This window comes from Pseudomonas sp. GW821-FHT09E12, from assembly GCF_059416085.1.
On record NZ_JBWKOM010000003.1, the window covers coordinates 1 to 228,403 of the forward strand.

Annotated in this window: 193 protein-coding genes, 3 tRNA genes, 1 rRNA gene, 1 other RNA gene and 3 pseudogenes (1 of these 201 cut by a window edge); 118 read left to right on the plus strand and 83 right to left on the minus strand. The window is 62.2% G+C overall.

Annotation, left to right across the window (positions count from 1 at the left end):
• Window positions 1-95 precede the first annotated feature (95 nt).
• The 4 genes from rrf (at window position 96) to recD (ending at window position 9,582) form a co-directional block, all read left to right on the plus strand.
• Window positions 96-211, plus strand: a 5S ribosomal RNA gene (gene rrf, locus AC07PQ_RS08550).
• Window positions 212-374: 163 nt separating this feature from the next.
• Window positions 375-3,827 (plus strand): exodeoxyribonuclease V subunit gamma, encoded by a 3,453-nt coding sequence (gene recC / locus AC07PQ_RS08555; RefSeq protein ID WP_493185333.1) that lies wholly within the window; start codon window positions 375-377, stop codon window positions 3,825-3,827.
• Window positions 3,824-7,516, plus strand: a complete 3,693-nt coding sequence (gene recB, locus AC07PQ_RS08560) for an exodeoxyribonuclease V subunit beta (RefSeq protein WP_493185334.1) — start codon at window positions 3,824-3,826, stop codon at window positions 7,514-7,516. The genes recC and recB overlap by 4 nt, the downstream gene beginning before the upstream one ends.
• Window positions 7,513-9,582 (plus strand): exodeoxyribonuclease V subunit alpha, encoded by a 2,070-nt coding sequence (gene recD / locus AC07PQ_RS08565; RefSeq protein WP_007922147.1) that lies wholly within the window; start codon window positions 7,513-7,515, stop codon window positions 9,580-9,582. Before recB ends, recD begins: the two co-directional genes overlap by 4 nt.
• Window positions 9,583-9,611: 29 nt before the next feature.
• Here the strand turns inward: recD and AC07PQ_RS08570 are convergent, their stop codons facing one another.
• The 4 genes from AC07PQ_RS08570 to AC07PQ_RS08585 all read right to left on the minus strand — a co-directional run bounded on the left by AC07PQ_RS08570 (window position 9,612) and on the right by AC07PQ_RS08585 (window position 14,015).
• Complete coding sequence (locus tag AC07PQ_RS08570) at window positions 9,612-11,153, minus strand: amino acid ABC transporter permease/ATP-binding protein (protein WP_493185335.1); 1,542 nt, start codon at window positions 11,151-11,153, stop codon at window positions 9,612-9,614.
• Between the two features lie 98 nt (window positions 11,154-11,251).
• Window positions 11,252-12,049 (minus strand): ABC transporter substrate-binding protein, encoded by a 798-nt coding sequence (locus AC07PQ_RS08575; RefSeq protein ID WP_007922149.1) that lies wholly within the window; start codon window positions 12,047-12,049, stop codon window positions 11,252-11,254.
• A gap of 43 nt (window positions 12,050-12,092) precedes the next feature.
• Window positions 12,093-13,151 (minus strand): isopenicillin N synthase family dioxygenase, encoded by a 1,059-nt coding sequence (locus AC07PQ_RS08580; RefSeq protein WP_493185336.1) that lies wholly within the window; start codon window positions 13,149-13,151, stop codon window positions 12,093-12,095.
• Window positions 13,152-13,163: 12 nt separating this feature from the next.
• Window positions 13,164-14,015 (minus strand): sugar phosphate isomerase/epimerase family protein, encoded by an 852-nt coding sequence (locus AC07PQ_RS08585; RefSeq protein WP_493185337.1) that lies wholly within the window; start codon window positions 14,013-14,015, stop codon window positions 13,164-13,166.
• 322 nt (window positions 14,016-14,337) lie between these two features.
• Here AC07PQ_RS08585 and yfiR point away from each other — a divergent pair, with 322 nt between their 5' ends.
• From yfiR to yfiB, 3 genes are read left to right on the plus strand one after another with little or no spacing between them, the layout of a single operon-like run.
• On the plus strand, window positions 14,338-14,916 hold the full coding sequence (gene yfiR, locus AC07PQ_RS08590; RefSeq protein ID WP_007922153.1) for a regulatory sequestration protein YfiR: 579 nt from the start codon (window positions 14,338-14,340) through the stop codon (window positions 14,914-14,916).
• A complete protein-coding gene (gene dgcN / locus AC07PQ_RS08595) occupies window positions 14,913-16,181 on the plus strand; it encodes a diguanylate cyclase DgcN/YfiN (protein WP_493185338.1) in 1,269 nt (422 codons plus the stop codon). The genes yfiR and dgcN overlap by 4 nt, the downstream gene beginning before the upstream one ends.
• Window positions 16,182-16,185: 4 nt before the next feature.
• A complete protein-coding gene (yfiB, locus tag AC07PQ_RS08600) occupies window positions 16,186-16,689 on the plus strand; it encodes an outer membrane lipoprotein YfiB (RefSeq protein ID WP_493185339.1) in 504 nt (167 codons plus the stop codon).
• Window positions 16,690-16,865: 176 nt separating this feature from the next.
• Here yfiB and AC07PQ_RS08605 read toward each other — a convergent pair whose 3' ends face one another.
• The 3 genes from AC07PQ_RS08605 to AC07PQ_RS08615 form a co-directional block, all read right to left on the minus strand.
• Window positions 16,866-17,147, minus strand: a complete 282-nt coding sequence (locus tag AC07PQ_RS08605; protein WP_223815824.1) for a hypothetical protein — start codon at window positions 17,145-17,147, stop codon at window positions 16,866-16,868.
• A 118-nt stretch (window positions 17,148-17,265) separates the two neighbouring features.
• The gene (locus AC07PQ_RS08610; RefSeq protein WP_493185340.1) at window positions 17,266-18,420 is read right to left on the minus strand and encodes a polymorphic toxin type 44 domain-containing protein; all 1,155 of its coding nucleotides are present in this window, start codon (window positions 18,418-18,420) and stop codon (window positions 17,266-17,268) included.
• Between the two features lie 147 nt (window positions 18,421-18,567).
• Window positions 18,568-19,518 (minus strand): LysR family transcriptional regulator, encoded by a 951-nt coding sequence (locus AC07PQ_RS08615; protein WP_493185341.1) that lies wholly within the window; start codon window positions 19,516-19,518, stop codon window positions 18,568-18,570.
• Between the two features lie 153 nt (window positions 19,519-19,671).
• Here AC07PQ_RS08615 and AC07PQ_RS08620 point away from each other — a divergent pair, with 153 nt between their 5' ends.
• Window positions 19,672-21,198 carry a CoA-acylating methylmalonate-semialdehyde dehydrogenase gene (locus AC07PQ_RS08620; protein WP_007922163.1) on the plus strand — a complete coding sequence of 509 codons (1,527 nt, stop codon included), beginning with the start codon at window positions 19,672-19,674 and terminating at the stop codon, window positions 21,196-21,198.
• Window positions 21,199-21,209: 11 nt separating this feature from the next.
• Window positions 21,210-22,100: a 3-hydroxyisobutyrate dehydrogenase gene (gene mmsB / locus AC07PQ_RS08625; RefSeq protein ID WP_493185342.1), complete on the plus strand. Its 891-nt coding sequence runs from the start codon at window positions 21,210-21,212 to the stop codon at window positions 22,098-22,100.
• Window positions 22,101-22,356: 256 nt separating this feature from the next.
• Here the strand turns inward: mmsB and AC07PQ_RS08630 are convergent, their stop codons facing one another.
• On the minus strand, window positions 22,357-22,707 hold the full coding sequence (locus AC07PQ_RS08630; RefSeq protein ID WP_007922165.1) for a cupin domain-containing protein: 351 nt from the start codon (window positions 22,705-22,707) through the stop codon (window positions 22,357-22,359).
• Window positions 22,708-22,973: 266 nt separating this feature from the next.
• On the opposite strand from AC07PQ_RS08630, the gene kynB reads away from it, so the two are divergent.
• The gene (gene kynB, locus AC07PQ_RS08635) at window positions 22,974-23,615 is read left to right on the plus strand and encodes an arylformamidase (RefSeq protein WP_037033901.1); all 642 of its coding nucleotides are present in this window, start codon (window positions 22,974-22,976) and stop codon (window positions 23,613-23,615) included.
• 107 nt (window positions 23,616-23,722) lie between these two features.
• Window positions 23,723-24,577, plus strand: coding sequence for a tryptophan 2,3-dioxygenase (kynA, locus tag AC07PQ_RS08640; RefSeq protein ID WP_007922167.1), 855 nt, complete (start codon window positions 23,723-23,725; stop codon window positions 24,575-24,577).
• Between the two features lie 185 nt (window positions 24,578-24,762).
• Here kynA and AC07PQ_RS08645 read toward each other — a convergent pair whose 3' ends face one another.
• From AC07PQ_RS08645 to antA, 4 genes are all read right to left on the minus strand, one after another.
• Window positions 24,763-26,160: an amino acid permease gene (locus AC07PQ_RS08645; protein ID WP_493185343.1), complete on the minus strand. Its 1,398-nt coding sequence runs from the start codon at window positions 26,158-26,160 to the stop codon at window positions 24,763-24,765.
• 73 nt (window positions 26,161-26,233) lie between these two features.
• On the minus strand, window positions 26,234-27,253 hold the full coding sequence (antC, locus tag AC07PQ_RS08650; RefSeq protein ID WP_277587821.1) for an anthranilate 1,2-dioxygenase electron transfer component AntC: 1,020 nt from the start codon (window positions 27,251-27,253) through the stop codon (window positions 26,234-26,236).
• A 12-nt stretch (window positions 27,254-27,265) separates the two neighbouring features.
• The gene (gene antB / locus AC07PQ_RS08655; protein ID WP_493185344.1) at window positions 27,266-27,757 is read right to left on the minus strand and encodes an anthranilate 1,2-dioxygenase small subunit; all 492 of its coding nucleotides are present in this window, start codon (window positions 27,755-27,757) and stop codon (window positions 27,266-27,268) included.
• 2 nt (window positions 27,758-27,759) lie between these two features.
• A complete protein-coding gene (antA, locus tag AC07PQ_RS08660; RefSeq protein ID WP_007927397.1) occupies window positions 27,760-29,145 on the minus strand; it encodes an anthranilate 1,2-dioxygenase large subunit in 1,386 nt (461 codons plus the stop codon).
• Window positions 29,146-29,641: 496 nt separating this feature from the next.
• On the opposite strand from antA, the gene AC07PQ_RS08665 reads away from it, so the two are divergent.
• Window positions 29,642-30,655 carry an AraC family transcriptional regulator gene (locus AC07PQ_RS08665; protein WP_007927400.1) on the plus strand — a complete coding sequence of 338 codons (1,014 nt, stop codon included), beginning with the start codon at window positions 29,642-29,644 and terminating at the stop codon, window positions 30,653-30,655.
• A gap of 3 nt (window positions 30,656-30,658) precedes the next feature.
• Here AC07PQ_RS08665 and AC07PQ_RS08670 read toward each other — a convergent pair whose 3' ends face one another.
• Entirely contained in the window at window positions 30,659-31,132 is a 474-nt protein-coding gene (locus tag AC07PQ_RS08670; RefSeq protein WP_007927404.1) for an Lrp/AsnC family transcriptional regulator, read from the minus strand.
• A gap of 186 nt (window positions 31,133-31,318) precedes the next feature.
• On the opposite strand from AC07PQ_RS08670, the gene kynU reads away from it, so the two are divergent.
• Together kynU and AC07PQ_RS08680 are read left to right on the plus strand one after the other, a co-directional pair.
• Entirely contained in the window at window positions 31,319-32,569 is a 1,251-nt protein-coding gene (gene kynU, locus AC07PQ_RS08675) for a kynureninase (protein WP_493185345.1), read from the plus strand.
• Window positions 32,570-32,774: 205 nt separating this feature from the next.
• A pseudogene (locus tag AC07PQ_RS08680) lies at window positions 32,775-34,198 on the plus strand (amino acid permease).
• 93 nt (window positions 34,199-34,291) lie between these two features.
• Here the strand turns inward: AC07PQ_RS08680 and AC07PQ_RS08685 are convergent.
• Window positions 34,292-35,176 (minus strand): LysR family transcriptional regulator, encoded by an 885-nt coding sequence (locus tag AC07PQ_RS08685; RefSeq protein WP_493185346.1) that lies wholly within the window; start codon window positions 35,174-35,176, stop codon window positions 34,292-34,294.
• A 130-nt stretch (window positions 35,177-35,306) separates the two neighbouring features.
• Here AC07PQ_RS08685 and AC07PQ_RS08690 point away from each other — a divergent pair, with 130 nt between their 5' ends.
• Window positions 35,307-36,071, plus strand: a complete 765-nt coding sequence (locus tag AC07PQ_RS08690; protein WP_102680992.1) for a sulfite exporter TauE/SafE family protein — start codon at window positions 35,307-35,309, stop codon at window positions 36,069-36,071.
• Here the strand turns inward: AC07PQ_RS08690 and AC07PQ_RS08695 are convergent.
• Window positions 36,061-36,375, minus strand: coding sequence for a putative quinol monooxygenase (locus AC07PQ_RS08695; protein WP_493185347.1), 315 nt, complete (start codon window positions 36,373-36,375; stop codon window positions 36,061-36,063). The genes AC07PQ_RS08690 and AC07PQ_RS08695 overlap by 11 nt on opposite strands.
• Window positions 36,376-36,579: 204 nt before the next feature.
• On the opposite strand from AC07PQ_RS08695, the gene mdaB reads away from it, so the two are divergent.
• The 7 genes from mdaB to AC07PQ_RS08730 all read left to right on the plus strand — a co-directional run bounded on the left by mdaB (window position 36,580) and on the right by AC07PQ_RS08730 (window position 44,592).
• On the plus strand, window positions 36,580-37,170 hold the full coding sequence (mdaB, locus tag AC07PQ_RS08700; RefSeq protein ID WP_007927414.1) for an NADPH:quinone oxidoreductase MdaB: 591 nt from the start codon (window positions 36,580-36,582) through the stop codon (window positions 37,168-37,170).
• A 170-nt stretch (window positions 37,171-37,340) separates the two neighbouring features.
• Window positions 37,341-38,252: a LysR family transcriptional regulator gene (locus AC07PQ_RS08705; protein WP_007932451.1), complete on the plus strand. Its 912-nt coding sequence runs from the start codon at window positions 37,341-37,343 to the stop codon at window positions 38,250-38,252.
• Window positions 38,253-38,423: 171 nt separating this feature from the next.
• On the plus strand, window positions 38,424-40,091 hold the full coding sequence (gene ggt / locus AC07PQ_RS08710) for a gamma-glutamyltransferase (RefSeq protein ID WP_493185348.1): 1,668 nt from the start codon (window positions 38,424-38,426) through the stop codon (window positions 40,089-40,091).
• A 313-nt stretch (window positions 40,092-40,404) separates the two neighbouring features.
• Window positions 40,405-41,754 carry a GntT/GntP/DsdX family permease gene (locus AC07PQ_RS08715; RefSeq protein ID WP_053259569.1) on the plus strand — a complete coding sequence of 450 codons (1,350 nt, stop codon included), beginning with the start codon at window positions 40,405-40,407 and terminating at the stop codon, window positions 41,752-41,754.
• Between the two features lie 15 nt (window positions 41,755-41,769).
• A complete protein-coding gene (locus tag AC07PQ_RS08720; protein WP_007932463.1) occupies window positions 41,770-42,630 on the plus strand; it encodes a MurR/RpiR family transcriptional regulator in 861 nt (286 codons plus the stop codon).
• Window position 42,631: 1 nt separating this feature from the next.
• Window positions 42,632-44,092 carry an N-acyl-D-amino-acid deacylase family protein gene (locus AC07PQ_RS08725; protein WP_493185349.1) on the plus strand — a complete coding sequence of 487 codons (1,461 nt, stop codon included), beginning with the start codon at window positions 42,632-42,634 and terminating at the stop codon, window positions 44,090-44,092.
• A gap of 131 nt (window positions 44,093-44,223) precedes the next feature.
• Entirely contained in the window at window positions 44,224-44,592 is a 369-nt protein-coding gene (locus AC07PQ_RS08730; protein WP_007932466.1) for a glyoxalase superfamily protein, read from the plus strand.
• Between the two features lie 151 nt (window positions 44,593-44,743).
• On the opposite strand, the gene gliR is transcribed toward AC07PQ_RS08730, so the two are convergent.
• On the minus strand, window positions 44,744-45,763 hold the full coding sequence (gene gliR / locus AC07PQ_RS08735; RefSeq protein ID WP_493185350.1) for an AraC family transcriptional regulator GliR: 1,020 nt from the start codon (window positions 45,761-45,763) through the stop codon (window positions 44,744-44,746).
• Between the two features lie 250 nt (window positions 45,764-46,013).
• Here gliR and AC07PQ_RS08740 point away from each other — a divergent pair, with 250 nt between their 5' ends.
• From AC07PQ_RS08740 to AC07PQ_RS08765, 6 genes and pseudogenes are all read left to right on the plus strand, one after another.
• Window positions 46,014-47,609, plus strand: coding sequence for an FAD-binding oxidoreductase (locus AC07PQ_RS08740; protein WP_493185351.1), 1,596 nt, complete (start codon window positions 46,014-46,016; stop codon window positions 47,607-47,609).
• A gap of 5 nt (window positions 47,610-47,614) precedes the next feature.
• Window positions 47,615-49,228, plus strand: a complete 1,614-nt coding sequence (locus tag AC07PQ_RS08745) for a glycerol-3-phosphate dehydrogenase/oxidase (RefSeq protein ID WP_493185352.1) — start codon at window positions 47,615-47,617, stop codon at window positions 49,226-49,228.
• Complete coding sequence (locus AC07PQ_RS08750) at window positions 49,225-50,787, plus strand: FGGY-family carbohydrate kinase (protein WP_007932474.1); 1,563 nt, start codon at window positions 49,225-49,227, stop codon at window positions 50,785-50,787. Before AC07PQ_RS08745 ends, AC07PQ_RS08750 begins: the two co-directional genes overlap by 4 nt.
• A 40-nt stretch (window positions 50,788-50,827) precedes the next feature.
• Window positions 50,828-50,896: pseudogene (locus AC07PQ_RS08755) on the plus strand (hypothetical protein); the annotation flags it as partial.
• A 181-nt stretch (window positions 50,897-51,077) separates the two neighbouring features.
• On the plus strand, window positions 51,078-51,635 hold the full coding sequence (locus tag AC07PQ_RS08760; protein ID WP_493185353.1) for a hypothetical protein: 558 nt from the start codon (window positions 51,078-51,080) through the stop codon (window positions 51,633-51,635).
• 733 nt (window positions 51,636-52,368) lie between these two features.
• A complete protein-coding gene (locus AC07PQ_RS08765) occupies window positions 52,369-52,752 on the plus strand; it encodes a hypothetical protein (protein ID WP_493185354.1) in 384 nt (127 codons plus the stop codon).
• A 244-nt stretch (window positions 52,753-52,996) separates the two neighbouring features.
• Here AC07PQ_RS08765 and AC07PQ_RS08770 read toward each other — a convergent pair whose 3' ends face one another.
• Complete coding sequence (locus AC07PQ_RS08770) at window positions 52,997-53,860, minus strand: methyl-accepting chemotaxis protein (RefSeq protein ID WP_370686826.1); 864 nt, start codon at window positions 53,858-53,860, stop codon at window positions 52,997-52,999.
• 42 nt (window positions 53,861-53,902) lie between these two features.
• Window positions 53,903-55,048 (minus strand): annotated as a pseudogene (locus tag AC07PQ_RS08775) (methyl-accepting chemotaxis protein); the annotation flags it as partial.
• A gap of 250 nt (window positions 55,049-55,298) precedes the next feature.
• Here AC07PQ_RS08775 and pmrG point away from each other — a divergent pair.
• The 3 genes from pmrG (at window position 55,299) to AC07PQ_RS08790 (ending at window position 57,336) form a co-directional block, all read left to right on the plus strand.
• Window positions 55,299-55,955: a lipopolysaccharide core heptose(II)-phosphate phosphatase PmrG gene (gene pmrG / locus AC07PQ_RS08780; RefSeq protein WP_493185355.1), complete on the plus strand. Its 657-nt coding sequence runs from the start codon at window positions 55,299-55,301 to the stop codon at window positions 55,953-55,955.
• A gap of 25 nt (window positions 55,956-55,980) precedes the next feature.
• Complete coding sequence (locus tag AC07PQ_RS08785; protein ID WP_493185555.1) at window positions 55,981-56,838, plus strand: phosphatase PAP2 family protein; 858 nt, start codon at window positions 55,981-55,983, stop codon at window positions 56,836-56,838.
• Between the two features lie 162 nt (window positions 56,839-57,000).
• Window positions 57,001-57,336, plus strand: coding sequence for a hypothetical protein (locus tag AC07PQ_RS08790; RefSeq protein ID WP_007920784.1), 336 nt, complete (start codon window positions 57,001-57,003; stop codon window positions 57,334-57,336).
• Between the two features lie 89 nt (window positions 57,337-57,425).
• Here AC07PQ_RS08790 and AC07PQ_RS08795 read toward each other — a convergent pair whose 3' ends face one another.
• Entirely contained in the window at window positions 57,426-58,880 is a 1,455-nt protein-coding gene (locus AC07PQ_RS08795; protein WP_493185356.1) for an ArnT family glycosyltransferase, read from the minus strand.
• Window positions 58,881-59,150: 270 nt separating this feature from the next.
• Between AC07PQ_RS08795 and AC07PQ_RS08800 the strand changes: the two genes are divergently transcribed.
• Entirely contained in the window at window positions 59,151-59,495 is a 345-nt protein-coding gene (locus AC07PQ_RS08800) for a hypothetical protein (RefSeq protein ID WP_007920795.1), read from the plus strand.
• A gap of 6 nt (window positions 59,496-59,501) precedes the next feature.
• Here AC07PQ_RS08800 and AC07PQ_RS08805 read toward each other — a convergent pair whose 3' ends face one another.
• Window positions 59,502-60,056 carry a GNAT family N-acetyltransferase gene (locus AC07PQ_RS08805; RefSeq protein ID WP_493185357.1) on the minus strand — a complete coding sequence of 185 codons (555 nt, stop codon included), beginning with the start codon at window positions 60,054-60,056 and terminating at the stop codon, window positions 59,502-59,504.
• Between the two features lie 342 nt (window positions 60,057-60,398).
• Between AC07PQ_RS08805 and AC07PQ_RS08810 the strand changes: the two genes are divergently transcribed.
• The gene (locus AC07PQ_RS08810) at window positions 60,399-60,716 is read left to right on the plus strand and encodes a hypothetical protein (protein WP_053259584.1); all 318 of its coding nucleotides are present in this window, start codon (window positions 60,399-60,401) and stop codon (window positions 60,714-60,716) included.
• 79 nt (window positions 60,717-60,795) lie between these two features.
• On the opposite strand, the gene AC07PQ_RS08815 is transcribed toward AC07PQ_RS08810, so the two are convergent.
• Entirely contained in the window at window positions 60,796-61,401 is a 606-nt protein-coding gene (locus AC07PQ_RS08815; protein ID WP_007920808.1) for a TetR/AcrR family transcriptional regulator, read from the minus strand.
• A 130-nt stretch (window positions 61,402-61,531) separates the two neighbouring features.
• Here AC07PQ_RS08815 and AC07PQ_RS08820 point away from each other — a divergent pair, with 130 nt between their 5' ends.
• From AC07PQ_RS08820 to AC07PQ_RS08830, 3 genes are all read left to right on the plus strand, one after another.
• Window positions 61,532-62,608: a sugar phosphate isomerase/epimerase family protein gene (locus tag AC07PQ_RS08820; RefSeq protein ID WP_493185358.1), complete on the plus strand. Its 1,077-nt coding sequence runs from the start codon at window positions 61,532-61,534 to the stop codon at window positions 62,606-62,608.
• Between the two features lie 2 nt (window positions 62,609-62,610).
• Window positions 62,611-63,492: an alpha/beta fold hydrolase gene (locus tag AC07PQ_RS08825; protein ID WP_007920810.1), complete on the plus strand. Its 882-nt coding sequence runs from the start codon at window positions 62,611-62,613 to the stop codon at window positions 63,490-63,492.
• 177 nt (window positions 63,493-63,669) lie between these two features.
• Window positions 63,670-65,307: an ArnT family glycosyltransferase gene (locus AC07PQ_RS08830; protein ID WP_493185359.1), complete on the plus strand. Its 1,638-nt coding sequence runs from the start codon at window positions 63,670-63,672 to the stop codon at window positions 65,305-65,307.
• Window positions 65,308-65,346: 39 nt separating this feature from the next.
• On the opposite strand, the gene AC07PQ_RS08835 is transcribed toward AC07PQ_RS08830, so the two are convergent.
• Complete coding sequence (locus tag AC07PQ_RS08835; RefSeq protein WP_493185360.1) at window positions 65,347-66,447, minus strand: polyamine ABC transporter substrate-binding protein; 1,101 nt, start codon at window positions 66,445-66,447, stop codon at window positions 65,347-65,349.
• Between the two features lie 1,796 nt (window positions 66,448-68,243).
• Here AC07PQ_RS08835 and AC07PQ_RS08840 point away from each other — a divergent pair.
• Window positions 68,244-68,822: a methyl-accepting chemotaxis protein gene (locus AC07PQ_RS08840; RefSeq protein WP_493185556.1), complete on the plus strand. Its 579-nt coding sequence runs from the start codon at window positions 68,244-68,246 to the stop codon at window positions 68,820-68,822.
• A gap of 123 nt (window positions 68,823-68,945) precedes the next feature.
• Here AC07PQ_RS08840 and AC07PQ_RS08845 read toward each other — a convergent pair whose 3' ends face one another.
• Complete coding sequence (locus AC07PQ_RS08845; RefSeq protein WP_493185361.1) at window positions 68,946-69,851, minus strand: LysR family transcriptional regulator; 906 nt, start codon at window positions 69,849-69,851, stop codon at window positions 68,946-68,948.
• A gap of 109 nt (window positions 69,852-69,960) precedes the next feature.
• Here AC07PQ_RS08845 and AC07PQ_RS08850 point away from each other — a divergent pair, with 109 nt between their 5' ends.
• Complete coding sequence (locus AC07PQ_RS08850) at window positions 69,961-71,199, plus strand: SGNH/GDSL hydrolase family protein (protein ID WP_493185362.1); 1,239 nt, start codon at window positions 69,961-69,963, stop codon at window positions 71,197-71,199.
• Window positions 71,200-71,340: 141 nt separating this feature from the next.
• On the opposite strand, the gene AC07PQ_RS08855 is transcribed toward AC07PQ_RS08850, so the two are convergent.
• The 13 genes from AC07PQ_RS08855 to AC07PQ_RS08915 form a co-directional block, all read right to left on the minus strand.
• Entirely contained in the window at window positions 71,341-71,727 is a 387-nt protein-coding gene (locus AC07PQ_RS08855; protein ID WP_493185363.1) for a DUF6124 family protein, read from the minus strand.
• Between the two features lie 818 nt (window positions 71,728-72,545).
• Window positions 72,546-73,634 (minus strand): endonuclease NucS domain-containing protein, encoded by a 1,089-nt coding sequence (locus AC07PQ_RS08860; RefSeq protein WP_493185364.1) that lies wholly within the window; start codon window positions 73,632-73,634, stop codon window positions 72,546-72,548.
• Window positions 73,635-73,668: 34 nt separating this feature from the next.
• Entirely contained in the window at window positions 73,669-75,387 is a 1,719-nt protein-coding gene (locus AC07PQ_RS08865) for a restriction endonuclease subunit S (RefSeq protein WP_493185365.1), read from the minus strand.
• Complete coding sequence (locus tag AC07PQ_RS08870) at window positions 75,384-76,853, minus strand: type I restriction-modification system subunit M (protein ID WP_493185366.1); 1,470 nt, start codon at window positions 76,851-76,853, stop codon at window positions 75,384-75,386. Before AC07PQ_RS08870 ends, AC07PQ_RS08865 begins: the two co-directional genes overlap by 4 nt.
• 87 nt (window positions 76,854-76,940) lie before the next feature.
• Window positions 76,941-79,307: an EcoAI/FtnUII family type I restriction enzme subunit R gene (gene hsdR / locus AC07PQ_RS08875; RefSeq protein WP_493185367.1), complete on the minus strand. Its 2,367-nt coding sequence runs from the start codon at window positions 79,305-79,307 to the stop codon at window positions 76,941-76,943.
• 185 nt (window positions 79,308-79,492) lie between these two features.
• Window positions 79,493-80,380, minus strand: a complete 888-nt coding sequence (locus tag AC07PQ_RS08880) for a hypothetical protein (protein WP_493185368.1) — start codon at window positions 80,378-80,380, stop codon at window positions 79,493-79,495.
• 717 nt (window positions 80,381-81,097) lie between these two features.
• Window positions 81,098-81,489: a transfer-messenger RNA gene (ssrA, locus tag AC07PQ_RS08885) on the minus strand.
• 79 nt (window positions 81,490-81,568) lie between these two features.
• Window positions 81,569-81,856, minus strand: coding sequence for a PA2433 domain-containing protein (locus AC07PQ_RS08890; protein ID WP_274305504.1), 288 nt, complete (start codon window positions 81,854-81,856; stop codon window positions 81,569-81,571).
• A gap of 278 nt (window positions 81,857-82,134) precedes the next feature.
• A complete protein-coding gene (locus AC07PQ_RS08895) occupies window positions 82,135-84,945 on the minus strand; it encodes an FAD-binding and (Fe-S)-binding domain-containing protein (protein WP_493185369.1) in 2,811 nt (936 codons plus the stop codon).
• Entirely contained in the window at window positions 84,942-85,613 is a 672-nt protein-coding gene (locus AC07PQ_RS08900) for a LutC/YkgG family protein (protein WP_493185370.1), read from the minus strand. Before AC07PQ_RS08900 ends, AC07PQ_RS08895 begins: the two co-directional genes overlap by 4 nt.
• The gene (locus AC07PQ_RS08905; protein ID WP_081362724.1) at window positions 85,610-87,067 is read right to left on the minus strand and encodes a LutB/LldF family L-lactate oxidation iron-sulfur protein; all 1,458 of its coding nucleotides are present in this window, start codon (window positions 87,065-87,067) and stop codon (window positions 85,610-85,612) included. Before AC07PQ_RS08905 ends, AC07PQ_RS08900 begins: the two co-directional genes overlap by 4 nt.
• The gene (locus tag AC07PQ_RS08910; RefSeq protein WP_457242192.1) at window positions 87,064-87,888 is read right to left on the minus strand and encodes a (Fe-S)-binding protein; all 825 of its coding nucleotides are present in this window, start codon (window positions 87,886-87,888) and stop codon (window positions 87,064-87,066) included. The genes AC07PQ_RS08905 and AC07PQ_RS08910 overlap by 4 nt, the downstream gene beginning before the upstream one ends.
• Before the next feature lie 144 nt (window positions 87,889-88,032).
• Window positions 88,033-89,718, minus strand: a complete 1,686-nt coding sequence (locus AC07PQ_RS08915) for a lactate permease LctP family transporter (RefSeq protein ID WP_493185371.1) — start codon at window positions 89,716-89,718, stop codon at window positions 88,033-88,035.
• A 261-nt stretch (window positions 89,719-89,979) separates the two neighbouring features.
• Here AC07PQ_RS08915 and AC07PQ_RS08920 point away from each other — a divergent pair, with 261 nt between their 5' ends.
• A complete protein-coding gene (locus AC07PQ_RS08920) occupies window positions 89,980-90,747 on the plus strand; it encodes an FCD domain-containing protein (RefSeq protein WP_007920835.1) in 768 nt (255 codons plus the stop codon).
• A 73-nt stretch (window positions 90,748-90,820) separates the two neighbouring features.
• On the opposite strand, the gene smpB is transcribed toward AC07PQ_RS08920, so the two are convergent.
• Entirely contained in the window at window positions 90,821-91,303 is a 483-nt protein-coding gene (gene smpB, locus AC07PQ_RS08925) for an SsrA-binding protein SmpB (RefSeq protein ID WP_009042112.1), read from the minus strand.
• Window positions 91,304-91,420: 117 nt separating this feature from the next.
• Here smpB and AC07PQ_RS08930 point away from each other — a divergent pair, with 117 nt between their 5' ends.
• The 3 genes from AC07PQ_RS08930 to AC07PQ_RS08940 are packed head-to-tail and all read left to right on the plus strand — an operon-like array spanning window position 91,421 to window position 93,579.
• The gene (locus AC07PQ_RS08930) at window positions 91,421-92,824 is read left to right on the plus strand and encodes a sodium-dependent transporter (protein ID WP_101336805.1); all 1,404 of its coding nucleotides are present in this window, start codon (window positions 91,421-91,423) and stop codon (window positions 92,822-92,824) included.
• A gap of 7 nt (window positions 92,825-92,831) precedes the next feature.
• On the plus strand, window positions 92,832-93,266 hold the full coding sequence (locus AC07PQ_RS08935) for a type II toxin-antitoxin system RatA family toxin (RefSeq protein WP_007920838.1): 435 nt from the start codon (window positions 92,832-92,834) through the stop codon (window positions 93,264-93,266).
• On the plus strand, window positions 93,259-93,579 hold the full coding sequence (locus AC07PQ_RS08940; protein ID WP_173679750.1) for an RnfH family protein: 321 nt from the start codon (window positions 93,259-93,261) through the stop codon (window positions 93,577-93,579). The genes AC07PQ_RS08935 and AC07PQ_RS08940 overlap by 8 nt, the downstream gene beginning before the upstream one ends.
• Before the next feature lie 58 nt (window positions 93,580-93,637).
• On the opposite strand, the gene AC07PQ_RS08945 is transcribed toward AC07PQ_RS08940, so the two are convergent.
• Window positions 93,638-94,165 (minus strand): outer membrane protein assembly factor BamE, encoded by a 528-nt coding sequence (locus AC07PQ_RS08945; RefSeq protein WP_007920839.1) that lies wholly within the window; start codon window positions 94,163-94,165, stop codon window positions 93,638-93,640.
• A gap of 98 nt (window positions 94,166-94,263) precedes the next feature.
• On the opposite strand from AC07PQ_RS08945, the gene fur reads away from it, so the two are divergent.
• A complete protein-coding gene (fur, locus tag AC07PQ_RS08950) occupies window positions 94,264-94,668 on the plus strand; it encodes a ferric iron uptake transcriptional regulator (protein ID WP_007920840.1) in 405 nt (134 codons plus the stop codon).
• 90 nt (window positions 94,669-94,758) lie between these two features.
• On the opposite strand, the gene recN is transcribed toward fur, so the two are convergent.
• Window positions 94,759-96,432, minus strand: a complete 1,674-nt coding sequence (gene recN / locus AC07PQ_RS08955) for a DNA repair protein RecN (RefSeq protein ID WP_007920841.1) — start codon at window positions 96,430-96,432, stop codon at window positions 94,759-94,761.
• A 252-nt stretch (window positions 96,433-96,684) separates the two neighbouring features.
• On the opposite strand from recN, the gene grpE reads away from it, so the two are divergent.
• From grpE to AC07PQ_RS08995, 8 genes are all read left to right on the plus strand, one after another.
• The gene (grpE, locus tag AC07PQ_RS08960) at window positions 96,685-97,251 is read left to right on the plus strand and encodes a nucleotide exchange factor GrpE (protein WP_007920848.1); all 567 of its coding nucleotides are present in this window, start codon (window positions 96,685-96,687) and stop codon (window positions 97,249-97,251) included.
• A gap of 102 nt (window positions 97,252-97,353) precedes the next feature.
• A complete protein-coding gene (gene dnaK / locus AC07PQ_RS08965) occupies window positions 97,354-99,270 on the plus strand; it encodes a molecular chaperone DnaK (RefSeq protein ID WP_007920851.1) in 1,917 nt (638 codons plus the stop codon).
• Window positions 99,271-99,594: 324 nt separating this feature from the next.
• Window positions 99,595-100,719 carry a molecular chaperone DnaJ gene (dnaJ, locus tag AC07PQ_RS08970; RefSeq protein ID WP_007920853.1) on the plus strand — a complete coding sequence of 375 codons (1,125 nt, stop codon included), beginning with the start codon at window positions 99,595-99,597 and terminating at the stop codon, window positions 100,717-100,719.
• A gap of 10 nt (window positions 100,720-100,729) precedes the next feature.
• On the plus strand, window positions 100,730-101,536 hold the full coding sequence (gene dapB / locus AC07PQ_RS08975) for a 4-hydroxy-tetrahydrodipicolinate reductase (RefSeq protein ID WP_007920855.1): 807 nt from the start codon (window positions 100,730-100,732) through the stop codon (window positions 101,534-101,536).
• 258 nt (window positions 101,537-101,794) lie between these two features.
• Complete coding sequence (gene carA, locus AC07PQ_RS08980; protein ID WP_493185372.1) at window positions 101,795-102,931, plus strand: glutamine-hydrolyzing carbamoyl-phosphate synthase small subunit; 1,137 nt, start codon at window positions 101,795-101,797, stop codon at window positions 102,929-102,931.
• 104 nt (window positions 102,932-103,035) lie between these two features.
• Window positions 103,036-106,257: a carbamoyl-phosphate synthase large subunit gene (gene carB, locus AC07PQ_RS08985; protein WP_007920860.1), complete on the plus strand. Its 3,222-nt coding sequence runs from the start codon at window positions 103,036-103,038 to the stop codon at window positions 106,255-106,257.
• Window positions 106,254-106,730 carry a transcription elongation factor GreA gene (gene greA / locus AC07PQ_RS08990; protein WP_007920862.1) on the plus strand — a complete coding sequence of 159 codons (477 nt, stop codon included), beginning with the start codon at window positions 106,254-106,256 and terminating at the stop codon, window positions 106,728-106,730. Before carB ends, greA begins: the two co-directional genes overlap by 4 nt.
• 28 nt (window positions 106,731-106,758) lie before the next feature.
• On the plus strand, window positions 106,759-107,163 hold the full coding sequence (locus AC07PQ_RS08995; RefSeq protein WP_493185373.1) for an MFS transporter: 405 nt from the start codon (window positions 106,759-106,761) through the stop codon (window positions 107,161-107,163).
• A gap of 12 nt (window positions 107,164-107,175) precedes the next feature.
• Here the strand turns inward: AC07PQ_RS08995 and AC07PQ_RS09000 are convergent, their stop codons facing one another.
• Entirely contained in the window at window positions 107,176-107,484 is a 309-nt protein-coding gene (locus AC07PQ_RS09000) for a YhbY family RNA-binding protein (protein ID WP_007920867.1), read from the minus strand.
• 106 nt (window positions 107,485-107,590) lie between these two features.
• Between AC07PQ_RS09000 and rlmE the strand changes: the two genes are divergently transcribed.
• The 16 genes from rlmE to AC07PQ_RS09080 all read left to right on the plus strand — a co-directional run bounded on the left by rlmE (window position 107,591) and on the right by AC07PQ_RS09080 (window position 123,096).
• Window positions 107,591-108,220: a 23S rRNA (uridine(2552)-2'-O)-methyltransferase RlmE gene (gene rlmE, locus AC07PQ_RS09005; RefSeq protein WP_007920869.1), complete on the plus strand. Its 630-nt coding sequence runs from the start codon at window positions 107,591-107,593 to the stop codon at window positions 108,218-108,220.
• A 201-nt stretch (window positions 108,221-108,421) separates the two neighbouring features.
• Window positions 108,422-110,326, plus strand: a complete 1,905-nt coding sequence (ftsH, locus tag AC07PQ_RS09010) for an ATP-dependent zinc metalloprotease FtsH (protein ID WP_009046930.1) — start codon at window positions 108,422-108,424, stop codon at window positions 110,324-110,326.
• An 8-nt stretch (window positions 110,327-110,334) separates the two neighbouring features.
• On the plus strand, window positions 110,335-111,186 hold the full coding sequence (gene folP, locus AC07PQ_RS09015) for a dihydropteroate synthase (protein ID WP_037033625.1): 852 nt from the start codon (window positions 110,335-110,337) through the stop codon (window positions 111,184-111,186).
• A 16-nt stretch (window positions 111,187-111,202) separates the two neighbouring features.
• Window positions 111,203-112,540 carry a phosphoglucosamine mutase gene (glmM, locus tag AC07PQ_RS09020; RefSeq protein ID WP_101336811.1) on the plus strand — a complete coding sequence of 446 codons (1,338 nt, stop codon included), beginning with the start codon at window positions 111,203-111,205 and terminating at the stop codon, window positions 112,538-112,540.
• 66 nt (window positions 112,541-112,606) lie between these two features.
• Window positions 112,607-113,362: a triose-phosphate isomerase gene (gene tpiA / locus AC07PQ_RS09025; RefSeq protein ID WP_007920876.1), complete on the plus strand. Its 756-nt coding sequence runs from the start codon at window positions 112,607-112,609 to the stop codon at window positions 113,360-113,362.
• Between the two features lie 4 nt (window positions 113,363-113,366).
• The gene (gene secG, locus AC07PQ_RS09030) at window positions 113,367-113,750 is read left to right on the plus strand and encodes a preprotein translocase subunit SecG (protein WP_009042126.1); all 384 of its coding nucleotides are present in this window, start codon (window positions 113,367-113,369) and stop codon (window positions 113,748-113,750) included.
• Between the two features lie 29 nt (window positions 113,751-113,779).
• Window positions 113,780-113,865: transfer RNA gene (locus AC07PQ_RS09035), tRNA-Leu, on the plus strand.
• A gap of 96 nt (window positions 113,866-113,961) precedes the next feature.
• A tRNA-Met gene (locus AC07PQ_RS09040) sits at window positions 113,962-114,038 on the plus strand.
• A 130-nt stretch (window positions 114,039-114,168) separates the two neighbouring features.
• Complete coding sequence (rimP, locus tag AC07PQ_RS09045) at window positions 114,169-114,627, plus strand: ribosome maturation factor RimP (protein ID WP_007920877.1); 459 nt, start codon at window positions 114,169-114,171, stop codon at window positions 114,625-114,627.
• A 47-nt stretch (window positions 114,628-114,674) separates the two neighbouring features.
• Entirely contained in the window at window positions 114,675-116,156 is a 1,482-nt protein-coding gene (gene nusA, locus AC07PQ_RS09050; protein ID WP_007920878.1) for a transcription termination factor NusA, read from the plus strand.
• 26 nt (window positions 116,157-116,182) lie between these two features.
• Window positions 116,183-118,696, plus strand: a complete 2,514-nt coding sequence (gene infB / locus AC07PQ_RS09055; RefSeq protein WP_007920879.1) for a translation initiation factor IF-2 — start codon at window positions 116,183-116,185, stop codon at window positions 118,694-118,696.
• A 159-nt stretch (window positions 118,697-118,855) separates the two neighbouring features.
• Window positions 118,856-119,251: a 30S ribosome-binding factor RbfA gene (gene rbfA / locus AC07PQ_RS09060; RefSeq protein WP_007920881.1), complete on the plus strand. Its 396-nt coding sequence runs from the start codon at window positions 118,856-118,858 to the stop codon at window positions 119,249-119,251.
• Window positions 119,252-119,254: 3 nt separating this feature from the next.
• Window positions 119,255-120,172, plus strand: a complete 918-nt coding sequence (gene truB / locus AC07PQ_RS09065; RefSeq protein ID WP_493185374.1) for a tRNA pseudouridine(55) synthase TruB — start codon at window positions 119,255-119,257, stop codon at window positions 120,170-120,172.
• 140 nt (window positions 120,173-120,312) lie between these two features.
• Window positions 120,313-120,582 carry a 30S ribosomal protein S15 gene (gene rpsO, locus AC07PQ_RS09070; protein WP_009042128.1) on the plus strand — a complete coding sequence of 90 codons (270 nt, stop codon included), beginning with the start codon at window positions 120,313-120,315 and terminating at the stop codon, window positions 120,580-120,582.
• A 195-nt stretch (window positions 120,583-120,777) separates the two neighbouring features.
• Window positions 120,778-122,883 (plus strand): polyribonucleotide nucleotidyltransferase, encoded by a 2,106-nt coding sequence (pnp, locus tag AC07PQ_RS09075; RefSeq protein WP_007920885.1) that lies wholly within the window; start codon window positions 120,778-120,780, stop codon window positions 122,881-122,883.
• Between the two features lie 137 nt (window positions 122,884-123,020).
• Window positions 123,021-123,096: transfer RNA gene (locus tag AC07PQ_RS09080), tRNA-Thr, on the plus strand.
• 136 nt (window positions 123,097-123,232) lie between these two features.
• Here AC07PQ_RS09080 and AC07PQ_RS09085 read toward each other — a convergent pair.
• Window positions 123,233-124,093 carry a LysR substrate-binding domain-containing protein gene (locus AC07PQ_RS09085; RefSeq protein ID WP_087091214.1) on the minus strand — a complete coding sequence of 287 codons (861 nt, stop codon included), beginning with the start codon at window positions 124,091-124,093 and terminating at the stop codon, window positions 123,233-123,235.
• 133 nt (window positions 124,094-124,226) lie between these two features.
• Here AC07PQ_RS09085 and AC07PQ_RS09090 point away from each other — a divergent pair, with 133 nt between their 5' ends.
• From AC07PQ_RS09090 to AC07PQ_RS09105, 4 genes are all read left to right on the plus strand, one after another.
• Window positions 124,227-125,276: an agmatine deiminase family protein gene (locus tag AC07PQ_RS09090; protein WP_493185375.1), complete on the plus strand. Its 1,050-nt coding sequence runs from the start codon at window positions 124,227-124,229 to the stop codon at window positions 125,274-125,276.
• Window positions 125,277-125,280: 4 nt separating this feature from the next.
• Window positions 125,281-126,189, plus strand: a complete 909-nt coding sequence (gene aguB, locus AC07PQ_RS09095; protein WP_007922261.1) for an N-carbamoylputrescine amidase — start codon at window positions 125,281-125,283, stop codon at window positions 126,187-126,189.
• 2 nt (window positions 126,190-126,191) lie between these two features.
• On the plus strand, window positions 126,192-127,295 hold the full coding sequence (locus tag AC07PQ_RS09100; protein ID WP_007922262.1) for an extracellular solute-binding protein: 1,104 nt from the start codon (window positions 126,192-126,194) through the stop codon (window positions 127,293-127,295).
• Window positions 127,296-127,377: 82 nt separating this feature from the next.
• A complete protein-coding gene (locus AC07PQ_RS09105; RefSeq protein ID WP_493185376.1) occupies window positions 127,378-128,502 on the plus strand; it encodes an agmatine deiminase family protein in 1,125 nt (374 codons plus the stop codon).
• A 103-nt stretch (window positions 128,503-128,605) separates the two neighbouring features.
• On the opposite strand, the gene AC07PQ_RS09110 is transcribed toward AC07PQ_RS09105, so the two are convergent.
• A complete protein-coding gene (locus tag AC07PQ_RS09110; RefSeq protein WP_007922265.1) occupies window positions 128,606-129,373 on the minus strand; it encodes a hypothetical protein in 768 nt (255 codons plus the stop codon).
• A gap of 338 nt (window positions 129,374-129,711) precedes the next feature.
• Between AC07PQ_RS09110 and AC07PQ_RS09115 the strand changes: the two genes are divergently transcribed.
• Entirely contained in the window at window positions 129,712-130,008 is a 297-nt protein-coding gene (locus tag AC07PQ_RS09115; RefSeq protein WP_007922267.1) for a DUF6388 family protein, read from the plus strand.
• 65 nt (window positions 130,009-130,073) lie between these two features.
• Here the strand turns inward: AC07PQ_RS09115 and nadC are convergent, their stop codons facing one another.
• A complete protein-coding gene (gene nadC, locus AC07PQ_RS09120; protein ID WP_007922269.1) occupies window positions 130,074-130,922 on the minus strand; it encodes a carboxylating nicotinate-nucleotide diphosphorylase in 849 nt (282 codons plus the stop codon).
• Between the two features lie 341 nt (window positions 130,923-131,263).
• Between nadC and AC07PQ_RS09125 the strand changes: the two genes are divergently transcribed.
• From AC07PQ_RS09125 to AC07PQ_RS09140, 4 genes are all read left to right on the plus strand, one after another.
• Entirely contained in the window at window positions 131,264-133,468 is a 2,205-nt protein-coding gene (locus AC07PQ_RS09125) for a DUF1631 domain-containing protein (protein ID WP_493185377.1), read from the plus strand.
• A gap of 62 nt (window positions 133,469-133,530) precedes the next feature.
• Entirely contained in the window at window positions 133,531-134,091 is a 561-nt protein-coding gene (gene ampD, locus AC07PQ_RS09130; protein WP_493185378.1) for a 1,6-anhydro-N-acetylmuramyl-L-alanine amidase AmpD, read from the plus strand.
• Window positions 134,088-134,924: a regulatory signaling modulator protein AmpE gene (ampE, locus tag AC07PQ_RS09135; protein WP_007922276.1), complete on the plus strand. Its 837-nt coding sequence runs from the start codon at window positions 134,088-134,090 to the stop codon at window positions 134,922-134,924. Before ampD ends, ampE begins: the two co-directional genes overlap by 4 nt.
• 1,528 nt (window positions 134,925-136,452) lie before the next feature.
• Window positions 136,453-137,157, plus strand: a complete 705-nt coding sequence (locus AC07PQ_RS09140; protein WP_370686828.1) for a methyl-accepting chemotaxis protein — start codon at window positions 136,453-136,455, stop codon at window positions 137,155-137,157.
• A gap of 1 nt (window position 137,158) precedes the next feature.
• On the opposite strand, the gene AC07PQ_RS09145 is transcribed toward AC07PQ_RS09140, so the two are convergent.
• Both AC07PQ_RS09145 and cra read right to left on the minus strand, forming a co-directional pair.
• Window positions 137,159-137,947: a TatD family hydrolase gene (locus AC07PQ_RS09145; RefSeq protein WP_493185379.1), complete on the minus strand. Its 789-nt coding sequence runs from the start codon at window positions 137,945-137,947 to the stop codon at window positions 137,159-137,161.
• A gap of 2 nt (window positions 137,948-137,949) precedes the next feature.
• Window positions 137,950-138,945: a catabolite repressor/activator gene (gene cra, locus AC07PQ_RS09150; RefSeq protein ID WP_053259614.1), complete on the minus strand. Its 996-nt coding sequence runs from the start codon at window positions 138,943-138,945 to the stop codon at window positions 137,950-137,952.
• A 296-nt stretch (window positions 138,946-139,241) separates the two neighbouring features.
• Between cra and ptsP the strand changes: the two genes are divergently transcribed.
• The 5 genes from ptsP to AC07PQ_RS09175 all read left to right on the plus strand — a co-directional run bounded on the left by ptsP (window position 139,242) and on the right by AC07PQ_RS09175 (window position 147,868).
• Window positions 139,242-142,103, plus strand: coding sequence for a phosphoenolpyruvate--protein phosphotransferase (gene ptsP / locus AC07PQ_RS09155; protein WP_493185380.1), 2,862 nt, complete (start codon window positions 139,242-139,244; stop codon window positions 142,101-142,103).
• Window positions 142,103-143,044 (plus strand): 1-phosphofructokinase, encoded by a 942-nt coding sequence (pfkB, locus tag AC07PQ_RS09160; RefSeq protein ID WP_087091227.1) that lies wholly within the window; start codon window positions 142,103-142,105, stop codon window positions 143,042-143,044. Before ptsP ends, pfkB begins: the two co-directional genes overlap by 1 nt.
• 11 nt (window positions 143,045-143,055) lie before the next feature.
• Window positions 143,056-144,798 (plus strand): PTS fructose-like transporter subunit IIB, encoded by a 1,743-nt coding sequence (locus AC07PQ_RS09165; protein ID WP_493185381.1) that lies wholly within the window; start codon window positions 143,056-143,058, stop codon window positions 144,796-144,798.
• Between the two features lie 944 nt (window positions 144,799-145,742).
• Window positions 145,743-146,126, plus strand: a complete 384-nt coding sequence (locus tag AC07PQ_RS09170) for a DUF6124 family protein (protein WP_114760045.1) — start codon at window positions 145,743-145,745, stop codon at window positions 146,124-146,126.
• A 200-nt stretch (window positions 146,127-146,326) separates the two neighbouring features.
• A complete protein-coding gene (locus tag AC07PQ_RS09175) occupies window positions 146,327-147,868 on the plus strand; it encodes an alkaline phosphatase D family protein (RefSeq protein WP_007923844.1) in 1,542 nt (513 codons plus the stop codon).
• A 101-nt stretch (window positions 147,869-147,969) separates the two neighbouring features.
• Here AC07PQ_RS09175 and AC07PQ_RS09180 read toward each other — a convergent pair whose 3' ends face one another.
• Together AC07PQ_RS09180 and AC07PQ_RS09185 are read right to left on the minus strand one after the other, a co-directional pair.
• Entirely contained in the window at window positions 147,970-150,495 is a 2,526-nt protein-coding gene (locus AC07PQ_RS09180; RefSeq protein ID WP_493185382.1) for a PepSY domain-containing protein, read from the minus strand.
• 368 nt (window positions 150,496-150,863) lie between these two features.
• On the minus strand, window positions 150,864-153,137 hold the full coding sequence (locus AC07PQ_RS09185) for a TonB-dependent receptor (protein WP_007923840.1): 2,274 nt from the start codon (window positions 153,135-153,137) through the stop codon (window positions 150,864-150,866).
• Window positions 153,138-153,344: 207 nt separating this feature from the next.
• On the opposite strand from AC07PQ_RS09185, the gene AC07PQ_RS09190 reads away from it, so the two are divergent.
• Together AC07PQ_RS09190 and AC07PQ_RS09195 are read left to right on the plus strand one after the other, a co-directional pair.
• The gene (locus AC07PQ_RS09190; RefSeq protein ID WP_150049000.1) at window positions 153,345-154,025 is read left to right on the plus strand and encodes a Fe2+-dependent dioxygenase; all 681 of its coding nucleotides are present in this window, start codon (window positions 153,345-153,347) and stop codon (window positions 154,023-154,025) included.
• A gap of 3 nt (window positions 154,026-154,028) precedes the next feature.
• Window positions 154,029-154,811 (plus strand): tetratricopeptide repeat protein, encoded by a 783-nt coding sequence (locus AC07PQ_RS09195; RefSeq protein ID WP_493185383.1) that lies wholly within the window; start codon window positions 154,029-154,031, stop codon window positions 154,809-154,811.
• 167 nt (window positions 154,812-154,978) lie between these two features.
• On the opposite strand, the gene AC07PQ_RS09200 is transcribed toward AC07PQ_RS09195, so the two are convergent.
• The 5 genes from AC07PQ_RS09200 to AC07PQ_RS09220 form a co-directional block, all read right to left on the minus strand.
• On the minus strand, window positions 154,979-156,142 hold the full coding sequence (locus AC07PQ_RS09200) for a type III PLP-dependent enzyme (RefSeq protein ID WP_007923836.1): 1,164 nt from the start codon (window positions 156,140-156,142) through the stop codon (window positions 154,979-154,981).
• A 713-nt stretch (window positions 156,143-156,855) separates the two neighbouring features.
• Entirely contained in the window at window positions 156,856-158,013 is a 1,158-nt protein-coding gene (locus AC07PQ_RS09205) for an osmoprotectant ABC transporter ATP-binding protein OsmV (protein ID WP_007923834.1), read from the minus strand.
• Window positions 158,010-158,663: an ABC transporter permease gene (locus tag AC07PQ_RS09210; RefSeq protein WP_493185384.1), complete on the minus strand. Its 654-nt coding sequence runs from the start codon at window positions 158,661-158,663 to the stop codon at window positions 158,010-158,012. The genes AC07PQ_RS09205 and AC07PQ_RS09210 overlap by 4 nt, the downstream gene beginning before the upstream one ends.
• A gap of 14 nt (window positions 158,664-158,677) precedes the next feature.
• Complete coding sequence (locus AC07PQ_RS09215; RefSeq protein WP_493185385.1) at window positions 158,678-159,571, minus strand: glycine betaine ABC transporter substrate-binding protein; 894 nt, start codon at window positions 159,569-159,571, stop codon at window positions 158,678-158,680.
• 20 nt (window positions 159,572-159,591) lie between these two features.
• Complete coding sequence (locus AC07PQ_RS09220; RefSeq protein WP_007923831.1) at window positions 159,592-160,308, minus strand: ABC transporter permease; 717 nt, start codon at window positions 160,306-160,308, stop codon at window positions 159,592-159,594.
• Between the two features lie 520 nt (window positions 160,309-160,828).
• On the opposite strand from AC07PQ_RS09220, the gene AC07PQ_RS09225 reads away from it, so the two are divergent.
• The gene (locus tag AC07PQ_RS09225) at window positions 160,829-162,412 is read left to right on the plus strand and encodes a peptide chain release factor 3 (RefSeq protein WP_007923830.1); all 1,584 of its coding nucleotides are present in this window, start codon (window positions 160,829-160,831) and stop codon (window positions 162,410-162,412) included.
• A 486-nt stretch (window positions 162,413-162,898) separates the two neighbouring features.
• Window positions 162,899-163,159 carry a hypothetical protein gene (locus tag AC07PQ_RS09230; protein ID WP_007927024.1) on the plus strand — a complete coding sequence of 87 codons (261 nt, stop codon included), beginning with the start codon at window positions 162,899-162,901 and terminating at the stop codon, window positions 163,157-163,159.
• 117 nt (window positions 163,160-163,276) lie between these two features.
• Here the strand turns inward: AC07PQ_RS09230 and AC07PQ_RS09235 are convergent, their stop codons facing one another.
• The 11 genes from AC07PQ_RS09235 to AC07PQ_RS09285 form a co-directional block, all read right to left on the minus strand.
• Window positions 163,277-164,248, minus strand: a complete 972-nt coding sequence (locus AC07PQ_RS09235; RefSeq protein ID WP_007927025.1) for a peptide ABC transporter ATP-binding protein — start codon at window positions 164,246-164,248, stop codon at window positions 163,277-163,279.
• Window positions 164,248-165,216, minus strand: coding sequence for an ABC transporter ATP-binding protein (locus AC07PQ_RS09240; RefSeq protein WP_253362654.1), 969 nt, complete (start codon window positions 165,214-165,216; stop codon window positions 164,248-164,250). Before AC07PQ_RS09240 ends, AC07PQ_RS09235 begins: the two co-directional genes overlap by 1 nt.
• A gap of 10 nt (window positions 165,217-165,226) precedes the next feature.
• Entirely contained in the window at window positions 165,227-166,153 is a 927-nt protein-coding gene (locus AC07PQ_RS09245; RefSeq protein WP_007927027.1) for an ABC transporter permease subunit, read from the minus strand.
• Window positions 166,154-166,164: 11 nt separating this feature from the next.
• A complete protein-coding gene (locus AC07PQ_RS09250) occupies window positions 166,165-167,175 on the minus strand; it encodes an ABC transporter permease subunit (RefSeq protein ID WP_007927028.1) in 1,011 nt (336 codons plus the stop codon).
• Between the two features lie 73 nt (window positions 167,176-167,248).
• Window positions 167,249-168,844: an ABC transporter substrate-binding protein gene (locus AC07PQ_RS09255; RefSeq protein ID WP_007927029.1), complete on the minus strand. Its 1,596-nt coding sequence runs from the start codon at window positions 168,842-168,844 to the stop codon at window positions 167,249-167,251.
• An 82-nt stretch (window positions 168,845-168,926) separates the two neighbouring features.
• Window positions 168,927-170,327 (minus strand): OprD family porin, encoded by a 1,401-nt coding sequence (locus AC07PQ_RS09260; protein ID WP_053259633.1) that lies wholly within the window; start codon window positions 170,325-170,327, stop codon window positions 168,927-168,929.
• Window positions 170,328-170,499: 172 nt separating this feature from the next.
• Window positions 170,500-172,101: an ABC transporter substrate-binding protein gene (locus tag AC07PQ_RS09265; protein WP_493185386.1), complete on the minus strand. Its 1,602-nt coding sequence runs from the start codon at window positions 172,099-172,101 to the stop codon at window positions 170,500-170,502.
• Between the two features lie 305 nt (window positions 172,102-172,406).
• Window positions 172,407-174,032 (minus strand): ABC transporter substrate-binding protein, encoded by a 1,626-nt coding sequence (locus AC07PQ_RS09270; RefSeq protein WP_007927035.1) that lies wholly within the window; start codon window positions 174,030-174,032, stop codon window positions 172,407-172,409.
• 113 nt (window positions 174,033-174,145) lie between these two features.
• Window positions 174,146-174,583 carry a hypothetical protein gene (locus AC07PQ_RS09275; protein ID WP_007927036.1) on the minus strand — a complete coding sequence of 146 codons (438 nt, stop codon included), beginning with the start codon at window positions 174,581-174,583 and terminating at the stop codon, window positions 174,146-174,148.
• Between the two features lie 262 nt (window positions 174,584-174,845).
• Complete coding sequence (locus tag AC07PQ_RS09280; RefSeq protein ID WP_493185387.1) at window positions 174,846-175,409, minus strand: cupin domain-containing protein; 564 nt, start codon at window positions 175,407-175,409, stop codon at window positions 174,846-174,848.
• Between the two features lie 237 nt (window positions 175,410-175,646).
• Complete coding sequence (locus AC07PQ_RS09285; RefSeq protein ID WP_007927039.1) at window positions 175,647-176,363, minus strand: SIMPL domain-containing protein; 717 nt, start codon at window positions 176,361-176,363, stop codon at window positions 175,647-175,649.
• A gap of 400 nt (window positions 176,364-176,763) precedes the next feature.
• On the opposite strand from AC07PQ_RS09285, the gene AC07PQ_RS09290 reads away from it, so the two are divergent.
• The 4 genes from AC07PQ_RS09290 to AC07PQ_RS09305 all read left to right on the plus strand — a co-directional run bounded on the left by AC07PQ_RS09290 (window position 176,764) and on the right by AC07PQ_RS09305 (window position 181,221).
• Complete coding sequence (locus tag AC07PQ_RS09290; RefSeq protein ID WP_007927040.1) at window positions 176,764-178,026, plus strand: ATP-binding protein; 1,263 nt, start codon at window positions 176,764-176,766, stop codon at window positions 178,024-178,026.
• On the plus strand, window positions 178,019-178,579 hold the full coding sequence (locus AC07PQ_RS09295; protein ID WP_009046975.1) for a response regulator transcription factor: 561 nt from the start codon (window positions 178,019-178,021) through the stop codon (window positions 178,577-178,579). The genes AC07PQ_RS09290 and AC07PQ_RS09295 overlap by 8 nt, the downstream gene beginning before the upstream one ends.
• A 97-nt stretch (window positions 178,580-178,676) precedes the next feature.
• Complete coding sequence (locus AC07PQ_RS09300) at window positions 178,677-180,404, plus strand: ABC transporter ATP-binding protein/permease (protein ID WP_102678692.1); 1,728 nt, start codon at window positions 178,677-178,679, stop codon at window positions 180,402-180,404.
• A gap of 67 nt (window positions 180,405-180,471) precedes the next feature.
• Entirely contained in the window at window positions 180,472-181,221 is a 750-nt protein-coding gene (locus AC07PQ_RS09305; RefSeq protein ID WP_007927044.1) for a FadR/GntR family transcriptional regulator, read from the plus strand.
• A gap of 143 nt (window positions 181,222-181,364) precedes the next feature.
• On the opposite strand, the gene AC07PQ_RS09310 is transcribed toward AC07PQ_RS09305, so the two are convergent.
• A complete protein-coding gene (locus AC07PQ_RS09310) occupies window positions 181,365-181,556 on the minus strand; it encodes a hypothetical protein (RefSeq protein WP_007929939.1) in 192 nt (63 codons plus the stop codon).
• Window positions 181,557-181,569: 13 nt separating this feature from the next.
• Window positions 181,570-183,207, minus strand: coding sequence for a phospholipase (locus tag AC07PQ_RS09315; RefSeq protein WP_493185388.1), 1,638 nt, complete (start codon window positions 183,205-183,207; stop codon window positions 181,570-181,572).
• Window positions 183,208-183,442: 235 nt separating this feature from the next.
• On the opposite strand from AC07PQ_RS09315, the gene kdgD reads away from it, so the two are divergent.
• The 5 genes from kdgD to AC07PQ_RS09340 all read left to right on the plus strand — a co-directional run bounded on the left by kdgD (window position 183,443) and on the right by AC07PQ_RS09340 (window position 190,004).
• A complete protein-coding gene (kdgD, locus tag AC07PQ_RS09320) occupies window positions 183,443-184,354 on the plus strand; it encodes a 5-dehydro-4-deoxyglucarate dehydratase (protein ID WP_009042171.1) in 912 nt (303 codons plus the stop codon).
• A 67-nt stretch (window positions 184,355-184,421) separates the two neighbouring features.
• Window positions 184,422-185,867, plus strand: coding sequence for an aldehyde dehydrogenase family protein (locus tag AC07PQ_RS09325; RefSeq protein ID WP_493185389.1), 1,446 nt, complete (start codon window positions 184,422-184,424; stop codon window positions 185,865-185,867).
• A 97-nt stretch (window positions 185,868-185,964) separates the two neighbouring features.
• On the plus strand, window positions 185,965-187,326 hold the full coding sequence (locus AC07PQ_RS09330) for an MFS transporter (protein ID WP_493185390.1): 1,362 nt from the start codon (window positions 185,965-185,967) through the stop codon (window positions 187,324-187,326).
• Window positions 187,327-187,338: 12 nt separating this feature from the next.
• The gene (garD, locus tag AC07PQ_RS09335) at window positions 187,339-188,892 is read left to right on the plus strand and encodes a galactarate dehydratase (protein WP_493185391.1); all 1,554 of its coding nucleotides are present in this window, start codon (window positions 187,339-187,341) and stop codon (window positions 188,890-188,892) included.
• A gap of 170 nt (window positions 188,893-189,062) precedes the next feature.
• Window positions 189,063-190,004 (plus strand): AEC family transporter, encoded by a 942-nt coding sequence (locus AC07PQ_RS09340; RefSeq protein WP_007929928.1) that lies wholly within the window; start codon window positions 189,063-189,065, stop codon window positions 190,002-190,004.
• A 114-nt stretch (window positions 190,005-190,118) separates the two neighbouring features.
• Here the strand turns inward: AC07PQ_RS09340 and AC07PQ_RS09345 are convergent, their stop codons facing one another.
• The 6 genes from AC07PQ_RS09345 to gatC form a co-directional block, all read right to left on the minus strand.
• Complete coding sequence (locus tag AC07PQ_RS09345) at window positions 190,119-190,499, minus strand: carboxymuconolactone decarboxylase family protein (RefSeq protein ID WP_097305610.1); 381 nt, start codon at window positions 190,497-190,499, stop codon at window positions 190,119-190,121.
• Window positions 190,496-191,569, minus strand: a complete 1,074-nt coding sequence (locus AC07PQ_RS09350; RefSeq protein WP_256593481.1) for a calcium/sodium antiporter — start codon at window positions 191,567-191,569, stop codon at window positions 190,496-190,498. Before AC07PQ_RS09350 ends, AC07PQ_RS09345 begins: the two co-directional genes overlap by 4 nt.
• Window positions 191,570-191,610: 41 nt before the next feature.
• Window positions 191,611-191,982: a septal ring lytic transglycosylase RlpA family protein gene (locus AC07PQ_RS09355; protein WP_037035547.1), complete on the minus strand. Its 372-nt coding sequence runs from the start codon at window positions 191,980-191,982 to the stop codon at window positions 191,611-191,613.
• A 131-nt stretch (window positions 191,983-192,113) separates the two neighbouring features.
• Complete coding sequence (gene gatB / locus AC07PQ_RS09360; RefSeq protein ID WP_493185392.1) at window positions 192,114-193,559, minus strand: Asp-tRNA(Asn)/Glu-tRNA(Gln) amidotransferase subunit GatB; 1,446 nt, start codon at window positions 193,557-193,559, stop codon at window positions 192,114-192,116.
• 10 nt (window positions 193,560-193,569) lie between these two features.
• Window positions 193,570-195,021 (minus strand): Asp-tRNA(Asn)/Glu-tRNA(Gln) amidotransferase subunit GatA, encoded by a 1,452-nt coding sequence (gene gatA / locus AC07PQ_RS09365; RefSeq protein WP_007929915.1) that lies wholly within the window; start codon window positions 195,019-195,021, stop codon window positions 193,570-193,572.
• A gap of 16 nt (window positions 195,022-195,037) precedes the next feature.
• A complete protein-coding gene (gene gatC / locus AC07PQ_RS09370) occupies window positions 195,038-195,325 on the minus strand; it encodes an Asp-tRNA(Asn)/Glu-tRNA(Gln) amidotransferase subunit GatC (protein WP_493185393.1) in 288 nt (95 codons plus the stop codon).
• A 210-nt stretch (window positions 195,326-195,535) separates the two neighbouring features.
• On the opposite strand from gatC, the gene mreB reads away from it, so the two are divergent.
• From mreB to tldD, 8 genes are all read left to right on the plus strand, one after another.
• Entirely contained in the window at window positions 195,536-196,573 is a 1,038-nt protein-coding gene (mreB, locus tag AC07PQ_RS09375; RefSeq protein WP_002555108.1) for a rod shape-determining protein MreB, read from the plus strand.
• A 141-nt stretch (window positions 196,574-196,714) separates the two neighbouring features.
• Window positions 196,715-197,824 (plus strand): rod shape-determining protein MreC, encoded by a 1,110-nt coding sequence (gene mreC, locus AC07PQ_RS09380; protein WP_493185557.1) that lies wholly within the window; start codon window positions 196,715-196,717, stop codon window positions 197,822-197,824.
• Window positions 197,824-198,300 (plus strand): rod shape-determining protein MreD, encoded by a 477-nt coding sequence (mreD, locus tag AC07PQ_RS09385; protein ID WP_007929909.1) that lies wholly within the window; start codon window positions 197,824-197,826, stop codon window positions 198,298-198,300. The genes mreC and mreD overlap by 1 nt, the downstream gene beginning before the upstream one ends.
• Window positions 198,301-198,343: 43 nt before the next feature.
• Window positions 198,344-198,943, plus strand: a complete 600-nt coding sequence (locus AC07PQ_RS09390; protein ID WP_493185394.1) for a Maf family protein — start codon at window positions 198,344-198,346, stop codon at window positions 198,941-198,943.
• 57 nt (window positions 198,944-199,000) lie between these two features.
• On the plus strand, window positions 199,001-200,458 hold the full coding sequence (rng, locus tag AC07PQ_RS09395) for a ribonuclease G (protein ID WP_007929907.1): 1,458 nt from the start codon (window positions 199,001-199,003) through the stop codon (window positions 200,456-200,458).
• A 75-nt stretch (window positions 200,459-200,533) separates the two neighbouring features.
• Complete coding sequence (locus tag AC07PQ_RS09400; protein WP_495072388.1) at window positions 200,534-204,337, plus strand: YhdP family protein; 3,804 nt, start codon at window positions 200,534-200,536, stop codon at window positions 204,335-204,337.
• A 58-nt stretch (window positions 204,338-204,395) separates the two neighbouring features.
• Window positions 204,396-205,235 (plus strand): carbon-nitrogen hydrolase family protein, encoded by an 840-nt coding sequence (locus AC07PQ_RS09405; protein WP_493185396.1) that lies wholly within the window; start codon window positions 204,396-204,398, stop codon window positions 205,233-205,235.
• Between the two features lie 27 nt (window positions 205,236-205,262).
• On the plus strand, window positions 205,263-206,705 hold the full coding sequence (gene tldD / locus AC07PQ_RS09410; RefSeq protein ID WP_493185397.1) for a metalloprotease TldD: 1,443 nt from the start codon (window positions 205,263-205,265) through the stop codon (window positions 206,703-206,705).
• A gap of 48 nt (window positions 206,706-206,753) precedes the next feature.
• Here the strand turns inward: tldD and yjgA are convergent, their stop codons facing one another.
• The gene (gene yjgA / locus AC07PQ_RS09415) at window positions 206,754-207,275 is read right to left on the minus strand and encodes a ribosome biogenesis factor YjgA (protein WP_025806420.1); all 522 of its coding nucleotides are present in this window, start codon (window positions 207,273-207,275) and stop codon (window positions 206,754-206,756) included.
• 108 nt (window positions 207,276-207,383) lie between these two features.
• Between yjgA and pmbA the strand changes: the two genes are divergently transcribed.
• From pmbA to AC07PQ_RS09445, 6 genes are all read left to right on the plus strand, one after another.
• A complete protein-coding gene (gene pmbA, locus AC07PQ_RS09420) occupies window positions 207,384-208,730 on the plus strand; it encodes a metalloprotease PmbA (protein ID WP_007929896.1) in 1,347 nt (448 codons plus the stop codon).
• Between the two features lie 248 nt (window positions 208,731-208,978).
• Window positions 208,979-209,374, plus strand: coding sequence for a hypothetical protein (locus tag AC07PQ_RS09425; RefSeq protein ID WP_007929895.1), 396 nt, complete (start codon window positions 208,979-208,981; stop codon window positions 209,372-209,374).
• Complete coding sequence (locus tag AC07PQ_RS09430; protein ID WP_007929894.1) at window positions 209,367-210,743, plus strand: class II fumarate hydratase; 1,377 nt, start codon at window positions 209,367-209,369, stop codon at window positions 210,741-210,743. The genes AC07PQ_RS09425 and AC07PQ_RS09430 overlap by 8 nt, the downstream gene beginning before the upstream one ends.
• 27 nt (window positions 210,744-210,770) lie before the next feature.
• A complete protein-coding gene (locus AC07PQ_RS09435; RefSeq protein ID WP_007929886.1) occupies window positions 210,771-211,220 on the plus strand; it encodes a DUF2753 family protein in 450 nt (149 codons plus the stop codon).
• 1 nt (window position 211,221) lies between these two features.
• Window positions 211,222-211,833, plus strand: a complete 612-nt coding sequence (locus AC07PQ_RS09440) for a superoxide dismutase (RefSeq protein ID WP_007929885.1) — start codon at window positions 211,222-211,224, stop codon at window positions 211,831-211,833.
• Window positions 211,834-211,865: 32 nt separating this feature from the next.
• A complete protein-coding gene (locus AC07PQ_RS09445; protein WP_493185398.1) occupies window positions 211,866-212,759 on the plus strand; it encodes a ZIP family metal transporter in 894 nt (297 codons plus the stop codon).
• Window positions 212,760-212,790: 31 nt separating this feature from the next.
• On the opposite strand, the gene AC07PQ_RS09450 is transcribed toward AC07PQ_RS09445, so the two are convergent.
• The 10 genes from AC07PQ_RS09450 to AC07PQ_RS09495 all read right to left on the minus strand — a co-directional run bounded on the left by AC07PQ_RS09450 (window position 212,791) and on the right by AC07PQ_RS09495 (window position 219,814).
• The gene (locus AC07PQ_RS09450) at window positions 212,791-213,063 is read right to left on the minus strand and encodes an HPr family phosphocarrier protein (RefSeq protein WP_007929877.1); all 273 of its coding nucleotides are present in this window, start codon (window positions 213,061-213,063) and stop codon (window positions 212,791-212,793) included.
• Window positions 213,064-213,079: 16 nt separating this feature from the next.
• A complete protein-coding gene (gene rapZ, locus AC07PQ_RS09455) occupies window positions 213,080-213,937 on the minus strand; it encodes an RNase adapter RapZ (protein ID WP_007929875.1) in 858 nt (285 codons plus the stop codon).
• Between the two features lie 2 nt (window positions 213,938-213,939).
• Window positions 213,940-214,404, minus strand: a complete 465-nt coding sequence (ptsN, locus tag AC07PQ_RS09460) for a PTS IIA-like nitrogen regulatory protein PtsN (protein ID WP_007929873.1) — start codon at window positions 214,402-214,404, stop codon at window positions 213,940-213,942.
• 12 nt (window positions 214,405-214,416) lie between these two features.
• Entirely contained in the window at window positions 214,417-214,722 is a 306-nt protein-coding gene (gene hpf / locus AC07PQ_RS09465) for a ribosome hibernation-promoting factor, HPF/YfiA family (protein WP_007929872.1), read from the minus strand.
• 79 nt (window positions 214,723-214,801) lie between these two features.
• Window positions 214,802-216,295, minus strand: a complete 1,494-nt coding sequence (locus tag AC07PQ_RS09470) for an RNA polymerase factor sigma-54 (RefSeq protein ID WP_009042194.1) — start codon at window positions 216,293-216,295, stop codon at window positions 214,802-214,804.
• 182 nt (window positions 216,296-216,477) lie between these two features.
• A complete protein-coding gene (gene lptB / locus AC07PQ_RS09475) occupies window positions 216,478-217,203 on the minus strand; it encodes an LPS export ABC transporter ATP-binding protein (protein ID WP_007929870.1) in 726 nt (241 codons plus the stop codon).
• A complete protein-coding gene (gene lptA, locus AC07PQ_RS09480; protein ID WP_007929869.1) occupies window positions 217,203-217,748 on the minus strand; it encodes a lipopolysaccharide transport periplasmic protein LptA in 546 nt (181 codons plus the stop codon). Before lptA ends, lptB begins: the two co-directional genes overlap by 1 nt.
• On the minus strand, window positions 217,735-218,307 hold the full coding sequence (gene lptC / locus AC07PQ_RS09485; RefSeq protein WP_007929868.1) for an LPS export ABC transporter periplasmic protein LptC: 573 nt from the start codon (window positions 218,305-218,307) through the stop codon (window positions 217,735-217,737). The genes lptA and lptC overlap by 14 nt, the downstream gene beginning before the upstream one ends.
• Before the next feature lie 8 nt (window positions 218,308-218,315).
• On the minus strand, window positions 218,316-218,840 hold the full coding sequence (locus AC07PQ_RS09490) for a KdsC family phosphatase (protein WP_007929867.1): 525 nt from the start codon (window positions 218,838-218,840) through the stop codon (window positions 218,316-218,318).
• Window positions 218,840-219,814, minus strand: a complete 975-nt coding sequence (locus AC07PQ_RS09495; protein WP_007929866.1) for a KpsF/GutQ family sugar-phosphate isomerase — start codon at window positions 219,812-219,814, stop codon at window positions 218,840-218,842. The genes AC07PQ_RS09490 and AC07PQ_RS09495 overlap by 1 nt, the downstream gene beginning before the upstream one ends.
• Window positions 219,815-220,089: 275 nt before the next feature.
• Here AC07PQ_RS09495 and AC07PQ_RS09500 point away from each other — a divergent pair, with 275 nt between their 5' ends.
• The 10 genes from AC07PQ_RS09500 to hisC all read left to right on the plus strand — a co-directional run bounded on the left by AC07PQ_RS09500 (window position 220,090) and on the right by hisC (window position 228,054).
• A complete protein-coding gene (locus AC07PQ_RS09500; protein WP_009042197.1) occupies window positions 220,090-220,899 on the plus strand; it encodes an ATP-binding cassette domain-containing protein in 810 nt (269 codons plus the stop codon).
• Complete coding sequence (mlaE, locus tag AC07PQ_RS09505; RefSeq protein ID WP_007929864.1) at window positions 220,899-221,696, plus strand: lipid asymmetry maintenance ABC transporter permease subunit MlaE; 798 nt, start codon at window positions 220,899-220,901, stop codon at window positions 221,694-221,696. The genes AC07PQ_RS09500 and mlaE overlap by 1 nt, the downstream gene beginning before the upstream one ends.
• Window positions 221,696-222,163, plus strand: coding sequence for an outer membrane lipid asymmetry maintenance protein MlaD (gene mlaD / locus AC07PQ_RS09510; RefSeq protein ID WP_007929863.1), 468 nt, complete (start codon window positions 221,696-221,698; stop codon window positions 222,161-222,163). Before mlaE ends, mlaD begins: the two co-directional genes overlap by 1 nt.
• A 10-nt stretch (window positions 222,164-222,173) precedes the next feature.
• Window positions 222,174-222,827, plus strand: coding sequence for an MlaC/ttg2D family ABC transporter substrate-binding protein (locus AC07PQ_RS09515; protein WP_007929862.1), 654 nt, complete (start codon window positions 222,174-222,176; stop codon window positions 222,825-222,827).
• Window positions 222,824-223,129 (plus strand): STAS domain-containing protein, encoded by a 306-nt coding sequence (locus tag AC07PQ_RS09520; RefSeq protein WP_007929861.1) that lies wholly within the window; start codon window positions 222,824-222,826, stop codon window positions 223,127-223,129. The genes AC07PQ_RS09515 and AC07PQ_RS09520 overlap by 4 nt, the downstream gene beginning before the upstream one ends.
• A gap of 115 nt (window positions 223,130-223,244) precedes the next feature.
• Window positions 223,245-223,496 carry a BolA family protein gene (locus AC07PQ_RS09525; RefSeq protein ID WP_007929860.1) on the plus strand — a complete coding sequence of 84 codons (252 nt, stop codon included), beginning with the start codon at window positions 223,245-223,247 and terminating at the stop codon, window positions 223,494-223,496.
• Between the two features lie 22 nt (window positions 223,497-223,518).
• Window positions 223,519-224,784: a UDP-N-acetylglucosamine 1-carboxyvinyltransferase gene (murA, locus tag AC07PQ_RS09530; RefSeq protein ID WP_007929859.1), complete on the plus strand. Its 1,266-nt coding sequence runs from the start codon at window positions 223,519-223,521 to the stop codon at window positions 224,782-224,784.
• A gap of 127 nt (window positions 224,785-224,911) precedes the next feature.
• Complete coding sequence (gene hisG, locus AC07PQ_RS09535) at window positions 224,912-225,547, plus strand: ATP phosphoribosyltransferase (RefSeq protein WP_007929858.1); 636 nt, start codon at window positions 224,912-224,914, stop codon at window positions 225,545-225,547.
• Between the two features lie 123 nt (window positions 225,548-225,670).
• On the plus strand, window positions 225,671-226,999 hold the full coding sequence (gene hisD / locus AC07PQ_RS09540) for a histidinol dehydrogenase (RefSeq protein WP_007929857.1): 1,329 nt from the start codon (window positions 225,671-225,673) through the stop codon (window positions 226,997-226,999).
• Window positions 227,000-227,001: 2 nt separating this feature from the next.
• Window positions 227,002-228,054, plus strand: a complete 1,053-nt coding sequence (hisC, locus tag AC07PQ_RS09545) for a histidinol-phosphate transaminase (RefSeq protein ID WP_493185399.1) — start codon at window positions 227,002-227,004, stop codon at window positions 228,052-228,054.
• 53 nt (window positions 228,055-228,107) lie between these two features.
• On the opposite strand, the gene algW is transcribed toward hisC, so the two are convergent.
• Window positions 228,108-228,403: the 3' end of a Do family serine endopeptidase AlgW gene (gene algW, locus AC07PQ_RS09550; RefSeq protein WP_025806436.1), read on the minus strand. 859 nt of this gene lie beyond the right edge of the window; 296 of the gene's 1,155 nt are visible here — the last part of the coding sequence; its start codon lies beyond the right edge, outside the window; it ends in the stop codon at window positions 228,108-228,110.

The window sequence follows — 228,403 nt, forward strand, 5'->3', positions numbered from 1 at the left end:
TGAAGACGAAACGAACCGAAAGTTCGAGAAAACACACAAACTATCGCATACCCAATTTGCTGAAGCGTCGAAAGACGCGTCGGCACACTGAATTTCTTGACGACCATAGAGCATTGGAACCACCTGATCCCATCCCGAACTCAGCAGTGAAACGATGCATCGCCGATGGTAGTGTGGGGTTTCCCCATGTGAGAGTAGGTCATCGTCAAGATTAAATTCCGAAACCCCAATTGCGAAAGCAATTGGGGTTTTGTTTTTGTGCGACAAAAAATGCCTCATTCCTCGCAACACTCACGTTGGTCCTCTCAGCTGTCACCGCTGCGTGACAGTGCTAAGGTTCGGCCCTAGCTTTTGCATTTTCCAAGGAAGCCCTTATGCCGGACGCCACGTCCCTCAGCGCTGGTTTTATGGTGGTTCACGGTAACCGCCTGGACGAGTTGCGCAGCCTGGTGGTCAGCTGGATGCGGCGTTACCCCTTGGCGCCGCTGGAGAATGAGATCGCCCTGGTCCAGAGCAATGGCATTGCCCAATGGCTGAAGCTGGCCCTGGCTGAGGACTCCGAGGATGACGGCATGGGCGGCTGTGGCATCGCTGCTGCCATCGATGTGCAGCTCCCCGGCAGTTTCATGTGGCAGCTTTATCGCATGGTGCTGGGACGCGATGAGATCCCGCCCAAATCCCTGCTGGATAAAGCACCGCTGACCTGGCGCCTGATGCGGCTTTTGCCCGAACTGATCGATCAGCCGCATTTCGAGCCCCTACGCCGTTTCCTTACTCACGACACGGATCTGCGCAAGCGCTATCAATTGGCCGAGCGCCTGGCTGACCTGTTCGACCAATATCAGGTCTATCGCGCCGATTGGCTGGAAGACTGGGCCGCAGGCAGGCATCAACTACGCAGTGCTCGAGGCGAAGCCAAGGCCCTGACCCCCGCCAACTGCTGGCAGGCCGAACTGTGGCGGGCGTTGTTGCTGGATGTGGGAGAGGCGGGCATGGCGCAAAGTCGCGCCGGCGTTCATCAACGTTTCATCGAACGAATCCTCAACCTGGAAACGGCGCCACAAGGGTTGCCCTCACGAGTGATCGTTTTCGGGATTTCCTCCCTGCCGGCGCAAGCCCTGGAAGCCCTGGCCGGACTGGCCCGCTTCAGCCAGGTCCTGCTGTGTGTACACAACCCTTGTCGTCACCATTGGGCGGATATCGTCGCCGACAAGGACCTGCTGCGCCATCAATACAAACGTCAGGCGCGCAAGACGGGAATGCCCGCGGTGCTCGATCCGCAGACCCTGCATCAACATGCCCACCCGCTGCTTGCCGCCTGGGGTAAGCAGGGCCGTGACTACATCAACCTGCTCGACAGCTACGACGATCCCAACAGCTATCGCTCGGCCTTTCGCGACGGCCGTATCGACCTGTTCAGCGAGAGTCAGCCGCAGACCCTGCTGAATCAGCTGCAGGACGATATCCTCGAATTGCGCCCGCTGGAGGAGACCCGACAGTTGTGGCCGGCGGTCGATCTGCAACAGGACAAGTCGATCCGTTTTCACATTGCCCACAGTGCCCAACGCGAAGTGGAAATTCTCCATGACCAGCTGCTTGCGCGCTTCAGTGAGGACCCCGAATTACGTCCGCGGGATGTGATCGTGATGGTCCCGGATATCGATAGTTACGCACCGCATATTCGCGCGGTCTTCGGCCAGTTGGAGCGTGACGATCGGCGTTTCATTCCATTCACCCTGACAGACCAGGGGCAACGTGGCCGCGACCCACTGCTGATTGCCGTGGAGCATCTGCTCAAGCTGCCGGACAGCCGGTTCCCCGTCAGCGAAATCCTCGATCTGCTGGATGTTCCGGCATTACGCGCACGTTTTGGCGTTGATGAGGCCGATCTGCCGACCTTGCATCGCTGGATCGAAGGCGCCGGCATCCGCTGGGGCATGAACGCCGAACAACGGGCCGACCTGGGATTGCCGGAGGAACTGGAGCAGAACAGCTGGCGTTTCGGCCTGCGCCGCATGTTGCTGGGTTACGCCGTGGGACGTTCCGATGCCTGCGAGGGGATCGAGCCTTACGACGAGATTGGTGGCCTGGATGCGGCACTGATCGGGCCGCTGGTGGCTCTGCTCGATGCCCTGGAGATGGCGTATCAGAACCTCACTTTACCGGCTTCGCCGCCACAGTGGGGCGAACGCCTGCAAGCACTTACGCAGCAATTCTTCCTGGCCAGTACCGAGCATGATGACTACCTGCTGAGCCAACTCGAAGACTTGCGCGAAACCTGGCTGGAAACCTGCGAATCGGTTGGCCTGCATGATGAGCTGCCGCTGACCGTGGTCCGCGAAGCCTGGCTGGCTGGCCTGGACCAGGGCCGCTTGTCCCAGCGTTTCCTGGCCGGTGCGGTGAACTTCTGCACGCTGATGCCGATGCGCGCGATTCCCTTCAAGCTGGTATGCCTGCTGGGGATGAACGACGGCGACTACCCGCGGGCGCAGCCGCCGCTGGATTTCGACCTGATGGGCAGCGACTACCGGCCCGGCGACCGCTCGCGGCGCGAAGACGACCGTTACCTGCTGCTGGAGGCGCTGCTTTCGGCGCGGGATCAGCTGTACGTCAGTTGGGTCGGTCGCAGCATTCGCGACAACAGCGAACGCCCGGCCTCGGTGCTGATCGGCCAGTTGCGCGATCACCTGGCCAGTGGCTGGAATCTGGCGAATGACCAGGACGATCTGCTCGACGCCATGACCCAGGAGCATCCACTGCAACCTTTCAGTGCCCGCTATTTCCATGAAGGCCATGGGCTGTTCAGCTATGCCCGTGAGTGGCAGCTGTTGCACCAGACCCAAGCGGCTCCTCAAGCGCTTGAACCTCTGGCGCCCTATGCCCAGGAGGAGCCGTTGAGCCTGGGGCAGTTGCAGGACTTCCTGCGTAACCCGGTACGGCATTTCTTCAGTCAGCGCCTCAAGGTGTTCTTCGAGGCGGCCGACGCGCCATTGGCCGACGAGGAACCCTTTGTACTCGACGCGCTGCAACGCTACAGCCTGAGCGACAGCCTGCTGGAGGCGGCGTTGAACTGCGCCGATGATTCGGACCAGGCCCTGCAGGCCCAGGCACAGCGGCTACAGGCCAGCGGCTTGTTGCCCATGGCCGGTTTTGGCGAGAGCCTGCAACGAGAGCTGATCGAGCCCTTGCCAGATCTGTTGATGCGCTATCGGCAATTGCTGGAGTTATGGCCAACGCCGGTCACCAGCGCCTTGCCGATTACCCTTGAACTCAAGGAAGTGAAACTCGAAGGCTGGCTGAGCGGTCTGCACCAACGTAGCGACGGCGGGTTGCTGTCGGTCACCACCATCCCCAATAGCATCGGCTCGCCCAAGACCCGCAAATGGCACCGCCTGACCCGGCCCTGGGTCAATCATCTGGTGGCCTGTGCCAGCGGCTATACCTTGACCACCGCGCTGGTGGCCAGCGACGACACCTTGTTGCTGCCGCCTTTGGACCGCGAATCGGCGCTGCAAAGCCTGGGCGATCTGTTGTTGGCCTGGCAGGCGGGCATGTGCCAGCCGTTGCCGGTAGCCGTGAAAACCGCCTTTGCCTGGCTGGGCCAGAGCGATCCGGGCAAGGCCGAAGCGGCGGCGCGCAAAGCTTATGAAGGCGACGGCCAGACCAGCGATGGCGAACGTCGGGAAAGCCCGGCCCTGGCGCGCCAGTACCCGGACTACAACGCGTTGATCGCCGACGAAACCTTCAGCGGCTGGGTTGATGCGTTGTATCGCCCACTCTTACAGGCGCCCTGGCGCTCCGCGGCCAATGGGGAGGCTGACACATGACCCGGCAAGCACCTTTGGCCCTGGCGTTCCCGCTACGAGGCAGCCAACTGATCGAAGCCAGCGCCGGTACGGGCAAGACCTTTACCATTTCGGCGCTTTACCTGCGCCTGGTGCTGGGGCACGGCGGCGAGCCGGCCGGGTTCGGTCGCGAGTTGTTGCCGCCGCAGATTCTGGTGGTGACCTTCACCGACGCGGCGACCAAGGAACTGCGTGAGCGGATCCGCACCCGCCTGGCTGAAGCCGCACGCTTCTTCCGCGATGAAACCGCCGCGCCCGACGCGCTGATCGCCGAGTTGCGCGATCAGTTCGCCGCCGAACAATGGCCGGGCTGTGCCAGCCGCCTGGACATCGCCGCGCAATGGATGGACGAGGCCGCGGTCTCGACTATCCACAGTTGGTGCCAGCGCATGCTGCGCGAGCATGCGTTCGACAGTGGCAGCCTGTTTACCCAGACCCTGGAAACCGACCACAGCGATCTGCTGGGCGAAGTGCTGCGCGACTACTGGCGGCTGTTTTGCTACCCGATGCAGGGCGATGCGCTGAACTGGGTACGGGCCAACTGGGGTGGGCCCGCGGCTTTGCTACCCAGGGTGTGCGCGCTGTTTGGCAGCGAGCGAGAAGTGGACGCGGAGCAGACGCCGGCGCAGTTGATCGAAGCCTGTTTGCTGGAGCGTCGCGCGGCGTTGGTGCAGCTCAAGGCGCCTTGGCGGCAATGGGCTGAGCAACTGCGGGAGATCTGCTTGCAAGGCGTCGCCAGCAAGGCCGTCGATGGCCGCAAGATGCAGGCGCGCTACTTCGAGCCCTGGTTCGAAAAGATCACCGCCTGGGCCGAAGACGAGTCCATAGAACAACTGGATATCGGTACCGGCTTCAGCCGCCTGACCCCCGAAGGCATGGCCGAGGCCTGGAAAGGCGATGCGCCGGATCATCCCGCGCTGGACGCCATGGCCGGGCTCAAGGTCGCGCTCGATGCCCTGCCGAGCCCCGACGCTGCGGTGTTGCAACACGCCGCGCGTTGGGTCGGCGCGCGCTTCGAGGAGGAGAAGCGCCGCCGTGCCGAGATGGGCTTCGACGACATGCTGCTGCGCCTCGACGTCGCGTTGCAGGCCGAGGGTGGCGAGCGTCTGGCGACGCTGATTCGCGAGCAGTTCCCGGTGGCCCTGATCGACGAATTCCAGGACACCGACCCGGTGCAGTACCGGATCTTCGAAAGCATCTACCGCATCGAGGACAACAACCCCGAGACCGGGCTGTTCCTGATCGGCGACCCCAAGCAGGCGATCTACGCTTTCCGTGGGGCGGACATTTACACCTACCTGCGCGCTCGCCAGGCCACCAGCGGCCGCTTGCATACCCTGGGCACCAACTTCCGCTCCAGCCACGCCATGGTCAAGGCGGTGAACCATGTATTCGAGCGTGCCGAGTCCCGTGAACAGGGACGCGGCGCGTTCCTGTTCCGGGAAAAGAGCGGAGAGAACCCGGTGCCGTTCCTGTCGGTGGCCTCCCAGGGGCGCAAGGAGCAGCTACACAGAGAAGGGCAGGTGGTGCCGGCGCTGAATGTCTGGCACCTGTCCACGGAGCAAGCCATTTCCGGTGCGCTGTATCGGCAGCAACTGGCGGCGGCCTGCGCCAGCGAAATTGTCGCCTTGCTCAACGGCGGACAGCAGGCCAGCACCGGCTTCGCCCGCGACGGCCAGCCCTTCAAGGGGCTGCTGCCGGCGGACATCGCCATCCTGGTGCGCGATGGCAAGGAGGCCCAGGCCGTGCGCGGCGAACTGGCCGCGCGCGGGGTGCGCAGCGTGTACCTGTCGGACAAGGACTCGGTGTTCGCCGCTCAGGAGGCCCACGACCTGCTGGCCTGGCTCAAGGCCTGTGCCGAGCCGGATATCGAGCGTCCACTACGCGCCGCGCTGGCCTCCATCACCCTGAACCTGCCGCTGGTTGAGCTGGAGCGCCTGAACCAGGACGAGTTGGCCTGGGAGAGCCGGGTCATGCAGTTCCGCGGTTATCGCCTGATCTGGCGTACCCAGGGTGTGCTGCCGATGTTGCGACGCCTGCTGCATGACTTCCAGTTGCCCCAGGCCCTGATCGCCCGCAGCGATGGCGAACGGGTCCTGACCAACCTGTTGCACCTGTCCGAACTGTTGCAGCAGGCGGCCGCCGAGCTGGACGGCGAACAAGCGTTGATCCGCCATCTGGCCGAGCACCTGGCCTTGTCCGGGCAGGCTGGCGAAGAGCAGATCCTGCGCCTGGAAAGCGACGAACAACTGGTCAAGGTGGTGACCATCCACAAATCCAAGGGCCTGGAGTACCCGCTGGTGTTCCTGCCGTTCATCTGTTCGGCCAAGCCGGTGGATGGCAGTCGTCTGCCGCTGCACTACCACGACGAGTCGGGCAAGGCCCAGGTGACGCTGCGGCCGACCCCGGAGCTGATTGCCCAGGCCGACGACGAACGCCTGGCCGAAGACCTGCGCCTGCTCTACGTGGCGCTGACCCGCGCGCAGCATGCCTGCTGGCTGGGTGCCGCCGACCTCAAGCGCGGCAACCACAACAGCTCGGTGCTGCACCTCTCGGCCCTGGGCTACCTGTTGGGCGGCGGTGCGTTGTTGAACGAGTCCAGTGGCCTGGCGCGCTGGCTGCAAGACCTGCAACAAGGCTGCGAGGCCATGAGTGTCAGCGAAATGCCCGGCGCCTCCGACAGCCGCTTCCATCCGCCGCGCAACGACGCCACCCTGCTGGCGCCCCTGGCTCCCAAGCGGCGCGCCGCGGAGAACTGGTGGATCGCGTCCTATAGTGCTCTGCGCATCAGCGACAGCCTGGGGGCCGGCAATACCGAGGCGCCGGAAAGCCCGCAGGCGCAGAAACTCTTCGACGATGAACGCCTCGACCCCGATGCTCCGCGTGAAGTCGTGGCCAGCGGCGCGGACATCCATCGCTTCCCCCGTGGGCCGAACCCGGGGACCTTCCTCCACGGCCTGCTGGAGTGGGCCGGTGACGAGGGGTTCGCCGCCGACCCCGTCGCCATCGAGGACGCCATCGCTCGGCGCTGTAATCGCCGCGGTTGGCAAGGCTGGATCAAGACCCTGAGCGACTGGTTGCGGCATCTGTTGCAACTGCCTTTGCCAGCCGGGGCGGGGCGACCGCCGGTGGTGCTCGCGCAGTTGAGCCAATACCGGGTCGAGATGGAGTTCTGGTTCGCCAGCCACAAGGTCGATGTGCTCAAGCTCGACGAACTGGTGCGCCAGTACACCCATCAAGGCGTACCCCGGGTGACTGCCGAACCGGTACTGCTCAATGGCATGTTCAAGGGCTTCATCGACCTGACCTTCGAGCATCAAGGGCGCTATTACGTGGCCGACTACAAATCCAACTGGCTGGGCGTGGATGACGCCGCCTATACCGAACAGGCCATGGAACAATCGATTCTCGACAACCGTTACGACCTGCAATACGTGCTGTACCTGCTGGCCCTGCATCGCCAGTTGCGGGCGCGCCTGGTGGACTACGATTACGACCGGCACATGGGCGGTGCCCTGTACCTGTTCTTGCGCGGCACGGGCTCGGCCAGCCGCGGCGTGTTTTTCACCCGGCCACCCCGTGAGCTGATCGAGCGCCTGGACCGCTTGTTCCAGGGCAAACCCGAGCAGCCCAGGGCCGAGCCGGTGTGGGAACAGGGAGTATTGCTGTGATCGAGGATCTGCTCACGCCGCTGGAACCCCAGCCCGACCTGGCGCCCCTGGTTCGGGCCGGCGATTTGCTGCTGTTGCTCGATCGTTGGGTCGAGCGCGGATGGTTGCGCGCCCTGGACAAGGCTTTCGTAGGCTTCCTCCATGAACTGGAGCCACAAGGCGATCCACTGGTGCTGATGGCCGCGGCGTTGACCAGCCATCAACTGGGCCACGGGCATGTTTGCCTGGACCTGTTCGAAACCCTCAAGGAGCCGGACTTCGCCCTGTCCCTGCCGCCGGAAGGCGACCTGCAAAGCACGGCGGCGGTACTGCCGTCGCAGGTGCTGGCGACGCTGGACGGCGCACACTGGTGCAAGGCCCTGGCGGCCAGTCGCCTGGTGGCGTTGGCGGCCGACCAGAGCGAGCAGGCCCGCCAGCGGCCGCTGGTGTTGTCGGGCAAGCGCCTGTATCTGCGCCGTTACTGGGCCTATGAGCGGCGCATCGACAATGCCTTGCGCCAGCGCCTGGCGGTGCAGGAGGAAACTCCCGCGGATTTGGCCGAGCGCCTCGGCGGTCTGTTCGGTGCGGCCAAGGCAGCGGGGCCGGTGGACTGGCAGAAGCTTGCCTGTGCGCTGGCCACCCGAGGCGCCTTCAGCATCATTACCGGCGGGCCGGGAACCGGTAAGACCACCACCGTGGTGCGCCTGCTGGCCTTGCTCCAGGCCCCGGCTGTCGAAGCCGGAAAGCCTTTGCGCATCCGCCTCGCCGCGCCTACGGGCAAGGCGGCGGCGCGCCTGACCGAATCCATCAGCCTGCAAGTGCGCTCCCTGTCGGTCGACGACAGTGTGCGCGAGAAGATCCCCAGCGACGTGACCACGGTGCACCGCCTGCTGGGCAATCGTCCGGGAACCCGGCACTTTCGCCATCACGCCGGCAACCGCTTGCCCCTGGATGTGCTGGTGGTCGACGAAGCCTCGATGATCGACCTGGAGATGATGGCCAATCTGCTCGATGCGCTGCCGGTGCACGCGCGCCTGGTGTTACTCGGGGACAAGGATCAACTGGCCTCGGTGGAAGCCGGTGCGGTGCTTGGCGACCTGTGCCGCGATGCTGAGGCCGGCTGGTACAGCCCGCAGACCCGCAGCTGGCTCGAGGCCGTCAGCGGCGAACAACTGGCGGACAGCGGACTGCAGGAAGACAACGCCGGCACTCACCCGCTGGCCCAGCAGGTGGTGATGCTGCGCCACTCCCGGCGCTTCGGCGAAGGCAGCGGTATCGGCCAGCTGGCGCGCTGGGTCAACCAGCAGCAGGCCGAGGAAGCGCGCCGGCTGCTGGCTGCCCGCAGCCACGCCGACCTGTATGGCCTGAGCCTCAAGGGCGAGCAGGACCGCGCCCTGGAGCGCTTGCTGCTGGAAGGCCACGGCGACGGGCCGCAGGGTTACCGGCATTACCTGAGCCTGTTGCGCGGCCAGCGCCCGCCTGCCGATACAGCGCTGGAAGATCCGCGCTGGACCGCCTGGGCCCGCGATGTGCTGCTGGCCTTCGACCAGTTCCAGTTGCTCTGCGCGGTGCGCAAGGGGCCTTGGGGTGTCGAGGGGTTGAACCAGCGGATCACCGCTGCCCTGTTCAAGGCGCGGCTGATCGAAAGCGATCAGCAGTGGTACGAAGGTCGTCCGGTGCTGATGACCCGCAACGATTACGGCCTGGGCCTGATGAACGGCGATATCGGCATTGCCCTGAAACTGCCCGAGCACGAAGGCACGCAAGACGGACGCCTGGTGCTGCGGGTGGCCTTCCCGCGCAACGACGGCCAGGGAGGCGTGCGTTTCGTGCTGCCGAGCCGGCTCAACGATGTGGAAACCGTGTACGCCATGACCGTGCACAAATCCCAGGGCTCGGAGTTCGCCCACACCGCGCTGATCCTGCCCGAGGCGTTGAACCCGGTGCTGACCAAGGAGCTGATCTACACCGGTATCACCCGGGCCAAGGACTGGTTCAGCCTGATCGAGCCGCGGGCCGGGGTGTTCGAAGAGGCGGTGCGGCGCAAGGTCAAGCGCCTGAGCGGGTTGATGCTCGACCTGGGTTGAACGCCGGGTCACTGGCGTTCGGCACTCGATCAGAGCGCCGCGGCCAGCGCCGTTGCGCTTGGCTGCTCCAGCCCCATGAAGCGTCTGACCCGTTCCCCCGCCGCTTCTTCGCGGATCGCTTGCGGGCTGGCGTCCAGCTGGATATTGCCGCCCTCCATGAAGATCACCCGATCGGAAATCGACAGGGCGAAGTCCATCTCGTGGGTGACGATCAACATGGTCATGCCCTCTCGGGCCAGGTCGCGGATCACATTCAACACATCGCCCACCAGCTCGGGATCGAGGGCCGAGGTCGGCTCGTCGAAAAGCATGATCTGCGGCTCCATCGCCAGGGCCCGGGCAATCGCCACGCGCTGCTGCTGGCCGCCGGACAACTGGTGCGGGTACTTGTGGGCGTGGGCCAGCAGGCCGACCTTGTCCAGCAAGGCGTAGGCCTGCTGCTCGCTCAAGGCTTTGTTGCTGCCGTGGTAATGCGGCGCCAGGCAGATGTTGTCGAGGATGCTGCGATGGGGGAACAGGTTGAAGTTCTGGAAGACCATGCCGATGTGCCGCACCCCCTCGCGCACCTGCGGGCTGTTGAGGTTGTCGCCGGCGCTGATGAAGCTGTTGCCGAACAGCACGATCTCGCCCTGGTCGATGCGCTCCAGGCCGTTGATGGTGCGGATCAGCGAGGTCTTGCCCGAGCCGGACGGACCGATGATGGAAATCACCTGGCCACTGGCGACGTTCAGGTCGACGCCCTTGAGCACCTGATGATCGCCGTAGCGCTTGTGGATGTTTTGCAGTTGCAGGGCCGGGGCGCTGCCGGCTACCGGTCGTGGGCGAGGGCGGCTGTGCTGCGGTTGTGCCTGTTGCCGGAGCCGCTCGGTGCCGGCGTCATCCAGGGTTTGTGGGGTGCGCAGGTTCAGGTCCAGGTGGCGTTCCAGGCGCTGCAGCAGCCAGGCGAACAGGGTGACGATCAGCACGTAGTACACCGCCACCGCGGCCAGGGTCTCCATCACCAGGAAGTTCTGCGCATACAGGCGCTGGCCGACGGTGAGCAGTTCGGTCAGGGAGATCACCGAGATCAGCGAAGTCAGCTTGACCACGGTGATGTACTCGTTGATCAGGGTCGGCAGGGAAATGCGGAAGGCCTGGGGGATGACGATCAGCCGCTGCAGACCGATCAGGCCGATGCCCAGCGCGCGGCCGGCTTCCTTCTGCCCCTTGGCCACCGAGATCAGCCCGCCGCGATGGATTTCCGCCATGTACGCCGCTTCGGTCACCACCAGGGCGAGCAGCCCCGAGTAGAAGGGGTTGGACAGCACCGAACCGGTGGTCGGAAATAGCTGGGGCAGGTTGTAGACGAAGACCACCAGCACCAGCAGCGGAATGCTGCGAAAGAACCAGATGTACAGCGCTGCCGGGGTTCTGATCCAGGCGGCCGTGGAGAGTTTGGCCGAGGCCAGGAAAAAGCCCAGCAGCATGCCGATGAACCAGGCCAGGGCGCTGAGCTGGACCACGGTGACGCAGGCGTGCCAGAAGCTGGGCAGGGAAAACAGGGAGATGAAGTAGAACCAGTCGAATTGCATAAACACCTCGGGCGGCTTCGGATCGCAGGCATCAGGACGGGCGCTGCGCGCTCGATCGGGGGCCGGTCACGGGCGCATCCCTGCGCCGCAGTGGCTTGTCAGTCAGTCACCGGTTCCAGGTTGTATTTGCCGAGGATCGCGGCGTACTCGCCGTTCTTGCGGCTCTCGGCGAAGGCTTCCTGCAGCGCCTTGTAGGTGGCGTCGTTGCCTTTCTTGACGAAGATGCCGAGGGTTTGCTGATAGATCAGGTGCTGGCTGGTGACCACCACCCGACCCTGGGTGCGTTCGGCGATCATCTTCGCCGCGCCGGCGATTTCCACCTGGGCCTGGATGTTCTTCGACAGCAGGGCCTGGGTCACCTCAGGTGCCGAGGGGTATTCGCTGACACTGATCGCGCCCTTGTTGTTCGGCACGCAGTAGTCGCTGGAGAGCTTCTGCAACTGGCTGACCCAGGTGGTGCCCTGTTCCAGCCCGACCTTCAGGCCGCACAGGTCTTCAGGGGTTTGCGGGTTCAGGCCGCTGTCCTTGGACGTCATGATCGCCGCGCCGGTTTTCGCATAGGCGATGGTCATGGCTTGGGTCTGCCGTTCCGGAGTGATGTACATGCCGGAAATGATCGCGTCGTAGCGACCGGCGTTGAGGCCGAGGATCAGGCTGGGGAACTTGGTGTCGACGAACTCGGCCTTGGCGTTCAGGTGCCTGGCCAGGGCGTGGGCCAGTTCCGGGTCGGAGCCGACCACGTTCTTCTCGCTGTCATAGGACTCGAACGGTGGGTAGGTGATTTCCATGCCGATCTTCAGCTGGCCGGGTGTCGCGGTCGAGGCCAGGCCGGCGGTGGCGCACAACAGGCCGGCGGTGAGTAGGGTCAGGCGAGCAACGTTGTTTTTGTTAAGCATCGTGGGTCTCTCCAGGGGATGGAAGCAAAGGGCAAAAGGGTGGTCAGGACGCTTGCGACTGGTGTTTCAGGTGGCCGAAGCTCGAAGGCTTGCGGGCTTTTTCCGGCAGGCGGATCTCGCCGTTCTCCACGCGCGTGCGCAGGTACTGGTAGGTCTGCAGGGCCTGGCCATACATGTGCTCGCCGATGGTGATCTGCTCGTAGTCGTCCGAGGCCTTGGCGAACTGCGGCAAAGGCTTGATCTGGGTATGGAAGTCGCAGGCGTAGAACAGCGGGAACGAGTAGCGCTCCTCGCTGACGCTGCGTACCCGGTGGGCGGTGGCGACAAAGGCGCCGGCGGTCATCACCTCCAGCATGTCGCCGATGTTCACCACAAAGGCGTCGGCCAGCGGCGGGGCATCGATCCACTGGCCCAGGTTGTTCATCACTTCCAGGCCCGGCTTGTCGGCCAGCAGGATGGTGAAGCACTCGTAGTCGGTGTGGGCGCCGATGCCTGGCGCATCCTGGGCCGCGTCGTCGAACGGGTAGTGGATCAGGCGCAGCTTGGAAGGCGGGCGGGTGACCAGGGCGTCGAAATAGTTTTCCTCCAGGCCCAGGGCCAGGGCGAACCCGCCGAACAGGCGCCTGCCGAGGGCAAAGACAGCCGCGTAATAGGCTTGCACCGCCTCCTTGAAGCCGGGCAGTTCTGGCCACTCGTTCGGCCCCAGCAGCGGCGTGTTGGCCAGGACCAGGGGATCGTTGGCCGCGACTTCGAAGCCGATGTCGAAGGCTTCCTTGTGATCCGGCTTGCCCTTGGAATACACCTCCTCGCCCTCGGGGACGAAACCCTTGTGGCTTTTCGAGGTGCCGATGTAGTGCTGCATCTTGCTGTCCAGGGGCTGGGCGAAATAGTCCCTGGCGGCCTGGCGCAGGCCGGCGATCAACTGCGGGTCGATGCCATGGCTGGTGATGTAGAGAAAGCCCACTTCGCTGGCGGCCGTTCCCAGCTGCTCGGCGACGGCCAGCCGGTGCTCCAGCTCGATGCTGAACAGGCCGGCGATGTCCACCACCGGAATGTGCTTGAAGTTGGCCTTGGCCGGGGGGTTATCGATTTTATCGGGCATGACGCAAGAACCTCACGGACGGGTTGAGTGGGTGAAGCGGTCGAAGTGTTCGCGCTCGGCCCTGGCCATCCACTGGTTCAGCGACCAGAGGTCGGCCACCGGCACGTTGGTGAAGGGCAGGTGATGCAGGTAGCCGTCGGCGCCGAACTCCGGGGTCAGGGTGCTGACCTGGTAGCCACGGGCCTTTTGCGAATGCCAGATGGCTTCCCAGTGCTGCTGGTGGAACGCCAGTTCACGGGCATATTCCGGGGCGGCGGGGTGTGGGACTTGCGGCCCCTGGTCATAGCCGACCCGGGCCTGGATATGGTGAACGCGCTGGACGAAGGCGCTCAGGTCATCGAAGGGGTCATCCAGCAGGCGTTCGCAGGTGACGACCCAGTGGCTGATATCGCTGGTGAACCGCAGGTCGGGCAATTGCCGGATCAGCTCCAGGGTGACCCAGGGATTGAACAGCGAACGGGCGCGGTGGGTCTCGAAGCTGCAGAACTGGCCATGCTTGCGCGCCAGCTCCATGGCCTGGCCGAAGAACTCCACTTGCTGGGCCAGGGGCCAGCGGTCGTTGCCGGCCAGCAGATTGACGAAGCGCGGCGCCAGTTCGGCGGCCCAGGCGAGCTTGCGCTCCAGGTCCAGCAGGTGTTCCTGGAACGCGGCCGACTGTTTTGGCAGGACGTCGTAGGCGGTGAAAACCGTGCAGATGTAGGCGAGGCGATTGTCCCGCAGGAAAGTGCCGAATTCGCCGCGTTCGCGGGCTTGCAAAGGCAGGCGGGCTTCCATACCGTCGAAGCCGGCGGCCAGCAGCTCGTCGCGGGCCTGGGCCGGGCTGGCGGTATAGCCCCAGAGTGTGCGGAATATTTCCAGTTGCATCGGCTAACCTCAAAGATGTCTTGGGCTACTCATGGCACCGCAAAGGCACTGGGCCGAAGCGGCGATATTGGGCAGTAGCAAAAGACATTCCTTGAGCCGGGTCTCTGCGGATCCGGTCTCACCGAGGGCGGTCTGGGCGGCTCGCTCTCTGGCGCCGATCTTAAGCAGGCGATGCAGGCATGAAGAATAGGAAGGCTCAAATCGTTACTTCATTTTTTTCTAAACCAATAGCCTGCTACCCATACCTGGGAACCTCGCGGCGGTTTCACCGGCTGTGCTATCGTTGCGGCATCATTGTATGAAGATCAAAGAGAATCCCTGCATGAACGTGGCTGTCTCGGCGACAGAGCGCTTTTCGGGCTGGAGGCAGATACTGCTGTCCGCCCTGGTCTGTCTGCTGAGCACTTTTGCCGTCGCGCAACCCGAGCCTGCCGCCACCAGCCTGGCAGACCAGCGCGCCAAGGCGGTGACTCAAGTGGTGCTGGGGATTCTTAGTTATGCGCGCTGGCCGGTGGAGCCGGCGCAATTGCGTCTGTGCGTGGTGGGGCCGACCGAATACACCGACGACCTGGTCAAGGGCACGACCCAGGCCACGGGCCGCACGGTTCTGGTGCGGCGCTTGCTGGCCGACAACCCGGCCATCGTCAGCGAGTGCGATGCGGTGTACATCGGCAAGCTGACCGACGACCAGCGCGCCCGCCTGTTCACTTCCCTGGTCGGTCATCCGGTATTGAGCATCAGCGAGGGCGGCGACCAGTGCACGGTCGGTAGCTTGTTCTGCCTGCGCGTCAGTGACAATCAGGTGTCATTCGAGGTCAACCTGGATTCGGTGGCCCGCAGCGGCGTGCGCATTCATCCGAGCGTGCTGCAACTCTCCCGTCGTCGACCGGCGGCGCCATGAGCTTCTTCAAATCCTCTGCTCGCCCTACATTGCGTTCGGTCATTGGCCGCGGGAATCTGATTGTCGCCCTGCTGGCCATTTCCATGGCCAGCCTGTCCCTGACATTGCTCGGGGTGCTGGCGTTGCGGGTGTATGCCGATCACAACCTGCATCTGATCGCGCGTTCGATCAATTACACGGTCGAAGCGGCGGTGGTGTTCAACGACAGCGCCGCGGCGACCGAAGCCCTGGCCCTGATTGCCTCCACCGAAGAGGTGGCCGATGCCCAGGTACTCGATGCCCGGGGGCGTGTGCTGGCCCATTGGGTGCGGCCGGAAATCGGTTTGCTGACCGATCTGGAAATGCAGATCGCCCGGGCCTTTCTCGAGAAGCCCATCACCGTGCCGATCATCCATCAGGGCCAGGAAATCGGCAGCATCGCCCTGACCGGGCACGGCGGCAGCCTGCTGCGCTTCCTGCTCAGTGGGCTGGTGGGGATTATCCTGTGTATCGCGGTGAGCGCCTGGGTGGCGCTGTACCTGGCGCGCCGGCAGTTGCGCGGTATTACCGGGCCGCTGCGCAGCCTGGCCGATGTGGCCCATGCCGCGCGCCGCGAGCGGGCATTCGACGTACGGGTGCCGCCGGCGGAAATTGCCGAGCTGGACAACCTGGGTAACGACTTCAATGCCCTGCTCGATGAGCTGGAAGCCTGGCAAACCCACTTGCAGAGTGAAAACGAAACCCTGGCCCACCAGGCCAGCCATGACAGCTTGACCGGGTTGCCGAACCGGGCGTTTTTCGAGGGCCGGCTGATCCGCGCGCTGCGCAGCGCCAGCAAGCTCAACGAACGGGTGGCGGTGCTGTTTCTCGACAGTGACCGTTTCAAGGGCATCAACGACAACTTCGGTCACGCCGCCGGCGACGCGGTGCTGATGGCAGTGGCGTCGCGGGTGCGCGCGCAGTTGCGCGAGGAAGACCTGGTGGCGCGCCTCGGGGGCGACGAGTTCGCCATTCTGCTGACCCCGCTGCACCGCATCGAGGATGCCGAGCGTATCGCCGAAAAAATCATCGCCAGCATGGAGATGCCGATTGCCTTGCCAGGCAGTACTTCGGTACTGACTTCACTCAGTATCGGTATTGCCGTCTACCCTGATCATGGCACCACCCCGGGTGCTCTGCTCAATGCCGCCGATGCGGCGATGTATCAGGCCAAGCGTGTCTCTCGAGGGGGGCAGCACACCGCGGGGTCGGAGCCCCCTGTCGTTCACGTTCAATCCAGGAGCTAATTCTTTGTTTTCACTGACTCGACCTTTCTTGCGACTTTTCATCACCGGCCTGTTGCTGGCGCTGCTTTCATTGACCGGTTGCCAGAGCGTGCCGCCCAAGGGGCTGACTCCGCAGCAAGTGGCGGTGCTCAAGCAGGAGGGCTTTGAGCTGACGGACGAGGGCTGGGCCTTCGGCCTGTCCGGCAAGGTGCTGTTCGGCAGCGACATCGATAGGTTAAATGCTGCGAGCACCGGCATCGTTGAGCATATCGGCAAGGCGTTGGTCAGCGTGCACATCGACAAGGTCCGGGTCGATGGCCACACCGATGGCTCCGGCAGGGAAAGCTACAACCAGCAACTGTCCCTGCGCCGGGCGAAAAGCGTGAGCAAGGTACTGGTAGCCACGGGCATGCGCGAAGAAAACATCCAACTGCGCGGCCTGGGCAGCAGCGAGCCGGTGGCCTCCAACAGCACGGTGGCCGGACGTACCGAAAACCGTCGCGTCTCGATTGTGGTCATCGCCGACTGATGGGCGAAGACCATCACCGGGTCTGTCTTGCCAGCAGGCCCTGATTCTTCCTTCACACTGCGGATCCCACAGCAGGGTGATCCGCTAGGTCTTCGCGATAGCAGGACCAGGCTGTGCCGAGTGGATCTTGCAGTGGTGCTGGCAGGGTGAGCTCATAGTGGTGATGCTTGGAGTTCTTAAGGATCAGCAGGGTCCGTAGTGCACTTCTTCAAGCGATCCGTATCCGTGCCGCTCTCTGGGCTGGTATCAATATTGCCATTTAGGTCGAGGTAAATATCCGTTCTTCGCCATTTAGGGGTGATATTGACGCAATGATTACGGCCCGTATCACTCCACCAATAGAACTCCATGAAGAACCCTGCATCTGGAAAAATGTGACCAAAATCAGATGTCGCCTCGCCTGGAAATAGGCCCCCGCGTCCACTCCGATAAATTCGGTGTTCGGTATTCCAGGTCATAGAAAGCTTCTCTTTTCCCTCCTTGGAGTAGTGAACCGTGACCACTGGGGTCGCTACCCTCCAAAACACAAAGGGGAACAGCAGTAGCAGAAAGAGAATGCCCAAAATGTACCTGTATTTAATGGGCCTTACATTTGTGGACACGGATACCTTCCCCCCATTCCTTCGGTTGTACTGCAAGAACTTCGTCCATGATCATCTTTGCCGTTATGCCTCCGTTGGGGCGTTGTCGATAGAGTTTCACGCCGATACTAATGGATATTCGGTCAGGTGCATCATCCCAGGCTCTCATGCCCTCGATATCAGCAGAGCGATGCGGACCGGGTCGTTCCCATTCTGCTTTAGGTTTTTCAAAAGTCTCTTCAACCTTCCGAGCAGCGTCCGACCCTATCTGCTCTATACCTGCGCCGTCCAAGAGGACGCTTTCAGAGAGTCCACCAGCCAGTCCAACATAGCCATAGTGGATGTTCGACCAGATGTCATAGAAGTAGTCGTAGCCCCCTTGTTTGTTCCAAACATCCTTGAACATCGCTTGCAGCTTCGGCTTGTGGTCCCAGGGCCGGCCCTGGCCGACTCGCTCAGTCCAGATAGCAAAAGCCTTCGCTCTCTTCCCCAGCGCTAAGCTGTAGAAGTCAGGGCTTTGACCAAGACGAAGATAGAAAGGAAGTTCCTTATACTTCTTCATTTCAGCTGTTGGGCTAAAGCTGTTGAGGTCTTTCATTTGTCGCACAGACGGGCTGTTGATATTGGTATTCATCTCGCCCGCAATGTAGCTCGCCAGTTCTTCCATCTGGTCTGGGTCATTACAGACCTTTTCTTCTGGCTTCTCTTCAGGCGCCTTAGAGGCCTCATTGGGATCAACCAAGGCATTTGCAGCGCTAGCCTTCTCCATCAGCTTCGGGTCAGCCAACAAGGTTGCCATCTTTTCATCGTCCACCGAGCCATCCGGGCGAAACACGCCGAGTGCTGCGAAGTTGATGACGGCAGCCCCTGGAGCAGGCCCTATGACAAAGCCACCGAAGGTATCGCCTGATCCTGTGATGATCGTCCCGCCGTGACTGGTAGGGCTCCCTAAGTGAGCCATGGGGCGACCATTCAGGATGATCGAAGGAAACCCTGTGGTAATGACTGCGCCACAGCCGCAAGTGTCACCGACTCGGGCTGCTCCCATGAAGTTGATGTTGATGTCACCAGAAGCGGAAGCAATAGGTGTCGTACCGTGACCGGGAAGCGGGCAAACATGTTTGTCGCCCAGGCGAGCAGAAGAAAGCATTGATCGTCCTTGTGTGTTGGCGGGTCCGTGAGGCTCTTTGTCGAGCTTCGCGAACCTAACAAGTGACGATGGGCAAGGCTTTAGGACGATTCTGAACTTGGATGAAGCCCGCTCTCATTGCGATCAGCTTTCGCGATTCCGTGCAGGCTATGAGTCGGCAAACACCATCTCCCGGCTCTGCCCCATCAGCAGGCCCTGATTCTGTTCGGTCACGCTGCGGATGTAATCCCACAACAGGGTGATCCGCTTGAGCTTGCGCAGGTCCTCGCGGCAGTACATCCAGAACTGCCGGGTGATGTCTATTTCCTCCGGCAGCACTGGCAGCAGGCGCGGGTCCTGGGCGACCAGGAAGCAGGGCAGGATCGCCAGCGAGCGTCCTTGCTGGGCCGCCACGTATTGGGCGATGACGCTGGTGCTGCGCAGGTTGGCGCTGGCGCCGGGCAGCACGTTGGCCAGGTACAGCAGCTCCGAGCTGAACGCCAGGTCGTCCACGTAGCTGATGAATTGATGCTCGCTCAAGTCCGCCGGGCGGCGGATCGGTGGGTGCTGGTCGAGGTATTCCTGGGTCGCATAGAGCTGCAGGCGGTAGTCGCAGAGCTTGCAGCAGACGTAGGGGCCATGCTCCGGGCGTTCCAGGGCGATGACGATATCGGCCTCGCGCTTGGACAGGCTGATGAAGTGCGGCAGCGGCAGGATATCCACCGAGATCGCCGGGTAGGCGTCGACGAAATGGCTCAGCTGCGGGGTGATGAAAAAGCTGCCGAAACCTTCGGTACAGCCCATGCGCACATGCCCGGACAGGGCCACGCCCGAGCCCGAGACCTGTTCGCAGGCCATGTGCAGAGTGCTTTCGATCGACTCGGCATAACCCAGCAGGCGCTGGCCCTCTGCGGTCAGGACAAAGCCATTGGTCCGGGACTTTTCGAACAGCAGGGTACCTAGCGCGCCCTCCAGCGAACCGATGCGCCGCGACACCGTGGTGTAGTCCACCGCCAGGCGCTTGGCCGCGCTGCTGGCCTTGCGGGTGCGCGCCACTTCGAGGAAAAACTTCAGGTCGTCCCAGTTCAGCGAGCCGAGGGAGGTGATGTTTTTTTGCATGATGGACCGGCTTTTATGTGCGTTCTTATTAGAAGTTTGCACATCTATACTCCAAAAACAGTCCGACAACCAACTCGCGACGCACGCCTCATTTCAAGGCGGTCCCACGCCTTGGCTCCCTGCATAAGAACCTCAAGAAGTCAGGAGACCCGTATGAACGCATCCCTCAAGTCCGACGGCACTACCTTGCAGCAGGTCAAGCTGCTGATCGACGGCCAGTGGGTCGAATCCCAGACCCGCGAGTGGCACGACATCACCAACCCGGCCACCCAGCAGGTGCTGGCCAAGGTACCTTTCGCCACGGCGGATGAAGTCGACGCCGCCATCGAAGCCGCGCATCGCGCCTTCCAGACCTGGAAACTGACCCCGATCGGCGCGCGGATGCGCATCATGCTCAAGCTGCAGGCGCTGATCCGCGAACACTCCAAGCGCATTGCCCAGGTGCTCAGCGCCGAACAGGGCAAGACCATCGCCGATGCCGAAGGCGACATTTTCCGCGGCCTGGAAGTGGTCGAGCATGCCTGCTCGATCGGCAGCCTGCAGATGGGCGAGTTCGCCGAGAACGTTGCCGGTGGCGTCGATACCTACACCCTGCGCCAGCCGATCGGTGTCTGCGCCGGGATCACCCCGTTCAACTTCCCGGCGATGATTCCGCTGTGGATGTTCCCGATGGCCATCGCCTGCGGCAACACCTTCGTCCTCAAGCCTTCGGAACAAGACCCGCTGTCGACCATGCTGCTGGTGGAGCTGGCGCTGGAAGCCGGGGTTCCGCCTGGCGTGCTCAACGTGGTGCATGGCGGCAAGGACGTGGTGGACAAGCTGTGCACCCACCCACACATCAAGGCGGTGTCGTTCGTCGGCTCCACCGCGGTGGGCACCCACGTCTATGACCTGGCGGGCAAACACGGCAAGCGTGTGCAGTCGATGATGGGCGCGAAGAACCATGCCGTGGTGCTGCCCGACGCCAACCGCGAACAGGCGCTCAATGCCCTGGTCGGTGCCGGGTTCGGCGCGGCCGGCCAGCGTTGCATGGCCACCTCGGTGGTGGTCCTGGTGGGCGCGGCGAAACAATGGCTGCCGGACCTCAAGGCGCTGGCGCAGAAACTCAAGGTGAATGCCGGCAGCGAGCCGGGCACCGATGTCGGGCCGCTGATTTCCAAGCGCGCCAAGGAGCGTGTGCTGAGCCTGATCGAAAGCGGCATCAAGGAAGGCGCCAAGCTGGAGCTGGACGGCCGCGACGTCAAGGTGCCAGGTTTCGAGCAGGGCAACTTCGTCGGCCCGACCCTGTTCTCCGGGGTGACCACTGACATGCAGATCTACACCCAGGAAATCTTCGGCCCGGTGCTGGTGGTGCTGGAAGTGGACACCCTCGACCAGGCCATCGCCCTGGTCAACAGCAACCCCTTCGGCAACGGCACCGGCCTGTTCACCCAGAGCGGCGCGGCGGCCCGCAAGTTCCAGACCGAAATCGATGTCGGCCAGGTCGGGATCAACATCCCGATTCCGGTGCCTGTACCGTTCTTCAGCTTCACCGGTTCCCGTGGTTCCAAACTGGGCGATCTGGGGCCCTATGGCAAACAAGTGGTGCAGTTCTATACCCAGACCAAGACCGTCACCAGTCGCTGGTTCGACGATGACAGCGTCAACGATGGCGTGAACACCACCATCCATTTGCGTTGAGGAGTCCGCTCATGAAAATCGCATTCATCGGTCTGGGCAACATGGGCGCACCCATGGCGCGCAACCTGCTCAAGGCCGGGCATCAGTTGAACCTGTTCGACCTGAACCAGGCCGTGCTCAAGGAACTGGCCGAACTGGGTGGCAGCATCAGTACCTCGCCGCGCGCCGCCGCCGCCGCAGACAGCGAGCTGGTGATCACCATGCTGCCGGCCGCGCCCCATGTGCGCAGCGTCTGGCTGGGTGACGACGGAGTGCTGGCCGGTATCGCCCGTGGCACGCCGGCGGTGGATTGCAGCACCATCGACCCGCAGACCGCCCGCGACGTGGCCGCGGCGGCTGCCAAGCAAGGCGTGGCCGTGGCCGATGCGCCGGTATCCGGCGGTACCGGCGGCGCGGCGGCGGGCACCCTGACCTTCATGGTCGGCGCCAGCGCCGAACTGTTCGCCACCCTGCAGCCGGTGCTGGCGCAGATGGGCCGCAATATCGTGCACTGCGGTGAAGTGGGCACCGGGCAGATCGCCAAGATCTGCAACAACCTGCTGCTGGGCATTTCGATGATCGGTGTCAGCGAGGCCATGGCCCTGGGTGATGCCCTGGGGATCGACACCAAGGTGCTGGCGGGCATCATCAACAGCTCCACCGGGCGTTGCTGGAGTTCCGACACCTACAACCCCTGGCCCGGCGTGATCGAAACCGCGCCGGCCGCCCGCGGCTACACCGGCGGCTTCGGCGCCGAGCTGATGCTCAAGGACCTGGGCCTGGCCACCGAGGCCGCCCGCCAGGCGCACCAGCCCGTGGTGCTGGGCGCCGTGGCGCAGCAGCTGTACCAGGCCATGAGCCAGCGCGGGGAAGGGGGCATGGACTTCTCGGCTATCGTCAACAGCTATCGCAAGCCGACCTAGAAACAACGAAACCTGCGTCCTTCAAAGAGCGCAGGTTTCGCCAACCTCTGTGAACGCTGCAAACTTTCCGGGACTCACGTCGGGTGGGCTCCCGGTTTTTTGTTTGCGGCGTCGGAGTATCAGCCGCAGAAATAACTCGTAGGAGCAAGGCTTGCCCGCGATGCAGGCAATGCGCTGCGTCTGACATACCGCTATCGCGAGCAAGGACTAGGCGTCCCCCTACTGCTACAGAGGCAGAGTGGTGTGGCGCGGTGGATCAGGCGAACACGAAATACTTGCGCACGGTCTCGACCACTTCCCAGGTGCCTTTCATCCCCGGCTCGACCACGAAGATATCGCCGGCGCGCAGGTGGATCGGGTCCATGCCGTCCGGGGTGATCACGCAGTAGCCTTCCTGGAAATGGCAGTACTCCCATTTCACATAGTCCACGCGCCATTTGCCGGGCGTGCAGATCCAGGTGCCCATGATCTTGCTGCCGTCTTCGCTGGTGTAGGCGTTGAGGTTGACGGTGTGCGGGTCGCCTTCGAGTTTTTCCCATTTGCAGGCATCGAGCACCGGCAGCGGGTGAGTGTCGCGCAGAACGGTGATGGGGGCAGTCGCGGTCATGAGGACTCCGGGGTCTTGGCTGAGAACTGAAGTCGCACCCTATAGCGCCCGGCGCCCGGTCAGTTGTCTGTACTCGACATCGGGGTGCCCAGAAACGCAGTACCCGCCCGTGAAGTGTTGCCGCGGTTTGCATTGAAATTTCCGAGCGTGAATCAGTGATTTCCTGGCAGTTCATGCGAAAGATTCCGCGGTCGCTGGAGCATTTCGCAAGAATCTTCACGGGCATCGCTCGTATGATTCAGGTCGAAATGGCCGAGAGCAGCGCTATGAGCACAACCCCAAGCTGGTGGGACATCAGCCCGCCCCTGAGTACCGCGACCCCGACCTGGCCCGGCGATACGCCGTTCCAGGAAGAGCGGGTGTGGCAATACGGGCCCGAATGCCCGGTGAACGTCGGGCGCATCACTCTGTCGCCGCACACCGGTGCCCATGTCGACGCGCCGCTGCACTACAGCGCCGATGGCGCGCCGATCGGCGAGGTGCCGCTGGATGTCTACCTCGGCCCGTGCCGGGTCGTGCATTGCCTGGGTTGCGGCCCGCTGGTCTTGCCCCGGCACCTGGAGGGGCACCTGGACAACCTGCCCGAGCGGGTGCTGTTGCGTACCTATCGACAGGCGCCGTTGAGCACCTGGGACCCGGATTTCAGCGCCGTGGCCAAGGAGACTGTCGAACTGCTGGCCAGCCATGGTGTGCGCCTGATCGGCATCGACACCCCGTCCCTCGACCCGCAGCAATCGAAAACCATGGAGGCCCATAACGCCGTGGCCCGCCATGGCCTGGCGATTCTCGAAGGCATCGTGCTCGACGAGGTGGCCGAAGGCGACTACGAACTGATCGCGCTCCCCCTGCGTTTCGCTCATCTGGATGCGAGTCCGGTGCGCGCCATCCTGCGGCCTTTGCCGCGATAATTCCTACAATAGTATTTACAACAACGAAGCTTCGACCCCGCGCGCCCTCGATCAAGGTCGGCGCCGGGTGATCGACCGGCCGCGACCTGACATGAGGAGCCCACGCGATGAGTCAATGTCCCTATTCGAACAACCCGCCGCCCGACAACTGGCATAATGCCGAGCTGAATTTTTCCGACTCCATGAGCTACGGCGACTACCTGGACCTGGGGCGCATCCTCAATGCCCAGCACCCCTTGTCGCCGGACCACAACGAAATGCTCTTCATCATCCAGCACCAGACTTCGGAGCTGTGGATGAAACTGATGCTGCACGAGCTCAAGGCGGCTCGCGAGCACGTGCATCAGGGGCAGCTGCCACCGGCGTTCAAGATGCTGGCGCGGGTGTCGCGGATCTTCGACCAGCTGGTGCACGCCTGGGCGGTGCTGGCGACCATGACCCCGTCCGAGTACAAGTCGATCCGCCCGTACCTGGGGCACTCGTCGGGTTTCCAGTCGTTCCAGTACCGCGAGATCGAGTTCATCCTCGGCAACAAGAGCGCGACCCTGCTGCGCCCCCATGCCCATCGGCCGGAACTGCTCAAGGAGCTGGAGCTGGCGATCGCCACGCCGTCGCTGTACGACGAAGCCATCGGCCTGATGGCCAAGGCCGGGCTGGCCATCGCCCCCGAGCGCCTGGCCCTGAACAGCCAGGCGCCGACCCAGCATGACCCGTCGGTGGAAGCCGCCTGGCGCGAGGTCTACACCGACCCGTCGCGCTACTGGGACCTGTACCAGTTGGCGGAGAAGTTTATCGACCTGGAAGACTCCTTCCGCCAGTGGCGCTTCCGCCATGTGACCACGGTGGAGCGCATCATCGGCTTCCAGCCCGGCACCGGCGGCACCGAAGGCGTCGGCTATTTGCGCAAGATGCTCGACACCGTATTGTTCCCCGAGCTGTGGCGCGTACGTTCGACGCTGTAAGCGGTGAGCCAACAAAAAGGCCCGGCATTCATCGAATGCCGGGCCTTTTTGTTTATGCCAATCCCTGTAGCCGCTGCCGCAGGCTGCGATAGGTCCGCAGGACCTCCGGCGTCCTCAAGATCGCTGCGACCGTACCGGTCGATCGCAGCCTGCGGCAGCGGCTACAGGGTCATGTGCCGCCGTTGTCAGGCCACCGCGCGAGCGCCGGACCTGGCCACCCGCAGACGGTAGAACACCCAGATCAGCGCAACCCACACCGGGATGGCGTAGACCGACACCCGTATGCCGGGAATCATCAGCATCACGCTGACGATCATCAGCATGAAAGCCAGGCACAGGTAGTTGCTGAACGGAAACCAGAAGGTCTTGAACGACGGCACTATGCCTTGCTGGCCCATGGACTTGCGGAACTTCAGGTGGGTCAGGCTGATCAGCGCCCAGTTGATCATCAGGGACGCAACGACCAGCGCCATCAGCAACTCCAGGGCTTCTTGCGGCGCCAGGTAGTTGACCACCACGCAAAGCAAGGTGATCAGCGCCGAAACGCCCAGGGCCAGCAGCGGCACGCCCTGTTTGTTCAGCTTCATCATCGCCTTGGGCGCGTCGCCCTGTTCGGCCAGGCCGTAGAGCATACGGCTGTTGCAGTACACGCCGCTGTTGTACACCGACAGCGCCGCGGTCAGGACCACGAAGTTGAGGATGTGCGCCGCGGTGTCGCTGCCGATCAGGGCAAAGATCTGCACGAACGGGCTGCCGCTGTAGGAGTCGCCGGAAGCGTTGAGGGTCTGCAGCAACTGGTCCCAGGGGTACAGCGACAGCAGCACGGTGAGGGCGCCGACGTAGAAGATCAGCACCCGGTACACCACCTGGTTGATCGCCTTGGGGATCACTTTGCGTGGCTCGCTGGCCTCGGCGGCGGTGATGCCCACCAGTTCCAGGCCGCCGAAGGAAAACATGATGAAGGCCATGGCCATCAGCAGGCCGGTGCCGCCATTGGGGAAGAATCCGCCGTGGCTCCACAGGTTGCTCACCGCCGCCTGCGGGCCGCCGCTGCCGCTGGCCAGCATGTAGCAGCCCAGGACGATCATGCCGATGATGGCCACCACCTTGATGATGGCGAACCAGAACTCGGCTTCGCCGAAGAACTTCACGTTCATCATGTTGATCAGGTTGACCAGCACGAAGAACACCGCCGCGCTGACCCAGGACGGGATTTCCGGCCACCAGAACTGCACGTACTTGCCCACGGCCGTGAGTTCGGCCATGCCCACCAGCACGTACAGCACCCAGTAATTCCAGCCGGCAAGAAAGCCGAAGTAACCGCCCCAGTATTTGTGCGCGAAGTGGCTGAAGGACCCGGCCACCGGTTCCTCGACGATCATTTCGCCGAGCTGGCGCATGATCAGGAAGGCGATGAACCCGGCTATTGCATAACCGAGGATCATCGAAGGGCCGGCGGACTTGAGCACGCCGGCGGAGCCCAGGAACAGTCCGGTGCCGATCGCCCCGCCCAGGGCAATCAGCTGAATATGGCGGTTCTTCAAGCCACGCTTGAGTTCGCCGGGTTTCAGGATTTCATCCACTAATCACGCTCTCTTCTCATTGTTATCGGATCTGTCCGTATTCGCGGCCAGATCGCGGCTGACGGCGGACGGATCAGATATTACTCTCGGTGAACTTCTCGTAATACAGCTGAACGCTCTCAAGTTGCTGATCTTGCAACCAGTTCTTGATCGACTCGACCATCGGTGGCGGTCCGCAGACGTACATGTCCACCGGAGCATCGCGCAGTTCGCTGCAATCGAAATGCTCGGCGATATAACCGCGCTTGCCCGGCCAGTCCGCCGTCGGCTCGCTGATCACCGGAGTGTAGCGAAAGCCCGGCAGTTGGCCGGCATAAGCCTCGATACGCGCGGTTTCGCACAGGTCGGCGACGTTGCGCACCCCGTAGTACAGGTGCACCGGCTGGGTGCAGCCGTCGGCGACCAGTTGCTCGAGCATGGCCAGCAGCGCCGACAGCCCGGTGCCGCCGGCCACCAGCACCAGCGGCCGGACGATATGGCGCAGGTAGAAGGCGCCCAGCGGTGCCTCCAGCTCGATGCGGTCGCCGACCTGGCAGCGTTCGCGGATGTAATTGCTCATTGCCCCGTCGGGCAGCAGGCGCAGGAGGAATTGCAGTTGCTGGCTGCCCGAGCGGTTGGCGAACGAGTAGGAGCGTTTGCTCGACGTACCGGGGACCGACAGCCGGGCGTATTGCCCCGGCAGGAAGTCCAGCGCCGCCTGCCCCTCGTCGAGCTGCAGTTGCAGGATCGCCGTGCTGTCGGAGACCTGACGTACCTCGCTAACCGTGCCGCCCAGCTGTGCAGGCCCCGCGGCGCTGCACAGGCTGGAGTCGAAGTCGAAGTAGAAGGTGGCATCGGACTGCACCCGGGTCTGGCAACTGAGCATCTTGCGCTGCTCCAGGTCGGCGCTGGAGAGCGCTTCCTCGTCCACGTAGTCTTGGCTGTAGTTGCCCGATTCGCAGCGGCCCTGGCAGGTGCCGCAGACGCCTTCGCGGCAGTCGAGGGGGATCTTGATGCCGTTGCGCAGGGCGGCGTCGAGCAGTATTTCATTGGCGTTTACAGGGAAGAACAGCGTCTTGCCGTCGGCAAAGCTGAACGCGACCTTGTGATTCATGCCCGGTCTCCGTCAGAGGTGGTAGAAATCGAGCACCGAATTGATGGTGTCGTTGAGCAGCAGCACATGCTTGCGAGTGATCAGCCAGCTGTCGCCGTGGGCCTTGAGGTTGTAGGTGGCATGGCCGAAGAACTGCTCGGCGGTGGCCAGGCGACAGAACAGCGTGTGCCAGTTCAGCCGCACTTGCAGGCTGCCATCGGCCTGCTCGGCGATCCGCAGGTTGCTGATGTTATGCAGGGTGCGCGGCATCGGAATGGTCGAGGCGGCCTTGCCGGTGCGGATACGGAACACCCGATCTTCCAGGCCCGAGCGGTTGGCGTAGTAGATCAGCGACATGCCGCGTTTGGGGTCGGTGGTGTAGACATGCTCGGAGTCCCACTGCGGCAGGTGGAACTCGCTCTGCGGGTCGAAGAGTTCGAGGTAGGCATCCCAGTCCTGGGCGTCGCACAGCTCGGACTTGCGGTAGAAAAACTGCTCGATACGGTATTGCAGTTGCGCACTCATGTTCACACCTCACGCAGTTTCAGGGATTGCCGGGCCAGCCCGTCGAGGAGGAATCTCTGCCAGTTGCGGTGCTGGTTGACGTACAGCCCTTCGTGGGTGAACTCAGTACCGGTCATGGCCGGCTGGATGCCGATGGCCTCGCTGTTGCGGGTCGGCCCGGTTTCCCAGCGGTGGCTGCCGCGGGAGATATCGCTCCAGCGTTCCAGGCGGCCCTGGAAACCGCGCTGGGCTTCGCGGAATTCCACCAGGTCGTCGGGGGTGCCCATGCCCGAGACGTTGAAGAAGTCCTCGAACTGGCGGATGCGGTTTTCCCGGTCGGCGTCGGACTCGCCCTTGACCCCGATGCACTGGCTGATGATCTCGGTCTTGTTCCAGGCCAGCGGGCGGATGATCCGCAGCTGCGAGCTGATCTGGTCGAGGAAGAACAGGCTCGGGTAGACGTTGAGGTTGCGCAGGCGGTGCATCATCCATTCGGCTTTTTCCTGGCCGTACTCCTCCACCAGCCGCGGCATGATAGTGGCGTAGCCGGAGCGCACTGCAGGGTTGGGCATGTCGCTGAACAGCACGCTGTGGCCGTTGTTGAAGGCGAACCAGCCGTCGTCGGTGTTGGCGTCGCCGGCGCCGAGCTTGCTGTAGTCGAGGGTGGCGCTGGCGCCGCCGTTCTCGCTGTTGACCTGCTGGCGGTGTTGCACCGTGGCCACGTAGTTGTAGTGCACGGTGCTCACGTGATAACCGTCGAGGCCGTTCTCGTTCTGCAGTTTCCAGTTGCCGTCGTAGGTGTAGGCGGACTTGCCGGGCAGGACTTCCAGCTCACCGGTGGGCGACTGGGCGACCATCATGTCGAAGAACACCTTGGCGTCGCCGAGGAAGTCCTCCAGGGAGTTGTCGGCGTGGACATCGAGGCTGATGAAGACGAAGCCCTTGTAGCTGTCGATGCGGGCTTTCTTCAGGCCGCGGGTGGCCTTGTCGAAGCCTTCGGGGTATTCCCCCGGCGCCTTGACCTTCACCAGGCGCCCGTCGCTCTTGTAGCACCAGGCATGGAACGGGCAGGTGAAGGTGGACTGGTTGCCTTTGCCGACCCGGGTCAGGGTGGTGCCGCGGTGCTGGCAGGCGTTGATCAGCGCGTTGAGCCGGCCTTCGCCGTCGCGGGTGATGATCATCGGCTGGCGCCCGGCGCGCATGGTGACGAAGTCGTGGTTGTTGGCCAGCTCGCTTTCGTGGCAGGCGTAGATCCAGTTCTTCTCGAAGATCAGTTCCATCTCCAGGTCGAACAGCTCGGGCTCGGTGAACATGTCCCGGGCGATGCGGAATACGCCGTCGTCCGGACGAAAATCCAGGCAGCCGTCGATGAAGCTTTTCCATTGTTCTGTGTTTCTTGCACCACTCATGAGTGAGTACCTTTCTTGTTCAGGCCAATCGGTGCATGCATTAGAGAGAGTGCGGGGCAGGGGTGGCTATCCGCTTAGTCGGCCAAGGCCATCCACAAAATTGAACGCTCCAGGGCGCTTCTGTAGGAGCGAAGCTTGCTCGCGATAAACGATCACGCGGTGCATCTGCCAAAACGCGCCGTACCCATCGCGGGCAAGCCTCGCTCCTACGGGCGCCGGGGTAACACCTGGGGGCTGAATACCCAGGGCCTGCGCCCCAGGCGATCAACGGCTGCACCGCGATGTCGCGATGAGCTACTGTTTGGCGCAGTCTTGCGTGGGTTTTGCGCACCGGGTGGACGGGTTCTATCCACTTAGTCGGCGATTGCTATCCAGTCGGTTGGCAGTGCCGGGCGGTGGCGCAAAACTTGCTGTCGGCTGTTGCAAGCAAGCCAGTACTTCAAGCCAGACGCGCCGTCAGAGCGCGCAAAAAAAATATTGCCGTGGGTGCGCCGTGATGAATAGCAAGGCTGATTCGCAGTTTCGCGATATTCGTATCGATCGCTACGACCTCGAGGGGGCGAGAAGCTGGATGTCCGGCATTTGCGGGCCGCATCGGCTCGAGACCGCGACCCCCGAACGCATCCGCTTTCACCACAGCGCCAACGTGTTCAAGTCGCGGGCCACGACCCTGGGCACCATCGAATACGGCACCGACGTCACCATCGATATCGAAGACGCCGAGCGCTTCAGCAGCTACAGCCTGAGCCTGCCGCTGAGCGGCGATCAGGAACTGAGCAAGGACGGCCGGCTGCTGCGTTCCAACCGCGACCAGGGGGTGATCATCGCGCCCAATGAAAGCCAGATGCTGGCGATCTCCGGCGACTGCCGCAAAGTCCAGGTGGTGATTACCCGGGCGGCCATGAGCGAGGCCCTCGAAGCCTTGCTGCAACGCCCGCCGCAAGCGCCGCTGCGCTTCGAGGCGGTGATGGATGCGGTGGAGGGGGCGTCGGCGTCCTGGTGGCGCATGGCACGGTATTTTATCGCCGAGCTGGAGCGCAGCAGCGAGCTGTACGAACAGCTGGCCTTCACCCGGGACCTGGAAAGCTCCTTGATCAAGGGCCTGATCCTGGCCCAGCCGAACAACTACTCGGCGCAGCTGCGCGAGGTGCTGGAGGTCAAGTTGCCCCACTACCTGGTCCGCGCCCGCCAGTACATTCACGCCAACGCCCGCGAACCGCTGGGCCTGGAAGACCTGGAAGCCGCCGCCGGGGTTTCGCGCTTCAAGCTGTTCGAGGCCTTCAAGAAGTATTTCGCCCTGTCGCCGATGGTCTACCTGAAGAAGTACCGGCTCAACGCGGTGCGCCAGGAGATCCTCGAACACGGCTCGGCGCGGACCATTTCCGAAATCGCCCTGGGCTGGGGGTTCAGCCATCTGGGGCGGTTCTCCGCCGAATACCGCAAGCTGTTCGGCGAGTCGCCCAGCATCACCCTGCAGCGCCACGACGCGCGGCGCCTGGGTGGTTTCTAGCGGTTACTTGCGCAACACCAGGTCCAGCAGGCCGTCCTGCTCCTTGATTTTCTGCAGGACGATTTCCGAGCGGATGTCGGTGACCCCGGACGTGCGGTTCAGGTGATTGACGATGAAATCCGAGAAGTGCTTGAGGTTGCGCGCCTGGACCCGCAGCACATAGTTGCTGGCGCCGGTGACCACATAGGCGGTCACCACTTCCGGCCACTGCTGGACCTTCTTGATAAAGGTCTCGTGCCAGTCCGCCACGTCCTGGCGCAGCGACACATGAACGATGGCCTCCAGCTCGATCCCCAAACGCTCGGCATTCAGCACCGCGCGATAGCCGCTGATGATGCCTTCGCCCTCCAGCAGGCGCAGGCGACGCAGACAGGCCGAGGGCGAGAGGGCGACTTTCTCCGCCAGCTCCTGGTTGCTGATACGGCCGTCCTGTTGCAGGAAGTGCAGGATTCGCAGGTCTGTCGAGTCGAGAATCATGGTTGGCATTTATCCGCGTTTTTTTAAGTTGTAGTCGAATAATCTTCGAGACTGTGCCGCTCTCATAGCGCATTTTGCACGAAAATTCTCCAGGGCTTCGTTCATTATTTCTTCACCGCGCAGCCGCCGATGCCGCCCCTGGCATGGCGTGTGCCGCCGCATGCCTTAGTGAAAACAGGACTTCCCATGACAACAAGAAACCACTGCCTGGCCCTCGACGCACAGGACCCGCTGGCACCGCTGCGCAACCAGTTCGCGCTGCCCGACGGGGTGATCTATCTCGACGGCAACTCCCTCGGCGCCCGCCCGGTCGCGGCCCTGCAACGGGCGCAACAGGTGATTGCCGAGGAATGGGGCAATGGCCTGATCCGCAGCTGGAACACTGCCGGCTGGCGCGACCTGTCGCAGCGCCTGGGCGACCGCCTGGCCAAACTGATCGGCGCCGATGCCAACGAAGTGGTGATCACCGACACCACCTCGGTCAACCTGTTCAAGGTGCTCAGCGCCGCCTTGCGGGTGCAGGCGCTCAAGGCACCGCAGCGGCGGGTGATCGTCAGCGAGAGCAGCAACTTTCCCAGCGACCTGTACATCGCCGAAGGCCTGACCGAGATGCTGCAGCAGGGCTATTCCCTGCGCCTGGTGGACAGCCCCGAGGCGCTGCCCCAGGCGATTGGCGAAGACACTGCGGTGGTCATGCTGACCCACGTCAACTACAAGACCGGCTACATGCACGACATGCAGGCGGTGACCGCGCTGACCCACGAATGCGGCGCGCTGAGCCTGTGGGACCTGGCCCACTCCGCTGGCGCGGTGCCGGTGGACCTGAAGCAGGCCGGCGCCGACTACGCCATCGGCTGCACCTACAAATACCTCAACGGCGGCCCGGGCTCGCAAGCCTTCGCCTGGGTCTCGCCGGCCGTCTGCGATCTGGTCAGGCAGCCGCTGTCCGGCTGGTTCGGTCATGCGCGGCAGTTCGACATGGACGTGCAATATCAGCCGAGCAGCGGCATCGCCCGCTACCTGTGCGGCACCCAGCCGATCACGTCGCTGGCCATGGTCGAGTGCGGCCTGGAGATCTTCGAGCAGACCGACATGGCCAGCCTGCGGCGCAAGTCCCTGGCCCTGACCGACCTGTTCATCGAACGGGTGGAACAGCGCTGCGCGGCCCATGGCCTGAAGCTGGTCACCCCGCGCGAACACGACAAGCGCGGCAGCCATGTCAGCTTCGAGCACCCCGAAGGTTATGCGGTGATCCAGGCCCTGATCGCCCGGGGCGTGATCGGCGACTACCGCGAACCGCGGATCATGCGTTTCGGCTTCACGCCGCTGTACACCCGCTTCAGCGAAGTCTGGGACGCGGTGCAGATCCTCGGTGAAATCCTAGATGAAAAAACCTGGGCCCAGCCGCAGTTCCAGATCCGCCACAGCGTGACCTGAAACACCCCCCCTGTGGCCGCTGCCGCAGGCTGCGATCGGCTCGGTCCGCGTTCGGGCGCAGCAGGCGTAAGACCGGTGCACGCGGTGTAACCGAAACACCGCGTTGCCCGGTTTCACGACGACTTCGTCGCCGATCGCAGGCTGCGCCAGCGGCTACAAGCCAAGCCATTCCGTGTGCAAATAACAATAAAAGAGGCTCACAAACGTGACCACGACCAACAAGGGTTTTGCAGCGATTTCCAATCGTGAACAGGGCTTGCGCCGCCAGCTCACAGCCGGGCAGATGAGCATGATCGCCATCGGCGGGGCGATTGGCACCGGCCTGTTCATGGGCAGCGCCTACGCTATCGGTTACGCCGGGCCCAGCGTGCTGCTCAGCTACGCCATCGGCGCGCTGATCACCCTGCTGCTGATGGGCTGCCTGGCGGAAATGACCGTGGCCCATTCCACCTCCGGCTCCTTCGGCGCCTACGCCGAGTTCTACATCAGCCCGCTGGCCGGGTTCCTGGTGCGCTACGCCTATTGGGCGGCCATCGTGCTGGCGGTCGGCGCCGAGGTCACGGCCATCGCCATGTACATGAAGTACTGGTTCGCCCACGTGCCGGAATGGGTGTGGATCGTCTCGTTCTCCAGCGTGCTGATCCTGCTCAACGCCATCAGCGTGAAAACCTTCGGCAATTTCGAGTACTGGTTCTCCACCATCAAGATCGCCGCCATCGTCGGCTTCATCATCCTCGCGGTGTACGTGGTGTTCGGCTCCGGCAATGCCGACTACGGCCTGCACAATTACACCGCCCACGGCGGCTTTTTCCCCCACGGTGTGCAGGGCATGTGGATCGCGGTGATCGTCTCGATCTTCAGCTACCTGAGCGTGGAGATGATCGCGGTGGCCGCCGGCGAAGCCGAGGATCCGCAGCGGGCGGTGAAAAAGGCCTTTCGCGCGACCATGGTGCGGCTGGTGGTGTTCTACCTGCTGACCCTGGCGCTGATGCTGGCCATCGTGCCCTGGGTCCAGGCCGGCAAGGCGCAGAGCCCGTTCGTCACGGTGATGCAGACCATCGGCATTCCCGGCGCCACCGGGGTGATGAACTTCGTGATCCTGATCGCCGCGCTGTCGGCGATGAACAGCCAGCTGTACATCACCACGCGCATGATGTTCAGCCTGTCCCGCGGCGGTTATGCGCCCAAGTCCATGGGCGCCCTGAGCAAGAGCGGCATCCCGTTGAACGCCTTGCTGCTGTCCAGCTCGGGCATCGGCCTGGCGACGCTGATCAACGTGCTGTACCCGGAAAGCTCGTTCACCCTGATGATGGCGATCTCGATGTTCGGCGCGATCTTCACCTGGTTCATGATCTTCCTCACGCACTACTGCTTCCGCCGCTACCACCAGCGCCATGGCGAGCAGCAGTTGTCGTTCCGCATGCGCCTGTTCCCCTGGAGCACGTTGCTGGGCCTGGTGCTGATGGGCGCGGTGATGATCACCACCTACTTCACCGAGGCCTTCAAGATGACCCTGGTGTTCGGCGTGCCGTTCCTGCTGATCCTGACGGCGGTCTACTTCGCCTGCTTCAGAAAAAACCGGGCCGCCGCCGAGCTGAACCCGTCCAAGGTCTGACCCCAAACCTGTAGGAGCGAAGCTTGCTCGCGATCCGCGCAGCGGCCATTTACCGCAGCGTTGCGACGAACGCTCTTCGCGAGCAATCGAGCGTCGACCGGCTGCTCCTACAGGTGGCCCAGCGCTTCCAGGAGGGCCTTGGCGTAGGGCGGCAGGGCGTTGAAGTCGCGGGCGCAGAGCAGCAACTTGCGTTGCGCCCAGGCCTCCACCAGCGGCAGCACCTTGAGCGATGCATCCGGCCCCCGGCGTTCGATGGCGGCCCGGGGCACCACCGCCAATCCGGCGCCCCGGGCGACCATGCGCATGACTCCGTCGAAGCCGTCGGCGCGGATGCGGATCGCCATCCGCAGCCCCAGGTGCAAGGCCTGTTCTTCCAGGTACACGGCCAGGGCGCTGTGGGCGGCGAGGCCGACATAGTCGTGGTGCAGGCTGTCGCTGAAACTCACCGCCCGACCGTCCGCCAGCGGGTGGTGGGCGGGCAGGACCAGCACCAGCGGGTCGTCGCGAAACGCCAGGGTCTGCAGGTCCTGGGTATCCACCGCGTCGGAGACTATCCCCAGGTCCGCCGCGCCCTGGCGCAGGGCGTGGGTGATGCGCTGGCTGGGCAGTTCCTGCAGGTCGATGTCGAGGTTGGGGTGGGCGCAGAGAAAGTCCGCCAGCGGCTCCGGCAGGTATTCGGTGATCGCCGTGGTGTTGCACAACAGGTGCACCTGGCCTTTGACGCCCCGGGCATATTCGGCCAGGTCCTGGCGCAGGTGCTCGGCCTGTTGCAGCAGGCCGCGCGCGTGCTGGGCCAGGGCCTTGCCGGCGGGCGTCGGGCTCACGCCACGGCGGCCGCGCTGCAGGAACTCGGTGCCCAGGGACGCCTCCATGGCGCGGATTCGTGCGCTGGCCGCGGCCAGGGACAAATGGCTGCGGCTGGCGCCGGCGGTGATATTGCCGGCGTCGAGGATGTTCAAGTACAGGCGCAGGTCGGTCAGGTCGAAGTGCATGGGGGTGTCCTTGATAACGCCGCTGTGCGGCCATCACAGCCACTGAAAATCTACAGCCTCTCGTCAAACAAGAGGCTGCCTCAGTATATGGCAGATTTTCAGCCCACCGCCGCGGGCGCAGGATAGCGCCATGAACACTTCCCTCGCGTTTTACCAGAACCTCGGTTTGCTCCTGTCCTTGCTGGTGATCGGCACCTTTGTCCTGGCCGGCATGATCAAGGGCGTGATCGGCCTCGGCCTGCCAACCATCGCCATGGGGCTGCTCGGCCTGGCTATGGCGCCAACGCAGGCTGCGGCGTTATTGATCATCCCGGCGACCCTGACCAATGTCTGGCAGCTGGCATTCGGTGGGCATCTGTGGACGTTGCTCAAGCGCTTGTGGCCGCTGCTGCTGGCGATATTCATCGGCACTGGCCTGGGCAGCCTGTGGCTGGGCATCGACGGTGGGCATTGGGTGGTGCGGGCGCTGGGGGCGGCGTTATTGCTCTATGCCCTGAGCGGGTTGCTGCTGCCGACCCTGCGGCTGCGGCCGCGAATGGAAGCCTGGCTGGGCCCGGCCTGTGGCCTGGTGACGGGCGTCATCACCTCGGCCACCGGGGTGTTCGTGATTCCGGCGGTGCCTTATCTACAGGCGTTGGGGCTGCACAAGGACGAACTGGTGCAGGCCCTGGGGCTGTCGTTCACCGTCTCGACCCTGGCCCTGGCGGCCGGCCTGTACTGGCGCGGCGCCCTGGGCGGCGGCGAACTCAGCGCTTCGCTGCTGGCCCTGATCCCGGCCCTGCTCGGCATGTGGCTGGGCCAGGCACTGCGCCAGCGCATCAGCGCCGTGCTGTTCAAGCGGGTGTTTTTCAGCGGCCTGGCCCTGCTTGGTGCCCATCTACTAATCAGCGGCTAGCGGACGACGGGCTGAGCATGTCGATGCGGCGGATATCGAAGTCGCGCTCCAGGTAATCCATGCGCTTGTCGAAGAACGCCTTCATGTGCGGCAGGTTGGAGTGCACGTCCAGGTGCGCCTGGGATTCCCAGATCTCATAGAAGATGAACAGGCTCGGGTCCTGCTGGTCGCGCAGCATGTGGTATTCGATGCAGCCGGGTTCGGCGCGGCTCGGCTCGACATAGGCGCGAAACAGCACCTCGAAGGCCTCGGACATTTCCGGGCGGGTCTTGGCGTGAAGGATAAAACCGTGCTGTTCGGACATGCTGCGTTCCTGAGTAAAGGGAGTTTTAAAAATTCTACGACACGAATCCGCCGCTTATTCGTGCGTATTGGTCAAATGCTTTTTGCCTGGATCGCGCTTATTCATATCGTCTTTCAACGATATTCTCCGCCCCATCGTTTTTTAATCTTCTCGACCCGGCCCTGCAGCGCAGCGCCAAAGGGTTGTTCCTGATGAGGCTGGATCATGAAAAAAGTACTGTTGCTCAACGGTGGCAAGAAGTTCGCCCACTCCGACGGCCGCTATAACGCGACCCTGCATGAAGCTGCGGTGGCGGTGCTGGACCGTGGCGGCGTGGACGTCAAAGTCACCCACATCGACGAGGGCTACGACATCCAGGAAGAAGTGGCCAAGTTCCTCTGGGCCGACGTGATCGTCTACCAGATGCCGGGTTGGTGGATGGGCGCGCCGTGGATCGTGAAAAAGTACATCGACGAAGTCTTCACCGAGGGCCACGGCAGCCTCTACGCCAGCGATGGCCGCACCCGTTCCGATGCCTCGCAGAAGTACGGCAGCGGCGGCCTGATCCACGACAAGCAGTACATGCTGTCGCTGACTTGGAACGCTCCGCAGCAAGCCTTCGACGACCCGACCGACTTCTTCGAAGCCAAGGGCGTGGACGCGGTGTACTTCCCGTTCCACAAGGCCAACCAGTTCCTCGGCATGCGCGGCCTGCCGACTTTCCTCTGCGTCGACGTGATGAAGCGCCCGAACATCGAGGCCGACGTGCAGCGCTACGAAGAACACCTCAAGGCGGTGTTCAACCTCCCCGCGTAAATCCGGCTACTATCGGTGGCGTGCCACAAGCCTGACACAGGATGTAGCCGCTGCCGCAGGCTGCGATCGCCACCGAAGGGGGCGCAAGGTCGTGAGATCGCTGAAGGCCTTCGGCCTTATCGCAGCCTGCGGCAGCGGCTACAGGCGCCCAACCGAGATAGAGGACTTACGTGAAAGCCAGATCCGACGAACTCCAGATCTTCGTCTGCGTCATCGAGTGCGGTTCGATTTCCGCGGCGGCCGAGCAGGTCGGGCAGACGCCGTCGGCGGTCAGCCGCACCCTGTCGCGCCTGGAAACCAAGCTCGACACCACGCTGATCAACCGCACCACGCGGCGCATGGACCTGACCGAAGAGGGCAAGTATTTCTTCGAGCAGGCCAAGCTGATCCTCGACCAGATGGACGAACTCGAAGAGCGCCTGTCGTCCCGCCAGCAGACGCCGTCCGGGCGCCTGCGCATCAACGCCGCCTCGCCGTTCATGCTGCATGCCATCGTGCCCTACATCGCCGAATTCCGTAGCCTGTACCCGGACATCCAGCTGGAGCTCAACAGCAACGACCTGATCATCGACCTGCTGGAGCAGAGCACCGATATCGCGATCCGCATCGGCACCCTGGCGGACTCGACCCTGCATGCGCGCGCGCTCGGTTGCAGCCCGCTGCACATCCTCGCCAGCCCCGACTACCTGAAGCGGCACGGCACACCCGCCAGCGTGGCCGAGCTGAGCGACCATACCCTGCTGGGCTTCACCCAGACCGAAACCCTCAACCACTGGCCGCTGCGCCATGTGCACGGCGACCGCTGGCCGATCCAACCGGGCATCAGCGCCTCCAGCGGCGAGACGGTGCGCCACTTGGCGCTGGCAGGGCAGGGCATCGCTTGTCTGTCGCACTTCATGACCATCGACGACATCCGCGCCGGGCGCCTCACGCCGCTCCTCGCCCAGTTCAACAGCGGCTATCGCCAGCCGATCAACGCCGTGTACTACCGCAACTCGCAGCTGGCCCTGCGCATCCAGTGCTTCCTCGACTTTATCCAGGGCAAGCTGGCCGAGTACGCCAACCCGCAGTTCGAAGGCTGAACCGGGCTCCTGTCGCCGCCTGCCGGTGCGCCATCGCGGTTGCGACCTGACTGATCCATCCACGACAAACGGCTGCCTGCGGGCGGCCGTTTTGCGCTTGCCGTTTGCTCGAATCGCACCAATACGCCTAAGGTTCGTCTGGCCTGATAACAACTAAAAAGGACGGACTCCATGCGTATCCTGCTGTGCAAAACCCTGGCCCTGAGCGTGGCAATCGCCGCCAGCTCGCCGACCTTCGCCGCGTTGCTGGAGGGCGGTGCGGTCGCCGCGCCGAACCAGTATGGCGCCGATGTTGCGGCGCAGGTTCTGAAGAAGGGCGGCAACGCGGTGGACGCCGCGGTCGCCACCGCGTTCACCCTGGCGGTGACCTACCCCGAGGCCGGCAACATTGGCGGCGGCGGTTTCATGACCCTGTTCATCGACGGCAAACCCTACTTCCTCGACTACCGCGAAACCGCGCCCAAGGCCGCGACCCGCGACATGTACCTGAATGACAAAGGCGAGGTCATCGAGAACCTCAGCCTGGTCGGCGCGCGCGCCGCCGGGGTGCCGGGCACGGTGATGGGCCTGTGGGAGGCGCACAAGAAGTTCGGCAAGTTGCCCTGGAGCGAACTGATCACCCCGGCGGTGGGCTATGCGAAAAACGGTTTCAAGGTCGCCGACAAGCAGTACCAGTACCGCGAGGACGCGCTGAAGCTGTTCAAGGACAGCACCAACTTCGGCGACTATTTCGGCAGCATGAAAGTCGGCGAAACCTTCCGCCAGCCGGAGCTGGCCGCGACCCTGGAACGCATCGCCGACCAGGGCGCCAAGGAGTTCTACGAGGGCAAGACCGCCGACCTGCTGGTGGCGCAGATGCAGGCCGACAAAGGCCTGATCACCAAGCAGGACCTGCAGGACTACAAGGTCGCCTGGCGTGAGCCGCTGCAGGTCAACTGGCGCGGCAACACCCTGTACACCGCGCCGCCGCCCAGCTCTGGCGGCGTCGCCCTGGCGCAACTGATGACCATCAAGGAAGAACGCACGGCGGACTTCAAGGGCGTCGCGCTGAACTCGGCCAAGTACATCCACCTGCTGGCGGAAATCGAAAAACGCGTGTTCGCCGACCGCGCCGATTACCTTGGCGACCCGGCGTTCTCCGAGGTGCCGGTCAAGCAGCTGACCGATCCGGCCTACCTGAAAAAACGCGCCGCCGAGATCAACCCGACGGCCATCTCGCCCACCGAAAAAGTCCGCCCGGGCCTGGAGCGGCACCAGACCACGCACTTCTCCATCGTTGATGCCGACGGCAACGCGGTGAGCAATACCTACACCCTCAACTGGGACTACGGCAGCGGCGTGGTGGTCAAGGGCGCGGGCTTCCTGCTCAACGACGAAATGGACGACTTCAGCGCCAAGCCCGGGGTGGCCAACGCCTTTGGCGTGGTCGGCGGCGACGCCAACGCCATCGCGCCGGGCAAGCGCATGCTGTCGTCCATGAGCCCGAGCCTGGTGACCCGCGACGGCAAGGTCACCCTGGTGCTGGGCACGCCGGGCGGGTCGCGGATCTTCACCTCGATCTTCCAGGTGCTGAACAACCTCTACGACTTCGACCTGCCGCTGGAAAAAGCCGTGGCCGCGCAGCGCGTGCATCACCAGTTGCTGCCCAAGGACACTATTTACTACGACACCTACGCACCGCTCACCGGCAAGGTCGCCGACGAGCTGAAAGCCCTGGGCTACACCCTGGAAGACCAGGGCTGGGAGATGGGCGATATCCAGGCAATCCGGGTCACCGGCCGCCAGTTGGAAACGGCCTCCGACCCGCGCGGACGCGGCGTGGGCAAAGTCGTCAAATAACCTGCACCTGTAGGAGCGAGCTTGCTCGCGATGGCGTCCTGCCTGACCCACCGCGTGGTCTTGATCGCGAGCAAGCTCGCTCCTACAGAAAGCCATTCCTCCCCGTGGCCACTGGCTACGGGGTTCTGCTCCTTGCGCTACAGCGGATGAAAATCCCCCTCGCCAATTTTCATTATTCGCGACACGACCTGTCTGTCCGCGACAAAGCGTGTCTCTGTGCGAAAGTTACTTTCATGTGGTTTGAAAATCCGGTCGCAAAATGATTTATGAGTTTCATAAGCATTCGACGTGACCCTTTTTCGAGGAGTACCGCATGACACCTGCATCGGGCTACTGGCTGCTGGGCTATGCCGCCATCGCCATCATCGCGCTGATCGTCCTGATCGCGCGTTACCGGATCAATCCGTTCATTGTCATCACCCTGGTCTCGGTGGGCCTGGCGTTGATGGCCGGGATGCCGCCGTCCGGCGTGGTCGGGGCCTACGAGGCGGGTGTCGGCAAGACCCTCGGGCACATCGCCCTGGTGGTGGCCCTGGGCACCATGCTCGGCAAGATGATGGCCGAGTCCGGTGGCGCGGAGCAGGTGGCGCGGACCCTGATCGACCGTTTCGGCGAGCGCAACGCGCACTGGGCGATGGTCTGCATCGCCTTCCTGGTGGGCCTGCCGCTGTTCTTCGAGGTCGGTTTCGTGTTGCTGGTGCCGATCGCCTTCACCGTGGCGAAGCGTGTCGGTGTGTCGATCCTGATGGTCGGCCTGCCGATGGTCGCCGGCCTGTCGGTGGTGCATGCCCTGGTGCCGCCGCACCCGGCGGCGATGCTGGCGGTGCAGGCCTATCAGGCGTCGGTGGGGCAGACCCTGCTGTACGCGATCCTGATCGGCATTCCCACGGCGATCATCGCCGGCCCCCTGTACGCCAAGTTCATCGTGCCGCGCATCCAGCTGCCGGCGGAAAACCCGCTGGCGCGCCAGTTCATCGAGCGTGAGCCGCGCACCCGCCTGCCCAGTTTTTCGATCACCATGGCCACCATCCTGTTGCCGGTGGTGCTGATGCTGATCGGCGGCTGGGCCAACCTGATCTCCACCCCGGGCAGCGGCCTCAACCAGTTCCTGCTGTTTATCGGCAACTCGGTGATCGCCCTGTTGCTGGCGACCCTGCTGAGCTTCTGGACCCTCGGCCTGGCCCAGGGCTTCAACCGCGAATCGATCCTCAGGTTCACCAACGAATGCCTGGCGCCGACCGCCAGCATCACCCTGCTGGTGGGCGCCGGCGGCGGCCTGAACCGGATCCTGGTGGACGCCGGGGTCACCGACCAGATCGTCGGCCTGGCCCATGAATTCCAGCTGTCGCCGCTGCTGATGGGCTGGCTGTTCGCCGCGCTGATGCGCATCGCCACCGGCTCGGCCACCGTGGCCATGACCACCGCCTCGGGCGTGGTGGCGCCGGTGGCCATCGGCCTGGGCTATCCCCACCCGGAACTGCTGGTGCTGGCCACCGGCGCTGGGTCGGTGATCTTCTCCCACGTCAACGACGGCGGCTTTTGGCTAATCAAGGAATACTTCAATATGACCGTGACCCAGACCTTCAAGACCTGGACGGTGCTGGAGACCCTGATCTCGGTGGTCGCCTTCGCCCTGACCGTCGGTCTTGCCCAACTGCTTTGAGCCCAGGTGCCGTCCATGGACATCCTCTACCAGATCCGTTCCCGCCAGGACTCCTTCAGCGCCGGCGAGGGCCGCATCGCCCGCTTGATGCTGGATGACGTCGGCTTCGCCGCCTCGGCCAGCCTGGAACAGCTGGCGCAGCAGGCGGAAGTCAGCGCCGCCACCCTGTCGCGGTTTGCCCGCAGCGTGGGCTGTCGCGACCTGCGCGACCTGCGCCTGCAACTGGCCCAGGCCAGCGGCGTCGGCAGCCGTTTTCTCGACCCGGCGGGCACCCCGGAGCAGTCGGGTTTCTACCGGCAGATCGTCGGCGATATCGAGTCGACCCTGCACCAGCACCTGGCGGGGTTCGACGAGTCGCGCTTTCGCGATGCGGTGCGCTTGCTGGGCAAGGCGCAGATGATTCACGCCTTCGGCATGGGCGGCTGTTCCACCTTGTGCAGCGACGAATTGCAGGTGCGCCTGGTGCGCCTCGGTTACCCCATCGCCGCCTGCCACGACCCGGTGATGATGCGGGTGACCGCCGCGGCCCTGGGCCCGCAACACGCGCTGATCGCCTGCTCCCTGACCGGCATCACCCCCGAATTGCTGGAGACCGTCGAACTGGCCCGCAGCTACGGCGCCAGCGTGCTCGCCATCACCCTGGCCGACTCGCCGCTGGCGGAGCTGGCGGATGTGCTGCTGCCGCTGCAGAGCGCCGAGACCTCCTTCATCTACAAACCCACGGCCGCGCGCTACGGCATGCTGTTGGCCATCGATGTGCTGGCCACCGAGCTGGCGCTGGCCCTGCCCGAAGACAACCAGGAACGCCTGCGCCGCATCAAGCTGGCCCTGGACGATTACCGCGGCGGCGACGATTGCCTGCCGCTGGGAGACTGACATGCTTTACGACACCCTGATCCGCAACGCCCTGGTGATCGACGGCAGCGACCGCCCGGCTTACCCCGCCGATGTCGCCCTGCTCGAGGGCCGCATCGCCCGCATCGGCGACCTGCAAGGCGCCCGCGCCAGCGAAGAAATCGACGCCGCCGGGCGGGTGCTGGCCCCCGGTTTTATCGACGTGCACACCCACGACGACACCGTGGTGATCCGCCAGCCGCAGATGCTGCCCAAGCTCAGCCAGGGCGTGACCACGGTGATCGTCGGCAACTGCGGCATCAGTGCCTCGCCGGTGAATCTGCGCGGCGAGCCACCGGACCCGATGAACCTTCTGGGCAGCCAGGCGGCCTTCGTCTACCCGCGTTTTCGCGACTACCGCGCGGCGGTGGACGCCGCGCAGCCGGCGGTCAATGTGGCGGCGCTGATCGGCCACACGGCGCTGCGCAGCAACCACCTGGACGACCTGTATCGCACCGCCACGGCCGAGGAAATCGCCGCCATGCGCGAGCAGTTGCGGGCCAGCCTGGAAGACGGCGCCCTCGGCTTATCCACAGGCCTGGCCTACGCCAGCGCCTTCTCGGCCGAGACCGACGAGGTGCTGCAACTGGCCGCGGAACTGAGCGCCTTCGGCGCGGTGTACACCACCCACCTGCGCAGTGAGTTCGAGCCGGTGCTGGAGGCCATGGACGAGGCGTTCCTGATCGGCCGCCAGGCCAAGGCACCGGTGATCATTTCCCACCTCAAATGTGCGGGGGCGGGCAATTGGGGCCGTAGCCCACAGTTGCTGGCGTCCCTGGAGCAGGCGGCGAAAGACCATCCGGTGGGCTGCGACTGCTACCCCTACGCGGCCAGTTCCTCGACCCTCGACCTCAAGCAGGTCACCGATGCCTTTCGCATCACCATCACCTGGTCCACCCCGCACCCGGAACTGGGCGGCCGCGACCTGATGGACATCGCCATCGAGTGGGGCACGACTCTGCTGGAGGCCGCGCGGCGCCTGCAACCGGCCGGCGCGGTGTACTACGGCATGGACGAAGCCGATGTGCGGCGCATTCTTGCCCACCCGCTGTCGATGATCGGTTCCGACGGCCTGCCGGAAGACCCGTTCCCCCATCCACGGCTGTGGGGCGCCTTTCCACGGGTACTCGGGCACTTCAGCCGCGACCTCGGCCTGTTCCCGCTGCACACCGCGGTGCACAAGATGACTGGCCTGTCGGCGGCGCGTTTCGGCCTCAAGCAGCGTGGCGAAATCCGCGAAGGGCACTGGGCCGACCTGGTGCTGTTCGACCCGGCGCGGGTCCGCGATGTCGCCGACTTCAAAAGCCCGCAACAAGCGGCCGAGGGGATCGACGGCGTGTGGGTCAACGGCGTGCGCAGCTATGCCGAAGGCCAGGCCAATGGCCGCCGGGAGGGGCGCTTCCTGGCGCGGCAAGGGGATTTGCGCGAAGGGTTCAACGGCTGAAGGCGTGCGGCGTCGAATAGGTGAACACCGTCACAATGGTGGCCTGATGATATTAAAGAAAGCCTTGGCCTAGCCGAAGTGCTGACATCCACCTGCTATACCGTGGACATCTTTCATCAGGGAGTCGTGCAATGAGCTTTGGCAAAACCACCCCCATCCTGCGGATTTTCGACGAGGCCAAGGCGCGGGAGTTTTATATCGACTTCCTGGGCTTCACGCTCGACTGGCAGCATCGCTTCGAAGACAACTTCCCGCTGTATATGCAGGTGTCGCGTGGGGAGTGCGTGCTGCACCTGTCGGAGCACCATGGCGACAGCACGCCGGGCTCTGCGTTGCGCATCGAGACCGACGAGCTGGAAGCCTTCCAGCAGCAGTTGCTGGCCAAGGATTACCGCTTCGCCCACCCACAGATCCAGGCCATGCCCTGGGGTAGCCAGGACCTGACGGTACTCGATCCGTTCGGCAATCGGCTGGTGTTTACCAACGCCATTTGCGTCTGAGCCAGCGCTTCGCATCTTGCGCCTGGACCTTGTAGCCGCTGCCGAGCGCAGCGAGGCTGCGACAGGACCGCAGGTCCTCCAGCGGTCTCAAGAACCTTGCGCCCCCTGCGGGGTCGATCGCAGCCTCGCGGGCTCGGCAGCGGCTACAGGGTTAGGGTGTTCGCTGGGTCTGCCGGAATTCTCCCGGGGTCATGCCGGTGCGGCTTTTGAAGGTCCGGTGAAAGGAGCGCTGTTCGGTAAAGCCCAGGTATTGGGAAATATCGTGAATCGCCAGATCGCTGTGCAGCAGGTAATGCTCGGCGAGCTCCTGGCGCAGGTCATCGAGAATCTGCTGGTAGCCGGTGCCGGCCTGTTGCAGCTGGCGCTGCAGGGTGCGCACGGAGGTGGCCAGTTGTTTCGCCACCTGCTCCTTGCGTGGCAGGCCTTCCTTGAGCAGCTGGCGCAGAACGTTTTTCACCTGTTGCGGCAGCGGCGCATCGCTTAGCGAGGCCATCAGGCCCAGGGCATGTTCCTCCAGGGTACGCAGCAACTGGGCGTCGGCCTGGCGCAGGGGCAACTGCATGTATTGCGCAGGCGCGATCAGCGCCGAATAGGCTTGGTCGAACAGCACCGGGCTGCCGAAAAATGCCTCGTACTGGGCCAGCTCGGCCCCCGCCGGCAGCGAATGCTCGAACCACACGGCGATGGGGCTCAACCGGGTATCGGCGATCCACTGTGCGTACAGCAGCCACGACGCCAGCACGTTCTCCACCATGTGCCGGCGCGAGGTGGGGCGCTGGTGGCGGCAGCTCCAGGTCAAGTGGATTTGCCCGTCGACCTGCTCGGCACGGCTGACGCCCATGTCGCCCACCAGCTTCTCGAACGGCATGATCCGGTTCATCGCGTCGCCCAGGGTCGCGCAGTTCATGGTGATGTAGCCCAGCACGTTCCACGAGTTGGGCAGTACGAACCGCGCCGAGTTGAGCCCGAACAACGGGTCTGCCGAATGCTCGCAGAAATAGTCCAGCAAACGCTCATGGGCCTCGCCGGGCAGGCGCAGGCTGTTGTCGCTCAATTGCCCGGCCTGCAAGCCCGCGGCCGCCAGCGCAGGTTCAATGGCGATACCCAGCTGCTCGGCATAGCGCAGGTACTTGAGCAGCGGTGGGACCGAGGTGTAGCCGAGGCTGTGCATGGTGGGTTTCCTGGCGCCGGGACGTGGATGGACGCGCGCGGGAACCGAGTGGGAGGCTGTTCCAGCAGGCGTCGGCGCCCTGAAAGGTAATTTGAAAGCGGGACTAAAGTAAATGCTTCGGCCCCTTGTCCCCGGCTGACCCAATTGGCTACTCGAACTGGCCTGATGCGACCGTGACACCCGTGCGCCGCGAACTAGTATGGAGGCCTTGCAAACCAACACTTACAAGCACGACACAAGGGGCACAGGCATGCGACGCTGGAACGGCTGGGGCGAACAAAGCACGGTGGTCGAATTGCCCGCCCAGGGCGCGGGGTTTCTTGCGCAGCGTATCGGCGCGGGGAGCCGACTGGCGGATGCTTCGCTGGAAACCGCGTTGGCCCGGGTGCCGCCGTCGCGCCTGATGCCCCATGCGCTGTACAGCATCGAGGCCCATGACCGGCTGCTGCATGCCCGCGGCCAGAGCCTGCCGGACTGGCTGGCCCTGCGCGAAGGCACGCTGGAGCGCTACCCGGACGGCGTGGCCTTTCCCGATAGCGCCGAGCAGGTTCGCCAGTTGCTGGCCCTGGCCGAACAGCAGGACCTGTGCCTGATCCCCTACGGCGGCGGCACCTCGGTGGCCGGCCACATCAACCCACCCGTTTCGACGCGGCCGGTACTGACCGTGTCCATGGCGCGGATGAATCGCCTGCTGGAGCTGGACGAAAGCAGCCTGATCGCCACCTTCGGCCCCGGTGCCAGCGGCCCGCAGGTGGAAAGCCAGTTGCGCGCCCGCGGCTATACCCTGGGGCACTTCCCGCAGTCCTGGGAGCTGTCGACCCTGGGCGGCTGGGTCGCCAGCCGCTCCAGTGGCCAGCAGTCCCTGCGCTACGGGCGCATCGAGCAGTTGTTCGCCGGCGGCACCCTGGAAACCTTCGCCGGCCCCTTGCAGATTCCCGCGTTCCCGGCGTCGGCCGCGGGGCCGGACCTGCGCGAGGTGGTGCTGGGTTGCGAGGGCCGCTTCGGGATCATTTCCTCGGTCAAGGTGCGGGTCAGCGCGCTGGTCGAGGACGAGCGCTTCTATGGCGTGTTCCTGCCGGACTGGCCCAAGGCGCTGCAGGCCATCCGCCAACTGGCCCAGGCCCGGGTGCCGCTGTCCATGCTGCGGCTGTCGAACGCGGTGGAAACCGAGACCCAGCTGGCCCTGGCCGGCCATCCGCGGCAGATCGCCTGGCTGGAGAAATACCTGAAGCTGCGCGGGGCGGGGCAGGGCAAGTGCCTGCTGACCTTCGGCGTGACCGGCAACCGCCAGCAGAACGCCCTGTCCCTGCGCCAGGCCAGGCAGCACCTGAAAGCCTTCGGCGGGGTGTTCACCGGCACCTTGCTGGGCAACAAGTGGGCGCATAACCGCTTTCGTTTTCCCTACCTGCGCGAGAGCCTCTGGCATGCCGGCTATGTGGTCGACACCCTGGAGACCGCCACCGACTGGAGCAATGTCGACAACCTGTTGCAGCGCATCGAGGCCAGCCTGCGCGATTGCCTGGCGGCCGAAGGCGAACAGGTCCATGTCTTCACCCACCTGTCGCATGTCTACGGCGAAGGCTCGAGCATCTACAGCAGCTACGTGTTCCGCCCGGCCGCGGATTACCCGGCCACCCTGGCCCGCTGGAAGGCGCTAAAGCATGCGGCCAGCCAGACCATCGTCGAGCACGGCGGCACCATCAGCCACCAGCACGGCGTGGGCAAGGACCACGCGCCCTACCTGGTGCACGAAAAAGGCGAACTGGCGATCGCCGCCCTGCGCAGCCTCAGCCGGCACTTCGACCCTGCCGGGCGCCTCAACCCCGGCACCCTGCTGGAGGAGTAAGGCCCATGAGCACGGATTGGAATGCCCAATGGCGCCAGGCACAGCTGCCGACCCTGGCGGGCCAGAGCTGGGACCTGATCGTGATCGGCGGCGGCATCAGCGGGGCCGGGATCCTGCGTGAGGCGGCGCGGCGCGGCTGGCTCTGCCTGCTGCTGGAACAGCGCGACTTTGCCTGGGGCACTTCCAGCCGCTCTTCGAAGATGGTCCATGGCGGCCTGCGCTACATCGCCAAGGGCCAATGGCGCCTGACCCGCGATTCGGTGCGCGAACGCCAGCGCCTGCTCGACGAAGCGCCCGGGCTGGTGGAGCCCATGAGCTTTCTGATGCCGCACTATCGCGGTGTGTTTCCCGGGCCGCGGGTGTTCGGTGGCCTGCTGGCGGTGTACGACGCCCTGGCCGGGCGGCGCAACCATCGTTTCCACGACGTCGAGCAGATGCGTTACCTGGCGCCCGGCATCAAGGCCGAAGGCTTGCTGGGCGGCTCGTGTTTTCTCGATGCCCTGACCGACGATGCCCGGCTGGTGATGCGGGTGCTGGCCGAGGCGCGGGCCGATGGCGCCCAGGCGTTCAATGGCCTGCGTGTGCAGCAGGTGCTGCGCGAACGGGGGCGAGTGTGCGGAGTGTCGGTCGAGGACGTGGAAAGCGGCCAGGCGCTGACCCTGCGTTGCGCGGTGCTGGCGGTGGCGAGCGGGGCCTGGGCCGGGCGTTTCGCGCCGCCTGGCGAGAACCGCCACTTGCGGCCCTTGCGCGGCAGCCACCTGTTGCTGCCCGGCTGGCGCTTGCCGGTGGCCCAGGCATTCAGCTTCCTGCATGACAGCGACCGGCGCCCGGTGTTCGTGTTTCCCTGGGAAGGCGCCACCGTGGTCGGCACCACCGACCTCGATCACCGCGAAGACCTCGACCAGAGCGCGCGCATCAGTGCCGAGGAGCTGGCCTATCTGCTGGCGGCCTGCGAGCAGCAATTTCCCGAGGCGCGCATCGGCGCCGCCGATGTGCTGTCGACCTGGTCCGGGGTGCGCCCGGTGGTGGGCAGCGCCGACGCGGCGGGCAAGCCTTCCAGTGAAACCCGCGAGCATGCGCTGTGGTGCGAGCCGGGCTGCGTGACCCTGGCCGGCGGCAAGCTGACCACCTTTCGTACCCAGGCCCTCGAGGTGTTGCAGGCCTGTGCGGCGATGCTCGGGCGGACCCTGGACGATGCCGACGCGGCGGTGTTCGCGGCCGTGCCGGCGGTGGAGGTCGCGGGCCTGAGCAGCGGCCAGCTGCGCCGCCTGGCCGGGCGCCATGGGCGCGACCTGCCGCGACTGGCGCAATGGCTGGCGCAGCTGGGATGCGGCTGCGTCGGCAGCAGCGACACCTTGTGGGCCGAGCTGGCGTTTGCCGCCCAAAGCGAGATGGTCCTGCACCTGGACGACCTGCTGCTGCGCCGCACCCGCCTGGGCCTGTTGCTGGCCAACGGCGCGGCGGCCGAACTGCCGGCGATCCGCGCCCTGTGCCAGCCCCTGCTCGGTTGGGACGACGCGCGCTGGGAACAGGAACAACAGCGTTATCACGACCTGTGGCTGCGTTATCACAGCCTGCCCGAGGTTGCCTATAGAAGCCTACCCAAGAGCCATCCATGAACAACGACAAGCCCTATCTGCTGGCGATCGACAATGGCACCCAGAGCGTGCGGGCCCTGTTGTTCGACCTGCAAGGCAACCTGCTGGGCAAGGGCAAGGTCGAGTTGCAGGCCTACTATTCCAGCCAACCCGGCTGGGCCGAGCAGGACCCCGATTACTACTGGCGCAAACTCGGCGAGGCCTGCCAGCAGTTGTGGCAGCAGACCGGCATCGATCGCCGGCAGATCCGCGGCGTGTCGCTGACGACCCAGCGCGGCACCCTGATCAACGTCGATGCCGACGGCAAGCCCTTGCGTCCGGCGATCCTCTGGCTCGACCAGCGCCAGACCGAAGTCGAGGGCGATATCAAGGGGCCCTGGAGCTGGCTGTTCAAGCTGATCGGGGCCCAGGCCACGGTGGACTACTTTCGCGCCCAGGCCGAGGTCAACTGGATCGCCCGGCACCAGCCCGACGTCTGGGCGGCCACCGACAAGCTGTTGCTGCTGTCGGGCTTTCTCACCCATCGGCTGACCGGGAACTTTGTCGACTCGGTCGGCTGTTGCGTGGCCTTTTTGCCCTTCGACTACAAGCGCCTGCGCTGGGCCGCGCCCCGTGACTGGAAATGGCAGGCCCTGGCGGTGCGTCCCGAGCAGCTGCCGAGCCTGCGCAAGCCGGGCGAGGTCCTGGGGCATATCAGCGCCGCGGCCAGCCAACTGACCGGGATTCCCGAAGGCCTGCCGCTGATTGCCGCGGGGGCCGACAAGGCCTGTGAAGTGCTGGGTTCCGGGGTGCAGGACAGCAGCACCGCCTGCCTGTCCTACGGCACCACGGCGACCATCACCACCACCCGGTCCCGCTACCGGGAAATCATCCCGCTGATCCCGCCTTACCCCTCGGCGATGCCCGACCATTACAACTGCGAAGTGATGATCTATCGCGGCTACTGGATGGTCAGCTGGTTCAAGCAGGAGTTCGGCCTGCGGGAAATGCAGCAGGCCCGCGAGCAGGGGCTGGAGCCGGAGGTGTTGTTCGATGCGTTGGTCAACGCGGTGCCGCCCGGCTCCATGGGGCTGATGCTGCAACCTTACTGGTCGCCCGGAATCCGCGAGCCGGGCGTCGAGGCCAAGGGCGCGATGATCGGCTTTGGCGATGTGCACACCCGGGCGCATATCTACCGGGCGATTCTCGAGGGCCTGGCTTACGCCCTGCGCCAGGGCAAGGAACGCATCGAGCAGCGCACCCGCACCCCGATTACCTGCTTGCGGGTGGCCGGCGGCGGTTCCCAGAGCGACGCGGCCATGCAATTGACGGCAGACATTTTCGGCCTGCCCGCCGAGCGTCCGCATGTGTACGAAGCCTCCGGGCTTGGCGCGGCGATTGCCTGTGCGGTCGGGCTGGGCCTGTACCCGGATTTCCCCACGGCCATTGCCGGCATGACCCGCGTCGCCGAGGTCTTCCAGCCGCAACCCCAGGCGCAGCAGCTCTATCAACGGCTGTACCGCGAGGTGTATGTGCGCATGTACCGCCAGCTCAGCCCGCTGTACCGCAGTATTCGCGAGATCACCGGTTACCCGGCCTGAACCCGGCCGCACGCCAGCGGTTGTCGCGCCCGGGTTTTGCCGGCGCGTGCCGAACCTGGCGTACGACACGCCGATCGCGGCGTCCGACGGTTTGCGCACGGCCGACGACATGCCGTCGGCGTTGCGCTTGCGCGGGACCCGGTAAGGGCCGGCTTCGTCTTGCCTCGGGCTGGCTGGCGCGGCGATGCAGGGTTCAAGACGCTGTCGCGGGTGCCGATACGCAAGAGGCCGGCACGCTTGGGGGAGCGCGAAAGCTCCCCCTGACCCTTTCAGGAACGGAGTCCAAAAAAATGAACACAGCCATTGCATGGCCGGAGGTTTTTCTCGGGGCGTTCGATGCGATCAGCGAGCGCATGGCGCAGGTGCTGGAGCTGAGCGATTGCCGGGAGCACTGGATTCAGGCCGAGCTCAGCCTGTATGCCTGGCAGCAGGGTTATCCGGATATCTGGACCAGCGGTAAGGCCGGAGGACGTACGAAAGTCGACCTGTACACGGAAGATCTCGACATGGCGGCCGAGGTGAAATGCCTGGGGGATGTGTCTTTTGCCAGGTGCTTGATGGGCAAGGGGATGGGTGAGACCCGATCCGTTCTTCGAGAGGATGGGGATGGGCGGCTCTGGTTTCCTCAAGTCGATCCGGGTGAGTCTCTGGTCTGGTCGGTGTTTGCGGATCTGCATCGGTTGCGACGGATGGAGGGGGTTCGGAATAAGTTTCTGGTTCTGGTGATTGCCAAGGATTATGTGGCGGAGACGCAGATGGGGGAGACGCTGCGGCGGCTTCGTTTGTCGCAAGAGGAGTGGTCGTTGGAGTTGAAGAATGCCACGGTGCGGATTTGGCGGATCGAGTAATTCGGGCTGGCTGCCGTAGGAGCGAGGCTTGCCCGCGATGGCGTCCGTTCTGGCGCTGCATTTTTTGGACGGGGTACATATCCGTTTCTGCGGTAACGGCCACGCGCGCCTGTCCCCTGATGAACACCTCCACTCGGCCTCCCGATGGGGCGGGTAGATCAAGATCAAAAGCCGGGCGCGACCTACCGGTCGGCGCTAAATTTTGTAGCCGCTGCCGAGCCTGCGAGGCTGCGATCGACCCCGAAGGGGGCGCAGGGATTTTGAAACCGCTGGAGGACCTTCGGTCCTATCGCAGCCTCGCGGGCTCGGCAGCGGCTACAGACCGGTTATATCGGCGCTTTTTGTAGGAGCGAGCTTGCTCGCGATCAGGTCCTTCGGCTGACAGGTTTGTCGTGTAAGACGCTGTCTGAAAGTGAGGCTCTTCGCTTTATCTTGTAAGGCTTTTCCGAGAAACTCCGGGGCGCTTGCGTCTGGGAAGGGCGCTGTCTAGCCTCGGGTTTGTCACCGGTTTTTCGGTGATCGGGTTTAGCAGCTCGAGGAAAATCCAGACGTACAAGCTCCCTATCTAACTCGTTGGCATTTCTTGTTGACTTGTTTGTTATGGCAGCTGTGCGCGGGGCACCCTTGGGTGCGCTGGGTCTCTGGAGTCCTGGTCTGCTAACCCGCGTATAGCTGCCACCCTATTTTCGTTTAGCAGCGACGGGTGATGGCTCCACTACTCCGGAGTTACGCCATGAAAAAGCTCGTCCCCGATCCGCCCGTTTCCCTTCCGTGCTCACGTAGAAATCCTGAGCATGATCGTGCCAACGAAAGCATTCTTCAGGCGCTGTGCCGGCATCGTGGTGATGGTTCGCCGATGGATGCGCTCAAGCCAACCGTGGGCACTGTCGTTGGCCAGGATTCGTTGTTTTGTGTACGTGAAGGCATCAGCGCCGAGGAGGCGTTGCTTCACGTTTCGATCCTGCTCAAGGCGGCCGAAGAGGTGTCCGATGAGATCACCGAGCGGGCCAGCGGTGTGGAGCGTGGCCTGATCTGGTCGTTGATCCATAACGTGGAGATGGCACGGGGTGTGGTGGATGCGCTGCTCGACGGCGGCCGCCGGCCCACGCAAGCCTGAACCCGGACCCCGAACCCCGAACCCCGAACCTTGGAACCTTGGAACCTGGAACCCGAACCCTGTAGCCGCTGCCGAGCCCGCGAGGCTGCGATCGGCCTGGGCGGCATTCCGACGAAGCGGACGCAAAGGTCCTGAGACCGCCGAAGGCCTTTGGCCTTATCGCAGCCTGCGGCAGCAGCTACAGGGATTGGGGAAGGTGGGCGGCCTATCGCGAGCGAGGTTGCTCGCGATAGGGCCTTGAGGGTCAGACGCGGAAGTGGCTGACCATCATTTGCAGCTGGTTGCCCAGGCGTGCCAGTTCGACGCTGGAGGCGGCGGTTTCATCGCTGGCGGCGGCGGTCTGTTCCGAGACGTCGCGCACGTTGATGATGCTGCGGCTGATTTCCTCGGCCACGGCGCTCTGCTGTTCGGCAGCGGCGGCGATCTGCTGGTTCATCGACTGGATGTTCGACACCGTGCGGGTGATGTTCTCCAGGGAGACGCCGGCCTTGCGGGTCAGGTCGACGCTGCTGTCGGTCAGGCTGCGGCTGTTGTTCATCACGTTGGCCACTTGCTGGGTGCCGTTCTGCAGGCCGGCCACCAGGCCTTCGATTTCCTCGGTGGATTTCTGCGTGCGTTGCGCCAGGGCGCGGACTTCGTCGGCGACCACGGCGAAACCGCGGCCGGCTTCACCGGCGCGGGCGGCTTCGATGGCGGCGTTCAGCGCCAGCAGGTTGGTCTGTTCGGCCACGGCCTTGATCACGTCCATGACGCTGCCGATCTTCTGGCTTTCCTGTTGCAGCACGCTCATGGCGTCGGTGGAACGCACCACTTCGCTGGCCAGGCGTTCGATCTGGGCGATGGCTTCGGCTACCACCTTGTCGCCTTCGCGGGCTTCGCCGTCGGCGGCGGCCGCGGCTTGCGAGGCTTCTTCGGCGTTGCGCGCGACTTCCTGCACGGTGGCGGTCATCTCGTGCATGGCGGTGGCCACCTGGTCGGTCTCGACCTTCTGGCTGTTGACCCCGGCGCTGGTTTCCTCGGTCACCGCCGACAGTTCCTCGGCGGCGCTGGCGATCTGGGTCACGCCGTCGCGGATGCCACCGATCAGTTCGCGCAGGGTCACGCCCATGCGGCCGATGCCTTGTTGCAGCACGCCGAGTTCGTCGCGGCGGGTGACGCGCACGTCCTGGGTCAGGTCGCCGGACGCGATGCGCTCGACCACGGTCATGGTTTCACGCAGTGGACGGGTGATCTGGCGGGTGATGATCACCGCGGCCAGGATGCCCACCAGCAGCGCCAGCAGGGTGCTGATCAGTTGCAGGCTGCGGGCCTGGACGCTTTCTTCGTCGCGGCGGTCGAGCTGGAACTGGTACAGCTCTTCGCTCTGGCTGACGATCAGGGCGCCCTGTTCGGTCATTTCCTTGCGCGCCTGGCCGGCTTCGCTGACCGCGGCCTTGAAGGTCAGCAGGGAGGTGCGGTAGTCATCCAGCGCGGTTTTCAACTGGCGCAGGGCATCGCCCTGGGTGCTGCTGAAATGGCTGTCCAGGCCACCCAGCGCGGCAATCGCCGCGTTGATCTGGGCGGCGGCATTGCGTTCGGCGTCCGCGGTGCTGTTGTAGATGTATTCACGGACTTCGAAGCGCGCCAGCAGGAACTCCTCACGGGCCTTGGTGATGGCCTGGAACTGTTCGAAGCGCTGGTCGCTCAGGGGCATTTGCTGAACGCGCGTGGTGATGCTGTTGATCAGGTTGCGCGCCGTTTCCGAGTTGCCGTTCATCACCGCGCGGGCAGCATTGGCGTTGCGGTAGGCGTTGCGCATCTTGTTCAGGGACGCCTGGTAGGCGCTGATGGTGGTGCCCTGTTCCTTGAGCAGCTTGATGTTGGCCGGGTTCTTGAAGCTGTTCTGCAGCTTCTGTTGCTGGGCCGAGAAGTCGTCCAGGGAGGCCTGCACATTCTGCGCGGCGGTTTCGTCGCCGTTGGTCAGCATGTATTGCAGGCGGGTCACGCGCAGCTTGGTCAGCCCGGCGTTCAGTTGGGTGATGTCGCTCATCCAGTTGCTGCGGTCGATCAGACCGCCCAGGCTGGTCCAGCCCGTGATGGCGAGGATGGTAGTCAGGGCCAGGACCAGGCCGAAGCCCAGGCCTAACTTGAGGTTGACGCTGATGTTGCCGAACCAGCTATTCATGCAATTCCTCCAGGAACGTTGTGCTGCTTGATCATGTATCGCTGGAAGATTGTTGTTATTGGTGGCCAGCAAGGATTTGTTCGCAGGTGTGTATCGGCGGCAAGGGCAATAGCTGAAACGATTTCGTCGCATTAGTTTTTTGCACCATTTTGGGGCTTTCCAAGGGCCTGATTTCGCTCCAGAAACCGCCTGGCCGATTGAGCTTTTTTTCACATCCGTTTCACTGGGCGGCCACGCCTCGCTGCCTAAAGTCCGACCCTCGATCGGGTGCCACGCACTCGATTTGTCATGAGCGGCGGTTAGCGTCTGCTGCGCTGCTCAACTCAATGTCTGGTGGTCATATAGGGGCGGCTCGCACGTGGCGTCAGGACTCAGTCTTCCGGTGGCAAAGCCCGCGCTCGTCGCGAGCCGTTTTGCCCGTTATCGCAATAGCCTGGTGATTGCCCTGGTGGCCTTGCTGGTGCTGCCGCTGGTGTTCTTTCTGCTCAAGCCCGCGGCGGTGCCGGACCTGGCCCACGGCAACCTGGCCGGCGCCAGGGCCTTGAGCGCCGGCTGGGCCAAGGGCCAGATGATTGTGCTGATTCGTCATGTGGAGCGTTGCGACCATTCCAGGGCCGCCTGCCTGAACGTGCCCGACGGCATCACCGACCGTGCCCGTGACGTGGCGGTGGGGGTCGGCGCGCAGTTCGAGCACCTGGGGCTGGACAAGGCCGACATTTACCACAGCCCGCTGACCCGCGCGGTACAGACCTCGGGTTATATGTTCAGCAAGGCCGGCAGTGGCGAAGACTGGCTGTTCGACTGCAAACGCAGCATGTTGCGCGATGCCCTGGCGCACAAGGTGGCCGGGCGCAACCTGGTGCTGGTGACCCACAGCGAATGCATGGCCGCGCTGGAGAAGGCGCTGAAGCTGCCGTCTTCGACCCTGGGCTACGGCGCCTCGTTGTTCGTCTCCACCGATACCCTCGACGGGCGTCCGCACATGCTCGGCTTCATCGAAGCCAGCGACTGGCGTTCCATCGCCTTCAACCGCCCCTGACCGTCCCTTGTCCGAGACTCTGACTATGCCGGCGTTTTCCCGTCCCCGCTTTACGGCCTGGAGCTTTTATAAATGGAACCTCGGCCTGCCGCTGCTGTGCGCGGCGCTGGTGTTCCTGATGTTCGACATGACCCGGATCGACATCGCCTTCAGCGACCTGTTCTTCGATCCGCTGAGCCAGACCTTCCCGCTGGATCACTCCCATCTGTTCGAGAAGATCACCCACAAGTGGGCGCGGATCATCCCCAACTGGACCGGCGAGCTGGCGTTGATCGGGCTGCTGCTGTCGTTTGTCTGGCCGCTGTTCAAGGGCGCAAGGTTCGGCCGCGGCAAGGCCCTGCTGGAGAAGCTCCGCGTGGCGCCAGTATTGCGTTTTACCGCGCGCCATCGCCGGGACCTGCTGTTCGTGGTGGTGGCCTTCGCCCTCTGCACTGGGGCGATTCACTACCTCAAGGGCCACACCAGCGTGTACTGCCCGGTGGAAACCACCCAGTACGCCGGCAAGATCGAGCACAAGGAGTGGTATGAGAACTTCGAGCTGTTGAAGACCGCCGGTGACGGCCGCTGCTGGCCGGGCGGCCATGCCTCGGGCGGTTTCACCATGCTGGCGCTGTACTTCGTGGCCCGGCGTTATCGCTGGCGCCACGCCAAGACGCTGCTGTACGGCTCGCTGCTGCTGGGTTTCGTCTATGGCACCACCCGGGTGCTGCAGGGCTGGCATTACATGTCCCATACCTTCTGGGCGGGAATCGTGGTGTGGCTCACCTGCCTGCTGACGGCGCTGCTGTTTTATGGCCGCGCGCGCCTGGAGCAGCCGGTGCTGGCGCACAGTGAGCCGGGGGCCGGGCAGTCCGCGGCGCCGATCGCGGCGGCGGACCGATAACGGTGCTTCAGTAGCTGACTGAATCGTCAGTGCCAGGCGCCTGGCGGGAGAGGGCCCCGGCGCAATTTTTGGCGCTTGCCGATGTTTTTTGGGTGACCAGAACTGTTAGGGTGCGCGCCCCGGAGAAAAGAGTTCCCGGGTTCCTGGTTTATGGAGTCATGCATGAAACACTTGAGCAAAATCGTCGCCTCTGCGCTGGTTGTCCTGGCCCTGGCTGGCTGCACCGGCACCGCGATGAAAACTCAGCAACTGGATAGTAGCCAGTACACCGTGGTCGGTCACAGCGAAGCAACGGCTACCGGCATCATGCTGTTCGGGGTCATCCCGATCCGGCAGAACAACCGCTTCGTCCGCGCCCAGACCGCGGCCATCCAGGCCAAGGGCGGTGACGCAATGATCAACACCCAGATCCAGGAAAACTGGTTCTGGGCCTGGGTATTGAGCGGTTACACCACCAAGGTCTCCGGCGATGTGGTCAAGCTGAAAACCGTTCAGTGAGCCATGCCGGCGCCGGTGCGAAAGCCTGGCGACGAGATAAAAAAAGGCACCCATGAGGGTGCCTTTTTTATGGGCGCTCACTGTGCCGGTCAGTGGCCGACAAAGTAGTAGGCCTGGCGACTGACCGTGACCTTCTTCAGTACCTTGAGCGGTGGCTTGGGGTCTTCCTGCAGGGCCATGACCGCCACGTTGTTCGGCGAGGTGCCGAGAAATTCATTCAGCTGGGCCTCGGTCTGCACGTCCTTGAGCAGGCTCTGGGTGTAGAACACGCTGGCGCCGGCCGCGCGTTCGTTGGCCTGATACAGCGCCACCTGTTTCCCGGCGGCCTGTAGCGTCTGGATCTCGCTGATCAGCGGCACAAAGGACAGCTGGCGATCGGCGCGTGGCGCGGCCCACTGCGCGGCCACCAGGTAACTGCACACCACCAGCGTCAGCACGCCTATGGCCAGGCCGCGGCGCCGACGCCCCACGACGCTCCAGAACCCATCGCCCGCGGCGCGCTGGCGCAGGCGTTCGTACAGCACTGCCGCGTATTCGGCCGCCAGCACCGCCGCGGCCGGGGTCAGCGACATCAGGTACACGGTGCGCTTGCTCGACGCCAGGCACAGCAGGGTGAACTGGGCCACGAGCCACAGGCTGAAAAACAGCAGGTAGCGGTTTTTCACCAGGCTTTTGCGAAAGTGCCACAGGCCCAGGTAGACCAGGATGTTCCACGGCAGGAAGGCTTGCGGCAGCTTGGCCAGGTAGTAATAGAAGGGCTCGTAGTGCCCGGCCTCGACAAAGGAGCCATCGAAGCGCCCGACGCTGTTGGTCCACAGCACTTCGCCCAGGGCTTGCAGGCCCCCGCGCTGGTACAGGAAATACAGCCAGATCAGCAGCGGCACCAGGCCGAGCAGGGTCAGCAGGGCGGGTTTGAGCCAGTGGCCGAGGGCGAAGCGCTTTTCGATCAGGCTGTCGGCCAGCAGCCAGGCGAAGATCACCACGCCCGGCATCGCCAGGCCCAGCACGCCCTTGCTCAGGGTGGCGATGGCGATGCCGAGGGCGAACAGCAGCCAGCCCAGGGGGGCCGGCTGGCGTTCGGCCTGGCGCCGTTGCGTCTGGAAAAACGCCAGCAGCGCCAGGGTCACGCCGAGGCTGAGCAGGGCGTCTTCACCGACCCCGCGCACATTGCCCCAGTAACTGGCCATGGTCGCCAGCATGGCGCCGGCCACCCAGGCCACCGCTGGCGGGCGGCCGAAGCGGCGCAGCATGGCGTACAGCAGCATCACGCTGAACAGCCCGGCGAAGGCCGAGGCCAGGCGCACCGCCCACGGCGTGCCACCGAATACGCGGATGGCGCTGGCATCGAGCCACAGGCTCAGCGGCGGTTTTTCCAGGAAGGGCTGGCCGAACAGGCGCGGCGTCACCCAGTCATCGTCCAGGTGCATCTGCATGGCGATCCCGGCGACCCGGGCTTCGGTGGAGCCCTGCAACTGGTGGTTGCCCAGGGCGAAGAAGAACAGCAGGGCGGCAAGCAGAAGCAACAGCGGTGCGGGTCGCGACATGAGGGGACTGCCGAAGAGGTTGCGCCGGGGAGGATCAGGCGCTCCGAGTATACGGAGGTGATTCTTAACAAATCGTGAACGAGGGAGGATTGGGTAACAGCAGGCTCCTGCCTGTTTTCCTTGTTGAACGGGGTGCACCGCATGGGGTTGAACGACCGCAAGCAGGTTGTGGCAATCGTCACTACGCTGGGAGGTGCGCCCTGCGGGTGATTGATCTTTGAAAACGCCCTGGGCGTCTTTCTTTCCTGCGGCTGAACAGGTGCCTTGAACATGCGCAAACTATGGCGAAAGTATCTGGATCTGCTGGACGGTGACCTGAACACGCGGGTCTTCGACAACGTCAAGAACCTGCTGGTCTGCGCCTTGCTGTTCGCCGCCGGGACCAATGCGCTGCACAGCGACCACCACCTGTTCCTGGGCCTGTTCGGCTCCGGCCTGACCGGATGGGGGTTGATCGGGGTGTCGGCGCTGCTGATGCTGCTCAATGTCAGCGACGGCCTGCGCCGGCTGGCCAGGCTGCCCTATCACCGGCTGCTGCAGGTCGCGCTGTTCCTGGTGTACCTGGTATTGGCGGTGCGGGTGGTGGAGATCGTCTGGAACTTCCGGGCCGAGTAGCGCCAGTCACACCAGGGCGTCGTTGACCCGCGCGGTGAGCACATGATCCTGCCAGCGCCCGGCGATTTGCAGGTAGGCCCTGGCATAACCTTCGCGCTCGAACCCCAGGCGTTCCAGCAATGCAGCACTGCGCTGGTTGTCGGGGATGTAGTTGGCCATGATCCGGTGCAGCTTCAACTCGTCGAACATATGGCCGATGGCGGTCTGCAGCGCCTCGTGCATCAAGCCCCGGCCCTGACGGGCGGCGGCAAGGGAATAACCCAGGTAACAGGCCTGGAACGCCCCGCGCATGATCCCGGTGAAATTGCACGTGCCGATCATCTGGCCGCTGGCCTTTTCCAGCAGGGCGAAATGCACGGCATTGCCAAAACCATAGGCGACCGCCTGCTGTTCCAGGCGCAGGCGTACCTGTTCGGGGTTGTAGTAGTGGGCAGGTCGTAACGGCGACCAGGGCGCCAGGTGCTGCTGGTTGTCCAGGTGGTAGGCGCTTTCGAGTTCGGCCTGGGCCGGGGCCAGCACCACCAGGTCGAGGCGGGCGCTGTGGAGTTCAAGGAGGGCCATGGATGCATCTCGAATAAGGAGGACAAAGGCTTGCCGGGGTGTCATCGCGACAACACACACAAACTCTACAAAAAACGCGTGTCGACCACCCCGGAAATACCCTATACAGAGAGCGGCCCGCAATCGTCCATGGCGTTCGCGGGCGCCCGTACCACCCACCACGCAGGAGATGGACATGTTCAGGTTCCTTACGGTCACTGAATTAGAGCAAACCCCTCGGCATCGTCATGGCGGCTCCGTCAGCGGAGCCATTGCTGCCTGGGAGCTGAAAAATCTGGCTCTCAATACCAAGGGGTTTGTCATATGTCCAAAGAATTACTCGGAGTTTCTGCTGTAGGGCTGATGGTGCTGGGTGAGTTCTGCGCGATCTACAGCGAAGTGGTTGCCGCCCGCCTGGCGCATACGGGCAACACGTCATGGCCGGACCTGGCGTTGCCTGTACTGATCATGTGTTTCGCCGGTATCTGCCTGATTGGCGCCTATTGGCTGGGCTATTTGGCGGTTGGCGATATCTGGATGATCACGGTGGTGTCGGTGACCTCGCTGTTGCTGCTCGAACCGCTGGTGATCTGGTCGGTGTTCCGTGAGGTGCCGGGGCGCGGCACGCTGATCGGCTGTTGCTTGGGCGCGCTGGGCATGCTCTCGGCGGTCTTTCTGTAACTCGCGCAATGACTCGAATACGGCCTGGCGGTGATCCCGCCGGGCCGTTTTTTTGTCCGCGATTGGCTGCTCGCAAGTGTTAAGTGGCCGCTTCGGTTTGCGCATCGAAGGCCGCCATGGCCATGGGAATCATCGCCAATAGGCGCGACCTGCCGATGCCATCCCGGGCCTGCACCGACAGCCCATGCAGCACCGTGGCATAGCAGTCCCCGAGGGACATCACGTCGGTGCGCTTGGGCAGCTCGCCAGCGCGCACGGCCTGCTCCAGGCGCTCGATGATAGAGCGGGTCCTGTCGCGACGGTGTTCGGCCAGCCATTCTCTGATGCCGTCGTTGTCCGCCGAGCAATTGGTGGCGGAGGACACCACCATGCAGCCCAGGGGCCGGTCGGGCTGGGTATAGAGTTCGACGGCTTCCCTGAGCATGCGTTCGATGGCATCGCGGGCACTGATGTCGTCGCCCAGGGCCGCGTCGGCAAAGGCACCGTCGCCCGACTCGTAGACTTCTATGGCTTCGCGAAACAACGCTTCCTTGGAGCCAAAGGCCGCATAGATGCGCGCCGAGGCAATGCCCAGTGCGTCCACCAGATCGGACATGGAAGTGGCCTCGAAGCCGCGCTGCCAGAACACATCACGCGCCTTGTACAGGGCCTGCTTTCGGTCGAATTCGCGGGGTCTGCCAGCCATGTCCAGTTCTCGATGCAAAGGGAGTGCTGCCAATTATTGGTCGATCGACAAAAAAATCAAGCCATCGTATTGACGGGGTGTCGAGGGCAGCCCTATTGTTTGTCGAACGACAAACAATAGGGCGTTAACCATGAAAACCCTCAAGGGACCGAGCCTGCACCTGGCTCAATTCAGTGATGCGGCACCGCCATTCAATACCCTGCCCGCCATTGCCGCATGGGCGGCGGGGCTGGGGTTCAAGGCGCTTCAAGTACCGGCCTGGGACGAGCGGTTGTTCGATGTCCGCCTGGCGGCCAGCAGCCAGGATTATTGCGATGAGGTCAGCGGCACCCTGGCCGAACACGGGCTGGTGATCAGCGAACTGACCACCCACCTGTTCGGCCAGTTGGTGGCCGTGCATCCCGCCTACGACAGCCTGTGCGATGGCTTCGCCCCGGCGGCTCTGCGGGGCGACAGTGACGCCAGGACCCAGTGGGCCCTCGAACAGCTGAAACTGTCCGCCAAGGCTTCGCGCCGGTTGGGGCTCAGCGATATGGGGAGCTTTTCCGGCTCGTTCGCCTGGCCCTATTTCTTTCCCTTTCCACAACGCCCGGAAGGCTTGGTCGACTCGGCGTTCAATGAGCTGGCCAAGCGCTGGCTGCCGATTCTCGACGCCTGTGACGAGCAGGGGGTGAACCTGTGCTACGAGATCCACCCGGGCGAGGACTTGCATGACGGCGTGAGCTTCGAGATGTTCCTGGAGCGGGTCGGCAACCACCCGCGCTGCAAGATGCTCTTCGACCCCAGCCATTTCGTCCTGCAGCAACTCAATTACCTGGACTACCTGGATATCTACCACGAGTTCATTCGCATGTTTCATGTGAAGGACGCCGAGTTCAATCCCACCGGCCGCCAGGGCATTTACGGCGGTTATCAGCCCTGGGCCGAGCGGGCCGGGCGGTTCCGGTCGCTGGGCGACGGGCAGGTGGATTTCAAGGGGATCTTTTCCAAGCTGGCGCTTTATGACTATGCCGGCTGGGCGACCCTGGAATGGGAGTGCTGCCTGAAAGACCAGGAGCAGGGCGCGCGCGAAGGCGTGGCCTTTATCAATGAGCACATCATCCAGGTGACGGACAAAGTCTTCGACGACTTCGCCGGCGCGCCGCTGGACCAGGCCCAGATCAACCGACTGCTGGGCATTGCCCAGCCCTCCCATCAAGGACGCTGAGTATGGATCTTTTCGAGCAGCAGGCTTTTGCCGGGCGTGATTACCGCCATGGCTACGTACAGGTGGACGGCGGGCGCATTCACTATGTCAGTGAGGGCCAGGGCAAGCCTGTGCTGTTGATCCCCGGGTGGCCGCAGACCTGGTTCACCTGGCGCCATGTCATGCAGGCGCTGGCCGGGCAGGGTTACCGGGCGATCGCGGTCGACCTGCCCGGCATGGGCTTGTCCGATCGCCCCGAGCAGGGCTACGACACCGGCACCACGGCATCTCGTCTGCAGGCTTTGATGCTGGAACTGGGTTACAGCCAGTACTCGGTGGTGGGGCACGATGTCGGCATGTGGGTGGCCTACGCGCTGGCCTGCGACTATCCGCAGGCGGTGGAGAAACTGGCCCTGACGGAGGCGGTGATTCCCGGCCTGGCCGAGGCGCCGACGATCTTCGCGCCTGCGGGGCAGAACATCTTTCTCTGGCACTTCATGTTCAACCAGTTGCAGGACTTGCCGGAGATGCTGATCGCCGGGCGAGAGGCGCAGTACCTGGCCTACATGTTCGAAAAGTGGTCGGTGCATCAGGAGCGGGTCGCGGTCCAGACCTATGTCAAAGCCTACTCGGTGCCCGGTGGGCTGCGGGGCGGGTTCGCCTATTACCGGGCCATCCCCGAGAGCATCCGGCAGAACCGCGAGCGTGCCAGCCGCCCACTGGCAATGCCGGTCCTGGCGATTGGCGCCGAACATGCCACTAACGATGCGCCGTTGCTGACGATGAAGGGCAATGCCCTGAGACTTCAGGGGGCGATAGTGCCGGGGTGTGGTCACTTCATTACCGAGGAGGCGCCCGAGGCCTTTATTGCTCATCTGCTGCCATTTCTGCGGCAGGAGGACTGAGTACGCCAGGCTGAGCGATCAGGAGGGAGTGGGACGCCAGCCTGTCTTTGCGAGTAGGGCTGATGGACGGGCCGGGATTTTTTGCGGCCTGTTCAGGGATGGTTCAGGGCCTGCGGCTGCAACATGGCAGCCGGCATGCCCAAGCCTTCGGGCAACGCACCCTCTGACGGATCATCCATGGACCACCACCGCATTCGCATCGAGATGTTGGGCGTCTTTCTGCTCGCTTTGTTCCTGTTCACTTTCGGCATCTGGGACCAGCCAGCGCAAGGCTTCGACGGGCGCTGGTGGTTGTTCCTGCAGGAGATGTTCCGCCACGGCGCGAGCCTGTTCCCCACCACCTACGGCGAGCCTTACCCGGACTATCCGGGCACCGCCACCTTGTTCAGCTATGGCTTTGCCCAGCTGTTCGGCGCCCCTAACGAATTGGCCAATATCCTGCCCACGGCGCTGGCCTCGGCCGGGGTGCTGGCGTTGCTGTACCGCCTGCTGGCGCCGTTCGACCGCACCTGGGCGCTGCTGGCGGTGCTGCTCACGGCGCTGACCACCCAGTGGCTGGAGAAGTCGCGCTCGGTATGCCTGGACCAGATGGTCTCGCTGCTGTGCCTGGGCTGTTTTTACCTGCTGCACAGCGGCGAGCAGCTGGGTTCCAAATGGCGCCAGTACGCGATTTTTCCGCTGTTCGTCATCGCCTTCGCTATCCGCGGCCCCTTGGGGCTGATCGAGGTCTGCGGCGTGGCCTGCACCTACTGGGCATTGAGTATTTGCCGGGCACCGGGTGACGGCTGGCGGTTGCTGAGCAAGGTACTCGCCCATGGGCTGATCGGCCTGATCCTGCTGGCTGCCTGCTGGTGGGCGTTGATGCAACTGGCGCAGTTCAGTGGCGGCGAAGCCTTCGCCCGACAGGTCTACCAGATGCAGGTCGGCGGGCGCCTCGATGAAAGCGGCGAGCCGCTGTATTTCTACTTTCAGCTCAGCCTCTACCGGTACTTCCCGGTGGTGCCGCTGGCGCTGGCGACGCTGTTCGTGCTGCGTCGGCAATGGTCCATGCGGCACACGGACGACAAGCTGCAACTGCTGGCATGCCTGGGCGCCTGTGGATTGATGATCCTGCTCGGCTTGTCGGTGCCGCACTTCAAGCGTGCCTATTACATCCTGCCCATGGTGCCGATGTTCGCGGCGGTCGCGGCTTACGGCCTGCTCCATCCGCAGCGCTGGCTGCTCAGGGTGCGCTGGTTTTATCTCGGCCTGGTGGTGCTGTTGCCGGGCTTGTGCGCCGTGGTGCTGCTGGTCTGTCGGCACAGTTGGCAGAAACACAGTTATTGGCCGGCGCTGTCATTGCCGCTGATGATGGCGGTGTTTTTCGGCCTGCAGGTGCTGGCGCTGCATGGCTGGCAAACCACTCGCAATGCGCCCGGGCGGCGCCTGGTGCTGCTCAGCCTGTTGGCCCTGGCGGCGCAGTGGTGGCTGCTGGTGAAGGTGATCGAGCCGGCCAAGGACCTGCAATTCGCCACCCGGGGTTTTGTCGGGCAGGTCGAGCAACTGCGTGGGGAGGACCGCGGCACCCTGGTGTTTCTCAACCTGGGCAAAGACACCTGGGCGGTGCGCTACATGATGAACCTGGACCACGATGAGCAGCCGCGGTTTATCGGCAAGGACGATCTGTCGCCGCTGGCGTCGTTGCCGCGTCCGGCCTGGGTGATCCTGGCGCGCAAGGATCGGGCATTGTTGACGGGAACTGCGCTGGAACAGGCGACCCCGGTGTTCGAGGGGCGCTTGAATGACAATCCCTGCCTGGTGTTCGAGCTGAAGTGAAGGCCAGGCAGCCCCAGGGCGGTGCTGCCTGAGGGCGGATTATTTATCCGACTTGATGCTGGTCCAGACCCGAGTCCGCACGCGCTCCAGCTTTTGCGGCAGCGGCTGCACCACATAGAGCTTCTTCAGGGCTTCGGGGGTTGGCGTCAGGTCGGTATTGCCGGTGATCTCCTTGTTGATCAGGGCAATCGAATCCTTGTTGGCGTTGGGGTAACCGAGGAAATCACTGATGGGCGCGATGACTTTCGGGTCCAGCAGGGTGTTGAGGAACTCATGGGCCTCGGCGACATTCTTCGCGCTCTTGGGAATGGCGAAAGTGTCGAACCAGATCGGCGCGCCTTCCTTGGGCAGGCGCCAGTCCACCACCACGCCGTTGCCGGCCTCTTTGGCGCGATTGCCGAACTGGTAGAAGCTGCCGGAGTAGCCGATGGCCACACAGATGTCGCCGTTGGCGATATCGGTCATGTATTTGGCCGAGTTGAAGTAGGTGACGTAGGGGCGGATCTTCAGCATCAGATCCTTGGCTTTTTCATAGTCCTGCGGGTTCTGGCTGTTGGGGTCCAGCCCCAGGTAATGCAGGGCCAGTGGCAGGATTTCCGACGGCGAGTCGAGCATGGCCACGCCGCAGGACTTGAGCTTCTCCATGTACTCTGGCTTGAACACCAGGTCCCAGCTGTCCACCGGCGCGTTGTCGCCCAGCGCGGCCTTGACCTTGGCCTTGTTGAAGCCGATCAGCACCGTGCCGTACATGTAGGGCACGCCGTACTGGTTGCCCGGGTCGTTGCTGTCCAGCAGCTTGAGCAGCTCGGGGTCCTGATGCTTCCAGTTGGGCAGCTTGGACTTGTCGAGCTTCTGGAACACCCCGGCCTTGATCTGGGTGTCGAGGAACTGGTTCGACGGCACCACCAGGTCGTAGCCCGAGTTGCCGGTCAGCAGCTTGGCTTCGAGGGATTCGTTGGTGTCGAAGGTGTCCCAGGTGACCTTGATGCCGCTGTTCTTGGCGAAGTCCTTGGGCACCGACGGCAGGATGTAGTCGGCCCAGTTGTACACCCGCAGCTCGCGCTGCTCGGCCTGTGCCGCGCCGGCCAGCAGCGACAGCCCACAAACGGTGGCACTCAGTATGCGTTTCATAGTGGCCATGAATGGTTTCCCCAGCGTGGCGATGGTTTTTATGTTCTGTACGCGGCAGGCGGTCCTTGAAAGGCAAAGGACAAAGAGGGTCAAGGTTCACAAGGGCGGTTGTGGTGACAGCGTAGGTCACTCGAGTCGGTGGTCCGGGTTCGATTCTTGCCGAGGGTGCTTGTGATTCACAGCACGGGGTTGGCCAAAAGGGGATCGGGATGGCCATTGATCAGTGTCCGGACGAGCGGGATGCAATGCGGTTAAAGATAAGCGGCGCCACGACGATTATCTTGGAGAGAACAATACGGACTTTGTTTTTCAGGTGAAAAACAGCATGCCTGTGCATGTCGTTTATATCGCTTGAAGAAAATTGGATCCAACTAGCGCTACGGGTTTTTCTGGTTTTTTCCATAAGGAAATACCTGTGTGAGATTTTTGTTCGATTCTGCTTCCGGTATCAGGATTCGGCGTAGAGTGGCAGCGTCGGGAGCATCATGCACCACGATGAAGGGGAGGTTTTCAGGGAAGGTTAAAAGTATTGAAAGGAGCGTAGCGGTTACCTCGCCAAGTATTAAGCGCTGTCAAAAAACGTACTTTTAGCTTTTGCCGTTCTTGCATAAAAATCTGCAGTATCAGGAATAATAAAAATGAAAACAGCCAGTAGTTCGAGAGCGATCCAGTACACGTTAGTTGTGATAGTCGCAACTTTTGCAGGCCTGCTATATACCTTCATGGCCCTCAAGCAATCGGCGAGCGATGCTCGCGAGGTTAGCGAAAAACGTTATCGGTCCTACCTATTGGCCGATGAAATGCGTCAGAGCTCCGATGACCTGACACGCCTGGGGCGTACTTATGTGGTAACGGCGAACCCGGAATACGAGCGCGAATATCTGAAGATCCTGGACATTCGCAATGGCAAGGCACCACGTCCGAAAGACTATCACCGCATCTACTGGGACTTTGTCGCCGCGGGCAATACCCAGCCTCGCCCTGATGGAGAAACGGTGGCGTTGCAAACGTTGATGAAGCAAGAAGGGTTCACCGAGGAAGAGTTCGCCAAGCTCCAGGAGGCACAGAACAATTCCGACAGCCTGGTACAACTTGAAGTCAAGGCGATGAACGCGGTCAAGGGCAAGTTCGCCGATGCCCAGGGCAATTACACAGTGGCCGGCGAACCCGATCTCGCCCTGGCCCGCACGCTGGTGCACAGCCCGCAATACCATGCCTTCAAGGCACAGATCATGAAACCGGTGGACGACTTTTTCGGGTTGATGGAAAGTCGGACCCTGGCCGAAGTGACCCGGGCGAACCATGCATTGGATGTTGCGCAGAACCTGTTCGTGGCGGTCTTGCTGATGCTGATCGGGGAGGTCGGCCTGCTGATCTACCTGGGGCGCAGGCAGATCCTGGAGCAACTGGGAGGCGCTCCCACCGAGCTCGATCGGGTGTTGAACGAGATCGCGGCCGGCAATCTGGGGGTGTCGATTCCCGATGCGCCACAAAAAAGCGCCCTGGGTAGCGTGCGAGTGATGACCGATAAACTGCGAGGGCTGATCGGCGCGGCGACCGGAACCAGCGAGCAGTTGCGTGTCGCGGTCGCCCAGGTGGCCCAGGTGGTGGAAGACACCGCGGCCCGGGCCACTCAACAACACGAGATGACCGACCTGGTGGCCACGGCGGTCCATGAAATGGGCCTGACTGTCCAGGAAATTGCCCGCAATGCCAACGGGGCGGCCCAGGCGTCGCATGCGGCGCGGCAGGAAGCGCACCAGGCCAGCGGCATCGTCGGCGAATCCACCGCGCATATCGAGCGTATGGCGCTGGAAATTGGTACCGCGGACCATTCGGTGGGGGAACTGGCCGATCACGTAGCGTCCATCGATCAGGTGTTGGCGGTGATTCGTGGCATTTCCGAACAGACCAATCTGCTGGCCCTGAACGCCGCCATCGAGGCGGCGCGGGCCGGTGAGTTGGGCAGAGGGTTTGCCGTGGTGGCCGATGAAGTCCGGACCCTGGCGGGGCGCACCCAGAATTCGACCGATGAAATCCAGCAGATGATTCTGGGGCTCAAGCAAGGGGCGGAAACGGCCGTGAACTCGATGCGTGCCGGCCAGGCGGCGACGCAGACCGGGGTGCAGGCCAGCCAGCGAACCAACCAGTCGCTGGAGGCGATCGCTGCCCAGATCGAGCAGATCAGCGACATGAACAGCCAGGTGGCCACGGCGACCGAGGAGCAGTCTTCGGTGACTGAGGAAATCAACCGCAACGTTCAGGGGATCGCCGACTTGGCGCACTCCACCTCCAGTGAAACCTTGCGTTGCCAGCAGGACTGCCAGACCTTGCGTCGGGTGAGCGATGAGTTGACGCAACAGATGGGCAGCTTCCGCCTGTAGTGGTCGATGGCGGATCGAAAACGCCCCGGTTGAATGGTCATGGCCGTTCAATCGGGGCGTTTTTGCTTCCAGGAAAAACGAGTGGTTTCGGCGGGCTTTGCCCGAGTAGTTCTTCTACCGCGGTCAGGGTATGAACCCGGGCAGCTGTGCGATGTGCTCGGCGAGGTACTCCATGAGCAAGCGCACCCGCAGGGGCCGGTAGCGGCGCTCGGGGTAGATCAGGAACGCCTCGTTCGGCGGGCCGCTCCAGTCGGGCAGGACCCGCACCAACTGTCCGCTGTCCAGCAGGTCGCTGACCAGCCAGGCCGGAGTGATGCAAAGACCGGCGCCTTGCAGCACGCCGTCGCGAATGGCCAGCGAGCTGTTGGTTCTATAGCGCCCTTGGGTGATGACACTGACCTTCTCGCCGTGGGGGCTGCTCAGCTCCAAGCGGTCGCCTGCGGCCAGCCAGGCGAAGCGTAGGAAGTTGTGGCCGCTGAGGTCGGCCGGGCTGTTCAAGGGCGCATGCTGGCGCAGGTACTCGGGTGCCGCCACCAGGTAGCGCGGCGACGTGGCGATGCGCCGGGCGATGGCGTTGGGCGGCAGGTCACCGCCCAGGCGCAGGGCCAGGTCGATGTTTTCCTCGGTGAGGTCGACGAAGCGATCATTGAAGATCAGTTCCACCTCGATGTCCGGGTATTGCGCCATGAACGCCAGCAGCAAGGCATTGAGGTGCAACACCCCCAGGCTCACTGGCACGTTAACCCGCAGCACGCCTTCGGGGCGCTCGGTCAGGCCGCGCACCTCGGCCACCGCTTCGCTGTATTCCTCCAGCACGGCTTTCGCCCGCTCGTAGAAACGCTTGCCCTGTTCGGTGGGCGTCAGCCCGCTGGTGCCGCGGATGAGCAGGCGGGTGCCCAACTGCTGTTCCAGGGCAGCCACCAGCTTGCTGACGGTAGGTTGAGTGCTGCCCAGCTCCCGGGCGGCCGATGACAGGCTGCCCAGCTCGACGGCGCGGACGAAGCAATGCATCGCTTTGAGACTGTCCATGGGTATTCGATATCGGAATGGGCTGTATGAAGTTATGCCTTCTATCACGGTTATTTCGAATGGAGCAATCTGGCTCGCCTCAGCCTTACGGCCTCAAGGAGCTACCCGGATGAAAGCCCTGCACTCAAGCTTTTCCCTGCCGCTGATAGTCACGGCCCTGCTTACCGCAGGTCCTGCCCTGGCCCAGGGCAACTGGCTCACCACCTGGATGGCCAGCCCGCAACCGACCTGGGGCAACGAGCTGCCGCTGCCCACGCGGATTCCCGCAACCCTGGCCGACAGCACCGTCCAGCAGAAGCTGCGCGTCAGCGTCGGTGGCAGCCGGGTGCGGGTGGTGGTTTCCAACGAATACGGCCAGCAACCTCTGCTGATCGGCGCGGCGCGGGTCGCGGCCATGGAGGAGGGGGAGTCCGTTCGTGCAGGTTCCGGGCACATCCTGATGTTTGGCGGCAAGGAACAGGTCAGCATCCCACCAGGTGAAACCCGCACCAGCGACCCGGTCGCGCTGGCGGTGCCGGCCCTCGGTGAGCTGCGGGTCTCGCTGTACCTGCCGCAGCCCACGCCGCTGACCACCTTCCACTGGGACGGCAAGCAAACCGCGTTTATCGCCCCGGGCAACCACGTCGATACTCAGCAGTTAGCGGGTGAGCGGCAAGCGGAAGCGCGGCTGTTCCTCAGCGACATCCTGGTGGACGCCGCGCCCGACAGCCGCGCCCTGGTGGTGCTCGGCGACTCCATTACCGACGGCAACGGCTCGACCCTGGACAGCAACCGCCGCTGGCCGGACTTCCTCGCCCAGCGCCTGGCCGCCAAAAACATCGCCGTGCTCAACGGCGGCATATCCGGCGCGCGCCTGCTTGAAGATGGCATGGGCGCCAGTGCACGGGCACGTTTCGAACGCGACGTGCTGAGCAAACCCGGGGTGAAAAGCGTGGTGCTGATGCTGGGGATCAACGACATCAGCTGGCCCGGCACCGCGTTCGCGCCCAATGCACCCTTGCCTGCACTGGACGAGCTGATCGCCGGCTATCGGCAACTGATCGACCAGGCGCATCGCCACAACCTGCGCATCATCGGCACCACGCTGCTGCCCTTCGAAGGCGCCCTGGAAGGCAGCATCATCGAGCACTACCACAGCCCGCAAAAGGAACAACTGCGCCAGGCGCTCAACCAATGGATTCGCAGCAGCCAGGCATTCGATGCGGTGATTGATTTTGATCGGATGACTCGTGATCCGCGGCATCCAGCACGGTTGTTGCCGCGTGTGGATTCGGGCGATCACTTGCATCCGGGGGATGACGGGAATAGGGCGATGGCGGAGGGGGTGGAGTTGGAGGTGCTTTTTTGAGTGTTTGGCGGGGGCGTTGAATTCGAATGCGGCCAGCATTCCAGGCCCGTTCAGGCCGTGTCTGTTTTCCACATGCGCAGGTTTGTCATTAAGGAACAGCGCGGCAGGTCATGCTGCCGCGCCGTGCGTTCGCGGGGCGTTCTATTTCAGCGATGGCGTGTGGCGACTGCCATCGAGCAAGGCGTCTACCACGGCCCGCGCCATCTCCACCGAGTGCACCATAGACCAGATCAAACCGCGCTCGATGCCGCTGCCCCGCTCAGTGATTTCATCGGAAACCTCCTCGGCGCTTTTCAGCAGCAGGGAGACATGGAGCAGTGCTTCTTCGGCGTTGATGCCTTCCCGAACCGAGAACAAGGAGTCGCGACTCACCGGGATACTGACGGTTTTTTTGAGCGACTGAATCAGAGACACATCAGCAGGCTGAACTGACAGCTTCTGCCGGATGTGCTGATTGGCCAGATCGTGTTCGAGGTTTCTGACGCTGCGAGTGGAAGTGTACGGAGGATCGGGGACGAGCTTTTTCATGGTGTAACTCCTAGTACAGAGATAGGAGCCATCACCGTCGCTGCTAAACGATAGGGTGGCGGCCGTTCGCAGGTTAGCAGACCGGTGACTAGGACCCCGGCGCACCCGAAGGTGCCCTGCGCACGGCCGCCATAAAGCGGAGCCAAAAAAAAGCGCCACGTAATGGGGGCGCCATGCGCCTAGTTCCACGTCGAGCTGCTAAACCCGGTCACTGAATTTGCAGTGACAGATCGAGGCTAGCCAGCGGGTACACCAGGCGCAAGCGGCTAGGAGTTTCTAGGAAAGTTCGCACAATAGAAAGAGACTTAACGCTGCTTCAGGGGAAGGAAGGCTCGGCACTATGAGCGCGGGGAGGGTGCGGTTGGCGATGGTGGCGGAACGTTAAGGCCAGAAACAACAAAGCCCGCACAAGGCGGGCTTTGTTGGTGCTTCGTTTGGTGGAGCCGGGGGGATTTGAATTTCAAGTTTATCTGATTGATTTTCTGGCCTATTGATTATTCTTGTTAGCTACGTGGAATACCGTTTGGAATGCCGTTTGCTCTGAACACAAGGTAAAGTTTCGGGAATCGTCATATCTGATTATCCAAATCATCTAGGGTGGGCCCGAATTGAGCAGAGTGCCTAGTCTGTTTCCTGTCAACGAGTCGGAAGCTCGGCATGCCTAAGAATAGAGCCTGCCGTATCCACCAATTTTTTAGCCAGGATGATTTCGCGACCGTCCGCCTGACTTGCTATCCGTTTGGCTGAGCAGATTACAGGTGGTGATTGAGATCGCTAGGTGCCAGAGCCGATAGCTTGTCCGCAAATGAGTCGAATGATCATTGCGCCTTGTTGAGCAAACGCACCTTCAACCGCTCTATCGTCCAACGCCACTTGGGTGTGGTTGGGCGGCAGACGGTGTTTTGGTTGCCGAACAGACCGACTTCCTTGATGGCCTGTTCAACCGGCACGGTCTGCAGCCATTCCACAGGCACGAAGTACTCGCACAGCGCTGGGTTGTTGCTGTATTCGGCGTGGTAGGTACCACGTTTGGCGGCTTGCAGCACCGGCGTGTCGACGCCGTTGTAGGGCACGGTGAAGTCTGCCGCTGCTGTGGCCCGCCCGGTTACACGGCCGACACCAACGTACCCTTGCTGCGGAATGTTGACCCACACCCGGTCGCCGGGGGCGAGCATCTTCAGGCTGTTGCTGTACCAAGTGCCGCCACCGCCACAGATAAAACCAAAGGCTTGCGCATCCAGCCAGGAACGCGTGGAACTATGGCCGAACGAGCAATAGAACTCACCATTCCACGGCTCGCTCGGGCCATCGCTGCGAGTGTTGCTGGCATTGGCCTGGGTTTCCACCGGGTCGAGCAGCCAGGAGCGGCTGATCAGTTGTTGCGCGCCCTGCTGGAACACCTGGAAGCACAGTACGTTGATGGCGATATCCCGCTCGCTGAGGTACGCCACGATACGCTCGGTGCTGGCATCCAGCCCGGACGCGACGATGATGATCTGGTGACTTTGGTTGAGCGCCTCTTCATCCAGCGGCAGGCCGAAGTAGGCCTGAAAGTCCGCCGCCAAATCGGCGTTCTGGCGATAGCGTTTGTAGATGGCGGCAATATCCTCGGCGGCCAGTTTTTCCACCCACGAGGCATAATCCAGCGCCTGTGCCACCACATCACGCGGGGTGCGGTCGCGCTTGAGTTCGATCAGTACTAGGGAGGCATCCGGGGCGATGGCCAACAGATCGATCCGCCCTCCCAGTCCGGTGCTTTCCTGACGGCCGATCAGCATCCACTCCTCCGACAGCAATCGTGGCGCGCTGACGATCATGTCTTCCAGCAATTGCTCGCTGGGCAGGATGCACTCATGCAACTGGCTGGGTTGGCCACCGACCGTCCAGATTTGCGTTTTGATGGGCATGGGTTGTCCTTAACGTGATGCAGCCTGCGAGCCGCTATGCCACTGCCTGCTCAACCAAGGTGCTAGCCAGTTGTTCGTTGAGTTGGCGAGCCTGGGTTAGGCGGGCTTTCAGCTGATTGCAGAGGGCCATAAGTTGATCGATTTTTGCGACGATGCGGTGTTGTTCAGCTATTGGCGGGACCGATACCAGCATATTTTTCATGATGGTGCCATTTACGTTTGCCTGCCCGCACTGCTGTTTTAAGTGCGGATTTATCTGGGTTTCACGGAAGGCCGGAGTGTTCATCGATATATTGAGATAGGCTGGGGAAAATAGACTTTTCAGGCATCGAATACGAATTAGGTAAGACGCAAAGGTGAATTCATCCGCGCTACCCAAGAAAAGGCCGGTCTTACCAACCAGCTCAGCGCTATTGGTTCTGTTGTAGAGCAGATCTTCGTGCTCAAGATATAGCTCTGGCAGTCCTTCTGTTGCCCTGCTTACCTTCATCTGCCCTCCGAGCACAACTTGGCCACTCTGAATGTCCCCCATTTTTAAGACAGGCACGCCGTCTTGTAGGTCAGAGGTTTTCTCAGATAGGCCATATTCTGTGTTGAGTGCTAACTCCCCAATTCGCGACCAAGCCCAATACTGGGGTACCCCAAATGGCAGCTCTGCATCGGCAATTTCTGCCAGCGGCTTCTGTTTCTTGAGCTTGCCTTCCGCCACCAATCGCGCCTTTTCCTCGACAATGCGCTTAAGCAGCTCACTCGCAGACTCATCACTTGGATCTTGCGGTACCAGTTTACCCATCACAGCCAGTTGCAGCAGGGTTTGTTTAAGGGCGTCGATGCTGGGTTCGGTGGTGAACAGGGTGTGGAAGTGTTCGGACAGGCGTTGCCAGTTGGCGGCGAAGTCGGTCGCGTCGCTTGCTTGGGTCAGGCTGTTGAGTAGCGCTTGCACCAGTTGGGAGTGGGCGCTTTCGGCGTCAGCGTGCTGGGTTTCGAGGCGGTCGCACAGGGCCATCAGCTCATCGACTTTAGCAACAATGCGATATTGTTCAGCTAAAGGAGGTAGCGGTATAGGTAACTCAACAAATTTTGCAATTGAAACTCCACCGATAATTCCGGTCATTACATGTTCAAATGCACGTCGAAAAGTCGGTGTTAGATAGTAGTAAAGAATCAGTCGGGAGGGGATTGATCCATAGGGCTCGGTAGCAAATAGCTTGTTTCCGAAGCAAATGTCCTTCTCAGTGATCCCGCACTTTTTGCCGGCGCTCCCTCCTTCGGCACAAATTAAGATCGCGCCAGTATGCGCTATTTTAAATTTTGATTCTCTATCAGGGATGCGGATTCCATTTTCATAGTCTAACGGATCTAGTCCATATCCAACGTCTTTGGTGGCTATGTAGGGAAGGCCATCCACCCCAGTGAATTTAGCCTCTTTCTCTGTGGAATTGATACTGTTCCCGTTGAAGATGGTGCCAACATTTCCGAGGCGCTCCCAAGCCCATCCGCCAGGGAGATCATACGGAATCTCATCAATGCCTACTGCGGCAAGCTTTTTGGGGTTCTTGATTAAGCCTTTTTCTGCCAGCATCTTTTTCTCAGCAACTATTCTCGCAATCAGCTTGCCGGCGGGCTCATCTTCAGCGTTTTGTGGAAGTAGCTTCCCTCGCATTGCTAATTCCAGGATCAGTTCACGAAGCTTCTTGATGCCATTGGGTACACCGGCCAGTAGTGGCAGGTTGTCGGTTAGTAATACTGTCATACCTGGCGCTCCAGGGCTTCGGCCAGCACTGCCTTGAGCTGATCGCGCAGGTCGCCGATTTCGCCTTGCAACGTGGAATAACTGCGCAGTAGTTTGTCAGGGTCGTGGCTGATCTGCTCGCCGATATGCGGGTTCTTGCAGTCCAGGTTCCAGTTGCGCGCCTGCAGCTCCTGGACGCTGACCTTCCAGGCGAACTCGTTCTCTACCCGTGCGGCAAAGCCATCGGCTTCGCTGCCCCACCAGGTCTCCTCGACGGAGAACTCTTCGATGCGCATGGGGCGGGTCTTGGAGTAGTTCTTCACGCCGGCCGGGTACTGGTGCTCGTAGAACCACACCTGTTTGGTCGGCGTGCCTTTGGTGAAGAACAGCAGGTTGGTCTTGATGCCGGTGTAAGGGTTGAACACACCGTTGGGCAGGCGAACGATGGTGTGCAGGTTACACTCGGTGAGCAGCTTTTCCTTGATGCGGCTTTTGATGCCTTCGCCAAACAGGAAGCCATCTGGCAGTACTACTGCGGCGCGGCCACCATCTTTTAGCAGCTGCATAATCAATACCAAGAATAGATCGGCGGTTTCGCGGGTGCGGAAGGCGGCGGGGAAGTTGGTTTCGATGCCGTCTTCTTCCATGCCGCCGAACGGCGGGTTGGCGACGATGCAGTGCACGCGCTCGCTCGGGCCCCAGCTGATTAGCGGTTTGCTCAGGGTGTTGTCGTGGCGGATCTGGTTGGGCACCTCGATGCCGTGCAGGATCATATTGGTGGTGGCTAACAGGTGCGGCAGCGGCTTTTTCTCTACGCCGAAGATACTGGCCTGCAGGGTGCGTTCGTCTTCAGCGGTTTTTACGTAACGGCTGCGCTTGTGCTCGATGGTGCAGGTGAGAAAGCCGCCGGTGCCGCAGGCCGGGTCCATAACCTTTTCGTCCAACTTCGGATCGACCATACGCACCATAAATTCGGTGACCGGACGAGGGGTGTAAAACTCGCCGGCGTTACCGGCGTTCTGCAGGTCGCGCAGCAGTTGCTCGTAGAGGTTGCCGAACTCGTGACGCTCCTGGGCTTTGTTGAAGTCCACGCCTTCTTGAATCTTGTTAATCACCTGGCGCAGCAGCTGGCCGGACTTCATGTAGTTGTAAGCGTCTTCAAACACGCTGCGTACCACGAAGGCGGAGGGCGTGTTGCTGTACTCGTGCAGGTTCTGCAGTTGGGGAAACAGGTTGTTGTCGATAAAGTCTTTCAGCGCATCGCCGGTCATGCCCTCCGGGTCGGCGGCCCAGGTGCGCCAGCGGCAGCTCTCGGGAATGGGCGATCGGTAGTTATCGTCCATCAGCTCCCATTCCAGCTCGCGGTCATCAAAGATCTTCAGGAACAACAGCCAAACTAGCTGGCCAATGCGCTGGGCGTCGCCGTCTACGCCAACGTCTTTGCGCATGATGTCCTGGATGGACTTGATGGTGGAGCTAATGGACATGAAGGTCTCTCAACACGTATCGCAGGGGGGCGAAATTCTACCGGATAGTGGAGGAGACTGCTTTGTCATGTCGTCGGTGTATAGCCCTTAGCTTGCGTAAAGCTCGCCCTCCAGTTCGTGGATCGCCTTGGTGTACCCCGCCTTGCCGCCAAAGGCTTTGACCAGCTCGATAGGGGCACCGATCTGGCTGAAGGGGTCAAGCTGAAGGATTTTGATGTCCTCGATATGCTCGATACCGGTATCGGCGTATTTATCCAGTAGCGCCTCCAACACCTGGCGGGCTGCGCCAGAATACTTGGCGAAATAGTTGCGTTTTTTTACCTGCTCAGCCCGTTCGCGGCGTGATAAAGCTGGCTGATCGAAAGCTACGTGGCAGATCAGGTCAAATGGATCGAGTGGCTTGCCCTGTTTCTTTTCTACTTCTTCGGCCAAGGCTTCCCACATCACGCCCTGGACGGCCATCTCCTCGATGATGACTTTCTTTTGCTCGGCACCACTCCAGCGTCGGAGGAAGTCATCCAGTGAGGCAAACTGCTTTTGTACGCAGGTTCGGGTGTAGTCGTGCAGCGACTCGGTGATCAGTCGGCCATCAGGGCCGTAGTACTGCACACGCTCGGCGACCACATAAAATGGAACGTTGTCGATGACGTACCTGATGCGTTTTTTGCCTTCGTCCTCGCCGGTTAGATCTGAGTCATCGCCCTCCTTATCGTTGTCTGCGCTGATGCCTTCTTCATCGGCTATTGGATCATCCGGCGGTACGGGCGAGTCATCGCCTTCTGGGGCGTAGATCACCACTGGGTCTCCGTCGAAGGCCGGGTCGGCAAACAGCTCTGTGGCCTTTTTGAAGTCCATGATGGTGAACCAGTACTTGCCGAACTCCTCGTTGATGCGGGTGCCACGCCCGATGATCTGCTTGAACTCGGTCATAGACTTGATGTGCTGGTCGAGCACGATCAGCTTGCAGGTCTGCGCATCTACGCCGGTGGTCATCAGTTTGCTAGTGGTGGCGATGACCGGGTAGCGCTCTTCCGGGTTGATGAAGTTATCCAGTTCGGCCTTGCCTTCCTGGTCATCGCTGGTGATACGCATAACGTACTTGCGATTCTCGGCCACGCGTTCAGGGTTGAGGTTGACCAAAGCTTGGCGCATGCGCTCGGCGTGGTTGATGTCGTCGCAGAAGACGATAGTTTTCTGAAACGGATCGGTGGCCTTGAGGAGCTCGGTTACTTTTTGCGCCACCAACTGGGTGCGCGCTTCGATAACCAGGGTTCGGTCCATGTCTTTGAGGTTGTAGATGCGGTCTTCGATCAGCTCGCCGTTCTTATCGAGCATGCCTTTGGGTGGCCGCCAGCCTTGCAGGTCTTTATCGAAGTCGATGCGCACCACTTTGTAGGGGGCCAGAAAGCCGTCTTCGATGCCTTGCTTCAAGGTGTAGCTGTAAATCGGCTCACCGAAGTAGGTGATGCTGGATACCTCTTTGGTCTCCTTCGGTGTGGCGGTAAGGCCGACGTGGGTGGCGCTGGAGAAGTAATCGAGGATTTCACGCCAGGCTGAATCCTCGGAGGCGCTGCCACGGTGACATTCGTCGATCACGATCAGGTCGAAGAAGTCGCGGGAGAACTGTTTGTAGACATTCATCTCTTCATCAGTGCCGGTGACAGCCTGATAGAGCGACAGGTAGATCTCGTAGGAGGTATCGATCTGGCGTTTGGCGATTTTGGTCATCGCCTGGCCGAAGGGCTTGAAGTCGTTGTTCTTGGTCTGGTCGACCAGGATGTTGCGGTCGGCTAGAAACAGGATGCGTTTCTTCTGTTTCGATTTCCACAGCCGCCAGATGATTTGGAAGGCTGTGTATGTCTTACCGGTGCCCGTAGCCATCACCAGCAGGATACGGTCTTGGCCGCGCGCCACAGCCTCAACGGTGCGGTTGATGGCATTCATCTGGTAGTAGCGTGGCATGCGCCCGGAGCCGTCATCGTAGTAGGGCGCTTCGATCTTGTGTTGGGCTGTCGTATCCAGCCCCTTCCACTGGCAGTAGCGGTGCCAAAGTTCGGCAGGGCTGGGGAATTGATCAAGGGTGAGTTCGGTTTCTACCTGGCTGCCTGTGCCACTGCGGTCGTGAAACAAGAAGCCATCGCCATTGCTGGAGAACACGAACGGTACGTCCAGGGCCTCTGCATAACCCAGGGCTTGTTGCATGCCGGAGCCAACGGAGTGCTTGTTGTCCTTTGCCTCGATCACAGCGATAGGCAGGTTGGCCTGGTGGTAGAGGATGAAGTCTGCGCGGCGTGCTTCGCCACGGCTGTGAAGTTTGCCCCGGACGATAATGCGGCCTTTGGTAAAGCTGACTTCTTCACGCACCTGCTTGTGCATGTCCCATCCAGCTTGTTGAATGGCAGGGGCGATGTATTTGCTGCAGATGTCCCGTTCGGAAAGCGACTTTTTGTCCATAACCCCCAATTCCCTTTCAAACCGGCCTGGTCGCTCCATTCCGGCACTGCTGATCGTGCTCGATGGGCGTAAATGTACCTTGTTTGATAGTGGCACGGGGGAAGATCAGACTTTGGTGGCTGAAGCTGTAGGCAAGGTGAGTAGAGGCCATTCCAGCGCTAGTATTTCCCGTCGTCCAGATTCTTTTATCTGGGATCGTTCTGTGCTACGAGCTGAAGATGGCTAGGGTGAATAGGGCCACAAGCGAATCGTTGGTACTGAATTAACTTTCGTCGGCGTACGTCACCAATTTGGCGGAGCATGTTTGGTCGCTCCCGATCCGAGTAGGCCGCTGGAAACATTGCCGGATCGTAGGGGATGGCGTCCAGCACGTCGATTCCATATTCGACATAAACACGCTTGCCGAGCGGTGTCAGGGCCAAGGCCTTAATCCGGCGGATATGCTCTGATATGACTCGATATCCATCATTTACCAGCAAGTCGCGCAGGTAATGGTTCGACGCGCGCAGTGCAATCTTCACTCGCACGGACTCCCGGTGCGGTCGACCCTGCCAGTAAGCAAACAGATTGAACAAGCGAGACTTTAGGCACGTGATGGGATCGATGACGGCGACTTGCACGCCTTCAATATCCAAGACGGATAAATACTTGAAAATCTCTTTTTTGGGCGCACCTCCGACACTATCCATTTCCAGGATATCGACGATGACCTCTTTACCGTCAATCCAGTCAATGTACGCTGCGGCAATATTTATCGCGTTGTCTTCCATCTTCGCTTTGCGAAAAGGGACTCCCATCATGCGGGCGCAATAATCAATAGAGTTGGGCTTGCCGATAAAGTCCAAGTCATCGCTAGTGACGAATCCGACATCCTCGCCTGTCATTTCGTCGATGAGGTATTGCCGGGCCCAAAGCGTAAGCGATTGCCCGCCAACGATCACAAGGCCGTAATCGGTGACAGCTGATTGAATTGAGGGACGGTAGACGCGCTGAATTAGATCGAGCAGGAAAGCGAAGAGCTCTGAACGTTCAAGTAGGGAGAACGGAGCGTCTTCGTTTACCGCTTCGGGCATCAGTTGCTTAGCGCAGAGAATCGTTGTGGGCGAGCGATTGAAGCAGAGTTGCCACGAAGGGCGGCTTTGGCACGGGCAGCAGCCATTTCAAGCATCTGAGGGTCAGCTGCATAGACAGCATCAACCTGGCGGTCACGTGAGCTGCTTTTAAGGCTCATCATTTCCGCAAAGCTAGGGTCTTTTGAATGCTGGTGGCCGCTGATCATGGCGAAAGTACCCATGGGGGTGGGAATATAGACTTGGACTTGAGGTTAGCACATTCAGTCTGCGCATTTACAGGTGAAGGGCTGTGAGTGCAAGGCTTTAACCGACGAAATGCATAGCCCTGCGACTATTTGCGCGAGAAAAACGGGACAAAAACAGTTGTTTTTCGCTCACTAGGTACCAACAGGGCTGGCTACGCCAGCCCTGTTGGTACCTAGTGAGCCTTAACGCATGATAGAAATGATCTTCAAAAAATCTAATCACCTGTCAAGTGAAATGTCAATGGTAGGGTGAGCGCTGCAACGTCAGGTGAGCCAATCGGTCCCGGTATCAAGACAAAAGCCAACTTCAACCGTTTTCTTCGCGCCAGAGAACGATCCGGGTAGGGGGCTGAGTGCTATGTTGATTCGATTTTTGGTTACCGAATGCCTGTAGTTGAAATTTCCATTGCATTGATTTCACTGGACTCAAGGCACAAAAAAAGACGTCCGTGGACGTCTTTTTTTGATCATTTGGTGGAGCCGGGGGGATTTGAACCCCCGTCCGCCAGTACTCCGCTGTCGGTACTACATGCGTAGCCGTGTCTATTGAGTTAACCCTCAGCGACCCGACGGGCAGGGTGCTTTGGGCGAGTTGTGTAAGTTTTAGCCGCTTCGTCCACAACGTACTGCACGGCGATTCTGTTCTGTATGACAATCATTTCGGGTTTACAGACATCCCCTGATGATTGCTGGACCCGAAGGTACCAGAAGGAAGGCTAGCGCCGCTTACGCAGCGAGAGCGTATTCCCCGTAGGTTTCGTCATTGGCAACTATAGGAAGTTGCAACAGTGGATTTACGAGTTCTGTTACCAACTCGGCATGCACCTAAAGTTTCGCAACCGGCGTCGAATCCTAAACGGCCCCGAACCTGCTGTGCATTACCAGCAGGTTTGTAGAGTCTACGCCAAAATGGCCCGCAAGGCCATCCCGAAGGCGGGGCCCGTTAGCTGCCGCCTTCACCCTTGGCGCTGTTCTGGATGCTCTGGATCGCGCGGGTGGTCAGGGCGATGCATTCCTTGGTGCCTTCCTCGGTGTTTTTCGCCTGGGCCGCCTGGGCTTGTTGCACGGTGGCGTCGATGTTGGCCTGCAGGTCCGCGGCCTGGATGGTGGTCCGTGCATCACGGATGGTTTGCAGGTTCACCTGGCACAGGTCTTCCTGGTTCCCGGCGAAGCTGGGGGAAGCCAGGACCGAAGCGGTGACGAACAGGCCTAACAGTACAGAGCGTTTCATGGGCGTCTCCTTGAACTGAAGGGCCAGGCGCTGCTGGCCATCAGTACGAACTGCCGAGATTTCAGGAAGCTCCCGTTTTCGGGAGCTTGATCGGTGGACTGCGGTGGTTCGCCAGGGTTCTATTTTTCTGCCCAGGGTCACGACCACTGAGCCTGCGGGTGCAAGAAACCTGTAGGGGCTCGCCATGGTCGTTAACGGTATCGCGCACTCACTGGCTAACCGCAGTGCTCTCCAGTTCATCGCGAGCAAGCTTCGCTCCTACAGTGGGCGCATACCGATCAGGCTTGCCTGGCCTGGGTCACCCGGTCCACAAGGTACACCAGCCCGTGATAATCGATCCCGCCATGCTGGCTCAGGCCGATTTCACAGGTGCGGCTGGTGGAGATGCCTTCGCTGCAGTGCTGTACCGCGTCCTTGAGGCTACGCAGGGAATGAGCGTTGAGCTCTGGTGTGGTGAACCCTTTATCGCCGGCGAAGCCGCAGCAATGGATGCCTTCCGGGATCACCACATTGGTGCTGCAACGCCGCGCCAGGTCGATCAGCGCCTGGCTTTCGCCCAGGTGCTGGGTGCTGCAGGTGACATGCACGGCGACCGGCGCTTCCTGGGGAGTGAACTCGAGCTTGTCCATCAGGTGGGTGCGGATGAAGCGCACCGGGTCGTACAGGTCCAGGCGCACATCGCCCAGGTCCTGCACCAGACGCAGGGTGCAGGGGCTGGTGTCGCAGTAGATCGGGTCGAGGCCGCCGCGGCTGGCGTGGAGCAGGGCGCCGATCAGTTCCTGGCGCTTGTGCTCGGCCTGTTCCGCATAGCCCTTGGAGGCGAACGGCTGGCCGCAGCACAGGTTTTCGACGTTGTCCGGGATCACCACCTGATAACCGGCTTTTTCCAGCAGGCCGCGGGTCTTGTCGTAGAGCGAGCTTTGCTCTTTGTCCCCGGCCGCCGGGCCCATGACCCGCGACACACAGGCCGCCAGGTAGACCACCCGTGGCCGCTGATCGCTGACCGCCGGGCTGAACCGAATGGCCCGTTCTGGCTGCGGCATGGCGCTGGTCCATTGCGGCACCTGGCCCTTGGACAGCCTGGTCAGCGCCGCCGAAACCCTGGCCAGGCGTGGCGCCCCCAGCAGCATCCGCGCGCCGTTGGCCACATGCAGGCTGAACCGCGCGCCCTGCAGGGTGGTGGCGAAGTGCGAGCCGAGCCAATCAGCCGCCTTGGTGTGCGTGGCGTGCTGGCTGCGCAGCTTTTTCACCAGCTCGCCGGTGTTGATGCCCACCGGGCAACGCTGGGCGCACAGGCCGGTGGCGGCGCAGGTGTCGATGCCTTGGTATTGATAGGCCGCTTCCAGCTCCGTGGTGTCGATACCGGCGCGCTTGCGGGCCTGGATATCACGCCAGATCACAATGCGCTGGCGCGGGCTCAGGGTCAGCCCCTTGGACGGGCACACCGGTTCGCAGAAACCACACTCGATGCACTTATCCACAATCTCGTCGGCCGCCGGCAGCGGCTTGAGGTGCTTGAGGTGGATCTGCGGGTCTTCGCTGAGCACCACGTCCGGATTGAGGATGCCGTTGGGGTCGAGCAGACGCTTGAGTTGCCACATCAACTGGTAGGCATCGCTGCCCCATTCCAGCTCGACGAAGGGCGCCATATTGCGCCCGGTGCCGTGCTCGGCCTTGAGCGAGCCGCCGAACTCCACCGCCACCAGTTGCGCCACGTCCTCCATGAAGGCCTGGTAACGCGCGACTTCCTCGGCGCTGTTGAAGCCCTGGGTGAAGACGAAATGCAGGTTGCCCTCCAGCGCATGGCCGAACAGGATCGCTTCGTCGTAGCGGTGTTTGTCGAACAGCGTGATCAGGCGATTGACGCCGATGGCCAGCTGTTCCACCGGGAAGGTCACGTCTTCGATGATCACCGTGGTGCCGGTCTTGCGCACCGCGCCGACGGCGGGAAAGGTGTCCTTGCGGATCGCCCAGAGCTTGGCGTTTTCCTTCGGGTCTTCGGTGAAATCGACCTGTTTTTCCACCGGGAAGGAGGCGAGGGACGCCATGATCTGCGCCAGTTGTTCCTGCAGCAGCGCGGAAGACGCGGCGCGGGACTCGATCAGCAGCGCGCAGGCATTGGCGGACAGTTGCTGGACGAAAGCCGGCATCCCGGGTTTGTCCTGCACCGAACGCAGGCTGCGGCGGTCCAGCAGTTCCACGGCGGACACCGGTTGGTTTTTCAGCACGGTTACCGCGTTGCAGCAGGTTTCCACATCCGGGAAGACGATCAGCGCCGAGGCTTTGTGCGGGTGGTCGATCACCGTGTCGTAGGTCACCGCGCTGATAAAACCCAGGGTGCCTTCGGAGCCCACCAGCAGGTGGCTGAGGATGTCCAGCGGCTCATCGAAATCCACCAGGGCATTGAGGGACAGGCCGGTGGTGTTTTTCAGCCGGTACTTGTGGCGGATTTTCGCCGCCAGTTCACTGTTGGCGCGGGTCTCGCGGCCGAGGCTGGCCAGGCGTTCGAGCAGCTCGCCATGGCTGCTGCGAAACGCCGCGACGCTGGCGGCGTCTTCGGTGTCCAGGCGAGTGCCGTCGGCCAGTACCAGGCGCAGGCCGGCCAGGGTGTGGTAGGTGTTTTGCGCGGTGCCGCAGCACATGCCACTGGCATTGTTGGCGACGATGCCGCCGATCTTGCAGGCGCTGATCGAGGCTGGGTCGGGGCCGATCTTGCGTCCGAACGGCGCCAGCCAGGCGTTGGCCTGGGCGCCGATCACCCCCGGTTGCAGGCGGATCTGCTGGCCCTGGTTGCGGATCTCGCGAGCATTCCAGTTATCGCCAAGCACCAGCAGCACCGAATCGCTGATGGCCTGCCCCGACAGGCTGGTGCCGGCGGCGCGAAAGGTCACCGGCACGCGGTCGCGCTGGGCCAGCTTGAGCAGGGCCACCACTTCGTCTTCGGACTCGACGCGGATCACCAGTTGCGGAATCAGCCGATAAAAACTCGCATCGGTGCCGAAGGCCAGGGTGGAGAGCGGGTCATCGAAACGCCGCTCCTGGGGGATCAGTTGTTGGGCATCACGCAGAAAAGCCGCCGGTAGACTCATTGGTCCTCCAGAATCAGCACCACCAGGTCTTTCGGGCCGTGGGCGCCGTAGGCCAGGACCTGCTCGATATCGGCGGTCTTCGACGGGCCGGACACCAGCAGCGCGTTGGTCGGCATGCCCTGGGCCCAGGCGTATTCCTGCTGGACCTGATAGAAGTTGTCGCGGATCTCGCTGGCCTTGAGCAGGGCGAAATGCACCGGTGGCACCAGGCTCATCAGCCGCGGTTCTTCGCGGGTCGGCCAGAGGATCAGGCTGCCGGTGGCGGCGATGGCACCGAGGGTAGTGGTGAGGCTGGCCGGGGTGTCGTTGAACAGCTCGGCTTTCCATTCCTCGACGGGCCGATCGTAGGCCTTCAACGTCGGCAGCCCGGGATGCTCGGCCCAGTATTGGCTGACGCGCCGGCCGTGGGGCGTGGTCGGTGCGATCAGCAGGCTCGGCAACTGGCGTTCGCCCAGCAGGCGGGCGAGCAGCGCCGGCCAGTCCTGGGCGGTGGTCTGATGAATCTCGGTGTGCACCGCTTCCATCTGCTTGCGCAGCTGCGGGATGCGTTGTTCCGGTGCGTAGGTATAAGGCTCGGTGACCAGGGCCTCATCGAAGTTATCCACAATCGGTGTGGTGCCGGTCAGGCTGCTGCGCAGCTTGCCGAGGATGTTCTGTTTGGCGCTCATCGACGTTCTCCCTGTTTGGCCAGATGCTCGCGGGCCAGGTCGTGCAAGGACCGGGCGGCGGGTTTCGGTGCGCTGTGGTTTTGCGTCCAGGGGCCGACGTTGCTCGGGGTCAGCGCGCGCAGGCGGGTGGCCGCGAGGCTGAACAGGCGATACAAGGTCGGCGAACTGTTGAGCCTGGCCCAGGCGTTCCAGATAAAACGTTCCTTGCGCGAGTACTTGCTGCCCTGGCCGCGCATCACCTGATGGGGGCTGTCCGGAGCCTTGACGTTCTCTTCGCGCAGGCGGCGCAGCAGGCTCGGGATCGGGATCTTCACCGGGCACACTTCGCCGCAGGCGCCACACAGCGAAGACGCGCTCGGATGGTCCGGCACCTTGGCCAGGCCGACCATGTGCGGAGTGATGATCTTGCCGATGGGGCCGGGGTAGACCTCGCCGTAGGCGTGGCCGCCGATGCGGGTGTAGACCGGGCAATGGTTCATGCAGGCGCCGCAGCGGATGCAGTTCAGGGTCTGGCGCAATTCGCTGTCGGCGAAGGCCTGGCTGCGACCGTTGTCGAGCAGCACCAGGTGCACTTGCTGCGGGCCGTCCAGCTCATGCTCCTTGCGCGGGCCGGAGATCATGTTGACGTAGGTGGTGATCGGCTGGCCCAGCGCTGAGCGGGTCAGCAGCGACAGCAGCGGCACCACATCGCGCAGGTTCTCGACGACTTTCTCGATGCCGGTGACGGCGATGTGCACGGGCGGCACCGTGGTCGACATGCGTCCGTTGCCTTCGTTTTCCACCAGCAGCAGGGTGCCGGTCTCGGCCACGGCGAAGTTGACGCCGGAGACGCCGATGTCCGCTTCGAAGAATTTCTGCCGCAGGACCCTGCGACCGATCTGAATGAGTTGGTCAACGTCCTTGGTGTACTCCACGCCGAGTTTGTCGTGGAACAAGGACGCGACCTGACCGGCGTTCTTGTGGATCGCCGGCATGATTATGTGTGAAGGCTTCTCGTGGTCGAGCTGGACGATGAACTCGCCCATGTCCGACTCAAGGCATTCAATGCCTTGTTCAGCGAGGACATGGTTCATCTCCATCTCTTCGCTGACCATCGATTTGCCCTTGATCACTTGCCGCGCCTCGTGAGCCCGGATGATCGAGAGGACGATGCCATTGGCCTCGTCCACCGTTTCCGCCCAGTGCACTGTCACACCGTTGCGGGTCAGGTTCTGTTCAAGCTGCTCGAGCAGGTCGGGCAGCTTGGATAACGCACGGGCCTTGATCGCATTGCCCAGGGCCCGCAGGTGTTCGCGCTCGTGGGCATCGCTGAACGACGCCGCACGTTTGGCCATGAGGGAATCCATGGCGCTGCGAAAGTTGTTTCGCAGTTGTCGGTCACCCAGGGCCTGGTGGGCCCGGGTGCGAAAATCGTCCGACACGTTGGTCGTCGGAATCAGCTCCGGGGCGCTCATGCGGCACCTCCGGTACGCTGCCAGAGGAAGCTGGCCAGGTGTTGGCCGCGCAGCGCTTCCCGTTGTTTCTCCAACGAACCGTTGATGTTCATCAAGCAGCCGCAGTCGGCGCTCAGCACCTGGTGGGCGCCGGATTCCTTCAGCGCGCGGGTCTTGTCCGCGACCATCGCGCCGGAGATCTCCGGCATTCGGACGCTGAAAGTCCCGCCAAAGCCACAGCATTCGCTTTCGTGGTCGTGTTCTACCCGCTCCACGTTGCCCAGTTGTGCCAGCAGCTCACGACCGTGCAGGTGGGTGTTCATCTCGCGCCGTGCCGAGCAGGAGGTGTGCAGCGCCACCTTGATCGGCTCGCCACTGTCCTTGAGCTGCACCTTGCATACGTGCAACAGGAACTCCGCCAGCTCATAGGTACGTTCGGCCAGGGCCTGCACCTGCTTCAAGGTCTGCGGCTCATCCTTGAACAAGTCCGCGTAGTGCTCGCGCAGCATGCCCGCGCAGGAACCCGACGGCACCACCACCGGATAGTCGCCGGCGAACAGCGCCAGTTGCGAGCGGGCCACGGTGCGCGCTTGCTCGGTGTAACCCGAGGTGTAGGCCGGTTGTCCGCAGCAGCTTTGCCCTTGCGGGTACTCCACGCGAATGCCTTCGCGTTCGAGCAAGTGAATCGCATCCATCCCGGCTTCGGGATAGAACAGGTCGACCACACAGGTGCCGAACAGGTAGACCCGCGACGGTTTCTCGCTGGGGTACTGGCGCGGTTCGGCCAAGGGCGGTGCGACACGGGTCGCGTTAGGCACGGCGTTGTAAAAAAGCTCGCTCATCAGGCGTGTCTCCGGGTGGTCCCGGTTATCCGTCTGCGGCGGCTGCTGAATATAGAGAGACAAGCTTTCAGCAGCCTTGCAGACCGGGTTGTGAGTTGCAGGCGCCGGGTGGGTGCTCCGGCGCCGGTTCTTTCGGTGTCGCGATCAGTGCACCAGCATGCCGGTGAACCAGTAGGCCTGGGCCAGGGTGATCAGGCCGACGATGGTGGCAAAGAATAGGCTGTGCTTGAGGGTGAAGCGGAACAGGTCCGATTCCTTGCCTACCAGGCCGGTGGCGGCGCAGGCCACGGCGATCGATTGTGGCGAGATCATCTTGCCGGTCACGCCGCCGCTGGTGTTGGCCGCTACCAGCAGGGTGTCGTTGACGCCGATCTGGTGCGCGGTGGTGGCTTGCAGCGAGCTGAACAGGGCGTTGGACGAAGTGTCCGAACCGGTCAGGAACACCCCCAGCCAGCCGAGGAACGGCGAGAAGAACGGGAACGCCGCGCCGGTGCCGGCCAGCACCAGGGCCATGGTCGAGGACATGCCGGAGTAGTTGGTGACAAAGGCGAAGGCCAGCACCATGCCGATGGACAGGATCGGCCAGCGCAGTTCGTAGAAGGTCTCTTTCAAAGTGGTCAGACCAGTTTTGAGATTGATCTTCAGCACCAGCATCGAGATCAGCGCGGAGAAGAAAATCGCTGTGCCGGTGGCGGAAATCGGGTCGAGCTTGAACACCGCCGGAATCGCCGTTGGGGTGGCAACGATCGGCGCGCTCTTGATCACCAACTGATCCAGGTGCGGAATCGCGAAGTTGAATACCCAGCTGTACATCGAGCCGCCGGCGGCGAACATCGCCTTGAACGGCTTGAGCGTCCAGATAGTGACCAGCACGGTGAGAATCAGGAATGGCGACCAGGCCTTGAAGATTTCACCGAAGCTGTAGGGCGAAGGCTGAGTGGTGCGCGGCTGGCCGAAACCGCCGTTGCGCACGGCAGCGGCGCCGACGCTGGCAGTGGCCGCGGCGAACGAACGCTTGGGTTGCCAGACCTTGAGGAACAGCGTCAGGGAAATCAGGCTGGCCAGGGCCGAGGTGATGTCCGGCAGCTCCGGGCCGATGAAGTTCGAGGTGAAGTACTGGGTCACGGCAAAGCTCAGGCCGGCCACCAGCGCCGCGGGCCAGGTCTCTTTGACGCCACGCAGGCCGTCCATCATGAACACCAGCCAGAACGGCACGAACAGCGACAGCAGCGGCAGCTGGCGGCCGGTCATGGCGCCGATCTTGAACGCGTCGATGCCGGTTACCTGGCCCGCCACGATGATCGGGATGCCCAGGGCGCCAAAGGCCACCGGGGCGGTGTTGGCGATCAGGCACAGGCCGGCGGCGTACAGCGGATTGAATCCCAGGCCTACCAGCAGCGCGGCGGTAATGGCGACCGGCGCGCCGAACCCGGCGGCACCTTCGAGAAAGGCCCCGAAGCAGAAACCGATCAACAGCACCTGCAGGCGCTGGTCGTCGGTGATCGACAGCACGGAGCTGCGGATGACCTCGAACTGGCCGCTCTTGACCGTCAGTTTGTAGAGGAACACGGCGGCGACGATGATCCAGGCGATGGGCCACAGACCGTAGGCAAATCCATAGCCAGCGGCGGCAAGCGCCATGTCGGCGGGCATCTGGAAGGCGAAGATCGCCACCAGAATCGATAGCGCCAGGGTGATGCTGCCGGCAACGTGTCCTTTGAGGCGGAACACGGCCAGAGCCAGGAAGAAGAAGACGATCGGGATGACGGCGGCGAGGGCGGACAGGCCGAGGCTGCCGAGCGGGCTGTAAAGCTGTTGCCAGGTTTGCATATGGGGTGGCCCCTAATTGTTGTTGGTCAGGCACTGGTCAGCGTATTTGGTTAATTGGTAAGACCAATTTACAATCGCTGTTGGCTAGGGTAAAAGCCTTGTGAGCGGTGTGTCAATTTGCCGCCCTAAAACTTTTGTCGAAGGTGCGGTGCAGATGGCATCTGATCCGCTCGCCGACATGCGTTCTGATAGGTGCTGGCGGGGCCCCGATAGGCCAGAATAGAGAGCCCGGCGCGCGGTCGGGATCGTGGAGAGTGAGTTATGGGGTTTGATCAGATTCGTCAGCGCCGTTTGTCTGACGATATTGTCGAGCGGCTCGAGGGGATGATCCTCGAGGGCACGCTGAAGTCCGGTGAGCGCCTGCCGGCGGAGCGTGCGTTGGCGGAACAGTTCGGTGTCTCGCGACCGTCGTTGCGCGAGGCGATCCAGAAACTCACGGCCAAGGGCTTGCTGGTCAGTCGCCAGGGTGGCGGCAACTATGTGGTGGAGTCGCTGGGCTCGACCTTCAGCGATCCGCTGCTGCAGTTGTTGGAAAGCAACCCTGAAGCCCAGCGTGACTTGCTGGAGTTTCGCCACACCCTGGAAGCCTCATGTGCCTATTACGCAGCATTGCGTGCCACCGAGGTGGATCGTGAACGGCTCACCGCGGCCTTCGAGGAGTTGCAGGATTGCTATTCCCGGGCCGGCGATGTGAGCCGGGCGGAAGAGGGTGCGGCAGACGCGCAATTTCACCTGGCGATTGCCGAGGCCAGTCACAACGCTGTCTTGCTGCACACCATTCGCGGGCTGTTCGATCTGCTCAAGCGCAACGTGGTGACCAACATTGGCGGCATGTACAAGCAGCGCACCGAAACCCGCGACATGCTGATCAGCCAGCACCGCGATCTGTACCAGGCGATTATCGAAGGGCGTGCCGAGCAGGCGCGCGAAGTCTCCAGCCGGCACATTCTGTATGTGCAGGAAGTGCTGGAAGAGGTGCGTCAGGAAGTGCAGCGCGTGGCCCGGGCGGAGCGGCGCAAGGGGATCTAAGTCTTATCGCGAGCAAGCTCGCTCCTACAAAGGGCAGGCTTGCTCGCGATCATGGCATCAAGGCAGAAGGGCGTTACTCTTCCTTGCCCTTGTTGCGCACCGCGCGATGCAGCTCACGATCGGAGTCGCGCTCGCGTTCGGTATGACGCTTGTCGTATTCCTTCTTGCCCTTGCCGAGTGCGATCTCGCACTTGACCATGTGCTTGCTCCAGTAGAGCGACAGGCACACGCAGGCATAACCCTTCTGCTGCACGGCAGCGAACAGCTTCTCCAGCTCGCGCTTGTTGAGCAGCAGTTTGCGCGAGCGCACGGGGTCGGCGATCACATGGGTGCTGGCGGTGGTCAGGGGTGTGAAGTGGCTGCCCAGCAGCCAGGCTTCGCCGTCCTTGAGCAGCACGTAACTGTCGACCAGTTGTGCCTTGCCCGCACGCAGACTCTTTACTTCCCAGCCGGCCAGGACCATGCCAGCCTCGAACCGATGTTCGATGAAGTAATCGTGACGCGCCTTTTTATTTTGCGCGATGGTCCCTGTTGGGTGTTTCTTCTGTTTAGCCATAGGGGCGGCATTATAGGCAGTTGCACGCGTGTCGGCTACGGTGAAGCTGCGTGCTTGAGCAGGTTGAGTGAATCCCGGACAATGCGTCCTCTTTTTTCTCGGTTGGGCGCGTTTTTGATGTCGACGGACAAGGTTTCTGTCCACGGCGGCTGGGCCAGTCGCTGGGTTTTCATACTCGCTGCGACTGGTTCTGCCGTGGGCCTGGGAAGTATCTGGAAATTCCCCTATATGGTCGGCGTCTACGGTGGCGGCGCCTTTGTTCTGGTATTTCTCGCCTGCATCGCGCTGATCGGTGTACCGGTGATGCTGGCGGAAACCCTGATCGGCCGTCGCGCCCGGCAAAGCCCGGCCAATGCCTTGAAGGCGCTGGCCCTGGAGGCCGGGCATTCGGCCAAGTGGTCCTGGGGCGCGTTCGCCGGGATGATCACGGCCTTGTTGATTCTTTCCTTCTACAGCGTCGTGGGTGGTTGGTCGCTGGACTACATCATCGATATGGGCCGTGGTGATTTCCAGGGCGTGACGGCGGATCAGGTCGGCGCCTATTTCGGCACGGTGATTGCCGACCCCTGGCGGCTGACGCTGTGGCACACGCTGTTCATGCTGTTGTCGGCGGCGGTCATCGCCAAGGGCGTGGTGGCCGGGCTTGAGCGCAGCCTGCGGATCATGATGCCGCTGTTGTTCGTGATGCTGCTGATCCTGCTGGGTTACAGCCTGACCACCGGGCATTTCATGGAAGGCGTGCATTTCATGTTCGACTTCAGCACCGACAAACTGCTCGACGGCCTGTTGCCGGCCATGGGGCATGCGTTCTTTTCCCTGAGCGTCGGTGTCGGTTCCATCATGATCTACGGCGCTTACATGCCGAAGCATTCGTCCATTTCCGGCACTATTGTCGGCGTGGCGCTGCTGGACACCTTCGTTTCGCTGCTGGCGGGTCTGGCGCTGTTCCCGATCGTGTTTGCCGCGGGGTTGAACCCGAGTGAAGGTCCGGGGCTGATGTTTGTCAGTTTGCCTTTTGCCTTTGGTAATGTGGCGTTCGGCCAGCTGATGGGTGTGGTGTTTTTTGTCCTGGTGGCCATTGCCGCCTGGAGCTCGGCGATCTCGCTGCTGGAGCCGATGGTGGCTTACCTGGTGGAGCGGACTCGAATCCGTCGCGGCTGGGTGACATTCTGGCTGGCGTTTACCTGCTGGTTCGTCGGATTGGGAACGGTGTTCTCCTTCAATATCTGGCAGCAGGCCAAGTTTTTCGTGAACGAAGGCGGGGCTTTCCACCTCTACCAATGGGGGGCGGCGGGTGGTCTGGATTTCTTCGGGGTGATCGATTTCTTCACCTCGCGGATCATGTTGCCCTTGGGTGGCCTCTGCTTTGTGGTGTTCGCGGGTTGGGTAATGGGGCGCGAGGCGGTTCGTGATGAGCTGTCGATCCGCAGTCCGCTGCTTTTTGCCCTGACCCTGTTTTTGATGCGCTATGTGGCGCCCATCGGCATTCTTATAGTGTTTGCCGCCCAGTTGTGGAAATGACGCTGACATGACGACACATATTCAACGCTCGGCCCTGTTGCCTTATCCGGCGCAGTTTTTGTACGACCTGGTCAACGACGTGGCGCGCTACCCGGAGTTTTTACCCTGGTGCTCGTCGGCCGAGGTGCTGGAGAGCAGTGAGGTGCAGATGCGCGCCAGCCTGGCCGTTGCCAAGGGCGGGCTCAGCCAGCATTTCGTGACGCGCAATACCCTGGTGCCGGGCCAGTCGATCGAGATGAACCTGGAGGAAGGGCCGTTCAACCAGTTGCACGGCGTGTGGATTTTCAAACCGCTGGGTGAGAAGGCCTGCAAGATCAGCCTGGATTTGTCGTTCGACTACGCCGGTCCACTGGTTCGCGCGACCTTGGGGCCTTTGTTCAACCAGGCGGCCAACACCCTGGTCGATGCGTTTTGTCAGCGGGCCAAGCAGTTGCATGCTTGAGCCAATGATTGAAGTCGAGGTGGTGTATGCCGCGGTCGACCGGCAGGTATTGCTCAGTGTTGCGGTGCCAACGGGGACTACTGTTCGTGCGGCAGTGAAAGGCTGTGGGATAGGCACGCAATTTCCAGAATTGGATCTGGACAATTGTCCGCTGGGGATCTTTGGCAAAGCGGTTGCGGACCCGGGGAAGCAGCCGGTTCGGGCGGACGACCGCATTGAAATCTACCGCCCGCTGCTGGCTGACCCTAAAGAGGTCCGACGTCTGCGCGCGGCAAAGGCGGCTCAGGCCCGGGCTCGTACTTCAGAGTCCTGAGCAAATCGACAGGCAACAAAAAGCCCGGACTCGCCGGGCTTTTTTATTCCGCCACAAATTATTGCGGCGAGGTGTCCAGAGGTTCTGGCGTTGGCACCGGAACGGTCTCGACGTTGTCGACGTCCTTCTGGATCTGATCGAGCAGAGAGCCAGGCTTGGCCGGTTTTTCCGGTTTTGGCTGCTCGGCGTTTTCAGTAGGGGCGGTCACGGTGGTGCCACTGTCCTTGCCCAGGATGGCTTCGTCACGGCTTACGCCAGGCATGAAGTCACCGGAAAGGCTGACCAGTTGGTCGTTACCGTTGAAGATAACGCTGACGCGCTCCTGCTGGCGTTCACCGCCACCTGGTTGCAGGCTGTACAGATAATCCCAGCGATCGGCGTGGAACGTGTCGGTCAACAGAGGGTTGCCCATGATAAACCGTACTTGCCGGCGGGTCATTCCCGGGCGTAACTGGTCTATCATGTCCTGCGTGACGACATTGCCCTGCTGGATGTCGATTTTGTAAACCCCGGGGAATGAACAACCGGCGAGTGCGAGCAGTCCCACGAAGGTGAAACTGGTTAGCAAGAGCTTGGTGTTTTGCATCGGTGGGCGACTTCCACTATCTTGGCTGGGACAACGTAAACCCCGATCATACCCGCATTAAGAGAAGCTGCGAAGCAGCATCCGCGAGAAAGCTGACCATGGTTGAAAATAGCGAACTACGTAAAGCCGGCCTTAAAGTGACTCTGCCACGGGTCAAAATTCTACAAATGCTCGATTCCGCCGAGCAGCGACACATGAGCGCCGAGGATGTTTACAAGGCGCTGATGGAAGCTGGCGAGGATGTCGGTCTGGCCACGGTTTACCGTGTTCTGACCCAGTTTGAAGCAGCAGGCCTTGTGGTACGCCACAACTTTGATGGCGGTCATGCTGTATTCGAACTGGCTGACGGCGGTCACCACGACCACATGGTCAACGTGGATTCCGGTGAGGTGATCGAATTCTTCGACGAAGAAATCGAGAAGCTTCAGAAGGCGATTGTCGAGAAGCATGGCTTCGAGTTGGTGGATCACAACTTGGTGCTGTACGTACGCACGAAGAAATAAGCATGTCGCGCGGACATAGTCCGCGAAACGATCGAAGGCGACCCAAGGGTCGCCTTCGTGCTTTCTGCTCTTTATTAAAGTGGCAGGGACTCAAGCCTTGGCGGTAACCACCATTTTTTTCGCGTGGGCCAGCGACTCCTTGGTCAGGTCGATGCCGCCCAGCATCCGCGCTACCTCTTCGATCCGCTCGGTCTTGCCCAATTTGGAAACCGCGGTGTGAGTCGCATCGCTGCCGCGCACCTTGTGCACAAAAAGATGTTGATGGCCCTGGGCTGCCACCTGCGGCAGGTGGGTGACCGTCAATACCTGGCCGCGCTCGCCGAGGCGACGTAGCAGTTGGCCGACGATCTCCGCGGTCGGGCCGCCGATGCCGACGTCCACTTCATCGAATACCAGGGTCGGGACACGAGAGGTCTGCGCGGTAATCACCTGGATTGCCAGGCTGATCCGCGACAGTTCGCCCCCGGATGCGACTTTAGCCAGGGCCTTGAGCGGCTGGCCGGGGTTGGCGCTGACCAGCAGCTCGACCTGCTCGAGGCCGTTGGGCTGCAGTTCATCGCCGCTGTTGGCGTGCAGTTCGATGGTGAAGCGGCCGCCAGGCATGCCCAGGCGCTGGATTTCCTGTTCGACGGCGCTGGCCAGGCTGGTTGCGGCCTGCTGGCGCAGCTCGCTCAGCTCCCTGGCTTTTTCGTGATAGTGCCGGGCAAAGGATTTCAGCTCATCGCCCAGGCGCTCAATGGATTCGTCATTGGCATCCAGAGTTTCGATTTCCTCCAGCAGTTTCTGCTGCATGGCTGCCACCTCGGTGGGCTGGATTCGGTGTTTGCGGGCCAGGGTATAGATGGCGTCCAGCCGCTCCTCCAGTTGTTGCAGGCGCGCCGGGTCCGCGTCGAAGTGGTCGACGAAGCGGTTCAGTTCGCCGACGGCTTCTTCGACCTGGATCTGCGCGCTGGCCAGCAGGTTGGTGGCTTCCGCCAGGGCGCCGGAGGTGTTGCCGATGCTCGACAGGCGATTGAGGCTCGCTGTCAGGGCGCTGAGGACGTTGCCCGAATCACTTTCGCTGCAATGCTCGACGACCTGCCGGCAGATGCCCAGCAGGCTTTCGGCATTGGTCAGGTTCTTGTGTTCGAGTTCCAGTTGCTCGAGTTCGTTTTCGCCCAAGGCGAGGTTCTCCAGTTCCTCCAGCTGATAGCTGAGGAGCTGGTGGCGAGCCCGTTGCTCGTCCCCGGAATTGGACAGGCGCTCCAGTTCCTGGCGGGTCTGGCGCCAGCGCTGGGCTGCCAGCGATACCTGGCGGGCCAGGTCGGTGGCGCCGGCGTATTCGTCGAGCAGGCGGCGGTGGGTATCGGTTTTCAGCAGCGACTGGTGTTCATGCTGGCTGTGGATGTCGATCAGCAGTTCGCCGAGAGCCTTGAGGTCGCCTAGCGGGCAGGGGGAGCCATTGATGTAGCCACGGGAACGGCCTTCGGCGGTGATGACCCGGCGCAGGATGCATGGGCTGTCGTTGTCCAGGTCGCGTTCGGCGAGCCAGGCGCGGGCCTCGGGAATATCTTCCAGGTCGAAGGTGGCGAGAATGTCGGCCTTGTCGGCACCTGGGCGTACTACGCCACTGTCGGCGCGATCACCCAGGGTCAGCCCCAGGGCGTCGAGCATGATCGATTTGCCGGCGCCGGTTTCACCCGTGATGACGCTCATCCCGCGATCCAGTTCCAGATCGAGATGTTCAACGATGGCGTAGTTGTGTACGGACAGGTGCACCAGCATAAAGGCCGCTCCCAGGCTTTAGGTCTGGTTATTTATACAGTGTTTTGTTTTCGACTGACAATGCCCGTCCTTAGCTTGATTCGCTTGCTTGGCGGATTTTTTTATCGCGCGCGGGAATGATTGGTGGCCGGCGTTAGGGAGCGCCCAATGATTTTTGCCGAGGGCGCGGCCCTTGAACCTGGAAAATGCGACCCCATATACCGGGGCAGAAGCGTGAGTTGAGCTCGCGGACGATATTGAAAGGAGAATTTTATGGCTGACGAACAGACGCTGGATACGCAAAATCTCGACGCCAATCAGGCCCCCGAGGCCTCGGGCGAAGATCTGGCGGCTCGTGTGCAAGTGCTCGAAGAGCAGTTGGCTGGCGCTCAGGATCAGGCATTGCGTGTCGCAGCCGATCTGCAGAACGTCCGCCGCCGTGCCGAGCAGGATGTAGAAAAAGCTCACAAATTCGCCCTTGAGCGTTTTGCTGGCGACCTGCTGCCAGTGATCGACAGTCTCGAGCGCGGTCTTGAGTTGTCCAGCCCGGACGACGAAAGCATTCGCCCGATGCGTGAAGGTATCGAACTGACCCTGAAGATGTTCCAGGACACCCTGAAGCGTTATCAGCTGGAAGCGATCGATCCGCATGGCGAACCGTTCAACGCTGAACAGCACCAGGCGATGGCCATGCAGGAAAGTGCTGACGTCGAGCCGAACAGTGTTCTCAAGGTGTTCCAGAAGGGCTATCAGCTCAACGGTCGCCTGCTGCGCCCGGCCATGGTCGTGGTCAGCAAGGCACCCGCACCGGTTTCGCCTTCGATTGACGAGAAGGCTTGAAATCGCGCGCAGGGCCCCCATTTATAGGTCAAGCGTTTAAGTGCTACCGCAGTCGGCCACCACTGCTGCGGCAACAAAATCTAAAGTTTCGGGAGAGTTAACATGGGCAAAATTATCGGTATCGACCTGGGGACTACCAACTCCTGCGTCTCCATTCTTGAAAACGGCAACGTAAAAGTTATCGAAAACGCTGAAGGCGCGCGTACCACGCCGTCCATCATCGCTTACGCCAACGATGGCGAAATCCTGGTTGGCCAGTCGGCCAAGCGTCAGGCCGTGACCAACCCGCACAACACCCTGTACGCGGTGAAGCGTCTGATCGGTCGCCGTTTCGACGAAGAAGTTGTACAGAAAGACATCCAGATGGTCCCTTACAAGATCGTCAAGGCTGACAACAACGACGCCTGGGTTGAAGTGAACGGCCAGAAAATGGCTCCGCCACAGATCTCGGCTGAAATCCTCAAGAAAATGAAGAAGACCGCCGAAGACTACCTCGGCGAGGCCGTGACCGAAGCGGTGATCACCGTTCCGGCCTACTTCAACGACAGCCAGCGCCAGGCGACCAAAGACGCCGGCCGCATCGCGGGCCTGGATGTAAAACGCATCATCAACGAACCTACCGCGGCCGCTCTGGCTTACGGCATGGACAAGGCCAAGGGCGATCACACCGTGATCGTTTATGACCTGGGTGGCGGTACCTTCGACGTATCCGTGATCGAAATCGCTGAAGTCGATGGCGAGCACCAGTTCGAAGTACTGGCAACCAACGGTGACACCTTCCTCGGTGGTGAAGACTTCGACATCCGTCTGATCGACTACCTCGTGGACGAGTTCAAGAAAGAAAGCGGCATGAACCTCAAGGGTGACCCGCTGGCCATGCAGCGCCTGAAAGAAGCCGCTGAAAAAGCCAAGATCGAGCTGTCCTCGAGCCAGCAGACCGACGTCAACCTGCCGTACATCACCGCAGATGCCACTGGTCCTAAGCACCTGAACGTGAAGATCTCCCGCGCCAAGCTGGAATCGCTGGTCGAAGACCTGGTTCAGCGCACCATCGAGCCTTGCCGCATCGCCATGAAAGACGCCGGTATCGACGTCAGCAAGATCGACGACGTGATCCTGGTTGGCGGTCAGACCCGCATGCCGCTGGTGCAGAAGCTGGTGACCGATTTCTTCGGTAAAGAAGCACGCAAGGACGTGAACCCGGACGAAGCCGTTGCCATGGGTGCTGCCATCCAGGGCGCGGTACTGGCCGGTGACGTGAAAGACGTACTGCTGCTGGACGTCAGCCCGCTGACCCTGGGTATCGAAACCATGGGTGGCGTGATGACCGCGCTGATCGAGAAAAACACCACGATTCCTACCAAGAAATCGCAAGTGTTCTCGACTGCCGACGACAACCAGGGCGCAGTGACCATTCACGTGCTGCAGGGCGAGCGTAAGCAAGCCGCGCAGAACAAGTCCCTGGGCAAGTTCGACCTGGCCGAGATTCCACCAGCTCCACGTGGCGTGCCGCAAATCGAAGTGACCTTCGACATCGACGCCAACGGCATCCTGCACGTAGGTGCGAAAGACAAGGCGACCGGCAAGACCCAGTCGATCGTGATCAAGGCCAACTCCGGTCTGTCCGAGGAAGAAATTCAGCAGATGGTTCGTGATGCTGAAGTCAACGCCGAAGAAGACCGCAAGTTCGAAGAGCTGGCCAGCGCGCGCAACCAAGGCGATGCCCTGGTTCACTCGACTCGCAAGATGATCGCTGATGCGGGCGACAAAGTGACTGCTGAAGAGAAGGCTGCGATCGAAGCTGCCGTGGTTGCCCTTGAAGCTGCTATCAAAGGCGACGACAAGGCTGCTATCGACGCGAAGGTCGAAGAGCTGTCGAAAGTGTCCGCTCCGGTCGCTCAGAAGATGTACGCCGAGCAGGCTCAGCCGGCAGAAGGCGCAGCTTCGCAGGGTGAATCGGCCGAGAAAGCCGACGACGTCGTCGACGCTGAGTTCGAAGAAGTAAAAGACCACAAGTAAGACTGCTTGTTGGTCGGCCGGTTGACTGCCTTTGTGCGGTGACTGGTAGGATGTCGCCGCGCGGGAGCTTGCTCCCGCGTTGGCGTGTCTGGAGCAAGCGAATTTTTTACGGCGTGCGGCTCTTTTCGCGCGCTGGCGGTACGGTCGGAAATGCTCCTGCTTTCCGTTCGGGATTACCGCAGTTGTCGGCCAGTCTGTTGGTCGTCTATCCAAGACCAGGATCGTTGAATTGACGTGAGTTGGGTCCGGGCCTGTATTGGGGCTCAACGAGTTTGACGAGGCTCAGGAGAGCGTTGTCGAACGTCCTTAAGAGTGCGAAGACTTATGGCAAAGCGTGACTATTACGAAGTATTGGGTGTGGAGCGAGGCTCGAGCGAAGCCGACCTGAAAAAGGCTTACCGCCGCCTGGCGATGAAGCACCACCCGGACCGTAATCCCGGCGACAAAGCGTCGGAAGATATGTTCAAGGAGGCCAACGAGGCCTACGAAGTATTGTCTGACTCGAGCAAGCGCGCGGCTTATGACCAGTACGGTCACGCCGGTGTCGATCCGAGCATGGGCGGTGGTGGCGCCGGCTTCGGTGGCCAGAACTTCTCCGACATCTTTGGCGATGTCTTCAGTGATTTCTTTGGTGGCGGTCGTGGCGGCTCCCGTGGCGGGGCTCAGCGTGGCAGCGACTTGCGCTACACCCTGGAGCTGAACCTGGAAGAGGCGGTGCGCGGCACCACCGTGAATATCCGCGTTCCGACGCTGGTCAACTGCAAGCCTTGCGACGGCTCGGGCGCCAAGAAAGGCTCCTCGCCTGTGACCTGCCCGACCTGTGGCGGTATCGGCCAGGTGCGCATGCAGCAGGGCTTCTTCTCGGTGCAGCAGACCTGCCCGCGTTGCCATGGCCAGGGCAAGATCATTTCCGATCCGTGCGATTCCTGTCATGGCGAAGGTCGCGTCGAAGAGTACAAGACGCTGTCGGTGAAGGTGCCGGCGGGTGTCGATACCGGCGACCGCATTCGTCTGTCCGGCGAAGGAGAGGCGGGGACCCAGGGCGGCCCTACGGGCGACCTGTATGTGGTGATCAATGTGCGTGAGCACTCGATCTTCCAGCGCGACGGCAAGCACCTGTTCTGTGAAGTGCCTATCAGCTTCGTTGACGCGGCGCTGGGCGGCGAGCTGGAAATCCCGACGCTGGATGGCCGGGTCAAGCTGAAGATCCCTGAGGGCACCCAGACCGGCAAGCAGTTCCGTGTGCGTGGCAAGGGTGTGGCTCCGGTGCGTGGCGGCGGCGCTGGCGACTTGATGTGCCGGGTTGCGGTGGAGACTCCCGTAAACCTGAGTCGTCGTCAGCGTGAGCTGCTCGAAGAGCTGCGTGGTTCCCTGGCGGACGATAATACCCACTCGCCGAAAACCACTGGCTGGTTCGAAGGCGTGAAGCGCTTCTTCGGCGACCTGTAAGGAGCGAAGCATGCGACGTATAGCTGTGATGGGCGCCGCAGGGCGCATGGGTAAGAACCTGGTGGAGGCCGTGCAACAGCGCTCGCCGCTCTCCGGACTTACCGCGGCGATCGTGCGGCCTGGCAGTTCGTTGGTCGGTGCCGATGCTGGCGAGCTGGCATCGCTGGGGCGCATCGGTGTGCCGATGTCCGACAGCCTGGAAAAGGTTGCCGATGAATTCGATGTGTTGATCGATTTCACGTTGCCGGAAGTGATGCTGAAGAACCTGGCGTTCTGCCGCAAGGCGGGCAAGGCCATGGTGATCGGTACCACGGGCTTGGGCGCCAAGGAAAAGCAGGTGCTGGCCGAGGCAGGCAAGGATATTCCGATCGTGTTCGCCGCCAACTTCAGCGTTGGCGTCAATCTGTCGCTGAAGCTGCTCGACATGGCAGCCCGTGTGCTGGGCGATGATGCAGACATCGAAATCATCGAGGCGCATCACCGGCACAAGATCGACGCGCCTTCGGGAACCGCTCTGCGCATGGGCGAGGTGATTGCCGATGCGCTGGGGCGTGATCTGCAGAAGGTCGCGGTGTATGGCCGTGAAGGCCATACCGGCGCTCGTGAGCGTGAAACCATTGGTTTCGCCACGGTCCGGGGTGGTGATGTGGTGGGCGATCACACGGTGTTGTTCGCTGCTGAGGGCGAGCGTCTGGAGATTACCCATAAGGCTTCCAGTCGCATGACTTTCGCCAAGGGCGCGGTACGTGCTGCGTTGTGGCTGGACGGTCGTCCGGCGGGTCTTTATGACATGCAGGATGTGCTGGATCTGCGTTGAGATGCATCCAAAACAGGGCCAGGCTTTGCGCTTGAGCCCTGTTTTACCCCGCTAAGCGATGTTCTGTCGCATTCCTCTGCCTTTAAGGCTCTTTAGCGGTGGACCAAAAAAGCCTTTTTCTGTAAGCTACAGCTTTAGTGTGTCCACTAAAAGCGCGCAGAATAATTCGGTGAAGAAGCGGGGTGACGTGTCCATACGTCACTCCGCTTTTTTACAACCTGCGATCGCCCTTTCAGGCTTTATTTACGGGAGGTCTTCTTGACTAAGCCAGCCATACTCGCCCTTGCTGATGGCAGCATTTTTCGCGGCGAAGCCATTGGAGCCGACGGTCAAACCGTTGGTGAGGTGGTGTTTAACACCGCAATGACCGGCTATCAGGAAATCCTTACCGATCCTTCCTACGCCCAACAGATCGTTACCCTGACTTACCCGCATATCGGCAATACCGGCACCACGCCGGAAGACGCCGAGTCCGATCGTGTCTGGTCGGCCGGTCTGGTGATTCGCGACCTGCCACTGGTTGCGAGCAACTGGCGTAACACCCTGTCCCTGTCCGACTACCTGAAAGCCAACAACGTTGTGGCGATCGCTGGTATCGACACCCGTCGCCTGACGCGCATCCTGCGCGAGAAAGGCGCGCAGAACGGCTGCATCATGGCTGGCGACAACATCTCCGACGAAGCGGCGATTGCCGCAGCGCGCGGCTTCCCTGGCCTGAAAGGCATGGATCTGGCGAAGGTCGTCAGCACCAAGGAAAGCTACGAGTGGCGCTCCAGCGTCTGGAGCCTGAAGACCGACAGTCATCCGACCATCGAGGCTTCCGAGCTGCCGTACCACGTGGTTGCCTACGACTACGGCGTCAAGCTGAACATCCTGCGCATGCTGGTCGAGCGCGGTTGCCGCGTGACCGTAGTGCCTGCGCAAACTCCGGCCAGCGACGTCCTGGTACTCAAGCCTGACGGCGTGTTCCTGTCCAACGGCCCTGGCGACCCCGAGCCTTGCGATTACGCCATCCAGGCGATCAAGGACGTGCTGGAAACCGAGATCCCGGTCTTCGGTATCTGCCTGGGCCACCAACTGCTGGCACTGGCCTCCGGCGCCAAGACGGTGAAGATGGGGCACGGCCACCACGGTGCCAACCACCCGGTCCAGGACCTGGACAGCGGTGTAGTGATGATCACCAGCCAGAACCACGGTTTTGCGGTGGACGAAGCCACCCTGCCAGGCAACGTGCGGGCGATCCACAAATCGCTGTTCGACGGTACCTTGCAAGGCATCGAACGTACCGACAAGAGCGCATTCAGCTTCCAGGGCCACCCTGAAGCGAGCCCGGGCCCGAACGATGTGGCGCCGCTGTTCGATCGTTTCATCAACGAGATGGCCAAGCGACGCTGAGTGCTCGCCCCTGAAGGTGGCCCCGGTCTCGGCGGCCCCTTCAGCGCTTCAGAGATTTGATCAAGACGGCTTGCCGACTGACCTGCGGATTTGAGTGACAACCCATGCCAAAACGTACAGACATTAAAAGCATCCTGATTCTCGGCGCTGGCCCGATCGTGATCGGCCAGGCTTGCGAATTCGACTACTCCGGCGCCCAGGCCTGCAAGGCCCTGCGCGAAGAGGGTTACCGGGTCATCCTGGTGAACTCGAACCCGGCGACCATCATGACCGATCCGGCCATGGCCGACGCCACCTACATCGAGCCGATCAAGTGGCAGACCGTTGCCAAGATCATCGAGAAAGAGCGTCCGGACGCTCTGCTTCCGACCATGGGTGGCCAGACTGCGTTGAACTGCGCCCTGGACCTGGAGCGTGAAGGCGTTCTGGAGAAGTTCGGCGTGGAAATGATCGGCGCCAATGCCGACACCATCGACAAGGCCGAAGACCGTTCGCGCTTCGACACCGCGATGAAGGCGATCGGCCTGGAGTGCCCGCGCTCCGGTATCGCCCACAGCATGGACGAGGCCAATGCGGTCCTCGAGAAACTGGGCTTCCCGTGCATCATCCGCCCGTCCTTCACCATGGGTGGCACCGGTGGTGGCATTGCTTACAACCGTGAAGAGTTCGAAGAAATCTGCGCCCGTGGTCTGGACCTGTCGCCGACCAAGGAACTGCTGATCGACGAATCGCTGATCGGCTGGAAAGAATACGAGATGGAGGTGGTCCGCGATAAGAAGGACAACTGCATCATCGTTTGCTCGATCGAAAACTTCGACCCGATGGGCGTGCACACCGGTGACTCGATCACCGTGGCTCCTGCGCAAACCCTGACCGACAAGGAATACCAGATACTGCGCAACGCCTCCCTGGCGGTACTGCGTGAGATCGGCGTGGAAACCGGTGGCTCCAACGTCCAGTTCGGCATCTGCCCGAACACTGGCCGTATGGTGGTGATCGAGATGAACCCGCGGGTATCCCGTTCTTCGGCCCTGGCTTCGAAAGCCACCGGCTTCCCGATCGCCAAGGTCGCCGCCAAGCTGGCCGTGGGTTACACCCTGGACGAGCTGTCGAACGACATCACCGGTGGCAAGACCCCAGCGTCCTTCGAGCCGTCCATCGACTACGTCGTGACCAAGCTGCCACGCTTCGCCTTCGAAAAATTCGCCAAGGCCGATGCCCGCCTGACCACTCAGATGAAGTCGGTGGGTGAGGTGATGGCCATCGGCCGGACCTTCCAGGAATCCCTGCAGAAAGCACTGCGTGGCCTGGAAGTGGGTGTCTGCGGTCTGGATCCGAAGCTCGACCTGAGCAACCCGGAAAGCATGAACGTGCTCAAGCGCGAGCTGACCGTGCCGGGCGCCGAGCGTATCTGGTACGTGGCTGATGCGTTCCGTGCCGGCATGACCGTTGAGCAGATCTTCGGCATGAACATGATCGACCCTTGGTTCCTGGTGCAGATCGAAGATCTGATCAAGGAAGAGGAGAAGGTCAAGACTCTGGGCCTGTCGGCCATCGACCGCGACTTGATGTTCCGCCTCAAGCGCAAAGGTTTCTCCGACCAGCGTCTGGCCAAGCTGCTGGGCGTGACCGAGAAGAACCTGCGTACCCACCGCCACAAGCTGGAAGTGTTCCCGGTCTACAAGCGCGTCGACACCTGCGCAGCCGAGTTCGCCACCGATACCGCCTACCTGTACTCGACCTATGAGGAAGAGTGCGAGGCTGCACCTTCGGGGCGCGACAAGATCATGATCCTGGGTGGCGGTCCGAACCGTATCGGCCAGGGCATCGAGTTCGACTACTGCTGCGTGCACGCGGCACTGGCGCTGCGTGACGATGGTTACGAAACCATCATGGTCAACTGCAACCCGGAAACCGTTTCCACTGACTACGACACCTCCGATCGCCTGTACTTCGAGCCAGTGACCCTGGAAGACGTACTGGAAATCGTCCGCGTCGAGAAGCCAAAAGGTGTGATTGTCCAGTACGGCGGCCAGACTCCGCTGAAACTGGCGCGTGCCCTGGAAGCGGCCGGCGTGCCGATCATCGGTACCAGCCCTGACGCCATCGACCGTGCCGAAGACCGCGAACGTTTCCAGCAGATGGTCGAGCGCCTGAACCTGCGTCAGCCGCCAAACGCCACCGTGCGCAGCGAAGACGAAGCGATTCGTGCCGCGGCCAAGATCGGCTACCCGCTGGTGGTGCGTCCGTCCTATGTGCTGGGCGGCCGGGCGATGGAAATCGTTTACGAAGAAGAAGAGCTCAAGCGCTACCTGCGTGAAGCGGTGCAAGTATCCAACGACAGTCCAGTGCTGCTGGACCACTTCCTCAACTGCGCCATCGAGATGGACGTGGATGCGGTCTGCGACGGCAAGGATGTGGTGATCGGCGCGATCATGCAGCACATCGAACAGGCTGGCGTGCACTCCGGTGACTCCGCTTGCTCGCTGCCGCCGTACTCGCTGCCTGCGCACATCCAGGACGAGATGCGCGAACAGGTCAAGAAGATGGCCCTGGAGCTGGGTGTGGTCGGCCTGATGAACGTGCAGCTGGCCCTGCAGGGTGAGCAGATCTACGTTATCGAAGTGAACCCGCGTGCTTCCCGTACCGTGCCGTTCGTTTCCAAGTGCATCGGTGTCTCCCTGGCGATGATCGCCGCGCGCGTCATGGCGGGTAAGACCCTGAAAGAGCTGGGCTTCACCAAGGAAATCATTCCTAACTTCTATAGCGTCAAGGAAGCGGTGTTCCCGTTCGCCAAATTCCCGGGTGTCGATCCGATCCTCGGCCCAGAGATGAAGTCGACCGGCGAAGTGATGGGTGTCGGTGACACCTTCGGCGAAGCCTTCGCCAAGGCCCAGATGGGCGCTAGCGAAGTGCTGCCGACTGGTGGTACCGCGTTCATCAGCGTGCGTGACGACGACAAGCCGCTGGTTGCGGGCGTGGCTCGTGATCTGATCAACTTGGGCTTCGAAGTGGTCGCCACTGCCGGTACTGCCAAGCTGATCGAGGCGGCAGGCCTGAAGGTGCGCCGTGTGAACAAGGTGACTGAAGGTCGTCCGCACGTGGTTGACATGATCAAGAATGACGAAGTCACGCTGATCATCAACACCACCGAAGGTCGTCAGTCGATCGCTGACTCTTATTCCATTCGTCGTAACGCCTTGCAGCACAAGATCTACTGCACCACCACCATTGCTGCGGGTGAGGCCATCTGTGAAGCGCTCAAGTTCGGTCCGGAAAAGACCGTGCGTCGCTTGCAGGATCTACATGCAGGATTGAAGGCATGAATAAATACCCAATGACCGTCCAGGGCTCCAAGGCCCTGGAAGAAGAGTTGACGTTCCTAAGCAAGGTCGAGCGGCCACGCTTGAGCCAGGCCATCGGTGAGGCTCGAGAGCTCGGTGACCTCAAGGAAAACGCTGAATACCATGCTGCCCGCGAGGAGCAGGGAATGGTTGAAGCGCGCATCCGTGATATTGAAGGTCGCCTGCAAAACTCAGTTGTCATCGATGTGACGAGCATTCCTCATACAGGCAAGGTGATTTTCGGCACTACCGTCGAAATCGCCAACGTCGAAACCGATGAGAGCGTCACTTACCAGATCGTTGGTGAGGATGAGGCTGATATCAAGCTCGGAAAGATCTCTGTAGGTTCGCCCATTGCCCGTGCCTTGATCGCCAAGGAAGAGGGTGATGTGGTTGCCGTTAAAACGCCTAGCGGCGTGATCGAGTATGAGATTGTCGAAGTCCGCCACGTCTGAACGAGGGCGCCTGCTGAATGCAGGCGCCATGCTTTGGCAACTGACTCAGATGTTGTGGGTCGGTGGTGTGTGGTTGTTGCATGTCGGCTTGTTGCCGGTGCTGGGCCAGATTGGCCTGGCGCCGCTGCTGATCGAAGAGATCGGTAATGTGCTGAATGCGCTGCTGGTTGGTTTTTCAGCGGTATGCATCGTTCTTCAGGTGCTGGTATTGGTACGTGCTGAAGGGCTGGCGAGCCTGTGGCGGGATATACGAGGGCAGCTGCTGTTGGTGGCGTTATGTGCGTGCACGATGTATTTCGTGGTGCGCTTCGGGCTGTCGGATGTCGAGCGCTGGCAGCTGTTCAGCTATCTTGTCTTGGCTTTTTCCGGTCTGGTGCTGGTATTGCAGCCGGTGCCTGGGTGGAGTGGCAGGGCGCGCGAAGCACGCCCTTGACCCCTGTCGACGTCAGTGGAAGCGATGGACGTTGGACAGTTGCTTGTTTACCTTGGCGTTCTTGCGATAAATCAACGCCATTTTGCCGATGACCTGCACCAGATCCGCTTTGCCGGCCTTGCACAGTTCTGCAATGGCTTCCAGGCGGGATTCGCGTTCGAGGATGTTGAGCTTGATCTTGATCAGCTCATGATCGCTCAAGGCGCGTTCAAGTTCGGCCAACACACCTTCGGTCAAACCGTTGTCAGCCACAGTCAATACTGGTTTCAGATGGTGGCCAATGGATTTGTACTGTTTCTTCTGCTCTTGAGTGAGCGGCATAATCTGACCCCTGCGTCTGATCTTGTAAAAAGCGGCGGCCAGTTTACCCGAGCGCGTCCGGGACCGCCCAGTTAATCACGACCCGTTTTATTTTTTGAGGTGGCCCGTGGCCCGTTCCAAGACAAGCCATAACTGGCTGAAAGAGCACTTCAACGACCCATTCGTCAAAATGGCGCAAAAAGATGGGTACCGTTCGCGTGCCAGCTACAAGCTGCTGGAAATCCAGGAAAAGGATCGCCTGATCCGTCCTGGAATGAGTGTTATCGATCTGGGCGCGGCACCAGGGGGTTGGTCGCAGGTGACCAGTCGTCTGATCGGCGGGCAGGGGCGACTGATCGCTTCCGACATTCTGGAAATGGATAGCATCCCTGATGTCACCTTCATTCAGGGAGACTTCACCGAAGATGCAGTGTTGGCTCAAATCCTCGAGGCGGTCGGAAATTCCCAGGTTGACCTTGTGATTTCCGATATGGCCCCCAATATGAGTGGTACGCCCGCCGTAGATATGCCGCGGGCGATGTTTCTGTGCGAGTTGGCACTTGATTTGGCGGGGCGGGTTCTGCGTCCCGGTGGCGACTTCCTGATAAAGATTTTCCAGGGAGAAGGTTTCGACGAATACCACAAGAACGTTCGCAAGATGTTCGACAAGGTGGTGATGCGTAAACCGAGTTCTTCCCGTGATCGTTCTCGCGAGCAGTATCTGCTGGGACGTGGCTTTCGCGGGCGTATCGAGTAAAGGTTGTTTTTGACCGGGTTGATAGTTTTTTCGTATTTCGCCCCGGGGGCTTAAGCGAATATTGTGTAATCTGGGTTTCACAAAGGGTTACAGACAGCGCCTGCCAGAGCTGTAGGTAATGTAGTAAGTTAGGTCGGTGAATATCATGCGAAGCGCGCGCCAGCAGCGGAGCTTGCTTCAGAGGGTAGTTAATTGAACGATATGGCAAAGAATCTGATCCTGTGGTTGATCATCGCGGCTGTCCTGGTGACGGTGATGAACAACTTCTCCAGCCCTAACGAGCCGCAGACCCTCAACTATTCCGACTTTATCCAGCAAGTTAAGGATGGCAAGGTCGAGCGCGTAGCCGTTGATGGTTATGTGATTACCGGCAAGCGCAACGATGGCGATAGCTTCAAGACCATTCGTCCTGCGATTCAGGACAACGGCCTGATCGGTGATCTGGTGGATAACCACGTGGTCGTCGAAGGCAAGCAGCCTGAGCAGCAAAGCATCTGGACCCAACTGCTGGTCGCCAGCTTCCCGATCCTGGTGATCATCGCCGTCTTCATGTTCTTCATGCGGCAGATGCAGGGTGGTGCTGGTGGCAAGGGCGGGCCGATGAGCTTCGGCAAGAGCAAGGCGCGCCTGTTGTCCGAAGATCAAGTGAAAACCACATTGGCGGATGTCGCGGGTTGCGACGAGGCCAAGGAAGAAGTGGGTGAACTGGTTGAGTTTCTCCGCGATCCGGGCAAGTTCCAGCGCCTGGGCGGTCGTATTCCTCGCGGTGTGTTGATGGTTGGCCCGCCGGGTACCGGTAAGACTTTGCTGGCCAAGGCCATTGCTGGTGAAGCCAAGGTTCCATTCTTCACCATCTCCGGTTCCGACTTCGTCGAAATGTTCGTTGGGGTGGGTGCCAGTCGCGTTCGCGATATGTTCGAGCAGGCCAAGAAACATGCCCCGTGCATCATCTTTATCGACGAGATCGATGCCGTTGGTCGCCATCGTGGTGCCGGCATGGGTGGTGGTCATGATGAGCGCGAACAGACTCTCAACCAGCTGCTGGTAGAGATGGATGGCTTTGAAATGAACGACGGCATCATTGTTATTGCCGCCACCAACCGTCCTGATGTGCTTGACCCGGCGCTGCTGCGTCCAGGCCGCTTTGACCGTCAAGTTGTGGTTGGTTTGCCGGATATCCGTGGCCGCGAGCAGATTCTGAAAGTTCACATGCGTAAAGTACCGATGGGTGAAGATGTCGCGCCGGCCGTGATTGCTCGTGGTACGCCCGGCTTCTCTGGCGCCGACCTGGCCAACCTGGTGAACGAGGCGTCGCTTTTCGCTGCCCGTAGCGGCAAGCGCATCGTCGAAATGAAAGAGTTCGAGCTGGCAAAAGACAAGATCATGATGGGTGCGGAGCGCAAATCCATGGTCATGTCCGAGAAGGAAAAGCAGAACACGGCTTATCACGAGGCAGGTCACGCCATTGTCGGTCGCGTAGTGCCTGAGCATGATCCGGTCTACAAGGTTTCGATCATCCCGCGTGGTCGGGCTCTGGGTGTAACCATGTTCCTGCCGGAAGAGGATCGCTACAGTCTGTCCAAGCGTGCGCTGATCAGTCAGATCTGTTCGCTGTACGGCGGTCGTATCGCGGAAGAAATGACGTTGGGCTTTGATGGTGTAACTACCGGAGCTTCCAACGACATCATGCGCGCCAGTCAGATTGCGCGGAACATGGTGACCAAGTGGGGGCTTTCCGAAAAGCTGGGTCCGTTGATGTACGCCGAAGAAGAGGGCGAGGTCTTTCTGGGGCGCAGTGCTGGCAGCCAGCATGCAAGCCTGTCTGCGGAAACCGCCAAGCTGATCGACTCCGAAGTTCGTAGCATCATCGACCAGTGCTATGGCACCGCCAAGCAGATCCTCACGGATAACCGCGACAAGCTGGATGCGATGGCCGATGCCTTGATGAAGTATGAAACCATCGATGCCGAGCAGATCGACGACATCATGGCTGGTCGTACCCCTCGCGAGCCTCGCGATTGGGAGGGCGGCTCGGGTACCACGCCTCCGGTGGTGCAGAACGAACGTCCAGAGACACCGATCGGCGGCCCGGCTGCTGACCACTAAGGTTTGAAATGACTTCTATGTCGTCCTCGACCCGGTTGCCTTGCGGCAACCGGGTTCTTGATTTGGCCCATACGCATGTCATGGGCATTCTTAATGTAACTCCCGACTCCTTCTCCGATGGTGGCCGTTTCAGTCAGCTTGATGCTGCCTTGCGCCATGCCGAAGGTATGGTGCTGGCGGGCGCGACGCTCATCGATGTGGGGGGCGAGTCCACTCGTCCTGGTGCGCGGGCAGTATCGCCGCTTGAAGAGCTTGAGCGGGTAGCACCTATCGTCGAACGTATCCATCGTGAACTGGATGTCATTATTTCGGTCGATACATCCACGCCTGCTGTCATGCGCGAAACTGCGCGCCTGGGTGCGGGGTTGATCAATGATGTCCGTTCGTTACGACGGGATGGTGCGCTGGATGCGGCGGCGGCTACAGGCTTACCGGTTTGCCTTATGCATATGCTCGGTGAGCCAGGCGATATGCAGGACAATCCGCAGTATCGGGATGTAACCAAGGAGGTGGGTGAGTTCCTGGCTGAGCGTATGGCTCAGTGCGTTGCAGTGGGTATTGGGCCGGAACGGATCATTCTGGATCCAGGTTTTGGTTTCGCGAAGACCCTGCAGCACAACTTGACCCTGTTCAAGCATATGGACGCCCTGCATGCCCTTGGTCGACCTCTGCTGGTCGGAGTTTCACGAAAGAGCATGATAGGTCAGGCATTGAACCGTCCTGTCGGAGAGCGCCTGTATGGCGGGCTGGCTCTTGCTGCTCTGGCAATGTCCAAAGGCGCAAAGATCCTGCGGGTCCATGATGTGGCCGAGACGCTGGATGTCGTGCGGATGATTACAGCTGTGGAATCAGCCGAATAAGAATGATGGAGCACTTATGAGCAAGAAATACTTTGGCACCGACGGTATTCGCGGTCGTGTGGGTGTGTACCCTATTACCCCTGATTTCATGCTCAAGCTGGGCTGGGCCGCGGGTATGGCTTTCCGTAGCATGGGCGCCTGCCGCGTGTTGGTGGGCAAAGACACGCGTATTTCCGGTTACATGTTCGAGTCCGCGCTTGAAGCGGGCCTGTCCGCTGCCGGTGCGGATGTGATGCTGCTGGGGCCGATGCCCACTCCTGCTATCGCCTACCTGACCCGCACTTTCCATGCCGAAGCGGGGATCGTGATCAGTGCGTCGCATAATCCTCACGATGACAACGGAATCAAGTTCTTCTCGGGTGAAGGCACCAAGCTCCCGGATGAAGTCGAGTTGATGATCGAAGAGTTGCTGGATGCGCCGATGACTGTGGTGGAGTCCAGCAAGCTGGGTAAGGTATCGCGCATCAATGACGCCTCGGGCCGTTACATTGAATTCTGTAAGAGCAGCGTTCCTTCCAGTACCAGCTTTGCGGGTCTGAAGATTGTTGTCGATTGTGCCCATGGTGCGACCTACAAGGTAGCGCCAAGTGTTTTCCGTGAGTTGGGCGCTGAAGTAGTGGTGCTCTCCGCACAGCCTAACGGTCTGAACATCAACGACAATTGCGGCTCGACCCACATGGGGCAGTTACAGGCTGCGGTATTGGCCGAGCACGCCGATCTGGGTATCGCCTTCGATGGCGATGGCGACCGGGTGTTGATGGTCGACCATACAGGCGCCATCGTCGACGGCGACGAACTTCTGTTCATCATTGCCCGAGACCTGCATGCGCGTAACAAACTGCAGGGCGGTGTGGTTGGTACCTTGATGAGCAATCTAGGTCTCGAGCTGGCCTTGGCTGATCTGGGTATTCCATTCGTGCGCGCCAATGTCGGTGACCGTTATGTCATTGCCGAGCTGCTTGAGCGCCAATGGCTGGTAGGCGGTGAAAACTCCGGCCATATCGTGTGCTTCCAGCACACCACTACGGGTGATGCGATCATTGCCGCCCTGCAGGTGCTGATGGCACTGAAGCGGCGTGATGAAGGCTTGGCACAGTCGCGTCAGGCGCTGCGCAAATGTCCGCAGATTCTGATCAATGTCCGTTTTGGCGGTGGTGCCAATCCTGTCGAGCATCCGGCTGTGAAAGAGGCCTGCGCGCGCGTCACTACCGCGATGGCTGGGCGTGGGCGGGTGTTACTGCGCAAGTCGGGCACCGAGCCTTTGGTTCGCGTCATGGTCGAGGGCGATGATGAAGCCCAGGTCCGTGGCTATGCTGACGAACTGGCAAAACTGGTTGCGGAAGTTTCTGCCTGATTTCGGCTTGCCAGTGTTGATGCGGTTGGGTAACATCTGCGCCCACTTTGACCGACGAGGTACAGCATGCGTCGCCCTATGGTAGCTGGTAACTGGAAAATGCACGGTACCCGCGCCAGCGTCGCTGAGCTGATCAATGGCCTGCGTCATCTGGCCTTGCCTAGCGGTGTTGATGTCGCGGTATTCCCGCCTTGCTTGTATATCAATCAAGTGATTGATGGCTTGAAAGGCAAGTCGATTTCGGTCGGCGCGCAGAATTCTGCGGTGGAGCCCATGCAAGGTGCGCTGACAGGAGAGATTGCTCCGAGTCAGTTGGTGGATGCAGGTTGTTCCCTGGTGTTGGTTGGGCATTCCGAGCGTCGCCTGATGATGGGTGAGCGTGACGGTACGCTGAATCGCAAATTTGCAGCAGCACAGGCTTGTGGCTTGAAGCCGGTCTTGTGTGTAGGGGAAACCCTCGAGCAGCGCGAAGCCGGGAAGACTCTTGAAGTTGTCGGGCGTCAGCTGGGCAGCATCATCGAAGAGTTGGGTGTTGGCGCGTTTGCCAATGCCGTTATCGCTTACGAGCCGGTCTGGGCCATTGGTACCGGGCTGACTGCTTCGCCGCAACAGGCCCAGGATGTGCACGCAGCCATTCGGGCGCAGTTGGCGGCAGAGAATTCTGAAGTGGCACGAGGTGTGCGGCTTCTATACGGCGGCAGCGTGAAGGCGGCCAATGCGGTCGAACTGTTCGGCATGCCGGATATCGATGGGGGGCTCATTGGTGGAGCTTCCCTGAATGCAGATGAGTTCGGTGCGATTTGTCGCGCCGCGGGAAACTGAAAAAATGCTGGAAACAGTCGTAGTCGTTTTTCATCTGCTGGGTGCGCTGGGCGTAGTAGCTCTGGTATTGCTGCAGCAGGGTAAAGGTGCGGACGCTGGCGCGTCTTTCGGAGCAGGTGCTTCAAATACTGTGTTCGGAAGCCAAGGTTCCTCTACCTTTCTTAGTAAGTTTACTGCTATACTTGCCGCAGGTTTTTTCATAACCAGCTTAGGGTTAGGTTACTTTGCTAAAGAGAAAGCTCATGAGCTGACTCAAGTAGGTTTGCCAGATCCAGCGGTGCTTGAAGCGCCAAAGCAAAAACCGGCTTCTGATGATGTCCCGGTGCTCCAAGAGCAAAAGTCGGCAACCAATGCGACTGACGTACCTCCAGCTCAAGAGCAGAAGTAAGAAGAGTTTCACGCAGTAACGTAGTCTATGCCGAGGTGGTGGAATTGGTAGACACGCAACCTTGAGGTGGTTGTGCCCATAGGGTGTAGGGGTTCGAGTCCCCTTCTCGGTACCAATTATCAGGAGAGCCCGCTGTTGCGGGCTTTCTTGTAGGTGGAAGGTTACATTGACCCAAAAAGGGATCGGTCGTATACTTCCGCCCCAGCTTTGTCGCGGGGTGGAGCAGTCTGGTAGCTCGTCGGGCTCATAACCCGAAGGTCGTCGGTTCAAATCCGGCCCCCGCAACCAGTTTTAGCGGAGCCCCTTTTCAGGGGCTTTTTGTTAGCTGGACACTTTATAACGCCGCTATTCAACGGCGTTTCCGGGATGGGCGCTTCGCCCATTTTTTATTTGCACAAGCATGCACGAGGGGGTTCAGGTGTCGAGCAAGCTAGAACAGTTGCAGGCCTTGTTGGCCCCGGTGGTCGTGGCCCTTGGCTATGAATGCTGGGGTATCGAGTTTTCGGCTCAAGGTCGCCACTCACTGTTGCGCGTTTATATCGATAAAGAAGGCGGTGTGTTGGTGGACGACTGTGCCATCGTCAGCCGTCAGATCAGCGGCGTTCTGGATGTCGAAGATCCGATCTCCGTTGAATACACCCTTGAAGTTTCCTCTCCTGGCATGGAACGCCCGCTGTTCACCCTTGAACAGTTTGCCAAGTATGTCGGTGAACAAGTGAAGATCAAGCTGCGCTCGCCTTTTGAAGGCCGGCGTAATTTTCAGGGCCTTCTCCGCGGGGTGGAGGAGCAGGACGTCGTGGTGCAGGTGGAAGACCACGAGTTCCTGTTGCCGATCGACATGATCGACAAGGCCCACATAATTCCCAGTTTTGACTGAGACGCGGATCCCGCGGATCCAATGGCTTGCGAAAGGCGAGGCGTACGATGAGCAAAGAAGTACTGCTGGTTGTTGAGTCGGTATCCAATGAAAAGGGTGTACCGGCAAGCGTAATTTTTGAAGCGCTGGAGCTGGCTCTGGCCACTGCTACCAAAAAGCGTTTTGAGGACGAAGTCGATCTGCGTGTGGAAATCAATCGCCACACCGGTGCTTACGAGACTTTCCGTCGCTGGACGGTAGTCGAGGAAGCCGATCTGGACGATCCGGCTGTGGAAACCTGGCCGAGCAAGGTCCAGGAAACCCATCCGGGCGCGAAAGTCGGTGATGTCGTCGAGGAAAAGATCGAGTCGATCGAATTCGGCCGCATTGCTGCGCAGACCGCCAAACAGGTCATCGTGCAGAAAGTCCGCGAAGCCGAGCGTGCTCAAGTCGTTGACGCTTACCGCGAGCGCTTGGGTGAAATCATCTCCGGCACCGTGAAAAAAGTGACCCGCGACAACGTGATCGTCGACCTGGGTAACAACGCTGAAGCGCTGTTGGCCCGTGAAGACATCATTTCCCGCGAGACTTTCCGTGTTGGCGTGCGTCTTCGTGCGCTGCTCAAGGAAATCCGCACCGAGAACCGTGGCCCGCAGCTGATCCTGTCGCGCACCGCGCCGGAAATGCTGATCGAGCTGTTCCGCATCGAAGTGCCGGAAATCGCCGAAGGCCTGATCGAAGTCATGGCTGCCTCCCGTGATCCGGGTTCGCGCGCCAAGATTGCGGTCCGTTCCAAAGACAAGCGCATTGACCCTCAGGGCGCGTGCATTGGCATGCGCGGTTCGCGTGTCCAGGCCGTTTCCGGTGAGTTGGGCGGTGAGCGTGTGGATATCGTCCTGTGGGACGACAACCCGGCGCAGTTCGTGATCAACGCCATGTCGCCGGCTGAAGTCGCGGCAATTATCGTCGACGAAGATGCCCATGCCATGGACATCGCCGTTGGCGCAGACAATCTGGCTCAGGCCATCGGTCGCGGTGGTCAGAACGTGCGTCTGGCCAGCCAGTTGACTGGCTGGACCCTGAACGTGATGACCGAATCGGACATCCAGGCTAAGCAGCAAGCTGAAACCGGCGACATCCTGCGCAACTTTATCGACGAGCTGGAAGTCGACGAAGAGCTGGCACAGGTGCTGGTTGATGAAGGCTTCACCAGCCTGGAAGAGATTGCCTACGTACCGTTGGAAGAAATGCTCAACATCGACGGCTTTGACGAAGACATCGTCAACGAGCTCCGCGCTCGTGCCAAGGATCGCTTGTTGACTAAAGCCATCGCTACTGAGGAAAAGCTGGCAGACGCCCATCCGGCCGAAGACCTGCTCTCGCTTGAGGGTATGGACAAGGATTTGGCGATGGAACTGGCGGTGCGCGGCGTAATTACCCGCGAAGACCTGGCCGAGCAGTCTATTGACGACCTGCTCGACATCGACGGCATTGACGATGATCGTGCCGGCAAGTTGATCATGGCCGCCCGAGCCCATTGGTTCGAGTAATAGGCGCGGCCTGAGGAGAGAAGTGCATGACGCAAGTCACGGTGAAACAACTGGCCGATGAGGTCAAAACACCGGTAGAGCGCCTGTTGCAGCAGATGCGTGAGGCAGGTCTGCCGCACACCGCCGCCGAGGAACATGTGACCGACAGTGAGAAGCAATCGTTGCTGACTCACTTGAAGAGCAGCCACAAGGCGAAAGTGGAAGAACCGCGCAAGATCACGTTGCAGCGTAAAACCACCAGCACCCTGCGTGTGGCCGGCAGCAAAAGCATCAGCGTTGAAGTACGCAAGAAGAAAGTCTTCGTACAGCGCAGCCCGGAAGAAATCGAAGCCGAGCGCCAGCGTGAACTGGAAGAACGTCGCGCAGTAGAAAATGCTGCACGTCAGAAGGCTGAAGAAGAAGCCAAGCGTCGCGCCGAAGAAGAAGCGCGTCGCCAGCCTGCTGCTGCGCAACCTGCTGCCGTTGAAGCGGTTGCCGCACCTGCGGTGGTTGCCGAGCCGATTGTTGAAGATGTTCCTGTTGTCGCTCCAGCGCCGGTCGCTGAAGTGCGCAAGAAGGACGAGCAGCGTCGCCCGGACAAGAGCCGTAATGACGACAACCGTCGTGGTGGCGATGGCGAGCGTAAAAACGCTCCGCATCGTGCTTCCGTCAAGGAAAAAGCTCCGGCTCCACGCGTTGCCCCACGTACCACCGACGAAGAAAGCGATGGCTTCCGTCGTGGTGGTCGCGGCAAGGCCAAGCTGAAGAAACGCAATGCTCACGGTTTCCAGAGCCCAACCGGCCCGGTCGTGCGTGAAGTGAAGATCGGCGAAACCATCACTGTTGGCGATCTCGCCCAGCAGATGTCGGTCAAGGCTGCCGAAATCATCAAGTTCATGTTCAAGCTGGGCACGCCGGCCACCATCAACCAGGTACTGGACCAGGAAACTGCCCAGCTGGTTGCTGAAGAACTGGGCCACAAAGTGACCCTGATCAGCGACACCGCCCTGGAAGATTCCCTGGCCGAGTCCCTGAAGTTCGAAGGTGAAGCGGTTCCTCGTGCGCCAGTAGTGACCGTAATGGGTCACGTTGACCACGGTAAGACCTCGCTGCTCGACTACATCCGTCGTGCCAAGGTAGCGGCTGGCGAAGCCGGCGGCATCACCCAGCACATCGGTGCGTACCACGTTGAAACCGAACGCGGCATGGTCACCTTCCTCGATACCCCTGGTCACGCCGCGTTTACCGCCATGCGTGCTCGTGGTGCCAAGGCGACCGACATCGTGATCCTGGTGGTTGCGGCGGACGACGGCGTGATGCCGCAGACCGTTGAAGCCGTTCAGCACGCTCAGGCGGCTGGCGTACCTCTGGTGGTCGCGGTGAACAAGATCGACAAGCCGGGTGCCGACCTCGATCGCATCCGTAGCGAACTGTCGGTTCACGGCGTGACTTCCGAAGACTGGGGTGGCGATACCCCATTCGTTCCGGTTTCCGCGAAGATGGGTACTGGTGTCGACGAATTGCTCGAAGCCGTACTGCTGCAGGCCGAAGTGCTCGAACTGACCGCCACTCCTTCGGCTCCTGGCCGTGGTGTCGTGGTTGAATCGCGTCTCGACAAGGGCCGTGGCCCGGTGGCGACCGTACTGGTTCAGGACGGTACCCTGCGTCAAGGCGACATGGTGCTGGTCGGCTCGAACTATGGCCGCGTGCGCGCCATGCTCGACGAGAACGGCAAGCCGATCAAGGAAGCAGGTCCGGCCATTCCGGTCGAGATCCTCGGCCTGGACGGTACCCCGGACGCTGGCGACGAGATGAGCGTGGTTGCCGACGAGAAGAAAGCCCGTGAAGTGGCTCTGTTCCGTCAAGGCAAGTTCCGCGAAGTCAAACTGGCTCGCGCTCACGCCGGCAAGCTGGAAAACATCTTCGAAAGCATGGGCCAGGAAGAGAAGAAGACGCTCAACATCGTCCTCAAATCCGACGTCCGTGGTTCGCTGGAAGCCCTGCAAGGCGCTCTGAACGGCCTGGGTAACGACGAAGTGCAAGTGCGCGTAGTCGGCGGCGGCGTCGGTGGTATCACCGAAAGCGACGCCAACCTGGCCCTGGCTTCCAACGCTGTACTGTTCGGCTTCAACGTGCGTGCCGATGCCGGTGCTCGCAAGATCGTCGAGCAGGAAGGTCTGGATATGCGTTATTACAACGTGATCTACGACATCATCGAAGACGTCAAGAAAGCCCTGACCGGTATGCTGGGCAGCGACGTTCGGGAGAACATCCTGGGTGTTGCCGAGGTTCGTGACGTGTTCCGTTCGCCGAAGTTCGGCGCGATCGCCGGTTGCATGGTGATCGAGGGTGTCGTTCACCGTAACCGTCCAATCCGTGTACTGCGTGAAGACATCGTTATCTTCGAAGGCGAGCTGGAATCCCTGCGCCGCTTCAAGGATGACGCTTCCGAAGTGCGTGCCGGCATGGAATGCGGTATCGGCGTGAAGAGCTACAACGACGTCAAAGTCGGCGACAAGATCGAAGTCTTCGAGAAGGTTCAGGTTGCTCGCAGCCTCTAACTCGCGCACTTCAAGAGCCATGGTGGCCAGTTGCATGCAAATGCACGGCGCATCGCCCGGACTCTAAACGCAACGCCCGGTCTGGCTTCTGTCAGGCCGGGCGTTTGCCGCTTTCAGACCTTGCGGGTTTCACCGCGAGGCAGCAACAGGTAACAAGACATGGCAAAAGAATACAGCCGCACCCAACGTATCGGCGACCAGATGCAGCGTGAGCTCGCTCAGCTGATCCGTCGTGAAGTCAAAGATCCGCGCGTCGGCCTGGTCACCATCACCGCCGTTGAAGTCAGCCGTGACGTCGGTCACGCCAAGATCTTCATCACCGTGATGGGCCAGGACAACGCTGACGATATCGCTCAGAGCATCAAGGTGCTCAATTCGGCCGCCGGCTTCCTGCGTATGCAGCTGGCTCGCGAGATGAAGTTGCGCAGCGTTCCACAGCTGCACTTCCACTACGACGAAAGCGTCGTGCGGGGTGCGCATCTGTCGGCCCTGATCGAGCGCGCCGTGGCCGAAGACAGCCAGCACGCCGCTACACCCGAAGACGCCAAGGAGTAAGCGGTGGCTCAGGTCAAGCGTATCCGTCGTAACGTCAGCGGTATCATCCTGCTCGACAAGCCGCTGGGGTTCACCTCCAACGCGGCGCTGCAGAAAGTCCGCTGGTTGCTCAACGCCGAGAAGGCCGGGCATACCGGCAGCCTCGATCCTCTGGCCACCGGCGTGTTGCCGTTGTGCTTTGGCGAGGCGACCAAGTTCTCGCAATACCTGCTCGATTCTGACAAGGGTTACGAAACCCTGATGCAGTTGGGCAAGACCACCACCACGGCCGATGCCGAGGGTGAAGTCCTGCAGATTCGCGAAGTGACCGTTGGTCGCGCCGATATTGAAGCGGTGCTGCCGGAATTTCGTGGGCAAATCAGCCAGATACCGCCGATGTACTCGGCCCTCAAGCGTGATGGCCAGCCACTTTACAAGCTGGCCCGTGCAGGCGAAGTGGTGGAGCGCGAAGCGCGTTCTGTTACTATTGCGCGCTTGGAATTACTGGCCTTTGAAGGCGATACTGCGCGGCTAGCGGTGGACTGCAGTAAGGGCACCTATATCCGCACCCTGGTGGAGGATATCGGTGAGAAGCTGGGGTGTGGTGCATACGTCGCGGAACTGCGTCGCACCCAGGCAGGCCCTTTCAGTCTGGCCCAGACCGTCACGCTGGAAGAGCTTGAAGCGGTACATGCCGAAGGCGGCAACGAAGCGGTGGATCGCTTCCTGATGCCATCGGACAGCGGCCTGCTGGATTGGCCGCTGCTGCAGTTCTCCGAACACAGCGCGTTCTACTGGCTCAACGGCCAGCCGGTACGCGCTCCCGATGCACCGAAGTTCGGCATGGTGCGGGTACAGGATCATAACGGTCGCTTTATCGGTATCGGTGAAGTGAGCGAAGACGGGCGCATCGCGCCGCGTCGACTGATTCGGTCGGAATGACCGGAACCAGCCTGTGTAACCGCAGGCTGGAGAGGGTGGCTGTTAACAGGCACGGTCACAGCTCATTTATAGATACGGGGATTTGTCCCTGGCCTGTTGGTGGCGTTTCTCGAAACGCTGCCTTTTGAGAGGAAAGCCAAATGGCACTCAGCGTTGAAGAAAAAGCTCAAATCGTAACCGACTACCAGCAAGCTGTTGGTGACACTGGTTCGCCAGAAGTGCAAGTTGCACTGCTGACCGCCAACATCAACAAACTGCAAGGTCACTTCAAGGCCAACGGTAAAGACCACCACTCCCGTCGTGGTCTGATCCGCATGGTTAACCAGCGTCGTAAGCTGCTGGACTACCTGAAAGGCAAAGACCTGAGCCGTTACAGCGCTCTGATCGGTCGCCTGGGTCTGCGTCGCTAATCAGCGATTGCGCTAGAGGTTGGTTGTTTGCCGTGCGTCAGTGGGTTTCCCGCAGGCGCATGGCAGGCTCCCAGCCTCAAGTTTTATCTGGACCGTAGTTTTACCTGGACAATCAGGCCGGGCCGATTCCCGGAGTTGCCCAAGAATTTCGCAAGAAACCAGTTCCCCCAAGAGCCACAAAGAAGGTAGGACACCGTGAACCCGGTAATCAAAAAATTCCAGTTCGGTCAGTCGACCGTTACCCTCGAGACTGGCCGTATCGCCCGTCAGGCCTCCGGCGCAGTATTGGTCACCGTTGACGACGATGTCAGCGTATTGGTGACCGTGGTTGGCGCCAAACAAGCCGATCCAGGCAAGGGTTTCTTCCCTCTGTCTGTTCACTACCAGGAAAAGACTTACGCTGCCGGTAAGATCCCTGGCGGTTTCTTCAAGCGTGAAGGCCGTCCTTCCGAGAAAGAAACCCTGACCTCGCGTCTGATCGATCGCCCGATCCGCCCTCTGTTCCCAGAAGGCTTCATGAACGAAGTGCAGGTTGTCTGCACCGTGGTTTCCACCAGCAAGAAGACCGATCCGGACATCGCTGCGATGATCGGTACCTCGGCCGCGCTGGCGATTTCCGGCATTCCTTTCGATGGTCCGATCGGTGCTGCCCGCGTTGCTTTCCATGAAAGCACCGGCTACCTGCTGAACCCGACTTACGAGCAGCTTCAGGCATCTAGTCTGGACATGGTCGTAGCCGGTACCGAAGAAGCGGTACTGATGGTTGAATCGGAAGCCAAAGAGCTGACCGAAGACCAGATGCTGGGCGCCGTACTATTCGCCCACGATGAATTCCAGGCCGTTATCCAGGCCGTCAAAGAGCTGGCTGCCGAAGCCGCCAAGCCAACTTGGGACTGGGCTCCGGCTCCAGAAGCCACCGACCTGCTGGGCGCTATCCGCTCCGAGTTCGGCGAAGCGATCTCCCAGGCTTACACCATCACCGTCAAGGCCGACCGTTATGCACGCCTGGGCGAGCTGAAAGACCAGGTCGTCGCCAAGCTGTCCGGCGAAGAAGGCCAGCCTTCCGCCGGCGACGTCAAAGCCGCTTTCGGTGAAATCGAATACCGCACCGTTCGCGAAAACATCGTCAACGGCAAGCCACGTATCGACGGCCGCGACACCCGCACCGTACGTCCGCTGAACATCGAAGTCGGCGTTCTGCCGAAGACCCACGGTTCGGCCCTGTTCACCCGTGGCGAGACTCAGGCCCTGGTCGTCGCGACCCTGGGTACTGCCCGTGACGCACAGCTGCTGGACACCCTGGAAGGCGAGAAAAAAGACCCCTTCATGCTGCACTACAACTTCCCTCCGTTCTCGGTGGGCGAGTGTGGTCGCATGGGTGGCGCTGGTCGTCGTGAAATCGGTCACGGCCGTCTGGCCCGTCGTTCGGTTCAGGCCATGCTGCCAGCCGCCGACGTGTTCCCTTACACCATCCGCGTAGTATCGGAAATCACCGAGTCCAACGGTTCCAGCTCCATGGCTTCCGTGTGTGGTGCTTCCCTGGCACTGATGGACGCTGGCGTGCCGATGAAGGCACCGGTTGCCGGTATCGCCATGGGCCTGGTCAAGGAAGGCGAGAAATTCGCCGTCCTGACCGACATCTTGGGTGACGAAGACCACCTGGGCGACATGGACTTCAAGGTAGCCGGTACCGCCAAAGGCGTCACCGCGCTGCAGATGGACATCAAGATCAAGGGCATCACCGAAGAAATCATGGAGATCGCCCTGGGCCAGGCCCTGGAAGCTCGCCTGAACATCCTCGGCCAGATGAACCAGATCATTGGCCAGTCGCGTACCGAACTGTCGGCCAACGCTCCGACCATGATCGCGATGAAGATCGACACCGACAAAATCCGTGATGTCATCGGTAAAGGCGGCGCGACCATCCGTGCGATCTGCGAAGAGACCAAGGCTTCGATCGACATCGAAGACGACGGCTCGATCAAGATCTTCGGCGAAACCAAGGAAGCCGCAGAAGCTGCGCGTCAGCGCGTTCTGGGTATCACCGCGGAAGCCGAGATCGGCAAGATCTACGTTGGCAAGGTTGAGCGCATCGTCGACTTCGGCGCATTCGTCAACATCCTGCCTGGCAAGGATGGTCTGGTTCACATCTCCATGTTGAGCGATGCTCGCGTCGAGAAAGTGACCGACATCCTGAAAGAAGGTCAGGAAGTGGAAGTGCTGGTGCTGGACGTGGACAACCGCGGCCGTATCAAGCTGTCCATCAAAGACGTGGCAGCAGCCAAGGCTTCGGGCGTTTAAGACCCCTGACGCTGTAAGCTGAACAAGCAGACGCCCCGACTGGTTCGGGGCGTTTTGCTATGTGGCGTTTGTGCCTTGCTCCCTGCCGGGCGGGTGACATGGCAAAACCCCGGTCCCGGTGCTAGGTTTAGCCCAGCGCCCGTGTAGCTCAGCCGGTAGAGCAGCGCACTCGTAACGCGAAGGTCGCAGGTTCGATTCCTGTCTCGGGCACCAGTCAGCCGTTTCAAACAATCCATGAATGCCTGTCAGATACCTACAAAGCCCGCCCAGTGCGGGCTTTGTCGTTTCTGGTGTTCGTGATGTGTGCCCGGGCGATTGATGGATGTCCCGGCTCCGCCAGGAAACCTGCTCAAGCCTTGCCAAGGGCCCCGGCCAGCCAGTCGCAGAAGCTGCGGGTGAGGGCATCGCCTTCGCTGTCGCGGTGCACCAGCCAGCTCCAGTTCGGGCCGCGTACGGTCTGCTCCGCCAGCGCCACCAGCAGCCCCTGATCTCGGGCGCGGCCGGCCAGCAGCTGGCTGACCAGGGCTATCCCCAAACCTTGGCTGGCGGCGTCCAGCAACAGGCCGGGGTCGGAGAAGTTCAGCCCCTGGCTGTGCTGGCCGACGTCGATGCCGCCCTGTACCTGCCAATGGCTCCAGTCCATCTCGCGCTCGCCGTGCAGGGTGGTGCGCGCGTCCGCTGCCTGTTCCAGCAAGGCGGGATGGCAGGCCGGGTACAGGCGGTCTTCCAGCAACACGCGAAAGCTGCATTCGGCCTGGGCGCTGAGGTCGTCGCGCACGGCGATGTCGATGGTCTGGGTGGCCATGTCGGGTGTTTCGTCGGTGGTCAGCAGCCACAGGTCAACCTGCGGATGAAGCCGGTGAAAGTCCGCCAGGCGCGGCACCAGCCAGTGGCGGGCAAAGGCCGGGGTGGTGTTGACCACCAGTTGATTGGGTTTGCGGTACTGGTCCAGGCGGCGGATGCCCACGGCCAGTTGTTGCAACAGCGACTGGGTGGTGCTGAGCAGGTCGAAGCCGGCATCGGTCAAGGCCACGCTGCGGCCGTTGCGGAAGAACAGCGGCTGTTCGAGGAAACTTTCCAGGCTGCGAATCTGCTGGCTGATGGCCGACTGGGTGAGGTGCAGCTCTTCGGCGGCCTTGTGGAAGCTGCCCAGGCGGGCGGCGGCCTCGAAGCCGCGCAGGGCATTCAGGGGTGGCCAGTGTTTAAGCATGATTGATAAGCCCAGCTAATCAGAATTCGACAAAATCTATCGTTTGTTCGGTCGTTTTTACAGGCCTAGCATACAAGTCATGGCCGCGATCGCGGTTTTCAGTGATAACAAAATCTTAACTGAAGGTACTTGTATGCAATTCAACGATGCGCAGAACGGCTGGTTCATGCCCGCCGAATGGGTACAGCACGCCGCCACCTGGATGGCTTTTCCCCATAACCAGGCCCTGTGGGAAAACAGCTGGGGCGTGACCCTGGCCGAGGTGCAGGTCGACTTTGCCCGTGTGGCCAACGCTATCGCCCATTTCGAACCGGTGAAGATGGTGGTCGATCCCTGTGCGGTGGCGCGAGCCCGTGAGTTGTGTGGAGCGAATATCGAGCTGGTCGAGCTGGCGATCAACGATAGCTGGTGCCGCGACTCCGGTCCGAGTTTCGTCTGCCATCCGCGTCTGGGCACGGCCGGAGTCAACTGGCGCTTCAACGCCTGGGGCGGCAAGTCCGCCTGCGACCTGGACCAAAGCCTGGCGCGGCGCATCCTCGACAACCTCGGCCTGCAATGCTTCGACACATTGCTGACCAATGAAGGCGGCGCGATTCATGTGGACGGGCAGGGCACCCTGATCACCACCGAATCGGTACTGCTCAACGACAACCGCAATCCCGCCATGAGCAAGGCCGAGATGGAGGAGATCTTCGCGCGCCTGCTGGGCGTGAAGAAAACCATCTGGCTGCCCGGCGATCCCGACTACGTGACCGGCGACATGACCGACGGCCACGTCGACGGCGTCTGCGCCTTTGCCCGGCCCGGTGTGCTGTTGGTGGACGCGACCCGGGACTCATCTTCGGTGTACGCCGAGGTCGTGCGCGAGAACCGCCGCGCCCTGGAACTGGCCATCGATGCCCAGGGACGCCGCTTCGAAATGCTCGAACTCTTCGAAGCCAGCGATGCCGTGGATCAGGAGGCCGAAGTGTTCTGCGCGTCTTACACCAATTTCTACATCGCCAATGGCGCGATCATCATGCCGGCCTACGGTATCGGCGCCGATGACGAGGCGGCGGCGACCCTGCGCCTGGCTTTCCCCGGGCGTGAGGTGGTGCCGGTACGGATCAACCAGCTGGCCCACGGCGGCGGTGGCGTGCATTGCATCACCCAGCAGCAACCGGCCTGGCCGCTGAAGGGGTAATGCCATGACTCATCTGACCGTCGCCACCACCCAGTTCGCCTGCAGCTGGAACCTGGAGGACAACCTCGACCAGGCCGAGCAACTGGTGCGGGAAGCCGCCGCCAAGGGCGCGCAATTGATCCTCCTGCAGGAGCTGTTCGCCACCCCGTACTTCTGCATCGAGCAGGACCACAAGCACCTGGCCCTGGCGCAGGAATATGGCAAAAGCGCCGTACTCCGGCGCTTCGCCGACCTCGCCCGGGAACTGGGCGTGGTGCTGCCGCTGAGCTGGTTCGAGCGTGCCGGCAACGCCTTCTTCAACTCGCTGGCGGTGGCCGATGCCGACGGCCGCCTGCTTGGCGTCTACCGCAAGACCCACATCCCCAACGCCATCGGCTACCAGGAGAAGGAGTACTTCAGCCCCGGCGATACCGGCTTCCGTGTCTGGGACACCGCTTTCGGCCGCATAGGCGTGGGCATCTGCTGGGACCAGTGGTTCCCCGAGACCGCCCGCTGCCTGGCCTTGATGGGCGCGCAGGTGCTGCTCTATCCCACCGCCATCGGCTCCGAGCCGGGCGCCGCCGGGCTGGACTCGCGCGACCACTGGCAACTGACCCAGCGTGGCCACGCGGCTGCCAACATCCTGCCGGTGATAGCGGCCAACCGTGTCGGGCAAGAGACGGCAACCACCGATCCGCAGTTGCGGATGAGTTTCTACGGCTCGTCCTTCATCACTGATCACAAGGGCAAGCTGCTGGCCGAGGCTGACCGTGACACCACGGGCGTGCTGGTACAGCGGCTGGATCTTGCCGCCATGGCCGAGGAACGCCTGAGCTGGGGCATCTACCGGGATCGCCGCCCGGAAATGTACGGCCCGCTGCTGGGCCTGGACGGTTGCCGAACCCATGAACACTGGTCGCGCCAGGGAGCCTGAAGATGAATCTCATCAAGAAACTGTCGATGTTGGCATTGGGCCTTGGCCTGGGTTGTTCGCAGTTCGCCGTCCAGGCCGAGGACAAGGTCCTGCGCCTGTACAACTGGGCGGACTACTTCGCCCCGCAGACCCTGGCTGCCTTCACTCACGAGACCGGTATCCAGGTCATCTACGACGTGATGGACAGCAGCGAGACGCTGGAAGCCAAGATGATGTCCGGCCACAGTGGTTATGACCTGATCTTTCCCGGCGACACCGTGGCCGAACGCCTGATGCGCGCCAGTGCCCTGCAGAAGCTCGACCAGGGCAAGCTCGAGCACCTGGATGACATCGAGCCCGGCTTGCGCACGTTGCAGGCCCGGTATCCACACTCGCGGAATGCCACCGTGCCCTACACCTGGGGCACCATCGGCCTGACCTGGAACCAGGCGATGATCGACAAGCGTCTGAATAATGCGCCAGTGAACAGCCTGGATATGATCTTCAAGCCCGAGGTCGCGGCGAAGTTCGCCGACTGCGGTATCTCCATGATCGACTCGCCCGACGAAGTGCTGGCCGTGGTGCTCAACTACCTGGGCCACGACCCGCGCAGCAGCAAGCCGGACGAACTGGCCGAGGCGGTGGCGCTGCTCAAGGGCATCAAGCCGTACATCCGCAAGTTCCAGTCGCAGCCGGTGACCCAGCTGGTCAATGGCGACATCTGCCTGTCCCTCGGCTACAGCGGCGACATGACCCAGGCCCAGCGTACCGCCGACGAGGCCGGCAAGGGGACGCGCTTCCAATACCGTATTCCGCGGGAGGGCACCACGGTGTGGATGGACACCATGGCCATCCCGGCCGATGCCCGCCACCCGGAATACGCCTATGCGCTGATCAACTTCATCATGCGCCCGCAGAACATGGCGGCGATCAGCAACGCCACCGGCTATCCCACCTCCAGCGCCAAGGCCAGGCCGATGGTGGCGGCCGACATGCGCAATAATCCGGATATCTATGTGGACGCGGCCACCTATGGGCGGCTGATCCCCGGCAAGGACATTGCGCAGCGCGACATGCGGGCGCGAATGCGCGCCTGGACCACCTTCAAGACCAGCCTTCACGACTGAAGCCAGCAACCGCCAGAGCAGGGCGGGCACCCGGCAGCCGGGTGGCCACGCCCTTCGAGATTCACTCAACAGAGAACACCTCATGCCTACACGTCGTGACTTCATCAAGCAGCTGATGGCGGCCAGCGGAGTCGGTGCCGCCGCCTCCCTTGGCCTCGGCTTTGGCGCCCCGCGCATTTTCGCCGCCTCGGCCGGCAACTGGTACATGCCCGACGAGCACGGCCCGCAGGAGCGGGTGATCCTGGCCTTCGGCGCGTCGTCCCGGGTCTGGGAGGACTGGGCGGGCGCGGTGAACGACACCATCGCCCTGCTGGCCAGGACCATCGCCAAGTATCAACCGGTGACCGTGCTGTGTCGCGCCAGCCAGCTGTCATTGGCCAAGAGCAAGTGTGGCACCAGCAATATCGACTTCCTGACCTTGTCGCTGGACGACGTCTGGGTGCGCGACTACGGCGGCTGCTTCGTGGTCGACGGCGCGGGCGGCCTGGGCCTGGTGGATTTCAACTTCAACGGCTGGGGCGACAAGCAGACCTCGGTCAACGACACCCGCGTGGCCGATACCCTGAGCGAGGAGATGGAGGCCGACTACGTTCGTAGCGCGCTAGTGGGCGAGGGCGGCGGCATCGAGGTGGACGGGCATGGCACCGCGATCATCACCGAGAGCTGCTGGATCAACGACAACCGCAACCCGGGGCTGGGCAAGGCGCAGATCGAAACCGAGCTGAAGGCCAACCTCGGCCTGCGCAAGATCATCTGGTTGCCGGGTATCAAGGACAAGGACATCACCGATGCCCATGTCGATTTTTATGCGCGCTTCGTCAAGCCCGGCGTGGTCATCGCCAACCTGGACAATGACCCCGGGTCCTACGACTACGCCGTGACGCGCAGGCACCTGGAAATCCTCAATGCCGCCACCGACGCCGATGGCCGCAAGCTGGTGGTCCACACCCTGCCGCCGCCGACCAGGATGCGCAGCAACCTGTATACCCGCGACAACCCGGATTTCGCGCCGGGTTACATCAACTTCCTGCCGATCAACGGCGCGGTGATCGCTCCGCAGTTTGGTGACGCGGCGGCGGACCAGTACTGCAAGGACCTGCTGGCCAGGCTTTATCCGGGGCGGGTGGTGGAACAGGTCAATATCGACCCGATCGCCGCGGGTGGCGGCGGCATTCATTGCGTGAGCAAGCATCTGCCACGGGTGTGAGGTGGCTTTTGGGTGCGTAAGACCTGGGGAGCGGATCTGACTCGATTCTTCTATACAACAAAGCCCGCGTCGAGCGGGCTTTGTCGTGTTTACTGGCTTTGAATCACTTCACCTTGCTTCTCAGGTCCTCGAGGCTGCGTTTGAGTTGGTCCAGGTTCTGGCCCTGATTGCTGACCTCGCTCTTGAGGCTGGACAGCTCGCTGGAGCTCGAACTGGAGCTTGAGCTGCTGCCGCGCTTGAGGTCATCGATCTGACTCGCCAGCTTATCCAGGGTGCTGGCTTGAGTGCTGACTGTGCTCTTGAGGCTGGACAGCTCGCTGGAGCTCGAACTGGAGCTTGAGCTGTTGCCACGCTTGAGCTCCTCGATCTGCTTGCCGAGCTTGTCCAGTTCGCTGGCCTGGTCGCTGGTAACGCGCTTGAGGCTGTTCACTTCACTGGTGCTCGAACTGGAGCTTGTGCCGCTGTTGCGCTTGAACTCTTCAAGCTGGGTTTCCAGCTTTTTCAGCTGGTTGGCTTGCTCGCCGGTGGTTTTCTTGAGGTTGCTCACCTCACTGGCAGTGGAGCTGGAGCTGCTGCCGGTGTTGCGTTTGAACTCTTCGATCAGGCGTGCCTGGCTGTTGACGATGTCCTTGAGCTTTTCCAGTTCGGCGCTGCTGCTCTTGAGGCCGTCCTGCAGCTTTTGCAGGTCGTCCACGGTGAAGCCGCTGGGGCGGACGGTGTACTTGAGGTCTACTTCCTGGTGCAGGGCCGAGATCCTGTCCGAGTACGAGGCGCTGCTGGAGTTGAATTCGACGGCCTGGGCGGAGAGTGACAGGCTGCTGAGGATCAGGGTGGCGAGGAAGGCGGACGAACGCTGAGTGCGGCTGAACATCACTGGGTTTCCTTGTGAAGTGCCGATATGGCACATCGCTATGACTGCGTCCTTGCCTTCTTGTTCCAGGGGCAAGAAGGTGGCTCGGGGAGTGGAATGTAACAACGTATTTTTCGTGAAAGTGCCTTGAGCGAACGGACAGGTTTTTTGTCGGTGCGCTGTAACGATTCGTATGCATCCGCAGACAAAGGTCCTATATTCGCAGCCTGTCTGAATGGTTTTCAGATGATCCCGAATGGTTCACGGCCAGATAAATCGGCTTTCACAGCGCTTTTTTGCGGCAAAGAGATCCCAACGATCCAGATCCATCTTCCATTCCCATGATCAGAGAGAACGAGATGATTCCTAAAGAAGCCAGAATTGACGTAGCCCTTGAAAAGTACCTGGCTGCCACGCCTTCCTTGCAGGAAGAAATCAGCGCCCTGAGCCCGCAGGAGCAGAAGCAGCAGGCCCAGTGGGCGTTCGAGGATGAAGCGGAGTCGCGCGGCATCGAGCCGTGGGAGCTTGTGCTGGAGTTGGTGGCCGAGTCGCCTGAGGAGCTCAAGGCCATGCGCCTGGAGGTCCATCAGGAGGTGGCCGAGGCCCTGGGCATGGACCTTCAGGACTACCTGGAACTCAACGAAATCGACGACTGATGCAAAAACGCCAGCCTTTCAGGGGCTGGCGTTTTTCTTTGGGGTATCGCGCAGGCTTTTGAAAATCAGAGGCTCAAGCGCATCGACAGGTCGACCGCCTTCACATCCTTGGTCATCGCCCCGATCGAAATGTAATCGACGCCGGTCTCGGCGATCGGGCGCAAGGTGCTTTCATTGATCCCGCCGCTGGCTTCCAGCTTGGCCTTGCCGGCATTCAGGCGAACCGCTTCACGCATGTCGTCCAGGCTCAGCTCGTCGAGCATGATGATGTCCGCGCCCGCCGCCAGGGCTTCCTTGAGTTCTTCCAGGCTTTCCACTTCGACTTCCACCGGCTTGCCCGGGGCGATCCTGTGGGCGGCGCTGATCGCCTGGGCGATACCGCCGCACGCGGCAATATGGTTTTCCTTGATCAGGAAGGCGTCGTACAGGCCGATGCGGTGGTTGTGGCAGCCACCGCAGGTCACCGCGTACTTCTGCGCCAGGCGCAGCCCCGGCAGGGTCTTGCGGGTATCCAGCAACTTGACCTGGGTATCGGCGACGAAGTCGGCGTAATACTGCGCGCGGGTGGCCACGCCGGACAGCAGCTGCAGGAAGTTCAGGGCGCAGCGTTCGCCGCTGAGCAGCGAACGGGCCGGACCTTCGAGGTGGAACAGCGCCTGGTTGGGGCTGACGCGCTCGCCGTCACGCACCTGCCAATGCACGGCGACCCGCGGATCGAGCTGGCGGAACACCGCGTCAACCCAGGCCGTGCCACTGACGATCGCCGCTTCGCGGGTAATGATGGTGGCTTTGGCCAGGCGTTCGGCCGGGATCAGTTGCGCGGTGATATCGCCGCTGCCGATGTCTTCCAGCAACGCACGGCGCACGTTGGCTTCGATTTCGGCGGTCAGGTCGGCGAGGCGTAGATTCGGCATAGCAGGCTCCACAAACAAAGTGGCCCGATTATAGGGCCATGGCGCAAGCGAACCCAAGGCGGCGCCCCTCCAGTACCTGCATTTGGTCGCCTGGCATGAGCCGTTTGCGAGAAAGGGCGGTCGCTATATGAGCACTATTTCAAAGCCCGCGCAGAGTCTGCTGGCACAAGAAGGGGCTTTTGCCAGATAATCCGACTTCTAATTGACGTCATAGCTTTGACGTTTGCTTGGCTCCCCAATATTTGAAATGCAGCGGTGCGTATCGATGCCTGCTGGGACTCGACTGTGAGCGTCGACCGACCTTTTATTGCGCGGCAGAGAAAACCTTTCAGGAGGCTTGGATGCACAACGACGGGAATGTAGTGCCTTTGCACAAGGTGGCTACGGATCAGGCGAACCCTTCGCCGCTCGCCCGCCTGCCTGTGATTCTGCTTCAGGTCCGTGACAAGGCCGCCCAGCAACTGCGCCATGGCCTGCAGGAACTGTTCGATAACGCCGACGACACCTTGTTCGAGATGGCCGACCGGGCCCAGAACAATGTCGACCAGAACACCTTTTTCGAAGCCATGCGCGACCTGCGCCTGAAACGCAAAAGCATTGAGCGCGGCTTCCTGGAAAAACTCTTCGAGGCCTTTGTCGGCCTGGTCCAGTACGACCCTGCGCCGGCGATCGCCCAGGCCGTCGCCTACGTCCCACCCGCTGACACCTGCCAGGATGACCTGGAGCGCACCGTGGCCCTAGAGGCGATGGTCGCCAAGGCCGGCAACCGTGACGGCTTTGCCCTTGGCCAGCTCACCGCGCGCCTGAACGCGCTGCTGGGCAAGCGCCTGGATGACCGCAGCAACCCCTTGGGCCCGGCCATGCTCTGCGAGTATTTCCTCGAGTCTGGGCGCAGCCTGGGGGTGGAGATCAAGGTCAAGCTGATCATTCTCAAGCTGTTCGAACGTTATGTGCTCAGCGAAGCCGACCAGCTGTACGCCGAAGCCAATCAGCTGTTGGCCGCCACGGGCGTGTTGCCGGAGCTCAAGCCCGCGCCGGCGCGCCGGTCTATCGATCAGGCGGCCGCGAGTATCCAGGCCACGCCGGAGCCCGGCGAGGCGCAAATGGACGAAAGCGTTCAGCAAGTGTTCGCCGCCTTGCAGGAGCTGCTGTCGCATGTCCGCGGCAGCGTGGTGCCGACCCTCGAGGCGAGCGCCGAAACCCAGCCCATTTCCACCCGTGACCTGCTGCGCCTGCTGTCTCACCTGCAGCACTACGTGCCGGCGGGCACCCAGGACGATTTCGACCTGCGCAACCACTTGGAACAGCTGCTGACCCGGGTCAGCGTGAAAAGCGGCAAGTCGCGGGTGGTCGGGGTGGCCGACGAGGACGTGATCAACCTGGTGGCCATGCTCTTCGAATTCATCCTGGCCGATCGCAACCTGCCGGAATCCTTGAAGACCCTGATTGGCCGCTTGCAGATCCCCATGCTCAAGGTCGCGGTGCTGGACAAGAGTTTCTTCAGCCGCAGCAGCCATCCCGCACGCCGCTTGCTCAATGAAATCGCCGCCGCGGCCATGGGCTGGGGCAGTTGCGACGATTATCAGCGCGATAGCCTGTACCTGCGCATCGAGCAGGTGGTGCAGCGGCTGTTGAGCGACTTCGTCGACGACCCGGCGATCTTTTCCGAGCTGCTCGCCGAGTTTCTCGCCTTCACCAGTGACGAGCGGCGCCGCAGCGAGCTGCTGGAACAGCGCACCCGTGACGCCGAAGAGGGCCGGGCCAAGGCCGAACTGGCGCGCCGTCGCGTCGAGCAGGCGTTGAACGAGGGGTTGCTGGGCAAGGTCCTGCCGCTGACGGTCGTCGAGTTCGTGCAACAGGCCTGGAGCAAGGTCTTGCTGTTGACCTGTCTCAAGCATGGCGAGCAGTCCAGCGAATGGCGCCAGGGGCTGCAGACCATGGAGCAACTGATCTGGAGCGTGCAGCGTCACACCGATCCGGATGCCGCCATGCAGCTGCTGGCGCTGGTGCCCGACCTGCTCAAGGCACTGCGCGACGGCTTGAACAGCGCAGCGTTCGATCCGTTCGCCACCAGCGAGTTCTTCAGCCAGCTGGAAGCCTTGCACCTGCAGGCGTTCGAGCACTTTGCTCAGGACGCCGGGCCGCATCGGCCAGGTGTGGCGGACGAGCAGCCGGCGATGGTCGCGGTCGAGGAGCACATCATCCTGCCCTGCGCCGAAGAGGGCCCGCTGGAGGCCGCGCCCCTGGCGCTGGCGGCCAACGATCCCGGGTTGCTGCGGGTCGAACAACTGCGGCTGGGGGCCTGGGTCGAATTCCTCGAGGACGAGGACAACAGCGTGCGCTGCAAGCTGGCGGCCATCGTGCAACCCGGCGATAAGTACATCTTCGTCAACCGCACCGGCATGAAGGTCCTGGAGCGCACCCGGGTCGGCCTGGCCCTGGAGTTTCAGCGCGGGGCCGTGCGTGAGCTGGACGACACCTTGCTGTTCGACCGGGCGCTGGAATCGGTGATCGGCAATTTGCAGCGACTCAATCGCGGCAAGTGATCGCAACCTGGGCGTGGAACGCGGCATACTGAGCCGTCACAGGCTTCGTTGAAGGAATCGGTATGCAGTTGGACCCCGCAAGCGGCTGGTGTCACGGCGTTCGCCATTGCCCGTCACCCAATTTCAACGCACGCCCCGCGGATGAAATTTCCCTGCTGGTGATCCACAACATCAGCCTGCCGCCGGCCCAGTTCGCGACGGGCAAAGTGCAGGAATTCTTCCAGAACCGTCTTGATGTCACAGAGCATCCCTATTTTGCCGGGATCGCCGACCTGCGCGTGTCCGCGCATTTCCTGATCGAACGTGACGGAACCGTGACTCAGTTTGTCTCCTGTCTGGACCGCGCCTGGCACGCTGGCGTGTCGTGGTTCGACGGGCGCGAAAGCTGCAATGATTTTTCCCTGGGGATCGAACTGGAAGGCACCGACGAGCTGCCGTTCACCGATGCCCAGTACGACGCGCTGATTGCCTTGACCGGGCAGTTGCAGCAGGCCTTCAAGGCCATCACCCCACAGCGGATTTGTGGGCACAGCGATATCGCTCCGGGGCGCAAGACCGATCCGGGGCCCGGATTCGACTGGGTACGCTATCGCGCGGCCCTGAACGAAGGGGAAGGACAATGAGTTTTCTGGTGTTGTTGCTGGCGGTCTGGATCGAGAAGTTCTCGGCCTTGCGCCAGCGCGTTCAGCATGACGAGCCGTGGTTGCGTCAATTGCTTGGGCAGGAGGCCAGTCCGCGTCTGGCCAAGCGTCCCTGGTGGGTGCTGGCGCTGCTGGTGCTGCTGCCGGCAGTGCTGCTGGGGTTGCTGTTGCTGGTACTGGAGCCGCTGGCTTACGGCCTGCTGGCGTTGCCGGTGCATCTGCTGGTGGTGATCTACAGCCTGGGGCGGGGCGACCTGCTGGGCGAACTCGGACCGTTTCGCGATGCCTGGCGCCGTGAAGACCTGCAAGCCGCGGCGCATGTCGCCAAGCGCGACCTGGATATCTGCGCCGACAGTGGCGAGCAGTTGCTCGAGCGGGTTCAGGGGCACCTGCTGTGGCAGGCCTACCAGAGCTTTTTCGCGGTGATCTTCTGGTACTTCCTGCTGGGCCCGGTGGCCGCATTGAGCTATCGCCTGCTGGCGCTGGCCGCCGAGCACAGCAAGAACCCGGCGGTCGCCGAGCGCGCCGGGCAGCTGCGGCATGCCTTCGACTGGTTGCCGGTACGCCTGCTGGCGGCCAGCTTCGCCCTGGTGGGTAACTTCGTCGCGGTCAGCCGCGTGATGCTCCACGAACTGCTGAACTGGAACATCAGCGCCGCGCAGCTGGTGGAAAAGGTCGGCCTGGTCGCGGCGGAAATCCCTGCGCCGATCACCGGGCCGGACGGCATTCTCAGCCTGGACCGGATCTGGGAACTGTTGCTGCGGGCCGCGGTGCTCTGGTACGCCGGTTTCGCCCTGTGGACCGTGCTGCCCTGACGACGAGCAGCGAGTGAGCGCTGGCGAGCCCCGGTCTCGCCAGCGCAACTGAAGCCTTCCATCCGTCCGCCGTCCCCGCGGTTAACCTTAAGTTACAAACCCTTTTGCCGATTTGAGCTATACAGAAGCAGCGCCAAATAGTGGCTATCTGCCGTCTTCGCGCACCTGCCAATAAAAATAAAAGCAAAAAGGGAGACTTCTTGTGAAGAGCTTGCTCTATCCCGCCATTGCCCTGATGAACCGCCTGAGCTTCGGCATGAAGTTCAGCCTGATCAGCGTGCTGTTTTTCCTGCCGATGCTGGTCACCAACTTTTATCTGGTGCGCGATTCCTACCGTGAATTCCAGGGCACCCAGGTCGAGCTGCAAAGCCTGGACCTGTTGGGCAGCAGCCTGACCTTGCGCCGCGACCTGGAAACCCTGAACAACATGGTGCAGATCAACGCGACCCTGGGGCAGTCCGGCAAGGCCGGGGATATCGAGAGCAAGATAGGCACCCTGGAAAAGTCCGTGCTTGAGCGCTTGCAAGGCCTGGTCGCCGTCACCGTAGACCCCGAGCAGATCGGCGTGTTCGACGGCAAGCGCGATGAAATGATCGCCGCCTTCAAGGCGCAACAGGCGGAAAGCTCGCTGCAAAGCAAAAGCGCGCTGATCGGCAAGCTCCTGGGCAGTGCGCAGATTTTCAGCCAGATCATCGCCAGCCAGTCGGGCCTGAGCCGCGACACCCAGAGCGATGTGCGGCAGTTGAGCGAACTGCTGACCAGCGTCACGCCCCAGGTGACCCAGGTCCTCGGCGATGGGCGGGCGATGGGCGCGTATTCCCTGGGCCAGGGCTTTCTCAACTCATCCGCCAGCACCCGTTTCGACGAGTTGCTGGTGCAGATCGAAAAGCTCCAGGCCGAATACGGCCTGAAACTGCAGGATGCGCTGGGCTCGAGCAAGGCCGCCCAGGGCGCGCTGAATGCCCAGGCCAGCGCCAGTAAAGGCAGCCTCAAGCAAGCCAGCGAGCTGTTCGAAGAGCAGGTGGTGATGGCCGATACCCTGGATGCGCCCTGGCAGGGTTTTTACGACCAGGTCAGCGGGTTGATGGCGCAGACCTACCAGCTCAACGAGGCGACCCTGAAGTTCCTCGGCGAGGAACTGCAACAACGGCTGGGGCAGAACCGCACGCACATGGTGCTGCTGGTGGTGGCGCTGGCGGCGGTGTTCCTGCTGATCTTCTATCTCTACGGCGCGTTCTATGTCTCGACCCGCACCACCCTCAAACGCCTGGGTGCGATGATGGACAAGGTGGCGGCCGGGGACATGACCGTCACCTTCGATGCCCAGAGCCGCGATGAACTGGGGGAACTGGGCACCGTGTTCAACGGCACCGTGGCGAAGATCCACGACCTGATCGAGCTAGTGGGCAAGACCGTCGGCGAAGTCGAGCACCAGGCCGGGCAGGTGGAAGCCGTGTCGGCCCAGAGCAACCAGGCGGTGGCCGGGCAGCGCAGCCAGATCGAGCAGGTGGCGACGGCGATGAACCAGATGTCCGCCACTTCCCAGGAAGTCGCGCGCAGCGCCGCGGCCGCGGTCAGCAGCGCCCACAGCGTCAACGACGAGACCATCAGCGGGCGCGGGCTGGTGGAATCCCAGCAAGGCAGCATTGCCCAGTTGGCCAGCGAGATCGACCAGTCGGTGCTGGTGATCAATCAACTGGCCAGCGACAGCCAGGCCATCAGCCGGGTGCTGGAGGTGATCAAGAGCATCGCCGAGCAGACCAACCTGCTGGCCCTCAACGCCGCCATCGAAGCGGCCCGCGCTGGCGAGCAGGGCCGAGGCTTTGCGGTGGTGGCCGACGAAGTGCGGACCCTGGCCAAGCGCACCCAGCAATCGACCGAGGAAATCGAGCAGATGATCGTCAAGCTCCACGGCGGCGTGGGAGCTGCGGTCAAGGCCATGGGCATCAGCCACCAGATGGCCAATGGCACGGTCGGGCAGTCGGAAAAGGTCCAGCAGGCGCTGGAGAACATCCTCGGCGCGGTGGGCATGATCGTCGACCAGAACCAGCAGATCGCCGCGGCGGTGGAGCAGCAGACCGCGGTGGCCCACGACATCGATCAGAACATCGTCGAGATCAACCGCGCCGGCGAGCGCACCGCCGAAGGCGCGTACCAGACTGAAAACGCCAGCCGCCAGTTGTCCGCGCAGGTGGTGCAGTTGAAGCAGTTGATCAGCGCGTTCCGGGTCTGATTCAGGCGCTGTGGGGCCAGCCGAACAGCGCGCAAGCGTTGGCGGTACTGGCCGCCGCCAACTGTTCGGGGCTGACGGCCATGAGCTCGGCCAGGGCCGCGCAGATGTCGGGCAGGTGCTGCGGGCTGTTGCGCTGGCCGGGGTACATGGCCGGCGCCATGTCCGGCGAGTCGGTTTCCAGCACCACTGCGTCCAGCGGCAAGTCGGCGATGACCTTGCGCAGGCGCAGAGCCTGTGGCCAGGTTGCGGCGCCCCCCAGGCCCAGTTTGAACCCCAGCTTGAGGTACTCGCGGGCCTCTTCACGGCTGCCGGCGAAGGCGTGGATGATGCCGGCGCGCTTGAGCTTGAAGCGCTTGAGGGTGGCAATCACCGCGGCATGGCTGCGCCGTACGTGGAGCAGGGCCGGTAGCTGGAAGTCCGCGGCCAGTTGCAGTTGTGCTTCGAACAGTTGCTGCTGGCGCTGGCGATCCAACTGCTCGAGAAAATAATCCAGGCCGATCTCGCCCACCGCGCACAGCTGCGGGTGGCCCGCCAGGCGGGTCAGCCAGTCGCACAGCTCAACCAGGTCGGCCGGTTGGTGCTCGTCGAGATAAACCGGGTGCAGGCCGAAGGCGGCGTGCAGGTCGGCATCGCTCTGCACCAGCTCCCAGAGCCGCTGCCAATTGCGCTGATAAACCCCCAGCACCACCATCCGCCGCACGCCGAGGGCGCGGCTGGCCGCCAGCAGCGCCTGACGATCCGCGTCGAAATCCGGAAAATCCAGATGGGTGTGGCTGTCGATCAGTTCCACGTTCAAGCCTCGTGAATGCGCTGCTTGAAGGTCCGGGCGATGGCGTTCACGCCGGGTTGGTAATGGGCTTCTTCAATGGCGGCCAGGGCCAGTTGCAGGGCCTTGTCGGCAATCAGCTGGTGCTGCTGGGCCATGGCATTGACCGGCAGCGGCAAAAAGTCCAGCAGCTGGGTATCGCCGAAGGTGCCCAGGCGCAGCGGCCGCGATTTGAGCGGAAAGTCATGCAGCGCGTCGAACACTCCTTGCAGCAACACATAGGAGGTGGTCACCAGGGCATCTGGCAGATGGCCCAGGCGCTCCAGCAGCGCTTCCATCAACTGGCGCCCGCAGTCGCGGCTGAAGGCTTCGCCCTGTTCGATCAGCACCTGGCCGTCGAAACCTTCCAGCGCCTGCTTGAAGCCGGCGGCGCGTTCGCGGCTGATGCCCAGCTCGGGGCGGGCACCGATCAGGGCGATCTGCCGCGGCTGGGGCTGCAGCAGGCTGCGGGTCAATTGCAGGCTGGCTTGCTGATCGTCGCTGATCACCGAGCAGAAAAACTCCGGTTCCATCACCCGGTCGATGGCAATGATCGGCAGGCCCTGGGCCTGCAACAGGCGATAGGTGTCATCCTCCGGCGGCAGGCAACTGGCGACGAACAGCGCGTCGCAGCGGCGCGCGCGGAACAGTTGCAACAACTGCCGCTCGCTGTCCGGGGCATCGTCGGAGCTGGCGATCAGCAGCTGGTAGCCACGGGCGCGGGCGCCTTGCTCGAGCAACTTGGCAATGCGCGCGTAACTGGGGTTTTCCAGGTCTGGCAGGATGAAACCCAGGGTCCGGGTCCGCCGACTGCGTAGCCCGGCGGCTTGAGGGTTGGGCGTGAAGCCATGTTCCTCGACCACCGCCCGGACCCGTTCGACGGTCGCGTTGCTGATACGTTGCTGTTCGGCCTTGCCGTTGATGACGTAGCTGGCGGTGGTGACGGACACACCGGCCAGTCTGGCGATATCGCTGAGTTTCAACCCGGGTTTTCCTTGTTTTCTGGAGCTTGCCCCGACATTTTCGCCAATCCTAACCGATATGGGCAGGCGACCAATGTCGGAACGTGCAGCCGACAGGTAGGACTTCAAGGATGATTGATTATCGAGTAACGTGCCCGTCATTGTAGATTAAACGTTTCAGCACGCGTATTTTCTAGGAATATGAGCAAACGGAAACAGGGCCTTGCCAAGCCGACGGTCCCGTTTGTGGCATTAACGCCGCCTGACTGATTCACTCAAAACAATACCTAGCGCCCCAGCGCTAAATAGGAGAAAGCATGCTCGAGCTCACTATTGAGCAGATATCCATGGGCCAGTCGGCTGTGGATAAGTCCGCCGCACTGCACCTGCTCGCCGACAAACTGGTGGCCGACGGCCTGGTCGCCGAAGGTTACCTGGCTGGCCTGCAGGCCCGCGAAGCCCAGGGCTCGACCTTTCTCGGTCAAGGTATTGCCATTCCCCACGGCACCCCGGAAACCCGCGACCAGGTGTTCGCCACTGGCGTGCGCCTGCTGCAATTTCCCGAGGGCGTGGACTGGGGCGATGGCCAGATCGTCTATCTGGCGATCGGCATCGCCGCCAAATCCGACGAACACCTGCGCCTGCTGCAACTCTTGACCCGCGCCCTTGGCGAAACCGACCTGGGCCAGGCCCTGCGTCGCGCCAGCTCGCCCGAAGCCCTGCTGAAACTGCTGCAAGGCGCGCCACAGGAGCTGGCGCTGGATGCGCAGATGATCGGCCTGGGCGTGGCCGCCGAAGATTTCGAAGAACTGGTATGGCGCGGCGCCCGCCTGTTGCGCCAGGCCGATTGCGTCAGCAACGGTTTTGCCGCGGTGTTGCAACAGGTCGAGGCGCTGCCCCTGGGCGATGGCCTGTGGTGGCTGCACAGCGAGCAGACCGTCAAGCGCCCGGGCCTGGCCTTCGTCACCCCGGACAAACCGATTCGTTACCTTGGCCAACCCCTGGCCGGGCTGTTCTGCCTGGCCAGCCTGGGCGAGGCCCACCAGGCCCTGCTTGAGCGCCTGTGCGCGCTGCTGATCGAAGGTCGTGGCCATGAACTGGGCCGGGCCACCAGCAGCCGTGCGGTGCTGGAAGTACTGGGTGGCGAACTGCCGGCCGACTGGCCGAGCGCGCGCATCGTGCTGGCCAACGCCCACGGCTTGCATGCGCGCCCGGCGAAGATCCTGGCGCAGTTGGCGAAAAGCTTCGAGGGCGAGATCCGCGTGCGCATCGTCGACACACCGGGCTCCGCCGTCTCGGTGAAGAGCCTGAGCAAGCTGCTGAGCCTCGGCGCCCGCCGTGGCCAGACCCTGGAGCTGATCGCCGAACCGAACATCGCCGCCGACGCCCTGCCAGCCTTGCTGGCGGCCATCGCCGAAGGGCTGGGGGAAGAAGTCGAGCCGGTGGCGCAAGCCAGCGCGCCCCAGGACGTGCCGGAAGAAATCGAGGTGCCCATCAGCGCGCCGGCTTCCGGCAGCCTGGTCCAGGCCATCCCGGCGGCCCCTGGCATCGCCATCGGCCCGGCGCATATCCAGGTGATCCAGCCATTCGACTACCCGTTGCGCGGCGAATCCACCGCCAGCGAGCGCGAGCGTCTGCAACAGGCCCTGGCCGAGGTCCGTCATGACATCGATGGCCTGATCCAGCGCAGCAAGGCCAAGGCGATTCGCGAGATTTTCGTGACCCACCAGGAAATGCTCGACGACCCGGAACTGACCGACGAAGTCGACACCCGCCTCAAGCAGGGCGAAAGCGCCGCAGCGGCCTGGATGACGGTGATCGAAGCCGCCGCCCGGCAACAGGAAGCCTTGCACGATGCGCTGCTGGCCGAACGCGCCGCCGACCTGCGGGACATCGGCCGCCGGGTGCTGGCCCAGCTGTGCGGAGTGCAGACCCCGGTCGAGCCGGACGAACCCTACATCCTGGTGATGGATGAGGTTGGCCCGTCGGACGTGGCGCGCCTCGATCCGGCGCGGGTGGCCGGCATTCTTACCGCCCGTGGCGGCGCCACCGCCCACAGCGCGATCGTCGCCCGCGCCCTGGGGATTCCGGCGCTGGTCGGCGCCGGGGCTGGCGTGCTGCTGCTCAAGCCGGGCACGCCGCTGCTGCTCGATGGCCAGCGCGGTCGCCTGCATGTGGACGCCGATGCCAGCACCCTGCAACGGGCCACCGAAGAGCGCGATACCCGCGAGCAACGGCTCAAGGCCGCCGCCGAACAGCGCCATCAACTGGCGCACACCACCGACGGCCATCACGTCGAGGTCTTCGCCAATATCGGTGAAAGCGCCGGTGTGACCAGCGCCGTGGACAACGGCGCCGAAGGCATTGGCCTGCTGCGCACTGAACTGATTTTCATGGCCCACCCACAAGCGCCGGACGAAGCCACCCAGGAAGCCGAATACCGCCGCGTGCTCGATGGCCTGGCCGGGCGGCCGCTGGTGGTGCGCACCCTGGATGTCGGCGGCGACAAACCGCTGCCGTACTGGCCGATCGCCAAGGAAGAAAACCCCTTCCTCGGCGTGCGCGGCATCCGCCTGACCCTGCAACGTCCGCAGATCATGGAAGCCCAGCTGCGCGCGCTGCTGCGCTCGGCGGACAATCGCCCGCTGCGGATCATGTTCCCCATGGTCGGCAGCGTCGACGAATGGCGCGCCGCCCGCGACATGACCGAGCGCCTGCGCCAGGAAATCCCGGTGGCCGACCTGCAGCTGGGGATCATGATCGAAGTGCCGTCCGCCGCCTTGCTGGCGCCGGTGCTGGCCAAGGAAGTGGACTTCTTCAGCGTCGGCACCAACGACCTGACCCAATACACCCTGGCCATCGACCGTGGTCACCCGACCCTGTCGGCCCAGGCCGACGGCCTGCACCCGGCGGTGCTGCAACTGATCGACATCACCGTGCGCGCGGCCCATGCCCACGGCAAGTGGGTCGGTGTGTGCGGCGAGCTGGCGGCCGATCCGCTGGCGGTGCCGGTGCTGGTCGGCCTGGGTGTGGATGAACTGAGCGTCTCCGGACGCAGCATCGCCGAGGTCAAGGCACGCATTCGCGAACTCAGCCTGACCCAGGCGCAAACCCTTGCTAAACAGGCCCTGGCCGTCGGCAGCGCGAACGATGTGCGCGCCCTTGTGGAGGCCATGTAATGGCAAAGATTCTTACCCTGACCCTGAACCCGGCGCTGGACCTCACCGTCCAGCTGACGCGCCTGGAACCGGGGCAGGTCAACCGCAGCGAAGCCATGCACACTCACGCCGCAGGCAAGGGCGTGAACGTGGCCCAGGTGCTGGCCGACCTTGGCCATCAGCTGACCGTCAGCGGCTTTCTTGGTGCAGACAATCCCCAGGCCTTCGAGGCGTTGTTCGCCCGGCGCGGTTTTGTCGACGCCTTTATTCGCGTGCCGGGGGAAACCCGCAGCAACATCAAGTTGGCCGAACAGGATGGGCGCATCACCGATCTCAACGGCCCCGGCCCGGAGGTCGACGCGGCGGCGCAACAGGCGCTGCTCGAACGCCTGGAACAGATCGCCCCGGGGCATGACGCGGTGGTGGTGGCCGGCAGCCTGCCGCGCGGCGTCAGCCCGCAATGGCTGCACGCCTTGCTGACCCGTCTCAAGGCACTGGGGCTGAAAGTGGCGCTGGACACCAGCGGCGAAGCCCTGCGCGCCGGCCTGGCCGCCGGGCCCTGGCTGGTCAAGCCGAACACCGAGGAACTGGCCGAGGCCCTGGGCAGCCCGCTGCTGTCGCTGGCGACCCAGGCCGCAGCCGCCAGGCGCCTGCACGCCCAAGGCGTCGAGCATGTGGTGATTTCCCATGGCGCCGAAGGCGTGAACTGGTTCAGCGCCGCGCCGGCCTTGCAGGCGCTGCCGCCCAAGGTCAGCGTGGCCAGCACCGTCGGCGCCGGCGACTCGTTGCTGGCCGGCATGCTCCACGGCCTGCTCAGCGCCCATGGTTTCGAACAGACCCTGCGCACCGCCACGGCCATCGCCGCCATGGCCGTGACCCAGATCGGTTTCGGCATCACCGATGCCGCGCAGTTGGCACAGCTTGAACAGGGGGTGCGTGTTCATCCCCTCATAGAACAATAAGAGGGTTGGTCATGAAGTTAGCCATTGTTACCGCCTGCCCGAACGGCATGGTCACCAGTGTGCTGTGCGCCCGGTTGCTGGACGCCGCGGCCCAGCGCCAGGGCTGGAGCACCAGCGTCGAAGTGCATGACGAGGCGCACCCGGAACGGCAATTGTCGGCCGCCACCCTCGAAGCGGCCGAGTGGGTGCTGGTGGTCAGCACCGGGCCTTTGGACATGTCGCGTTTCGTTGGCAAGCGGGTGTTCCAGAGCTCGCCCTCCGTGGCCCTGCAGGACGTCGACGGCGTGCTGCGCCGTGGCGCCGAGGAGGCCCAGGTGTATGTCGCGGCCGCAGCCGTGGTCGAGCCGACGCCGGCCAGCAAGAACGCCCCCCGGCTGGTGGCGGTCACCGCTTGCCCGACCGGCGTGGCCCACACCTTCATGGCGGCCGAGGCCTTGCAGCAGACCGCCAAGCGCTTGGGGTACGAGCTGCAAGTGGAAACCCAGGGCTCGGTGGGCGCGCGCAATCCGTTGAGCGCCGAAGCCATCGCCGCGGCGGACGTGGTGCTGCTGGCCGCGGACATTGAGGTGCCCACCGAGCGCTTCGCCGGCAAGAAGATCTACCGCTGCGGCACCGGCATCGCCCTCAAGCAAGCCGAGGCGACCCTGAACAAGGCCCTGGCCGAAGGGCAGGTGGAGTCGGCCGCGGCGGGTGCTGGCGCGGCCCCGGCCAAGCAAGAGAAAACCGGGGTCTACAAGCACCTGCTGACCGGTGTGTCGTTCATGCTGCCGATGGTGGTGGCGGGGGGCTTGATGATCGCTCTGTCCTTCGTCTTCGGCATCACCGCGTTCAAGGAGGAGGGCACCCTGGCCGCGGCGTTGATGCAGATCGGCGGCGACACCGCGTTCAAGCTGATGGTGCCGCTGCTGGCCGGTTACATCGCCTATTCCATCGCCGACCGCCCGGGCCTGGCGCCGGGGATGATCGGCGGCATGCTCGCCAGCACCCTGGGCGCGGGCTTTATCGGCGGGATCATTGCCGGTTTCATCGCCGGCTATGTGGCCAAGGCCATCAGCAAATACGCGCGCTTGCCCCAGAGCCTGGAGGCCTTGAAGCCGATCCTGATCATCCCCTTGCTGGCCAGCCTGTTCACCGGCCTGGTGATGATCTATGTGGTGGGCAAGCCGGTGGCGGGAATGCTCGCCGGCCTGACCCACTTCCTCGACAGCATGGGCACCACCAACGCGATCCTGCTGGGGGTATTGCTCGGCGGCATGATGTGCGTCGACCTGGGCGGGCCGATCAACAAGGCGGCCTACGCCTTCTCGGTGGGGCTGCTGGCGTCGCAGAGCTATGCACCGATGGCGGCGACCATGGCCGCCGGCATGGTGCCGCCGATCGGCCTGGGCATCGCGACCTTTATCGCCCGGCGCAAGTTTGCCCAGAGCGAGCGGGAAGCGGGTAAGGCGGCGCTGGTGCTGGGGCTGTGCTTTATCTCCGAAGGGGCGATTCCGTTCGCCGCCAAGGACCCGTTGCGGGTGATCCCGGCGAGCATCGCCGGCGGCGCGCTGACCGGGGCGCTGTCGATGTATTTCGGCTGCAAGCTGATGGCGCCCCATGGTGGGTTGTTTGTGATGTTGATTCCGAATGCGATCAATCATGCGTTGTTGTATTTGCTGGCGATTGTGGCGGGGAGTTTGTTGACGGCGGTGGTGTACGCGCTGGTGAAGCGGCCGGAGGCGACTGAGCTGGCGCTGGAGCCGGTCAAGGCCTGAGTGCCTCAGGCGGGCTTGCCTCGTTTCCGTAGGAGCGAGGCTTGCCCGCGATGGCGTTCGCGCTGGCGCTGCATTTTTTGGACGGGGTACATATCCGTTTCTGCGGTCACGGCTGCTGGCGGTTTCGCCCTTACGGCGACTCACTTTTTTCAGACGCCAAAAAAGTAAGCAAAAACGCTTGCCCCTGCGTACGGCCTTCGCTGCGCTCAGGTTCCCTCGCTCCGGCGTCCATCAGGGGGCATCGACTCCGGTCGGCTTCGCTTCGACCTCCATACGATGTCCTCGACTGCGTCGAGGGGCGCTGCGCGCCATCCCCCTGATGAACACCTCCGCTCGGCCTCCCGATGGGGCGGGTGGATCAAGAGCAAGATCAAAAGCCAAAGCCAAAGGCATGCGCGACCTACCGGTTGGCGCTAAACCCTGTAGCCGCTGCCGAGCCTGCGAGGCTGCGATCGACTGCGCAGCAGGCGCAGGATCTTGAGCCCGCTGGAGGACCTTCGGTCCTATCGCAGCCTGCGGCAGCGGCTACAGGGGTCGCGGTTATATCGGAGCCTTTTGTAGGTGCGAGCTTGCTCGCGATCAGGTCCCGCGGCTGACAGGTTTGTCGTGTAAGACGCTGTCTGAAAGTGAGGCGCTTCGCTTTCCTTTGTAAGGCTTTTCCGAGAAACTCCGGGCCGCTTGCGTCTGGGAAGGGCGCTGTCTAGCCTCGGGTTTGTCACTGGTTTTTCAGTGGCCGGGTTTAGCAGCTCGGTAAGTCTCAGGCGTATAAGACACCATGTCTTCCCGGTCGGATTTTATTCTGGCTGGTCTGTTATGGCGGCTGTACGTGGGGCACCTTCGGGTGCGCCGGGTTCCTGAGCCCTGGTCTGCTAACCCGCGTCCAGCTGCCACCCTCAATCGTTTAGCAGCGACGGGTGAAAGCTCCATTGCTCGGGAGTTACACCATGAAAAAACTCGTCCCCGATCCACCCGTTTCCCTGCCGTTCTCACGCCGCAATCCAGACCACGACCAGGCCAATGAGCAGGTCCGTCAGGCGTTGGCCAACCATCCGGTGGAAGGTTCGTTGCTCGCAGCCTTGAAACCCACCGCGGCGGGGCCTGCGGGTAACGATTCGCTCTTCACCGTCCGTCCCGGCATCAGCGCCGAAGAGGCGTTGCTTCACGTTTCGATCCTGCTCAAGGCGGCTGAGGAGGTCTCCGATGAGATCACCGAGCGGGCCAGTGGCGTGGAGCGTGGCCTGATCTGGTCGATGATTCATAGCGTCGAGATGGCGCGAGGTGTGGTGGATGCGTTGCTCGACGGCAGCCGTCCACCAACGCAGCCCTGAACCCTGTAGCCGCTGCCGAGCCCGCGAGGCTGCGATCGGCCGCGAAGCGGACGCAGGATTTTGAGCCCGCTGGAGGACCTTCGGTCCTATCGCAGCCTGCGGCAGCGGCTACAGGGCGTGCCGTCTTTGGGGCCGTGTCATACGGAGTTCATCGCCGCTGGCTAAAGTTGCCTTTTCACTTTGGGTCGGAGGGATCCACGATGGGCGATTTCACTCTCGGTCGGCGGCGTTTGATTCAGGTGGCGGGTGCGGGGTTGTTGCTGCCGGGGCTGGCGCCGGCGGTGATCGCGTCGCCCAAGGACCGGCCGAAGATGGTCGATGGCGTGCAGTCCGGGGACTTGCTTGGCGACCGGGCGATGGTCTGGAGCCGTACCGACCGGCCGGCGCGGATGGTGGTGGAGTGGGATACCCGCAGCCTGTTCAGCAATCCGCGACGCTTCGTCTCGCCGCTGGCCGATGCCCGCACCGACTTCACCGCGCGGGTCGAGCTGGGCGGTTTACCCACCGATCAGGCGATTTTTTATCGGGTGTATTTCGAGGATGCGCAGACCGGCGTGCGCAGCAAGCCCTGGTTCGGCCATTTGCGCAGCGTGCCGCAGACGCGCCGCGATATTCGCTTTGTGTGGAGCGGCGACACCGTCGGCCAGGGTTTTGGCATCAACCCGGACATTGGCGGCATGCGTATCTACGAGGCCATGCGCCGGCGCCTGCCGGACTTTTTTATCCACAGCGGCGACACCATTTACGCCGACGGCCCGGTGCCGGCGCAGCTGACCACCGAGAACGGCCGGGTATGGCGCAATATCACCACCGAGGCCAAAAGCAAGGTCGCCGAGACCCTCGACGAATACCGCGGCAACTACCGCTATAACCTGCTGGACGAGAACGTGCGGCGCTTCAACGCCGAGGTGCCGCAGATCTGGCAGTGGGACGACCATGAGGTGGTCAACAACTGGTCGCCGAGCAAGGTGCTGGATGAGCGCTACACCAGCAAAGATATCCACACCCTGGTAGGGCGCGCGCGGCAGGCCTGGCTGGAGTACGCGCCGATGCGCTTGCAGAGCGCCGACCAGGGCGGGCGGATCTATCGCAAGTTGAGCTACGGGCCGCTGCTGGATGTGTTCGTGCTGGACATGCGCAGCTATCGCGGTGGCAACGACGACAACCTTGGCGCGGCCAAGCCGTTTCTTGGCCGCGAACAGCTGGACTGGCTCAAGCAGGGGCTCAAGCACTCCAAGGCGCAGTGGAAGGTGGTGGCGGCCGACATGCCCATCGGCCTTGGCGTGCCGGACGGCGAGGTCAGCCCCGGCGTGCCGCGCTGGGAGGCGATCGCCAACGGCGATCCGGGCCCGGCCCAGGGCCGCGAGCTGGAGATCGCCGAGTTGCTGGCGTTCCTGCGCAAGCACAAGGTGCGCAACCATGTGTGGCTGACGGCGGATGTGCATTACTGCGCGGCGCACCATTACCACCCGGACCGCGCGGCGTTCCAGGATTTCGAACCGTTCTGGGAATTCGTCGCCGGGCCTTTGAATGCCGGCAGTTTCGGGCCCAACGCGCTGGACCAGACCTTCGGCCCGGAGGTGGTGTTCCAGAAGGCGCCGCCGGCGCAGAACACCTCGCCGTTCGCCGGGTTCCAGTTCTTCGGCGAGGTGCAGATCGAAGGGCAGAGCGGGGAGTTGAAGGTGACGCTGCGGGACCTGGACGGGGTGGCGGTGTTCGAGCGCAAGTTGCAGCCGGTGTAGTCATGTAGGAGCGAGGCTTGCCCGCGATGGCGGTATCAAGGCCGCTACCGGCCTTTGGCCTATCGCGAGCAAGCTTCGCTCCTACAGAAGCGTGGAGTGGGTCAGTAGACGTCGCGGCGATAGCGGCCTTGCTCGATCAGCCGTTCGATGACCTCGGCGCCCAGCACTTCGTTGAGCGCCTGATCCACGCCCGAGGCCATGCCTTGCAGGCTGCCGCAGATGTAGATCGCGGCGCCGTCGGCCAGCCACTGCTTGAGGCGTTCGGCCTGTTGGCGCAGGCGATCCTGGACGTAGATCTTCTCGGCCTGGTCGCGGGAGAACGCCAGGTCCAGGCGGCGCAGATCGCCGGCGGTCAGCCATTCCTGCAGCTCGTCCTTGCAGTAGAAGTCATGCTCGGCGTTGCGCTCGCCGAAGATCAGCCAGTTGTCTTGCTGGCCCTCGGCGATGCGCGCCTTGAGCAGGCTGCGCAAGCCGGCCAGGCCTGTGCCGTTGCCCAGCAGGATCAGCGGGCAAGGCTCGGCCGGCAGATGGAAGCCGCTGTTGCGCCGCACCCGCAGGCTGATGGCCGAACCGACCGGCGCATGCTCGGTGAGCCAGCCGGAGCCGATGCCCAGGCTGCCGTCGGGGTGGCGTTCCTGGCGCACCAGCAGTTCCAACTGGCCGTCGCTGGCAATCGAGGCGATGGAGTATTCGCGCATGGCCAGCGGCACCAGGGCATCCACCAGCGCCTGGGCATGCAGGCCCACCAGGTGGGCACGGTTTTCCGGGAGCTGGCGGCTGGCCAGGGCCTGGGTCAGGGTTTCCGTCAGGCCGTCGAGCTGCACCGTGGCGCTGCCGTCCAGGCCGAGGCCGTCGAGGAAGAACTCGATGGCCCACGCGCAATTGCGCGGCAGCACTTCTACCAGGTCGCCGGCCAGCCAGCTGCTCGGCTGCGGTGGGGTGAGGCCCAGCAGGTAGACGCCCGAACCGCTGCTGTCCGGGTTCAACAGCTCGCGTTGGTTCAGGGTCCAGTTGTTGTAGGCGGGCGCCTGCCACAGGTCCACCGGCGCCTGGCCGATCAACTGGCCCAGTTGCTGCTGCCAGTGGCGCAGGGCGTAGCTGTCGCCGCTGTCGACTTCCACCGGGGCGAACAGGGTGTTGCCGCCATGTTCGGCCAGCCAGCCATGCAGGCGCTTGGCAAAACCGCAGAAGTGCGGGTATTGCCGGTCGCCCAGGCCCAGTACGGCGTACTTGAGGTTGTCCAGGGACAGGGCGCGGCCCAGCACCTTGCGCTCGAAGCCCCGGGCGCTGTCCGGCGCTTCGCCGTCGCCGAAGGTGCTGACCACGAACAATGCGTTCTGGGTATTGAGCAGGTCCTGCTCGCTGACGCTGGCCAGCGGCTGGACCTTGGTCGGTACGCCGGCGGCCTGCAGTTGCCCGGCGGTCTGCCAGGCCAGTTGTTCGGCGAAACCGCTCTGGCTGGCGAAACCGATCAGCCAGGCCGAGGCATCGCCGGTGTCGGTGCTCAGGCCCTGGCGCGCGTCCTTGATCTGGCGTTTCTTGCGCCGGCGATCCAGGTACAGCAGCCAGCCGGTGATAAAGAACAGCGGCATGGTCAGCGAAGCAATGGTCACCAGGATCCGCCCGACAATGCCGAAGTAGCTGCCCACGTGCAGGGCATAGATGCTGGTCAGCAGCTGGGCCTTAAGGCTCTTGTCGCTGTAGCGGTCGTGGCGGCTGACCACGCCGCTGTTCGGGTCGATGGTGATCTGGTTCAGCGCCCGGTCGTGGGGCGAATTCTTCAGCAGATAGAACACGGTCGCCGGCTGGCCGGCCATCGCCGGCATGCGGATGTTGTAGGAGCTCAGGTCCTTGCCGGCGGTGCTGTAGATACCCAGCCACATGGCGTTGTAGTCGGCGGTCGGCGCCGGACCCTGGGGCGGCGCGCCTCGGTTCTTCATGCGTTGGCTCTGTGGCGAGTCGGCCAGCAGTTTGTTCAGGCCCTTGTTGTACCACTCGTAGGACCAGGACAAACCGGTCAACGCTGCCAATAGATAGAACAGCAGGCACCAGGTCCCGGCCACGGCGTGCAGGTCCCAGTTGAAGCCACGACCTTTTTTCGCCCAGTCCAGGGTCAGCCAGGCGCGCCAGCTCGCCACCTGGCGCGGCCAGCGCAGGTAGAGGCCGGACAGGCAGAAGAAAATCAGGATCAGGGTGCAGGCACCGGTGATCTGCCGGCCGCTGTCGCCCATGGCCAGGAAACGGTGCAGTTGCAGCATCAGGCCGAAGAAGTCCTGGCCCAGGGCGGTGCCCATGAATTCGCCGGTGTAGGGGTCGAAATAGCGCATCTCGCCACGGCGCTGGCCCGGTGGCGGGGTGAACCACACGCGTGCGGCGTTGCCGCTGTCGGCCTCCACCGTGAGCATCGACACGGTCTTGCCCGAGGCCGCCTGGATCTTTTCCACCAGCTCGGCGGGCGGCAGGACCCCGGCCGGCTGCTTTTCCACCTGCAGTGTGGAGGGGTTGAGGGCACGCAGGATTTCATCCTGGAACGACACCGTCGCTCCGGTAATGCCCATCAAGGCCAGGACCAGGCCGGCGCTGATGCCGAAAAACCAGTGCAACTGGAACAGGGTTTTCTTCAACACATCGACCGCCTCGTTGGTTCTTAAGTCTGTGCCACGGCGCGCATTATGCCGTGAGTTGTCGAGAAACATTCTTTCTTACGCACAAAAGCCCCACTTGCCGAAACAGGTGGGGCTCATGCGTTTGTAGCCGCTGCCGAAGGCTGCGATAGGATCCAGCGATCTTGAGATCCTGCGCCTCCTGCGGCAGCGGCTACAGGTCCACCGTGTAGCCGCTGCCGAGCCCTGGCGAGGCTGCGATCGGCTTGGGCGGCATTCCGACGCAGCAGTCGCCAAACCCGACGCCCGTACAGGTCAGGCATACCGCAGCGCCAGCTTTGCGGGGCTGCGCCCCGATCGCAGCCTGCGGCAGCGGCTACAGGTGAAACCCGTCAGAAGTGGAAGTTGGTGGTGAACAAGGCGGTACGGCCGGCTGCCTGGTTGGCAAAGTGCGCCGAGTAGGCTTTGTCGTAGTAGGTCTTGTCGGTCAGGTTCTGCACGTTCAGCTGCAGGTCGACGTTCTTGCTCAGCTTGTAGCTGGCCATGGCGTCGTAGCGGGTGTAGGACGGCACATACACGGTGTTGCCGGCATCGCCATACACCTCGTCGACATAGAACGCACCGCCGCCGACGGTCAGCTTCGGCAGCACTTCATAAGTGGTCCACAGGCTGAAGCTGTTTTTCGGCGTGTTCGGCATTTCATTGCCTTTGTTCGAACCGGCGCTGACGACCCCGTTACGCCCGTTGAGGCCGGCGTCCACCAGCTCGCTTTTCAGGTAGCTGTAGCCGGCGAAGACTTGCCACTTGTCGGTGATCTTGCCGCTGGCCGACAGCTCCAGGCCGTCGACGCGGGACTCACCAGCGTTCTGGTAGGTCAGGGCATCGACCAGGATGCGGGTGTTTTTCTTCTCGGTACGGAACACCGCGGCGGTCAGGGACAGGCGGTCGTTGAACACGTCCCACTTGGTGCCCAGCTCGTAGTTGACGGTTTCTTCCGGTTGCAAATCGCTGACGCTGGCGCCGGCGGACAGCGGGTTGCCGTCCGCGCCTTCACCCACCAGGCCGCCCGCTGGCGAGGCCGAGGTGGCGTAGGAGGCGTAGACGCTGCCGTTGTCCGCAGGTTTCCACACCAGGCCGGCCTGCCAGTTCCAGAACTGGCTGTCGTCCTTGATCTTGGTGCGCCCGGTGGCGGTGTCGGTATTGGCCACGGTGTCGAAGGTGTCGTAGCGCAGGCCGACGTTGAGCAGCCATTGCGGATCGAGTTCGATGGTGTCGAACACATAGGCCGCGCGGCTGGTGGCTTTGGTGTTGGTGCCGTAGTAGTTGCGGCTGATCGCGCCGGTCCAGGCATCGTCCGGGTTCGGATTGCTCAGCGAGGTGCAGCTGGGGATGCTGCCCGGATTACAGACTTTCGCGGTGTTGCCGGCGATGTTGTAGCTGCTGACGCGAGTCTCTTCGCCAGTGAACTCCAGGCCCGTGGAGTAGTTGTGCTTGAAGCCCAGGGCCTGGAATTCGCCGAACAGGTCGGTCTGGTTGGTGGTGGTTTCGGTGGTGGACACCCGCGAGTTGGCGCGACGCCACACGGTGCCGTACTTGTTGACGTTGAACTTGCTGTCGTCCGGCTGGGTGAGGATGTAGTCCTGGCCGGTGTTGCCATGACGCAGGGTGTTTTTCAGCGTCATGTTGTCGTTCAGGTCGTGCTCGATGGAGACGGTGCTGATGTCCGCGCGGGTCTTGCGAAAGTCCCGATCCTTCAAGCCATAGAAGTTGTCGCTGTCGCCGCCGTCGGTGGGTTTGTCGTGCTTGTGGGCGGTGGCGCTGGCCGAGCTGTAGCCGTAGGGAATGCCCGAATCCGGCAGGTCGTCGCTTTCCATGTGGTAGTAGCTGAAGTTGACGCGGGTCGGGGTGCCCAGGCCGAAGGTCAGGGACGGTGCCACGCCCCAGCGGTCGTAGTTGACGGCGTCGCGACCGGCCACGTTCTGCTCGTGGCTCATCAGGTTCAGGCGGAAGGCGGCGCTGTCGAGGAACTGGCGGTTGACGTCCAGCACATAACGGCGGGTCTGGTCGGAACCGTAGGTGAAGCCGCCGTTGAGGAAGTCTTGCTGCTTGGGCGTCTTGCTCACCAGGTTGAGGCTGCCACCGGCCGAGCCGCGACCGCCGAAGGAGGAGTTGGGCCCCTTGCTGACTTCGATCGATTCGATGTCGAAGATCTCGCGGCTCTGGCCGCCGGTATCGCGCACGCCATCGAGGTAGGTGTCGCCCTGGGCATCGAAGCCACGGATGAACGGACGGTCGCCTTGCGGGTTGCCGCCTTCGCCGGCGCCGAAAGTAATGCCCGGCACGGTGCGCAGCGCATCCTGCAGCGAGGTGGCGGCAGTGTCCTTGAGCACTTGTTGAGGCACCACGGTGACCGAGCGCGGCGTGTTGACCAGCGGCGCGGTGTACTTTTGCGACGAGGCTTTTTCGACCTGGTAGGACGTCTGGTCCTGAGCTTCACCGGTGATGCTGGTGGCGTCCAGGGAAATGGCATTGCCGGCGGCTTTCTTCTCGGTGTTTTCCGCGGCAAAAGCCATATGGGCTGCGGAGCCGGCGGTGATCGCCACGCCAATCGCAGACGCCAGCAGGCGTGGTGAACCGAGCGGTAATTGTGGTGGTTGGCGCGACATGGTGATTCCCCTCCCCAAGGATTTGAGGCGGCGGAATATAAGGCGAACAAGTCTATGTATCAATTGCGAAATATTGCTATTCGCACGGAATTTACATTCTTTACAATTTCGCTTTACGGTTTTTACGCTTTCATTCGTCTGCGCATTTTACATTTGCAATAAGAATCAATATCATTTGCACCCCCCTTTGCTTTCAGGTATTGCCTCATGCTCCTGCATATTCCCGGCCTGTTCTCCCGTGAAGAAGTGCTGCGTATCCGTGAGGCCCTGGAGCAGGCGGACTGGGCCGACGGCAAGATCACCGCCGGTTACCAGTCGGCCAAGGCCAAGCACAACCTGCAACTGCCCGAAGGCCACCCGCTGGCCCAGGAGATTGGCGCGGCGATGCTCGAGCGCCTGTGGCAGCACCCGCAATTCATGTCGGCGGCGTTGCCGCACAAGGTTTTCCCGCCGCTGCTCAACTGCTACACCGCCGGTGGCAGTTTCGACTTTCATATCGACAACGCCGTGCGCCAGCCCAAGGGCAGCGTCGAGCGGGTGCGGACCGACCTGTCGTCGACCCTGTTTTTCAGCGACCCGGAGGATTACGACGGCGGCGAGCTGGAAATCCAGGACACCTTCGGCACCCAGCGGGTGAAGCTGCCGGCCGGCGACATGGTGCTGTACCCGGGCACCAGCCTGCACAAGGTCAACGCGGTCACCCGCGGCACCCGTTATGCGTCGTTCTTCTGGACCCAGAGCCTGGTGCGCGAAGACAGCCAGCGCGCCCTGCTGTTCGAGATGGACGAGGCGATCCAGCAACTGACCCGCGACATGCCGGAGCATCCGTCGCTGATCCGCCTGACCGGCACCTACCACAACCTGTTGCGTCGCTGGGTCGAGGTGTAAGCCATGAGTTTCCAGTTACGCCGCGAGGAAGTCCTCGACGGCGAGCAACTGCGCGCCATGCTCGAACAGAGCCCGGCCCGGGCTGCCCAGGCGATCCTGCTGGCGGCCGGGCAGGGCGTGCCGGATGCCCAGGCGCTGCTCGGGCAGATCCTGCTCGATGGCCTGGGCATCGAGCGCGACCAGGCGCTGGCGCTGCGCTGGTTCGCGATCGCCGCCAAGGGCGGGCAGCTGATGGCGCGCAACATGCTGGGGCGTTGCCACGAGCATGGCTGGGGCTGCGAGGCCGATGCCCAGGCCGCCGCCGGGCATTATCGCCAGGCCGCCGAAGCCGGGCTGGACTGGGCGCTGTACAACTACGCCAACCTGCTGGCCACCGGTCGCGGGGTCGCTGAAAACCAGGCCCTGGCCTTGAGCTGCTACCAGCGGGCGGCGGCGATGGGGCACGCCAAATCCATGAACCTGTTGGGCCGTTATCTGGAGGAGGGGCGTTACTGCCCCAGGGATGTCGCGGCGGCCTGTGACTGGTATCGCCGTTCCGCCGAGGGTGGGGATTTTCGTGGGCAGTTCAGCCATGCCGCGGTGCTGGCCGATGCCGGGCGTATCGACGAGGCGCTGGGTTGGCTGGACCAGGCGTTGGCTGGCGGCAACCTGAATTTCCTGCGGGTCGCCCGCGGCGCCTTGTTGCAGGCTGCCCATCCACAGATTCGTGGCCTGGCCCTGGCGTATCACCAGCGCGCGGCGCAATTAGGGAATGAAACCGACCGCGAGGCATTAGCCCGGCTGTAGCTTCTGTAGGAGCGAGGCTTGCCCGCGAAGGCGGCATCAAGGCCACCACCGGCCTTCGGCCTATCGCGAGCAAGCTTCGCTCCTACGGAGGCATTTTTTCAGCGTTTATCGCGCAGGCATAAAAAAGCCCATGACTGGTCATGGGCTTTTTCGTTGCGGCGTATCGCTTACACGTAGAAGGATTTCAGGGGCGGGAAGCCGTTGAATTCCACAGCGCTGTAGCTGGTGGTGTAGGCACCGGTGGACAGCCAGTACAGGCGGTCGCCGATGGCCAGGTTCAGCGGCAGGCCGTACTTGTAGTTCTCGTACATGATGTCGGCGCTGTCGCAGGTCGGGCCGGCGATTACCACTTCTTCCGTCTCGCCTTTCTTCTCGGTCCAGATCGGGAACTTGATGGCTTCGTCCATGGTTTCGATCAGGCCGGAGAACTTGCCCACGTCGGTGTAGATCCAGCGTTCCACGGCGGTCCGGGATTTACGCGCCACCAGCACCACTTCGCTGACCAGGATACCGGCGTTGGCGATCAGCGAACGGCCTGGCTCGAGGATGATTTCCGGCAGCTCGTCGCCGAAGTCTTCCTTGAGGAAGCGGATGATTTCCTCGGCGTAGGTTTCCAGGCTGTTGGTGCGGGTGATGTAGTTGGCCGGGAAGCCGCCACCCATGTTGATCAGCTTGAGGTGGATGCCGTCTTCTTCCTTCAGGCGTTCGAAGATCACCTTGACCTTGGCGATCGCTGCGTCCCAGACGCTGATGTCACGCTGTTGCGAACCCACGTGGAACGACACGCCGTAAGGCACCAGGCCCAGGTCGCGGGCGAGGATCAGCAAGTCCATGGCCATGTCGGTCTGGCAGCCGAACTTGCGCGACAGCGGCCAGTCAGCAGTGGTCGAGCCTTCGGTGAGGATGCGCACATAGACTTTCGAGCCCGGCGCGGCCTTGGCGATGTTGCGCAGGTCGGCTTCGGAGTCGGTGGCATACAGGCGCACGCCCTTCTCGTAGAAGTAGCGGATGTCCTTGGATTTCTTGATGGTGTTGCCGTAGCTGATCTGGTCCGGGCTGACGCCGCGGCCCAGCACCTTGTCCAGCTCGTAGATCGAGGCGATGTCGAAGTTCGAACCTTTTTCCCGCAGCAGGTCGATGATTTCGACGGCCGGGTTGGCCTTTACCGCGTAGTAGACCTTGGCGAACTCGAAACCGGCACGCAGGTCATCGTAGGCCTGGGCGATCATCTGGGTGTCGATCACCACGAACGGGGTTTCTTGCTTGTCGGCGAACGCCTTCATTTTCTGAAAGGTTTCGCGCGCGAAATAGTCTTCGACCTGAATCGACATACCTGGGAGCTCCTAATGGCAAACGGGTAAAAACAATGGGTGCAAATGAACGTCCTCCGTATCCCCACTTTGGTTCGCCTACTTCCCAAGGCATTGCCGCCGAAAGCAAAAAGGCCACCCGGATCGTTTGAGAGCTACTGCGTGCTGTGCGCCTTCGGCGCTACGCGAGCAATACTGCGTTGGGAAGAAGCTCGGAATGCTCATTTACAACCAGTAAACTCCGCTTCCTCGCCTCTTCCCGCCTTGTCTTGCCTGCGCTCGCTACGCTCTCAAACGATCTGCAAAAGGTTTCCCTATGGCCTTGCTGTCTCGTCGTCAGTACTTGAGCCGGATGGATCGTTTCCAGCATGGACGTTCGGCGCGAACTTTAGGGCGTGAGGGGCCTGAGATCAACAAAAAATGTCGCGTTTTTGCACGCGTTCGTCGCGTGGTCCGAGCCAGTCATTTATGTAACCGACCCAGATGACAGGCTGATGTTCCCCAGGGTGGGGAATCCGTGGCGTGAGGGGGCCCGGTTCCCGGTCGAGTGCGGGCTGGTGTCGCGAGGCACTGTAGCCGCTGCCGAGGCACGAGGCTGCGATCGACTGCGAAGCAGGCGCAGACCCGGCGCCTCGGTATATCAGGGCACCGAGGGCAGGGCGGCACGGCCGCTTCGCGGCCGATCGCAGCCTCATTCTTCGGCAGCGGCTACACGATCCGACCGATGCGGCAGGTCAGGCCAATGCTGTTTCGGCCGGCGAGACGATGTTGGTCTTCATGCCGCGCGAGCGGCCGGAGCTGAGGTAGGCGGCAATCGATTCCTGGGTCACTTCGCCGAGGAACACCCGCTCGGCATCCAGCACCGGCAGCCACGAACGGTTGAACTCGTACATCCGCGACAGCAGGATCCGCAGGTGTTCATCGTAGGCCGCGGTGGCGTTGAATTCGCGCAGGTACTGGGCGCAGGTGCCGGCCTGGCGGTGCAGGTCGCGGCGGCGTACATACCCCAGGGCCTTGTTGTCGGCGCAGGTCACCACCAGGTAGCGGCGGTCGTGTTCGTCCATCAGTTCCAGGGCGTCGGCCACCGGCGTTTCCGGGCTCACCGACGGCGCGTTGTCGGCGGCGTCCTCGGCCTTCACCAGCAGCAGGCGCTTGAGGGTGCTGTCCTGGCCGACGAAGTTGCTGACGAACTCGTCCGCCGGATGGGCCAGCAGGGTGTCCGGATGGTCGATCTGCAACAGCTTGCCGGCGCGGAAGATGGCGATCTTGTCGCCGAGCTTGATGGCTTCGTCGATGTCGTGGCTGACCATGATCACGGTCTTGTTCAGCGCCCGCTGCATTTCGAAGAACTCGTTCTGGATCATCTCGCGGTTGATCGGGTCGACCGCGCCGAAAGGTTCGTCCATCAGCAGCAATGGCGCATCGGCCGCCAGCGCGCGGATCACGCCGATCCGCTGTTGCTGGCCGCCGGACAGTTCCCGTGGGTAGCGATGCAGATATTGCTTGGGTTCGAGCTTGATCATGCTCATCAGCTCGCGGGCGCGGTCATGGCATTTCTGCTTGTCCCAACCCAGCAGCTTGGGCACCACCACAATGTTTTCCTCGATGGTCATGTTGGGGAACAGGCCGATCTGCTGGATCACGTAGCCGATGTTGCGGCGCAGGGTCACTTCGTCCAGGCCGGTGGTGTCTTCGCCATTGATCAGCACCTTGCCCGAGGTCGGCATGATCAGGCGGTTGATCATCTTCAGCGTGGTGCTCTTGCCGCAGCCCGATGGCCCAAGGAACACACAGATTTCGCCTTCATTGACGGTCAGGCTTACGGAGTCGACGGCGGTGATGGTCTTGCCGTTGCTTTGGAAGGTCTTGGTCAGGTTTTGAAGTTCGATCATTTGAGCAGTCCTTTTGGAGTCAAGGAGCGTTGCAACCATTGCAGAAGCAGGTCGGCGAAGATGGCCAGGAGGCTGACCAGCACCGCGCCGACGATCAGCATCGACATGTCGCTGCGGCTGATGGAAGCAAGAATGAGCACACCCAGGCCGCCGGCACCGATGGTGGCGGCGATGGTCATGACGCCGATGTTCATCACCACCGCGGTGCGTACGCCGGCGAGGATCACCGGCACGGCGATCGGCAACTCGACCATGCGCAGGCGCTGGCCGAAGGTCATGCCGATGCCACGGGCGGCTTCGCGAATCCCCGGCTCGACGCCGGTCAGCGCCAGGTAGGTGTTACGCATGATCGGCAGCAGGGAGTAGAGGAACACCGCGGTGATCGCCGGCAGCGGCCCCAGGCCCTGACCGAATTTGGAGTAGAACGGCAGCAGCAGGCCGAACAGGGCGATCGACGGGATGGTCAGCAGCACGGTGGCGCTGGCTTGCAGCGGGCCGGCCAGGGTCGGGAAGCGGGTCATCAGGATGCCCAGGGGCACGCCGAAGAGGATCGCCAGGGTCACGGCGATGCCCACCAGGGTGATGTGCTGCCAGGTCAGTTGGATGACTTGCTGCCAGTCGAGATGGGAAAAGGCGTTGAGAAATTCCATGGCTCTTTCCTCCCTCAATTCAGTGGATGCTGGCGCAGGAAATCTGCGGCAACGGCGGATGGGCTTTCATGGTCGACGTCGACCCGGGCGTTGAGCTGGCGCATGGTTTCGTCGTCGAACAGTTCGGCCAGCGGCTTGAGGTCGGCGGCCAGTTGCGGGTGGGCGTCGAGGTAGGCCTGGCGTACCACGGGGGCCGCGGTGTAGTCCGGGAAGTAATGCAGGTCGTCGTTGAGCAATTTCAGGTTGAAGGCGTTGAGCCGGCCGTCGGTGGTGTAGACCAGGCCGGCGAACACCTGGCCGTTGCGCAGGGCGGTGTAGACCAGCCCGGCGTCCATCTGCCGGATGTTCTTGCGGGTCAGGTCCATGCCGTACAGCTTGACCATGCCTTGCAGGCCGTCGGAGCGGTTGGCGAACTCGGTGTCCAGGGCGATCAGGTGGTGGTCCTGGCGTTCGGCGTCGAGGACTTTTTTCAGGTCGCTGACGCTGTTGATCTGCGGGTATGCGTCCGCGACGTTTTTCGGCAAGGCCAGGGCGTAGGTATTGCTGAATTTCGACGGGGTCAGCCAGACCAGGCCTTTTTTCCCGTCGAGTTCCTTGACCCGCTCATAGGACTGTTGGCTGTCGAGTTTTTCCGTCACGTGGTTGTAGGCCACCAGGGACACCCCGGTGTATTCCCAGAGCATGTCCAGCTGCCCGCTTTCGTGGGCGCTGCGTGCCAGGTTGCTGCCCAGGCCGCCGGTGACCCGGGTGTCGTAACCCTTGCTGCGCAGGTACTGCGAGGTGATTTCCGCCAGCAGTGTCTGCTCGGTGAAGACCCGGGCGCCGATGCGGATCACCGGCTTTTGCGCGGCCTGGGCAATTCCCGCGCACAGCAGGACGCAGCCTATGATCAAAGCTATTTTTTTCATGTGAATTCCTTCGCGCAGGCTTAAGACGGGCGCAGGCCGCGTTCCAGCCAGAGGCGGCTGGCCAGTGTCACCAGGCCGTCGAGCAGCAGCGCCAGCAAGGCGGTGCAGGCCGCGCCGAGCAGCAGTTGCGGCTGATTGTTCAGGGCGATGCCGGGGAAGATCAGGCTGCCAAGGCTGTTGGCGCCGATCAGGAAGGCCAGCGGCGCGGTACCGACGTTGATCGCCAGGGCCACGCGCACGCCACCGACGATGATCGGCACGGCGTTGGGCAGCTCGACTTTCCACAGCACCTGGCGCGGCGTCATGCCGATGCCGACGGCGGCTTCCTTGAGGGAACCCTGGACGTTTTTCAGGCCTTCGTAGGTGTTGCGCACGATGGGCAGCAAGGAGGCGAGGAACAAGGCGAAGATGGCCGGCCCGCTGCCGATGCCGAGGATCCCCAGGGCGATGGCCAGGACGGCCAGGGGAGGGACGGTGTTGCCGATGTTGAACAGCTGCATGAAGCGCTCGGCACGCCCGACCATCTGCGGTCGGCTGAGGAAGATGCCGGCGGGTATCCCCACCACGAGGGCGGCGAACATTGAAGCGAGTACCAGGTACAGGTGGGCTTGCAGGTAAAACAACAGATCGTCGCGGTAGTGTTCGATCGTACTGATGCCGATCCAGTGGATCAGCAGGGCCAGGAGAGCGATGACCGCCGCGCCTCCTATCAGCCCTTTGCCATAGCGAATAGCCACAGGCGGACTCCTTTTTCATGTCGGCGAGCATTCTTTCGTGTGGCAAGGCCATACCTGGCTGCCAAAAGAACGGTCGCGAGAAGCAGCTCGTCGATGCGCTGGAAACAGCGCGGGATCGAGCCATACGCATAGCCTCGTCAGGCTAACTTGCTGATTTTTCTACCCCTGACGAAAGCTCGTAACAGGGGAGTGGACGCCTCCACCTTTTAAAAGGTTCCATATTTGGCCGCGTTTGGCCACCCTCCATCCCATAACTCCGATATCTCTGATGCCTGGCATCTGTAGCCGCTGCCGAGCGCAGCGAGGCTGCGATCGGCGGCGCAGCCGTCGCAAAACCTGCCCCCTCGGTATACCTGACAGAGCGCATCGCAATGCCGCCCGGGCCAATCGCAGCCTCGCGCTGCTCGGCAGCGGCTACAGGGCAAGGGTTGCAGGGGCGAGGGCCGAACGGTGGTCCGTGGTGCTTGCTTTGCGCTATACTCGCCGCCCTTTTTTTGAATCACCTGCCAGGCGATTTCCCATGACCAAACAGGCCGCCGAAGTCGCGAAACGCCGCACTTTCGCCATTATTTCCCACCCGGATGCGGGTAAAACCACCATCACCGAGAAGCTCTTGCTGATGGGCAAGGCGATTGCCGTTGCCGGTACGGTGAAGTCCCGCAAGTCCGACCGCCATGCCACTTCCGACTGGATGGAGATGGAGAAGCAGCGCGGTATTTCCATTACCACGTCGGTCATGCAGTTCCCTTATCGCGAACACATGATCAACCTGCTCGACACCCCGGGCCACGAAGACTTCTCGGAAGACACCTACCGCACCCTGACCGCGGTGGACTCGGCGCTGATGGTGCTCGACGGCGGTAAGGGCGTAGAGCCACGGACCATTGCCCTGATGGACGTCTGCCGTCTGCGCGACACGCCGATCGTCAGCTTCATCAACAAACTCGACCGTGACATCCGCGACCCGATCGAACTGCTCGACGAAATCGAAGCGGTCCTGAAAATCAAGGCGGCGCCCATCACCTGGCCGATCGGTTGCTACCGCGATTTCAAGGGTGTGTACCACCTGGCGGGCGACTACATCATCGTCTACACCCCCGGCCACGGCCACGAGCGCACCGAAACCAAGATCATCGAGAAGCTCGATTCCGATGAAGCCCGCGCCCACCTGGGCGACGAGTACGAACGCTTCATCGAGCAACTGGAGCTGGTGCAGGGCGCTTGCCATGAGTTCGACCAGCAGGCGTTCATGGACGGCCAGCTGACCCCGGTGTTTTTCGGTACCGCCCTGGGCAACTTCGGTGTGGACCACGTGCTCGACGCGGTTGTCGACTGGGCGCCGCTGCCGCTGGCGCGCGTGGCCAACGAGCGCACCGTGGAGCCGCAGGAAGAGAAGTTCACAGGCTTCGTGTTCAAGATCCAGGCGAACATGGACCCCAAGCACCGCGACCGTATCGCCTTCATGCGCATCTGCTCGGGCAAGTACGAGAAAGGCATGAAAATGCGCCACGTGCGCACCGGCAAGGACGTGCGCATCGGCGATGCGCTGACCTTCTTCTCCTCCGAGCGTGAACAGCTCGAAGAAGCCTACGCCGGCGACATCATCGGCTTGCACAACCACGGCACCATCCAGATCGGCGACACCTTCACCGAAGGCGAGGCCCTGGGCTTCACCGGTATCCCGCACTTCGCCCCGGAACTGTTCCGCCGCGTGCGCCTGAAGGATCCGCTGAAGTCCAAGCAACTGCGCCAGGGCCTGCAACAGCTGGCCGAAGAAGGCGCGACCCAGGTGTTCTTCCCCGAACGCAGCAACGACATCATCCTCGGCGCCGTCGGTGTGCTGCAGTTCGATGTGGTCGCCAGCCGCCTGAAAGAGGAATACAAGGTCGAGTGCTCCTACGAGCCGATCACCGTGTGGTCCGCGCGCTGGATCGATTGCAGCGACAAGAAGAAACTCGAGGAATTCTCCAACAAGGCTGTGGAAAACCTGGCGCTGGACGGTGGCGGTCACCTGACCTACCTGGCCCCGACCCGGGTCAACCTGGCGCTGATGGAAGAGCGCTGGCCCGACGTGAAATTCCGCGCGACCCGCGAGCATCACTAAGGTCTGAGCGACGCCCCAAGCAAAAGCCCCGCGGCCCAAACCGCGGGTTTTTTATGCCCAGAACCTATCCATTCCCGTAGGAGCGAGGCTTGCCCGCGATAGCGTCCGCCCGGCCAATGAACTTCTCCCGGCAGAACCGCGGTGGCAGGTTTTGGGGCTGCTACGCAGCCCATTGCGAGCAAGCTTCGCTCCTACGGTATTGGTGGTGTTCGTGGAATCTCCATGCTGTCGTAGGAGCGAGACTTGCCCGCGAAAGCGTCGGTTCGGGCAACGATTCTCTCCCGACAGAACGCGAGATCAGGTGTGGGAGGAAGATGCATAACCGCTGGTTTTAGGGGCTAGTCGAAAGCCGTCTAGCCAGTGGGCGAATCGCGGGCTTGTTATCTGGAAAAGCGTCGGCTTCGGGGCTAGGTTCATACGAGGCCGTGCCTTGCAAATCCGGCTGTGGCCATCATTGATTCACCTACATAAAGGGACGGAATCAACATGAATGTCTTCCAACGGGGTGTGCTGTTACTCAAGGTGCTGGTGCTGTTGTCGCTGGGCATGTCCGCGGCCTGGGCCGGCGACCAGGCCGCACGGGTGCCGGGTTTCTGGGGGCCGGGGCATTTGCAGAACGGGGTGCAGATGATCGCCAAGTCGGAATCCGAGCCGGGCGATCAGGGACAGGGTGGTAGCGAGGGCGATGATGATTCGACCACCGACGAGCCGGACCCCGACAGCGACGACGAGGCTAGCCAGGGCTGAGCCAGGCTGGCGGAAAAAAGAAACCCCTCCTGCCGGACTGATGCGCAATCCGGCAGGAGGGGTTTGGTCAACACAGATGAGGCGCCGCGGGTCACCGCGGCGCCTTTTTTGGCCGGCTCAGCCGAGGAACTGTTCGGCGTAGTGGCAGGCCACCTGGCGGGTGTCGAGCAGGCGCAGGGCCGGCTCTTCGCTGCTGCAACGCTCGGTGGCGTATGGGCAGCGCTTGTGGAACGCACAGCCGGATGGCGGGTTCAGCGGGTTGGGCAATTCGCCGACGATCTTGATCTTCGGTTTGTCCGGGTCCGGGTGAATGGTCGGCGTGGCCGACAACAACGCCTGGGTGTAAGGGTGCAGCGGACGGGTGTAGATGTCCTCTTTCGGGCCCATTTCCACCGGCCGGCCGAGGTACATCACCATCACGTGGTCGGCGACGTGACGCACCACCGCCAGGTTGTGGGAGATGAACACATAGGCGGTGTTGAACTCCTGCTGCAGGTCCATGAACAGGTTCAGCACCTGGGCCTGGATCGACACGTCGAGGGCCGAGGTCGGTTCGTCCGCCACCAGCACTTTCGGTTGCAGCATCATCGCCCGCGCCAGGGCGATACGCTGGCGCTGGCCGCCGGAGAACATGTGCGGGTAGCGCTGATAATGCTCGGGGCGCAGGCCCACCTGCTTCATCATCGCCTGGACCTTTTCCCGTCGCTCGCTGGCCGACAGCCGGGTGTTGATCAGCAGCGGCTCGGCCAGTTGATCGCCGATCTTCTGCCGTGGGTTGAGCGAGGCGTAGGGGCTCTGGAACACCATCTGCACGTCTTTGCGCAGTTGCTTGCGCTGGGCCTTGTCGGCGCCGGCGACTTCCTGGCCGGCGATTTTCAAGGAGCCGGAAGACGGTTCTTCGATCAGGGTCAGGGCCCGGGCCAGGGTGGATTTGCCGCAGCCGGACTCGCCGACCACGGCGAGGGTCTTGCCGGCTTCCAGCTCGAACGACACGCCGTTGAGGGCGCGCACGGTGGCGTGGCCCTTGAACAGGCCGCGGGACACTTCGTAGTGACGGGTCAGGTTGCGGGCGGTAAGAACGACGGCCATTACGCCACCTCCTGATTCAGCGGGTAGAAGCAGCGGGCGAGGCTGGCGGCTTTCGGATCGAGGCTTGGACGCTGCTGGCGGCAGTTTTCCTGCACGTACGGGCAGCGCGGCGAGAGCAGGCAACCTTGCGGACGGTCGTAGCGACCGGGAACGATGCCTGGCAGCGTCGACAGGCGCGCAGCGCCCATGCTGTGCTCGGGAATCGCTGCCAGCAGCGCTTCGGTGTAGGGATGGGCGGGGATGTCGAACAACTCCGGCACCTGGCCCACTTCCACCGCTTGCCCGGCGTACATCACGCACACGCGCTGGGCGGTCTCGGCGACCACCGCCAGGTCGTGGGTGATCAGCACCAGGCCCATGTTCTGCTCGCGTTGCAGGTTGAGCAGCAGCTCCATGATCTGCGCCTGGATGGTCACGTCCAGGGCGGTGGTCGGTTCGTCGGCGATCAGCAGCTTCGGCTCGCCGGCAATCGCCATGGCAATCGCCACGCGCTGGCTCATGCCGCCGGACAGTTGGTGCGGGTAGGCGTCCATGCGGCTGGCGGCGCCCGGGATCTCGACTTTTTCCAGCAGTTCGATGGCGCGCTTGCGGGCCGCCTTGCCGGACATCTTCAGGTGCAGGCGCAGCACTTCCTCGATCTGGAAGCCCACGGTGTAGCTCGGGTTCAGCGCGGTCATCGGGTCCTGGAACACCATGGCCAGGTCCTTGCCGACGATCTGCCGGCGTTGCCGGGCGCTGAGCTTGAGCATGTCCTTGCCGTCGAAGCTGAGGGCGTCGGCGGTGACGATGCCGGGATGCTCGATCAGCCCCATCAGCGCCATCATGGTCACGGACTTGCCGGAGCCGGATTCGCCGACGATGGCCAGGACTTCGCCCTTGTCCACGTTCAGGTCCAGGCCATCCACCACGGGAACGGCCTGGGCGTCGCCGAAGCGCACGTTGAGATTCTTGATTTCTAGCAGTGACATGGGAATCTCCTCAGGCGGCGTTCTTGAGTTTCGGGTCCAGCGCGTCGCGCAGGCCGTCGCCCATCAGGTTGATTGCCAGCACGCTGAGCAAAATGGTCAGGCCGGGCAGGCTCACCACCCACCAGGCGCGTTCGATGTAGTCGCGGGCCGAGGCCAGCATGGTGCCCCACTCAGGGGTGGGCGGCTGGACGCCAAGGCCGAGGAAGCCCAGGGCCGCGGCATCGAGAATCGCCGAGGAGAAGCTCAGGGTCGCCTGGACGATCAGCGGCGCCATGCAGTTGGGCAGCACGGTGATGAACATCAGGCGCGGCAGGCCGGCACCGGCCAGGCGCGCGGCGGTCACGTAGTCGCGGTTGAGCTCGCCCATCACCGCGGCGCGGGTCAGGCGCACGTAGGACGGCAGCGATACCACGGCGATGGCGATCACGGTGTTGATCAGGCCTGGGCCGAGGATGGCGACGATCGCCACGGCCAGCAGCAGGGACGGCAGGGCCAGCATGATGTCCATCAGACGCATGATGGTCGGGCCGAGCAAGCGCGGGAAGAAGCCGGCGAACAGGCCCAGGAGGATGCCCGGGATCAGCGACATGACCACCGACGACAGGCCGATCAGCAGCGACAGGCGCGAACCGGTGATCAGGCGCGACAGCAGGTCGCGGCCCAGTTCGTCGGTGCCGAGGATGAACTGCCATTGGCCGCCTTCGAGCCAGACCGGCGGGGTCAGCAGGAAGTCGCGGTATTGCTCGCTCGGGTTATGCGGGGCGACCCAGGGCGCGAAGATCGCGCAGAAAATCACCAGCAGCATGAACAGCAGGCCGGCCACCGCGCCCTTGTTGCGCGAGAAGGCCTGCCAGAATTCCTTGTACGGCGACGGGTACAGCAGGCTTTGATCCACGGCCACGGCGGATACGGCTACTGAGGAGGTTGGAGTGCTCATGAGTATTGTCCTCAGCGCTGGTGACGAATGCGTGGGTTGGCAAAGCCGTAGAGGATGTCCACCACGAAGTTGACGAGGATCACCAGGCAGGCGATCAACAGGATGCCGTTCTGCACCACGGGGTAGTCCCGGGCGCCGATGGCTTCGATCAGCCATTTGCCGATGCCGGGCCAGGAGAAGATGGTTTCGGTCAGGACCGCGCCGGCCAGCAGGGTGCCGACTTGCAGGCCGACCACGGTCAGCACCGGGATCAGCGCGTTGCGCAGGCCGTGCACGAACACCACGCGCGCCGGCGACAGGCCCTTGGCCTTGGCGGTGCGGATGTAGTCTTCGCGCAGCACTTCGAGCATCGAGGAACGGGTCATCCGCGCGATCACCGCCAGCGGAATGGTGCCAAGCACGATGGCCGGCAGGATCAGGTGGTGCAGGGCATCGAAGAAGGCGCCGGTGTCATCGGCCAGCAGGGTGTCGATAAGCATGAAGCCGGTTTTCGGCTCGATGTCGTAGAGCAGGTCGAGCCGCCCGGAAACCGGGGTCCAGCCCAGGCTCACGGAGAAGAACATGATCAGGATCAGGCCCCACCAGAAGATCGGCATCGAATAGCCGGCAAGGGAGATGCCCATCACCCCGTGGTCGAACAGGGATCCTCGTTTCAGCGCGGCGATTACCCCGGCCAGCAGGCCGATCACGGCAGCGAACAGCATCGCGGCCGAGGCCAGTTCCAGGGTTGCCGGGAACAGGGAGGTGAACTCGCTCCACACACTCTCGCGAGTACGCAGGGATTCACCCAGGTCGCCCTGGGCGAGTTTGCCGATGTAGTCCAGGTACTGGGCATACAGCGGTTTGTTCAGACCAAGGCGTTCCATTGCCTGGGCATGCATCTCAGGGTCGACCCGGCGCTCGCCCATCATGACTTCCACGGGATCGCCGGGAATCATGCGAATCAATGCGAACGTCAGCAAGGTGATGCCGAAGAATGTGGGAATCAACAACCCCACACGGCGGGCAATAAAACTAAACATCTTCTGGTGTACCTCATCAGCCGGTTAGGCGTGTCCGGCATCCCTGGGGTCAGGGATGCCGGGCGTTTCTTATCTACTTCACCTGGGTGGTAGCGAAGTTGTTGGTGGTCAGGGGACTCTGGTGGTAGCCCTCGACGTTCTTGCGCATTGCCGTGAACATTTTCGGATAGGCCATGGGGATCCAGGGTTGTTCCTTGTCGAAAATATCCTGGGCCTGTTCATAGAGTGCGGTCCGTTTGGCCGGCTCGGATTCGGCGCGGGCCTGATCGATCAGGCTCTGGAACGCTTTATTGCACCAGCGAGCGTAGTTTTCGCCGTTTTTGGCGGCCTCGCAACTGAGGTTGGGGGTCAGGAAGTTGTCCGGGTCCCCGTTATCCCCCGCCCAGCCGGCGGAAACCATGTCGTGCTCGCCGTTCTTGGCGCGCTTGAGCATCTCGCCCCATTCCATGACGCGGATATCGATCTTGAGGCCGATCTTCGCCAGGTCGGACTGCATCATCTGTGCGCCGAGCAGCGGGTTGGGGTTGGTCGGGCCACCGCCGTTGCGGGTGAACAGGGTGAAGACCGTGCCTTCCGGCACGCCGGCTTCCTTGATCAGGGCGCGGGCCTTGTCCAGGTCGCGGGCCGGGTTGCCCAGGCTGGTGTTGAAGCCCAGCAGGGTCGGCGGATAGGGGCCGGTGCCGACCACCGCGTTGCCCTTGCCGTACAGGCTGTTGACGTAGGCTTCCTTGTCGAAGGCGATGTTGATGGCCTGACGGACACGCGGGTCGCTCATGTACTTCTTGGTGGTGTTCAGGGCCACGTAGCCCACGGTCATGGCGGCCAGGTCGTCGACCTTCAGGTTGGTGTCGGCCTTGATGCTCGGGATGTCGTCCGGCTTCGGATACAGGGCGACCTGGCACTCATTGGCCTTGAGCTTCTGCAGGCGCACGTTGTTGTCGGTAGTGATCGCCAGGATCAGCGCGTCGGCCGGCGGCTTGCCACGGAAGTAGTCCGGGTTGGCCTTGAACCGCACCTGGGCGTCCTTGGCGTAGCGCTGGAAGACGAACGGGCCGGTGCCGATCGGCTTGCTGTTCAGTTCGCCGGCCTTGCCGGCCTTGAGCAACTGGTCGGCGTATTCGGCCGGGAAGATCGAGGCGAAGGCCATGGCCACGTCGGCCAGGAACGGTGCTTCGCGACGGGTCAGGGTGAAGACCACGGTGTGGTCGTCGGTTTTCTCGACGCTTTTGAGCAGTTCCTTGAAACCCATGCTCTCGAAATAGGGGAAGCCCACGCTGGACTTGTCATGCCACGGGTGTTTCGGGTCCAGCTGACGCTGGAAGCTCCAGAGCACGTCGTCGGCGTTCATCTCGCGGGTCGGCTTGAAGTAATCGGTGCTGTGGAACTTGACGCCTTTGCGCAGGTGGAAGGTGTAGATCAGGCCGTCCGGGCTGATCTCCCAGGACTCGGCCAGGGCCGGCTCGATGTCCGTGGTGCCGGGCTTGAAGTCCACCAGGCGGTTGAAGATGGTTTCCGCCACCGCGTCGGCAGTGACTGCAGTCGTGTACTGGACCATATCGAAGCCTTCCGGGCTGGCTTCGGTACAGACCACCAAGGGCTTGGCCGAGACGCCTGCGGCGACGCTCAGCAGTGCGGCAGCGATGGCCGCTTTCAGGGGAAGCATTTTCATCTAGAACCCTCTGCAATCGGTTGAACCAGAGTAGCTGGAGTGGCGAATTCGTCATGAATTCGCCAACCAGCCGATGTGTTTTTTAGAGAATCTTGAACGGGATGGTGGTGACCAGGCGGAACTCGTTGATGTTGCCGTCGGCCTGGTTTTCGCTGGCGCGGTGGGTAGTGTAGGTCGCCCGGATCGCGGTTGCCTTCAGCGGACCGCTCTGGACTGCATAAGACGCGCCAATACCGTATTCGTAGTGGGTTTCGCCATCCATCAGGCTCAGGTCACCGCGCTGGGCGCCTGGATCGGTGTAGGCGGTGCCGCGGTAATGGGTACCGTCGATGCCCCAGCCGCGTGCCGAGTAGATGTTGAACTTCAGGCCTGGCACGCCGTATTCGGCCATGTTCAGGCCGTAGGCGATCTGGAAGGACTTCTCGTTCGGGCCGTTGAAGTCCGAGAGCAGGGAGTTGGCCAGGTAGATACCGTTGGTTTCATGCAGGTAGTCGAAGTACTCGTTACCGTTCACTTGCTGGTAGGAGAAGGTCAGGCTGTGGGCCTGGTGAGTCAGGCCGAGCGACAGCGAGTAGGTGTCGTTGTCGATCTCGCCCATCAACTTCTTACCTTCGTCGACGGTCTTGTAGTAGTTCAGGCCGGTGGTCAGGCTCAGTACCTGGCTGTCACCCAGCTCGTGGGTGGCGCCGAAGTAGTACTGGTTCCAGAAGTCTTTGACGTTGGCGCCATACAGGCTGGTTTTCAGGCTCTTGAACGGCTGGTAGTTCACACCTGCGGTGTAGACCTTGTCGGTTTCCACGCCGGTGGCGGAGTACTCGGTGCGGAATTTCGACAGGCTCTGTTCGGTACGCGGAGAAACGCGATCGAAACCGGCCAGATCGAACGACAGGTTGTTGAACTCTTCGCTGTGCAGGCTCACACCTTCGAAACTCGAAGGCAGGGCACGGTTGCCGATGACGTCGACGATCGGCGTGCTGAAGTTCTGGCGACCGGCGGTCAGGGTGGTGTTGGAGACGCGGAACTTGACGTTGGCCAGGCCCAGTTTGCTCCACTGGCCGACAGCGTCGCCGTCGGAGTGGGTCAGGGTACGGTTGTTCTTGCCGGCGATGTCCTTGCGGTCACGATCCAACGCGATGGCGTTGTAGGCGGCCACCTCGGTGCTGACCCCGACAGTGCCTTCGGTGAAGCCCGAGCTGTAGTTGAGGATGGTGCCCTGGACCCAGTTGATCCGGCGTGGGGTCGAAGTCGGCTGGCCGTTGTGGTTGTAGGAGAAGCGGTCGTCACGACGCTTCAGCTCGTTGGCGTACCAGTTGCGGGTCGTGCCCGACAGGCTCTGGCCTTCGACGAAGCCCTTGGCCTCCGCCTGGGCGCTGGTGCCGTTCAGTTCGGTCGGAACGAATTCCTGGCTCACGCTTTCCGCATGGGCCATGGCCGTGATGCTGCTGATGGCCAGGGCCAGTAACGCGGTGTTGCTCGGTTTCATGGGTGAAGCTCCTTTGCTTTCTTTATTTTTATGCCGGTCTTTTTGGGTTGACCGGCTTTTGCTTTACAACTCATTCAAGGCATCGCAAACGTTTGCATGAGGCTTGATCGCCGAATTCAGGCAACAGATTTGCGTGGGGGCGAATATCGCCCCCAGCGGCCTGGCTAATCATTTATTGGTCGATGCTGACACCCGAGAACACGTTGCGGCCGAAGGGGCTGACCTTGAATCCTTCGACTTTGGCGCTCAACGGCTGGTTGACCGTCGAGTGGGCGACCGGGGTGATCGGTACCTGCTGCTTGAGCAACTGCTGGGCCTGTTGGTAGAGCACCGTGCGCTGTTCGCGATCGGTGACGATCTTGGCCTGCTTGATCAGCTTGTCGTACTGCGGGTCGCACCACATGGAGTAGTTGTTGCCGCCAATGGCGTCGCAGCTGTACAGGGTGCCGAGCCAGTTGTCCGGGTCACCGTTGTCGCCGGTCCAGCCGATCAGGCTGATGTCGTGCTCGCCATTCTTGGTGCGCTTGATGTACTCGCCCCACTCGTAGCTGACGATCTTCACTTTCAGGCCGATCTTGCCCCAGTCGGACTGGAGCATTTCGGCCATCAGCTTGGCGTTGGGGTTGTAGGGACGCTGCACGGGCATGGCCCAGAGGGTGATTTCCGTGCCTTCCTTGACCCCGGCGGCCTTGAGCAGCTCACGGGCCTTTTGCGGGTTGTAGGCGGCGTCCTTGATGCTGGTGTCGTAGGACCACTGGGTCGGCGGCATGGCGTTGACCGCCAGCTGGCCGGCGCCCTGGTACACGGCGTTGAGGATGCCTTGCTTGTTCACCGCCATGTCCAGCGCCTGGCGCACTTCGAGCTGGTCGAAGGGCTTGTGGCGAACGTTGTAGGCGATGTAGCCGAGGTTGAAGCCGGGCTTTTCGATCAGTTGCAGTTTCGGGTCGTTTTTCAGCGCTTCGACATCGGCCGGCCGCGGATGCAGGGTGATCTGGCATTCGCCGGCCTTGAGCTTCTGCACGCGCACCGAGGCATCGGTGTTGATGGCGAAAATCAGCTGGTCGAGCTTGACCCGGCTCGGGTCCCAGTACTGCTTGTTGGCGGTGTAGCGGATGTTCGAGTCTTTCTGGTAGCTCTTGAACACGAACGGCCCGGTGCCGATCGGCTTCTGGTTGATGTCGCTGGGTTTGCCGGCCTTGAGCAACTGGTCGGCATATTCGGCCGAGAGAATCGCGGCGAAGCTCATGGCGATGTTCTGGATGAACGCCGCATCGACCGAGTTCAGGGTCATCACCACGGTCAACGGCCCGGTCTTCTCGACCTTGGCGATGTTCTTGTTCAGGCTCATCCCGTTGAAGTAGGGAAACTCGGTGGGGTAGGCCTTGCGGAAGGGCTGCTCGGGATCGAGCATGCGGTTGAAGGTGAAGAGCACGTCGTCGGCGTTGAAATCACGCGTCGGCTTGAAGTACGGCGTGGTATGGAACTTCACCCCTTCGCGCAGATGGAAGGTGTACTGCAGGCCGTCCGCAGAAATATCCCAGCGGGTGGCCAGGCCCGGCACCACATTGGTCGCGCCTTTTTCGAACTCCGCCAGGCGGTTGTACAGCGGCTCTGCCGCGTCGTTGTCGGTGGCGGTGGTGTATTGCGCGGTGTCGAAGCCGGCCGGGCTGCCTTCGGAGCAGAACACCAGGCTGTTGCCGGCCGCCAGGCTGGCGGAGGTTGCGGTCAACAGACCGGTGCCCAGCAGGGCGGATAAAACCAGGGAATGACGCATGACGATCCCTCTCCCTTTTTATTGTTTTGATCGATGAGCAGTCGCCCCATCCGGAGGCGGTCATGTCATTGATCCCAAGTCTCGCTTGCAGCAAATGCCGGGCAATGGATGTACCACTCCATGCTTTGACGGTAGGGGTCGCCGCATGGGTAGTAAATGCCAAAGAGCCTGAAAGACATGTAAGGAACTTCCGAAATGCCCGTACTCACCACGATGGGGCGCAGCAAGAGGAAGAGCGTTCGAGTTCCGGCAGTCCTGGCAGGTAAGGCAACGGCGACGTCAGCTGACGTCGCCGTTGCAGACCCTTATTTGCTGATGCTGACGCCGTAGAACGAGTTCAGGCCAAAGGGGCTGATCTTGAAGTCCTGCACGTTGGCGCGCATGGGTTGGAACACCGTCGAGTGGGCGATAGGTGTCATCGGGACCTGGTCTTTGAGGAGGTGTTGCGCCTGCTTGTACAGCTCGGTGCGTTTGGCCACGTCCGGGGTGGCCTTGGCTTGCTTGATCAGTGCGTCGTACGGCTTGTCGCACCATTTGGAGAAGTTGTTGCCGTTCATGGCGTCGCAGCCGAACAGGGTGCCGAGCCAGTTGTCCGGGTCACCATTGTCGCCGCTCCAGCCGATGATCATCGCCTGGTTCTCGCCACCCTTGGAGCGCTTGATGTACTCGCCCCATTCGTAGCTGACGATGTTGACCTTCAGGCCGATCTTCGCCCAGTCGGACTGCAGCATTTCAGCCATCAGCTTGGCGTTCGGGTTGTACGGACGCTGCACCGGCATGGCCCACAGGGTGATCTGGGTGCCTTCCTTGATGCCGGCTTCCTTGAGCAGCGCCTTGGCTTTCTCGGGGTCGTACTTGGCATCCTTGATGGTGTCGTCATAGGACCACTGGGTCGGTGGCATGGCGTTGACCGCCAGCTGGCCCGCACCCTGGTAGACCGAGTCGATGATCTGCTGCTTGTTCACCGCCATGTCCAGCGCCTGGCGGACCTTGAGGTCGGCCAGCGGGTTGGCGTCGGTGCGGCCCTTGAGCACAGGCATCACGTTGTAGGCGATGTAGCCGAGGTTGAAGCCGGCTTGCTGCGGCAGTTTGAGGGTCTTGTCCTCGCCCAGGGCCTTGAGGTCGGCCGGGCGCGGGAACAGGGTGACCTGGCATTCGTTCTTTTTCAGCTTCTGGATGCGTACCGACGGGTCGGTGGTGATGGCGAAGATCAGGTTGTCGATCTTCACGTCTTCAGGCTTCCAGTAATCCTTGTTGCCGGTGTAACGGATGTTGGAGTCTTTCTGGTAGCTCTTGAACACGAACGGCCCGGTGCCGATCGGCTTCTGGTTTATGTCGCCCGGCTTGCCTTCCTTGAGCAACTGGTCGGCGTACTCGGCGGACTGGATGGAGGCGAAGCTCATCGCCAGGTTCTGGATGAACGCGGCGTCTACGGTTTTCAGGGTGAACTTGACGGTCTTGTCGTCGACTTTCTCGACCTTGGTGATGTTGGTGTCCATTCCCATGTCGGTGAAGTAAGGGAATTCGGTGGGGTACGCCTTGCGGAACGGCATGTCCTTGTCGAGCATGCGGTTGAACGTGAAGAGCACGTCGTCGGCGTTGAAATCACGAGTCGGCTTGAAATACGGCGTGGTGTGGAACTTCACCCCATCGCGCAGATGGAAGGTGTAGGTCAGGCCATCGTCGGAAATGTCCCAACTGGTCGCCAGGCCAGGAATGACGGCGGTGCCGCCACGCTCAAACTGGCTGAGGCGGTTGAACAGGGTCTCTGCTGAGGCGTCGAAGTCGGTTCCGGTGGTGTACTGGCCTGGGTCGAAGCCGGCCGGGCTCCCTTCGGAGCAGAACACCAGGTTAGTCGCCGCCTGGGCGAAGGGTGCGCTGGCGAGCAAGCCGGCGCTGACTAAAAGCGGAATGACTGCTTGTTTGAACATGGTTGCCTCATGATTTGTTGTCATTTTTGGTGTAGAGGGCGACCTTATGAGTCGACCCGCCGATACTTATGCAGGCCCCATACCCAATGCAAGATGCGGGGCCGTCACAAGTATCAAGGAGTGGAACGAACGTACAGGAATGACGCATTTGTATAAATATTGACGAATTTGGCCCTATGCGCTGGTTTTTTCTGGTGCATGGGTTGCCTTCTTGCGGGGCATCCGGAGCGAGTCGTGCCTCCGCTTGGTGCGTCGCTGGAGCAGGTGTCGACCGGCTTCTGGTTGAACCGCCTGGCCTTGCCTGCCTGGCGCAAGTGTTTGGCGCATTGGGTTGACCGGATGAAGTAGGACGGTTTGGTGAGGGAGGCCGTGGAGAACGGATGCCCGGGACCTTGCAAGCGATGGCGGGTGCACAGCACATCGTCGGCGGCGTTGACATTGTGGCTCGCAGTGAAGTTGTCACTGTGGAGGTTGCGGGTGGCGTGCGACAGTGGGGTGCCGAGGATCAGCCTCGCTGTCTGCCAAACCTGGAGCGGAAAGGTCTTACGCATGCAAACCTCATTTTTTCTTTTTCTAGGGCATATCTGAGGATTGGCCTTGTGGGCCGGGGCAACTCGCCTTCTATGGGGAGTGGATGCAGCCCCATGGACCCTGTGCGGCGACGGCGATCGCTTTGTTGTGGGGGTGATTGACGATTCGCCGATGCCGAAATTAAGTCATGCTGAAATCGTGGTCAACGAAAATTAAGCGTGACTAACATTTCTCTTGTGCGCGGGGTGTCTGTGAGGTTGCGCAGGCGGCCACGGGGCGGGTTCAGGCCGCTGAATGGTCGTCGAACAGGCCCATGGTCGTGACGGTCAATACTTCTGCCGGGCCGTTGCCGGTGTTAGCCAGGTAGTGAGGTTTGGTCGAGTCGAAGTGCACCGAGTCGCCGGCGCCGAGGGGATACTGCTGCCCCTCGATGGTGTAGACAATTTGCCCCGAAAGAACGTAGGAGAACTCGGCGCCATCATGGGAAATCAGTTCCGACTGGTAGCCCACGGGTATGTTCATCTTCACCGCGTTGATCAGGTTGCCGGGAAAGGAACTGGACAGCCGCTCGTAGGCCAGGGGCTGGCCTTCGATGGTGTAGCGCACCCGCTTGCCGTCGTGGGAGTCGGGTTGTGCCTGGGGCGGCTGGTCGAATAGGGCGTTCAGCGGAACGTTCAGAGACTTGGCAATGTTGACCAGGGAGGAGATCGAGACGCCGGTGAGATTGCGTTCCGCCTGGGAGAGGAAACTGGCGGTCAGGCCGGATTCGCTGGCGATCTGGCGCAGGGTTTTCTTGGCGGCGCGGCGATAGCGACGCAGGCGTTCGCCGATGCGGTCTGCGGTCATTGGAGAGACTCTTATAGGAAAGGCGCAGTATACCCGGTGGACGTCAATGACGTCTGATAGGCGCCATACCGGGGGCCGTAACTTTAGCATCACCGATGTGGCCGAGTTCAGCCCCTCTATTCCAAAAAAGGGCGAGTCCCTCAGGCTGGGTTGAAACAGTGGGTAGCAAAAAAAACGCGGTAACCTCATTGGTGCTGGAGGTCACCGCCGTTTTTTTGGGGACGGGCAGGGAAAACGTTACGGCATCAGGACTTCGATCGAGCCATCGGCGGTCATGCTGACCTGGCTGGTGCCGGCCTCGACTTCCGGAGTGACCGGCGCCGCATCCATGCCCGCGGCTTTCATCATCACCGGCCCGCGCAGATACGGTTGTGGATAACCGTTGCTGTTGAGGTTCAGGTTGACGATCTTGTAGCCCTTGCCGCCCAGCGCTTCGGTGGTCAGCTGCGCACGAGCCTTGAAGGCATCGACCGCTTCCTTGAGCAGCTTGTCTTCGCTGGCCTTGCGGGTCGGGTCGGCGATGGCGAAATCCATCCCGCCCATCTTCAGGTCGGTCAGCAGTTCGCCGGTGAGCTTGGACAGCGCGGCGAAGTCCGAGCTTTCCAGGCGCAGTTCGGCGCGTTCGCGCCAGCCGGTGATCTTCTGGCCCTTGGTGTCGTAGATCGGGTAGCTGTTGCGGCTGCCCTGGCGCAAGGTGATGTCCTTGACCTGGCGTGCCTGGCCCAGGGCCTTGTTCATGGTGGTGGTGATTTCCGCGGCGAGCTTGGCCGGGTCGGCGTTCTGCGATTCGCTGTAGAGGGTGACGATCATCAGGTCGCGGGCCACTTCCTGACTGACTTCGGCGCGCAGGGAGATCTGGTTGTAATGAAGCTCATCGGCGGCCAGGGCCGGCAGGCTGGCGAGGGTGCCGGCGCTGAGGGCGAGAAGGGCGGCGCTGCGACTGAATGTATGCATGAAAACTCCTTGAGTGCGGTCCGCAGGTATTGGGTCCCAGCCTGCGTGAAACCATCAGACTCTAGCTTTTATTGTCTGGTTCGGCCCGTTAACAACTTCTATACATCTATTACCCAACGCCAACTACGGAGGTTTTTGTAGCCGCTGGCGAAGCCTGCGCTCGACTGCGCAGCAGTCGTAATCTGTTCTCGAGCCGGACTCTGAGATGGGGATGGCGAGCGCTTTGCGCTCTATCGCGGGCAAGCCTCGTTCCTACAGGCAGGTGGTGTTTTTGCAGGCAAGGCTTGCCCGCGATTGGCCATTGCCCAAGACTGTGGCGGTTTGCCGCAGTTTTGCCTGTCCGGGCCGCTGCTTGGTTATACTCGTCGCGATCCGCCTGGAGCGCTCATCAGGAGAGCTCATGCTCGCCCCCGTACAACTGCTTTCCGCCACTCGCCAGAACCTCTGGCGTCTGACTTTCATCCGCATCCTGGTTCTGGCCGCTCAGGCCGGCTCGGTGGGGCTCGCCTACTGGTTCGACTTGTTGCCGCTGCCCTGGCTGCAACTGGCCGTCACCCTGGGCCTGTCGCTGATCCTCTGCGCCTTCACCGCCATTCGGCTGCGCACTTCGTGGCCGGTCACCGAGCTGGAATATGCCGTGCAACTGGCTTGTGATTTGTTTATCCACAGCGCCCTGCTGTATTTCTCTGGCGGTTCGACCAACCCCTTCGTCTCCTATTACCTGGTGCCGCTGACCATCGCCGCCGTGACCTTGCCATGGCGCTATTCGGTGGTCCTTTCCGGTATCGCGCTGACCATGTACACCTTGCTGCTGGCGCAGTTCTACCCGCTGCAGACTTTCCCCATCGCCCGGGAGAACCTGCAGATCTACGGGATGTGGCTGAGCTTCGCCCTGGCCGCGGCGGTGATCACCTTCTTCGCCGCGAGAATGGCCGAGGAACTGCGGCGGCAGGAGGAGCTGCGGGCGATCCGCCGCGAAGAGGGCCTGCGCGACCAGCAGTTGCTGGCTGTCGCGACCCAGGCCGCTGGTGCCGCCCACGAGTTGGGAACGCCCCTGGCGACCATGAGCGTGCTGCTCAAGGAAATGCGCCAGGACCACCTCGACCCAATGCTGCAAGATGACCTAGGCGTGCTCCAGGACCAGGTCAAACTGTGCAAGGAAACCCTGCAGCAACTGGTACGCGCCGCCGAGGCCAACCGCCGGCTGGCGGTGGAGATGCAGGATGTCACTGTCTGGCTCGACGAAGCGCTGAACCGCTGGCACCTGATGCGCCCCGAAGCCAGCTACCGCTTCCAATTGCTGGGCAAGGGCACGATGCCGCGGCTGGCGCCGCCGCCGGACCTGACCCAGGCGTTGCTCAACCTGCTGAACAATGCAGCAGACGCTTGTCCGGAAGGGCTGGAAGTCCAGCTGGATTGGGACGCCGAGAACCTGACCATCAGTATTCGTGACCACGGCGCCGGTGTGCCGCTGGCCATCGCCGAGCAGATCGGCAAACCGTTTTTTACCACCAAGGGCAAAGGTTTCGGCCTGGGCCTGTTTTTGAGCAAGGCCAGCGTGACACGCGCCGGCGGCTCAGTGAAACTCTACAGTCATGAGGAAGGCGGCACGCTCACCGAGCTGCGCCTGCCCCACGGCGCCCGAGGAGACCAACATGAGTGACGAAATCCAAGTCGAAGGCGAAGAACTGCCGCATCTGTTGCTGGTGGATGACGACGCCACCTTCACCCGGGTGATGGCGCGAGCCATGAGCCGTCGCGGCTTCCGCGTCAGCACCGCGGGTTCCGCCGAGGAAGGCCTGGCCCTCGCCCAGCAGGACTTGCCGGACTTCGCCGCGCTGGACCTGAAGATGGATGGCGACTCCGGCCTGGTGCTGCTGCCCAAGCTGCTTGAGCTCGATCCGGAAATGCGCGTGGTGATCCTCACTGGTTATTCGAGCATCGCCACCGCAGTCGAAGCGATCAAGCGCGGCGCCTGCAACTACCTGTGCAAACCGGCGGACGCCGACGACGTGCTGGCCGCGCTGCTCTCCGAGCACGCCGACCTCGACACCCTGGTGCCGGAAAACCCGATGTCGGTGGACCGCCTGCAATGGGAGCACATCCAGCGGGTGCTGACCGAACACGAAGGCAACATCTCCGCCACTGCCCGCGCCCTGGGCATGCACCGTCGAACGCTGCAACGCAAGTTGCAGAAGCGCCCGGTTCGTCGCTGAACCGCGACTGAACGAATGTCCTCAGGACAAGTGAAAAAACGAGCCGATCCTCTATGATCGGCTCGATGCTTGTCCCTATCCCAATCGAGCCTTGATGATGAATCAGAACGCTGAGTATTCCGCGGTCAACGATGCTGTGCGCGGGCAGTTTTTCCGTCGTGTCTGGGAAATGACTACGCCTTACTGGCGCAGTGAAGAGAAGGGCAAGGCCTGGTTGCTGCTGTTCGCGGTGGTGGCCCTGACCCTATTCAGCGTGGCGATCTCGGTGTGGATCAACAGCTGGTACAAGGATTTCTACAACGCCCTGCAAAAGAAGGACGAGGCGGCGTTCTGGCAGCTGATCCTGTATTTCTGCGGAATTGCCGCGGTGGCCATCCTGGCCGCGGTCTACCGGCTCTACCTGACCCAGATGCTGACCATCCGCTGGCGCGCCTGGCTCACGGAAAAACACTTCGCCCGCTGGCTGGGCCACAAGAATTACTACCAGCTGGAGCAGGGCGGCTACACCGATAACCCGGACCAGCGGATTTCCGAAGACCTCAACAGCTTCACCAGCAATACCCTGGGGCTCGCCCTGGGCCTGCTGCGTACCGTGGTCAGCCTGGTGTCGTTCTCGATCATCCTGTGGGGCGTGTCGGGCAGTATCGAAGTCTTCGGCTACACCATTCCCGGCTACATGTTCTGGTGCGCCCTGGTGTACGCCGCCGTCGGCAGCTGGCTGACCCACTTGATCGGTCGACGCCTGATTGGCTTGAACAACAACCAGCAACGTTTCGAGGCAGACCTGCGTTTTTCCATGGTGCGGGTGCGGGAGAACGCCGAGAGCATTGCCCTGTATGACGGCGAACCGAATGAGAACAAACGCCTCAGCGCTCGCTTCGGCATGGTCTGGCACAACTTCTGGGACATCATGAAAGTGTCCAAGCGCCTGACCTTCTTCACCTCGGGCTACGGCCAGATCGCGATCATTTTCCCCTTCATCGTCGCGGCCCCGCGTTACCTGACGGGCAAGATCGAACTGGGCGAGCTGATGCAGATCAACTCGGCATTCGGCAACGTCCAGGAGAACTTCAGCTGGTTCATCACCGCCTATTCCGAGCTTGCGGCATGGCGCGCCACCTGCGACCGGCTGCTGAGCTTCCGCCAGGCCATGAGCGAAAACGAAGAGCGCGCGCCAGCCATCGACGTGCAGAGCCAGGGTGAAACCCTGCAGGTGCATAACCTTGGCCTGGATCTGGCGGATGGCCGGCACCTGCTGGCCGGTGCCGAGATGACCGTGACCCCCGGTGAGCGCCTGATGCTCAGCGGCCGTTCCGGCAGTGGCAAAAGTACCCTGCTGCGGGCGATGGGGCGGCTCTGGCCGGCCGGTCACGGCAGCATTCGCATGCCCGCCGAGCGTTATCTGTTCCTGCCGCAAAAGCCTTACCTGCCGATCGGCAGCCTGCGCGAAGCCTTGAGTTATCCACAGTCGGGCGACACCTACCCGCAGGAGCGTTACGTGCAGGTGCTGGAAACCTGCCGACTGCCGCACCTGGTGTCTCGCCTGGACGAGAGCAATCACTGGCAGCGCATGCTGTCCCCGGGCGAGCAACAGCGTCTGGCCTTTGCCCGTGCGTTGCTCTACGCACCGCAATGGCTGTACATGGATGAGGCCACCTCGGCCATGGACGAAGAAGACGAGGCGACCCTGTACCAGGCGCTGATCGACCAGCTGCCGGGGCTGAGTATTGTCAGCGTCGGGCATCGCAGCAGCCTCAAGCGTTTCCACCCGCGGCACATCCGCATCGAGCGCGGGCATCTGGTCGACCAGGCAGTGACGGTGTAGTCAACAGTGATCGTACAACCCGGCTGAGCTATGATGCGTCATCAGTTTTCGGAGAAAGAACTTCACCATGGACAACCAGAACACGGCGCCCCGCCTTCCACGCAAGCGCCGTAGCCTCGCCCAGGAACTGGTGACCGTACTGTCGGAGCAGATTCGCGACGGTCAGCTCAAGCGCGGTGACAAGTTGCCCACCGAGTCGGCGATCATGGAGGCCCATGGCGTCAGCCGGACCGTGGTGCGCGAAGCCATTTCCCGGTTGCAGGCCGCCGGCCAGGTGGAAACCCGCCACGGTATCGGCACCTTTGTGCTCGACACGCCGAGCCCGAGCGGCTTCAGGATCGATCCGGCGACCGTGGTGACCTTGCGCGATGTGCTGGCGATCCTGGAACTGCGCATCAGCCTGGAAGTGGAGTCGGCCGGGCTGGCCGCGCAGCGGCGCAGCAGCGAGCAACTGGCGGCGATGCGGGCGGCGCTGGATGCCCTCAATGAAAGCGCGGCCCACGACAGCGATGCGGTGGCCTCGGATTTCCAGTTCCACCTGCAGATTGCCCTGGCCACGGGCAACCGCTATTTCACCGACATCATGACCCACCTGGGAACCAGCATCATTCCGCGCACCCGCCTGAATTCGGCACGCCTGGCTCACGACGATCAGCAGCACTACATGAGCCGCCTGAGCCGCGAGCATGAAGAAATCTATGAAGCCATTGCCCGCCAGGATTCGGACGCGGCCCGGGCGGCCATGCGTCTGCACCTGACCAACAGCCGCGAACGGCTGCGCCATGCCCATGAAGAAGCAGAGGCGCAGCGCGGATAAGCGCAACAGGCGCCAGACCGGGGAGGTTGGGCGCCTGTGTCAGGTTATCGTGCCGTTATCGCGGGCAAGTCGGATCGCCGCCCGCTCGCTCCTACAGAAACACTGCTTGGCTTCGGTAGGAGCGAAGCTTGCTCGCGATGCTTTTAGCGGCCTTTGAGAATCGAGCGATCCACCCTCACGGCCAGTTGCCCGGCTGCGGGTTTGGCATCGAAGGTCACGCGCCCTTGCTGGTCGACGGTTGCCCGCGCGACGGGAGCGCCGTTGACCAGCAGTTCCAGGGGCGCGCCCTGCAGGGATTGGCCCGAGGCCAGTTCTAGAGTCAGATTGATAGCCATGTCGATGTCCTTATCAGGCATTGCGGTCGATGTAAGTGGTAGCGGTCTTGTCGATCGAGGCGATCAGCTCCGGCGAGCCACCGCGGAACTGGCGGAAAATGTTGCGTCCGCTGGAACCGCCGCCGGTATCCACCGGCACATTCAGGGTCGGCTGGAAGCGCTCGCTCAGTTCGGCGTAGGCGGACCATGGGCCGATGTACGACTCGTTCAAACCGTTGGTGTAGCTGAAGGCATAACGCACGGCATTGCCGGGCAGCCAGTTGGGTTCGCTGGGTGTCTGGGTCTGCCAGCCATCGGCCTGGATGCTCGGAGCAAGCGTCGGCGCTTCCAGGTAGCCCGCCGGCTTGTTGGGCTTGTAGTCCTTGAGCAGCAGGTAGGTGCTCCAGCCCCACCAGTTGTCGATGGTCTTGGTGTCGTTGAGGTTGTTCACGTCGCTGCGTCGCAGCACCTTGTCGCCCTGCATCACGAACAGCGGTGAAAAGTTGCCGCTCTTCGCCGCGTTCAGGTCCGGCAACAGTTTCAGCGCCGTGAAGTTGCCGGGCGTTGGGGCCGCGCCGCTGAGGTAGCTTTCGAAAATCTCGTCCGCCGAGCGCTGGACTGCCAACTTGACCTGCTTGCGGTTGTTGCTGTCGAGGGTGTCGAAGTAACGCTTGTCGCCATAGGCATGCCAGCGGTCGCCCTGGGCGTTGCTGACGTTGAGGCCGAACTTGCTGTCCTCGTCGTGCATGAAGCGGGTGATCAGCGAACCCAGGTCGCTCGGCGTGACCACCGCCGCCAGTTGCTTGCGCGGTACCCGTACATGGCCGGCGGAGAACAGGTCGGTGAGGAAGTGATCGGCGAAGGCGTTCATGGCGTAGGCCAGTTCCAGCTGCTTCTCGTCGGCGTTCTTGTGCGCCAGTACCGCCTGCTGCAGGGCCGCGGTGTGCCCGGCGATATAGGCCAGCAGCGCCCACTCGCCGAAATGGTCGGCATTGTTGGCCGCCAGCTTCAGGTAGCGACCCAGGGGGAACAGCGCCGAGGCGAAGCTGCCGCCGCCGGTGATCTTGTTCCACTCTTCGGACAACGTATCTCCCAGGGCGTCATAGGCCTCGTGAGGTTGCCTGCCGTCCTTGAGCGCTTGGTTGGCGGCGGCGATTTCCTTCTGCATTACCGCGAGAATCTGTTTCGCCTCGTCCTTGGCCGCTGGCAACACGGCGAGGGAGTTGAACGCGGCGGTAAAACGCTGCAAACGATCCACCGGCGTCGCGCCTTCGCAGATCGGCTGGTCGGGGATGCCATAGAAATCGCCACCCAGCGCCACCACCTGGCCGTAGGTCAGGGCCAGGCCATTGGGCAGGTGCAATTCCACCTGCCAGGCTGGAACGCCGGGGGCGTCCTTGACGAAACGCAGCAGGGTGGCATCGCCGATGGCGGTGTGCTCGCCACCCTCGAAACGTAGCTGGGGCAGGGCCTTGAGGTTTTTGCCCGGTGCCGCGGGGAGGAGCCCGGGCTGGTGATACTTGATGGTGTGATGACCGTCGGCGATCAGCACCAGGTGGTCGCCATCACCGGAAATGGCAATGCCGCGTTCGCTGAAAAGGCTGTCCAGATCGGCGACGACCTGGCTTTTGTGCTGCAGCTGTTCCCGCTGCTGAGTGTGTAGACCTGACATTTCTAGCTCCTTGATATGTCGTAGGTATTTCAATAAATTAACTGTATGTGTATACAGTTGTTTGCGAGCATAAAGCAAAAACCTGACTCGTCAAGCAGGTATTTTTTGCCGCGTATTTTGGCGATGGCTGACGAATTGCTGTTGACGATTGTTTTTTAAGTTGTACGATGACTTACAACTTCAGCCAAGGCTGATGTGTTTTTCATCACAATGTGCGTCCCAGGGTGTTCGAATAATGAATCCACAAGAACTGAAGTCCATCCTCTCCTCCGGCCTGCTGTCTTTCCCGGTGACCGATTTCAACGCCCAGGGCGATTTCCATCGCGCGGGCTATATCAAGCGCCTGGAATGGCTGGCCCCATACGGCGCCTCGGCGCTGTTCGCGGCAGGCGGCACCGGTGAGTTTTTCTCCCTGGCGGCCAGCGAATATTCGGAAATCATCAAGACTGCGGTCGACACCTGCGCCAGCAGCGTGCCGATCCTGGCCGGCGTCGGCGGCTCGACCCGCCAAGCCATCGAATACGCCCAGGAGGCCGAGCGCCTGGGTGCCAAGGGCTTGTTGCTGCTGCCGCACTACCTGACCGAAGCCAGTCAGGATGGGGTCGCGGCTCATGTGGAAGCGGTGTGCAAATCGGTGAAGATCGGTGTGGTGGTCTACAACCGCAACGTCTGCCGCCTGACCGCGCCACTGCTGGAGCGCCTGGCCGAGCGCTGCCCGAACCTGATCGGCTACAAGGACGGCCTGGGCGATATCGAGCTGATGGTGTCGATCCGTCGCCGCCTCGGCGATCGCTTCAGCTACCTGGGCGGCCTGCCGACCGCCGAAGTCTACGCCGCGGCCTACAAGGCCCTGGGCGTGCCGGTGTACTCCTCGGCGGTGTTCAACTTCATCCCGAAAACCGCGATGGATTTCTACCACGCCATTGCCCGGGAAGATCACGCCACGGTCGGCAAGATCATCGACGACTTCTTCCTGCCTTACCTGGATATCCGCAACCGCAAGGCCGGTTATGCCGTGAGCATCGTCAAGGCCGGAGCCCGCATCGTCGGCCATGACGCAGGCCCGGTGCGGGCGCCGTTGACCGACCTGTTGCCGGAAGAATATGCAGCGCTGGCGGCGTTGATCGACGCCCAGGGCGCGCAGTAATCCATCCCCGGGGCCGCTGAGCAATCAGCGGCCTTTTGCGTAAGGCTTTTGTGTAAGGAGAGGGCGCGTGGCAGAGGTAAAACGCTTCGATAACTACATCGGTGGCCAATGGCTTGCCGGTGCCGACTACTCGACCAATATCAACCCGTCCGAGTTGTCCGATGTCATTGGCGAATACGCCAAGGCCGACCTGGCTCAGGTGCATGCCGCGATCGATGTGGCGCGCGATGCATTCCCGACCTGGTCGACTTCCGGTATCCAGGCGCGCAGCGATGCCCTGGACAAGGTCGGCAGCGAGATCCTCGCCCGTCGCGAAGAGCTCGGCACCCTGTTGGCCCGGGAGGAGGGCAAGACCCTGCCCGAGGCCATCGGCGAGGTGACCCGCGCCGGCAACATCTTCAAGTTCTTTGCCGGCGAATGCCTGCGCCTGTCGGGGGATTACCTGCCGTCGGTGCGTCCGGGGGTCAACGTCGAAGTGACCCGCGAAGCCCTGGGCGTGGTCGGCCTGATCACCCCGTGGAACTTTCCGATCGCCATCCCTGCGTGGAAGATCGCCCCGGCCCTGGCCTACGGCAACTGCGTGGTGCTCAAGCCCGCCGAGCTGGTGCCGGGCTGTGCCTGGGCCCTGGCGGAAATCATCTCCCGCGCCGGCTTCCCGGCCGGGGTGTTCAACCTGGTGATGGGCAGCGGCCGGCTGGTCGGCGATGCCCTGGTCAACAGCCCGAAAGTCGACGGCATCAGCTTCACCGGTTCCGTAGGCGTGGGCCGGCAGATCGCCGTCAACTGCGTCTCGCGCCAAGCCAAGGTGCAACTGGAGATGGGCGGCAAGAACCCGCAGATCATCCTCGACGATGCCGACCTCAAGCAGGCGGTGGAGCTGGCGGTACAGAGTGCCTTCTATTCCACCGGGCAGCGTTGCACCGCTTCCAGCCGGCTGATCGTCACCGCTGGCATCCACGACCGGTTCGTCGCGGCGATGGCCGAGCGCATGGGTTCGATCAAGGTCGGCCATGCGCTGCGGGCCGGCACCGATATCGGTCCGGTGGTGTCCCAGGCGCAGCTCGAACAGGACTTGAAGTACATCGATATCGGCCAGTCCGAAGGGGCGCGGCTGGTCAGCGGTGGTGGCCTGGTGACCTGCGATACCGAAGGTTATTTCCTCGCGCCGACCCTGTTTGCCGACAGCCAGGCCTCGATGCGCATCAGTCGCGAAGAGATCTTCGGCCCAGTGGCCAACGTGGTACGGGTGGCTGATTACGAGGCGGCGCTGGCCATGGCCAACGACACCGAGTTCGGCCTGTCGGCGGGCATCGCCACCACGTCGCTGAAATACGCCAACCACTTCAAGCGCCATTCCCAGGCCGGGATGGTCATGGTCAACCTGCCGACGGCCGGCGTCGATTACCACGTACCTTTTGGTGGTCGCAAAGGTTCATCCTATGGTTCCCGCGAGCAAGGTCGCTACGCGCAGGAGTTCTACACCGTGGTGAAGACTTCCTACATCGGATCCTAAGCCCCGCCGTACCCCCGCCGGCCGTTGCCTGAGGCCCGGCGGGGTCGATGAAACGCATGTTTACCCGCATAAAAATAACTAGTGGGAGTACATCCATATGCAAGCGACCAAGCCGACTCGCGTCCGCTACCTGATCCTGTTCATGCTGTTTTTGGTGACCACGATCAACTATGCCGACCGCGCCACCATCGCCATCGCGGGTTCCAGCCTGCAAAAAGACCTCGGCATCGACGCCGTCACCCTCGGTTATATCTTCTCCGCATTCGGTTGGGCTTATGTAGCGGGGCAGATCCCCGGCGGCTGGCTGCTCGACCGCTTCGGCTCGAAAAAAATCTATGCCCTGAGCATCTTCACCTGGTCGCTGTTCACCGTGCTGCAGGGTTATGTCGGTGAGTTCGGTGTCTCCACCGCGGTGGTGGCGCTGTTCATGCTGCGCTTCCTGGTGGGACTGGCCGAGGCGCCGTCCTTCCCCGGCAACGCGCGGATTGTCGCGGCCTGGTTCCCCACCGCCGAGCGCGGTACGGCTTCGGCGATCTTCAACTCGGCGCAGTACTTCGCCACGGTGCTGTTCGCCCCGCTGATGGGCTGGATCGTCTATCACTTCGGCTGGCAGCACGTGTTCATCGTGATGGGGGTGATCGGCATCGTCTTCTCGCTGGTCTGGCTCAAGGTGATCTACAGCCCGCGCCAGCACCCGCTGATCAACGAGGCCGAGTTCAAGCACATCGCCGACAACGGCGGCATGGTCGACATGGACCAGGACGGCAAAGGCAAGCGCAGCGACGGCCCGAAATGGGACTACCTGCGCCAGTTGCTGACCAACCGCATGATGCTCGGCGTGTACCTGGGCCAGTACTGCATCAACGGCATCACTTACTTCTTCCTGACCTGGTTCCCGGTGTACCTGGTGCAGGAGCGTGGCATGACCATTCTCAAGGCCGGCTTCATCGCTTCCTTGCCGGCCATCTGCGGCTTTATCGGTGGGGTGCTCGGCGGGGTGATTTCCGACTACCTGCTGCGCAAGGGGCATTCCCTGACCTGCGCCCGCAAGGCGCCGATCATCGCCGGCCTGCTGGTCTCCAGCAGTATCGTGGCCTGCAACTATGTGGACATTGAATGGATGGTGGTGGGCTTCATGGCCCTGGCGTTCTTCGGCAAAGGCGTGGGCGCGCTCGGCTGGGCGGTGGTGTCCGACACTTCGCCGAAGCAGATCGCCGGCTTGAGCGGCGGCCTGTTCAACACCTTCGGCAACCTGGCGTCGATCACCACGCCGATCGTCATCGGCTACATCATCAGTTCCACCGGCTCGTTCAAATGGGCATTGGTGTTCGTCGGCTGCAACGCGCTGCTGGCAGTGTTCAGCTACCTGGTGATCGTCGGCCCGATCAAGCGCGTGGTGCTCAAGGAACCACCAAGCAACGGCCCCGAGCTGACCCAACTTTCCCAAGCGCATTCCTGAAGGGGCGGCGTCATGCAGTTGATTGAACATTCCGATTCGCCGCGCTACATCCGCCTGCACGAGCGGGACAACGTGGTGGTTGTGGTCAATGACCAGGGCGTACCGGCAGGCACGGCGTTCGCCGACGGCCTGGTGACCCTGGACTTCGTCCCCCAGAGCCACAAGGTGGCGCTGGAAGATATCGCCGAAGGCGACCCGGTGATCCGCTACGGCCAGACCATCGGTTATGCCTTGCAGCCGATCCTGCGCGGCAGTTGGGTCAGGGAAGAGCAGTTGCGCATGCCCAGCGCGCCGCCGCTGGACAGCTTGCCGCTGGCTACCGAAGTGCCGGCGGCCCAGGCGCCCCTGGACGGCTTTACCTTCGAGGGTTATCGCAATGCCGACGGCACGGTCGGCACGCGCAACATTCTGGGGATCACCACCACCGTGCAATGCGTGACCGGGGTGCTCGATCATGCGGTCAAGCGCATCAAGGACGAACTGCTGCCCAGGTATCCCCATGTCGACGATGTGGTGGCGCTGACCCACAGCTATGGCTGCGGCGTGGCGATCACCGCCACCGATGCCTATATCCCGATCCGCACCGTGCGCAACCTGGCGCGCAACCCGAACCTGGGGGGCGAAGCCCTGGTAATCAGCCTGGGCTGCGAGAAGTTGCAGGCCGGGCAGGTGATGCACGAAGGCGACAGCTCGGTGGACCTCAGCGAGCCCTGGCTGTACCGCCTGCAGGACGCCAGCCAGGGTTTTACCGAGATGATCGAGCAGATCATGGAGTTGGCCGAAGTGCGTTTGCAGAAGCTCGATCAGCGGCGCCGGGAAACCGTGCCGGCTTCGGAGCTGGTCCTTGGTATGCAATGTGGTGGCAGTGATGCCTTTTCCGGGATCACCGCCAACCCGGCCCTGGGCTATGCCTCGGACCTGTTGCTGCGGGCCGGCGCGACGGTGATGTTTTCCGAAGTCACCGAGGTACGCGATGCCATCTACCTGCTGACTTCCCGCGCCGAATCCACAGAAGTGGCCCGGGAGCTGGTGCGCGAGATGGACTGGTACGACCGGTACCTGGCCAAGGGCGAGGCCGACCGCAGCGCCAATACCACGCCGGGCAACAAGAAGGGCGGGTTGTCGAACATCGTCGAGAAGTCCCTGGGGTCCATCGTCAAGTCCGGCAGCAGCGCGATCAATGGCGTGCTGGGGCCGGGCGAGCGCTTTACCCGCAAGGGCCTGATCTTCTGCGCGACGCCGGCCAGCGACTTTGTCTGCGGCACCTTGCAGCTGGCGGCGGGGATGAACCTGCATGTGTTCACCACCGGGCGTGGCACACCTTACGGGCTGGCGATGGCGCCGGTGGTCAAGGTCTCGACCCGTTCCGAACTGGCCCAGCGCTGGCCGGACCTGATCGACATCGATGCCGGGCGCATCGCCACCGGGCGGGCGAGTATCGAAGAGCTGGGCTGGGAGCTGTTCCACTTCTACCTGGACGTGGCCAGTGGCAAGCAGCAGACCTGGGCCGAACGGCACAAGCTGCATAACGACATCACCTTGTTCAATCCGGCGCCGATTACCTGACAAGTCCACAGCTGACGGCCCCCGCAATCCCTGTAGCCGCTGCCGCAGGCTGCGAACGACCGCGCAGCGGGCGCGGATTTTGAAGTTGCCGAGAGACAAATCCATCGGGCTTAAGCGCGCGGGCTGGCTTATCATTAGCCGCCTAACGACAGGTTCAAGGTTGACCCGGCATGCTGGCCATTTTTCTCGAAACGCTGAATATCACCGCGCCGGTATTCGCCATGTTGTTTCTCGGTGTGCTGCTCAAGCGCATCGGCTGGATCAACGACGGTTTTATCCACACAGCGTCGGCCCTGGTGTTCAACGTCACCATGCCGGCGCTGCTGTTTCTCGGGATTCTTCACGCCGACCTGCATTCGGCGCTCAAGCCCGGGCTGCTGATCTATTTCGCCGTGGCCACCCTGGCCAGCTTTGCCTTCGCCTGGGGCTGGGCGATCTGGCGCTGCCCGCGGGAAGACCGCGGCATCTACACCCAGGGCGCCTTTCGCGGCAACAACGGGGTCATCGGCCTGGCGCTCGCGGCCAGCATGTATGGTGACTACGGTATCTCCCTCGGGGCGATTCTCGCGGCGCTGGTGATCCTGTTCTACAACACCCTGTCGACCATCGTCCTGGCGGTGTACAGCCCGGTGATCAAGTCCGATCCGTGGAGCATCTGCAAAAGCGTGGTCAGCAACCCGTTGATCATCAGCGTTCTGGCGGCAGCGCCTTTCGCCGTGTTCCAGATCGGCCTGCCGACCTGGCTGGAGACGTCTGGCCAGTACCTGGCGCAGATGACCCTGCCGCTGGCCTTGATCTGCATCGGCGGCACCTTGTCCCTGGCGGCGCTGCGCGAGAGCGGCGACCTGGCCTTGAGTTCGAGCCTGGTGAAAATGGTCGGCCTGCCGATCCTCGCCACCCTGGGGGCCTGGCTCTGTGGATTCCGCGGGGCGGAACTGGGGATTCTGTTCCTGTATTTCGGCAGCCCGACCGCGGCGGCGAGTTTTGTCATGGCCCGGGCGGCCAATGGCAACCATGAGCTGGCGGCGGCAATCATCGTCATCACCACGCTGATGGCGGCGGTGACCACCAATATCGGGATCTTTCTGCTGCAGTGGGGCGGGTGGATCTGATCGGGGTTCTGTAGGAGCGAGCGGGCGGCGATCCGACTTGCCCGCGATAGCGACCTGCCTGACACACCGCCATCGCGGGCAATCGAGCGTCGACCGGCCGCTCCTGCAAGGGAATCATTCCGCTTTCTGGTAAGTGTCGATCACTTCCTGGGCGGCGCGGAACGCGTCGATCGCCGCCGGTACGCCGGCATACACCGCACAATGCAGCAGCGCCTCGCGAATCTCTTCCACCGTGCAGCCGTTATTCAGGGCGCCGCGGACATGGCCTTTGAGCTCCTGCGGGCACTTGAGCGCGGTCAGGGCGGCGAGGGTGATCAGGCTGCGGGTTTTCAGCGGCAGGCCTTCGCGGTTCCAGACGCTGCCCCAGGCATGTTCGTTGACGAAGTCCTGCAGCGGCTGGCTGAACTCGGTGGCGTTGCCCAGGGCGCGATCGACAAAGGCATCGCCCATCACCTGGCGGCGCATTTCCACGCCCTGCTTTTTATTCTCGGTCATTGCGTTTCCCCTTTTTTATGTTGGCGGCGCCAGGCCCGCAGCGAACTGAACAGCAGGAACGCCACCAGCACTGGCAGGACGAAAAACAACATCAGGTCTTCCAGCTTGCCAGCCAGTGGCATGCCGGTGGTGAAGGACACCACGTGCAGCCCGTAGGCCAGGTACAGGCCGAGAAACAGCAGGCCTTCGGCGCGGGTGACCCGATAACCCGAATAGAACACCGGCAGGCACAGCACGGCGACACCGAGCATTACCGGCAGGTCGAAGTCCACGGCATTGGGCGATACCGACAAGGGCGTTGGCGCCACCAGGGCGGTGAAACCCAGGACTCCCAGCAGATTGAACAGGTTGCTGCCGATGACGTTGCCCACGGCAATGTCGCGCTGGCCACGCAAGGCGGCGATCAGCGAGGTGGCCAGGGCCGGCAGGGAGGTGCCGACGGCGACTATGGTCAGGCCGATGATGCGCTCGGACAGCCCCAGGTCGGTGGCGACTTCCACCGCCGCCTCGACCAGCAGATGGCCGGCGAACACCAGCAGGAGCAGGCCGCCGATCATCCACAGCAGGCTGCTCAGCCAGTGCGCGCGGGGTGCGTCGGAACCTTGCTGGGACTGTGGGCGCGCCGAGTGCCGCGACTGGCGCAGCAGCAACCCCAGGTAGAGGATCAGGGTCGCCAGCAGGATCAGGCCGTCGAGGGGCGTCAGTTCTTCGTTGTAGGCCAGGGCGAACACCAGCAGGCTGGCGAGGATCATCAACGGGATGTCCAGCCGCACCAGCTGGCGCGATACCCGCAGCGGAATGATCAGGGCGGACAGGCCGAGGGTTACCAGGATGTTGAAGATGCCGCTGCCGATCACGCTGCCGACGGCGATGTCGGTGTTTTCGGCCAGGGTGGCTTGCAGGCTGACGGCCATCTGCGGCGCGCTGCTGCCAAAGGCGACGATGCTCAGGCCGATGATCAGTGCCCGTACACGCAGGCGGGCGGCGAGGCGGACCGCGCCGCGTACCAGCAATTCGGCGCCGGCGACCAGCAGGACCAGGCCACTGAACAGCTGGAGAACGCTGAGCAGCGGTAAATCGGTTAATCCGAAAATGATCAGGGCTCCGTGGGTCAGTCGCTGATGGCTTGCACGCGCACCTTGGCGGTGCCGCTTCTGATCATACCCAACTGTTGCGCGGCGGCACGCGACAAATCGATCAGGCGGCCACGGGTATGCGGGCCGCGGTCGTTGATCCGGACCACGACGCTCTTGTCGTTATTGAGGTTGGTGACTTTGACCCGGGTGCCGAATGGCAGCTCGCGGTGCGCGGCGGTCATGCCGTGCTGGTTGAAGGGTTCGCCGCTGGCGGTGCGTTTGCCATGGTGCTTGGCGCCGTAATAGGAAGCGACGCCGGTCTTGTCGTAACCCCGCGGGTCGATGACATGACTGGCGCAGCCGGCCAGGAGTGAGAAAAGGGCCAGGCAGCCCAGCAAGCGTTTCATCAATACGGGACCCCAGATACAAGAGTAGGAGCGAGCTTGCTCGCGATAGCGTCCTGTCTGAGACAACGCAATCGCGAGCACGCTCGCTCCTACAGGGGCGGAATTTTCGAACTCCGCCATCAACCCTGCAGTCAGCCTTCGAGTTTGCTTTTCAGCAATTCGTTCACTTGCTGCGGGTTGGCCTTGCCTTTGGAAGCCTTCATCGCCTGGCCGACGAAGAAGCCGAACATCTTGCCGCGCTTGGCTTCATCGGCGGCGCGATACTGTTCGACCTGCTCGGCGTTGGCCGCCAGCATTTCGTCCAGCACGGCGGAGATGGCGCCGGTATCGGTGACCTGCTTGAGGCCGCGCTTGTCGATGATTTCGTCGGCGCTGCCTTCGCCATTGGCCATGGCTTCGAACACGGTCTTGGCGATCTTGCCGGAGATGGTGTTGTCCTTGATGCGCAGCAGCATGCCGCCCAGTTGCTCGGCCGAGACCGGCGCCTCGTCGATTTCCAGGCCCTGCTTGTTCAGCAGGCTGCCCAACTCGACCATGACCCAGTTGGCGGCGAGCTTGGCATCACCGGCGATGCTCGCGACCTTCTCGAAGTAGTCCGCCTGTTCGCGGCTGGTGGCCAGTACGCTGGCGTCGTAGACCGACAGGCCGAACTGCGCCTGGAAGCGCTCGCGTTTCTGCGGTGGCAGCTCGGGCAGGGTGGCGCGTACCTGGTCGAGGAACGAGTCCTCAATGAGCACTGGCAGCAGGTCCGGGTCGGGGAAGTAACGGTAGTCGTTGGCTTCTTCCTTGCTGCGCATCGGACGGGTCTCGTCCTTGTTCGGGTCGTACAGGCGGGTCTGCTGGATCACCTTGCCGCCGTCCTCGATCAGTTCGATCTGACGCTGGACTTCCGAATTGATGGCTTTCTCGATGAAGCGGAACGAGTTGACGTTCTTGATCTCGCAGCGAGTGCCGAACTCGGCCTGGCCTTTGGGGCGTACCGAGACGTTGCAGTCGCAACGCAGGGAGCCTTCGGCCATGTTGCCGTCGCAGATCCCCAGGTAACGCACCAGGGCGTGGATCGACTTGACGTAGGCCACGGCTTCCTTGGCGCTGCGCATGTCCGGCTCGGAAACGATTTCCAGCAGCGGGGTGCCGGCGCGGTTCAGGTCGATGCCGCTGGCGCCGTTGAACTCTTCGTGGAGGCTCTTGCCGGCATCTTCTTCCAGGTGCGCGCGGGTGATGCCGACGCGTTTGACCGTGCCGTCTTCCAGCGGGATGTCCAGGTGGCCCTTGCCGACGATCGGCAGTTCCATCTGGCTGATCTGGTAGCCCTTGGGCAGGTCGGGGTAGAAGTAGTTCTTGCGGGCGAACACGTTGTGCTGGCCGATCTCGGCGTCGATGGCCAGGCCGAACATGACCGCCATGCGCACCGCTTCCTGGTTCAGCACCGGCAGTACGCCGGGCATGCCCAGGTCCACCAGGCTGGCCTGGGTGTTGGGCTCGGCACCGAAGGCGGTGGAGCTACCGGAGAAAATCTTCGATTTGGTGGTGAGCTGGGTGTGAATCTCCAGCCCGATCACGACTTCCCATTGCATGTGTTTCTCCTCAGAAGCCGGTTGGTGTGCGGGTGTGCCAGTCAGTGTTCAACTGATACTGGTGGGCAACGTTCAACAGACGGCCTTCCTGGAAATACGGGGCGAGCAGTTGCACGCCGACCGGCAAGCCGTCGACGAAGCCGGCGGGCATGGACAAGCCCGGCAGACCCGCGAGGTTGGCGGTGATGGTGTAAACGTCTTCCAGATACGCAGCGACCGGGTCGCTGCTCTTGTCGCCGATTTTCCAGGCCGGGTTCGGCGTGGTCGGGCCAAGGATGATGTCGACTTCATTAAAGGCAGCCATGAAGTCGTTCTTGATCAGGCGACGGATCTTCTGCGCCTTCAGGTAGTAGGCGTCGTAGTAACCGGCCGACAGGGCGTAGGCACCGACCATGATCCGGCGCTGCACTTCGCTGCCGAAACCTTCGCCACGGGAGCGCTTGTACAGGTCTTCCAGGTTTGCCGGGTTCTCGCAGCGGTAGCCGAAGCGCACGCCGTCGAAACGCGACAGGTTGGAGGAGGCTTCCGCCGGCGCGATCACGTAGTACGCCGGGATGGCGTGCTGCATGTTCGGCAGGCTGATTTCCTTGATCACGGCGCCGAGCTTTTCCAGCTCCTTGACGCTGTTGTGGATCAGCTCGGCGATGCGCGGGTCGAGGCCGGCGCTGAAGTATTCCTTGGGTACGCCGATGCGCAGGCCCTGCAGCGAGCCGTTGAGGCTGGCGCTGTAGTCCGGCACCGGTTCGTCGATGCTGGTGGAGTCCTGCGGGTCGAAGCCGGCCATGCCTTGCAGCAGGATCGCGCAGTCCTCGGCGGTGCGCGCCAGCGGGCCGCCCTGATCGAGGCTGGAGGCGTAGGCGATCATGCCCCAGCGCGAAACGCGACCGTAGGTCGGTTTCAGGCCGGTGAGGTTGGTCAATGCAGCCGGCTGGCGGATCGAGCCGCCGGTGTCGGTGCCGGTGGCGGCAGGCAGCAGGCGCGCAGCGACCGCGGCCGCCGAACCGCCGGACGAGCCGCCCGGAACGCGTTCCAGGTTCCACGGGTTTTTCGCCGCGCCGTAATAGCTGGTCTCGTTGCCCGAGCCCATGGCGAATTCGTCCATGTTGGTCTTGCCCAGGGTCACGGTCCCGGCGGCGGCCAGCTTGGCGACCACGGTGGCGTCGTAGGGCGCCTTGAAATTGTCGAGCATCTTCGAGCCGCAGCTGGTGCGGATGCCCTGGGTGCAGAACAGGTCCTTGTGGGCGATCGGCGCGCCGAGCAGGGCGCCGCTCTCACCGTTCGCGCGACGGGCGTCAGCGGCCTTGGCCTGCTGCAGCGCGAGATCTTCGGTGAGGCTGATGAAGCTGTTGAGCTGCGGGTCGAGCTGGGTGATACGCGCCAGCAGGGTCTTGGTCAGCTCTTCGGAGGAAAACTTCTTGTCGGCGAGTCCGCGGGCGATCTCGGCCAGGGTCATGTGATGCATTGCAGGCTCTTTCCCTTTAGTCGATGACTTTCGGAACCAGGTACAGGCCGTTTTCGACCGCTGGTGCGATGGACTGATAGGCCTCGCGATGATTGGACTCGGTCACAACGTCTGCGCGCAGGCGCTGGCTGGCTTCCAGCGGGTGGGCCAGGGGCTCGATACCGTCGGTATCGACTGTCTGCATTGCATCCACCAGCCCGAGAATGCTGTTCAGGTCGCAGGTGATATGTGGAAGATCGGCTTCATTGAGGCCAAGGCTGGCCAGATGAGCGATTTTTTCCACGTCGGAGCGTTCAAGCGCCATGGGATTCTCCAGTGGAAAACAGAACGGATCTCGTCCGTGTGTTAGATTGTCGGAACACTACCGCATTTCTACGGTCATAAGGCCGCGATTGTGGGGGTTGGTGCACAGAAAAGCGGTCAATTTAACATATTGGCGCCTTGCCCAAAATCCCTGTCGTTGTTAGAGTTTGCCGCACTTTTTTACCCACGCGTTGCCTAGGGTCCCTTTCCCATGTTCAAGAAACTGCGTGGCATGTTTTCCAGCGATCTTTCCATTGACCTGGGCACTGCCAACACCCTTATTTACGTGCGCGAGCGCGGTATTGTCCTGAATGAACCATCGGTTGTGGCCATTCGGACCCACGGTAATCAGAAAAGTGTCGTGGCTGTCGGTACCGAAGCCAAGCGCATGCTCGGTCGTACTCCGGGCAACATTGCTGCCATTCGTCCGATGAAGGACGGCGTGATCGCCGACTTCAGTGTCTGCGAAAAGATGCTGCAATACTTTATCAACAAGGTTCACGAAAACAGTTTTCTGCAGCCCAGCCCTCGTGTGCTGATCTGCGTTCCATGCAAGTCCACCCAGGTCGAGCGTCGTGCCATCCGTGAATCGGCCCTCGGTGCCGGTGCCCGTGAAGTGTTCCTGATCGAAGAGCCGATGGCGGCCGCGATCGGTGCCGGCCTGCCGGTCGAAGAAGCCCGCGGTTCGATGGTCGTGGATATCGGTGGCGGTACCACCGAGATTGCCCTGATCTCCCTGAACGGTGTGGTTTACGCCGAATCCGTACGTGTCGGCGGCGACCGTTTCGACGAAGCGATCATCACCTACGTGCGTCGCAACTACGGCAGCCTGATCGGCGAATCCACCGCCGAGCGCATCAAGCAGGAAATCGGTACTGCCTACCCGGGTGGCGAAGTCCGTGAAGTCGACGTTCGTGGCCGTAACCTGGCCGAAGGCGTGCCACGCGCATTCACCCTGAACTCCAATGAAGTGCTGGAAGCTCTGCAAGAGTCCCTGGCAACCATCGTTCAGGCGGTGAAAAGCGCGCTGGAGCAATCGCCTCCGGAACTGGCTTCGGACATCGCCGAGCGCGGTCTGGTGCTGACCGGTGGTGGCGCCCTGCTGCGTGACCTGGACAAGTTGCTGGCCCAGGAAACCGGTCTGCCGGTGATCGTCGCCGAAGACCCGCTGACCTGCGTAGCCCGCGGCGGTGGCCGTGCATTGGAAATGATGGACAAACACACCATGGACCTGCTCTCCAGCGAATAATCGCGCCGGGTGCATCCATGTGTTCCGCTCGCAGGCAGCACTTTGCAGTGCTGCCTGTTGGCGTTTATCTTCTGTCATTCTGCTCCAGGCCGGTTTGAAGCCGTATGAATAAAGAGAACATTTGCCTGGGAGGAGCGGCTTATTAAACCGCTTTTCGCCAAAGGCCCCTCATTGGGCGTACGCCTGTTGGTGCTGGTCGTGCTATCGGTCGCGCTGATGGTGGTCGATGCCCGCTTCACACTGCTCAAGCCAGTGCGTAGCCAAATGTCGCTGGTGCTGATGCAGTCCTACTGGATCACCGACCTGCCACAACGGCTATGGCAGGGTGTGGCCAGCCAGTTTGGCAGCCGCACCGAACTGGTCGCCGAAAACGAAAAACTCAAGACCGAAAATCTGTTGCTCCAGGGCCGCATGCAAAAGCTTGCCGCCTTGACCGAGCAGAACGTTCGCCTGCGCGAGTTGCTCAACTCCTCCGCGCTGGTCAACGAGAAGGTCGAAGTGGCCGAGCTGATCGGCATGGACCCCAATCCCTTCACCCATCGCATCATCATCAACAAGGGTGAGCGCGACGGCGTGGTGCTCGGGCAACCGGTGCTCGATGCCCGTGGCCTGATGGGGCAGGTGGTCGAGCTGATGCCTTATACCTCCCGTGTGCTGCTGCTCACCGACACCACCCACAGCATTCCTGTCCAGGTGAACCGCAACGGTCTGCGGGCGATTGCCAGCGGTACCGGCAATCCGGAACGCCTTGAGCTGCGTCATGTGGCCGACACCGCGGACATCAAGGAAGGCGACTTGCTGGTCAGTTCCGGCCTGGGTCAGCGTTTCCCGGCGGGTTACCCGGTGGCGACGGTCAAGGAAGTGATCCATGACTCCGGCCAGCCATTTGCCATAGTACGCGCTGTGCCGACGGCCGCCTTGAACCGCAGCCGTTACCTGTTGCTGGTGTTCAGCGATAACCGCACCGCCGAAGAGCGTGCCAACGATGCCGCCCAGGCTCAGGAAGCGCAGGACCAGCAGGGCGGCACCGCCACGCCATTGGTCCCGGCGACCGTGCCCAAGCCTGTCGTGCCCGCAACGCCGGCCACTGCGACCGCTCCTGCCGCACCAGCCGCTGCACCCGCGACGCCAGCCGCCACGACACCGGTCAAACCCGTGGCCCATCCGGCTCCGGTCAAGCCCGCGGCCACCAGACCCGCCGCGCCCAAGCCGCCTGCAGCGGCCCCGGCCCCCACGGGAGGAAGAGAATAATGTCCCGAAACGGCTGGATAGTCTGGCTGACCTTCGCCATCGGCATGCTGCTCAGCGTGTCGCCTTTGCCACAATTCATGGAAATCCTGCGCCCGCTCTGGCTGGCCTTGCTGCTGGCGTTCTGGGCCCTGGCCCTGCCGCACAAGGTCGGCATGGTCACGGCCTGGTGCCTGGGGCTGGCCGAGGATGTGCTGTACGGCACGTTGCTGGGGCAGAACGCGCTGATCCTGACCCTGATCACCTTCCTGGTGCTGTCGTTGCAACAGCGCTTGCGCATGTTCCCGATGTGGCAGCAAAGCCTGGTGATCCTGGTGATCTTCGGCCTGGCGCAACTGGTCCAGCTGTGGCTCAGCGCTTTGACCGGCAACCGTCAACCGACCCTTGCACTGGTGCTGCCGGCATTGGTCAGTGCCTTGCTCTGGCCTTGGGTCAGCTTCGGTTTGCGCGGGTTGCGCCGACGTTTCAAAATCAACTGATTCGGTCAGGCATTTGCCCGTACCTCGACAGGGAGATGTCTTGATGAAATCGCTTTACCTCGCCTCAGGCTCGCCGCGTCGACGGGAACTGCTCACGCAGATCGGTGTGCCTTTTGCCGCCATCAGCGCGGATATCGATGAAACCCCTCTCCCCGATGAAAACCCAGCGGCCTATGTCGAGCGCCTGGCGCGCGACAAGGCGGCGGCCGGGTATGCGCTGATCGCCGATGGCCAGTCTGCGGCCTGTGTCCTGGGCGCCGACACCGCGGTGGTCCTTGATGGGCAGATCCTGGGCAAGCCCTTGGACCAGGCCGATGCGCAGTCGATGCTCATGGCTCTGTCGGATCGCGAACATGAAGTGCTGACCGCCATTGCCGTGCTCGATGACCAGTGCTGCGAGTCGCGGGTGATCCGCAGCCTGGTGCGCTTCCGGGCGATCGGCGATGACGAGGCGGCCCGCTACTGGGCCAGCGGCGAGCCCCGCGACAAGGCTGGCGGCTATGGCATCCAGGGGCTTGCGGCGGTATTCGTGGCAGGGCTCAATGGCAGTTATTCCGCTGTCGTCGGCTTGCCGGTATGCGAAACCGCAGAATTACTTGGCCATTTCGGCATACCCTGTTGGCAAAACCTTGCAGTGCGCTAAGCGCCGTACCTACCGATGCGGCCATCCATAGTGAATATGCCTGAACGAGACCCTGCCATGAGTGAAGAGATTCTGATCAACATCACGCCGATGGAGTCGCGCGTGGCGGTGGTCGAAAACGGTGTGCTGCAAGAAGTCCATGTCGAGCGGACCCAGCGTCGCGGGATTGTCGGCAATATCTATAAAGGCAAGGTGGTCCGGGTTCTGCCCGGCATGCAGGCGGCGTTCGTCGATATCGGCCTGGATCGCGCGGCGTTCATTCATGCCTCGGAAATCTCCCTGCGCGAAGGGCCGGCGGTGGAAAGCATCGGCGCCCTGGTCCATGAAGGGCAGAGCCTGGTGGTGCAGGTGACCAAGGACCCGATCGGCTCCAAGGGCGCGCGCCTGACCACCCAGCTGTCGATCCCTTCGCGCTACCTGGTGTACATGCCGCGCACCGCCCATGTCGGCATCTCTTTGAAGATCGAGGACGAAGCCGAGCGCGAGCGCCTGAAACAGGTGGTCAGCGATTGCGTGGCCCAGGAAGGCATCAAGGAAGCCGGTGGTTTCATCCTGCGTACCGCCGCCGAGGGCGCGGGTGCCGACGAAATCATGATGGACATCCGTTACCTGCGCCGCTTGTGGGACCAGATCGGCGCGCAGATCAAGACCATCGGCGCCCCCAGTGTCATTTACGAAGACCTGGGCCTGGCCCTGCGTACCCTGCGTGATCTGGTCAGCCCGAAGATCGAGAAGATCCGCATCGATTCCCGGGAAACCTTCCAGAAAACCACGCAATTCGTCGCCGAACTGATGCCGGAAATCGCCGATCGCCTGGAACACTATCCGGGCGAGCGGCCGATCTTCGACCTGTATGGCGTCGAAGACGAAATCCAGAAAGCCCTGGAGCGCAAGGTACCGCTCAAGTCCGGCGGTTACCTGGTGGTCGACCCGGCGGAAGCCATGAGCACCATCGACGTCAACACCGGGGCTTTCGTCGGTCACCGCAACCTCGAAGAAACCATCTTCAAGACCAATCTCGAAGCGGCGACCGCCATTGCCCGCCAGCTGCGCCTGCGCAACTTGGGCGGGATCATCATCATCGACTTCATCGACATGGAAGATGAAGAACACCAGCGACAGGTGCTGCGCACTCTGGAAAAACAGCTGGAGCGCGATCACGCCAAGACCAATATCATCGGCATTACCGAGTTGGGCCTGGTGCAGATGACCCGCAAGCGTACCCGGGAAAGTCTTGAGCAGGTGCTCTGCGAGCCCTGCAGCAGCTGCCAGGGCCGCGGTAAGCTGAAAACCCCGGAAACCATCTGCTACGAAATCTTCCGGGAAATCCTCCGGGAAGCGCGGGCCTATCAGGCCGAAGGTTATCGGGTCCTGGCGAACCAGAAAGTGGTCGACCGGCTGCTCGACGAAGAGTCGGGCAACGTCGCGGAGCTGGAGGCCTTTATCGGCCGGACCATCCGTTTTCAGGTCGAAACCATGTATTCCCAGGAACAATACGACGTGGTGCTGCTCTGAGTCCGCGTACCCTACATTTACCGGATACAGCTGGCCCCGGTTTTCACATGACTCTTGCCACGGGGGCCAACTGACATGGAGCGTCTGATGCGCTTTCTTGCTGCTCTGACCCGCTGGGGGCTGGGGCTTTGTGCGTTACTGCTGGTGCTGACGGCCTTGTACGTCAGCCTGGGTCGGGAGCTGACCCCGCTGGTGGCCGAATATCGGGCCGAGGTCCAGGCCAAGGCTCAGGAAGCCTTGGGCATGCCGGTGCAGATCGGTCGGCTGGAAGGCAGCTGGAGCGGTTTCTCGCCCATCCTGCTGGCCCACGATGTGACAGTCGGAGAGGGCGCCAACGCCTTGCGCCTGGATCAGGTGCGGGTGGCGCCCGACCTGCCTGGCAGCGCCCTGGCGCGCCAACTGCGGGTCAAACACCTTGAATTCAGCGGCCTCAACCTGAGCCTGAAGGAAGGTCCGGATGGGCGCTGGGCGCTCGAAGGCCTGCCGGTGCAGGATAACCAGCCTCTCGACCCCGAGCAGTTGCTCAACCGCATGCAGATGGTCAGTGAGCTGTCGGTGCTCGACAGCCAGGTGACCCTGCAACCGCTCGATCATCCCGCGATTGCCTTGACCTACGTCGGCCTCAATCTGCGTGTTGGCCCCAGCCGTCAACGCCTGGATGCGCGCCTGACCCTGCCGGACGGTCAGCCCCTGGCTGTCAGCTTGCGCACGCGAATCCGCGCCAGTACCTGGCGCGAAGGGCAGGCCGACGCTTACCTGAGCCTGCCGCAAAGCGACTGGGCGAAATGGCTGCCGCCGCGCGTGACCCAACAGTGGACGTTCTCCGAACTCAAGGCCGGTGGCGAGTTCTGGCTCAGTTGGGGCGATGGCCTGCTGCAGAGCATGGTCGCACGCCTGAACGCGCCGCAGGTCAGCGGGGCCTATGACGAGCGCAAACCGGTCACCGTGAAGAACCTGGCGCTCAATGCCTATTTCCAGCGCAACGAGCAGGGCCTCAGCGTCGCCTTCGACTCGCTGGCCATGAACATCGGCGAGACGCGCTGGGAGTCCCGCCTGCACCTGCAACAGACCGGTACCGTCAACAGTGCCGAAGAACTCTGGCACTTGCAGGCCGACCGCCTCGACCTGACGCCGATCACGCCGGTCCTGGATGCCTGGGCGCCGTTGCCGGAAAAGGTCGCGACCCTCATCGACAGCCTCAAGGTCACGGGCGCGCTGCGCAACATCCTGTTCGACTTCCGGCCGCAGGTCAGCGGCGATCAGCGCCTGAGTTTTGCCGCCAACCTGGAGCAGGTCGGGTTCAACGCCTATCGCGGCGCGCCGGCGGCCCGTAACGTCAGCGGCAGCATCAGCGGCGACCTGGGGCAGGGCGAGCTGCGCATGGACAGCAAGGACTTTGCCTTGCACCTGGACCCGATCTTCGCCAAGCCCTGGCAATACCTGCAGGCCAATGCCCGGCTGACCTGGAAGCTCGATCAGCAGGGGTTCACCCTGATCGCGCCGTACCTCAAGGTCCTGGGCGAGGAGGGCAAGATCGCCGGCGACTTCCTGATCCGCCTGCATTTCGACCACACCCAGGAAGACTATATGGACCTGCGGGTCGGTCTGGTCGATGGCGACGGTCGTTATACCGCCAAGTACCTGCCCGAGGTGCTCAGCCCGGCCCTGGACGAATGGCTGCGCACGGCAATCCTCAAGGGCGCGGTGGATGAAGGTTTCTTCCAGTACCAGGGTTCGCTGAACCATGGTGCAGCCGACACCGCGCGCAGCATCAGCCTGTTCTTCAAGGTGCACGATGCCGAGCTGGCCTTCCAGCCGGGCTGGCCGCACATCGGCAAGGTCAGCGGCGATGTGTTCATCGAAGACAGCGGTGTGCGCATCCTGGCCAGCCAGGGTCAGTTGCTCGACACCCAGGTGAAGGATGTCTACGTCAATATTCCCCATGTGTCCGCGGGACAAAGCCCCCACATGTTTATCGACGGCGAGTTCGCCGGCGGCCTGGGCGATGGCTTGAAGATCCTTCAGGAAGCGCCGATCGGCACGGGCCCGACCTTTGCCGGCTGGCAGGGCGATGGCGACCTGCAGGGCAAGCTGAAACTGGATATCCCGCTGGTCAAGGGCGAAGAACCGAAGGTGCTGGTGGACTTCAAGACCAGCAAGGCACGGTTCAAGTTGAGTGAGCCGGAGCTGGAGTTGAGCCAGCTTAAGGGCGATTTCCGCTTCGACAGCAGCAAAGGGTTGAGCGGCCAGGGCATCAGCGCCCAGGCCTTCGAGCGCCCGGTGACCGCGCAGATTTTTGCCGACGGTCGCCCCGGCAAGCTCGATACCCGGGTCGTCGCCAAGGGCCAGGTGTCGGTCAATAAGCTCACGGAGTGGCTGAAATACAACCAGCCACTGCCGGTTTCCGGTGACATTCCCTACCAGTTGCAGCTCAACCTCGATGGCGCGGACAGCCAACTGATGGTCAGCTCCAGCCTCAAGGGGGTTGCCGTCGACTTGCCAGCGCCTTTCGGCATGACGGCCAGCCAGGGACGTGACAGTGTATTGCGCATGACCTTGCAGGGCGCCGAGCGGCGTTACTGGTTCGATTACGGCGATCTGGCCAACTTTACCTTCGCCGCGCCGAGCGGCAATTTTGCCGATGGCCGTGGCGAGTTGTTCCTCGGCGAGGGCGATGCCGTGCTGCCGGGGGCCAAGGGCCTGCGGGTACGCGGCGTACTGTCGGAACTGGACGTGGAGCCGTGGAAGGCGCTGGTCGATCGGTATGCCGGGCAGGACGCGGGCGGTAGCGCCAAGCAACTGCTCAGCGGCGCCGACTTCCGGGTCGGCAAGCTCCGCGGTTTCGGCACGACCCTGGACGAGGCCCGCGTGCAGTTGACGCGCAAACCGTCCTCCTGGGCCCTGCAGCTCGACAGCCAGCAAGCCAAGGGCAACGTGGCGATTCCCGATGCCAAGGCGGCGCCGATGGCGATCAATCTGCAATATGTGCGCCTGCCGGCCGCCGATCCGACGGTGCAGGCCGACGAGAACGCACCGGACCCGCTGGTCTCGGTTGACCCGAAGAAAGTCCCGGCGCTGGATCTCTCGATCAATCAGCTGTACCAGGGCAACGACCTGATCGGCGCCTGGTCGCTGAAAGTGCGCCCGACCGCCAAGGGCATGGCTTTCAACAGCCTCGACCTGGGCCTCAAGGGCATGGTCCTGCAAGGCTCCGGCGGCTGGGAAGGCGAACCCGGCGCGGCCACCAGCTGGTACAAAGGCCGCCTGGGCGGCAAGAACCTGGCGGACGTGCTCAAGGGCTGGGGCTTTGCGCCGACCGTGACCAGTGAAGAGTTCCACCTGGATGTGGACGGGCGCTGGCCTGGCTCGCCGGCCTGGGTCGGGCCCAAGCGGTTCTCGGGCAGCCTGGATGCGACCCTGCGCAAAGGTCAGTTCGTGGAAGTCGAAGGCGGGGCGCAGGCCTTGCGGGTATTCGGCCTGCTGAACTTCAATTCCATCGGCCGGCGCCTGCGCCTGGACTTCTCCGACCTGTTCGGCAAGGGCCTGAGCTACGACCGGGTCAAGGGCTTGCTGGTGGCCAGCAACGGTGTCTACGTGACCCGTGAGCCGATCACCCTGACCGGGCCGTCGAGCAACCTGGAACTCAATGGCACCCTGGATCTGGTGGCCGACCAGGTGGATTCGAAGCTGCTGGTGACGCTGCCGGTGACCAACAACCTGCCGATCGCCGCGCTGATCGTCGGTGCGCCGGCGGTCGGCGGGGCGCTGTTCCTGATCGACAAGCTGATCGGCGACCGGGTGTCGCGCTTCGCCAGCGTCCAGTACAGCGTCAAGGGGCCCTGGAAGGACCCGAAAATCACCTTCGACAAACCTTTTTGAAAAACCGCGGCCCGGGCCTATGGAGTAGCATGGCCACATATCCAACCTGGAGTGCGCCATGTCCCTTGCGGTGATTCAAATGGTCAGCCAGAGCGACGTTCTGGCCAATTTGCAGCAGGCGCGAAACCTGCTGGAGCAGGCTGCTGCCGGCGGTGCGCGCCTGGCCGTGCTGCCGGAGAACTTCGCCGCCATGGGGCGCCGAGACGCGGCGGCCATCGGTCGGGCCGAGGCCCGGGGCGAAGGCCCGATCCTGCCCTGGTTGAAACAGGCCGCCCGCGACCTCAAGTTATGGATAGTCGCCGGCACCTTGCCGCTGCCTCCGGTGGACCAGCCGGAGACCAAGGCCCGTGCCTGCTCGCTGCTGATCGACGAGCACGGCGAGCAAGTGGCGCGTTACGACAAGCTGCATCTGTTCGACGTCGACGTGGCCGACAATCGCGGCCGTTACCGGGAGTCGGATGACTATGCTCATGGAGAGCAGGTGGTGGTGGCGGATACGCCGGTGGGCCGGGTTGGCCTGACCGTGTGCTACGACCTGCGTTTTCCGGAGCTGTACAGCGAATTGCGAGCCGCCGGGGCGGAGCTGATCAGCGCTCCTTCGGCGTTCACCGCCGTGACCGGCGCGGCGCATTGGGACGTATTGATCCGCGCCCGGGCCATCGAAACCCAGTGCTACCTGCTGGCGGCGGCGCAAGGCGGCATTCATCCGGGACCCCGGGAGACCTTCGGCCATGCGGCCATCGTCGACCCCTGGGGCCGGGTGCTGGCGCAGCAGGATCAAGGCGAGGCCGTGCTGCTGGCCGAGCGCGACAGCAGCGAACAGGCGTCCATCCGGGCGCGCATGCCGGTGGCCAGTCACCGGCGCTTTTTCTCGCAAGGCGCGCAGCGACTTGCTTAAGAACGACGAATTTAAGGCGTAAAGCATATGAGCGGGTTGTTATCTTCAGTCAGTGAACACCTTCTGGCGCCCGGTGGCGTGACCCTGGAAAGCCTGCAGGGCGTGCTCGGCGATCTGGCCGGCCCGGGTATCGATGCCGCCGACCTGTATTTCCAGGGGCAGATTTCCGAGTCCTGGTCGCTGGAAGACGGCATCGTCAAGGAAGGCAGCTTCAATCTGGACCAGGGCGTTGGCGTGCGGGCGCAATCGGGTGAGAAAACCGGTTTTGCCTACAGCAATGCCATCACCCTCGAAGCGCTCGGCCTGGCTGCCCGGGCCGCGCGCTCGATTTCCCGCGCCGGGCAGAACGGTACCGTGCAGGCCTTTACCACCCAGGACGTGGCCCAGCTGTATGCGCCGGACAACCCCCTGGAAGTCATCAGCCGCGCGGAAAAGGTCGAGCTGCTCAAGCGTGTCGACGCCGCGACCCGTGCTCTCGATCCACGTATCCAGCAGGTCAGCGTCAGCATGGCCGGGGTCTGGGAGCGCATCCTGGTGGCCTCCACCGATGGTGGCCTGGCGGCGGATGTGCGGCCGCTGGTGCGCTTCAACGTCAGCGTGATCGTCGAGCAGAACGGTCGCCGCGAACGTGGCGGTCATGGCGGCGGCGGGCGTACCGACTACCGTTATTTCCTCAGTGAAGACCGCGCCATGGGGTACGCCCGTGAGGCATTGCGCCAGGCCCTGGTCAATCTGGAAGCCATCCCCGCGCCAGCCGGCACCTTGCCGGTGGTACTGGGTTCGGGCTGGTCCGGCGTGCTGTTGCACGAAGCAGTGGGGCATGGCCTGGAAGGCGATTTCAACCGCAAGGGCAGCTCGGCCTACAGTGGCCGCATGGGTGAAATGGTGGCCTCGAAACTCTGCACCATCGTCGACGACGGCACCCTGGCCGGGCGGCGCGGCTCGCTGAGCGTCGATGACGAAGGCACCCCGACCGAATGCACCACCCTGATCGAGAACGGTGTGCTCAAGGGCTACATGCAGGACAAACTCAATGCCCGCCTGATGGGCGTGGCCCGCACCGGCAACGGTCGTCGCGAATCCTATGCGCACCTGCCGATGCCGCGCATGACCAACACCTACATGCTGGGTGGCGAAAGCGATCCGGCGGAAATCATTGCTTCGGTGAAAAAGGGTATCTATTGCGCCAATCTGGGTGGCGGTCAGGTGGACATCACCAGTGGCAAGTTCGTGTTCTCCACCAGCGAGGCGTATCTGATCGAAGACGGCAAGATCACCGCGCCAGTCAAGGGCGCGACCCTGATCGGCAACGGGCCGGAAGCCATGAGCCGGGTGTCGATGGTCGGTAACGACCTGGCGCTGGACAGTGGTGTGGGGACCTGTGGCAAGGATGGGCAGTCGGTGCCGGTGGGTGTTGGCCAGCCGACCTTGAAGATCGATGCGATCACCGTGGGTGGCACGGGCGCTTAAGAAGTGAAGCGGCGGGTGAGTTGCCGGGCAACCCACCCGAGTCGAGGCTCAGCGCAGGCCGCGTTGAGTCTCGTCCAGCTCGCGGATGTATTTGAAGATTTTACGGCTGGAGGCAGGCGGCTTGTTATGGGCCACCTCATGCTGGGCCTGACGGATCAGGGAGCGCAGCTGCTGACGATCCGCTTCTGGATAGTCGGTGACGAACTTTTCCAGGACCGCGTCATCGCCCGCGATCAAGCGATCGCGCCAGCGCTCCAGGCCATGGAAACGTTCGTTGTACTGGCGAGTCGAGGCGTCGAGTTGGTCCAGCAGCACCAGGATCGCGCTGGTGTCCTGATCGCGCATCAGCTTGCCGATGAATTGCAGGTGGCGTTTGCGCGCGATATGGGCGACATGCTTGGGCGCATCCGCCAGGGCCCGGCGCAGGGCGTCGGTCAACGGCAGTTTGTTCAGCAAGTCGGGCTTGAGTGTTGTAAGGCGCTCGCCGAGATCAACCAGAGCATGCAGCTCGCGTTTGACCTGGGATTTGCTTTTCTCCCCATCGAGGGAGTCGTCGTAAGAATCAACCATGGTGGCAGTCCGCAAAGAAACGCCGCCATGATAACCAGTCGGGGGCCGCTTGTCCGGCCCGGTCGCTCGAAGGCCTTAACCGAAAGCAGAATTTGAGTGGAGAAAACCATGAGTGCAGCACAAAGCGTCGGCCCGCAGGCTTTGCCGGCACTGCAGGAACAAGTCGAGCAGATCATCGCCGAGGCCAAGCGCCAGGGTGCCAGTGCCTGCGAAGTGGCGGTTTCTCTGGAGCAGGGCCTGTCGACTTCGGTTCGCCAGCGGGAAGTGGAAACCGTCGAGTTCAATCGCGACCAGGGCTTTGGCATCACGCTCTATGTCGGCCAGCGCAAGGGCTCGGCCAGTACCTCGGCCAGTGGTCCCGAGGCGATTCGCGAAACCGTCGCCGCGGCCCTGGCCATCGCCAAACACACCTCGGAAGACGAAAGCTCGGGGTTGGCCGATGCCGCCCTGATGGCCCGGGACGTGCCGGACTTCGACCTGTTCCACGCCTGGGACATAACCCCGGAGCAAGCCATCGAGCAGGCGCTGGCCTGTGAGGCTGCGGCTTTTGCCGCCGACAGCCGGATCAAGAACGCTGACGGCACCACCCTGAGCACCCACCAGGGCTGCCGTGTGTACGGCAACAGCCACGGTTTTATCGGCGGTTATGCTTCGACTCGGCACAGCTTGAGTTGCGTGATGATCGCCGAGGCCGACGGCCAGATGCAGCGTGACTATTGGTATGACGTCAATCGCCAGGGCCATCTGTTGACGGACCCGGTGACCATCGGCCAGCGCGCCGCGCAACGTGCTGCGAGCCGCCTGGGCGCCCGCCCGGTGCCGACCTGCGAAGTGCCGGTGCTGTTTTCCGCGGAACTGGCCGGCGGTCTGTTCGGCAGCTTCCTGGGGGCGATTTCAGGCGGCAACCTGTACCGCAAATCGTCCTTCCTCGAGGGTGCGCTGGGGCAGCGACTGTTCCCCGAGTGGCTGACCATCGATGAGCGTCCGCACTTGATGCGCGCCCTGGGTAGTTCGGCGTTCGACGGCGATGGCCTGGCCACTTACGCCAAGCCTTTCGTCGAGAACGGCGAACTGGTGTCCTACGTGCTGGGGACTTATTCCGGGCGCAAGCTCGGCCTGCCCAGCACCGCCAACGCCGGTGGCGTGCACAACCTGTTCGTCACCCATGGCGAGGAAGACCAGGCGGCCTTGCTGCGCCGCATGGGCCGGGGCCTGCTGGTCACCGAACTGATGGGCCACGGGCTGAACATGGTCACCGGCGATTATTCCCGGGGCGCGGCCGGTTTCTGGGTGGAAAATGGCGAAATCCAGTTCGCTGTCCAGGAGGTGACCATTGCCGGCAACATGCGTGACATGTTCAAGCAGATCATCGCCGTCGGTAACGATTTGGAGTTGCGCAGCAACATCCGCACCGGTTCGGTATTGATCGAACGCATGACGGTCGCTGGCAGCTAAGTCGTAACGGCGTCAGCGAAAGCGCGCGTCCCGTCCGGGGCGCGCGCTTTTTTATTGCCCGGTTTTTTTGAACGTTGACGATCCAGGTAGGAGCGAGCTTGCTCGCGAAGCGCATTGCTTGGCGCCGCATCCTTGTCTGAAAAAACGCTATCGCGAGCAAGCTCGCTCCTACAGGGAGGGGGGGGCGAGCTTGTTTTGATTCTCAATATCATATAATAATAAATCTCATTATCGAATGAGCCCAGGTCATGAGTTCTGCCTTGCACGAGCAGCCTTACCTCGAAAGCTGGCGTTGGATGAGTCGCCAGATCCGTTGTGCCCTCGATCCGGACGAGCCGCGCCTGATCGAGCATTACCTGGCCGAAGGGCGCTATCTGGCGTGTTGCACCGCCACCTCGCCCTGGCTGATCGCCGAAACTTCATTCCGCCTGCTGCTCGATACCGCCACCGATACCGCGCTGCCCTGGCATTGGCGCAGCCAGTGCCTGGACCAGGCCTGGCGCCCGTTGCGTGACCTGGAACGCCTGTCTTTCTGCAAATGCCGGCTCAAACGCTGGCAAAGCCATGCCTGGCAACTGGCGACTTGCTCGTTGCTGCCATCCATTCCCCTTATCGAACTGGTGCAAGGATTTCCCGATGAGTAATACCCGTATCGAACGCGACAGCATGGGCGAACTGCATGTTCCGGAGCAGGCGCTGTATGGCGCACAGACCCAGCGCGCGGTGGATAACTTTCCCATCAGCCACCAGCGCATGCCGGCGCAGTTCATCCGCGCGCTGATCCTGGCCAAGGCGGCCGCGGCCAAGGCCAACGTTGAACTCAAGCAACTGAGCGAATCCCAGGGCAAGGCCATAGTCGATGCTGCCCAGGGCTTGCTGGAAGGCGACTTCATGCAGCATTTCCCGGTGGATATCTTCCAGACCGGGTCCGGCACCAGTTCCAACATGAACGCCAACGAAGTCATTGCCACCCTGGCCAGCCGTTTGCTCGGCGAACCGGTCAACCCCAACGACCATGTGAACTGCGGGCAGAGCAGCAACGACATCATTCCGACCACCATCCACGTCAGCGCCGCGCTGGGCTTGCACGAACAACTGCTGCCGGCGCTGGTGCACCTGGTGCAAGTCATCGAGCGCAAGGCGGTCGAGGTCCATCCCTTCATCAAGACCGGCCGCACCCACCTGATGGACGCGATGCCAGTGCGTATGAGCCAGGTGCTGGAAGGCTGGGCGCAGCAGCTCAAGGCCAATATCGGTCACCTGCAGGATCTGCTGCCGAGCCTGCAATCCCTGGCGCAGGGTGGCACGGCCGTGGGCACCGGGATCAACGCTCACCCGCAGTTCGCCGCGGGTTTCAGCCGGCAGTTGAGCAGCCTGACCCAGGTGCAGTTCACCCCAGGCAAGAACCTGTTCGCCCTGATCGGCTCCCAGGACACCGCGGTGGCGGTCTCGGGCCAGCTCAAGGCTATCGCGGTCACCTTGATGAAGATCGCCAACGACCTGCGCTGGATGAACTCCGGGCCGTTGGCCGGCCTCGGCGAAATCGAGCTGGAAGGGCTGCAACCGGGGTCTTCGATCATGCCTGGCAAGGTCAACCCGGTGATTCCGGAGGCCACGGCGATGGTGGCGGCCCAGGTGATCGGCAACGACACCACGATCACGGTGGCGGGGCAGTCGGGCAACTTCGAGCTGAACGTCATGCTGCCGATCATCGCCCAGAACCTGTTGAGCAGCATCGAGTTGCTGGCCAATTCCAGCCGCCTGCTGGCGGACAAGGCGATTGCCAGCTTCAAGGTCAACGAGCCCAAGCTCAAGGAGGCGCTGTCGCGCAACCCGATCCTGGTCACGGCGCTCAACCCGATCATCGGCTACCAGAAGGCCGCTGAAATCGCCAAGACCGCCTACAAGCAGGGGCGCCCGGTGATCGATGTCGCCCTTGAACACACTGATCTGTCACGCAGCCAGCTGGAGATCCTGCTCGACCCGGAAAAACTCACCGCGGGCGGCGTGTAAATCCCGACATTGCTTTGGAGGTTCACCATGGAGCACTGGAAACGCACGATCGAAAGGGCAAATCGTTTCTTCATGCAGGGCGACCTGGTGGATGCCCGCGAGTATTACTTGCAGGCCCTGGCCCTGGCGCAGGTGTTGTTCGAGCGCTGGAGCGATGCCGACGAAGCGGTGGCGGCCTGTGTCATCTCCCATCACAACCTGGCGGACCTGCACCTGCGCCTGAACCAGCCGGAGGAGAGCGCGGAGTACCTCTGCGCCATCCATCAGCGGTTGTTGCAGACCATGCAGGACAGCCGCCTGGCGCCGGCGCTGCGGGAAGCCGCGCTGCGCCAGAGCAGCAAGACTTACGTCGAGTTACTCAACTTCATCAGTGAGCACGGTGAATACCCCCGTACGCATCGCCTGCTGGAGAGCAATGTCGCGCAATCGACTGCCGGCACCGCGACCCCGAATGCCCCTCATTACGGAGCACATTGATATGTCCTTTACCTTGCCTGCATTGCCCTACGCCTACGACGCCCTGGAACCGCACATCGATGCGCAGACCATGGAAATTCACTACACCAAGCATCACCAGACCTACATCAACAACCTCAACGCGGCCGTGGAAGGCACCGAATGGGCCGACTGGTCGGTGGAAAAACTGGTGGCCGGGGTCCAGCAATTGCCGGAGAAGCTGCGTGCAGCGGTGATCAACCAGGGCGGTGGTCACGCCAACCATTCGCTGTTCTGGGCGGTGATGGCGCCGAGCGGCGGAGGCAAGCCAAGCGGTGCGCTGGGCCAGGCGATCGACGAGCAGCTGGGCGGTTTCGAGAGTTTCAAGGAGGCCTTCACCAAGGCCGCGCTCACGCGTTTTGGCAGCGGTTGGGCCTGGCTCAGCGTGACCCCGCAAAAGACCCTGGTCGTCGAGAGCAGCGGCAACCAGGACAGCCCGTTGATGAACGGCAATACCCCGATTCTCGGTCTGGACGTGTGGGAGCACGCCTATTACCTGCGTTACCAGAACCGGCGGCCGGAATACATCAATGCGTTCTACAACGTGATCAATTGGCCTGAAGTAGCCCAGCGCTATCAGGCCGCACTGGTTTGAGCCCCCTCCTGTAAAAAGACCTAAGGCTGACTATGGGCACTGAAACACTGACGATCAGCAGCGGGCGGATGTTTCGTTACGCATTCGGTTCGCTGTTGCTGTTGGCGGGTACTGCATTGCTGGTTGCCCAGGGCTTGTCCTGGCTGGACCTGGAGCCGCGCTTGTTGCGTGCATTGCAGGGTGGGGCGGTCTGTGCCCTGGGAACCGCGCTGGGGGCAGTACCAGTGTTGGTCATTCGCAAGATGCCGCTGGCGCTGAGTGACACCCTGTTGGGATTCGGCGCCGGGGTGATGCTGGCGGCTACGGCCTTTTCGTTGATCGTGCCCGGGATCGCCGCGGCGGAAAAACTCGGACTGTCGCTCTGGGCTTCGAGTGGCCTGATCAGCTTCGGCATCATGCTCGGTGCTTTGGGGGTGTTTCTGGTGGACCGCAAAGTCTCGGGAGGCAACCCGGAGAAACTGGTGGGCACCCTTGAGCATCCGGTCATCCCGCCGCGAATCTGGCTGTTTGTGTTTGCCATCATCGCCCACAACATTCCCGAAGGAATGGCCGTAGGTGTTTCCGCGGGTGGCGGAATGCCGGAGGCGGACAGCCTGGCCATGGGCATCGCCTTGCAGGATGTGCCGGAAGGCCTGGTGATTGCTTTGGTGTTGGCTGGCGCCGGCATGTCCAGGGTCAAGGCATTCCTGATCGGCGCCGCTTCAGGCCTGGTGGAGCCCGTGTTCGCGTTGCTTTGTGCGTGGCTGGTGAGCTTGGCCGAGATGCTGTTGCCGCTCGGGCTGGCGTTGGCGGCGGGGGCGATGCTGCTGGTGGTGACCCATGAAGTGATTCCCGAATCCCGACGCAACGGTCATGAGAAGCTGGCCAGCCTGGGCTTGTGTGTCGGCTTTTGCCTGATGATGGTCATGGATACGGCACTCGCTTGAGTGCTTTTGCGGCAGGTTTGCCTTGCCGACCTTACTCGCCTTCGTCGAAGAAGTTGTTGATCAGTGCCACCAGCGCTTCCAGCGCCTCCTGCTCCTGTTCGCCTTCGGTCTTCAGGTGAATCCTGGTGCCCTTGCCGGCGGCCAGCATCATCATTGCCATGATGCTCTTGCCGTCGACCATCGACTCCGGCGTTCTCCCTGCGCGGATCTGGCAAGGAAACTGACCGGCCACGCCGACGAACTTTGCCGAGGCACGGGCATGCAGGCCCAGTTTGTTGATGATTTCAATTTCCAGAGCAGGCATCGCGGGGTAGATCCTTTCAGCTAAGGTCGCGGTGGCGAACCTGGACGTTCTTCAGGGACTTTTGCAGGACTTGGCCCAAGCGTTCGGTCAGGTAGACCGAGCGATGGTGGCCGCCCGTGCAGCCAATGGCAATAGTGACGTAGGCGCGGTTGCTGGCGGCGAAACGGGGCAACCATTTCAGCAGGTAGCTGGAGATGTCCTGGAACATTTCCTCGACGTCCGGCTGGGCGGCCAGGTATTCGGCAACCGGCTGGTCGAGCCCGGACTGGGCACGCAACTCGGGTTTCCAGTACGGGTTGGGCAGGCAGCGCACATCGAACACCAGGTCGGCATCGACCGGCATGCCACGCTTGAATCCGAAAGACTCCACCAGAAAGGCGGTGCCCGGCTCCGGTTGGTTCAACAGGCGCAACTTGATGGTATCGCGCAGTTGATACAGGTTCAGGTTGGTGGTGTTGACCTTGAGATCGGCCAGGTCGGCGATCGGTCCCAGCAGGTGGCTTTCGTCCTGGATCGCCTCGGCCAGCGAGCGATTGTTGCTGCTCAAGGGGTGGCGGCGGCGGGTTTCGGAAAAGCGCTTGAGCAGGGTTTCTTCGTCAGCATCCAGGTACAGCACATCGCACTGGATATGCCGGCTGCGGACTTCCTCGAGCAGTTCGGGGAAGCGTGACAGGTGGCTGGGCAGGTTGCGGGCGTCGATCGACACGGCGACCAGGGGCTGTGTCAGTTCGGTGTGGATCAACGCCCGTTCGGCCAGCTCGGGCAACAGCCCGGCCGGCAGGTTGTCGATGCAGTAATAGCCATTGTCCTCGAGTACATCGAGGGCGGTGCTTTTACCTGAGCCGGACCGGCCGCTGACGATGATCAAGCGCATGATTACTGACCGTTCTGTTCGTCCAGGACAACCTTGTACAAGGCTTCGTTGCTGGTGGCGCTGCGCAGTTTGTCGCGCACTTCTTTGCGGTCCAGCATGCTGGCAATCTGCCGGAGCAGTTCCAGGTGCGCATCGGTGGCGGCTTCCGGGACCAGCAGTACGAACAGCAGGTCGACCGGTGCGCCGTCGATGGCGTCGAAATCGATGGGAGCGTCCAGGTGCATCAGGGCACTGATGGGCGACTCACAGCCTTTGAGGCGGCAGTGTGGAATGGCGATGCCGTTGCCAAAACCGGTAGAGCCCAGTTTTTCACGGGCAATCAGGCTTTCGAAGACATCTTGCATCTCCAGATCAGGCACTTCGCGGCTGATCAGGTTGGCAATTTGTTCGAGGGCGCGTTTTTTACTGCCGCCCGGCACGTTCACTAGGGAACGGCCGGGGGTCAGGATGCTTTCAAGTCGGATCATGGGAGGGGAGTGTTAGCGACCCGTGCCTTGGAGAAGGTGGAGTTGCTTTTCCTTATGCTTTTTCAGTTGGCGGTCAAGCTTGTCCGTGAGCAAGTCGATTGCGGCATACATGTCGTCATGCTCTGCATTGGCGACGACTTCCCCACCATGGATGTGCAGCGTGGCCTCGATTTTCTGCTTCAGTTTTTCGACGGCCAGCGTTACCTGCACATTGGTAATCTTGTCAAAGTGCCGCTCAAGTCGGTCGAGTTTTTCGCCGATGTAAGCGCGCAGAGGTTCGGTCACTTCCAGTTGGTGTCCACTGATGTTGACTTGCATACAGCTTCTCCTTCGTTGCCAGTGCATAAAGCGGCAGGTCGATTGACCTGCCACTGGAACGCTGTGGCGAGCCCGGCGGCTACATCAACCGCTTCCGTTCGCTGGAAGGCGCGATCCCCAGGGATTCACGGTACTTGGCGACGGTACGACGGGCTACCTGAATGCCTTGTGCCTCCAGTAAACCAGCGATCTTGCTGTCACTCAACGGCTTTTTCTGATTTTCCGCGGCGACCAGTTTTTTGATGATCGCGCGGATCGCCGTGGACGAGCATTCACCGCCTTCGGAGGTACTTACGTGGCTGGAGAAAAAGTATTTCAGTTCATAAATGCCCCGTGGGGTATGCATGAATTTTTGCGTGGTCACCCGTGAAATCGTCGACTCGTGCATGCCGACTGCTTCGGCGATGTCATGCAGGACCAACGGTTTCATCGCCTCATCGCCGTACTCGAGGAAGCCGCGCTGATGCTCGACGATCTGGGTGGCGACTTTCATCAGGGTTTCGTTACGGCTCTGCAGGCTCTTGATGAACCAGCGGGCTTCCTGCAACTGGTTGCGCATGAAGGTGTTGTCGGCGCTGGTGTCGGCGCGCCGCACGAAGCCGGCGTACTGTGGGTTGACGCGCAGGCGCGGCACGGACTCCTGGTTCAACTCCACCAGCCAGCGTTCGTTGTCCTTGCGCACTATGACGTCGGGGACCACGTATTCGGCTTCGGTGGATTCGATTTGCGAGCCCGGCCGTGGGTTGAGGCTCTGTACCAGTTCGATGACTTGGCGCAGCTCGTCTTCCTTGAGCTTCATGCGCCGCATCAGCTGGCTGTAGTCGCGGCTGCCGAGCAGGTCGATGAAGTCGCTGACCAGGCGCTTGGCTTCAGTCAGCCAAGGGGTCTTGGCAGGCAGCTGGCGCAGTTGCAGCAGCAGGCATTCGCCCAGGTTGCGGGCGCCGATGCCGGCGGGCTCGAATTGCTGGATACGATGCAGGACAGCCTCGATTTCGTCGAGTTCGATGTCCAGTTCCGGATCGAAGGCTTCGAGAATTTCCTCGAGGGTTTCGTCCAGATAGCCTTGATTGTTGATGCAGTCGATCAGGGTCACGGCGATCAGGCGATCGGTGTCGGACATGGGCGCCAGGTTCAACTGCCAGAGCAGATGGCTCTGCAGGCTTTCGCCGGCCGAGGTGCGGGTGGTGAAATCCCACTCGTCGTCATCGTTGCTGGGCAGGCTGCTGGCGCTGGTCTGGTAGACGTCTTCCCAGGCGGTGTCGACCGGCAGGTCGTTGGGAATGCGTTCGTTCCATTCGCCGTCCTCGAGGTTGTCCACCGTCGGGGCGGTTTCCTGGTAGGAGGGTTCCTGGATATCGGTATTGGGTTTCTGCTCGGCGTTGTCGGCCAGCGGATCGGTGTTATCGAAGTCGTCGCCTTCTTCCTGGCGCTCGAGCATCGGGTTGGACTCCAGGGCCTCCTGGATTTCCTGTTGCAGGTCCAGGGTCGACAATTGGAGAAGGCGGATGGCCTGTTGCAGCTGCGGTGTCATCGTCAGCTGCTGGCCCATTCTGAGGACTAGCGATGGTTTCATGGCAGGGGCTTAACACCTTATTCGCCGGCGCACATGCGCCATCCACTACAGGGCGCGTGAGCGCCAAACATAAGCAAATTATATGCCTGAAACTGAAGTGTTTGCCTAGAGCGCTGTAACAATAAAAACAGCAGGGTTTTATTGGGGCGGGCGCTCTGGCGACCAGCCAAACACCTCAGGGCTTACAGGCGGAACTCATGGCCCAGGTAAACTTCCTTGACCAGCTCGTTGGCGAGGATGGTTTCGGCGTCGCCTTCGGCGATCAGTTGACCGTCGTTGACGATGTAGGCGGTTTCGCAGATATCCAGGGTTTCACGGACGTTGTGGTCGGTGATGAGCACGCCGATACCCTTGGCCTTCAGGTGATGAATGATCTGCTTGATGTCGCCTACCGAGATCGGGTCCACGCCGGCGAAAGGTTCGTCGAGCAGGATGAACTTGGGGGCGGTGGCCAGGGCGCGAGCGATTTCCACGCGGCGACGTTCACCGCCGGAAAGGCTCATGCCCAGGTTGTCGCGAATGTGGTTGATGTGGAACTCCTGCAGCAGGCTTTCCAGCTCCTGGCGACGGCCGGCCTTGTCGAGCTCCTTGCGGGTCTCGAGGATGGCCATGATGTTGTCGGCCACCGAAAGCTTGCGGAAGATCGAGGCTTCCTGCGGCAGGTAGCCGATCCCGGCACGGGCGCGGCCGTGCATCGGCTGGTGGCTGACATCCAGGTCGTCGATCAGGATGCGACCCTGATCGGCCTGGACCAGGCCGACGATCATGTAGAAGCAGGTGGTCTTGCCGGCGCCGTTAGGGCCGAGCAGGCCGACGATCTGGCCGCTGTCGATGGACAGGCTGACGTCACGCACGACCTGGCGGCTCTTGTAGCTCTTGGCCAGGTGCTGAGCTTTCAGAGTTGCCATTACTGGGCCTTTTCGTCAGTTTTCTTTTTCGGCTGGATGACCATGTCGATCCGTGGGCGCGACTCGGTGACCTTGCTGCCGGTAGCGCGACCGGCGCTGGCCAGCTTCTTGTTGGTGTCGTAGACGATTTTCTCGCCCTGGGTGATGTTGCCGTCCTTGTCGACGACTTTGGCGCGGTCGATCAGTACGACGCGGTTCTGCGCGGCGTGGTACTGGATGGTCACACCGTAGCCCTGGACCGGCTTGGTGTCGCCCTGGGTTTGAATCTGCTCGAAGTAGGCCAGGTTGCCCACCGAGGTCACCACGTCGATATCACCGGTCTGGGTGCGGGTGATGGTCACGGTATTGCCGGTCACCTTCATCGAGCCCTGGGTGATGATCACGTCGCCTCTGTAGGTGGCTACGCCATTCTTGTCGTCCAGTTGAGCGTCGTCGGCCTGGATGCGGATCGGTTGCTGGCTATCGTTCGGCAGAGCCCAGGCGCTCACGCTTCCCAGTGCTGCGCCCAGACCGAGCAAAATAGGGAGGGTTTTAACGAGCCTCATACTGTCCTCTTACGTTCGATAGCAGGTTCATCCTGCCGTCTTTCAAATACGCTTTCATTCCCTTGCCAGTCGTCACGCCGCCGGCGCCGTCGATTCTAACGTCTTGATCGGTCTGCGCATATTGCTTCTGCGGGAATACTGTCATGCGGGTCGTGGTGATCAGCAGGTTGCGATTTTTCTCGTCGGTGCGCGAAACCCGTACCGAATCGATCAACTCGACCTCGGTGCCGTCCGGGTTGACTTCGCCGCGCTCGCTCTGGACATGCCAAGGGAAGGCGGTGCCGCGATACATCTGCAGGTCCGGCTTGGTCAGCAGGGTCACCTCGGTGGCCTTGAGGTGCTCGACCTTGTCGGAAGTCATTTCGTACTGCAGCTTGCCGTCGGGCAGGTACTGCACGCTACGGGCGTTGATGGCGTAGTAGTCGATGGCGCTTTCGTCGACCTGCGCGACCGGCTTGTCGAGGAAGCGTTCCGGGCTGATGTTCCAGTACCCCACCGCCAGGAACAGCACGGTGATGATGCCGAAGATCAGTATGTTGCGAATCTTTTTGCTCAGCATGGGAGGCTCTATAAGTAGGCGGCGTGGGCTGCTTCAAGGCTGCCTTGGGCGCGCAGGATCAACTCGCAGAACTCGCGGGCGGCGCCTTCGCCGCCACGGGCCTGGGTGACGCCATGGGCGTGTTCACGGACAAAACTGGCGGCATTGGCGACAGCCATGCCCAGGCCGACACGGCGGATCACTGGCAGGTCGGGCAGATCGTCGCCCAGGTAGGCGACCTGTTCATAGCTTAGGCCCAGTTGGGCAAGAAGCCCGTCCAGCACCACCAGTTTGTCTTCGCGACCCTGAAACAGGTGGGGAATCCCCAGGTTTTTCGCCCGACGCTCGACCACCGGCGTCTTGCGGCCGCTGATGATCGCCGTCTGCACGCCCGTGGCCATCAGCATCTTGATGCCCTGGCCGTCGAGGGTGTTGAAGGTCTTGAATTCGCTGCCGTCTTCGAGGAAGTACAGGCGACCGTCGGTCAGTACACCGTCGACGTCGAATACCGCCAGCTTGATGTTCTTGCCGCGTTGCAGCAGATCCGTGCTCATTACATGACTCCCGCGCGCAGCAGGTCGGACAGGTTGAAGGCGCCGATCGGGCGATCGTCCTTGTCCACCACGACCAGTGCGTTGATTCGATTGTCCTCCATGATCTTCAGGGCTTCGGCCGCCAGCATTTCGGCGCGGGCGGTCTTGCCGTGAACGGTCATGACTTCATCGATGGTGGTGTGGTGGATGTCGATGGTGCGGTCCAGGGTGCGGCGCAGGTCGCCATCAGTGAAAACCCCCGCCAGGCGCCCGTCGGCCTCGACAATGACGGTCATGCCCAGGCCCTTGCGGGTCATTTCCATCAAGGCGTCCTTGAGCAGCGTGCCACGCTGGACCTGCGGCAGTTGCTCGCCGGCATGCATGACGTTCTCGACTTTCAGCAGCAGGCGCCGACCCAGCGCGCCGCCCGGATGGGAGAAGGCGAAGTCTTCGGCGGTAAAGCCGCGGGCTTCCAGCAGCGCCACGGCCAGGGCATCGCCCATGACCAGGGCGGCGGTGGTCGAGGAGGTCGGAGCCAGGTTCAGCGGGCAGGCCTCTTGCTCGACCTGGACGTTGAGGTTGACCTCGGCGGCCTTGGCCAGTGGCGAATCAGGGTTGCCGGTGATGCTGATCAACTGGATGCCCAGGCGCTTGATCAGCGGCAACAGGGTCACGATTTCATTGGTCGAGCCGGAGTTGGACAGGGCCAGGATCACATCGTCCCGGGTAATCATGCCCATGTCGCCATGGCTGGCTTCGGCCGGATGGACAAAAAACGCGGTGGTGCCGGTGCTGGCCAGGGTGGCGGCGATCTTGTTGCCGATGTGCCCGGACTTGCCCATGCCGACCACTACTACGCGGCCTTTGCTGGCCAGAATCATCTCGCAAGCGCGTACGAAATCTGCGTCGATATGTGGCAGCAAGCCTTGTACGGCTTCTATCTCGAGGCGGATGGTGCGTTGTGCCGATTGAATCAGGTCGCTGGATTGGCTCATGTCAGAAATCGTATAGCCTGATGAAAAGGCGGCGATTATAGCGGTAATGATCGATTCCCTCACGCAAGTTCGTCAGCCTTTGTCCTTCTCTAGGTAGGAATTGTCCTGTAAAGCCTGTTTTAGGCTGTCGTGATCCTGAACGCGGATGGCTTCGGCCTTGGGGGCTCCGTATCAGCAGTGATATAGTTCGCCGCCAGTTCGGCCTGCCCTGGGTGCATGTACTCCCGGCAGGGAGCCAAGCGTCCGAGTGAGAGGCTGCATCGCAAGGAGTTTAGATGAGTGCCGATAACGCCTACGCGGTCGAGCTGAAGGGACTGTCCTTCAAGCGCGGTGCGCGCAGCATCTTCAATAATGTCGATATCCGTATTCCGCGGGGCAAGGTCACCGGCATCATGGGGCCTTCCGGTTGCGGCAAGACCACGCTCCTGCGGTTGATGGGCGCGCAATTGCGCCCCAGCAGCGGTGAAGTCTGGGTCAATGGCCAGAACCTGCCCAAATTGTCGCGCGGCGATCTGTTCGACGCCCGCAAGCAGATGGGCGTGCTGTTCCAGAGCGGCGCGCTGTTCACCGATCTCGATGTGTTCGAGAACGTTGCCTTTCCGCTGCGCGTTCATACCCAGCTGCCGGATGAAATGATCCGCGATATTGTCCTGCTCAAGTTGCAGGCGGTCGGGTTGCGCGGTGCCATCGACTTGATGCCCGACGAGCTGTCCGGTGGCATGAAACGTCGCGTGGCCCTGGCCCGGGCCATCGCCCTGGACCCGCAGATCCTCATGTACGACGAGCCGTTCGTAGGCCAGGACCCCATTGCCATGGGCGTGCTGGTGCGTCTGATCCGTCTGCTCAACGACGCGCTGGGTATCACCAGCATCGTGGTTTCCCATGACCTGGCGGAAACCGCGAGCATCGCCGACTACATCTATGTGGTGGGCGATGGCCAGGTGCTGGGGCAGGGCACGCCCGACGAGCTGATGGATTCCGATAACCCGCGGATCCGCCAGTTCATGAAAGGCGACCCCGACGGTCCGGTACCCTTTCACTTTCCAGCGCCGGACTACCGCGCAGATCTTCTGGGGAAGCGCTGATGCGCAAAGTATCTTTATTGGAGCGAATTCGTCTGTTCGGCCACTCGGGCATCGACGTTCTCGCGGTGCTCGGGCGTTCGAGCCTGATGCTGTTTCATGTGTTGTTCGGCCGCGGCAGTATCGGCGGCGGCTTCGGCTTGCTGGTCAAGCAGTTGCATTCGGTGGGCGTGATGTCCCTGGTGATCATCGTGGTCTCCGGGATATTCATCGGCATGGTACTGGCGCTGCAGGGCTTCAATATCCTGTCCAGCTACGGTTCGGAGCAAGCGGTGGGGCAGATGGTGGCCCTGACCTTGTTGCGTGAGTTGGGGCCGGTGGTCACGGCATTGCTCTTCGCCGGCCGGGCCGGTTCGGCGCTGACCGCGGAAATCGGCAACATGAAAGCCACCGAGCAGCTCTCCAGCCTGGAGATGATCGGTGTCGACCCGCTCAAATACATTATCGCGCCACGGTTGTGGGCCGGTTTCATTTCCCTGCCGTTGCTGGCGATCATTTTCAGCGTGGTGGGCATCTGGGGCGGTTCGTGGGTGGCCGTCGACTGGCTGGGAGTCTATGAAGGTTCCTACTGGTCGAACATGCAAAACAGCGTGACGTTCAGCGATGACGTGCTCAATGGCATCATCAAGAGCATCGTTTTCGCCTTTGTCGTGACCTGGATCGCCGTATTCCAAGGCTATGACTGCGAGCCCACTTCAGAGGGGATCAGTCGTGCCACTACCAAGACCGTTGTGTACGCCTCGTTGGCCGTACTCGGCCTGGACTTTATTCTGACCGCCTTGATGTTTGGAGATTTCTGATGCAAAACCGCACCCTGGAAATCGGTGTCGGCCTTTTCCTGCTGGCTGGCATCCTGGCTTTGTTGTTGCTTGCCTTGCGGGTCAGTGGCTTGTCCCCGACCTCGAGCACCGATACTTATAAACTTTACGCATATTTCGACAATATCGCCGGTTTGACGGTCAGAGCTAAAGTGACCATGGCCGGTGTGACCATCGGCAAGGTCACGGCTATCGATCTGGACCGCGACAGTTTCACCGGTCGGGTCACGCTGCAGTTGGAAAAGCGCGTAGATAACCTGCCGACCGACTCCACTGCATCTATCCTGACCGCTGGGTTGCTCGGCGAGAAATACATTGGTATCAGCGTCGGCGGCGAAGACACGTTGCTCAAGGATGGCGGGACCATCCACGACACCCAGTCTTCACTGGTGCTTGAGGACCTGATCGGTAAATTCCTGCTCAATACCGTTAGCAAAGACGCCAAATGAGGATTTTTTCATGATCTCTACCTTGCGACGTAGCCTGTTGGTATTACTGGCGGCGTTGCCGTTGATGGCTCACGCCGTGGCGGCGCCTTCCGCGCATGATCTGGTACAGGACACCACCAACCGTCTGCTGGCCGACCTGGCCGCCAACAAAGAAAAGTACAAACAGGACCCGCAGGACTTTTATACGGCGCTGAACAGCATCGTGGGTCCGGTCGTGGATGCCGAAGGTATTTCCAAGAGCATCATGACGGTCAAGTACTCGCGTAAAGCCACGCCGGAACAGATGCGCACCTTTGAAGAGAACTTCAAGAAGGGCCTGTTCCAGTTCTACGGCAACGCCTTGCTGGAGTACAACAACCAGGGCATCGTCGTTGACCCTGCCAGGGACGAGTCGGGTGACCGTACCAGCGTCGGCATGACGGTCAAGGGCAGCAATGGCGCGATCTATCCCGTGTCGTACACGCTGGAGAAGATCAATGGTGAGTGGAAGCTGCGCAACGTGATCATCAACGGCATCAATATCGGCAAGCTGTTCCGCGATCAGTTTGCCGATGCCATGCAGCGCAACGGCAATGACCTGGACAAGACCATCAACAACTGGGCTGGCGAAGTGGCCAAGGCCAAGGAATCGACCGAAAACTCTCCAGAGAAGGTCGTGAAATGAGTGAGTCGGCCGTCCGTCTGGGTGAAGCCGGCGAACTGCTGATCAGCGGTGTGCTGGACTATCGTTCCGGCCCGGGCCTGCGCAAGCAGGGGCAGGCCCTGATCGCCTCCAGCACCGCGGCGGCGCTGGTGCTCGACTGTTCTGCGGTGGAGAAGTCCAGCAGCGTCGGCTTGTCGTTGCTGCTGGCCTTCATGCGCGATGCCGCGGCAGCCGGCAAGGCCGTCAGCATCCGTGCGTTACCTGAAGACATGCGCGAAATCGCCGAGGTTTCCGGTTTGACCGAGCTGCTGGCGCAGCCTTAGCAACCCATCGACAAGCAAGCCCCCCGTCAGAGTCCTGCTATGCGGGGTTCGCAGGCGCGGGGCTTTTTTGTATGATGTCCGACCCGCGCGCACAGGGCGCCGATTGAGGTTGAGCATGCAGGCCAACGAAGTGAAGAGCTTCCTTGAAGGAAAGCTGTCCGAGACTCTTTCATCCGTTCAGGTAGAAGTTGAGGGCGAAGGCTGCAACTTTCAGCTGAACGTGATCAGTGACGAACTGGTGGCCTTGAGTCCGGTCAAGCGTCAGCAGAGCATCTATGCCCATTTGAACCCGTGGATCGCCGATGGCAGCATCCATGCGGTCACTATGAAATTTTTCAGCAGCGCGGCTTGGGCCGAGCGCACCTGAGCCCAAGGGCGTCGAGATTCTTATGGATAAATTGATTATTACCGGCGGCGTTCGTCTTGATGGCGAAATCCGCATTTCCGGGGCAAAGAACTCTGCCCTGCCGATTCTGGCTGCAACCCTGCTGTGCGATGGCCCGGTCACGGTCGCCAACCTGCCGCACCTGCACGACATCACCACCATGATCGAGCTGTTCGGTCGCATGGGCATCGAGCCTGTGATCGACGAGAAACTCAGCGTCGAAATCGATCCACGCACCATCAAGACCCTGGTCGCGCCGTATGAGCTGGTCAAGACCATGCGTGCCTCGATCCTGGTGCTGGGCCCGATGGTTGCCCGTTTCGGCGAAGCCGAAGTCGCGCTGCCTGGCGGTTGCGCCATCGGTTCGCGTCCGGTCGACCTGCACATCCGCGGCCTGGAAGCCATGGGCGCGGTGATCGACGTCGAAGGTGGCTACATCAAGGCCAAGGCGCCTGAAGGCGGCCTGCGCGGCGCGCATTTCTTCTTCGATACCGTGAGTGTGACCGGTACCGAGAACATCATGATGGCAGCGGCCCTGGCCAAGGGGCGCAGCGTGCTGCAGAACGCCGCCCGCGAACCGGAAGTGGTCGACCTGGCAAACTTCCTCAACGCCATGGGCGCCAAGGTTTCCGGCGCCGGTACCGACACCATCACCATCGACGGTGTCGAGCGCCTGCACTCGGCGACCTACAAGGTCATGCCGGACCGTATCGAGACCGGCACCTACCTGGTCGCCGCTGCCGTGACCGGTGGCCGCGTGAAGGTCAAGGACACCGATCCGACCATCCTCGAGGCCGTCCTGGAAAAACTCAAGGAATCCGGCGCCGAAGTCACCACCGGCGAGGACTGGATCGAGCTGAACATGCACGGCAAGCGTCCGAAGGCGGTCAATGTGCGTACCGCGCCGTACCCGGCGTTCCCGACCGACATGCAGGCCCAGTTCATTTCCCTCAACGCCATTGCCGAAGGCACTGGCGCGGTGATCGAGACCATCTTCGAAAATCGCTTCATGCACGTTTACGAACTGCACCGCATGGGCGCGAAGATCCAGGTCGAAGGCAACACCGCCATCGTCACCGGTACCGAAATCCTCAAGGGCGCCCCTGTCATGGCCACCGACCTGCGGGCTTCGGCCAGCCTGGTGATCTCGGCCCTGATGGCCGAAGGCGACACCCTGATCGATCGCATCTACCACATCGACCGTGGTTACGAGTGCATCGAAGAGAAGCTGCAGATGCTCGGCGCCAAGATCCGCCGCGTACCGGGCTAGTTTGCGTGATGGGCACAGGGACGTGCCCCAAGGTTTCGTTCCAAGTCGAGCCTGTGTTCAGGCTCGATGCGTGTCTGGCGCCATTTGCGACCGGGCATGAGTATCCTGATAAGGACTTACGTTTCCCATGTTGACCATCGCACTGTCCAAGGGCCGCATCCTTGATGACACCTTGCCGCTTCTGGCTGAAGCCGGCATCGTGCCCACCGAGAATCCGGACAAGAGCCGCAAGCTGATCATCCCCACGACCCAGGCCGACGTGCGCTTGCTGATCGTGCGCGCCACCGACGTGCCGACCTATGTCGAACATGGTGCCGCCGACCTCGGTGTTGCCGGCAAAGATGTGCTGATGGAATACGGCGGCCAGGGCCTGTACGAGCCGCTGGACCTGCAGATCGCCCAGTGCAAGCTGATGACCGCCGGTGCCATCGGCGCGGTCGAGCCCAAGGGCCGCCTGCGCGTCGCCACCAAGTTCGTCAACGTTGCCAAGCGCTACTACGCCGAGCAGGGCCGCCAGGTCGACATCATCAAGCTGTACGGCTCGATGGAGCTGGCGCCGCTGATCGGCCTGGCGGACAAGATCATCGACGTGGTCGACACCGGCAACACCCTGCGGGCCAACGGCCTGGAGCCCCAGGAGCTGATTTCCATGATCAGTTCCCGTCTGGTGGTCAACAAGGCCTCCATGAAAATGCAGCACGCCCGCATCCAGGCACTGATCGACACCCTGCGCAAAGCAGTGGAGTCGCGACACCGCGGTTGATTCACTCGCGCGGCGCCAGCCGCGCCCGTCTATCCGTGTCATAGCCAATTTTCTCAGGTGCCCGCGCGAATGGACTGGTAGCTTAGGGTGCCTGAGCATTAGCCATTCAATGAGGCCCTCGCTATGACCGCTCCCACTGCAATTCGCCGACTCAACGCTGCTGACCCGGATTTCGCGCATCATCTGGATCATCTGCTGAGCTGGGAAAGTGTGTCTGACGACTCGGTCAATCAGCGGGTGCTGGACATCATCAAGGCGGTGCGCGAGCGCGGCGACGCGGCGCTGGTGGAATTCACCCAGCGTTTCGACGGCCTGCAAGTGGCATCCATGGCCGACCTGATCCTGCCGCGCGAGCGCCTGGAACTGGCCCTGACCCGGATCACCCTGGCCCAGCGCGAAGCCCTGGAAAAAGCCGCGGCGCGGGTGCGCAGCTACCACGAAAAACAGAAGCAGGACTCCTGGAGCTACACCGAGGCCGACGGCACGGTGCTGGGTCAGAAGGTCACGCCGCTGGACCGCGCCGGCCTGTATGTGCCGGGTGGCAAGGCGTCTTATCCCTCCTCGGTGTTGATGAATGCCATCCCGGCCAAGGTGGCGGGCGTCACCGAGGTGGTGATGGTGGTGCCGACCCCGCGTGGCGAGGTCAACGAACTGGTGCTGGCCGCGGCCTGCATCGCCGGCGTCGACCGGGTGTTCACCATCGGTGGCGCCCAGGCCGTTGCCGCCCTGGCCTACGGTACCGAGAGCGTGCCGCAGGTGGACAAGGTGGTTGGCCCGGGCAACATCTATGTGGCCACCGCCAAGCGTCACGTGTTCGGCCAGGTGGGTATCGACATGATCGCCGGCCCTTCGGAGATCCTGGTGGTATGCGACGGCCAGACCGACCCGGACTGGATCGCCATGGACCTGTTCTCCCAGGCCGAGCACGACGAAGACGCCCAGGCGATCCTGGTCAGCCCGGACGCGGCGTTCCTCGATCAGGTCGCCGCCAGCATCGCCAAGCTGCTGCCGACCATGGAGCGCGCGCAAATCATCAATACCTCGATCAACGGCCGTGGCGCCCTGATCCAGGTGCGCGACATGCAGCAGGCCATCGACGTGGCCAACCGCATCGCTCCGGAGCACCTCGAGCTGTCCGTCGCCGATCCCCAGGCCTGGCTGCCGCAGATCCGCCACGCTGGCGCGATCTTCATGGGCCGTCACACTTCCGAGGCCCTGGGCGACTACTGCGCGGGCCCGAACCACGTGTTGCCGACTTCCGGCACGGCGCGGTTCTCCTCGCCGCTGGGGGTGTATGACTTCCAGAAACGTTCGTCGATCATTTTCTGCTCGGAGCAGGGCGCTTCCGAATTGGGCAAGACCGCCTCGGTGCTGGCCCGTGGCGAGTCGCTGAGCGCCCACGCCCGCAGTGCGGAATACCGGATCATCGCTGACCAGGAACAGGGGCAATAAGCATGAGTAAATTCTGGAGTCCGTTCGTCAAGGACTTGGTGCCCTACGTGCCGGGCGAACAGCCGAAGCTGACCAAACTGGTCAAGCTCAACACCAACGAAAACCCTTACGGCCCGTCGCCCAAGGCGCTGGCCGCGATGCAGGGCGAACTGAACGACAACCTGCGCCTGTACCCGGACCCCAACGGCGACCTGCTCAAGCAGGCGGTGGCCCGCTATTACGGGGTACAGAGCAACCAGGTGTTCCTCGGCAACGGTTCCGACGAAGTGCTGGCGCACATCTTCCACGGCTTGCTGCAGCACGACCGGCCGCTGCTGTTCCCGGATATCAGCTACAGCTTCTATCCGGTGTATTGCGGCCTGTACGGCATCGACTTCGAGGCGCTGCCGCTGGATGAGCAGTTCCAGATCCGCCCAGCCGATTACGCCAGGCCGAACGGCGGGATTATCTTCCCCAACCCGAACGCGCCGACCGGTTGCCTGCTGGCCCTGGAGGCCGTCGAGCAGATCCTCAAGGCCAGCCCGGATTCGGTCGTGGTGGTGGACGAGGCGTACATCGACTTCGGCGGTGAAACCGCCATCAGCCTGGTGGACCGCTATCCCAACCTGCTGGTGACCCAGACCCTGTCCAAGTCCCGTTCGCTGGCTGGCCTGCGGGTCGGCCTGGCGGTGGGGCACCCGGACCTGATCGAAGCGCTGGAGCGGATCAAGAACAGCTTCAACTCCTACCCGCTGGATCGCCTGGCGATCGTTGGCGCCGCGGCGGCGTTCGACGATCGCGAGTACTTCGTCAAGACCTGTCAGCTGGTGATCGACAGTCGCGAGCAGGTGGTGGCGCAGTTGCGCGGCAAGGGCTTTGAGGTGCTGCCGTCGGCCGCCAACTTCATCTTTGCCCGTCATCCACAACACGATGCGGCGGGCCTGGCGGCCAAGCTGCGGGAGCAGGGGGTGATTGTCCGGCACTTCAAGCAGGAGCGGATTGCCCAGTTCCTGCGGATCAGCATCGGTACGCCGGAGCAGAACCAGGCCCTGATCGACGGCCTGGGCGAGCTGTAAGCCCTATCGCCAGCCAGCTCGCTCCAATAGGAGAGAGCTGGCTGGCGATGCTTTTATTCTTTTTCCTTGACCGGCGCCGGTGGCGGGCGCAGGCCGATTTCGGCGGTGAGCTTGAGCTCCTTGCCGTTGCGCATTACCTGGATGCTGACCTTGTCGCTGGGTTTGATCCGCGCCACCTGGTTCATCGAGCGACGGCCATCGCCGGCCGGTTCGCCATCGATGCTGAGAATCACGTCACCCAACTGCATGCCGGCCTTTTGCGCCGGACCGTCGCGGAATATCCCCGCCACCACAATGCCCGGGCGCCCGGACAAGCCGAACGATTCGGCCAGTTCCTGGGTCAGCGGCT

What these genes read in the sequence shown, in the direction of transcription:
- recC (WP_493185333.1), top strand. Translation starts at nt 375, where the DNA reads ATGCCGGACGCCACGTCCCTCAGCGCTGGTTTTATGGTGGTTCACGGT.
- recB (WP_493185334.1), top strand. Translation starts at nt 3,824, where the DNA reads ATGACCCGGCAAGCACCTTTGGCCCTGGCGTTCCCGCTACGAGGCAGC.
- AC07PQ_RS08570 (WP_493185335.1), bottom strand. Translation starts at nt 11,153, where the DNA reads ATGCAATTCGACTGGTTCTACTTCATCTCCCTGTTTTCCCTGCCCAGC.
- AC07PQ_RS08575 (WP_007922149.1), bottom strand. Translation starts at nt 12,049, where the DNA reads ATGCTTAACAAAAACAACGTTGCTCGCCTGACCCTACTCACCGCCGGC.
- AC07PQ_RS08580 (WP_493185336.1), bottom strand. Translation starts at nt 13,151, where the DNA reads ATGCCCGATAAAATCGATAACCCCCCGGCCAAGGCCAACTTCAAGCAC.
- AC07PQ_RS08585 (WP_493185337.1), bottom strand. Translation starts at nt 14,015, where the DNA reads ATGCAACTGGAAATATTCCGCACACTCTGGGGCTATACCGCCAGCCCG.
- yfiR (WP_007922153.1), top strand. Translation starts at nt 14,338, where the DNA reads ATGAACGTGGCTGTCTCGGCGACAGAGCGCTTTTCGGGCTGGAGGCAG.
- dgcN (WP_493185338.1), top strand. Translation starts at nt 14,913, where the DNA reads ATGAGCTTCTTCAAATCCTCTGCTCGCCCTACATTGCGTTCGGTCATT.
- AC07PQ_RS08605 (WP_223815824.1), bottom strand. Translation starts at nt 17,147, where the DNA reads ATGACCTGGAATACCGAACACCGAATTTATCGGAGTGGACGCGGGGGC.
- AC07PQ_RS08610 (WP_493185340.1), bottom strand. Translation starts at nt 18,420, where the DNA reads ATGCTTTCTTCTGCTCGCCTGGGCGACAAACATGTTTGCCCGCTTCCC.
- AC07PQ_RS08615 (WP_493185341.1), bottom strand. Translation starts at nt 19,518, where the DNA reads ATGCAAAAAAACATCACCTCCCTCGGCTCGCTGAACTGGGACGACCTG.
- AC07PQ_RS08620 (WP_007922163.1), top strand. Translation starts at nt 19,672, where the DNA reads ATGAACGCATCCCTCAAGTCCGACGGCACTACCTTGCAGCAGGTCAAG.
- mmsB (WP_493185342.1), top strand. Translation starts at nt 21,210, where the DNA reads ATGAAAATCGCATTCATCGGTCTGGGCAACATGGGCGCACCCATGGCG.
- AC07PQ_RS08630 (WP_007922165.1), bottom strand. Translation starts at nt 22,707, where the DNA reads ATGACCGCGACTGCCCCCATCACCGTTCTGCGCGACACTCACCCGCTG.
- kynB (WP_037033901.1), top strand. Translation starts at nt 22,974, where the DNA reads ATGAGCACAACCCCAAGCTGGTGGGACATCAGCCCGCCCCTGAGTACC.
- kynA (WP_007922167.1), top strand. Translation starts at nt 23,723, where the DNA reads ATGAGTCAATGTCCCTATTCGAACAACCCGCCGCCCGACAACTGGCAT.
- antC (WP_277587821.1), bottom strand. Translation starts at nt 27,253, where the DNA reads ATGAATCACAAGGTCGCGTTCAGCTTTGCCGACGGCAAGACGCTGTTC.
- antB (WP_493185344.1), bottom strand. Translation starts at nt 27,757, where the DNA reads ATGAGTGCGCAACTGCAATACCGTATCGAGCAGTTTTTCTACCGCAAG.
- antA (WP_007927397.1), bottom strand. Translation starts at nt 29,145, where the DNA reads ATGAGTGGTGCAAGAAACACAGAACAATGGAAAAGCTTCATCGACGGC.
- AC07PQ_RS08665 (WP_007927400.1), top strand. Translation starts at nt 29,642, where the DNA reads ATGAATAGCAAGGCTGATTCGCAGTTTCGCGATATTCGTATCGATCGC.
- AC07PQ_RS08670 (WP_007927404.1), bottom strand. Translation starts at nt 31,132, where the DNA reads ATGATTCTCGACTCGACAGACCTGCGAATCCTGCACTTCCTGCAACAG.
- kynU (WP_493185345.1), top strand. Translation starts at nt 31,319, where the DNA reads ATGACAACAAGAAACCACTGCCTGGCCCTCGACGCACAGGACCCGCTG.
- AC07PQ_RS08685 (WP_493185346.1), bottom strand. Translation starts at nt 35,176, where the DNA reads ATGCACTTCGACCTGACCGACCTGCGCCTGTACTTGAACATCCTCGAC.
- AC07PQ_RS08690 (WP_102680992.1), top strand. Translation starts at nt 35,307, where the DNA reads ATGAACACTTCCCTCGCGTTTTACCAGAACCTCGGTTTGCTCCTGTCC.
- AC07PQ_RS08695 (WP_493185347.1), bottom strand. Translation starts at nt 36,375, where the DNA reads ATGTCCGAACAGCACGGTTTTATCCTTCACGCCAAGACCCGCCCGGAA.
- mdaB (WP_007927414.1), top strand. Translation starts at nt 36,580, where the DNA reads ATGAAAAAAGTACTGTTGCTCAACGGTGGCAAGAAGTTCGCCCACTCC.
- ggt (WP_493185348.1), top strand. Translation starts at nt 38,424, where the DNA reads ATGCGTATCCTGCTGTGCAAAACCCTGGCCCTGAGCGTGGCAATCGCC.
- AC07PQ_RS08715 (WP_053259569.1), top strand. Translation starts at nt 40,405, where the DNA reads ATGACACCTGCATCGGGCTACTGGCTGCTGGGCTATGCCGCCATCGCC.
- AC07PQ_RS08720 (WP_007932463.1), top strand. Translation starts at nt 41,770, where the DNA reads ATGGACATCCTCTACCAGATCCGTTCCCGCCAGGACTCCTTCAGCGCC.
- AC07PQ_RS08725 (WP_493185349.1), top strand. Translation starts at nt 42,632, where the DNA reads ATGCTTTACGACACCCTGATCCGCAACGCCCTGGTGATCGACGGCAGC.
- AC07PQ_RS08730 (WP_007932466.1), top strand. Translation starts at nt 44,224, where the DNA reads ATGAGCTTTGGCAAAACCACCCCCATCCTGCGGATTTTCGACGAGGCC.
- gliR (WP_493185350.1), bottom strand. Translation starts at nt 45,763, where the DNA reads ATGCACAGCCTCGGCTACACCTCGGTCCCACCGCTGCTCAAGTACCTG.
- AC07PQ_RS08740 (WP_493185351.1), top strand. Translation starts at nt 46,014, where the DNA reads ATGCGACGCTGGAACGGCTGGGGCGAACAAAGCACGGTGGTCGAATTG.
- AC07PQ_RS08745 (WP_493185352.1), top strand. Translation starts at nt 47,615, where the DNA reads ATGAGCACGGATTGGAATGCCCAATGGCGCCAGGCACAGCTGCCGACC.
- AC07PQ_RS08750 (WP_007932474.1), top strand. Translation starts at nt 49,225, where the DNA reads ATGAACAACGACAAGCCCTATCTGCTGGCGATCGACAATGGCACCCAG.
- AC07PQ_RS08760 (WP_493185353.1), top strand. Translation starts at nt 51,078, where the DNA reads ATGAACACAGCCATTGCATGGCCGGAGGTTTTTCTCGGGGCGTTCGAT.
- AC07PQ_RS08765 (WP_493185354.1), top strand. Translation starts at nt 52,369, where the DNA reads ATGAAAAAGCTCGTCCCCGATCCGCCCGTTTCCCTTCCGTGCTCACGT.
- AC07PQ_RS08770 (WP_370686826.1), bottom strand. Translation starts at nt 53,860, where the DNA reads ATGGGCGTGACCCTGCGCGAACTGATCGGTGGCATCCGCGACGGCGTG.
- AC07PQ_RS08785 (WP_493185555.1), top strand. Translation starts at nt 55,981, where the DNA reads ATGCCGGCGTTTTCCCGTCCCCGCTTTACGGCCTGGAGCTTTTATAAA.
- AC07PQ_RS08790 (WP_007920784.1), top strand. Translation starts at nt 57,001, where the DNA reads ATGAAACACTTGAGCAAAATCGTCGCCTCTGCGCTGGTTGTCCTGGCC.
- AC07PQ_RS08795 (WP_493185356.1), bottom strand. Translation starts at nt 58,880, where the DNA reads ATGTCGCGACCCGCACCGCTGTTGCTTCTGCTTGCCGCCCTGCTGTTC.
- AC07PQ_RS08800 (WP_007920795.1), top strand. Translation starts at nt 59,151, where the DNA reads ATGCGCAAACTATGGCGAAAGTATCTGGATCTGCTGGACGGTGACCTG.
- AC07PQ_RS08805 (WP_493185357.1), bottom strand. Translation starts at nt 60,056, where the DNA reads ATGGCCCTCCTTGAACTCCACAGCGCCCGCCTCGACCTGGTGGTGCTG.
- AC07PQ_RS08810 (WP_053259584.1), top strand. Translation starts at nt 60,399, where the DNA reads ATGGTGCTGGGTGAGTTCTGCGCGATCTACAGCGAAGTGGTTGCCGCC.
- AC07PQ_RS08815 (WP_007920808.1), bottom strand. Translation starts at nt 61,401, where the DNA reads ATGGCTGGCAGACCCCGCGAATTCGACCGAAAGCAGGCCCTGTACAAG.
- AC07PQ_RS08820 (WP_493185358.1), top strand. Translation starts at nt 61,532, where the DNA reads ATGAAAACCCTCAAGGGACCGAGCCTGCACCTGGCTCAATTCAGTGAT.
- AC07PQ_RS08825 (WP_007920810.1), top strand. Translation starts at nt 62,611, where the DNA reads ATGGATCTTTTCGAGCAGCAGGCTTTTGCCGGGCGTGATTACCGCCAT.
- AC07PQ_RS08830 (WP_493185359.1), top strand. Translation starts at nt 63,670, where the DNA reads ATGGACCACCACCGCATTCGCATCGAGATGTTGGGCGTCTTTCTGCTC.
- AC07PQ_RS08835 (WP_493185360.1), bottom strand. Translation starts at nt 66,447, where the DNA reads ATGGCCACTATGAAACGCATACTGAGTGCCACCGTTTGTGGGCTGTCG.
- AC07PQ_RS08840 (WP_493185556.1), top strand. Translation starts at nt 68,244, where the DNA reads ATGGCGCTGGAAATTGGTACCGCGGACCATTCGGTGGGGGAACTGGCC.
- AC07PQ_RS08845 (WP_493185361.1), bottom strand. Translation starts at nt 69,851, where the DNA reads ATGGACAGTCTCAAAGCGATGCATTGCTTCGTCCGCGCCGTCGAGCTG.
- AC07PQ_RS08850 (WP_493185362.1), top strand. Translation starts at nt 69,961, where the DNA reads ATGAAAGCCCTGCACTCAAGCTTTTCCCTGCCGCTGATAGTCACGGCC.
- AC07PQ_RS08855 (WP_493185363.1), bottom strand. Translation starts at nt 71,727, where the DNA reads ATGAAAAAGCTCGTCCCCGATCCTCCGTACACTTCCACTCGCAGCGTC.
- AC07PQ_RS08860 (WP_493185364.1), bottom strand. Translation starts at nt 73,634, where the DNA reads ATGCCCATCAAAACGCAAATCTGGACGGTCGGTGGCCAACCCAGCCAG.
- AC07PQ_RS08865 (WP_493185365.1), bottom strand. Translation starts at nt 75,387, where the DNA reads ATGACAGTATTACTAACCGACAACCTGCCACTACTGGCCGGTGTACCC.
- AC07PQ_RS08870 (WP_493185366.1), bottom strand. Translation starts at nt 76,853, where the DNA reads ATGTCCATTAGCTCCACCATCAAGTCCATCCAGGACATCATGCGCAAA.
- hsdR (WP_493185367.1), bottom strand. Translation starts at nt 79,307, where the DNA reads ATGGACAAAAAGTCGCTTTCCGAACGGGACATCTGCAGCAAATACATC.
- AC07PQ_RS08880 (WP_493185368.1), bottom strand. Translation starts at nt 80,380, where the DNA reads ATGCCCGAAGCGGTAAACGAAGACGCTCCGTTCTCCCTACTTGAACGT.
- AC07PQ_RS08890 (WP_274305504.1), bottom strand. Translation starts at nt 81,856, where the DNA reads ATGAAACGCTCTGTACTGTTAGGCCTGTTCGTCACCGCTTCGGTCCTG.
- AC07PQ_RS08895 (WP_493185369.1), bottom strand. Translation starts at nt 84,945, where the DNA reads ATGAGTCTACCGGCGGCTTTTCTGCGTGATGCCCAACAACTGATCCCC.
- AC07PQ_RS08900 (WP_493185370.1), bottom strand. Translation starts at nt 85,613, where the DNA reads ATGAGCGCCAAACAGAACATCCTCGGCAAGCTGCGCAGCAGCCTGACC.
- AC07PQ_RS08905 (WP_081362724.1), bottom strand. Translation starts at nt 87,067, where the DNA reads ATGAGCGCCCCGGAGCTGATTCCGACGACCAACGTGTCGGACGATTTT.
- AC07PQ_RS08910 (WP_457242192.1), bottom strand. Translation starts at nt 87,888, where the DNA reads ATGAGCGAGCTTTTTTACAACGCCGTGCCTAACGCGACCCGTGTCGCA.
- AC07PQ_RS08915 (WP_493185371.1), bottom strand. Translation starts at nt 89,718, where the DNA reads ATGCAAACCTGGCAACAGCTTTACAGCCCGCTCGGCAGCCTCGGCCTG.
- AC07PQ_RS08920 (WP_007920835.1), top strand. Translation starts at nt 89,980, where the DNA reads ATGGGGTTTGATCAGATTCGTCAGCGCCGTTTGTCTGACGATATTGTC.
- smpB (WP_009042112.1), bottom strand. Translation starts at nt 91,303, where the DNA reads ATGGCTAAACAGAAGAAACACCCAACAGGGACCATCGCGCAAAATAAA.
- AC07PQ_RS08930 (WP_101336805.1), top strand. Translation starts at nt 91,421, where the DNA reads ATGTCGACGGACAAGGTTTCTGTCCACGGCGGCTGGGCCAGTCGCTGG.
- AC07PQ_RS08935 (WP_007920838.1), top strand. Translation starts at nt 92,832, where the DNA reads ATGACGACACATATTCAACGCTCGGCCCTGTTGCCTTATCCGGCGCAG.
- AC07PQ_RS08940 (WP_173679750.1), top strand. Translation starts at nt 93,259, where the DNA reads ATGCTTGAGCCAATGATTGAAGTCGAGGTGGTGTATGCCGCGGTCGAC.
- AC07PQ_RS08945 (WP_007920839.1), bottom strand. Translation starts at nt 94,165, where the DNA reads ATGCAAAACACCAAGCTCTTGCTAACCAGTTTCACCTTCGTGGGACTG.
- fur (WP_007920840.1), top strand. Translation starts at nt 94,264, where the DNA reads ATGGTTGAAAATAGCGAACTACGTAAAGCCGGCCTTAAAGTGACTCTG.
- recN (WP_007920841.1), bottom strand. Translation starts at nt 96,432, where the DNA reads ATGCTGGTGCACCTGTCCGTACACAACTACGCCATCGTTGAACATCTC.
- grpE (WP_007920848.1), top strand. Translation starts at nt 96,685, where the DNA reads ATGGCTGACGAACAGACGCTGGATACGCAAAATCTCGACGCCAATCAG.
- dnaK (WP_007920851.1), top strand. Translation starts at nt 97,354, where the DNA reads ATGGGCAAAATTATCGGTATCGACCTGGGGACTACCAACTCCTGCGTC.
- dnaJ (WP_007920853.1), top strand. Translation starts at nt 99,595, where the DNA reads ATGGCAAAGCGTGACTATTACGAAGTATTGGGTGTGGAGCGAGGCTCG.
- dapB (WP_007920855.1), top strand. Translation starts at nt 100,730, where the DNA reads ATGCGACGTATAGCTGTGATGGGCGCCGCAGGGCGCATGGGTAAGAAC.
- carB (WP_007920860.1), top strand. Translation starts at nt 103,036, where the DNA reads ATGCCAAAACGTACAGACATTAAAAGCATCCTGATTCTCGGCGCTGGC.
- greA (WP_007920862.1), top strand. Translation starts at nt 106,254, where the DNA reads ATGAATAAATACCCAATGACCGTCCAGGGCTCCAAGGCCCTGGAAGAA.
- AC07PQ_RS08995 (WP_493185373.1), top strand. Translation starts at nt 106,759, where the DNA reads ATGCTTTGGCAACTGACTCAGATGTTGTGGGTCGGTGGTGTGTGGTTG.
- AC07PQ_RS09000 (WP_007920867.1), bottom strand. Translation starts at nt 107,484, where the DNA reads ATGCCGCTCACTCAAGAGCAGAAGAAACAGTACAAATCCATTGGCCAC.
- ftsH (WP_009046930.1), top strand. Translation starts at nt 108,422, where the DNA reads ATGGCAAAGAATCTGATCCTGTGGTTGATCATCGCGGCTGTCCTGGTG.
- folP (WP_037033625.1), top strand. Translation starts at nt 110,335, where the DNA reads ATGACTTCTATGTCGTCCTCGACCCGGTTGCCTTGCGGCAACCGGGTT.
- glmM (WP_101336811.1), top strand. Translation starts at nt 111,203, where the DNA reads ATGAGCAAGAAATACTTTGGCACCGACGGTATTCGCGGTCGTGTGGGT.
- tpiA (WP_007920876.1), top strand. Translation starts at nt 112,607, where the DNA reads ATGCGTCGCCCTATGGTAGCTGGTAACTGGAAAATGCACGGTACCCGC.
- secG (WP_009042126.1), top strand. Translation starts at nt 113,367, where the DNA reads ATGCTGGAAACAGTCGTAGTCGTTTTTCATCTGCTGGGTGCGCTGGGC.
- nusA (WP_007920878.1), top strand. Translation starts at nt 114,675, where the DNA reads ATGAGCAAAGAAGTACTGCTGGTTGTTGAGTCGGTATCCAATGAAAAG.
- infB (WP_007920879.1), top strand. Translation starts at nt 116,183, where the DNA reads ATGACGCAAGTCACGGTGAAACAACTGGCCGATGAGGTCAAAACACCG.
- rbfA (WP_007920881.1), top strand. Translation starts at nt 118,856, where the DNA reads ATGGCAAAAGAATACAGCCGCACCCAACGTATCGGCGACCAGATGCAG.
- rpsO (WP_009042128.1), top strand. Translation starts at nt 120,313, where the DNA reads ATGGCACTCAGCGTTGAAGAAAAAGCTCAAATCGTAACCGACTACCAG.
- AC07PQ_RS09085 (WP_087091214.1), bottom strand. Translation starts at nt 124,093, where the DNA reads ATGCTTAAACACTGGCCACCCCTGAATGCCCTGCGCGGCTTCGAGGCC.
- AC07PQ_RS09090 (WP_493185375.1), top strand. Translation starts at nt 124,227, where the DNA reads ATGCAATTCAACGATGCGCAGAACGGCTGGTTCATGCCCGCCGAATGG.
- aguB (WP_007922261.1), top strand. Translation starts at nt 125,281, where the DNA reads ATGACTCATCTGACCGTCGCCACCACCCAGTTCGCCTGCAGCTGGAAC.
- AC07PQ_RS09100 (WP_007922262.1), top strand. Translation starts at nt 126,192, where the DNA reads ATGAATCTCATCAAGAAACTGTCGATGTTGGCATTGGGCCTTGGCCTG.
- AC07PQ_RS09105 (WP_493185376.1), top strand. Translation starts at nt 127,378, where the DNA reads ATGCCTACACGTCGTGACTTCATCAAGCAGCTGATGGCGGCCAGCGGA.
- AC07PQ_RS09110 (WP_007922265.1), bottom strand. Translation starts at nt 129,373, where the DNA reads ATGTTCAGCCGCACTCAGCGTTCGTCCGCCTTCCTCGCCACCCTGATC.
- AC07PQ_RS09115 (WP_007922267.1), top strand. Translation starts at nt 129,712, where the DNA reads ATGATTCCTAAAGAAGCCAGAATTGACGTAGCCCTTGAAAAGTACCTG.
- nadC (WP_007922269.1), bottom strand. Translation starts at nt 130,922, where the DNA reads ATGCCGAATCTACGCCTCGCCGACCTGACCGCCGAAATCGAAGCCAAC.
- AC07PQ_RS09125 (WP_493185377.1), top strand. Translation starts at nt 131,264, where the DNA reads ATGCACAACGACGGGAATGTAGTGCCTTTGCACAAGGTGGCTACGGAT.
- ampD (WP_493185378.1), top strand. Translation starts at nt 133,531, where the DNA reads ATGCAGTTGGACCCCGCAAGCGGCTGGTGTCACGGCGTTCGCCATTGC.
- ampE (WP_007922276.1), top strand. Translation starts at nt 134,088, where the DNA reads ATGAGTTTTCTGGTGTTGTTGCTGGCGGTCTGGATCGAGAAGTTCTCG.
- AC07PQ_RS09140 (WP_370686828.1), top strand. Translation starts at nt 136,453, where the DNA reads ATGTCCGCCACTTCCCAGGAAGTCGCGCGCAGCGCCGCGGCCGCGGTC.
- ptsP (WP_493185380.1), top strand. Translation starts at nt 139,242, where the DNA reads ATGCTCGAGCTCACTATTGAGCAGATATCCATGGGCCAGTCGGCTGTG.
- pfkB (WP_087091227.1), top strand. Translation starts at nt 142,103, where the DNA reads ATGGCAAAGATTCTTACCCTGACCCTGAACCCGGCGCTGGACCTCACC.
- AC07PQ_RS09165 (WP_493185381.1), top strand. Translation starts at nt 143,056, where the DNA reads ATGAAGTTAGCCATTGTTACCGCCTGCCCGAACGGCATGGTCACCAGT.
- AC07PQ_RS09170 (WP_114760045.1), top strand. Translation starts at nt 145,743, where the DNA reads ATGAAAAAACTCGTCCCCGATCCACCCGTTTCCCTGCCGTTCTCACGC.
- AC07PQ_RS09175 (WP_007923844.1), top strand. Translation starts at nt 146,327, where the DNA reads ATGGGCGATTTCACTCTCGGTCGGCGGCGTTTGATTCAGGTGGCGGGT.
- AC07PQ_RS09185 (WP_007923840.1), bottom strand. Translation starts at nt 153,137, where the DNA reads ATGTCGCGCCAACCACCACAATTACCGCTCGGTTCACCACGCCTGCTG.
- AC07PQ_RS09190 (WP_150049000.1), top strand. Translation starts at nt 153,345, where the DNA reads ATGCTCCTGCATATTCCCGGCCTGTTCTCCCGTGAAGAAGTGCTGCGT.
- AC07PQ_RS09195 (WP_493185383.1), top strand. Translation starts at nt 154,029, where the DNA reads ATGAGTTTCCAGTTACGCCGCGAGGAAGTCCTCGACGGCGAGCAACTG.
- AC07PQ_RS09200 (WP_007923836.1), bottom strand. Translation starts at nt 156,142, where the DNA reads ATGTCGATTCAGGTCGAAGACTATTTCGCGCGCGAAACCTTTCAGAAA.
- AC07PQ_RS09205 (WP_007923834.1), bottom strand. Translation starts at nt 158,013, where the DNA reads ATGATCGAACTTCAAAACCTGACCAAGACCTTCCAAAGCAACGGCAAG.
- AC07PQ_RS09210 (WP_493185384.1), bottom strand. Translation starts at nt 158,663, where the DNA reads ATGGAATTTCTCAACGCCTTTTCCCATCTCGACTGGCAGCAAGTCATC.
- AC07PQ_RS09215 (WP_493185385.1), bottom strand. Translation starts at nt 159,571, where the DNA reads ATGAAAAAAATAGCTTTGATCATAGGCTGCGTCCTGCTGTGCGCGGGA.
- AC07PQ_RS09225 (WP_007923830.1), top strand. Translation starts at nt 160,829, where the DNA reads ATGACCAAACAGGCCGCCGAAGTCGCGAAACGCCGCACTTTCGCCATT.
- AC07PQ_RS09230 (WP_007927024.1), top strand. Translation starts at nt 162,899, where the DNA reads ATGAATGTCTTCCAACGGGGTGTGCTGTTACTCAAGGTGCTGGTGCTG.
- AC07PQ_RS09235 (WP_007927025.1), bottom strand. Translation starts at nt 164,248, where the DNA reads ATGGCCGTCGTTCTTACCGCCCGCAACCTGACCCGTCACTACGAAGTG.
- AC07PQ_RS09240 (WP_253362654.1), bottom strand. Translation starts at nt 165,216, where the DNA reads ATGTCACTGCTAGAAATCAAGAATCTCAACGTGCGCTTCGGCGACGCC.
- AC07PQ_RS09245 (WP_007927027.1), bottom strand. Translation starts at nt 166,153, where the DNA reads ATGAGCACTCCAACCTCCTCAGTAGCCGTATCCGCCGTGGCCGTGGAT.
- AC07PQ_RS09250 (WP_007927028.1), bottom strand. Translation starts at nt 167,175, where the DNA reads ATGTTTAGTTTTATTGCCCGCCGTGTGGGGTTGTTGATTCCCACATTC.
- AC07PQ_RS09255 (WP_007927029.1), bottom strand. Translation starts at nt 168,844, where the DNA reads ATGAAAATGCTTCCCCTGAAAGCGGCCATCGCTGCCGCACTGCTGAGC.
- AC07PQ_RS09260 (WP_053259633.1), bottom strand. Translation starts at nt 170,327, where the DNA reads ATGAAACCGAGCAACACCGCGTTACTGGCCCTGGCCATCAGCAGCATC.
- AC07PQ_RS09265 (WP_493185386.1), bottom strand. Translation starts at nt 172,101, where the DNA reads ATGCGTCATTCCCTGGTTTTATCCGCCCTGCTGGGCACCGGTCTGTTG.
- AC07PQ_RS09270 (WP_007927035.1), bottom strand. Translation starts at nt 174,032, where the DNA reads ATGTTCAAACAAGCAGTCATTCCGCTTTTAGTCAGCGCCGGCTTGCTC.
- AC07PQ_RS09275 (WP_007927036.1), bottom strand. Translation starts at nt 174,583, where the DNA reads ATGCGTAAGACCTTTCCGCTCCAGGTTTGGCAGACAGCGAGGCTGATC.
- AC07PQ_RS09280 (WP_493185387.1), bottom strand. Translation starts at nt 175,409, where the DNA reads ATGACCGCAGACCGCATCGGCGAACGCCTGCGTCGCTATCGCCGCGCC.
- AC07PQ_RS09285 (WP_007927039.1), bottom strand. Translation starts at nt 176,363, where the DNA reads ATGCATACATTCAGTCGCAGCGCCGCCCTTCTCGCCCTCAGCGCCGGC.
- AC07PQ_RS09290 (WP_007927040.1), top strand. Translation starts at nt 176,764, where the DNA reads ATGCTCGCCCCCGTACAACTGCTTTCCGCCACTCGCCAGAACCTCTGG.
- AC07PQ_RS09295 (WP_009046975.1), top strand. Translation starts at nt 178,019, where the DNA reads ATGAGTGACGAAATCCAAGTCGAAGGCGAAGAACTGCCGCATCTGTTG.
- AC07PQ_RS09300 (WP_102678692.1), top strand. Translation starts at nt 178,677, where the DNA reads ATGAATCAGAACGCTGAGTATTCCGCGGTCAACGATGCTGTGCGCGGG.
- AC07PQ_RS09305 (WP_007927044.1), top strand. Translation starts at nt 180,472, where the DNA reads ATGGACAACCAGAACACGGCGCCCCGCCTTCCACGCAAGCGCCGTAGC.
- AC07PQ_RS09310 (WP_007929939.1), bottom strand. Translation starts at nt 181,556, where the DNA reads ATGGCTATCAATCTGACTCTAGAACTGGCCTCGGGCCAATCCCTGCAG.
- AC07PQ_RS09315 (WP_493185388.1), bottom strand. Translation starts at nt 183,207, where the DNA reads ATGTCAGGTCTACACACTCAGCAGCGGGAACAGCTGCAGCACAAAAGC.
- kdgD (WP_009042171.1), top strand. Translation starts at nt 183,443, where the DNA reads ATGAATCCACAAGAACTGAAGTCCATCCTCTCCTCCGGCCTGCTGTCT.
- AC07PQ_RS09330 (WP_493185390.1), top strand. Translation starts at nt 185,965, where the DNA reads ATGCAAGCGACCAAGCCGACTCGCGTCCGCTACCTGATCCTGTTCATG.
- garD (WP_493185391.1), top strand. Translation starts at nt 187,339, where the DNA reads ATGCAGTTGATTGAACATTCCGATTCGCCGCGCTACATCCGCCTGCAC.
- AC07PQ_RS09340 (WP_007929928.1), top strand. Translation starts at nt 189,063, where the DNA reads ATGCTGGCCATTTTTCTCGAAACGCTGAATATCACCGCGCCGGTATTC.
- AC07PQ_RS09345 (WP_097305610.1), bottom strand. Translation starts at nt 190,499, where the DNA reads ATGACCGAGAATAAAAAGCAGGGCGTGGAAATGCGCCGCCAGGTGATG.
- AC07PQ_RS09355 (WP_037035547.1), bottom strand. Translation starts at nt 191,982, where the DNA reads ATGAAACGCTTGCTGGGCTGCCTGGCCCTTTTCTCACTCCTGGCCGGC.
- gatB (WP_493185392.1), bottom strand. Translation starts at nt 193,559, where the DNA reads ATGCAATGGGAAGTCGTGATCGGGCTGGAGATTCACACCCAGCTCACC.
- gatA (WP_007929915.1), bottom strand. Translation starts at nt 195,021, where the DNA reads ATGCATCACATGACCCTGGCCGAGATCGCCCGCGGACTCGCCGACAAG.
- gatC (WP_493185393.1), bottom strand. Translation starts at nt 195,325, where the DNA reads ATGGCGCTTGAACGCTCCGACGTGGAAAAAATCGCTCATCTGGCCAGC.
- mreB (WP_002555108.1), top strand. Translation starts at nt 195,536, where the DNA reads ATGTTCAAGAAACTGCGTGGCATGTTTTCCAGCGATCTTTCCATTGAC.
- mreD (WP_007929909.1), top strand. Translation starts at nt 197,824, where the DNA reads ATGTCCCGAAACGGCTGGATAGTCTGGCTGACCTTCGCCATCGGCATG.
- AC07PQ_RS09390 (WP_493185394.1), top strand. Translation starts at nt 198,344, where the DNA reads ATGAAATCGCTTTACCTCGCCTCAGGCTCGCCGCGTCGACGGGAACTG.
- rng (WP_007929907.1), top strand. Translation starts at nt 199,001, where the DNA reads ATGAGTGAAGAGATTCTGATCAACATCACGCCGATGGAGTCGCGCGTG.
- AC07PQ_RS09400 (WP_495072388.1), top strand. Translation starts at nt 200,534, where the DNA reads ATGGAGCGTCTGATGCGCTTTCTTGCTGCTCTGACCCGCTGGGGGCTG.
- AC07PQ_RS09405 (WP_493185396.1), top strand. Translation starts at nt 204,396, where the DNA reads ATGTCCCTTGCGGTGATTCAAATGGTCAGCCAGAGCGACGTTCTGGCC.
- tldD (WP_493185397.1), top strand. Translation starts at nt 205,263, where the DNA reads ATGAGCGGGTTGTTATCTTCAGTCAGTGAACACCTTCTGGCGCCCGGT.
- yjgA (WP_025806420.1), bottom strand. Translation starts at nt 207,275, where the DNA reads ATGGTTGATTCTTACGACGACTCCCTCGATGGGGAGAAAAGCAAATCC.
- pmbA (WP_007929896.1), top strand. Translation starts at nt 207,384, where the DNA reads ATGAGTGCAGCACAAAGCGTCGGCCCGCAGGCTTTGCCGGCACTGCAG.
- AC07PQ_RS09425 (WP_007929895.1), top strand. Translation starts at nt 208,979, where the DNA reads ATGAGTTCTGCCTTGCACGAGCAGCCTTACCTCGAAAGCTGGCGTTGG.
- AC07PQ_RS09430 (WP_007929894.1), top strand. Translation starts at nt 209,367, where the DNA reads ATGAGTAATACCCGTATCGAACGCGACAGCATGGGCGAACTGCATGTT.
- AC07PQ_RS09435 (WP_007929886.1), top strand. Translation starts at nt 210,771, where the DNA reads ATGGAGCACTGGAAACGCACGATCGAAAGGGCAAATCGTTTCTTCATG.
- AC07PQ_RS09440 (WP_007929885.1), top strand. Translation starts at nt 211,222, where the DNA reads ATGTCCTTTACCTTGCCTGCATTGCCCTACGCCTACGACGCCCTGGAA.
- AC07PQ_RS09445 (WP_493185398.1), top strand. Translation starts at nt 211,866, where the DNA reads ATGGGCACTGAAACACTGACGATCAGCAGCGGGCGGATGTTTCGTTAC.
- AC07PQ_RS09450 (WP_007929877.1), bottom strand. Translation starts at nt 213,063, where the DNA reads ATGCCTGCTCTGGAAATTGAAATCATCAACAAACTGGGCCTGCATGCC.
- rapZ (WP_007929875.1), bottom strand. Translation starts at nt 213,937, where the DNA reads ATGCGCTTGATCATCGTCAGCGGCCGGTCCGGCTCAGGTAAAAGCACC.
- ptsN (WP_007929873.1), bottom strand. Translation starts at nt 214,404, where the DNA reads ATGATCCGACTTGAAAGCATCCTGACCCCCGGCCGTTCCCTAGTGAAC.
- hpf (WP_007929872.1), bottom strand. Translation starts at nt 214,722, where the DNA reads ATGCAAGTCAACATCAGTGGACACCAACTGGAAGTGACCGAACCTCTG.
- AC07PQ_RS09470 (WP_009042194.1), bottom strand. Translation starts at nt 216,295, where the DNA reads ATGAAACCATCGCTAGTCCTCAGAATGGGCCAGCAGCTGACGATGACA.
- lptB (WP_007929870.1), bottom strand. Translation starts at nt 217,203, where the DNA reads ATGGCAACTCTGAAAGCTCAGCACCTGGCCAAGAGCTACAAGAGCCGC.
- lptA (WP_007929869.1), bottom strand. Translation starts at nt 217,748, where the DNA reads ATGAGGCTCGTTAAAACCCTCCCTATTTTGCTCGGTCTGGGCGCAGCA.
- lptC (WP_007929868.1), bottom strand. Translation starts at nt 218,307, where the DNA reads ATGCTGAGCAAAAAGATTCGCAACATACTGATCTTCGGCATCATCACC.
- AC07PQ_RS09490 (WP_007929867.1), bottom strand. Translation starts at nt 218,840, where the DNA reads ATGAGCACGGATCTGCTGCAACGCGGCAAGAACATCAAGCTGGCGGTA.
- AC07PQ_RS09495 (WP_007929866.1), bottom strand. Translation starts at nt 219,814, where the DNA reads ATGAGCCAATCCAGCGACCTGATTCAATCGGCACAACGCACCATCCGC.
- AC07PQ_RS09500 (WP_009042197.1), top strand. Translation starts at nt 220,090, where the DNA reads ATGAGTGCCGATAACGCCTACGCGGTCGAGCTGAAGGGACTGTCCTTC.
- mlaE (WP_007929864.1), top strand. Translation starts at nt 220,899, where the DNA reads ATGCGCAAAGTATCTTTATTGGAGCGAATTCGTCTGTTCGGCCACTCG.
- mlaD (WP_007929863.1), top strand. Translation starts at nt 221,696, where the DNA reads ATGCAAAACCGCACCCTGGAAATCGGTGTCGGCCTTTTCCTGCTGGCT.
- AC07PQ_RS09515 (WP_007929862.1), top strand. Translation starts at nt 222,174, where the DNA reads ATGATCTCTACCTTGCGACGTAGCCTGTTGGTATTACTGGCGGCGTTG.
- AC07PQ_RS09520 (WP_007929861.1), top strand. Translation starts at nt 222,824, where the DNA reads ATGAGTGAGTCGGCCGTCCGTCTGGGTGAAGCCGGCGAACTGCTGATC.
- AC07PQ_RS09525 (WP_007929860.1), top strand. Translation starts at nt 223,245, where the DNA reads ATGCAGGCCAACGAAGTGAAGAGCTTCCTTGAAGGAAAGCTGTCCGAG.
- murA (WP_007929859.1), top strand. Translation starts at nt 223,519, where the DNA reads ATGGATAAATTGATTATTACCGGCGGCGTTCGTCTTGATGGCGAAATC.
- hisG (WP_007929858.1), top strand. Translation starts at nt 224,912, where the DNA reads ATGTTGACCATCGCACTGTCCAAGGGCCGCATCCTTGATGACACCTTG.
- hisD (WP_007929857.1), top strand. Translation starts at nt 225,671, where the DNA reads ATGACCGCTCCCACTGCAATTCGCCGACTCAACGCTGCTGACCCGGAT.
- hisC (WP_493185399.1), top strand. Translation starts at nt 227,002, where the DNA reads ATGAGTAAATTCTGGAGTCCGTTCGTCAAGGACTTGGTGCCCTACGTG.